General features: G+C 70.7%; 175 protein-coding genes, 1 tRNA gene, 1 rRNA gene, 2 pseudogenes and 1 riboswitch. Of the genes and pseudogenes, 78 read left to right on the top strand and 101 right to left on the bottom strand.

Going from position 1 to position 173,366, the window contains the following annotated elements; translation table 11 throughout:
* Window positions 1–71 (top strand): 5S ribosomal RNA (gene rrf / locus AC07DO_RS21185); the annotation flags it as partial.
* Window positions 72–162: 91 nt separating this feature from the next.
* Here the strand turns inward: rrf and AC07DO_RS21180 are convergent.
* The 4 genes from AC07DO_RS21180 to AC07DO_RS21165 are packed head-to-tail and all read right to left on the bottom strand — an operon-like array spanning window position 163 to window position 3,954.
* Window positions 163–834 (bottom strand): response regulator, encoded by a 672-nt coding sequence (locus AC07DO_RS21180; protein ID WP_479061575.1) that lies wholly within the window; start codon window positions 832–834, stop codon window positions 163–165.
* Complete coding sequence (locus tag AC07DO_RS21175) at window positions 831–2,084, bottom strand: sensor histidine kinase (protein ID WP_479061574.1); 1,254 nt, start codon at window positions 2,082–2,084, stop codon at window positions 831–833. Before AC07DO_RS21175 ends, AC07DO_RS21180 begins: the two co-directional genes overlap by 4 nt.
* A 53-nt stretch (window positions 2,085–2,137) precedes the next feature.
* Entirely contained in the window at window positions 2,138–2,950 is an 813-nt protein-coding gene (locus tag AC07DO_RS21170; protein ID WP_479061573.1) for an ABC transporter permease, read from the bottom strand.
* A complete protein-coding gene (locus tag AC07DO_RS21165; protein ID WP_479061572.1) occupies window positions 2,947–3,954 on the bottom strand; it encodes an ATP-binding cassette domain-containing protein in 1,008 nt (335 codons plus the stop codon). The genes AC07DO_RS21170 and AC07DO_RS21165 overlap by 4 nt, the downstream gene beginning before the upstream one ends.
* A 153-nt stretch (window positions 3,955–4,107) precedes the next feature.
* Here AC07DO_RS21165 and AC07DO_RS21160 point away from each other — a divergent pair, with 153 nt between their 5' ends.
* A complete protein-coding gene (locus AC07DO_RS21160; RefSeq protein ID WP_479061570.1) occupies window positions 4,108–4,659 on the top strand; it encodes a GNAT family N-acetyltransferase in 552 nt (183 codons plus the stop codon).
* 388 nt (window positions 4,660–5,047) lie between these two features.
* Here the strand turns inward: AC07DO_RS21160 and AC07DO_RS21155 are convergent, their stop codons facing one another.
* Window positions 5,048–5,983, bottom strand: a complete 936-nt coding sequence (locus AC07DO_RS21155) for a helix-turn-helix transcriptional regulator (RefSeq protein WP_479061569.1) — start codon at window positions 5,981–5,983, stop codon at window positions 5,048–5,050.
* 100 nt (window positions 5,984–6,083) lie between these two features.
* Here AC07DO_RS21155 and AC07DO_RS21150 point away from each other — a divergent pair, with 100 nt between their 5' ends.
* Entirely contained in the window at window positions 6,084–6,821 is a 738-nt protein-coding gene (locus AC07DO_RS21150; protein WP_479061568.1) for an SDR family NAD(P)-dependent oxidoreductase, read from the top strand.
* Window positions 6,822–6,847: 26 nt separating this feature from the next.
* Here the strand turns inward: AC07DO_RS21150 and AC07DO_RS21145 are convergent, their stop codons facing one another.
* The 13 genes from AC07DO_RS21145 to AC07DO_RS21085 all read right to left on the bottom strand — a co-directional run bounded on the left by AC07DO_RS21145 (window position 6,848) and on the right by AC07DO_RS21085 (window position 21,805).
* Window positions 6,848–8,674: a type IV secretory system conjugative DNA transfer family protein gene (locus tag AC07DO_RS21145; RefSeq protein WP_479061627.1), complete on the bottom strand. Its 1,827-nt coding sequence runs from the start codon at window positions 8,672–8,674 to the stop codon at window positions 6,848–6,850.
* A 106-nt stretch (window positions 8,675–8,780) separates the two neighbouring features.
* A complete protein-coding gene (locus AC07DO_RS21140) occupies window positions 8,781–10,178 on the bottom strand; it encodes an ATP-binding protein (protein WP_479061566.1) in 1,398 nt (465 codons plus the stop codon).
* Window positions 10,179–10,224: 46 nt separating this feature from the next.
* Complete coding sequence (locus AC07DO_RS21135) at window positions 10,225–11,784, bottom strand: SCO6880 family protein (protein ID WP_479061565.1); 1,560 nt, start codon at window positions 11,782–11,784, stop codon at window positions 10,225–10,227.
* The gene (locus tag AC07DO_RS21130) at window positions 11,781–13,148 is read right to left on the bottom strand and encodes an energy-coupling factor transporter transmembrane component T family protein (protein ID WP_479061564.1); all 1,368 of its coding nucleotides are present in this window, start codon (window positions 13,146–13,148) and stop codon (window positions 11,781–11,783) included. Before AC07DO_RS21130 ends, AC07DO_RS21135 begins: the two co-directional genes overlap by 4 nt.
* Window positions 13,138–13,983 (bottom strand): DUF8175 domain-containg protein, encoded by an 846-nt coding sequence (locus AC07DO_RS21125; RefSeq protein ID WP_479061562.1) that lies wholly within the window; start codon window positions 13,981–13,983, stop codon window positions 13,138–13,140. Before AC07DO_RS21125 ends, AC07DO_RS21130 begins: the two co-directional genes overlap by 11 nt.
* Before the next feature lie 264 nt (window positions 13,984–14,247).
* Window positions 14,248–14,556, bottom strand: coding sequence for a hypothetical protein (locus AC07DO_RS21120; RefSeq protein WP_055570172.1), 309 nt, complete (start codon window positions 14,554–14,556; stop codon window positions 14,248–14,250).
* A gap of 215 nt (window positions 14,557–14,771) precedes the next feature.
* Window positions 14,772–16,346, bottom strand: a complete 1,575-nt coding sequence (locus AC07DO_RS21115; RefSeq protein WP_479061560.1) for a hypothetical protein — start codon at window positions 16,344–16,346, stop codon at window positions 14,772–14,774.
* Window positions 16,347–16,753: 407 nt separating this feature from the next.
* Window positions 16,754–17,491 carry a DUF4232 domain-containing protein gene (locus AC07DO_RS21110; RefSeq protein WP_479061559.1) on the bottom strand — a complete coding sequence of 246 codons (738 nt, stop codon included), beginning with the start codon at window positions 17,489–17,491 and terminating at the stop codon, window positions 16,754–16,756.
* Window positions 17,492–17,688: 197 nt separating this feature from the next.
* On the bottom strand, window positions 17,689–18,402 hold the full coding sequence (locus tag AC07DO_RS21105; protein WP_479061557.1) for a hypothetical protein: 714 nt from the start codon (window positions 18,400–18,402) through the stop codon (window positions 17,689–17,691).
* Window positions 18,403–18,526: 124 nt separating this feature from the next.
* Window positions 18,527–19,192: a hypothetical protein gene (locus AC07DO_RS21100; RefSeq protein ID WP_479061556.1), complete on the bottom strand. Its 666-nt coding sequence runs from the start codon at window positions 19,190–19,192 to the stop codon at window positions 18,527–18,529.
* A gap of 47 nt (window positions 19,193–19,239) precedes the next feature.
* Window positions 19,240–20,538: a hypothetical protein gene (locus AC07DO_RS21095; RefSeq protein ID WP_479061554.1), complete on the bottom strand. Its 1,299-nt coding sequence runs from the start codon at window positions 20,536–20,538 to the stop codon at window positions 19,240–19,242.
* Window positions 20,538–21,350, bottom strand: a complete 813-nt coding sequence (locus AC07DO_RS21090; protein ID WP_479061552.1) for an ATP-binding cassette domain-containing protein — start codon at window positions 21,348–21,350, stop codon at window positions 20,538–20,540. Before AC07DO_RS21090 ends, AC07DO_RS21095 begins: the two co-directional genes overlap by 1 nt.
* A 32-nt stretch (window positions 21,351–21,382) precedes the next feature.
* A complete protein-coding gene (locus AC07DO_RS21085) occupies window positions 21,383–21,805 on the bottom strand; it encodes a hypothetical protein (RefSeq protein ID WP_479061550.1) in 423 nt (140 codons plus the stop codon).
* A gap of 324 nt (window positions 21,806–22,129) precedes the next feature.
* Between AC07DO_RS21085 and AC07DO_RS21080 the strand changes: the two genes are divergently transcribed.
* Together AC07DO_RS21080 and AC07DO_RS21075 are read left to right on the top strand one after the other, a co-directional pair.
* Window positions 22,130–23,140, top strand: a complete 1,011-nt coding sequence (locus tag AC07DO_RS21080; RefSeq protein ID WP_479061625.1) for a C40 family peptidase — start codon at window positions 22,130–22,132, stop codon at window positions 23,138–23,140.
* A 247-nt stretch (window positions 23,141–23,387) separates the two neighbouring features.
* Window positions 23,388–24,110 carry a phosphatase PAP2 family protein gene (locus tag AC07DO_RS21075; RefSeq protein ID WP_479061548.1) on the top strand — a complete coding sequence of 241 codons (723 nt, stop codon included), beginning with the start codon at window positions 23,388–23,390 and terminating at the stop codon, window positions 24,108–24,110.
* Window positions 24,111–24,162: 52 nt separating this feature from the next.
* Here the strand turns inward: AC07DO_RS21075 and AC07DO_RS21070 are convergent.
* From AC07DO_RS21070 to AC07DO_RS21055, 4 genes and pseudogenes are all read right to left on the bottom strand, one after another.
* Window positions 24,163–24,684, bottom strand: a pseudogene (locus tag AC07DO_RS21070) (sortase domain-containing protein); the annotation flags it as partial.
* Window positions 24,685–24,713: 29 nt separating this feature from the next.
* Complete coding sequence (locus AC07DO_RS21065) at window positions 24,714–25,706, bottom strand: COG4315 family predicted lipoprotein (protein ID WP_479061546.1); 993 nt, start codon at window positions 25,704–25,706, stop codon at window positions 24,714–24,716.
* 150 nt (window positions 25,707–25,856) lie between these two features.
* Window positions 25,857–27,443 carry an FAD-binding oxidoreductase gene (locus AC07DO_RS21060; protein ID WP_479061545.1) on the bottom strand — a complete coding sequence of 529 codons (1,587 nt, stop codon included), beginning with the start codon at window positions 27,441–27,443 and terminating at the stop codon, window positions 25,857–25,859.
* Window positions 27,444–27,519: 76 nt separating this feature from the next.
* Window positions 27,520–27,675, bottom strand: a complete 156-nt coding sequence (locus AC07DO_RS21055; protein ID WP_479061544.1) for a hypothetical protein — start codon at window positions 27,673–27,675, stop codon at window positions 27,520–27,522.
* 116 nt (window positions 27,676–27,791) lie between these two features.
* Here AC07DO_RS21055 and AC07DO_RS21050 point away from each other — a divergent pair, with 116 nt between their 5' ends.
* Both AC07DO_RS21050 and AC07DO_RS21045 read left to right on the top strand, forming a co-directional pair.
* Window positions 27,792–28,655 (top strand): SCO4651 family lipoprotein, encoded by an 864-nt coding sequence (locus AC07DO_RS21050; RefSeq protein WP_479061543.1) that lies wholly within the window; start codon window positions 27,792–27,794, stop codon window positions 28,653–28,655.
* A gap of 90 nt (window positions 28,656–28,745) precedes the next feature.
* Window positions 28,746–28,949 carry a hypothetical protein gene (locus tag AC07DO_RS21045; protein WP_479061541.1) on the top strand — a complete coding sequence of 68 codons (204 nt, stop codon included), beginning with the start codon at window positions 28,746–28,748 and terminating at the stop codon, window positions 28,947–28,949.
* A 79-nt stretch (window positions 28,950–29,028) separates the two neighbouring features.
* On the opposite strand, the gene AC07DO_RS21040 is transcribed toward AC07DO_RS21045, so the two are convergent.
* Window positions 29,029–29,397, bottom strand: a complete 369-nt coding sequence (locus AC07DO_RS21040) for a metal-sensitive transcriptional regulator (RefSeq protein WP_479061539.1) — start codon at window positions 29,395–29,397, stop codon at window positions 29,029–29,031.
* A gap of 316 nt (window positions 29,398–29,713) precedes the next feature.
* Between AC07DO_RS21040 and AC07DO_RS21035 the strand changes: the two genes are divergently transcribed.
* Together AC07DO_RS21035 and AC07DO_RS21030 are read left to right on the top strand one after the other, a co-directional pair.
* Window positions 29,714–30,334 carry a DUF47 domain-containing protein gene (locus tag AC07DO_RS21035; RefSeq protein WP_055567145.1) on the top strand — a complete coding sequence of 207 codons (621 nt, stop codon included), beginning with the start codon at window positions 29,714–29,716 and terminating at the stop codon, window positions 30,332–30,334.
* Between the two features lie 9 nt (window positions 30,335–30,343).
* Entirely contained in the window at window positions 30,344–31,342 is a 999-nt protein-coding gene (locus AC07DO_RS21030) for an inorganic phosphate transporter (protein ID WP_479061536.1), read from the top strand.
* A gap of 131 nt (window positions 31,343–31,473) precedes the next feature.
* Here the strand turns inward: AC07DO_RS21030 and pstB are convergent, their stop codons facing one another.
* The 11 genes from pstB to mshD all read right to left on the bottom strand — a co-directional run bounded on the left by pstB (window position 31,474) and on the right by mshD (window position 43,532).
* Complete coding sequence (pstB, locus tag AC07DO_RS21025) at window positions 31,474–32,250, bottom strand: phosphate ABC transporter ATP-binding protein PstB (protein WP_366722682.1); 777 nt, start codon at window positions 32,248–32,250, stop codon at window positions 31,474–31,476.
* 78 nt (window positions 32,251–32,328) lie between these two features.
* The gene (gene pstA / locus AC07DO_RS21020) at window positions 32,329–33,402 is read right to left on the bottom strand and encodes a phosphate ABC transporter permease PstA (RefSeq protein WP_479061534.1); all 1,074 of its coding nucleotides are present in this window, start codon (window positions 33,400–33,402) and stop codon (window positions 32,329–32,331) included.
* The gene (pstC, locus tag AC07DO_RS21015) at window positions 33,399–34,421 is read right to left on the bottom strand and encodes a phosphate ABC transporter permease subunit PstC (protein WP_479061532.1); all 1,023 of its coding nucleotides are present in this window, start codon (window positions 34,419–34,421) and stop codon (window positions 33,399–33,401) included. Before pstC ends, pstA begins: the two co-directional genes overlap by 4 nt.
* 114 nt (window positions 34,422–34,535) lie before the next feature.
* On the bottom strand, window positions 34,536–35,660 hold the full coding sequence (gene pstS / locus AC07DO_RS21010; RefSeq protein WP_479061530.1) for a phosphate ABC transporter substrate-binding protein PstS: 1,125 nt from the start codon (window positions 35,658–35,660) through the stop codon (window positions 34,536–34,538).
* Between the two features lie 359 nt (window positions 35,661–36,019).
* Window positions 36,020–36,490 carry an NUDIX hydrolase gene (locus AC07DO_RS21005; RefSeq protein ID WP_479061529.1) on the bottom strand — a complete coding sequence of 157 codons (471 nt, stop codon included), beginning with the start codon at window positions 36,488–36,490 and terminating at the stop codon, window positions 36,020–36,022.
* Window positions 36,487–37,608 (bottom strand): CHAD domain-containing protein, encoded by a 1,122-nt coding sequence (locus AC07DO_RS21000; protein ID WP_479061528.1) that lies wholly within the window; start codon window positions 37,606–37,608, stop codon window positions 36,487–36,489. The genes AC07DO_RS21005 and AC07DO_RS21000 overlap by 4 nt, the downstream gene beginning before the upstream one ends.
* The gene (locus AC07DO_RS20995; protein ID WP_479061526.1) at window positions 37,589–39,961 is read right to left on the bottom strand and encodes an RNA degradosome polyphosphate kinase; all 2,373 of its coding nucleotides are present in this window, start codon (window positions 39,959–39,961) and stop codon (window positions 37,589–37,591) included. The genes AC07DO_RS21000 and AC07DO_RS20995 overlap by 20 nt, the downstream gene beginning before the upstream one ends.
* A gap of 114 nt (window positions 39,962–40,075) precedes the next feature.
* Window positions 40,076–41,095: a hypothetical protein gene (locus tag AC07DO_RS20990; RefSeq protein ID WP_479061524.1), complete on the bottom strand. Its 1,020-nt coding sequence runs from the start codon at window positions 41,093–41,095 to the stop codon at window positions 40,076–40,078.
* Complete coding sequence (locus AC07DO_RS20985) at window positions 41,092–42,006, bottom strand: ABC transporter ATP-binding protein (protein ID WP_479061523.1); 915 nt, start codon at window positions 42,004–42,006, stop codon at window positions 41,092–41,094. The genes AC07DO_RS20990 and AC07DO_RS20985 overlap by 4 nt, the downstream gene beginning before the upstream one ends.
* Entirely contained in the window at window positions 42,003–42,485 is a 483-nt protein-coding gene (locus AC07DO_RS20980) for a GntR family transcriptional regulator (protein WP_479061521.1), read from the bottom strand. The genes AC07DO_RS20985 and AC07DO_RS20980 overlap by 4 nt, the downstream gene beginning before the upstream one ends.
* Window positions 42,486–42,596: 111 nt before the next feature.
* Window positions 42,597–43,532 (bottom strand): mycothiol synthase, encoded by a 936-nt coding sequence (gene mshD / locus AC07DO_RS20975; RefSeq protein ID WP_479061519.1) that lies wholly within the window; start codon window positions 43,530–43,532, stop codon window positions 42,597–42,599.
* A gap of 514 nt (window positions 43,533–44,046) precedes the next feature.
* Here mshD and AC07DO_RS20970 point away from each other — a divergent pair.
* Complete coding sequence (locus AC07DO_RS20970; protein ID WP_479061518.1) at window positions 44,047–45,882, top strand: bifunctional metallophosphatase/5'-nucleotidase; 1,836 nt, start codon at window positions 44,047–44,049, stop codon at window positions 45,880–45,882.
* Window positions 45,883–46,008: 126 nt separating this feature from the next.
* Complete coding sequence (locus AC07DO_RS20965; protein ID WP_479061517.1) at window positions 46,009–47,313, top strand: LmeA family phospholipid-binding protein; 1,305 nt, start codon at window positions 46,009–46,011, stop codon at window positions 47,311–47,313.
* 10 nt (window positions 47,314–47,323) lie between these two features.
* On the opposite strand, the gene AC07DO_RS20960 is transcribed toward AC07DO_RS20965, so the two are convergent.
* The 6 genes from AC07DO_RS20960 to AC07DO_RS20935 form a co-directional block, all read right to left on the bottom strand.
* Complete coding sequence (locus tag AC07DO_RS20960) at window positions 47,324–47,977, bottom strand: flavin reductase family protein (RefSeq protein WP_479061516.1); 654 nt, start codon at window positions 47,975–47,977, stop codon at window positions 47,324–47,326.
* Window positions 47,978–47,988: 11 nt separating this feature from the next.
* A complete protein-coding gene (locus tag AC07DO_RS20955) occupies window positions 47,989–49,488 on the bottom strand; it encodes a sensor histidine kinase (protein ID WP_479061514.1) in 1,500 nt (499 codons plus the stop codon).
* Window positions 49,485–50,222, bottom strand: coding sequence for a response regulator transcription factor (locus AC07DO_RS20950; protein ID WP_479061513.1), 738 nt, complete (start codon window positions 50,220–50,222; stop codon window positions 49,485–49,487). The genes AC07DO_RS20955 and AC07DO_RS20950 overlap by 4 nt, the downstream gene beginning before the upstream one ends.
* An 89-nt stretch (window positions 50,223–50,311) precedes the next feature.
* On the bottom strand, window positions 50,312–51,331 hold the full coding sequence (locus tag AC07DO_RS20945; protein ID WP_479061511.1) for a S1C family serine protease: 1,020 nt from the start codon (window positions 51,329–51,331) through the stop codon (window positions 50,312–50,314).
* 124 nt (window positions 51,332–51,455) lie between these two features.
* Window positions 51,456–52,478, bottom strand: coding sequence for a LacI family DNA-binding transcriptional regulator (locus AC07DO_RS20940; protein WP_150184855.1), 1,023 nt, complete (start codon window positions 52,476–52,478; stop codon window positions 51,456–51,458).
* Window positions 52,479–52,501: 23 nt separating this feature from the next.
* The gene (locus tag AC07DO_RS20935) at window positions 52,502–53,290 is read right to left on the bottom strand and encodes a response regulator transcription factor (RefSeq protein ID WP_479061509.1); all 789 of its coding nucleotides are present in this window, start codon (window positions 53,288–53,290) and stop codon (window positions 52,502–52,504) included.
* A gap of 239 nt (window positions 53,291–53,529) precedes the next feature.
* Here AC07DO_RS20935 and AC07DO_RS20930 point away from each other — a divergent pair, with 239 nt between their 5' ends.
* From AC07DO_RS20930 to AC07DO_RS20900, 7 genes are all read left to right on the top strand, one after another.
* Window positions 53,530–54,375 carry an alpha/beta hydrolase gene (locus AC07DO_RS20930; protein ID WP_479061507.1) on the top strand — a complete coding sequence of 282 codons (846 nt, stop codon included), beginning with the start codon at window positions 53,530–53,532 and terminating at the stop codon, window positions 54,373–54,375.
* 16 nt (window positions 54,376–54,391) lie between these two features.
* The gene (locus tag AC07DO_RS20925) at window positions 54,392–54,646 is read left to right on the top strand and encodes a MoaD/ThiS family protein (RefSeq protein ID WP_150169506.1); all 255 of its coding nucleotides are present in this window, start codon (window positions 54,392–54,394) and stop codon (window positions 54,644–54,646) included.
* A 5-nt stretch (window positions 54,647–54,651) separates the two neighbouring features.
* Entirely contained in the window at window positions 54,652–55,971 is a 1,320-nt protein-coding gene (locus AC07DO_RS20920) for a hypothetical protein (RefSeq protein WP_479061506.1), read from the top strand.
* A 111-nt stretch (window positions 55,972–56,082) separates the two neighbouring features.
* Window positions 56,083–56,835, top strand: a complete 753-nt coding sequence (locus AC07DO_RS20915; RefSeq protein WP_479061504.1) for an LmeA family phospholipid-binding protein — start codon at window positions 56,083–56,085, stop codon at window positions 56,833–56,835.
* A gap of 194 nt (window positions 56,836–57,029) precedes the next feature.
* Window positions 57,030–57,110, top strand: coding sequence for a putative leader peptide (locus AC07DO_RS20910; RefSeq protein WP_350893136.1), 81 nt, complete (start codon window positions 57,030–57,032; stop codon window positions 57,108–57,110).
* A 146-nt stretch (window positions 57,111–57,256) separates the two neighbouring features.
* A complete protein-coding gene (locus AC07DO_RS20905; protein WP_479061502.1) occupies window positions 57,257–58,102 on the top strand; it encodes a sulfurtransferase in 846 nt (281 codons plus the stop codon).
* Window positions 58,103–58,136: 34 nt separating this feature from the next.
* The gene (locus AC07DO_RS20900; RefSeq protein ID WP_062773190.1) at window positions 58,137–58,424 is read left to right on the top strand and encodes a DUF1416 domain-containing protein; all 288 of its coding nucleotides are present in this window, start codon (window positions 58,137–58,139) and stop codon (window positions 58,422–58,424) included.
* 106 nt (window positions 58,425–58,530) lie between these two features.
* Here the strand turns inward: AC07DO_RS20900 and AC07DO_RS20895 are convergent, their stop codons facing one another.
* Entirely contained in the window at window positions 58,531–58,794 is a 264-nt protein-coding gene (locus AC07DO_RS20895) for a DUF3099 domain-containing protein (RefSeq protein ID WP_479061500.1), read from the bottom strand.
* A gap of 249 nt (window positions 58,795–59,043) precedes the next feature.
* Between AC07DO_RS20895 and AC07DO_RS20890 the strand changes: the two genes are divergently transcribed.
* From AC07DO_RS20890 to ygfZ, 3 genes are read left to right on the top strand one after another with little or no spacing between them, the layout of a single operon-like run.
* Complete coding sequence (locus AC07DO_RS20890) at window positions 59,044–59,616, top strand: heme-binding beta-barrel domain-containing protein (RefSeq protein ID WP_479061499.1); 573 nt, start codon at window positions 59,044–59,046, stop codon at window positions 59,614–59,616.
* A gap of 16 nt (window positions 59,617–59,632) precedes the next feature.
* A complete protein-coding gene (locus AC07DO_RS20885; RefSeq protein ID WP_479061497.1) occupies window positions 59,633–60,061 on the top strand; it encodes a Fur family transcriptional regulator in 429 nt (142 codons plus the stop codon).
* Between the two features lie 34 nt (window positions 60,062–60,095).
* Complete coding sequence (ygfZ, locus tag AC07DO_RS20880; protein ID WP_479061495.1) at window positions 60,096–61,061, top strand: CAF17-like 4Fe-4S cluster assembly/insertion protein YgfZ; 966 nt, start codon at window positions 60,096–60,098, stop codon at window positions 61,059–61,061.
* A 15-nt stretch (window positions 61,062–61,076) separates the two neighbouring features.
* Here ygfZ and dtd read toward each other — a convergent pair whose 3' ends face one another.
* Window positions 61,077–61,514 carry a D-aminoacyl-tRNA deacylase gene (gene dtd / locus AC07DO_RS20875; RefSeq protein ID WP_471428716.1) on the bottom strand — a complete coding sequence of 146 codons (438 nt, stop codon included), beginning with the start codon at window positions 61,512–61,514 and terminating at the stop codon, window positions 61,077–61,079.
* Between the two features lie 165 nt (window positions 61,515–61,679).
* Between dtd and AC07DO_RS20870 the strand changes: the two genes are divergently transcribed.
* On the top strand, window positions 61,680–62,297 hold the full coding sequence (locus tag AC07DO_RS20870) for an RsiG family protein (RefSeq protein ID WP_479061492.1): 618 nt from the start codon (window positions 61,680–61,682) through the stop codon (window positions 62,295–62,297).
* A 138-nt stretch (window positions 62,298–62,435) separates the two neighbouring features.
* Here AC07DO_RS20870 and AC07DO_RS20865 read toward each other — a convergent pair whose 3' ends face one another.
* Window positions 62,436–62,621: a hypothetical protein gene (locus AC07DO_RS20865; RefSeq protein ID WP_479061490.1), complete on the bottom strand. Its 186-nt coding sequence runs from the start codon at window positions 62,619–62,621 to the stop codon at window positions 62,436–62,438.
* A gap of 160 nt (window positions 62,622–62,781) precedes the next feature.
* Between AC07DO_RS20865 and AC07DO_RS20860 the strand changes: the two genes are divergently transcribed.
* A complete protein-coding gene (locus AC07DO_RS20860; protein WP_479061488.1) occupies window positions 62,782–63,687 on the top strand; it encodes a FadR/GntR family transcriptional regulator in 906 nt (301 codons plus the stop codon).
* Between the two features lie 82 nt (window positions 63,688–63,769).
* Here the strand turns inward: AC07DO_RS20860 and AC07DO_RS20855 are convergent, their stop codons facing one another.
* Window positions 63,770–63,958 carry a hypothetical protein gene (locus tag AC07DO_RS20855; RefSeq protein WP_150217692.1) on the bottom strand — a complete coding sequence of 63 codons (189 nt, stop codon included), beginning with the start codon at window positions 63,956–63,958 and terminating at the stop codon, window positions 63,770–63,772.
* 125 nt (window positions 63,959–64,083) lie between these two features.
* Between AC07DO_RS20855 and AC07DO_RS20850 the strand changes: the two genes are divergently transcribed.
* The 4 genes from AC07DO_RS20850 (at window position 64,084) to AC07DO_RS20835 (ending at window position 67,926) form a co-directional block, all read left to right on the top strand.
* On the top strand, window positions 64,084–64,989 hold the full coding sequence (locus AC07DO_RS20850) for a winged helix-turn-helix domain-containing protein (RefSeq protein WP_479061624.1): 906 nt from the start codon (window positions 64,084–64,086) through the stop codon (window positions 64,987–64,989).
* The gene (locus AC07DO_RS20845) at window positions 64,990–65,757 is read left to right on the top strand and encodes an HAD family hydrolase (protein ID WP_479061486.1); all 768 of its coding nucleotides are present in this window, start codon (window positions 64,990–64,992) and stop codon (window positions 65,755–65,757) included.
* 91 nt (window positions 65,758–65,848) lie between these two features.
* Window positions 65,849–66,991, top strand: coding sequence for a phosphotransferase family protein (locus AC07DO_RS20840; protein WP_479061484.1), 1,143 nt, complete (start codon window positions 65,849–65,851; stop codon window positions 66,989–66,991).
* Between the two features lie 71 nt (window positions 66,992–67,062).
* Entirely contained in the window at window positions 67,063–67,926 is an 864-nt protein-coding gene (locus tag AC07DO_RS20835) for a hypothetical protein (protein WP_479061483.1), read from the top strand.
* 32 nt (window positions 67,927–67,958) lie between these two features.
* On the opposite strand, the gene AC07DO_RS20830 is transcribed toward AC07DO_RS20835, so the two are convergent.
* Window positions 67,959–68,666 carry a TetR/AcrR family transcriptional regulator gene (locus tag AC07DO_RS20830; RefSeq protein ID WP_479061481.1) on the bottom strand — a complete coding sequence of 236 codons (708 nt, stop codon included), beginning with the start codon at window positions 68,664–68,666 and terminating at the stop codon, window positions 67,959–67,961.
* Window positions 68,667–68,765: 99 nt separating this feature from the next.
* Here AC07DO_RS20830 and AC07DO_RS20825 point away from each other — a divergent pair, with 99 nt between their 5' ends.
* Entirely contained in the window at window positions 68,766–70,901 is a 2,136-nt protein-coding gene (locus AC07DO_RS20825) for a HelD family protein (RefSeq protein ID WP_479061479.1), read from the top strand.
* 12 nt (window positions 70,902–70,913) lie between these two features.
* Here AC07DO_RS20825 and AC07DO_RS20820 read toward each other — a convergent pair whose 3' ends face one another.
* Both AC07DO_RS20820 and AC07DO_RS20815 read right to left on the bottom strand, forming a co-directional pair.
* Window positions 70,914–72,389: a peptidoglycan D,D-transpeptidase FtsI family protein gene (locus AC07DO_RS20820; protein ID WP_479061477.1), complete on the bottom strand. Its 1,476-nt coding sequence runs from the start codon at window positions 72,387–72,389 to the stop codon at window positions 70,914–70,916.
* Window positions 72,390–72,510: 121 nt separating this feature from the next.
* Complete coding sequence (locus tag AC07DO_RS20815) at window positions 72,511–73,425, bottom strand: NAD(P)-dependent oxidoreductase (protein ID WP_479061475.1); 915 nt, start codon at window positions 73,423–73,425, stop codon at window positions 72,511–72,513.
* Window positions 73,426–73,535: 110 nt separating this feature from the next.
* Between AC07DO_RS20815 and AC07DO_RS20810 the strand changes: the two genes are divergently transcribed.
* On the top strand, window positions 73,536–74,567 hold the full coding sequence (locus AC07DO_RS20810) for a helix-turn-helix domain-containing protein (RefSeq protein WP_479061474.1): 1,032 nt from the start codon (window positions 73,536–73,538) through the stop codon (window positions 74,565–74,567).
* Here AC07DO_RS20810 and AC07DO_RS20805 read toward each other — a convergent pair.
* Window positions 74,548–75,588, bottom strand: a complete 1,041-nt coding sequence (locus AC07DO_RS20805) for an extracellular catalytic domain type 2 short-chain-length polyhydroxyalkanoate depolymerase (RefSeq protein ID WP_479061473.1) — start codon at window positions 75,586–75,588, stop codon at window positions 74,548–74,550. The genes AC07DO_RS20810 and AC07DO_RS20805 overlap by 20 nt on opposite strands.
* A gap of 600 nt (window positions 75,589–76,188) precedes the next feature.
* Entirely contained in the window at window positions 76,189–78,609 is a 2,421-nt protein-coding gene (locus AC07DO_RS20800) for an ATP-binding cassette domain-containing protein (protein WP_479061471.1), read from the bottom strand.
* A gap of 264 nt (window positions 78,610–78,873) precedes the next feature.
* Between AC07DO_RS20800 and rox the strand changes: the two genes are divergently transcribed.
* Entirely contained in the window at window positions 78,874–80,310 is a 1,437-nt protein-coding gene (gene rox, locus AC07DO_RS20795; protein ID WP_479061469.1) for a rifampin monooxygenase, read from the top strand.
* Between the two features lie 137 nt (window positions 80,311–80,447).
* Here the strand turns inward: rox and AC07DO_RS20790 are convergent, their stop codons facing one another.
* A complete protein-coding gene (locus AC07DO_RS20790) occupies window positions 80,448–81,206 on the bottom strand; it encodes a VOC family protein (protein WP_479061467.1) in 759 nt (252 codons plus the stop codon).
* A gap of 107 nt (window positions 81,207–81,313) precedes the next feature.
* Between AC07DO_RS20790 and AC07DO_RS20785 the strand changes: the two genes are divergently transcribed.
* The 4 genes from AC07DO_RS20785 to AC07DO_RS20770 all read left to right on the top strand — a co-directional run bounded on the left by AC07DO_RS20785 (window position 81,314) and on the right by AC07DO_RS20770 (window position 83,935).
* Window positions 81,314–82,183 carry a GNAT family N-acetyltransferase gene (locus AC07DO_RS20785; protein ID WP_479061465.1) on the top strand — a complete coding sequence of 290 codons (870 nt, stop codon included), beginning with the start codon at window positions 81,314–81,316 and terminating at the stop codon, window positions 82,181–82,183.
* Window positions 82,184–82,363: 180 nt separating this feature from the next.
* Window positions 82,364–82,813, top strand: a complete 450-nt coding sequence (locus tag AC07DO_RS20780) for a helix-turn-helix domain-containing protein (protein WP_479061463.1) — start codon at window positions 82,364–82,366, stop codon at window positions 82,811–82,813.
* A gap of 67 nt (window positions 82,814–82,880) precedes the next feature.
* Window positions 82,881–83,492, top strand: coding sequence for a hypothetical protein (locus AC07DO_RS20775; RefSeq protein ID WP_479061461.1), 612 nt, complete (start codon window positions 82,881–82,883; stop codon window positions 83,490–83,492).
* 113 nt (window positions 83,493–83,605) lie between these two features.
* Window positions 83,606–83,935 (top strand): DUF2516 family protein, encoded by a 330-nt coding sequence (locus AC07DO_RS20770; RefSeq protein WP_399539071.1) that lies wholly within the window; start codon window positions 83,606–83,608, stop codon window positions 83,933–83,935.
* Between the two features lie 26 nt (window positions 83,936–83,961).
* Here the strand turns inward: AC07DO_RS20770 and AC07DO_RS20765 are convergent, their stop codons facing one another.
* From AC07DO_RS20765 to AC07DO_RS20755, 3 genes are all read right to left on the bottom strand, one after another.
* Window positions 83,962–85,317, bottom strand: coding sequence for a PP2C family protein-serine/threonine phosphatase (locus tag AC07DO_RS20765; protein WP_479061460.1), 1,356 nt, complete (start codon window positions 85,315–85,317; stop codon window positions 83,962–83,964).
* 277 nt (window positions 85,318–85,594) lie between these two features.
* A complete protein-coding gene (locus tag AC07DO_RS20760) occupies window positions 85,595–86,653 on the bottom strand; it encodes a C40 family peptidase (RefSeq protein WP_479061458.1) in 1,059 nt (352 codons plus the stop codon).
* Between the two features lie 290 nt (window positions 86,654–86,943).
* The gene (locus AC07DO_RS20755; protein WP_479061456.1) at window positions 86,944–87,777 is read right to left on the bottom strand and encodes a class I SAM-dependent methyltransferase; all 834 of its coding nucleotides are present in this window, start codon (window positions 87,775–87,777) and stop codon (window positions 86,944–86,946) included.
* A gap of 181 nt (window positions 87,778–87,958) precedes the next feature.
* Here AC07DO_RS20755 and mshA point away from each other — a divergent pair, with 181 nt between their 5' ends.
* Together mshA and AC07DO_RS20745 are read left to right on the top strand one after the other, a co-directional pair.
* Window positions 87,959–89,314 (top strand): D-inositol-3-phosphate glycosyltransferase, encoded by a 1,356-nt coding sequence (gene mshA / locus AC07DO_RS20750; protein WP_479061454.1) that lies wholly within the window; start codon window positions 87,959–87,961, stop codon window positions 89,312–89,314.
* A complete protein-coding gene (locus AC07DO_RS20745) occupies window positions 89,307–89,825 on the top strand; it encodes a type III secretion system chaperone family protein (protein ID WP_479061452.1) in 519 nt (172 codons plus the stop codon). The genes mshA and AC07DO_RS20745 overlap by 8 nt, the downstream gene beginning before the upstream one ends.
* A 487-nt stretch (window positions 89,826–90,312) precedes the next feature.
* Here AC07DO_RS20745 and AC07DO_RS20740 read toward each other — a convergent pair whose 3' ends face one another.
* Window positions 90,313–91,647: an MDR family MFS transporter gene (locus AC07DO_RS20740; RefSeq protein ID WP_479061450.1), complete on the bottom strand. Its 1,335-nt coding sequence runs from the start codon at window positions 91,645–91,647 to the stop codon at window positions 90,313–90,315.
* A 218-nt stretch (window positions 91,648–91,865) separates the two neighbouring features.
* Here AC07DO_RS20740 and AC07DO_RS20735 point away from each other — a divergent pair, with 218 nt between their 5' ends.
* A complete protein-coding gene (locus AC07DO_RS20735) occupies window positions 91,866–92,627 on the top strand; it encodes a phosphoglyceromutase (RefSeq protein ID WP_479061449.1) in 762 nt (253 codons plus the stop codon).
* Window positions 92,628–92,727: 100 nt separating this feature from the next.
* On the opposite strand, the gene AC07DO_RS20730 is transcribed toward AC07DO_RS20735, so the two are convergent.
* A complete protein-coding gene (locus AC07DO_RS20730) occupies window positions 92,728–93,165 on the bottom strand; it encodes an ATP-binding protein (RefSeq protein ID WP_479061447.1) in 438 nt (145 codons plus the stop codon).
* A gap of 194 nt (window positions 93,166–93,359) precedes the next feature.
* Between AC07DO_RS20730 and AC07DO_RS20725 the strand changes: the two genes are divergently transcribed.
* Window positions 93,360–94,118 (top strand): GntR family transcriptional regulator, encoded by a 759-nt coding sequence (locus AC07DO_RS20725; protein ID WP_479061446.1) that lies wholly within the window; start codon window positions 93,360–93,362, stop codon window positions 94,116–94,118.
* A gap of 25 nt (window positions 94,119–94,143) precedes the next feature.
* Here AC07DO_RS20725 and AC07DO_RS20720 read toward each other — a convergent pair whose 3' ends face one another.
* From AC07DO_RS20720 to phoU, 3 genes are all read right to left on the bottom strand, one after another.
* A complete protein-coding gene (locus AC07DO_RS20720) occupies window positions 94,144–94,359 on the bottom strand; it encodes a hypothetical protein (RefSeq protein ID WP_479061444.1) in 216 nt (71 codons plus the stop codon).
* 224 nt (window positions 94,360–94,583) lie between these two features.
* Complete coding sequence (locus AC07DO_RS20715; RefSeq protein ID WP_479061442.1) at window positions 94,584–95,651, bottom strand: HNH endonuclease signature motif containing protein; 1,068 nt, start codon at window positions 95,649–95,651, stop codon at window positions 94,584–94,586.
* Window positions 95,652–96,048: 397 nt separating this feature from the next.
* A complete protein-coding gene (gene phoU / locus AC07DO_RS20710) occupies window positions 96,049–96,732 on the bottom strand; it encodes a phosphate signaling complex protein PhoU (protein WP_471297765.1) in 684 nt (227 codons plus the stop codon).
* 273 nt (window positions 96,733–97,005) lie between these two features.
* Between phoU and phoR the strand changes: the two genes are divergently transcribed.
* Both phoR and phoP read left to right on the top strand, forming a co-directional pair.
* Complete coding sequence (phoR, locus tag AC07DO_RS20705; RefSeq protein WP_479061440.1) at window positions 97,006–98,280, top strand: two-component system sensor histidine kinase PhoR; 1,275 nt, start codon at window positions 97,006–97,008, stop codon at window positions 98,278–98,280.
* Complete coding sequence (gene phoP / locus AC07DO_RS20700; RefSeq protein WP_030682312.1) at window positions 98,277–98,957, top strand: two-component system response regulator PhoP; 681 nt, start codon at window positions 98,277–98,279, stop codon at window positions 98,955–98,957. The genes phoR and phoP overlap by 4 nt, the downstream gene beginning before the upstream one ends.
* A 74-nt stretch (window positions 98,958–99,031) precedes the next feature.
* Here phoP and AC07DO_RS20695 read toward each other — a convergent pair whose 3' ends face one another.
* A complete protein-coding gene (locus AC07DO_RS20695) occupies window positions 99,032–99,778 on the bottom strand; it encodes a copper chaperone PCu(A)C domain-containing protein (RefSeq protein WP_479061439.1) in 747 nt (248 codons plus the stop codon).
* Window positions 99,779–100,428: 650 nt separating this feature from the next.
* Between AC07DO_RS20695 and AC07DO_RS20690 the strand changes: the two genes are divergently transcribed.
* The 8 genes from AC07DO_RS20690 (at window position 100,429) to AC07DO_RS20655 (ending at window position 107,724) form a co-directional block, all read left to right on the top strand.
* The gene (locus tag AC07DO_RS20690) at window positions 100,429–100,911 is read left to right on the top strand and encodes a CarD family transcriptional regulator (protein ID WP_003953493.1); all 483 of its coding nucleotides are present in this window, start codon (window positions 100,429–100,431) and stop codon (window positions 100,909–100,911) included.
* Between the two features lie 337 nt (window positions 100,912–101,248).
* The gene (gene ispD, locus AC07DO_RS20685) at window positions 101,249–101,980 is read left to right on the top strand and encodes a 2-C-methyl-D-erythritol 4-phosphate cytidylyltransferase (RefSeq protein WP_479061437.1); all 732 of its coding nucleotides are present in this window, start codon (window positions 101,249–101,251) and stop codon (window positions 101,978–101,980) included.
* Entirely contained in the window at window positions 101,970–102,485 is a 516-nt protein-coding gene (gene ispF, locus AC07DO_RS20680) for a 2-C-methyl-D-erythritol 2,4-cyclodiphosphate synthase (RefSeq protein ID WP_479061435.1), read from the top strand. Before ispD ends, ispF begins: the two co-directional genes overlap by 11 nt.
* 71 nt (window positions 102,486–102,556) lie before the next feature.
* Complete coding sequence (locus AC07DO_RS20675) at window positions 102,557–102,961, top strand: PPOX class F420-dependent oxidoreductase (protein WP_479061433.1); 405 nt, start codon at window positions 102,557–102,559, stop codon at window positions 102,959–102,961.
* An 85-nt stretch (window positions 102,962–103,046) separates the two neighbouring features.
* Window positions 103,047–103,397: a PPOX class F420-dependent oxidoreductase gene (locus AC07DO_RS20670; protein ID WP_479061623.1), complete on the top strand. Its 351-nt coding sequence runs from the start codon at window positions 103,047–103,049 to the stop codon at window positions 103,395–103,397.
* Between the two features lie 100 nt (window positions 103,398–103,497).
* Window positions 103,498–104,901, top strand: a complete 1,404-nt coding sequence (gene cysS / locus AC07DO_RS20665) for a cysteine--tRNA ligase (protein WP_479061431.1) — start codon at window positions 103,498–103,500, stop codon at window positions 104,899–104,901.
* Between the two features lie 109 nt (window positions 104,902–105,010).
* Window positions 105,011–105,961: a 23S rRNA (guanosine(2251)-2'-O)-methyltransferase RlmB gene (rlmB, locus tag AC07DO_RS20660; protein WP_479061430.1), complete on the top strand. Its 951-nt coding sequence runs from the start codon at window positions 105,011–105,013 to the stop codon at window positions 105,959–105,961.
* Between the two features lie 95 nt (window positions 105,962–106,056).
* A complete protein-coding gene (locus tag AC07DO_RS20655; RefSeq protein ID WP_479061428.1) occupies window positions 106,057–107,724 on the top strand; it encodes a DoxX family membrane protein in 1,668 nt (555 codons plus the stop codon).
* A gap of 105 nt (window positions 107,725–107,829) precedes the next feature.
* Here the strand turns inward: AC07DO_RS20655 and AC07DO_RS20650 are convergent, their stop codons facing one another.
* From AC07DO_RS20650 to AC07DO_RS20640, 3 genes are all read right to left on the bottom strand, one after another.
* Window positions 107,830–108,549 carry a nucleotidyltransferase family protein gene (locus tag AC07DO_RS20650; RefSeq protein ID WP_479061426.1) on the bottom strand — a complete coding sequence of 240 codons (720 nt, stop codon included), beginning with the start codon at window positions 108,547–108,549 and terminating at the stop codon, window positions 107,830–107,832.
* Window positions 108,550–108,585: 36 nt separating this feature from the next.
* Entirely contained in the window at window positions 108,586–109,047 is a 462-nt protein-coding gene (locus AC07DO_RS20645) for a hypothetical protein (RefSeq protein WP_150217726.1), read from the bottom strand.
* 252 nt (window positions 109,048–109,299) lie between these two features.
* On the bottom strand, window positions 109,300–110,436 hold the full coding sequence (locus AC07DO_RS20640) for an ABC transporter ATP-binding protein (RefSeq protein WP_479061425.1): 1,137 nt from the start codon (window positions 110,434–110,436) through the stop codon (window positions 109,300–109,302).
* 216 nt (window positions 110,437–110,652) lie between these two features.
* Here AC07DO_RS20640 and AC07DO_RS20635 point away from each other — a divergent pair.
* Window positions 110,653–110,726: transfer RNA gene (locus AC07DO_RS20635), tRNA-Thr, on the top strand.
* A 47-nt stretch (window positions 110,727–110,773) separates the two neighbouring features.
* On the opposite strand, the gene AC07DO_RS20630 is transcribed toward AC07DO_RS20635, so the two are convergent.
* The 4 genes from AC07DO_RS20630 to AC07DO_RS20615 form a co-directional block, all read right to left on the bottom strand.
* Window positions 110,774–112,171, bottom strand: coding sequence for a tyrosine-type recombinase/integrase (locus AC07DO_RS20630; RefSeq protein ID WP_471419732.1), 1,398 nt, complete (start codon window positions 112,169–112,171; stop codon window positions 110,774–110,776).
* Between the two features lie 87 nt (window positions 112,172–112,258).
* Window positions 112,259–112,462 (bottom strand): helix-turn-helix domain-containing protein, encoded by a 204-nt coding sequence (locus AC07DO_RS20625; protein WP_471281003.1) that lies wholly within the window; start codon window positions 112,460–112,462, stop codon window positions 112,259–112,261.
* A 479-nt stretch (window positions 112,463–112,941) separates the two neighbouring features.
* Window positions 112,942–114,414 carry an ATP-binding protein gene (locus AC07DO_RS20620; RefSeq protein ID WP_479061423.1) on the bottom strand — a complete coding sequence of 491 codons (1,473 nt, stop codon included), beginning with the start codon at window positions 114,412–114,414 and terminating at the stop codon, window positions 112,942–112,944.
* 1 nt (window position 114,415) lies between these two features.
* Window positions 114,416–115,276 (bottom strand): bifunctional DNA primase/polymerase, encoded by an 861-nt coding sequence (locus tag AC07DO_RS20615; RefSeq protein WP_479061421.1) that lies wholly within the window; start codon window positions 115,274–115,276, stop codon window positions 114,416–114,418.
* A gap of 120 nt (window positions 115,277–115,396) precedes the next feature.
* Between AC07DO_RS20615 and AC07DO_RS20610 the strand changes: the two genes are divergently transcribed.
* Window positions 115,397–115,585: a hypothetical protein gene (locus tag AC07DO_RS20610; protein WP_471281009.1), complete on the top strand. Its 189-nt coding sequence runs from the start codon at window positions 115,397–115,399 to the stop codon at window positions 115,583–115,585.
* Window positions 115,586–115,597: 12 nt separating this feature from the next.
* Here AC07DO_RS20610 and AC07DO_RS20605 read toward each other — a convergent pair whose 3' ends face one another.
* The 8 genes from AC07DO_RS20605 to AC07DO_RS20570 all read right to left on the bottom strand — a co-directional run bounded on the left by AC07DO_RS20605 (window position 115,598) and on the right by AC07DO_RS20570 (window position 121,062).
* Window positions 115,598–116,053: a hypothetical protein gene (locus AC07DO_RS20605; protein ID WP_471419741.1), complete on the bottom strand. Its 456-nt coding sequence runs from the start codon at window positions 116,051–116,053 to the stop codon at window positions 115,598–115,600.
* A 202-nt stretch (window positions 116,054–116,255) separates the two neighbouring features.
* Window positions 116,256–118,382: an FtsK/SpoIIIE domain-containing protein gene (locus tag AC07DO_RS20600; RefSeq protein ID WP_471419743.1), complete on the bottom strand. Its 2,127-nt coding sequence runs from the start codon at window positions 118,380–118,382 to the stop codon at window positions 116,256–116,258.
* A 132-nt stretch (window positions 118,383–118,514) separates the two neighbouring features.
* Window positions 118,515–118,682 carry a pRL2-8 gene (locus tag AC07DO_RS20595; protein ID WP_471281015.1) on the bottom strand — a complete coding sequence of 56 codons (168 nt, stop codon included), beginning with the start codon at window positions 118,680–118,682 and terminating at the stop codon, window positions 118,515–118,517.
* A gap of 2 nt (window positions 118,683–118,684) precedes the next feature.
* Entirely contained in the window at window positions 118,685–119,011 is a 327-nt protein-coding gene (locus AC07DO_RS20590; protein WP_471419745.1) for a hypothetical protein, read from the bottom strand.
* Between the two features lie 105 nt (window positions 119,012–119,116).
* Window positions 119,117–119,974 (bottom strand): protein spdB, encoded by an 858-nt coding sequence (locus AC07DO_RS20585; RefSeq protein ID WP_471419747.1) that lies wholly within the window; start codon window positions 119,972–119,974, stop codon window positions 119,117–119,119.
* Complete coding sequence (locus AC07DO_RS20580; RefSeq protein WP_479061418.1) at window positions 119,971–120,426, bottom strand: Pycsar system effector family protein; 456 nt, start codon at window positions 120,424–120,426, stop codon at window positions 119,971–119,973. The genes AC07DO_RS20585 and AC07DO_RS20580 overlap by 4 nt, the downstream gene beginning before the upstream one ends.
* Window positions 120,423–120,680, bottom strand: coding sequence for a DUF6284 family protein (locus tag AC07DO_RS20575; protein ID WP_479061416.1), 258 nt, complete (start codon window positions 120,678–120,680; stop codon window positions 120,423–120,425). Before AC07DO_RS20575 ends, AC07DO_RS20580 begins: the two co-directional genes overlap by 4 nt.
* Window positions 120,681–120,870: 190 nt before the next feature.
* Window positions 120,871–121,062 (bottom strand): hypothetical protein, encoded by a 192-nt coding sequence (locus AC07DO_RS20570; protein ID WP_479061415.1) that lies wholly within the window; start codon window positions 121,060–121,062, stop codon window positions 120,871–120,873.
* Window positions 121,063–121,583: 521 nt separating this feature from the next.
* Between AC07DO_RS20570 and AC07DO_RS20565 the strand changes: the two genes are divergently transcribed.
* A complete protein-coding gene (locus tag AC07DO_RS20565) occupies window positions 121,584–122,396 on the top strand; it encodes a GntR family transcriptional regulator (RefSeq protein WP_479061413.1) in 813 nt (270 codons plus the stop codon).
* On the top strand, window positions 122,393–123,145 hold the full coding sequence (locus tag AC07DO_RS20560) for a glycosyltransferase family A protein (RefSeq protein WP_479061412.1): 753 nt from the start codon (window positions 122,393–122,395) through the stop codon (window positions 123,143–123,145). Before AC07DO_RS20565 ends, AC07DO_RS20560 begins: the two co-directional genes overlap by 4 nt.
* A 613-nt stretch (window positions 123,146–123,758) precedes the next feature.
* Here the strand turns inward: AC07DO_RS20560 and AC07DO_RS20555 are convergent.
* The 3 genes from AC07DO_RS20555 to AC07DO_RS20545 all read right to left on the bottom strand — a co-directional run bounded on the left by AC07DO_RS20555 (window position 123,759) and on the right by AC07DO_RS20545 (window position 125,446).
* Window positions 123,759–124,805, bottom strand: coding sequence for a hypothetical protein (locus AC07DO_RS20555; protein WP_479061410.1), 1,047 nt, complete (start codon window positions 124,803–124,805; stop codon window positions 123,759–123,761).
* A gap of 207 nt (window positions 124,806–125,012) precedes the next feature.
* The gene (locus AC07DO_RS20550; protein WP_479061408.1) at window positions 125,013–125,231 is read right to left on the bottom strand and encodes a hypothetical protein; all 219 of its coding nucleotides are present in this window, start codon (window positions 125,229–125,231) and stop codon (window positions 125,013–125,015) included.
* Window positions 125,228–125,446: a hypothetical protein gene (locus AC07DO_RS20545; RefSeq protein ID WP_479061407.1), complete on the bottom strand. Its 219-nt coding sequence runs from the start codon at window positions 125,444–125,446 to the stop codon at window positions 125,228–125,230. Before AC07DO_RS20545 ends, AC07DO_RS20550 begins: the two co-directional genes overlap by 4 nt.
* A 155-nt stretch (window positions 125,447–125,601) precedes the next feature.
* Here AC07DO_RS20545 and AC07DO_RS20540 point away from each other — a divergent pair, with 155 nt between their 5' ends.
* Window positions 125,602–125,844: a GntR family transcriptional regulator gene (locus AC07DO_RS20540; RefSeq protein ID WP_150169376.1), complete on the top strand. Its 243-nt coding sequence runs from the start codon at window positions 125,602–125,604 to the stop codon at window positions 125,842–125,844.
* Between the two features lie 278 nt (window positions 125,845–126,122).
* Here AC07DO_RS20540 and AC07DO_RS20535 read toward each other — a convergent pair whose 3' ends face one another.
* The gene (locus AC07DO_RS20535) at window positions 126,123–127,544 is read right to left on the bottom strand and encodes an NAD(P)/FAD-dependent oxidoreductase (RefSeq protein WP_479061405.1); all 1,422 of its coding nucleotides are present in this window, start codon (window positions 127,542–127,544) and stop codon (window positions 126,123–126,125) included.
* A gap of 162 nt (window positions 127,545–127,706) precedes the next feature.
* On the opposite strand from AC07DO_RS20535, the gene AC07DO_RS20530 reads away from it, so the two are divergent.
* From AC07DO_RS20530 to AC07DO_RS20520, 3 genes are all read left to right on the top strand, one after another.
* The gene (locus AC07DO_RS20530) at window positions 127,707–128,522 is read left to right on the top strand and encodes a DsbA family protein (protein ID WP_479061404.1); all 816 of its coding nucleotides are present in this window, start codon (window positions 127,707–127,709) and stop codon (window positions 128,520–128,522) included.
* A gap of 69 nt (window positions 128,523–128,591) precedes the next feature.
* A complete protein-coding gene (locus AC07DO_RS20525; protein ID WP_479061403.1) occupies window positions 128,592–129,479 on the top strand; it encodes an aminoglycoside phosphotransferase family protein in 888 nt (295 codons plus the stop codon).
* A gap of 67 nt (window positions 129,480–129,546) precedes the next feature.
* A complete protein-coding gene (locus AC07DO_RS20520; RefSeq protein ID WP_479061402.1) occupies window positions 129,547–130,026 on the top strand; it encodes an N-acetyltransferase family protein in 480 nt (159 codons plus the stop codon).
* A gap of 9 nt (window positions 130,027–130,035) precedes the next feature.
* Here AC07DO_RS20520 and AC07DO_RS20515 read toward each other — a convergent pair whose 3' ends face one another.
* The 3 genes from AC07DO_RS20515 to AC07DO_RS20505 all read right to left on the bottom strand — a co-directional run bounded on the left by AC07DO_RS20515 (window position 130,036) and on the right by AC07DO_RS20505 (window position 133,633).
* Complete coding sequence (locus AC07DO_RS20515; protein WP_479061622.1) at window positions 130,036–131,259, bottom strand: GNAT family N-acetyltransferase; 1,224 nt, start codon at window positions 131,257–131,259, stop codon at window positions 130,036–130,038.
* Between the two features lie 88 nt (window positions 131,260–131,347).
* Window positions 131,348–132,364 (bottom strand): zinc-binding dehydrogenase, encoded by a 1,017-nt coding sequence (locus AC07DO_RS20510; RefSeq protein ID WP_479061401.1) that lies wholly within the window; start codon window positions 132,362–132,364, stop codon window positions 131,348–131,350.
* A gap of 63 nt (window positions 132,365–132,427) precedes the next feature.
* Window positions 132,428–133,633 (bottom strand): NAD(P)-binding protein, encoded by a 1,206-nt coding sequence (locus AC07DO_RS20505; RefSeq protein WP_479061400.1) that lies wholly within the window; start codon window positions 133,631–133,633, stop codon window positions 132,428–132,430.
* A 138-nt stretch (window positions 133,634–133,771) separates the two neighbouring features.
* On the opposite strand from AC07DO_RS20505, the gene AC07DO_RS20500 reads away from it, so the two are divergent.
* Window positions 133,772–134,458, top strand: a complete 687-nt coding sequence (locus AC07DO_RS20500; RefSeq protein ID WP_479061399.1) for a pentapeptide repeat-containing protein — start codon at window positions 133,772–133,774, stop codon at window positions 134,456–134,458.
* A 29-nt stretch (window positions 134,459–134,487) separates the two neighbouring features.
* Here AC07DO_RS20500 and AC07DO_RS20495 read toward each other — a convergent pair whose 3' ends face one another.
* A complete protein-coding gene (locus AC07DO_RS20495; RefSeq protein WP_479061398.1) occupies window positions 134,488–134,988 on the bottom strand; it encodes a hypothetical protein in 501 nt (166 codons plus the stop codon).
* Window positions 134,989–135,144: 156 nt separating this feature from the next.
* Between AC07DO_RS20495 and AC07DO_RS20490 the strand changes: the two genes are divergently transcribed.
* Window positions 135,145–135,768 (top strand): Uma2 family endonuclease, encoded by a 624-nt coding sequence (locus AC07DO_RS20490; protein ID WP_479061397.1) that lies wholly within the window; start codon window positions 135,145–135,147, stop codon window positions 135,766–135,768.
* Window positions 135,769–135,796: 28 nt separating this feature from the next.
* Here AC07DO_RS20490 and AC07DO_RS20485 read toward each other — a convergent pair whose 3' ends face one another.
* Both AC07DO_RS20485 and AC07DO_RS20480 read right to left on the bottom strand, forming a co-directional pair.
* Window positions 135,797–136,450, bottom strand: a complete 654-nt coding sequence (locus tag AC07DO_RS20485) for a response regulator (RefSeq protein ID WP_479061395.1) — start codon at window positions 136,448–136,450, stop codon at window positions 135,797–135,799.
* The gene (locus tag AC07DO_RS20480; RefSeq protein ID WP_479061393.1) at window positions 136,447–137,679 is read right to left on the bottom strand and encodes a sensor histidine kinase; all 1,233 of its coding nucleotides are present in this window, start codon (window positions 137,677–137,679) and stop codon (window positions 136,447–136,449) included. Before AC07DO_RS20480 ends, AC07DO_RS20485 begins: the two co-directional genes overlap by 4 nt.
* Before the next feature lie 266 nt (window positions 137,680–137,945).
* Between AC07DO_RS20480 and AC07DO_RS20475 the strand changes: the two genes are divergently transcribed.
* The 4 genes from AC07DO_RS20475 (at window position 137,946) to AC07DO_RS20460 (ending at window position 141,854) form a co-directional block, all read left to right on the top strand.
* Window positions 137,946–138,503, top strand: coding sequence for a GlcG/HbpS family heme-binding protein (locus tag AC07DO_RS20475; protein ID WP_479061391.1), 558 nt, complete (start codon window positions 137,946–137,948; stop codon window positions 138,501–138,503).
* A gap of 74 nt (window positions 138,504–138,577) precedes the next feature.
* Complete coding sequence (locus AC07DO_RS20470) at window positions 138,578–139,180, top strand: ankyrin repeat domain-containing protein (RefSeq protein WP_479061389.1); 603 nt, start codon at window positions 138,578–138,580, stop codon at window positions 139,178–139,180.
* A complete protein-coding gene (locus tag AC07DO_RS20465) occupies window positions 139,177–140,343 on the top strand; it encodes a YncE family protein (RefSeq protein ID WP_479061388.1) in 1,167 nt (388 codons plus the stop codon). Before AC07DO_RS20470 ends, AC07DO_RS20465 begins: the two co-directional genes overlap by 4 nt.
* Window positions 140,344–140,405: 62 nt before the next feature.
* Window positions 140,406–141,854 (top strand): M1 family metallopeptidase, encoded by a 1,449-nt coding sequence (locus AC07DO_RS20460; protein ID WP_479061386.1) that lies wholly within the window; start codon window positions 140,406–140,408, stop codon window positions 141,852–141,854.
* Window positions 141,855–141,871: 17 nt separating this feature from the next.
* Here AC07DO_RS20460 and AC07DO_RS20455 read toward each other — a convergent pair whose 3' ends face one another.
* The 4 genes from AC07DO_RS20455 to AC07DO_RS20440 are packed head-to-tail and all read right to left on the bottom strand — an operon-like array spanning window position 141,872 to window position 144,355.
* Window positions 141,872–142,381 (bottom strand): GNAT family N-acetyltransferase, encoded by a 510-nt coding sequence (locus AC07DO_RS20455; RefSeq protein ID WP_479061384.1) that lies wholly within the window; start codon window positions 142,379–142,381, stop codon window positions 141,872–141,874.
* Window positions 142,382–142,391: 10 nt separating this feature from the next.
* Window positions 142,392–143,510, bottom strand: a complete 1,119-nt coding sequence (locus tag AC07DO_RS20450) for a hypothetical protein (RefSeq protein ID WP_479061382.1) — start codon at window positions 143,508–143,510, stop codon at window positions 142,392–142,394.
* Window positions 143,488–143,838 (bottom strand): PadR family transcriptional regulator, encoded by a 351-nt coding sequence (locus AC07DO_RS20445; RefSeq protein ID WP_479061380.1) that lies wholly within the window; start codon window positions 143,836–143,838, stop codon window positions 143,488–143,490. The genes AC07DO_RS20450 and AC07DO_RS20445 overlap by 23 nt, the downstream gene beginning before the upstream one ends.
* 49 nt (window positions 143,839–143,887) lie before the next feature.
* Window positions 143,888–144,355, bottom strand: a complete 468-nt coding sequence (locus AC07DO_RS20440; protein ID WP_479061379.1) for an ATP-binding protein — start codon at window positions 144,353–144,355, stop codon at window positions 143,888–143,890.
* Between the two features lie 238 nt (window positions 144,356–144,593).
* Here AC07DO_RS20440 and AC07DO_RS20435 point away from each other — a divergent pair, with 238 nt between their 5' ends.
* The 3 genes from AC07DO_RS20435 to AC07DO_RS20425 all read left to right on the top strand — a co-directional run bounded on the left by AC07DO_RS20435 (window position 144,594) and on the right by AC07DO_RS20425 (window position 146,888).
* On the top strand, window positions 144,594–145,445 hold the full coding sequence (locus tag AC07DO_RS20435; protein ID WP_479061377.1) for a helix-turn-helix domain-containing protein: 852 nt from the start codon (window positions 144,594–144,596) through the stop codon (window positions 145,443–145,445).
* An 11-nt stretch (window positions 145,446–145,456) separates the two neighbouring features.
* The gene (locus AC07DO_RS20430) at window positions 145,457–145,648 is read left to right on the top strand and encodes a DUF397 domain-containing protein (RefSeq protein ID WP_479061375.1); all 192 of its coding nucleotides are present in this window, start codon (window positions 145,457–145,459) and stop codon (window positions 145,646–145,648) included.
* Between the two features lie 82 nt (window positions 145,649–145,730).
* Entirely contained in the window at window positions 145,731–146,888 is a 1,158-nt protein-coding gene (locus AC07DO_RS20425) for a methyltransferase domain-containing protein (RefSeq protein WP_479061374.1), read from the top strand.
* A 113-nt stretch (window positions 146,889–147,001) separates the two neighbouring features.
* Here the strand turns inward: AC07DO_RS20425 and AC07DO_RS20420 are convergent, their stop codons facing one another.
* Window positions 147,002–147,577, bottom strand: a complete 576-nt coding sequence (locus tag AC07DO_RS20420) for a TerD family protein (RefSeq protein ID WP_125513572.1) — start codon at window positions 147,575–147,577, stop codon at window positions 147,002–147,004.
* Window positions 147,578–147,767: 190 nt separating this feature from the next.
* Here AC07DO_RS20420 and arfB point away from each other — a divergent pair, with 190 nt between their 5' ends.
* On the top strand, window positions 147,768–148,196 hold the full coding sequence (gene arfB, locus AC07DO_RS20415) for an alternative ribosome rescue aminoacyl-tRNA hydrolase ArfB (RefSeq protein ID WP_479061373.1): 429 nt from the start codon (window positions 147,768–147,770) through the stop codon (window positions 148,194–148,196).
* A gap of 171 nt (window positions 148,197–148,367) precedes the next feature.
* On the opposite strand, the gene AC07DO_RS20410 is transcribed toward arfB, so the two are convergent.
* On the bottom strand, window positions 148,368–148,886 hold the full coding sequence (locus AC07DO_RS20410) for a flavin reductase family protein (protein ID WP_479061371.1): 519 nt from the start codon (window positions 148,884–148,886) through the stop codon (window positions 148,368–148,370).
* Between the two features lie 456 nt (window positions 148,887–149,342).
* Here AC07DO_RS20410 and cdgB point away from each other — a divergent pair, with 456 nt between their 5' ends.
* Window positions 149,343–150,980 carry a diguanylate cyclase CdgB gene (cdgB, locus tag AC07DO_RS20405; protein ID WP_479061370.1) on the top strand — a complete coding sequence of 546 codons (1,638 nt, stop codon included), beginning with the start codon at window positions 149,343–149,345 and terminating at the stop codon, window positions 150,978–150,980.
* 87 nt (window positions 150,981–151,067) lie between these two features.
* On the top strand, window positions 151,068–152,069 hold the full coding sequence (locus tag AC07DO_RS20400) for a carbohydrate-binding protein (RefSeq protein WP_479061368.1): 1,002 nt from the start codon (window positions 151,068–151,070) through the stop codon (window positions 152,067–152,069).
* Window positions 152,070–152,085: 16 nt separating this feature from the next.
* Here the strand turns inward: AC07DO_RS20400 and AC07DO_RS20395 are convergent, their stop codons facing one another.
* From AC07DO_RS20395 to AC07DO_RS20375, 5 genes and pseudogenes are all read right to left on the bottom strand, one after another.
* The gene (locus tag AC07DO_RS20395) at window positions 152,086–152,934 is read right to left on the bottom strand and encodes a class II fructose-bisphosphate aldolase (protein ID WP_479061366.1); all 849 of its coding nucleotides are present in this window, start codon (window positions 152,932–152,934) and stop codon (window positions 152,086–152,088) included.
* A 34-nt stretch (window positions 152,935–152,968) separates the two neighbouring features.
* A complete protein-coding gene (locus AC07DO_RS20390) occupies window positions 152,969–153,904 on the bottom strand; it encodes a 1-phosphofructokinase family hexose kinase (RefSeq protein WP_479061365.1) in 936 nt (311 codons plus the stop codon).
* 129 nt (window positions 153,905–154,033) lie between these two features.
* Window positions 154,034–155,173: an N-acetylglucosamine-6-phosphate deacetylase gene (gene nagA, locus AC07DO_RS20385; protein WP_479061363.1), complete on the bottom strand. Its 1,140-nt coding sequence runs from the start codon at window positions 155,171–155,173 to the stop codon at window positions 154,034–154,036.
* 128 nt (window positions 155,174–155,301) lie between these two features.
* Window positions 155,302–156,231 (bottom strand): annotated as a pseudogene (locus AC07DO_RS20380) (ROK family protein); the annotation flags it as partial.
* 520 nt (window positions 156,232–156,751) lie between these two features.
* Window positions 156,752–157,660 carry an SIS domain-containing protein gene (locus tag AC07DO_RS20375; RefSeq protein ID WP_479061361.1) on the bottom strand — a complete coding sequence of 303 codons (909 nt, stop codon included), beginning with the start codon at window positions 157,658–157,660 and terminating at the stop codon, window positions 156,752–156,754.
* 236 nt (window positions 157,661–157,896) lie between these two features.
* Here AC07DO_RS20375 and AC07DO_RS20370 point away from each other — a divergent pair, with 236 nt between their 5' ends.
* From AC07DO_RS20370 to otsB, 3 genes are read left to right on the top strand one after another with little or no spacing between them, the layout of a single operon-like run.
* Entirely contained in the window at window positions 157,897–159,162 is a 1,266-nt protein-coding gene (locus AC07DO_RS20370; RefSeq protein WP_479061358.1) for an ABC transporter substrate-binding protein, read from the top strand.
* A gap of 9 nt (window positions 159,163–159,171) precedes the next feature.
* A complete protein-coding gene (locus AC07DO_RS20365) occupies window positions 159,172–159,444 on the top strand; it encodes a DUF3263 domain-containing protein (protein WP_479061357.1) in 273 nt (90 codons plus the stop codon).
* Window positions 159,445–159,463: 19 nt separating this feature from the next.
* On the top strand, window positions 159,464–160,363 hold the full coding sequence (gene otsB / locus AC07DO_RS20360) for a trehalose-phosphatase (protein ID WP_479061356.1): 900 nt from the start codon (window positions 159,464–159,466) through the stop codon (window positions 160,361–160,363).
* A 172-nt stretch (window positions 160,364–160,535) separates the two neighbouring features.
* Here otsB and AC07DO_RS20355 read toward each other — a convergent pair whose 3' ends face one another.
* The 3 genes from AC07DO_RS20355 to AC07DO_RS20345 all read right to left on the bottom strand — a co-directional run bounded on the left by AC07DO_RS20355 (window position 160,536) and on the right by AC07DO_RS20345 (window position 163,436).
* A complete protein-coding gene (locus AC07DO_RS20355) occupies window positions 160,536–161,942 on the bottom strand; it encodes an alpha,alpha-trehalose-phosphate synthase (UDP-forming) (RefSeq protein WP_479061354.1) in 1,407 nt (468 codons plus the stop codon).
* 98 nt (window positions 161,943–162,040) lie between these two features.
* A complete protein-coding gene (locus AC07DO_RS20350) occupies window positions 162,041–162,439 on the bottom strand; it encodes a hypothetical protein (protein WP_479061352.1) in 399 nt (132 codons plus the stop codon).
* A gap of 52 nt (window positions 162,440–162,491) precedes the next feature.
* Complete coding sequence (locus AC07DO_RS20345; protein ID WP_479061351.1) at window positions 162,492–163,436, bottom strand: glucosyl-3-phosphoglycerate synthase; 945 nt, start codon at window positions 163,434–163,436, stop codon at window positions 162,492–162,494.
* 169 nt (window positions 163,437–163,605) lie between these two features.
* A riboswitch (SAM riboswitch) is annotated at window positions 163,606–163,753 on the top strand.
* A gap of 17 nt (window positions 163,754–163,770) precedes the next feature.
* Here AC07DO_RS20345 and thrC point away from each other — a divergent pair.
* From thrC to groL, 4 genes are all read left to right on the top strand, one after another.
* On the top strand, window positions 163,771–165,066 hold the full coding sequence (thrC, locus tag AC07DO_RS20340; RefSeq protein ID WP_479061350.1) for a threonine synthase: 1,296 nt from the start codon (window positions 163,771–163,773) through the stop codon (window positions 165,064–165,066).
* A 117-nt stretch (window positions 165,067–165,183) separates the two neighbouring features.
* Window positions 165,184–165,459 carry a MoaD/ThiS family protein gene (locus tag AC07DO_RS20335; RefSeq protein ID WP_150217764.1) on the top strand — a complete coding sequence of 92 codons (276 nt, stop codon included), beginning with the start codon at window positions 165,184–165,186 and terminating at the stop codon, window positions 165,457–165,459.
* 418 nt (window positions 165,460–165,877) lie between these two features.
* Window positions 165,878–166,081: a cold-shock protein gene (locus AC07DO_RS20330; RefSeq protein ID WP_005315736.1), complete on the top strand. Its 204-nt coding sequence runs from the start codon at window positions 165,878–165,880 to the stop codon at window positions 166,079–166,081.
* A gap of 356 nt (window positions 166,082–166,437) precedes the next feature.
* Complete coding sequence (gene groL, locus AC07DO_RS20325) at window positions 166,438–168,063, top strand: chaperonin GroEL (RefSeq protein ID WP_479061349.1); 1,626 nt, start codon at window positions 166,438–166,440, stop codon at window positions 168,061–168,063.
* A gap of 129 nt (window positions 168,064–168,192) precedes the next feature.
* On the opposite strand, the gene AC07DO_RS20320 is transcribed toward groL, so the two are convergent.
* Window positions 168,193–169,473, bottom strand: coding sequence for an esterase/lipase family protein (locus tag AC07DO_RS20320; protein WP_479061347.1), 1,281 nt, complete (start codon window positions 169,471–169,473; stop codon window positions 168,193–168,195).
* Between the two features lie 938 nt (window positions 169,474–170,411).
* On the opposite strand from AC07DO_RS20320, the gene AC07DO_RS20315 reads away from it, so the two are divergent.
* On the top strand, window positions 170,412–171,317 hold the full coding sequence (locus AC07DO_RS20315; protein WP_479061345.1) for a LysR family transcriptional regulator: 906 nt from the start codon (window positions 170,412–170,414) through the stop codon (window positions 171,315–171,317).
* A gap of 114 nt (window positions 171,318–171,431) precedes the next feature.
* Here the strand turns inward: AC07DO_RS20315 and AC07DO_RS20310 are convergent, their stop codons facing one another.
* A complete protein-coding gene (locus tag AC07DO_RS20310; RefSeq protein ID WP_479061343.1) occupies window positions 171,432–171,698 on the bottom strand; it encodes a DUF397 domain-containing protein in 267 nt (88 codons plus the stop codon).
* The gene (locus tag AC07DO_RS20305) at window positions 171,676–172,521 is read right to left on the bottom strand and encodes a helix-turn-helix domain-containing protein (protein WP_479061340.1); all 846 of its coding nucleotides are present in this window, start codon (window positions 172,519–172,521) and stop codon (window positions 171,676–171,678) included. Before AC07DO_RS20305 ends, AC07DO_RS20310 begins: the two co-directional genes overlap by 23 nt.
* A 128-nt stretch (window positions 172,522–172,649) precedes the next feature.
* On the opposite strand from AC07DO_RS20305, the gene AC07DO_RS20300 reads away from it, so the two are divergent.
* Together AC07DO_RS20300 and AC07DO_RS20295 are read left to right on the top strand one after the other, a co-directional pair.
* Window positions 172,650–172,862, top strand: a complete 213-nt coding sequence (locus AC07DO_RS20300) for a hypothetical protein (RefSeq protein ID WP_479061338.1) — start codon at window positions 172,650–172,652, stop codon at window positions 172,860–172,862.
* Window positions 172,859–173,089, top strand: coding sequence for a hypothetical protein (locus tag AC07DO_RS20295; RefSeq protein WP_479061337.1), 231 nt, complete (start codon window positions 172,859–172,861; stop codon window positions 173,087–173,089). The genes AC07DO_RS20300 and AC07DO_RS20295 overlap by 4 nt, the downstream gene beginning before the upstream one ends.
* Window positions 173,090–173,366: the final 277 nt, after the last annotated feature.

Raw genomic sequence — 173,366 nt, 5'->3', positions numbered from 1 at the left:
CGGAAGCTAAGCCTCACAGCGCCGATGGTACTGCAGGGGGGACCCTGTGGGAGAGTAGGACGCCGCCGAACTTTTTTTGGGAAAACCCCCGCACCTTTGGTGCGGGGGTTTTCTGCGTTCCTGGGTGTTTTTTTGGGGGCCCTTCTCGCGTTCTCTTCAGCATTACGACGGCGTCACCAATTTCGTGTCGTACGCCAGGATTACCGCCTGCACTCTGTCCCTCGTTCCCGTCTTCGCGAGAATGCGGCCGACGTGCGTCTTCACCGTCGACTCCGCGAGATGCAGGCGCGAAGCGATCTCCGCGTTCGTCCAGCCCTGGCCTATGACCGTCAGGATTTCGCGTTCCCGGTGTGTGAGTGACGACAGGCGTGGGTCCCCCGCCGGGTCGGCGGAAGCCGTGCCGGACGCCGGCAAGTGGTCCGCGTACGCGTCGAGGAGCCGACGGGTCAGGCTCGGGGCCACCACCGCGTCACCCGAGGCGACCGCGCGGATTCCGGAGAGGAGCTCCTCGGGGAGCGCGTCCTTGATGAGGAACCCGGACGCTCCGGCGCGGAGGCCCGCGTACGCGTACTCGTCGAGGTCGAACGTGGTGAGGATGAGGACGCGGGTGCGGTCGCCCGACGCGATGATGCGGCGAGTGGCCTCGATGCCGTCGAGTCCCGGCATGCGGATGTCCATCAGGACGACGTCCGGGGCGAGTTCGGCCGTCATACGGACCGCCTCGGTGCCGTTGCCCGCCTCGCCCGCCACCGTCATGTCGTCCTGACTCTCCAGGAGCATGCGGAAACCGAAGCGCTGCATGGGCTGGTCGTCGACGATGAGCACGGTCGTCACGTTGCTGTCTCACTGTCCTTCGGGAGGTGGAGGCGTACCCGCCATCCGCCGGTCGGGCGAGGCAGCGGGCCGGCCTCAAGTGTGCCCCCGTACAGGGCCGTTCGCTCGCGCATTCCCGTCAGGCCACGGCCCTTGCCCGAGGGCCGTGGGCCACCCGCACCCGTGTCCGTGACCTCCACCGTCACCCCCTCCTCCCCGTACGTGACGTCGACCGCCGCCGTCGCGCCCGGGCCGCCGTGCTTGAGGGTGTTCGTGAGGGCTTCCTGCACAACGCGGTAGACCGTGAGCTGGCGGCCCGCGGGGACCGTGTCGGGGCTGCCGTGGACCGTGGTCCGCACGGGGAGGCCCGCCGCCCGCACGCCGTCGATCAGCTGGTCCAGGTCGGTCAGGGCCGGCTGCGGGGCGAGCTCGGCCGGGGCCGGGGCGTCGTCGCGCAGGACGTCCAGGAGGCGGCGGAGTTCGCCGAGGGCCTGGCGGCTGGTGCTGCCGATCGCCTCCAGGGCCTGCGCCGCGCGCTCGGGGGACTTGGCCGCCGCGTACGAGCCGCCGTCCGCGAGGCCCGTGATGACGGACAGGTTGTGGCCGATGATGTCGTGCATCTCGCGGGCTATGCGCGTGCGTTCGGCGGCCGCGGCGAGCTGCGCCTGCTGGTCCCGCTCGACCTCCAGCTGCCGGGCGCGCTCCACGAGGGCCTCGGTGTAGTCCTGGCGGGCACGCACCGCGATGCCGAGCAGGGCGACCATGGTGTACGCCCACAGGTTCGGGATGATCTGCTGGTCCCAGCTGTCCTCGGGGTAGCGGACCGCGCCCACGACGAGCGGGACCGTCATCATCAGGCCCGCCCGGCCGAGCGTCCGCAGAGACGGCCGCATCGCGATGCTGAAGAGAACGAGCATCTGGATCAGGGCGGCCTGCAGCATGGCCCCGCTCCAGTTGCTGACCACGGCCGTCGCCACCATCACCGCGAGGACCGCCATCGGGTGCCGGCGGCGCCACAGCACGGGCAGCGAGAGCCCCACGGTCATCAGGAAGACCAGCCAGCCCGGAACGTCCGTGTTGGGCGCGGTGTTGCGCCAGCCGCCGCTCGCGTCGATGAGAGCGGCACCCACGCAGAACGCGGTCACCAGGAGGTCCCAGACGAGCGGGCGGCGCCTGTCGAAGGCGCGCACCCGCTGGGTCAGTCGCTGGAGGAACTGGGCGAGGGGGTGCGGCACGGGCACGGCTTTCGGCACGGCTTTCGGCACGGTCACGGCCTCATCCTCGTACAGGAATGATCAGTTGGGACCTCACGCGTCACAGGGGCTCATACGTCACGTCGCTTGAGCAGCGTGGTCGCCGCCGCCATGATGGCCGCCGCCCACAGGGCGAGCGTGAGGACGGCCGTGCCGGGCGCGATGGTGTTCTCCACGCGCGCCACCGAGCCGAGGGAGCTCGCGGCCTGTGCCGGGAAGTACCTCATGGCGGTGTCCACGGCGCCGAAGGGCAGCATCGACAGGACCTCGGGCAGGATCAGGACGGTCGCGACGAACGCGCCGATGGCACCGGGCACCGAGCGGAACAGGGCGCCGAGGCCGAGCGCGATGAGGCTGAGCAGGGTGAGGGCGACGGCGCTGGTCGTGAGGGCGCCGAACACGCCGGAGTCGGTGAGAGCGAGCTGTTTGTCGGTGTCCGACAGCCAGATCTGGGCGACGAGGAACGTTACGAGGTTCGTCGCGAGGGACAGGGTGAAGGCGACCGCCGCGAAGACGCCGGCCTTGGACCAGAGGACGGGGACCCGGCGCGGGACCGCGGCGAGGGAGGAACGGATCATGCCCGTCGAGTACTCGCCCGCGGTGACGAGGATGCCGAGGACGGCCAGGCAGATCTGGGAGAGCTGGGTGCCGAAGAGGGTGAAGACGATGGTGTCCACGTCGGCGTCGTCGCCGTCGTAGGTGGCGCCCATGGTGATGCCGACCGCGAGGACCAGCGCGCTCGCGGTGATCAGGGTGATCCACGTCGAACGGAGCGTCCACAGCTTGTGCCATTCGGAGCGGATGATGCCCTTGGTACTCAGGCGGTAGGAGGTGGCTGTGCGGTCAGCGGGGGCAGTGGGGGGCGCGGTGAGGCTGGTGCTCATGCCGCGGCTCCTTCCGAGTGACGGGTGGCGGGGGTGCCGGGGGCCCCTGGGTTACCGGGGGTTCCTGGGCTACCGGGGGCTCCTGGGGTGCTTGTGGAGGCGACGTAGTCGACCGAGTCCCGTGTCAGGTCCATGAACGCCTGCTCCAACGACGCCGTCTGCGGGGTCAGTTCGAAGAGCGGGATGCCGTGGGCCGCGGCGGTGCGGCCGATGTGCTCGGCGTCGGTGCCGCGTACGTCGAGGACGCTCGGGGTGTCGCCGGAGATCCGTACGCCCGGTCCCGCGAGCAGTTCGGTCAGGCGGCCTGCCTCGGGGGACACGACCTTGACCGCGCCGGAGCCCGACTCGCGTACGAAGCGCTCGACGGTGGTGTCGGCGAGGAGCTTGCCGCGGCCGATGATGATCAGGTGTTCGGCGGTGAGCGCCATCTCGCTCATGAGGTGCGACGAGACGAGGACCGTACGGCCTTCCGCGGCGAGGGACTTGAGGAGGTTGCGGATCCACAGGACGCCCTCGGGGTCGAGGCCGTTGACCGGCTCGTCGAGGATCACCGTGGCCGGGTCGCCGAGCAGGGCGGCCGCGATACCGAGGCGCTGCCCCATGCCGAGGGAGAAGCCCTTGACGCGTTTGCGGGCGACCTCGTGGATGCCGGCCAGGTCCAGGACCGTGTCGACGCGGCTCTTCGGGATGGAGTGGGTGTGGGCGAGTGCCATGAGGTGGTGGTACGCGGAGCGGCCCGGGTGGACCGAACGTGCCTCCAGGAGCGCGCCGACCTCGTGGAGGGGTGCGGGGTGGCCCGCGTAGGCGCGGTCGCCGATGGTGGCGCGGCCGCTGGTGGGTGCGTCCAGGCCGATGAGCATCCGCATGGTGGTGGACTTGCCCGCGCCGTTGGGGCCGAGGAAGCCGGTGACGGTGCCGGGGAGTACCTGGAAGCTGAGGTCGTCGACGGCCTTCTTGGCGGACTTGCCGCCGTAATGTTTGGTCAGTCCGTATGCCCTGATCATGTCTTCGATGGTGGCGTTCGCGGGGGCGCGAATCGTCGGACCGAGGGCGGGAAGTGGGGCCGTCGGGTAGTACCCGGGTACGACGGCGACCCTGAGACGCCCCCTGACAGGGGAACCGGGATGCCCCTTGCCGGGGGAACCTAAGATCACGGCATGGAACACGAGTACGTCGTACGAGCCGTCCGCGCCGACGAGTGGCCGCAGGTCAGGGAGTTGCGGCTGGCCGCGCTGCGGGACCCGGCGGCGCCGGTCGCCTTCCTGGAGACGTACGAGGAGGCCGCGGCGAAGCCGGACTCGTTCTGGCAGGAGCGTGCCGCGAGGGCCGCAGACGGTCCCGCGGTGCGGCAGTTCGTGGCGGAGGACGCGGACGGCGTGTGGGTCGGCTCGGTGACCGTGCTGGTCGAGGAGGCGGGGGCGGACGACGTCTACGGCGGAGTGATCGAACAGCGGCAGGCGCACCTCGTGGGGGTCTACGTGCGGCCCGAGCACCGGGGCGGCGGCGCGACGGACGCGCTGTTCGAGGCGGCCGTGGGCTGGGCGTGGGCCCTGGACGGGCTCGAGCGGGTGCGGCTGTACGTCCACGAGGGCAACCCGCGGGCGCAGGCGTTCTACCGGCGCTTCGGGTTCGTACGCAGCGGAGGGGTCGTTCCCGTGCCGGGGGACCCGTCCTCGCGGGAGTTCGAGCTGGTCCTCAAGCGGCCCTGACCGGCCCGAACCCTCACGGCCGCCGCGTCGGCGCCAGCGGTACGAGTGCTCCGCGCGCGCCGGTTCCGGTGGTTCTGCTGTGTGCGGCGACGTCGTACGCGGGCGGTCTCGCCTGTGTGTGCCGCGTCGCAGCGGGCCGTGGACCGACAGCGCCGGCCCCGCGATGACTCTCGCCCTCGACGAGGGCGAGAGTCATCGCGCCGAAGAGGGTGAGGACGACGGCTCCGGTGCCCGCCCGCCGGGATGCCCAGCGCGGCGAACGCCCTGGTGCGGGCGTGCCCGGTGAAGGTGGCCGCGAGGGGTGGGCCCCGACCTCGGAGTCCGCCCCTGGGGCAGCCCCGGCCCCGAAGTCCAACCCCTAGGTGGGCTCCGGCCCCGAAGTTCACCCCTAGGCCGGCTCCGGCTCCGTCCGTGCGATGAGGTAGCCGAGCTGCGCCCGCGACTGCGAGCCCAACTCCGCCGATATCGCCGCCACATGGCCCGCCACCGTGCGCCGCGACACCCCGAGACGGCGCGCGATGGCGTCGTCCGTGAGGCCGGTGACGAGGAGCTTCATGACCGTGCGGCGGACCTCGTCGACGATCAGCGGCTCGCGGGTGCGCGGGGCGGACGGTTCGGCGACGGGCCGCGCCCGCTCCCAGGCGTCCTCGAAGACGGCCACGAGGTGGTCCACGACGGTGGGCTGCCGGATCTCCACGGTGCCGCGGCCGACGAGGTACGCGACGCTGCCGTCGCACACGAGCAGGCGGCCGGTCAGCTGGTGCAGGGTGCGGACGCCGCCGCCCGCCCGCTCGACGTCCTGGAGGTGCCGCCACTGCGCGGCATGGGTGCGGGCCGCGTGCGGGAAGAGGGCGCGGTGGGCGACGCCTGCCGGGATCAGGGCCTCACCCGTCGGCTGAACGGTCAGGAGTTCCGTACGGCAGCCGCGCACGGCCTGCTCCAGGAGCGCGGTCACGGCGTCCGCGCCGTCGACGACGGTCAGCCAGTCCTGCGACTCGCGCCGCGCGGCCCGGTAGATGGCGTGGACCGGCGAGAATCCGGCGCCGATCGACCTCAGCAACTCCTGCTGGGCGTCGAGCGACTCCCGTACGGGTTGCAGGAGTTCGGATTCCGCGACATTCGGTGAGACCGGCACGAGGACGTCCGGGTCGTCCGGCGGCGGCGTCAGCAGGCCGAGGCGTACGAGGCAGTGGGGCGCCGTCGCGCGCGGCAGACAGCCCTTGACGACCGCGGCCCGGTAGCGGCTCAGGCCTTCGGCGCAGGGGGACTCCGCGGTGTCGCCGCAGCGGCAGCCGGTGCCGGGGCCTTCTGCGTCATCGTGCATCGCACGATTATGCACCGGGTTTTCCAAGGTGGCAGTGGCGTGCAGCGGTGAAACTCGAACCCAGCAAGAGCTGTCGCTTGGGATTCGAAGGAGTAGGAACGTGGTTCATGTGAAGGAAACTCTCGCCCGCAGCACCGTCGTCATCACCGGCGCGGGCAGCGGCATCGGGCTCGCCACCGCCGAACTCGTCGCGCGGCGCGGCGCCCGTGTCGTCCTCACCGACCGCAGCGCCGAGGTGGTGCGCCCGCACGCCGAGCGGATCGCCGAACTGACCGGCTCGGAGGCCGAGTACCGGGCGCTGGACGTCACCGACGGTGCCGCCGTCGAGGAGGTCATGGGGTCCGTCGGCACCATCGACCACCTCTTCACCTGCGCGTCCGGCAGTGTCGTCGCGCCGTTCGAGGAACTCACGGAGGCCGCCGTGCGCCGGTTCTTCGAGGTCAAATGGTGGGGGCAGTACCGGTGCCTGCGGGCCGCGCTGCCGCACCTGCGCAGGGGGACGGGGTCGGTCACGCTCGTCTCCGGGTACCTCTACCGCAAGGCCGACCCGGGCTACTTCGCGTTCGCCGCCGTCAACGGAGCGGTCGAGGCCGCGGTGAAATCCCTCGCCATGGAGCTCGCGCCGCTCCGCGTCAACGCGATCGCCCCCGGCCCGACCGACACGCACGCGCACCTGATGAGCCCCGAGGAGCACCGGGTCTACCGGGCGGAGATCGCGGAGCGGCTGCCCGTGGGGCGTCCCGGCACGGCCGACGAGGTCGCCCACGCGGCGGCGTACCTGATGGAGAACGCGTTCACGACCGGTACGACGCTCGACGTCGACGGCGGCAAGCGCTGACGTACGACCTGATCCGGGGCGGGCACCTACGTCACCGGCAGTTCGCTGTCCGGCCAGCGTGACCTGCCCTGTTCCCGCGACCGGAGCAGAGCCAGGGTCGGCAGGCCGCGGTCCGCCCCGGTGGAGAGCAGCTCCGGCAGCTGGGGCAGCGGAGCCACCGCGGCGACGTCGTCCAGGACGAGCGTCATTGGTGGGTCGAGCCGACCGGAGGATGACCGTGCGGCCATGCGCCGACCGTGCTCGACCACGCTGGAGGCGAGCGCCGTCAACAGGGGCATGGCACCCGGGCCTTGGCGGGACTTGGGATCCTCGATCGCCTCACCCACCACAAAAAGCGTGCCCCCTTCATCGACGAAGGAATCCAGGGAGAGCGCATCAGTTCGGTTTGGCGTACAGGATTCGCGGACGTGGACGGTGAAGAGCGCGCCCAACGCGCGTGCGGTCAACTCCTGCGCGATGTCCCGGCGTTCCGGGTGCGCGGTGAGCGTCGCCTCCAGCTCGCCCGCGGCGCCGGACGCGGCCTTGGGATGCGTACGGAGGATGCGTACCGCCTCCTGCACCTGGTTGCCCTGCGACCAGCGGTGCACGTTCTTCATCGGCTTGTCCGCCACCGCGGCGGCGTGCAGGAAGCTGCGCAGCAGGATCTGGGCCGTGTCGGCCACGGCGACGTCCAGCTTCGAGGCCGGTCTCGTCGGGGCGAGGAGCGCGGCGGCACGGGAGTCCGCCGTCGCCTTGTCCGCGCAGCCCGAGGTGGGGGACCAGTGGAGGCGGGCCGGGGTGTCGCACAGGTGGGAGGGGTCGTAGAGCAGGACGGGACCGAGCTTGGCCCGCGCGTCCTTCGTCTCGGCCCACAGAGTGGGGTCGGAGGTCAGGACGAGCGCGGCACCCTCGGCATCCTGGACGGCCTGCACGGCGAGGGGGCGGCGGGTGGCGGGGCCGCCCAGGATCAGGGGGGACCGGGGGGTTGGGACGGTCGCGGCCGCCGGGACCGACGGGGTGGTGGGGGACGCGGTGGTGGCGGGGGCGCCGACGGGGGACGTTACGGGGGCGATGTACTCGACCGGTGCGGGCGCGGGGACGGGCCCGGGGGGCGCGACAGGTGTGCCGGGTGCGCCGGGTGCGGCCGGGGTGGCCCCCGGAACATGGGCGGTTCCCGGTGGCGGGGCTGGGGACGGTGCCTGGGCGGCAGCCCCGCCGGTAGCCGCACCGGCAGCCGAAGCCGCAACGGGCCCACCGGCCCCGGCAGGCCCAGCGAACCCACCAGGCCCACCAGGCCCGGCAGCCTCGGCGAAGCCGACGGGCGCAGCCGGCCCCGTGAAACCAGCAGCACCAGAAGAACCGGCATGACCAGCAGGACCGGCATGACCAGCAGAACCAATAGACCCAGCAGCTTCAGCAGCCTCAGCGGGCCCACCGGCTCCCTCAGACCCCGCAGCCCCACGAGTACCACCGGTACCACCAGAAGCAGCGGAAGCGGCCGAAACGGCCCCCCACCCAGCAGACCCCGCCGTGCCCGCTGGCCCCTCGGACCCGAGCCCCTCCCGCCGAGCCCTCCGAACGGCCCGCCACCGCGCGACCGTTCCCATCACGAAGACGGTCAAAACGAGCAGCACCATCAGCTGGCCGATGAACAGACCCCAGAACAGGCCGTACCCCGACAGCTGGTCCGCCGGCGTCTCCGGCCACGCGCCCGCCACGTCCTTCGGGTTGCCGACCAAGTGGCGTACCGCGGGCGGCGTATGGCCGAACGAGACCTTCTCCGGCCACGCGCCCCGCGCGAACCGCCCCGCGAGGTTCGTGGCCGACCAGACGAGCACCGTGGCCCCGATCAGGAAGCCCAGGAAACCCACCAGGAGGCCGTCCGGAACCCCGCCGGAGCCGGACCGTCCTCGTCCGCCCCCGTGGGGGCCGCCAGGACCCGCCGGACCCCGCCCGTGCGGGGACCGCCCCCGCTCCCACTCATCCCGCATGCTGCTCCATGTACGCCGCCCGCTCCGCCGCCTCCAGCTCCGCCGCCCGCAGCGCGTCGTCGGCCGGGGCGTGGGGGAGGTCGGCCGACGACTCGGTCATGGCGCGGTCGGTGAAGACCAGCGGCCGTTCCGTCTCGGTGATCAGGTGCTTCACCACCTGTACGTTGCCGTTCACGTCCCAGACCGCGATGCCGGGCGTGAGCGTCGGGATGATCTCCACCGCCCACCTCGGCAGCCCGAGGACCCGTCCCGTGGCCCGTGCCTCGTCCGCTTTCTGGGCGTAGATGGTCCGGGTGGACGCCATCTTCAGGATCGCGGCCGCCTCCTTGGCCGCCGCCCCGTCCACGACGTCGCTCAGGTGGTGGACCACCGCCACGAACGACAGACCGAGCCGTCGGCCGAACTTCAGGAGGCGCTGGAAGAGCTGGGCCACGAAGGGCGAGTTGATGATGTGCCACGCCTCTTCCACCAGGAAGATGCGCTTCTTGCGGTCCGGACGGATCCAGGTGTGCTCGAGCCACACGCCCACGATCGCCATGAGGATCGGCATGGCGATGGAGTTGCGGTCGATGTGGGAGAGGTCGAAGACGATGAGGGGGGCGTCGAGATCGATGCCGACCGTCGTCGGCCCGTCGAACATGCCCCGCAGGTCGCCGTCGACGAGGCGGTCGAGCACGAGCGCCACGTCCAGACCCCACGCCCGTACGTCGTCTATGGCCACGTTCATGGCCTCGGCCGACTCGGGCTCGGGGTGGCGCAGCTGCTCGACGATGTCGGTGAGGACCGGCTGCCGCTCGACGATGGTCTCGTTCACGTAGGCGTGCGCGACCTTCAGCGCGAAGCCGGACCGCTCGTCCAGGCCGTGCCCCATCGCGACCTCGATGATGGTCCGCAGGAGCGCGAGCTGGCCCGTCGTCGTGATCGCCGGGTCCAGGGGGTTCAGCCGGATCCCCATGTCCAGGGCGGCCGTCGGGTCGAGCCGGATGGGAGTTATCCCCAGCTCCTGGGCGATGAGGTTCCACTCGCCGACGCCGTCCTCGCCCTGCGCGTCGAGTACGACGACCTGCCGGTCCTTGAAGCGCAGCTGCCGCAGCACGTATGTCTTCTCCAGCGCCGACTTGCCGTTTCCGGACTCGCCGAGCACCAGCCAGTGCGGTGCGGGCAGCTGCTGCCCGTACAGCTGGAAGGGGTCGTAGATGTAACCCTTGCCGGAGTACACCTCACGCCCGATGATCACGCCCGAGTCGCCGAGGCCGGGCGCGGCCGTCGGGAGGTAGACCGCCTGGGCCTGCCCCGTGGACGTGCGCACCGGAAGCCTGGTCGTCTCGACCTTCCCGAACAGGAAGGCGGTGAAGGCGTCCGTGAGGACGGTCAGCGGATCCCGCATCGCAACAGCCTGCCTCTACGTCGATACCGTCTAGCGCTCGCGCGCTCTAGCGTCGGATGCCGGTCGCGAACGGCAGCGTGTTGACGAAGGCCCTGTGGTGCTCGCGGTCGCACCACTCCAGCTTCAGATACGACTTGCCGGCGGAGGCGCGGATGGTGCGCTTGTCGCGCGCGAGCGCCTCCGGGGAACGGGAAGAGACCGTGATGTACCCGACGAGGTTCACGCCCGCCGCTCCGCTCGCCAGGTCCTCGCCGCGCTGGTCGAGGCGGGAGTGCGAAGCGATGTCGCGGGGGTCGACCGTGCGGTTCATCTTGGCCTGGCGGCTCGCCTCCGCCTCGTCGTTCGTCTTCTCGGTGAGCATCCGCTCGATGGCGACCTCGGTGGGTTCGAGGTCCATCGTCACGGCCACCGTCCTGATGACGTCCGGGGTGTGGACGAGCAGCGGGGCGAGGAAGTTGACGCCGACGGGGGTCATCGGCCACTCCTTCACCCAGGCCGTCGCGTGGCACCACGGGGCGCGGGTGGAGGACTCGCGGGTCTTCGCCTGGAGGTAGGTGGGCTCCATCGCGTCGAGCTCGGCGGGCCAGGCGTTGCGCTTCGTCATCGCCTGGATGTGGTCGATGGGGTGGTCCGGGTCGTACATGGAGTGCACCAGCGAGGAGAGCCGACCCTGGCCGAGGGGCTGCCGCACGCGGATGTCGGCCTCCTGGAGGCGCGAGCAGATGTCGGTGAGCTCGCGCGCCATGACGACGGCGAGTCCGGCGTCCTTGTCGAGCTTCCTGCCGCCTGCCGGGCGGGCCGCGCGGGCCATCGCCTGGGCCTCGGCGGCGAGGTCGCGGGAGTAGTGCATGCAGGCCACGAGGTAGGCGCGGTGCTGCTCGCTGCTGGTGGACACCATGGACTGCAGCTGGTCGTACGACTGCTGGAGCCAGGGCAGCGACCGGTCGTCGCCGCGCACGCTGACGTCCTTGGCGTGCGCGTCGGGGTCGGCGGGCAGCGTACGCGCGAGCATCTGCAGCCGGGTGACGAAGCCGTCGCCGTTCGCCACGTGCTTGAGGAGCGTGCCGAAGCGGTCGACGAGGGCCTCCTGGTCCTCGCTGTCGCGCAGGCCGACGCCGGGCCCCTCGATCTCGATGGCGGCGGTGACGGTCCGGCGGTCGGCGTGCAGCAGCACGGCGATCTCGTCCGGTCCGAAGGGCGCGGCCAGCCAGCTGATGCGGCCGATGCCGGGCGGCGGCCCGACCTCGACCTCCCGGCCGTCCAGCCGGACGCCCGCCTCAGGAACGGCGGACCGGTAGGCGGTGCCGCGCTTGAGGGAACGCTTGTAACTCCGGTTGATCTCGAACCACTTGTAGAACGTCCGGCCCTTGTACGGGACGTACACCGCCGCGATGGCGAGCATCGGGAGGCCGCTGAGCAGCACGATGCGCAGGGAGAGGACGGGGACGAGGAGCCCGCACATCATGCCGAGGAAGGCGCCCACGATGATCAGGGCGATCTCCCCGGTCTCGCGGTTCTTGCCGACGATCGCGTTCGGCCGGGCGCGGCCGATCAGATATGTGCGGCGGGGCGCGACCGGCTGGGACAGGTGGGACTGGGTCGTCAACGCCCTTCACCTCCCGTGCGGTTGGTACTGCTGTTGCGTGAACCGCCGCGGTGGCCCGCGTGCGGGGTGTCCGTCGCGCTGCTGCGCTGCGGAGGTGCGGCGGAGGGGACAGATCCGCCGCCGTTGGAGGAGCCGCCGCCGGTGGATCCGCGGCTGCTGTGGGCGGCGACGCCGCCGCTGGCGGGGTTCGCGGGCCGCGCCTGACTGTTCCCGCCCCCGCCCTGGCCACCGCCCCCGCTGTTTCCGTTCCCGCGGGCACTGTGGGTCTTGATGCCCTGGGAGACGAGGGAGGCGGGGGAGCTGATCACGGCGGCGGCCTTGTTCTCTGCGCCGCGCATGATGCGGTTGTTCCGGGAGTTGGCGATCTCGTCCCCGAAGCCGGGGACGAACCGGTAGATCATGGCGCTCGCGAAGATGGCGAGCAGGATGATCGAGAGCCCGGAGACGACCGCGGAGAACGAGTCGGGCCCGTCGTCGGCGGAGAGCGCGCCGGCGAGACCGAGCACGATGACGATGATCGGCTTCACGAGAATGACGGCGATCATGATGCCCGCCCAGCGGCGGACGTGGGTCCACAGGTTCTTGTCGACGAGGCCCGCGTACACGACGGTGCCGAGGAGCGCTCCTACGTAGAGGAGCGCCGCCCTGATCACGAGCTCGAGCCAGAGCACGCCGGCGGCGAGGATCGACACGAGCGAGACGACGATCAGCATGATCGGCCCGCCCCCGATGTCCTCGCCCTTCTTCAGCGCGCCGGAGAACGTCCCGAAGAACGTGTCAGTCTGACCGCCCGTCGCTTTCGCGATGACGTCCGTGACGCCGTCCGTCGCGGAGACGACGGTGTAGAGGATCAGGGGGGTGAAGGCGGAGGCGAGGACGGTGAGCCAGAGGAAGCCGATGGCTTCGGACAGGGCGGTGGTGAGCGGCACGCCGCGCACGGCCCTCTTCGCGACGGCGAGCAGCCACAGCAGGAGCGTCAGCACGGTCGACGCGGCGAAGACGACGGCGTACTGCTGCAGGAACTCGGGGTTCGTGAAGTCGACGTTCGCCGTCTCCTTCACGGCGTCCGAGAGCTTGTCGACGGTCCAGGAGGCGGCGTCGGCGCAGCCTTTGGCGAGGGAGCTGAGGGGGTCCAGGGAGTCGCCGAGGGGGCTTTCGGTGGGGTAGTCGCCTCCGCCTCCGCCGCCGCCTTCTTGGCCTTTTTCGCAGTACTTTTTGGCGGGGCCCGCGATCAAGCTGCACGGGTTGTCGGGATCCTTCGGCTCCGGGGCAGCGAAGGCACGCGTAGCCGCCAGGATTACGGCTGTCTGTGTGGCCGCGACGACAGCGCCGAGTTGTAGTGCGCGGCGTGGGCTACCGGGCATACGTGAACCCTCCGTACTCCTTGACCGCCTTGCCGATCTCGTCGGCTCCGGAGATGGGGTTGTCGCCACTCACTGGGGTGGGACCGGCACTCTGTCGGGATTCGAGCACCTTCCAGTCCCCCTGGTCCCAGGTCAGCTTCATGGACACGGTGAACCAGCTGCCGGTCACAGGGTTGGTGCTCTTCTCGCCGGTCAGCCCGAACAGCCCACTGCACCAGACATCAACGGTGGCGTTGCCGTCGCCAAAGTTTTTGATCTTGGTTCCTGCAGGGAGTGTGCGGTTCACGAAGGTGCTGCCTGCAGGGGCGCTGCCGTCGTCGTTCAGCCCGATTCGCTTGAGAAACGCCTGCGAGTAATCGGCATCAAAGCCGCGCTGCAGCTTGTCGAACGAGCTCGGAGCAGAGATGGCCCGCACAATTTCGTGCCGACGCGAGGAGTTGAACATGCCGTCGGAACCCAGCGCTGAGGCGTAGTTTGCCGCTGCAGACTCGGCTCCCTGCTCGCTCTTCGCGTAGCCGGAGGGGATCCCGGCGTTCTTGCTCCCTACTGGCTTCTCCCCGGTCGCGGCCGTCGGCGACGACGCGGCCTTGTCCCCGTCATCCCCTCCGGAGGAGGAATCGTCGCCCCCCCGATTGGCGAAGGCGATCGCCGCGATGAGGAGGACCACGACGCCCACGACAGTGACCAGGCTGCGCGAGGACGTGCGTCCGCCGCGCGGGGATCTGCGCACGCCGCCGTAGACGTCGTCGCCCCCGCCCTCCCCCTCGGGAAGCCGCGTCCGGGTCTCTCCCGAGCCGCCGAAGAGGCCGTCGTTCCGGTCGTCGTCGGGACTCATGCCGCGCATGCCCCCTCAACCTCTCGCTGGACCGTCTCGTAGGACACGTATGACGGTAGCCCTGCTGGTTCCCGCGCGGGCGCGGTGTGGTGACTCGACATCAGGGAGTTGCAACCTCAGCCGGTGGGCACGACGGACGGGTGGGGGAGAGGGAGGACAGGGAGAGGAGGAGGGGGACAGGTGGGGGGACGTGGGGGACGTAGGGGATGTGGGGGACGTATTGGGGACGTGGGAGAGGGAACGGCGGGGCTGCGCGGGGGACCGCTAGACCGCCATGCCGTAGACGATCGTGAACAGTGTGCCCAGCGATCCGATGATGAAGACCCCGGTCAGGCCCGCGATGATCAGACCCTTGCCCTGCTCCGCACTGAACGTGTCTCGCAGCGCCGTCGCGCCGATGCGCTGCTTCGCCGCGCCCCAGATCGCGATGCCGAGACAGAGGAGGATGGCGATCGCCATCACGACCTCGATCATCACCCGAGCCTCGTTGCCCAGGCTCCCGAAGGGACCCCAGTCGGGGGCGATCCCGCCGATGATGGTGGTGATGTCGCCCTTTTCGGCTGCCATAAGCATGTGTAACTCACCGCCCCTAGTGGGTTGTTCTGTCACCTCTGCCCACTCGGTGCAGAGGACAGCTCATTGTCGCCGACAATCGGGCCCGCGCATGTCGCCTTGGCGCCATTCGTTGGCTGACTTCGTACGTTTCCTCGTACGCGAGGTCCGGTGACTCTGTGTATCACGCGGTACGACGCCGGGCAATGACGGCCCGGCGTGCCCCTGACCAGGTGTTAAGTAAGTTCGAGCCCGGCGGCGTCGCGTGTCACGAAGGAGCAGTCGGTGTAGCGGTACGCGGCGCTGAGCTTCGCGTCGTCGGCTCGATTGCGTACGCCCGCCCGCTTGTAGAGGAAGTGGTACGCGCCGGCGGGCAGCCGGAGCGTGGTTCTCGGGTACTTCGTGACGCCGGCTCGGCAGGCGGTGTCGCCACGGGTCCTGGTGGCGTAAATACGGCATGACGCGCAGTCCTCCAGCTTGACGGTGCCAGTGGTGGGGCCTGTGTAGAGGAGCTCCAGCGGGCCGGGGCCGAGGTTGGCGACGACCAACTCGACCGTGCCGCCTCCTCTCCCCGAGGCGTGGGCCGGAGGCAGGCGGCGGCCCGCGGCGGGGCGTTCCGCCGCGATCTCCGCCGCGACGGCGATGTCCTCGGCGCGGTCGCGCTTCCCGCTGCCCGGGTACTCCCTGACGAACCCCGTCAGGGTCTCGGCGGCCTTGGTGAAGGCGCCGTCCTTGAACTCGTCGATCCCGCAGGCGTAGACGCCGCGCTCCACCGCGCGGGCGGTGGTCGCGCGCAGGGCGCCGGTCTCGCGGGTGTGGGCGCCCAGGGTGTCGCCGGGGAGCGCGGCGGCGGTCCGGCCGAGGGCGCGGAGCTCGTCGACGCCGGTACAGGGGTCGGGGCCCCCGAGCGCGGCCGAACGGGTGTCGACGGCGGCGCGCAGCGCGGGCCCGACCTTCGCGGCCTGGGCCGACTCGGGGAAGGTGCGGAGGAGTTCGCTCAGCGGCTCTTCGGCGTCGGCCCGGCCGAGGGCGGCGGTCCCGCATTCGTACAGGGAGGTCGCGAGACGGTCGTCGGGCCAGGAGGCGAGGGAGCCGAGGTGTTTCCGCGCGGGGGCGGCGAACGTTCCGGGTACGGTGCGCAGGTGCTCGAGGGGGGTGACGGCGTCGCAGTACCGCCCGGCGGCGTACGGGGCGGCGACGGACTTGTAGTACGCGGTGAGACTGCCGGGCAGCCGGTCCGCCGCCCTCGACTCCGGATGGTCCTCGGCGAGACCCCGGTAGACGCCGAGTGCCTTCTCGTACCGGCGCTCGGTCGCCCCGACGAACGGCCGCCCGTCGAGGCCCGCCACGATCCGGTCGGCCTCGCCGAGGCGGTCGAGGAGCATCCGCTCGACGGCTTCGTCGCGCGCGTCCTCGTACGCGAAGGACCCACCGGCGGGCACGGCCAGCAGCACGACACCGAGCCCGACGGCGACGGACGCCCGCAGCGGTGCGGGGTGCCGGTCGTGAGCGGCGAGGTACGCGCCGTGGACGGCGGCGAGGAGCAGCAGTACGGCGTATCCGACGAGTACACCGCCGGGGACGCCGTCGACGTCGGCGGGCAGCGCGACGAGGAGCAGGGCGGCGGTGGCGGTGCAGGAGAGGAGGGCGAGGAGCGTGAGGGGTGCGAAGGGTGCGGAGGATGCGGAGGCGCGTCGGCGGAGGAGGAGGTAGCCGAGGCCGAGGCCGGAGAGGTTGAGGAGGGCGGTGGCGAGGGCGTAAGGCCTGTTGGGGGGTGGGGATGGGGGTGGGGGCGGCGGAACCGGCGGCATGGCCGGGACGGGCGGCAGCGGTGTGACGGGTGGCAGCGGTGCGACAGGCGGCAGCGGTGGGATGGGCGGCGTCGGTGGAACCGGTGGGGCGAACTCTTCAGGACGGCGGTCCTCCGGGGGGTGGCGGTGACCCTCCGGACGGTCCCGGTCCGATGCGTTCATCGGCGGCTCCCCCCGGCCGTGTCGCTGCGCCGTGGGCGGCCGCCGGAGCGTGCAGAGGCCGCGTGACGCCCAATTCACCCACCATCGAGGTTGATTGGGGTCACGTCAATCGCCGGAAGCGGAACGGCGTGAACCCCTGCGGCCAGGTCGTTTCACCTGGCCACAGGGGTCACAGACGTACGTCGGGGCGTACGTCGTGCGTGCCCTCCGGGTGTGCCCGGGCCATGTCTCGGCCCGCGGGGGTCTCAGCCCGCGGGGGAGTCGCTGACCGTGCCGACCGGGCTGATCGACAGCTTCGGGCCGCCGGAGGGGGCATCGGGGTTGTCCACGGGGAGGGAGCCCGCGGGCCAGGCGATGGTGACGGTCTTCGTCTCGTTCGGCGGCGTCACCAGGATCTTGGAGACGCGCACGCCGGAGCCACCGCTGTTGTTGACGGGGAACGTGATGTTGAAGGCGGCGGATTCGCCGTCCTTGAGGACGCCGGGGGTGGGCTTCTCGCCGTTGCGGTTCACGGACAGGGTGTCGCCGGTGGCGGTCTTCAGGTCGACGCCCGCGTAGCCGTTGATGGTGCAGTCGCGGCCACCGCCGTTCTTGAACTGGACGGTGACGACGCCTTCCGTCTTGTCGGTGCTGTTGTCGACGGCGGTGACTTCCAGTTCGTCGCTGCGGCAGATGCCGGCCTTGCCATCCGTGGTGGAACCCGTGCCGGCGCCGGTGGCCTTGCCGCTGTCGTTGCCGCCGCTCTTGCCCTCGCTGCCGCCACCGCTGTCGTTGCCGCCGCCGTTGCCGGAGGTGCCGCCGCCGGTCCCCTGCCCCGACCCGCTGTCCGAGCCGCCGCTGCCGCCCGCCGTGGAGCCGGCGGCGGAGGCGGCGGACCCCGCACCCGTGCCGCCGGTGTCGTCTCCGTTGCAGGCGGTCAGGCCCAGCGTGCTGATCAGTGCGAGACCGGCGAGCAGGGTCTTGGTGGCATGCGTGTGCTTCATGAGGGGTCCCCGTGAGGTGGTGTGGGCTGGGCTGTACGAGGCCGGGTCGTTCGGCCTGCTCCACAGCGAAGCGGGTGCCTGCGGGGCGGGGCAAGGAGTGCCGGACGATCAGGGACGCTGGAACGCTTACATGGGCCCTGACCTGCGTAAACGTCCGATCCCTGGAATGCCGCGGTGGGACGCGACGGGTGCGGAGGTCAGCGTTCGCCCGCGGGAACGCCGTACCAGCGCCAGGCGGTTCGGCGCGGCCGGCCGGGCAGGGTGCCCCGCCCCGTGGCCCACAGGAGGACGTCCCACGGCCCGGCGTCGTCACCGCCCGCCCGGGTGTCCGCCCCGGCGCCCGTCCCGTCCACCACGTCGGGGAAGAGGCGATGGAGGACGCGGTCGCAGAGGTCGGCGGGGGGAGCCCAGAGGTGACCGATGCCGAGCCCGCCCGCGATGTCGTACGTGTGGACCAGCGTCTCCACGATCCCCATCGCGGCGAAGCCCTCGGGGTCGGAGGCGCCCCAGCCGTGGTGGGCGCGGACCGTCGGGGGCGTGGTCGCGACCATGCCGGTGAGCAGGGCACCGCACGACTCCAGGACCTGCAACAGCCCGGCGACACCGGCCTCGCGGTCGGCGAAGGTGACGTTGGAGGGGCCGCCGTGCCGCCGCCGGTACCAGAGGAAGGGCACCTCGGTGTCCTGCGGCGGCTGCTCGGGCCCCAGCTGCGCGGCGTACGCGAAGAGGTCGTCCGCGAGATGCTCGACGGTCTCCCAGCAATCCCACTCCAGGCCTCCGGCCTTGCTGCTCCAGTCGGCGTCGGCGGGGGCTTCACGAAGGACGGCCACGGCGAGACGTACGGCGGCGGTGACGTCTTCGGCGGTGACGGGGGCGAGCTCGGGGGCGGCGGTGTCTTCGGTGTCTGGCATGGCGGGACGGTAGCAGCGGGGGTGTGGGTCGTGACCAGTGGTTTTCGGCGCCGGGGAAGCCCCGCCGGAGGAAGCCTCGCTGGGGGGCGGGAAGCTCCGCTCCCCGCCGGGGGAAGCTACTCCCCTAGTTCTGCTCCGCCCGTTCCGACTGCCGCGGCCCCGCCGTCGCCGAGGCCAGGGCGCCGACCGCCCAGAGCAGTACCGCGGTGATCATCGCGGGAGTGTGGGTCGACGGGTGGAGGGACCAGGCCCAGGGCTCGGGGGTGTTGTCGCTGCCCACCCCGAGGAGCAGCGTGGGCCCGAACATGGCCAGGGGAAGCAGCCAGGCCAGGCCGCTCCCGAAGAGGCGGGCGCTGAGCATGCCGAGGCCCAGGTAGCCGATGACGTTGCGGGCGGCCGAGACGAAGACCTCGGTCGTGGTCCCGGCCAGGAGGGGCAGGGCGGTCAGGCCCAGGGCGAGGACGAGGAGCGTGACCAGGTACAGCGCTCTGTGGCGGGTCATCGGCTGGGCCGATGTCTGTTCCAGGTCGGCCATGGGGGAGAAGAGCGTCGTGGCCAGGATCACCGCGTGGGCGAGCGGGACGATCTCGGCCACCGGGACGCTGAAGTCGACCAGGTAGCGGAATTCCGGTACCGCCACGCGCCGGCCCGCGAACGCCGTCGTCGCCAGGGCCACGAGCAGGGCGACGCCTGCCGCGCGGGGCAGGCCCCGGCAGCGTACGAAGGAGAGGACCGGGGTCAGGCGGGTGTCGGTGGGGCTGGGGTGGGAGCGGGGGTTCGTAGGGGGCATCGAGGCGCTGTCGATTCGCTCGGGGGCGGCTTTGGGAGCTGCGGCAGCTACGGGAGTTCGGGGACCGGCCTGCACGCGCGGATGTCGTCGGCCGCCGCCTCGATCCACCGGTCCTGCTTCGCGCGCGGAGCGTCGGTGATGCGCTCGAGGGCGCGGCCGAACTCCTCCCCGTAGTACTCGCCGGGGGCTCCGATGCGGGCGCGTACGGCCGCTTCGAACAGGAACGTGTCGGGGTAGCCGCCGGCCGACTCGAGGAGGTGCGGTGCGCACTTCGACGACGTGGGCTGGGGGAGGGCCGCCGAGAACATCGCGTCGGTCAGGTCGTCCTTGGTCGCCGCCGGTGACATGAGGGGGAGTTCGGCGGTGGCGCCGGACGGGCGGTCGAGGCCGTCGGCGTAGAAGGCGCGGTTGAGTCCGGAGAGGGAGCCGAGCCCGGAGTCGACGGTCCGTACGGCGGCACGGGCCTGGGGCAGCAGGTGGCGGTCGTCCGGCCACAGGCACGCCTTCGTACGGCCGCTGGTGGTGCAGAGCGGCTGCGCGGGCTGCTCCTTGCGCACGGCCCAGTACGAGTCGGGCACCGGCGTACGGAAGGCCACGAGGGTGCCGCCCGCGACGAGCGCGGCCATCGTGAGCGCGCCGAGCACGACCGGGCGGGGCGCGAGGGCGGCGCTGCGCCAGAGCGCGGGCAGCGCGGTGAGGACGAGGCCGAACGCCAGGCACCAGGCGACGGCGACGAGCATGCGCGTCGTGTTGGGTTCGAACTCCGAGCTCCAGAACTCGTCTATCGCGGGGAACAGCTTGTCGAGCGGGGTGTCGGGGACGAACGCGACGACGACGAAGAGGCTGTACCAGAAGACGCCCGCGAAGGGTGCGACCACGCGTGACGGCAGGGCCGAGCCGATGGCGACCCCGACGGCGATCTCCAGGCCCATCATGCCCGCGCCGAGCAGCAGGGGCGTCCACGCGGGTTCGCTGACGTCGCTGACTCCGGCGGTGCGGGAGAAGGCGACGGCGATCAGTACGGCGTACGCGAGCAGCGCCCAGAGCCAGGCCGCGAGCCAGAGCAGCAGCGACTGGGCCCAGCCGCCGCGGGCGGCGGTGTCGGCCCAGAGCCGGGTGCGGTGGCGGAAGGCGCGGCCCGCGCTCCAGGCGGCCGCGGCGCTCATCACGGAGCCCATCACGATGACGGAGAAGAGCTGGACCTGGAGGCTGGTCTGGGTCCACCAGCCGATCCAGTCGCTCTCGTCGGGGCTTTCCGAGGTGAAGTAGTAGACGCCGACGGCGCCCATGAGCGCGGCGGCCCACTTGGCCTCGCCGCGGCGCATTTCGGTGAGGAGTACGCGCATCAGCCGGCCACCGCTTCCGTGCCGGCGAGGTGCAGGTATCCGGCTTCCACGGCGCTCCCGTCGATGTCCGCCCCGGTGGCCCCCGCGTCACCGGTCTCGCCGGAGGGCAGGGCGCACAGCTCGGCGACCGTGCCGGTGAAGCGGACCGTGCCCTCCAGGAGGACGGCGACGCGGTCGCACACGTGGGCCACGTCCTCGGCGAGGTGGGTGCTCATCACCACCGCGCAGCGGTCGCCCAACTCCTTGATGAGTTTGCGGAATCCGACGCGCTGGGCCGGGTCGAGGCCCACCGTCGGCTCGTCGAGGAGGACGAGGGAGGGTTCGTTGACCATGGCCTGGGCGATGCCGACGCGGCGCAGCATGCCGCCGGAGAGGGCACCCATCCTGGCGCCCGCGTGCTTCTCCATCTGGACCAGGCGCAGCGCCTCGCGGGCGCGTTCGCGGCGCTGGGCGGCGGGCACCTTGCGCAGCCACGCGGCGTACTCGGTGAACTCCAGGACGGTGAAGCGTGGGTAGTACCCGAAGGACTGCGGCAGCACCCCGATCTGCTTGCGCAGCCGCTGTACGCGGGTCCGTCCCGGGGTCTCTCCCAGGAGGGTGACGTCGCCGGACTTCGGTCTGCGGGCCGTGCTCAGCAGCGACAACAGGGTGCTTTTTCCCGCCCCGTTGGGTCCCAGGAGGCCGGTGACGCCGGCGGGGAAGGTGAGGGAGACGTCGTCGAGGGCGGTCGTCGAGCCGTACTGGACGGTGACGCCCGCGACCGCCGCGACCGGCTGGGAGCCGGTCGCGGCGGCGCTGTGGGGAGTGCTCACGTGATTCCTGAGTCCTGAATCCTGAGTTCGAATCAGTTCTGGGCGTTCACGTAACCGTAGGCCCGGCTGCCGGGGATACCGGCCCAGGTGGCCTTGGTGTAGTACTTGCCGCCGGTGCTGGTGCCCTTGTACGCGCCGCAGCCGTAGCCCTGCTTGTAGCTGCGGGACGTGCTGGCGATCTTCGGGTCGGGGCGGAAGCTCTTGTCCTGGTAGATGTACGCGCTGAACGTACGCGTGTCGTTCACCGGCACATCGCCGCAGGCCTTGGCGTGGCCGCTGCTCTTGCCCTTCCAGCGGTCACCGTCCTCCTTGCTCCCCGCGGTGGAGAGGGCGAACGGCAGCCGGCTTCCGCTGATCTCCGCGGCCACCGCACCCACGGCAGGCACGCTGATGGCAACCGCCGTCAGCGCACCCACGATCGCGAGCTTGCGCTTCCCCGTAAAACGCTTGCGCATGAACTCTCCTAAAATCACGACGAATTGGTCGTAACTGCTTGGTCGCCGATCATGCTAGGTGCGGACGCTGACACTCCGTAGGTCATTAGTTCGAGTGTGTACATGATCACTACTGGGGCGAAGTGCGTGGCGGTGCTTGATCACCGGTAATTGGCCTGATATCGGCGCCCGGAGGGGGCCGCACCCAGGGGCGCTCGGCGCTCGCGGCTGCCCCCGACGCGTCGTCCGCGCCCTGTGGATCCGACGCCGTAGGCCCCCAATTTGTGAGGTGGCCCCCGTACACTTGTCGCCGGCGGACTACCGGCGGGTGAGGGGTGGTTGACGGTGCGTAAGGCGTGGCTGGTCGCGTCCGTCGGGATCGGCGGGGCCCTCAGCTTCATCGCGCTGCTCGTCGTCGGGACGTACATGGCCGCGGGGAGCATGACCAACGGGGTCGGCGGTGGGTCCGTGGGGCTCGCCAAGGGAGCCGTGCCCGCCACCTATCAGCCCCTCGTGCAGAAATGGGGCAACCTCTGCAAGGCCATCAACCCCGCGCTGCTCGCCGCCCAGCTCTACCAGGAGAGCGGGTTCAATCCGCGGGCCAAGAGTCCGGCCAAGGCGCAGGGGATAGCGCAGTTCATTCCCGGGACGTGGGCATCTCATGGCGTGGACGGGGACGGGGACGGCGATCGGGACGTGTGGGACCCGGAGGATGCCATTCCGTCCGCCGCGTCGTACGACTGCAAGCTCGCCGGCTACGTGAAGGACGCGCCCGGGAACCCCACGAAGAACATGCTCGCCGCGTACAACGCCGGCGCGTACGCCGTCATCAAGTACGGCGGCGTCCCGCCCTACAGCGAGACGCAGAACTACGTGAAGACCATCACCGACCTCTCGAAGAGCTTCGCCAGGCCCGTCGGCCGCGTGGAGCCCTCCAGGCAGGCGGCGGGAGCCATCTACTACGCCCAGAAGAAGCTGGGCACCCTCTATCTGTGGGGCGGCAACGGCACCCCGGAGCAGGGTGGCCGCTTCGACTGCTCCGGGCTCACCCTCGCCGCGTACCGCTCCGTCGGCGTCACGCTGCCGCGCGTGGCCAACGACCAGTACAACGCGGGACCGCACCCCAAGAGGGAGGAACTCCTCCCCGGTGACCTCGTCTTCTTCTCGGACGACCTGACCAATTCCCGCGCCATCCGGCACGTCGGCATCTACGTGGGCGGGGGATACATGATCAACGCCCCGCGGACCGGCGCCGTCATCCGCTTCGACCGCATCGACACACCCGACTACTTCGGCGCGACCCGGGTCACCGAGGACGGGGCCAAGGCTGTACCGGCCAAGCCGACGCAGGTCTGAGACACCTCGTTACGCATGAGGTTTACGGGGTACGCGAGGTGTGATGTGGCTTGAACCCTCCGTAAGAACACTCCTCTGAGCTGCGGCGATGTATCTCTCTTCGGTAACGTCTGAGTGATCTTTCGGTGGAGGGTGGAACGTAGGACGGGGGACAGGGCGTTCCCTTGACTGGACCGACCACGGGGGTTGATGGACAGGGCGCACAGAACGTGCGCCCAAGGGCTAGGAGACAAGGGGCCGTAGCGCCATGGCTGGACTCGATGAATCCGGGTCGAACCCCGACGTCGGCCTGCTCTACGACATCAATGGCCTGGCCAAGGACACCCCGTCCTGGTTCGACAGCGCCATCGCGTTCGTCGGGGAGTACGGCCTGTTGCTCGCCCTCGTCCTCCTGGTGGTGTGGTGCTGGTGGGGCCAGCGCAAGCGCGGCACCCTCGACGACGCCGCCTCCTCGGTCGCCGCCGTCGTCTGGGCACCGATCGCCGCGGGCATCGCCGTCCTCGTCAACATCCCCATCCGCGGCTTCGTGGAACGGCCACGTCCGTTCCATGTCCACCGCGGTGTCGAGCTCCTCGTCGACGGCAAGAACGACTACTCCTTCGTCAGCGACCACGCCACGCTCGCCATGGCCGTCGGCGCCGGACTCTTCGTCGCCCACCGCAAGTTCGGCCTCGTCGGCCTCGGCCTCGCAGCCGTCGAGGGCTTCTGCCGCGTCTTCATGGGCGTGCACTACCCGACGGACGTCGTCGGCGGCTTCGCGCTCGGCACCGCCGTCGCGCTGCTCCTCTCGCCGCTCGCCATGGCGCTGCTCACGCCGCTCACCAAGATGGTCGGCCGCTCCGGGCGGGTGGGGTGGCTGGTGTGGGACCGGAAAGTCGGTCCTGTCGCGGCGCCGCTGAGCGGGACGGCGACGCCGCGGACGGCGGGGGCGGCGTCGGTGGATCCGGACGAGAGGGATCTCGCGGCATAGCCGTCGGCGTCGGGGCCCAGGTCCTCCCGGGCGTCGCCACGCGCGCCGCGCTCACCACCACGTTCGAGTCCCAGTGGCCGTCCCTGCCGATGCGGCCGCCGCAGGTGAGCAGGCGCAGCTGGGCGCCGACCGCGGGTGCGTAGACCGTGGCGGTGGGGAAGTCCGCCGTGCGGTACGTGGCGACCGCCGTGACATTGAACGTCGTACGCCGCCCTGCCGCCGTCGTCGTCTCGATCCGGTCGCCGGGGCGCAGGCGGTCCAGGCGGGCGAAGACGGCGTCCCGGTAGCCCCGGCTGCCCCGCCCTCCCCGTCCCGTGGGCGCGTCGCGGTGACCCACGAGGATCGCCGGGCCCCGGTCTCCCGGCCGGGGGCCCAACTCGTACCGGCCCACCTTCAGGGCGTCCCGGAACGACGGCACCTCCAGCGCGCCCTGCCGGTCGAGACCGACCGGCAGGACATCCGCGTCCACGCCGATCGCGGGGATCCGGATGCGGCCCTCCGGGACCGGGGCGGGCGCCGGCCCGTCGCCCAGCGGGGACGCGGTGGCGAGGAGGGCGGACGCCGCGAGCAGCAAGGGGGCGGCCGCGCGGCGCAGGGGGCGGTTCAGGGGTGGTCCGGGCCGGAGCCTGTGCCCGGGCCCTGACCGCGGCTCGGGACGGCGTCCGTGCTCGGGGCCGCGTCGGATGCCTTGCGGCGGCGCAGCAGCCAGACGCCCACGCCCGCCGCCGCTCCGGTCACCGCTGCGGAGGCGAACGTCAGGGGGCCCGCCTCGGAGTGCTCGGCCCCGGTCGTGGCGTGCGTCGCGCCGCCTCGGGCCGCTCCGGAGGGGGTGGCCCGGAGGGCGCCGACGTTCGTGTCCGGGGACGTGGTGGCGGACGTGTTCGGGTTCGGGGTCGTGTCCGGGTTCGCGGGCGGCTGCGATGCCGCTTCCGTCGCGGTGCCCGAGGAAGGCTCCGGGGAGGCGTCCGGAGAGGGGTTCGTGGAGGCGTTCGTAGAAGGGGCCGGGCTCGTGGATGCCTTCGGGGACGCGGACTTCTCCGCGGAGGTCGACGACGTCTCGGGGGACGCCGACTTGTCCGTCGCATCGGCATCGGAGTCCGGGTCGGAGTCCGTTCCCGCGCCCGCGCCCAGCTCCTTGCCGTCCGCGCCGAGCAGGCTCCAGCCCTTCACGTCCTGGCCCTCGGGGTCCTGCCCCTTCTCGTCGCCCTTGTAGTAGTAGAGGGGCCGGGTCTCGTAGATGACCTGCGGTTGGTCGGCGTTCTGCGCGTCGTCGCCGGTCTGGGCGGTCTGGCCCGTGACGTCGTCCGCCTTCGTGGGATAGCCGATCGCGGCCGGCCAGTCGGTGGCGCACTTCCCGGTGCAGTCGGGGGTGTCGGCTTTGTCGGCGTCGCGCGTGTAGAGCGGATTGCCGTCCTTGTCGGCGAGCGCCTTGCCCTTCGGGGTGTCGATGAGGGTCAGCTGTCCGGGCTCGGCGGGCTTGTCCAGGGCGACGGCCGGGGCCGCCAGGGCGAGGACGGCCACCGCGGCCGCCGTCGCCGTGACGGCGGCCGTGCGCGGGGTGCCGGAGGGTATGCGCGTGCTGCGGGGTGGGGTCATGCCCCCAGGGCACCCGTGTCCAGCGGGGTGGGCCACCTGGGGGCGTGTCGGGCGGGGCCGAACGGGTTGCGGTACCCGCCGGGCGGGTGACGGGCGGGGACGACGGGCACCGGCCCCCGGCACGTACGGGCACCCGGTTCGGCGCGTCGCTCAGAGCGCCTGCGGGAAGTCGAAGAAGCGCGTGGGGTCGTACTGCTTCTTGAGCTTCTTCAGACGCGGCGCCGCCGGCCCGTAGTACGCCTCGCGCCAGTTCGTCAGCGTCGAGTCGGTGTAGTTCTGGTAGGCGGCACCGGACGCGTAACGCCCCATGGACCCGTGCGCCTTTTTCAGCCATGCCCGGGCGCCCGAACCCGACGTGCCCGCGCGCCACGACGCGATGTACTGCGCCAGCATCCGCGAGCGCCGGTGCACGAACGCCGTCGCCGTCGGGTCGACGCGGTTGATCGCGCCGCCGAGCGCGGTGAGCGCGATGCTGCCGCCGCTCGCGCCCGTCACGTTCTCGATCTGCGACAGCAGCGTGCGGATGCCCGCCGCGGAGAGCGAACGGTCGAAGAAGTCCGAACTCGCCGCGTACGTCTCGCGCTTGAGGGCGCCCCGCGGGGAGCGGCCCGGTGTCGCGCCGGGGAGGTGGCACTGGGCGTCGGCGGAGAAGGACGAGCAGCCCGCGTACACCTCCATCGACTCCTCGTACGTACGCCGCTTCAGGGAGACGCTGCGCGCCGGTGCGCCGATCTTGTCGGCGAGGCGGTCGACGGCGTTCTGCAGTTCGCCGTACGTCCCGAGGGAGAAGCAGGCGACGGACACGGTCGGGGTGCCGCCCGGCGTGTTCGCGAGGTGCGCGGACGACCAGATCTCGTCCGGCTGGACCGGGCCCCACTCCTGCCAGGCCTTGATGACCGCGGCCGCCTTCGACCAGGGCCAGGTCATGTAGGCGGAGACGCCCTGGGGCGCGGCGTGCGTGCGGTAGGTGAGCTCGGTGACGATGCCGAAGTTGCCGTTGCCCGCGCCCCGCAGCGCCCAGAACAGGTCCTTGTTCTCGGACTTGGAGGCGGTGAGCTGCTTGCCGTCCGCCGTGATCAGCGTCGCGGAGGTGAGGCTGTCGCAGGTCAGGCCGTACGCGCGCGAGACCACGCCGTGGCCGCCGCCGAGCGTGAGACCGGATATGCCGACGGTCGGGCACGAGCCCGCGGGGATGGTGACGCCCTTCGCCGCGAGCGAGCGGTAGACGTCGATGAGCTTGGCGCCGCCGCCGATGGTGGCGGTGCTGCCGCTCGCCCGTATCTTGCTCAGTTTCGACACGTCGATGATCAGCCGCCCGTTGCCGGAGGACCAACCCGCGTAGGAATGCCCGCCGTTGCGGATCGCGACCTTGGTGCGGTGGGCGCGGGCGTACGCGAGGGCGGTGCGGATGTCGTCCGGGTGCGCGACGTAGGCCACGGCGGTGGGCTTCAGGTCGTCGTACCGCGTGTTGTACAGCTGCCGGGCCGCCGCCCACGTGGCCTGGCCGGGCTGGACGAGGGTGCCGTCCAGGTCGCGGGCGAGGGCCTTGAGGGTGGCGGGCGAGGAGGAGGCGGCGCTGGAGGTTCTGATGGGGGTGCCGCCGGTGCCGCTGCCGGACGCGGCGGTGCCGGTGCCCGTCCTCGTGCTGGTGCCGTCCGGGGTGCCGCTGGTGCAGCCCGCGACGGTGGCGGCGGCCAGTGTGGCCGCCGTGGTGCCGATGAATGTACGTCGTTCCATGACGCCTCCCGTTGCTTCCCGAGGACGAGACGGTGTGGGAGGCGCGGGGGTTCCTTCGCTCGGCGTCGGGTGGGGTTCAGGGGGACGCTTCGTGTTCCGTCGCGTCCGTGCGCGCCTTGCTGCGGGCCCGCCGGGCGGGCCCGCGCCACCCGCAGGTGCAGTGGGCCGCGGTGAAGCGGCCCTTCTCGACCGTCGTCGTGCGGTGGGCTGAGGAGACTTGCTGATCGGCCACACGGTCACCGTACCGACCGCGGGTGAACGGCCGCCCGCGTGACGGGTCAACGTACCGGTCGTTAGGGGAACGACGGGGGAAGTCGCAGGCGGAGAACGCTTGGGGGTAGACAGGCGATGGTGCACCGGCACAGGCACACGGGTGGTGCGAGCGGTGCGGGCGGCGCCGACGGCGCGGGCGGCGTCGTGGTCGCGGCCGCCGCGACCGTCGCGTTCGGGCTGATGGCCGTCACCTCCGGGTGTTCGCCCTCCGGTGCGGCCGCCGACGGCAGCGGCCCCGGCGACCCGGCCGACGTCGTGCGCAGGGCCGCCGACTCCCTCGTCCGCGCGGGGAGTTCGAAGGCGTCGACCTCCATGGAGATGGCCAGCGGTGGTACGCGCGTGACGATCCGCGGCAAGGGCGTCTACGACTTCGAGCGGCAGCTCGGACGGTTCGAGGTGGTGCTCCCGCAGGACCCCGCGGGCGACGACGAGCACCGGCCCATCACCGAGCTGCTGGCCGCGGGAGCCCTGTACATGAAGAACCGGGGGGCAGGGGTGCCCGCCGACAAGTGGGTGCGGATCGAGACACGTTCGCTGTCCGACGGGAATCTCGTCACCGGAGGCGCCACGGATCCCCTCGCGGCGGCGGAACTGCTGCGCGGGGCGCGGAAGGTGGGGCTCGTGGGGCAGGAGCGGGTCGGTGGGGTGGATGTGCGGCACTACCGCGGCGTCGCCGACCTGCGTGCCGCGGCCCGGGCGGCTTCCGCAGGTCAGCGCGGTGCGCTGGGTGCCGCGGCGGCGAAAGGGTTCAGCAGGGGCAGCGTGCCCTTCGACGTCTACCTCGACGACGGGGGGCGCGTGCGGAAGCTGCGGCAGCGGTTCGCCGTGGCCGACGCGAACGTGGCCTCGACCACGCTGCTCTATGGCTTCGGGGTGCCGGCGAAGGTGCCACTTCCGGCCGAGAAGGACATCTATGCCGGGAAGATTGCGGGTCCGTAGTCGCGTACGGCTGGTGGAAATGGTCCGTCCGTGCCATGCGCGGTGCGTAGACCGCTCCCTACCCTAGGAAGTCGGCATCAGGAAGAGGTGATGGACGTGGCTCCGACGCGTGGCGGTACGGCGGTTCAGGACCATGTCGCCCTCGCCGAGATCGAACTGTGCGGGGAACTCATCATTGCGGCGAGTGCGGCGGCCGAGCGGTTGAGCTTCGACCGGATCGACGAGGTCCTGCAAGTCGCCGACTGGCGTGAGCGGGGGGTACCGGGCGAGGACCGGGGCCGGCCCTCCTCCTGACTCCAGACGCCTGACCCCAGACGCCTGACGCCTGACGCCTGACCCCGACTCCTGACGGGTCGGCGTGGCCCCGGGAGCGTTACGTCCGCATCATGCGGGCGATCGCCTTCGTCGCCTCCTCGACCTTCGCGTCGATCTCCGTGCCGCCCTTGACGGCCGCGTCGGCCACGCAGTGGCGCAGGTGCTCCTCAAGGAGCTGGAGGGCGAAGGACTGGAGCGCCTTCGTGCCGGCCGAGACCTGCGTGAGTATGTCGATGCAGTAGACGTCCTCCTCGACCATGCGCTGGAGGCCGCGGATCTGGCCCTCGATGCGGCGCAGTCGCTTGAGGTGTTCGTCCTTCTGCTTGTGGTACCCGTGCACTTCGTGGGCCTGGTCGGAGGGCGTCTCGGGCGCCCCCGGGGTCGGTACGGCCGGGCCGGCCGCGTCGGCCGCCTCAGTGGTCGTCATGGCGTCCTCCTTCTGGACTTCGGGGTAGAGGGCGGGAAGAGGGGGTAGGTCAGGCGTCGGGGGTGGGGCTCCGGCGGGTCCGGGATTCTGAGACTTCCCGCACTTTTCGTGGCTCCGCGCCTCGTCCTCCGCATCCCCATCCTCCGGAAACAGCACCCGTTCGCATACCCCCCGCGGGTATATGGTAGCCGATTTCCCGGGGGGTGTGCTGATCACTGTGCCTGATGGGCGACACTGGGGGGCGGCCGGTTAGCCGTGGCCGGATGATGCGCCTAGCATCAGCCTGACCGCATCCAAAGCACCCCGAGGACCCCACGTGCGCTTTCGTCTGACCCCCAGGGAGACGAGCTTCTACGACATGTTCGCCGCATCCGCGGACAACATCGTCACGGGCTCGAAGCTCCTCATGGAACTGCTCGGAGCGGACTCTTCCGCACGGGCCGAGATCGCAGAGCGTATGCGGGCCGCGGAACACGCGGGAGACGACGCGACGCATGCGATCTTCCACCAGCTGAACTCCTCGTTCATCACGCCGTTCGACCGCGAGGACATCTACAACCTCGCGTCGTCCCTCGACGACATCATGGACTTCATGGAGGAGGCCGTCGACCTGGTCGTCCTCTACCAGGTCGAGGAGCTCCCCAAGGGCGTCGAGCAGCAGATCGAGGTGCTCGCGCGCGCCGCCGAGCTCACCGCGGAGGCCATGCCCAACCTGCGGACGATGGCCAACCTCACCGAGTACTGGATCGAGGTCAACCGTCTGGAGAACCAGGCCGACCAGATCCACCGCAAACTCCTGGCCCAGCTCTTCAACGGCAAGTACGACGCCATCGAGGTGCTGAAGCTCAAGCAGATCGTGGATGTGCTGGAAGAGGCCGCCGACGCCTTCGAGCACGTGGCGAACACTGTGGAGACCATCGCGGTCAAGGAGTCCTGAGGCCTCGCCATGGACACCTTTGCTTTGATCGTGACGATCGGCGTCGCGCTCGGATTTACGTATACGAACGGCTTTCACGACTCCGCGAACGCCATCGCCACATCGGTCTCCACCCGTGCGCTGACGCCCCGCGCGGCGCTCGCCATGGCCGCGGTGATGAACCTCGCCGGTGCCTTCCTGGGCAGCGGGGTCGCCAAGACCGTGAGTGAGGGGATCATCGAGACCCCGCACGGCGACAAGGGGATGTGGATCCTCTTCGCGGCGCTCATCGGCGCCATCGTGTGGAACCTGGTCACCTGGTACTTCGGCCTGCCCTCGTCCTCGTCGCACGCGCTCTTCGGCGGCATGGTCGGCGCGGCACTCGCGGGCGGCATCGGGGTCATCTGGTCCGGTGTCATCGACAAGATCGTCATCCCGATGTTCCTGTCGCCGGTGATCGGCCTCATCGCCGGTTATCTGGTGATGTGCGCGATCATGTGGATGTTCCGCAAGTCCAACCCGCACAAGGCCAAGCGCGGCTTCCGCATCGCGCAGACGGTGTCCGCGGCCGGTATGGCGCTCGGTCACGGTCTCCAGGACGCGCAGAAGACGATGGGCATCGTGGTGATGGCTCTCGTCATCTCCGACGTGCAGAGCGCGGACGCGCCCATCCCGATCTGGGTCAAGATCGCCTGTGCGCTGATGCTCTCGGCCGGTACGTACGCGGGCGGCTGGCGCATCATGCGGACCCTCGGCCGCAAGATCATCGAGCTGGACCCGCCGCAGGGCTTCGCCGCCGAGACGACCGGCGCGGGCATCATGTTCACCACGGCGTTCATGTTCCACGCGCCGATCTCGACGACGCACGTCATCACCTCCGCGATCATGGGTGTGGGCGCGACGAAGCGGGTGAACGCGGTGCGGTGGGGTGTCGCCAAGAACATCATCCTGGGCTGGTTCATTACTATGCCGGCGGCTGCGATCGTGGCCGCGTTGAGCTTCTGGGTCGTGGATCTCGCGTTCCTGTAGCGGACGTCCGGAGTACGTGGAAGGGCCCGCCCCCGGGAGCCAGGGGCGGGCCCTTCTTGGTGTCCCTGCGGTGGCACCGCCATGCAGCACCGCGGGGAGTCTCTCGCTCGGCTCGGCCGAAGCGGCCGGGCTCAGCCGAAGCGGCCCGAGATGTAGTCCTCGGTGGCCTGGACCGACGGGTTGGAGAAGATCCGCTCCGTGTCGTCGATCTCGATGAGCTTGCCGGGCTGGCCGACGGCGGCCAGGTTGAAGAACGCGGTGCGGTCCGAGACACGGGCCGCCTGCTGCATGTTGTGCGTCACGATGACGATCGTGAAGCGCTCCTTCAGCTCGCCGATCAGGTCCTCGATCGCGAGGGTCGAGATCGGGTCGAGGGCCGAGCAGGGCTCGTCCATGAGGAGGACGTCGGGCTCGACCGCGATCGCCCGCGCGATGCACAGACGCTGCTGCTGGCCGCCGGAGAGGCCGGATCCGGGCTTGTTGAGGCGGTCCTTGACCTCGTTCCAGAGGTTCGCGCCCTTGAGGGACTTCTCGACGATGTCGCCCAGTTCGGACTTCTTGTACGAGCCGTTGAGCTTCAGGCCCGCCGCCACGTTGTCGAAGATCGACATCGTCGGGAACGGGTTCGGGCGCTGGAAGACCATGCCGATCGTGCGGCGCACGGCCACCGGGTCCACGCCGCTGCCGTAGAGGTCCTCGTCGTCCAGGAGCACCTTGCCCTCGACGCGGCCGCCGGGCGTGACCTCGTGCATGCGGTTGAGCGTGCGCAGGAACGTGGACTTGCCGCAGCCGGACGGGCCGATGAAGGCCGTCACGGAGCGGGGCTCCACGGTCATGGAGATGTCGTCGATCGCCTTGTGGGAGCCGTAGAAGGCGGTCAGGCCCGATACGTCGATTCGCTTGGCCATGGGATCACTGCTTTCGAAAAGGGACGAGCTGAGGGTCGCTGAGGTGGCACCTGTCGGCGGAGCCGGCCAATGGATGCCCTAGCGGCCCGTCTTGGGGGCCTTCCAGCGCGCTACGGCGCGGGCCGCCATGTTGAGGATCATGATGAAGCCGATGAGGGCGAGCGCCGCGGCCCAGGCCCGGTCGTACGACGCCTGGGTGCCGGCCGCGTACTGCTGGTAGATGTACAGCGGCAGCGAGCCCTGCGCCCCGTCGAAGGGGTTCGTGTTGATCAGGGGGTTCACCCAGACCAGGAGCAGGACCGGCGCGGTCTCGCCGGCGATGCGGGCCACCGCGAGCATGACGCCCGTGGTGATGCCGCCGATCGCGGTGGGCAGCACGACCTTGAGGATGGTCCGCCACTTCGGCACGCCTAGGGCGAGCGACGCCTCGCGCAGCTCGTTCGGGACGAGCTTGAGCATCTCCTCGGTGGAGCGCACGATCACCGGCATCATCAGGATGGCGAGCGCCATGGCGCCGGCCCAGCCGGAGTAGTCGAACTCGAGGATGAGGATCCAGAAGCTGAGGATGAACAGGCCCGCGACGATCGAGGGGATGCCGGTCATGACGTCCACGAAGAACGTGACGGTCTTGGCGAGCTTCCCGCGCCCGTACTCGACGAGGTAGACCGCGGTGAGCAGGCCGATCGGCACGGCGATCACGGAGGCCAGGAGCACCTGCTCCAGGGTGCCGATGATCGCGTGGTAGATGCCGCCGCCGGTCTCCTCGTCGGCCACGACGCCCATGGAGTGGGTCAGGAAGTAGCCGTCGAAGACCTTGATGCCGCGCTGCACGGTCTCGTAGATCAGCGAGGCCAGCGGGACCACGGCGAGCAGGAACATGACCCACACCATCGAGGTGGCGAGGCGGTCCTTGGCCTGGCGGGTGCCCTCCACGGTCATCGCGAGGACGTACGACCCGACGATGAACAGGAGCGCGGCCATGAGGCCCCACTGGATGCGGCTGTCCAGGCCGGCCGCGGCGCCGATGCCGACCGCGACGGCGGCAGAGCCGGCGGCCATGGCCAGTGGTGTCCAGCGGGGCAGCGTCGCGGCCTTGAGGGTGCTCGGCCGCTTGACGAGCGGGCCGGTCGGGGTGGGTGTCGTGGTGCTCATGCGTTGGCCCCCGAGTACTCCTTGCGGCGCGCGATGATCAGGCGGGCCGCGCCGTTGACCAGCAGCGTGATGATGAAGAGCACCAGGCCGGAGGCGATGAGCGCGTCCTGGCCGTACTCACTGGCCTCGTTGAACTTGCTGGCGATGTTCTGCGCGAAGGTGCCGCCGCCGTAGTCGAGCACGGAGGTATTGATGAGGAAGTTCGGCGAGAGGACGGTGGCGACGGCGATCGTCTCGCCGAGCGCGCGGCCGAGGCCCAGCATCGAGGCGGAGATGATGCCGGAGCGGCCGAAGGGGAGCACCGACATGCGGATGACCTCCCAGCGCGTGGCGCCGAGGGCCAGCGCGGCCTCCTCGATCATCTTCGGGGCCTGGAGGAAGACCTCGCGGCTCACGTTCGTGATGATCGGCAGGATCATGATCGCGAGGAGGATGCCGACGGTCATCAGGGAGCGCGGAGCCTCGCCGTTGTACGCGAAGACGCCGGTCCAGCCGAGGTAGTCGTCCAGCCAGCTGTAGAAGCCGGTGAGGTTGGGGGCGACCACGAGGGCGCCCCACAGGCCGTACACGATCGAGGGCACGGCGGCCAGCAGGTCGATCACGTAGGCGATGGGGGCGGCCAGCTTGCGCGGCGCGTAGTGCGAGATGAAGAGCGCGATGCCGATGGCGACGGGGACCGCGATCGCGAGGGCGATGATCGAGCTCACCACGGTGCCGAAGACCAGGACCGCGATGCCGAAGTACGGCTTGCCGTCCGTGCTGATGCCGGCCGGGTCCCACTCGAAGGTGGTGAGGAAGTTGCCGGTGTTGTCGGCGAGGGCGACGGTCGTGCGGTACGTCAGGAACGCGGCGATGGCCGCCATGATCGCGAGGAGCACGATTCCGGAGCCCCGGGAGAGGCCGAGGAAGATCTTGTCGCCGGGGCGGGTGGCGCCGCGTGCGGCGGCCTTGCTCACCGGGGCCGTCGGCTCGACGTCGTCGACGGGGGGAGGAGCGGTCGTATTGCTTGGTATGTCCATGGGGTTCTCCGGTCTGCGGAGGCGCCGTGCGGGTGACGCAGGCGCTCCGTGGCGGCGGTGCACCGGACGGTGCGGCCGGCCCTGGTACCGCGGGGCCGGCCGCACTCGGTTCAGCTAGCTCAGGCCCGCGACGGTGGAGCGGACCTTGGTGATGATCTCGGCCGGGATCGGCGCGTAGTCGTTGTCCTTGAGGACCTTCTGGCCGTCCTCGCCCGCGATGTAGGTCAGGAAGGACTTGGTGGCGGCGAGGCTGTCCTTCTTGTTGCCCTTCTCGCAGACGATCTCGTACGTCACGAGGGTGATCGGGTAGGCGCCCTCGGCGGTCGGCTTGTAGTTCAGCTCCAGGGCGAGGTCCTTGCCCTTGCCGACGACCTTGGCCTCGGAGATGGCCTTGGAGGCGTTGTCGACGGTGGCCTTCACCGGCTCCTTGGCCTCGGTCTTCAGGTCGACGGTCTTGACGCCCTCACCGGCGTAGGAGAGCTCGAAGTACGAGATGGCGCCCGCGGTCTGCTTGACCTGGCCTGCGACACCGGCAGAACCGTTCGCGGACTGGCCGCCCTTGGGCTCCCACGACTTGCCCGGCTCGTAGGGCCAGGCGCTGGGGGCGGCGCCCTTCAGGTACTTGGTGAAGTTGTCCGTGGTGCCGGACTCGTCGGAGCGGTGGAAGGGCTGGATCTTGGTGCTGGGGAGCTTGGCGTCGGGGTTGAGCTTCTCGATCGCCTTGTCGTCCCAGGACTTGATCTTGTTGTTGAAGATGTCGCCCAGGGTCTTGGCGTCCAGGGTCAGGCTGTCGACGCCGGGGACGTTGTAGCCGATGGCGATAGGGCCGCCCACCATGGGCAGGTCGATGGCCTGGCTGTTCGTGCAGACCTTCTTCGACTTCTCGATCTCGTCGGGCTTCAGCGCGGAGTCGGAACCGGCGAACGCGGTCTGGCCCTGGAGGAACGCGGTGATGCCGGCGCCCGAACCCGTCGGGTTGTAGTTCAGCTGCACGTCCTTGCAGTTGGTCGTGTAGACCTTCCGCCAGGCGTCGATCGCGTTCTTCTGCGCGGACGAGCCGGAGGCCGCCAACTGGCCCTTGGCGTCGTCGCACTTGATGTTGGCGTTGGCGTTGGTCTCCTTGCCGCCGTCGCCCGAGCTGGTGTCGTCGGAGCCGCACGCCGTGAGGGCCAGGGCGCCGGAGACGGCGATGGCGCCGAGGGAGAGGGCGCGGAGCCGGTTCTTGCGCTGAAGCTTCACTTCGGGTCTTCCTTCCGGGAGCCGCCGGCCCTTTGCTGGCGGCGTGCGATGACTTGCGTCGTGTTGTAAGGCTGAAATTAGGCAGGGCAGGTGAAGCGGCCGATGGGCACGAGTGAACGGCGGGTGAACCTCGGCGGTCGGCCTGGTTAGCCCTTCCACTACAAAAAGTAGCGGTATTGCTACACAGGGTCATGGACGCAGGTCGTGACGGACCGGATACGATCAGCGCATGATCTACCCGTTCCTCGCAGGCGTCGCCGTCTGGCTCGCCATCGCCGTCACCGCCGTCCGGGTCGGCCGTGCGTACTGCGGGGAGTGCCGCGAGCGGCGACGTACGACCGCCTGAGGCCTGGGGCGCCCTACGCCCTGCCCCGTGGCGCGGCCAGAGCGGTCAGCAGGTCGGTGACGAGCTCGGCGTCCCGCTCGCGCGTCAGGAGGCGGCGGGCTCCGTCGGGCGGCAGCCACCGCAGGTGCGAGACCTCGGAGTTGGGGGCGAAGGTGCCGGAGAGCGCCTCGGCGGCCCAGTAGCGGACCTCCTTGGGGCGGTCCTGCGCGTCCCGGTAGTGGGCGGTGGGGAGTTCGGCGCCGAGTGCGCACGTCATGCCGGTCTCCTCGAGCACTTCGCGCAGCGCCGCGTCCCGCGCCGTCTCGCCGCGCTTGAGCTTGCCCTTCGGATGGGACCAGTCCGACCACTTGGGGCGGTACACCAGGGCGAGTTCGATGCCGTCCCGCCCGGCGCGGTCCGGGCGCCACAGGACGCAGCCGGCCGCCAGGACCGTGGTCCCCTCGCCGGGCCGCTCCACCGGCCGCTCCTCTTTCCCGTACGTCACCGGGTCCTCGCCTCCTCGCGCAGCCACGCCCGCTGGAACACAAACCGGGCCGCCTCGACCTCGTGGCGCTGGTCGGCGTGGAGCACCCCCAGCGCGTACGCCGTCGCGGGCGCGATCCGCGGGGTCCGCGCCGCGTGGGCCGCCGCTGCCGCCGCGGACGCCGCCTCGCGGTGGACGTTCAGGGCGTGGCTCGCGTCCGCGATGCGGGGGTCGGGGCGGTCGTGGCCGACGAGGACCTCCTGCGCGTACCGGTACAGGCGCAGCAGCGAGCGGACCTTCAGCCAGGGGGCGTCCTGGGCGTCCGGGGCGGTGTCCGTCGCGGCGAGGCCGTGGGAGAGCGCGCCCGCGTTGTAGGGGTGGCCCGCCTCGCCGAGGGGGAGGGCGGCGACGGCCTCGGCGAGCGTCGCCTCCGTCCGCCCCGCGAGGGGCGCGAGCTCCTCCTCCGTCCCGCTCAGCGGGACCTCGCTGGCGAGGACGGCCACGTGGTCCGCCACCGCGTGGAAGCGGGAGGAGCCGAACGCCTGGAGGGCGGTGGAGTGGGCGCGGGTCCTGGCGAGCGTGAGCTGCCGCTCCAGGAGGGCGGCGGCTTTGGCGGCGCCGACCGCGAGACCGCGCGGGGTGCCGCTGTCGGCGGTGCTCGCGGCCGAAGGCTGCGCCCAGCCGTTCTGCCGCGCCGTACGGCCCCCCGCGCCCGAGGCGGCGAGTGCCGCCGACGCGGGTCGCGGGTCTCCGGCCGGGGCCGGCACCGGCGAAGGACCCGACAGCCGGTGCAGGGCGTCGAGGAGGCGGTCCAGGCGGGAGGCGTACGCGTGTTCCTGGCCCAGCGTGCCGGAGAGCCAGGCCAGTTCGGGGCGGAGCGACGCCGCCCACTCCGCGTCCAGGAGCGGACGGAACGTGTGGAGGGTGCCACCGATGCGGCGGGCCGCACGGCGCAGGGAACGGGCGGCCTCCAGGGACTCCTCCGCGCCCTGCGCGTCCGTGCTGGACTCGCGGTGCAGCCGCAGCGAGCGGAGGAATTCCGTCGCCTGGTCCTGCAGATAGGCCGTGAGGGCCTCGCCCGCGGCACCCGCGCCCGCGTGCGTACCCGTAACCGTCGTCTCATGGTGTTGCTGTGCCACGCCGGCGCCTCCGGGCGTCTATGAGCATCTCCTGCACGTTGCGCAGGGGCTGGCCGTCCGGGTCCGCCGAGTGGCGGGTCCAGTTGCCGTCCGCGCCCAGGTGCCAGGAGGCCGTGGTGTCCGACATGCCGGTCTCCAGGAGCCGGCTGAGGGCCGCCCTGTGCGCCGGGTCCTGGACCCTGACCAGCGCCTCGATGCGGCGGTCGAGATTGCGGTGCATCATGTCGGCGCTGCCGATCCACACCTCCGGTTCGCCGCCGTTGCCGAAGGCGAAGACGCGGGAGTGTTCGAGGAAGCGGCCGAGGACGGAACGTACCCGGATGTTCTCCGAGAGCCCCTCCACGCCGGGGCGGACCGCGCAGATGCCGCGCACCCACACGTCGACCTCGACGCCCGCCTGCGACGCCCGGTACAGCGCGTCGACCACCGCCTCGTCGACCATCGAGTTGACCTTGATGCGGACGTAGGCGGGGCGGCCCGCCCTGTGGTTCTGTATCTCCTTGTTGATCCGGGAAATGAGCCCGTCGCGCAGGGACTTGGGGGCGACGAGCAGGCGGCGGTAGGTCTCCCTGCGGGAGTAGCCGGAGAGCCGGTTGAAGAGGTCGGAGAGGTCCGCGCCGACCTCCGCGTTGGAGGTGAGCAGCCCCAGGTCCTCGTAGAGGCGGGCGGTCTTGGGGTGGTAGTTGCCGGTGCCCACGTGCGAGTAGCGGACGAGGGACTCGCCCTCCTGGCGCACGACGAGGGACAGCTTGCAGTGCGTCTTCAGGCCGACCAGGCCGTACACCACATGGCAGCCGGCCTCCTCCAGCTTCCGCGCCCACTTGATGTTGGCCTGCTCGTCGAAGCGGGCCTTGATCTCGACGAGGACGAGGACCTGCTTGCCGGACTCGGCGGCGTCGATGAGCGCGTCGACTATGGGGGAGTCGCCCGACGTCCGGTACAGCGTCTGCTTGATGGCGAGGACGTCCGGGTCGGACGCGGCCTGCTCCAGGAACGCCTGCACGGAGGTGGAGAACGAGTCGTACGGGTGGTGCAGGAGTACGTCGCGTTCGCGAAGGGCGGCGAAGATGTCGGGGGCGGACGCCGACTCGACCTCGGCGAGGTCGCGGTGCGTGCCCGCCACGAACTTCGGGTACTTCAGCTCGGGCCGGTCCAGCTTGGCGATGCTGAAGAGGCCGGTGAGGTCGAGCGGTCCCGGCAGCGGGTAGACCTCCGCCTCGCTGATCTTCAGCTCGCGCACCAGCAGGCTGAGGATGTTCGGGGCGATCGACTCCTCGACCTCCAGGCGGACCGGTGGCCCGAAGCGGCGCCGCATGAGCTCCTTCTCCAGGGCCTGGAGCAGGTTCTCGGCGTCGTCCTCCTCGACCTCCAGGTCCTCGTTCCTGGTGAGCCGGAACATGTGGTGCTCCTGGATCTCCATGCCCGGGAAGAGCTCCTGGAGGTGCGCGGGCGCGGCGATGACGTCCTCGATGGGGACGTACCGCTGCGGGGAGGCCTCCAGGAACCGCGACAGCAGCGGAGGAACCTTCACACGCGCGAAGTGCTGGTGTCCGGAGACCGGGTTGCGGACGACCACGGCGAGGTTGAGCGAGAGCCCCGAGATGTACGGGAAGGGGTGCGCGGGGTCCACGGCCAGCGGGGTCAGGACGGGGAAGATCTGCTGCCGGAAGAGCGTGAAGAGCCGGGACTGCTCCTTCTCGGTCAGCTCGTGCCAGCGCACCAGGTGGATGCCCTCTTCGGCGAGGCCGGGGGCGACGTCGTCCTGGTAGCAGGCGGCGTGCCGGGCCATGAGCTCGCGGGAGCGGTTCCAGATGAGGTCGAGGACCTCGCGGGGTTGCAGGCCCGAGGCCGAACGGGTGGCGACGCCGGTCGCGATGCGGCGCTTGAGGCCGGCCACGCGGACCATGAAGAACTCGTCCAGGTTCGAGGCGAAGATCGCCAGGAAATTCGCCCGTTCGAGGAGGGGCGTGTGCGGGTCCTCGGCGAGTTCGAGGACCCGCTCGTTGAACGCGAGCCAGCTGCGCTCCCGGTCCAGGAACCGCCCCTGGGGCAGCTCGGCGCCGTCGTGGCCGACCGCGGCGTCCTCGTCGTACGCGTCGAGATCGGCGTCGATGTCGGGGTCGAGGTCGGAGACCGTGGCGGCGATGGTGGCGGGCCGGTGCGCCGCGATGGAACCCACGGAAGGCTGGGCGTGCTGCACGTGTCCTTGCGTGTTCTGCTGGCTCATGGACCCATTGTTCCGCGCGGGTACGACGATGGGCGCGTCGGAGAGCGCGGGAGTCAGGCGGAGCTTCCCGTTTGCCTGGGAAGCGCTCCCGTTCTCCGGGGACGGGTCGGGCGCGGCGGGCTGCATTGAGCGAGCGTCGCAAGCCTGTCTGAATGAGTGGTTACGGCGACATGACGTGCGGGACATCGGCCGAAGGCTCCGGGGCGTCTACAGCGTGGCGCCTCCGGCCGATCGTACGGTTCAGGCCACGCGGCGGCGCAGGAGGCGGAACGCGGCGTAGGTGACGGCGGCGGTCAGGACCAGCAGGATGCCGGTCTCCACGAGCTGGAGGGGCCAGAAGTGCGACGAGGGGTGGAAGTCGGAGTACCAGCCGGTGACTTGGTGCTCGGCGTAGCAGGGATCGGGTTCCCGGCTCGAATCCCAGCACAGCGTTTCCGGCAGCCTTTTCCCGTCGGAGGTGAGCATGCCGCGTTCCACCAGCAGGCCGAAGTTGGGCGTGGCCTGCGGAGACGTCTGTGCCCAGGTGGCGGTTTCGGTCGCCCACAGGTGGGGGCGGGCCAGCGGCAGCAGGACGACCGCGATGAAGGTGAAGCCCGTGGCGGCCGCCATGGCGCGCAACACGTGGCGCGTCACAAGCCCGGTGAGGGCGCCGATGGCGAGGCCGAGCAGGGCGTACCCGATGCCGACCGTGCCCAGGGAGCCGTACATGGCCCGCTCGTACCAGGGCCCCCTGACGTACTCGAGCTCGGGACCGGTGGACCACGCCCAGCGCTGGACCGCGGTGAACAGGACCACTCCGCTCACCACGAGCGCGGCGACCACGGCGAGCCGGGCGGCGAGCCAGCGGGCCGGGGTGACCGACTGCGTCCACGCCCATTTGTACGTGCCCGACTCCAGGTCCCTCGCGACGATCGGGCCCGCCACGAACGCCCCGATCAGGCACGGCAGGCCGAGCATGGCCATGCCCGCGTAGTCGAGGTTCCTGCCGAACTGGAGCTCGGCGTCGAGGTAGCCGCGGACCGGGCCGCCGCAGTCCGGCGTGGTCTTGCTGATGACGCAGTCCGTCGCCGCGAAGACGTCGGCGGCGTGGCCCACCCACAGCCGGGCGGCGGCCAGTGCGGCGGCGCCGAGCGCGAACAGGCCGAACAGGATCCACAGGGCCGTGCGGTGCTGGCGCAGCACCGCGCGGTAAGGGCCCGGGAGGGCTAGGGCGGCACGGCGGCCCTGCCGCTCGGCGGGCACGGTCGTCGTCGCGGTCACGCGGACACCCCCAGATCCCGCGCACCGCGCTCCCGGGGCGTGCTGCCGGGGGAGAGGAGCGGTGGCGCCTCCGGTGCGCGCAGGTGGGCCAGCAACAGTTCCTCCAGGGAAGGTTCTTCTACGTCCCAGCCGTCGGCGACCGGGCCCTCGGTGCGGATCAGCGCGGTCAGGCCGCGCCCCGCGGCGCGGGACTCGACGACGGTGTGCGGGTGGAGACGGTCGGCCGGGCCGCGGCCCGTGACCAGGCGGTGCGCGCCGATCAGGTCGTCGATGCCGCCGGCGAGCCGGATGCCGCCGTCGGAGACGAGGAGCAAGTAGTCGCAGGCGTCCGCCAGTTCGCTCACGATGTGCGAGGACATGACCACCGTCGTGCCGTGCTCGGCGGCCTCCGCCATCAGCGTGCCCATCAACTGGTGCCTGGCGAGCGGGTCGAGGTCGGCCATCGGCTCGTCGAGGAGCAGGAGTTCGGCGCGCTTGCCGAGGGCGAGCGCGAGCGCGACGCGGGTGCGCTGGCCGCCGGAGAGCGTACGGATGCGGGCGGTGCGGTCGAGGCCGCCGCCGCTCACGACGCGTTCGGCGGCCTCCATATCCCAGATGCCGGCGTTGAGTTCGGCGCCGAGCCGCAGGGTGTCGGCGATGGTCAGCTGCGGGTGGAGCGGCTTGTCCTGGGCGACGTACGCGATGCGCTCCCGGGCCTTCGCGGGGTCCGTGCCGAGGACGCTGATCGTGCCCTCGGTGGGGCGGTCGAGGCCGGCCGCGAGGGTGAGCAGGGTCGACTTGCCCGCGCCGTTCGGGCCGACGACCGCGCAGACGCGGCCGGCGGGCAGGCGGAACGTGCAGTCCCGCAGGGCGTATCGGCCCCGCCCGAAGCGTTTGGTCAGTGCGGTCGCCTCGATGGCGGTGTCGGTCATGCGGGGTCCCCCTGGGGTGCCTGCGCTCGCTGCTGTCGCTGGTCCTGGTGCTGGTCTCGGTGCTGGTCTCGGGGCTGTTCTTGTGGCTGTTCGTGGGGCTGCGATTCGCCGAACTGCTCTTCCAGTACGGCTGTGAACAGGGCCGCCACGTCGTCCTTCTCCAGTCCCGCCCGCCGGGCCCGCGCGGCCCATTCGGCGAGCTCACCCCGGAGCGGCGAGTCGGCCGGTGCGCCGCCGAGCGTCCTGCGCACGAACGTGCCGAGCCCGCGCCGGGCCTCGACGAGGCCTTCGCGTTCCAGCTCGCGGTAGGCCTTCAGCACGGTGTTCGGGTTGATGGCCGTGGCCTCGACGACCTCGCGGGCCGTCGGCAGCTTGTCGCCGGGCTCCAGGAGGCCGAGGCGGAGGGCCTGCCGGGTCTGCTGGACGATCTGGAGATAGGTGGCGACGCCGCTGCGCCGGTCGATGCGGTACTCGACCACTGCCTTGCACCACCCTTTCACTAATTGAGTAGTGAAAGGGTGGTGCAAAAGAGGGGCGGCGTCAAGCGACGCCGCCCCTCGAGGTGCGGAGGTGCGGTGGGGGAGCGGGTTCTACGACTCCGTGCGGTACATCAGGTCCGTCTCGTGCGTGACGAAGCCCAGGCGCTCGTAGACGCTCACGGCCGCCTTGTTGTCCGCGTCCACGTACAGCATCGCCGTCGGCAGGCCCGCCCGTGCGAGGTGGCGCAGGCCCGTCGTGGTCAGCGCCTTGCCGAGGCCGCCGCCCTGGGCCCCCGGCCGTACGCCCACGACGTACACCTCCCCGAGGCGCTCCTCGGCGTGCACCTTCGTCCAGTGGAAGCCGACCGGCGCGCCGTCGCTCTCGCGTACGGCGAGGAAGAAGCCCGCCGGGTCGAACCACGGCTCCGCCTTGCGGTCGTCCAGGTCCCGCTGCGTGAGGGCGCCCTGCTCCGGGTGGTGGGCGAAGGCCTCCGCGTTCAGGGCGAGCCACGCCGCGTCGTCCTGTCCGGGTACGAAGGTACGTACCGAAACGCCCTCGGGCAGCGTCGGGTCCGGCAGGTCCAGGTCCGCCAGAGGGCGCCGCATCTGGCGCAGTTCGCGGAAGAGCGCGAGGCCGAGCACTTGGGCCAGGTGGCGGGCCGCGGAGTGTCCGCCGTGCGCCCACACGCGCAGGCGGCGGCCCGACTCGGCGAGCAGCGCGGTGCCGAGCGCCCTGCCGTGCCCGTGCCCGCGGCGCGAGGGGTGCACGACGAGCTCGGCGGCGGGGGCCTCGACGGGGTCGGTGTCCTCCAGCTGCGCGTATCCGACGAGCTGGCCGTCGACGGTGAGCAGCAGGTGCCGGACGCCGTCGCGGGCGCCGCCGCGCAGCTGGAGCCGGCCCTGCTCGGACACCGCCTGCTGCCCGTCCGTACGGGCGGCCTCGGCGAGCAGTGCGAGCACGGCTTCCGCCTGCGCGGAGGTGAGTTCGGCGAGGGTGTCGATCTGGCGGAGGGGGGTGGGGGCGTCGGCGGGGCGGTCGTGAGTCATGCTCCCGAGCGTATTCTGGCGGGGCGCCTTGTGGGGTGGGGTGCTCTGTGGTTGCCGCCCGGCGTTCGGCTTCCCCGCCGGGGTGGGTGCATCGCGCTTGCGCGCTCGTCCTCAAACGCCGGACGGGCTGGGATGTCCCCCGGGCTGTGGGTGGGTGCATCGCGCTGCGCGCTCGTCCTCAAACGCCGGACGGGCTGGGATGTCCCCCGGGCTGTGGGTGGGTGCATCGCGCTTGCGCGCTCGTCCTCAAACGCCGGACGGGCTGGGATGTCCCCCGGGCTGTGGGTGGGTGCATCGCGCTGCGCGCTCGTCCTCAAACGCCGGACGGGCTGGGATGTCCCCCCCCGGACGGGATGGGACGTTCCCCGGACGGGCTGGAACAGCCGGTGTACGTCGTCGTGTCGCTCAAGGGCAATCAGGCTGTAACCAGCAACCCTCTGTTGCGCTACGCGCGTTGACTCTAGGCTTCCGACGGTTTCCGTCTTCTCGTACTCCTAACCCCCGGGGGGAACACGTGTCCGCCATACCCAAGCATCGACGGCCCAGGCGTCGTGCCACCCGTGTTCTCGCCGTCGCGGCGGGGCTCGCCACCGTGGGGGCGCTGGCCGCGTCCCTGCCCGCCAGCGCGGGGCAGGATCACCCGGGGGGCGGGAGCGGGGGGAAGCACTCGCGCACCGTCGACGTGCAGCTGCTGTCGTTCAACGACTTCCACGGGAACCTCCAGCCGCCCGCCGGGTCCTCGGGCCAGGTGACGGAGAAGCAGGCCGACGGGAGCGAGAAGAAGATCGACGCGGGCGGCGCCGAGTACCTCGCCACGTCGCTGCGCACCGCCCGCAAGGGCCACCCCTACACCGTCACCGCGGCCGCCGGCGACCTCATCGGCGCCAGTCCGCTGCTGTCGGGACTCTTCCACGACGAGCCCACCGTCGAGGCGATGAACAAGCTCGACCTGGACGTCACCAGCGTCGGCAACCACGAGTTCGACGAGGGGGCCAAGGAGCTGGCCCGCATGCAGAACGGTGGCTGTCACCCCAAGGACGGCTGCTTCGAGAAGGGGAAGAACGGCAAGGGGAAGAAGTTCGAGGGGGCCGACTACCCGTACCTCGCCGCCAACGTCACCGACGAGAAGACCGGCAAGCCCGTCCTGAAGCCCTACTGGGTGTGGAAGCACAAGGGCGTCAAGGTCGGTTTCATCGGGGTGACGCTCGAAGGGACCCCCGACATCGTCTCCGCCGACGGGGTCAAGGGGCTGAAGTTCCACGACGAGATCGAGACCGTCAACAAGTACGCGAAGATCCTCGACAAGCAGGGCGTGAAGTCCATCGTCACGCTCATCCACGAGGGCGGCGTGCCGAAGAGCCAGACGTACAACTACGACTGCGACTCCCCCGGCGCCGGCGACGGGATCTCCGGGCCCGTCACCACCATCGCAAAGGGCATCACGCCCAAGGTCGACGCCCTCGTCACCGGGCACACCCACAACGCGTACGTCTGCACCATCCCCGACCCCGCGGGCAAGCCGCGCATGGTGACCTCGGCCTCCTCCTTCGGGAAGCTCTACACCGACACCACGCTCACGTACGACCGCAGGACCAAGGACATCGTCCGGACGAGCGTGCGGTCCGCGAACCACGTCGTCAGCCGTGAGCAGGCCAAGGCCCCGGACATGACCTCGCTGATCTCGCGCTGGGACAAGCTCGCCGCACCCGTCGCCAACAAGGCCGTGGGGTACATCTCCGGGGACATCCCGGGGCGTGGCGCCGGCGTCCCCGAGTCCCCGCTCGGCGACCTCATCTCCGACGCGCAGCTCGCGCACGCCAAGTTCGTCGACCCGGAAGCCGATCTGGCGCTGATGAACCCGGGCGGCATCCGCTCCGACATCGTGTTCAAGGCGAGCGGCAGCGAGGGTGACGGAGTCGTCACCTACGGCGAGGCGTTCACCGTGCAGCCGTTCAGCAACACCGTCAACCTGGTCGACCTGACCGGCGCGCAGCTCGTCACCGGGCTGAAGCAGCAGGTCAGCGGGTCGAACGAGGCCTCGCCGAAGATCCTGCAGGTGTCGGAGGGGCTGACGTACACGCTGGACATGACCAAGAGCGGTGCCGACCGCGTCGTCGCCGATTCCATCAGGCTGAACGGCAAGGCGATCGACCCGGCGGCCACCTACCGCGTCGCGATGAACTCGTTCCTCGCGGGCGGCGGCGACGGCTTCGCGGAGCTCGGCAAGGGGACGAAGCCGGTCGTCGGCAGCGACGACCTGAAGGCGTTCAGCGACTACCTGACCGCCAACTCCTCGGCGGACAAGCCGATCGCGCCGCCGAAGGCGGACCGCATCACGATCGTGAAGTAGGGAGTGTACGTCCGGTGGACCGCGGGTGGCGTGTGATGAAAACAGCGCGTTAAAGAAGCCGCCGAAACCGGGCGTTACCGGGTGTAAGGCTTGGGGTGGGGTGTGAACGTATGGTGAGATCCTCTGATGCGTTCCCCCCACCGCATAGCCACGCGACCGACGGACGACGCCCCCCTGAACCAGCACGAAGACCACCGGAACGACGGCCCGTACGACGGCCGGAACGACACGGCCAAGCTCCCCGCCGCCTCGTACACCAATCCGTACGACGAGCTCGCCGCGCTCGCGCCGAACCCGCTGGAGGAGTTCCTCCACGAGGAGAAGAGCGGGGGCGACACGGCCGGGTCCGAGGCCGAGAAGCCCTGGACGCCGCCCAACCACCGGCGCGGCAGCCGCCGCCGCAACCGCTTCGCGGGGCTTCCGCTCGCCGCGAAGGCCCTGGTCGCGGTCCTCGTCGCCGCCGCGTTCCTCGCGCTCGGCGACCGCTGGGCGCTGCTCTACGCCGAGCACGAGGCCGCGGAGAAGCTCAAGGACCAGATGAACCTGAGCGCGGCGCCCGAGGTCGACATCGAAGGGTTTCCCTTCCTCACCCAGGTCTTCGACAAGCGCGTCGACAAGGTGAAGGTCACCGTCCCCGACGTCGCGGCCGACCGGGTCTCGCTCGCGAAGGTCTCCGCGACCGCCACGAACGTCACGATCAACGGCGACGGGCCCACGTCGATCAAGGGCGCGAGCATCGGCGAGATGAACGGTGAGGTCCTGCTCTCCTTCGAGGACCTCAACCGCGAACTGGGCGCCTCCCAGGTCACGTTCACCGGCCACGGCGACGACCAGGTCCTCGCGCGCGGCACGCTGCCCGTCGCCGGGCACGATCTGAAGGTCCGCGCCGACGCGCGCATCCAGCGCAACGGCGACCGCGGCATCTCCACCGACATCGGCGGGATGAGCCTGCAACTCGGCGACCTGGCGACGTACCGTCCGGGGGCGCGGGAGTCGGAGGGCCTGCACCTCTCGCAGAAGTCCGCCGACCGCGTCGCCGAGGAAACCTCGAAGGCGAAGGCGCTGCTGTCCGTCCCGGCGATCGTCGAGCGGCTCGGCGTACCGCGGAACGTGGTCCGCGAGGCCCTGAAGAGCGACGCCAAGCTCAACGAGCTCACGGGCTCGCCGCGCTTCGTGAACGACGTCATGGGCCTGAACCTCATCGACGTGGCGATGGGCCACCCCGAGCTCCTGAAGAAGCTCGGCCTCGACCCCGCCCTCCTGAACGGCCTCTCCCAGCTCACCCGCCCCGTCCTCGCCGACCGCCTCACCCTCGCCTTCCAGCTGCCGAAGCTGCCGGGGGCCGGGACGGTGTCGCTGAAGGACGTGACGGTGGAGAAGGAGGGCATCCGGGTCCGGATCGCCGGCTCGGGCATCGGCATCGGCCAGTAGAGCCACAGGGTCACGCCCGGTCCGCGGTCTCCGAGCGGAAGCTCGCGGCGAGCCGTGGGCGGGCCAGCCCGAAGTAGTGCCGGAAGCTGTAGACGAGCGGGTTCCAGACCTCCGGGTCGATGTGCTGCGTGCCGGGGACGACGACGGAGGCGGCGGCGTGCACGTGCACGACGTCGCACTCCACGGTCCGGAACTCCCCCGCGGGCCCGGCCGGCGTCGTCCGGCGCACCGTCGCCTCCAACTGCAACGGGCACTCGGCGACCCGCGGCGGCCCGACCGCGACCGACTCCTGCGGACGCAGGCCCGCGGCGGCGAACTTGTCCGCCTCGTACCGGAACAGCGCACGCTTGGCCGCGGGCACCGGATCCACCCCGGTCAGCGGCGCGAGCCGCTCCACCGCCGACCACATGTCGGCGGAGGGCAGATTGATCACCAACTCCGGCCGCTCCGCGAGATTGGCCCCGGTACGCCCCTCGGCCCCGAGCCCGAGCACCACGGTCCGTCCGAGCGCCCAGAGGGACGAGATCGGCGCGAGGTTCGCCGTGCCGTCGGGGTTCGTGGTGGTGAGGAGGGCGACGGGGGTGCCGAAGTAGAGGACCTTGGGGGTTACGGAGAGGTGATCGTCGGCGGCCGTCTCGGCCCCTTGTCGCGTGGCGTTGTTCATGCCTCGGAACGCTAGGAGGCGGGCGTTTCGGTGCCCGCCGAAGTATCGGCCGCCGACCATGGGGTCTCCGGCGGCGGAGTGGCCGCCCCCGGCAGCCGTACCGTCGCCGCCGTTCCGCCGCCCTCCGCCGCCTCCAGCGTCACCTCGCCGCCCGACTGGCGCACCGTACGGGCCACGATCGACAGGCCCAGGCCCGAGCCGGGGAGCGAGCGGGCCGACGGGGAGCGCCAGAAGCGGTCGAAGACGTGGGGGAGTTCGTCCGCGGGGATGCCGGGGCCGTGGTCCCGTACGGTCAGGCGGCCGCGGTCCAGGGTGACCGCCACCGTGCCGCCCGGCGGGCTGAACTTCACCGCGTTGTCCAGGACGTTGACGATGGCGCGCTCCAGGGCGGGGGGCTCCGCGCGTACGTACCAGGGGGCCAGTTCCGCGGTGATCGTCACCTCGGGGCCGCGCAGCCTCGCACGGGCGATGGCGGCCCTGGTGAGGTCGTGCAGGGCGATCACCTGGATCTTGCCGCCGGCGTCCCCGTCCCCGTCCTCGGTCCCCGTGTCGGGGCGGGAGAGTTCTTGCAGGTCGCCGATGAGCGCGGCCAGTTCCGTCATCTGCGCGGTGACCGACGCGAGCAGTGCCTTGCGGTCGTCGGGCGGGATGGCCCGGCCCGTCTCCTCGCTGCGGGCGAGGAGCTCGATGTTCGTGCGCAGGGAGGTGAGCGGGGTACGGAGTTCGTGGCCCGCGTCCGCGATCAGCTGTTGCTGGAGGTCGCGGGAGGACGCCAGCGAGGCGGTCATGGAGTTGAAGGACTCCGAGAGCCGGGCGATCTCGTCGTCGCCCTCGACGGGGATGCGCAGGCTCAGGTCCTCGGTGCGGGCCACGTGTTCCACGGCCGCGGTCAGCTGGTCCACGGGGCGGAGCCCCGTGCGGGCCACCCACAGCCCCGCGGCGCCCGCGCCCAGGACGCCGATGCCGGCGACGACGAGGAGGATCAGGGCGAGGTTGTCGAGGGTGTCGTCGATCTCGCTGAAGGGGCGCGCCACGGAGACGGCGAGCTGCAGCTGGGGGTAGTCCTCCAGCGGGTACGTGTAGACCCGGTACTTCTCGCCGTTCGCCGCGGTGGTGTCGTGGTACGTCGCCGACCGCTCGCGCGCGGCCACCGCGGTGTCCGAGGCGTCGACCTCGATCGACTGGCGGCCCAGCAGGATGCAGTTCGAGCCGTTCTTGGCGACGACCTGGATGATCTGCTTGTAGAGGTCCGGCTGGTCGCGGCTCGGGATCTCGCGCAGGCAGCGCGCGCCGCCCCCCATCGCGTCGATGTCGATCTGCTGGCTCACCTCGCCCGGCTTCGGGCGGTTGCCGCTCAACGCGTCGTCCAACGAGTCCAGCAGCGCGTTGCGCACCACGAACCAGCACGTCACCGCCGCCGCCGCGACCGCCAACGCCACCGCCGTAGCCACCAGCAACGCCAACCGCGACCGCAGTGGCAGTCCCCGGAACCGTCGCAGGACCCTGTTCACTCGCCGCCCCGCAGCACGTACCCGACGCCCCGCACCGTGTGCACGAGGCGCGGTTCGCCGGCCGCCTCCGTCTTGCGGCGCAGGTACATGACGTACACGTCGAGGGAGTTGGACGACGGCTCGAAGTCGAAGCCCCAGACCGCCTTGAGGATCTGCTCGCGGGTCAGGACCTGGCGCGGGTGCGCGAGGAACATCTCCAGGAGGGTGAACTCCGTGCGGGTCAGCTCCACCGTCCGCGTACCCCGCGTGACCTCGCGCGTCGCGAGGTCCATCCGCAGGTCGGCGAAGGCGAGCGTGTCTCCCTCAGCGTCCTGCCCGGCCCCGGGCGCGTACGAACTGCGGCGCAGCAGCGCGCGGATGCGGGCGAAGAGCTCGTCCAGCTCGAACGGCTTGACGAGGTAGTCGTCGGCGCCCGCGTCGAGTCCCGTGACGCGGTCGCCGACGGTGTCGCGCGCGGTCAGCATCAGGATCGGGGTGGTCGATCCTGCGGAGCGGAGCCTGCGTGCGGCGGTCAGGCCGTCCATGCGGGGCATCTGGATGTCGAGGACGACGAGGTCGGGGCGGTACGCCGCGGCCTTCTCCAGCGCGTCGGCGCCGTCGACCGCGACCTCGGTGCCGTACCCCTCGAAGGCGAGACTGCGCCGGAGCGCCTCCCGCACGGCGGGTTCGTCGTCCACGATCAGGATGCGCAGCTGCTCGCGGTCACCGGTGCGGTCGCCTTCGGCGGGGCTCATGGGATGTGGACTTCCTCGGGTCGGCGGATCGGCGGACATGACAGGGCCGGTATCAGCGTCGCACGCGAGGGCGGCGACAGCGCCCCAGGTCAGGTCTTCGAGCCCGAGCGCAGCTTGCCGAGGTCGTCCTTGACCGCGTCGATGGGTATGGCGAAGCCGAGGCCGACGCTGCCGGAGGACGCCGATTCCGCGCCGCTCTGCGACGAACTGGGCGAGTACATCGCCGAGTTGATGCCGATGATGTTGCCGTTCATGTCGATGAGGGCGCCGCCGGAGTTGCCGGGGTTGAGCGAGGCGTCGGTCTGCAGTGCCTTGTACGTGGTCTTCGCGGAGCCCGTGTCGCCGTTGAACTGCCGCCCGTCGAACTCGAACGGCCAGCCGCCCTGCGGGTCCTGCGGCTGCTCCTGGCCCTCACCCGTGGCGACCGTGACGTCGCGGTCGAGCGCGGAGACGATGCCGCTGGTGACCGTGCCGGTGAGGCCCTCGGGGGAGCCGATGGCGACGACCTCGTCGCCGACCTTGACGTTGTCGGAGTTGCCGAGGGTGGCCGGCTTGAGCCCGGACGCGCCCTTCAGCTGGATGAGGGCGAGATCCTTCTTGCTGTCCGTCCCGACGACCTCGGCGTCGTACGTCTTGCCGTCGTTCGTCCGCACCTTGACCGACGTGGCGCCGGCGACGACGTGGTTGTTCGTCACGATCTCGCCGTCGCTCTTCGTGATGACCCCGGAGCCCGTCGACTTGCCCTGGGCCGTCGTGGCGCCGACCTCGACGATGCTGGGGCTGACCGCCTCCGCGACCCCGGAGACCGTGCCCTTCTTGCTCGTCGGCACGACGTCGGTGCTGGTCGCGGAGGAGCCGCCGTCGTTGTCGGTCAGCGTCTGCACGGCGTACGCGGTGCCGCCGCCCACCGCGGCCGCCGCGATCGCGACGGCGGCGAGGAGAGCCGCCGGACCCTTCGCGCGGCGACGCCGGGCCGGGGCGGGCGCCTGAGGTGCTTCCGGCGCGTAGACGGGCGGGGGCGGGTAGGCGCCCCGCGTACCGCCGGGCGGCACAGGCGCTGACGACTGCTGCTGGGGGTACTCGCCGCTGTGGCGGAAGGTCTCGGTCATGGCTATGAGACTGTCCGGCGTACATGAGAGCTGCCTGAGTACGTCCTGAGAAGCCCGGCAGAAGTGCGTATGCCCGATATAAAGGCCGCCGGTGCCGGGGGAGGCTACTTATAGCCGAGGACGGCTACTTGCAGCCGCAGGACTGCCGCACCACCAGCCGGGACGGGAACAGCTTCAGCCGCTCCCGCCGCGACCCGGCCACCCGCAGCCCGTCGTCGAGCACCAGGTCCACCGCCGCGCGCGCCATCGCGGGCCGGTCCGACGCGACCGTCGTCAGCGGCGGGTCCGTGAGCCCCGCCTCCTTCACGTCGTCGAAGCCGGCCACCGCCAGCTCCCCCGGCACGTCGATGCGCAGCTCGCGCGCCGCCCGCAGGATGCCGATCGCCTGGTCGTCCGTGGAGCAGAAGATCGCGGTGGGTCTGTCCGGGCGGGCGAGGAGCTCCAGGCCCACCTGGTACGCGTCGTAGCGGTTGTACGGGGCTTCGAAGAGCCGCCCCTCCACCGACCGCCCGGCCTCCCGCATCGCGCGCCGCCAGCCCTCGACGTGGTCGGAGACGGGGTCGCCGACGGTCGGGGTCTCGGCCGTGCCGCCGACACAGGCGACGTACTCGTGACCGTGCTCCAGGAGGTGGCGGGTGGCGAGCTGCGCGCCGCCCACGTCGTCCGTGACGACCGCGACGTCGTCGATCGCTTCGGGCCGCTCGTGAAGCAGCACCACGCGCGCGTCCCACGCGTCGATCTCGGCGGCGGCCTGGTCGGTCAGGCCGTGGCTGACGAGGATGAGGCCGGAGACCCGCATGCCGAGGAAGGCGCGGAGGTAGTGCGTCTCGCGCTCCTCCACGTAGTCGGAGTTCCCGACCAGGACCATTTTTCCGCGCTCGGACGCCGCCTGTTCCACGGCGTGCGTCATCTCCGCGAAGAACGGCTGGCGCGCGTCCGGCACGATCATGCCTATGAGGTCCGTGCGCCGCGAGGCCATGGCCTGGGCAACACGGTCGGGCCGGTAGCCCAGCTCCTTGATCGCGGCGAGTACCCGCTCGCGCGTGGCCGGGGCGACCGGCCTGGGTCCGTTGTTGATGACGTAACTGACGACCGCGGTCGAAGTACCCGCAAGTCTTGCCACGTCATCCCGAGTCACCTTGGCCACGCGCGGAGTCTACGCGGATGGAACTACCGCTGGGCAGGGCGTACGGCAGCTTCCTTCGGAGCGGGCGCCGGGCCACCGCCGTTTTCCTGAGCACGGGGTGTGGCGGCCTTCGCCTTCTCGCCGTCGGCGGCGCGCTCCACCTTCTCCGGTGTGACGAAGCGGTAGCCGACGTTGCGGACGGTGCCGATCAGCGACTCGTGCTCGACGCCGAGCTTCGCCCGCAGCCGCCGCACGTGCACGTCGACCGTGCGGGTGCCGCCGAAGTAGTCGTAGCCCCACACCTCCTGGAGCAGCTGGGCGCGCGTGAAGACCCGCCCCGGGTGCTGCGCCAGGTACTTGAGCAGCTCGAACTCCTTGAAGGTCAGGTCGAGGACCCGGCCCTTCAGCTTCGCGCTGTACGTCGCCTCGTCCACCGAGAGATCACCGTTGCGGATCTCCATGGGGGAGTCGTCGGAGGTGATCTGCTGGCGGCCCATCGCGAGCCGGAGCCGGGCCTCGACCTCGGCGGGGCCCGCCGTGTCGAGGAGCACGTCGTCGATGCCCCAGTCCGCGGTGACGGCCGCGAGGCCGCCCTCCGTCACGACGAGGACCAGCGGACAGCCGGGCCCCGTGGAGCGGAGCAGCTGGCAGAGGCTGCGGACCTGCGGGAGGTCGCGGCGCCCGTCGATCAGGATGACGTCGGCACCGGGGGTGTCGACGAGAGCGGGGCCCTCCGCGGGGGCGACGCGCACGTTGTGAAGGAGCAGGCCGAGAGCGGGGAGCACCTCCGTCGACGGCTGGAGGGCATTGGTCAGGAGCAGCAGTGAGCTCACCGCCGACCACCTGCCCGGGTCGTCCGACTTTCGTGCACGTTTCGCTCGCCCATAACGTCTGGTTCCTCCTCGGTCCCTGCGGAGGGGTTCCCCCCTGCTCATTGGAGCTTGGGGGCGTTTACGGCACTGCTTCGTACGAAAACTCCGCGCACTTCCGGGGCCCGCGCCCGGGGCCCGGAAAGCACGAAAGGACCCGGGGGCTGCGCTGCCCGGATCCTCTGCCGAGCAGAATAGCCCACATGAACTCCGGTCGGGCAGGTCACGAGGCGCGATCTTCTGTGCCTCAGCTCACTCGCGGTCAGCGCGGCGTTCAGCAGAGGGCCACGCTCCGTACACAGGACGGAGTGGCCATCGAGGCCGCCCACGACCCCGGGCCCGACCCCTCCGGTGAGCTCGCGATCGTCGTCGCGCACGGCTTCTCGGGGGACCTCGCGCGCCCGCACGTGCGCCGGATCGCGGGAGTCCTCGCCCAGCGTGCGGCCGTGATCACCTTCTCGTTCCGGGGCCACGGCGGCTCCGGTGGGCACTCCACGGTGGGCGACCGCGAGGTGCTCGACCTCGCCGCGGCGGTGGAGTGGGCGCGGTCCCTCGGGTACGCGCGCGTGGTCACCGTCGGTTTCTCGATGGGCGGCTCGGTCGTCCTCCGTCACGCCGCGTTGCACAGGGGGCGCACGGAAGCGCGGACCGACGCGGTGGCCGCGGTGAGTGCCCCCGCGCGGTGGTTCTACCGGGGGACGGCGCCGATGCGGCGGCTGCACTGGGTCGTCACCCGGCCCGCCGGACGCGCCGTCGGCCGTTTCGGACTGCGGACGAGAATCCACCCGCACGAGTGGGACCCCGTCCCCCTTTCGCCCGTCGAGTCCGTCCCGCTCATCGCCCCGACGCCGCTGCTCGTCGTCCACGGCGACCGGGACCCGTACTTTCCGCTCGACCATCCGCGGATGCTCGCCGCGGCCGCCGACGGCGGGGCGGAGCTGTGGCTGGAAGAGGGCATGGGACACGCGGAGCACGCGGCGTCCGACGCGCTCGTCGGACGGATCGCCTCGTGGGCCACGGCATCATGGACGTCGGCAACCGCCGACTGAAAGGAAGGGGAGTCGCATGGTGAACGGCACCATTCGTTACTGGGCCGCTGCCAAGGCGGCCGCGGGCGTCGCCGAGGAGCCGTACGACGCGGCGACGCTCGCCGACGCGCTGGACGCCGCACGCGAGCGGCATCCCGGTGAACTCGTCCGGGTCCTGCAGCGCTGCTCCTTCCTGGTCGACGGGGCCCCCGTCGGGACCCGGAGGCATGAGACCGTACGGCTGGCCGAGGGCGGCACGGTCGAGGTGCTCCCGCCGTTCGCAGGAGGATGAGCGCCATGTCCGATCAGCCCTACGAGGGGTACGAGGGGTACGACGGGTACGAGCCGTATCCGCAGCAGTACCCCGGACAGCAGCCGTATCCGGAGCAGCAGCCACAACAGCAGCAGCCGCATCAGCAGTACCCGGACCAGCAGCAGCCGTACCCGGACCACCAGCAGCAGCGGTACCCGGACCAGCAGCAGTACTACGCCCAGCAGCAATACGGTCACGATCAGTACGGCCAGGACCAGTACGGCCGGCCGTACGCGCAGCCGCAGCCGCAGCCGCAGCCGCAGCCGCAGCCGCAGCAGCACCAGCACCAGCAGCAGTACTACGCCGAGCCCCAGCAGCAGTACGGCCAGGAGCACCACACCCAGCAGTGGGAGGGGCAGACCTGGGAGACGCAGGTGGGGCACCAGGCGCCCGCCGCGGTCGACGTGACGGAGACGGCGTACCTGCCGCCGCAGAGCGCGGCTCCGGCGGCCGCGCCCTCGCCCGCGCCGGAACCGGAGCCGGCCCGGGAGCCCGCCGCCACCGACCCGTCCTCGTACGGCCCCGCCACCACCACCGGCAACCCCCGCATCACCGACGCCCAGCGCGCCCGCGCCGAGGGCCGCTCGCCGATCATCGAGCCGGGGATGCAGCCCGCCGCGCTGACCGCCGTGCTCGGCCTGCTGCTCGCCGCGGGCGCCGCCGTCGGGCCGTACGCGCTGCTCGTACCGCTCGTGCTGCTGCAGGCCGTGACCGCCGCGGGATGGTTCCGGCTCAACGGCATGTGGCCCGCGCGACAGGGCATCGCGCTCGCGTTCCTCGGCGGTGTCGTCGCGGACGTCGCGCTGCTCGCCGTCGGCAAGGAGGACGCGCCCGCCGCCGTCCTCGGTACCCTCGGCGTGTGGGTGCTGCTCGTCCTCGTGCTGCAGCTGCGCAGCCACGCGGGGGCCGACGAGCGGATGTACGGGCTGATGGCCACGGTCGCCTCGTCGGCGCTCGCGATCGTCGCGGCCGGGCACCTCGCGGCCGCGGCCGACGCCGTGACCGTGGGCGGCATCGCCGTCGCCGTCGCGATCCTCGCCCGCGCGCTCCCGCTGCCCACCGCCGCCTCCGTGGTCGTCGCGCTGCTCGCGGCCGCGGGCGCCGGGATCGCGGTCGGCGGGACGACGGACTACGGCAGCGAGGGCGCGCTGCTCGCGCTCGGCGCCGGGGTCTGCGCGCTGATCGGGCACCGCGTCGCCGCCTACGACTATCCGTCGCGCTTCGTGCACATGACGGCGGGCGTCGCACTGCCGCTCGCGGCCGCCGCCCCGGCCGTCTACGTCCTCGGACGCGCCATCGGCTGATCGTCACAGCTGGTCGACAGGTCCCCCGCCGGTCTCTCCGGCCGGGGACCTGTCCTTTAGGCTCGCGGAAACGACAGTTGACTCGGGGGACCAGGTGGGGGAACACCGGACATGAGCAAGCGAGCCATACGCACACTTCTGATCGTCGTCGTGATCCTCGGGGGTCTCTTCGTGGCGGCCGACCGGCTCGCCGTGAACTTCGCCGAGGGCGAGGCGGCGGACAAGATGCGCACCAGCGAGGGGCTGAGCGAGACGCCCGACGTCTCCATCAAGGGCTTCCCCTTCCTCACTCAGGTGATGGGCGGTGAGCTCGACGACGTGGAGGTCGGCATCAAGGACTACGACGCCAAGTCCGGCTCCGACTCCATCCGCATCGCCGACCTCACGGCCCACATGAAGGGCGTCGAGTTCTCGAGCGACTACAGCTCCGCGACCGCCGCGACCGCCACGGGCACCGCCCACGTCTCGTACGACGAGCTCCTGAAGGCCAGCAAGTCCGAGCCCGTCGAGCTGCCGCTCGGCGCGACCGGCCGGGTCGTCGGCCTCTCCGACGGCGGCGACGGCAAGATCAAGGTCGAGGTCGAGGTCAGCAAGGGCGGCGCGAAGCTCCCCAAGCCCGTCCACGTGCTCAGCTCGGTCCGCGTCGAGGGCGACAACATCCGGGTCCACGCCGACCGGATCCCCAAGAGCCTGAACGTCCTGGGCGTCTCCATCCCGCTCCCCGAGGGCACGGCCCGCAACGTCACCGACTTCGACCAGAAGATCGAGGACCTGCCCGCCGGCATCAAGCTGGAGAAGGTCGAGGCGGCACCGGACGGCGTCGACATGTCGGTGTCCGGCTCCCACGTGCGCCTGGCGGGCTGACCCGCCCCTCCCAAGGGCTCGTCCGCAGTACGAGACGGAGGCGTCCGGGGGGCGGATGCGACAGGGGTGCGGGGCAGTCCGCGGCGCCGCCGGGGCGGCCGCGGGCTTCAACGATTCCCACATCATGGACGATCGTGTCTCAGCATGCGGAGCGCCGGTGACACGGCCACCCCTCCGTCCCTACGATCGGACCCATGCACCGACAGGCGGACCTCACGAAGCGGCGGGCAGTGGACCTGTGCCGCGTCGCCGCCATGCTCTGTCGCACCTTCTAGCGGGACGCCCCATCCCCGCGTTTCCCCCGGCCTGTTGACGCCATCCGTCAGGGCCTCCCCCGTGCGTACGTACGCCGTGCCTCCCCGCACCTCCCGTACCGCGCACGCCCCTTTGCACCGCCGTAACTGCCCCGGAGGAGAGAAGCATGAGCCGCAGCGACGTCCTGGTAGACGCCGACTGGGTCGAGGCCCACATCGAGGACCCGAAGGTCGTCATCGTCGAGGTCGACGAGGACACCTCCGCGTACGACAAGAACCACATCAAGAACGCGATCCGCATCGACTGGACCAAGGACCTCCAGGACCCGGTCCGGCGTGACTTCATCGACCAGGAGGGCTTCGAGAAGCTCCTCTCGGCCAAGGGCATCGCCAACGACTCCACCGTCGTCCTCTACGGCGGCAACAACAACTGGTTCGCGTCGTACGCCTTCTGGTACTTCAAGCTCTACGGCCACCAGGACGTGAAGCTCCTCGACGGCGGCCGCAAGAAGTGGGAGCTCGACTCCCGCGACCTGGTCGACGGCTCCGAGGTCCCGAACCGCCCGGCCACCTCGTACAAGGCCAAGCCCCAGGACACGTCGATCCGCGCCTTCCGCGACGACGTCGTCAACGCCATCGGCTCCCAGAACCTGGTCGACGTGCGCTCGCCCGACGAGTTCAGCGGCAAGCTGCTCGCCCCGGCCCACCTCCCGCAGGAGCAGTCGCAGCGCCCCGGCCACGTGCCGAGCGCCCGCAACATCCCGTGGTCGAAGAACGCCAACGACGACGGCACCTTCAAGTCCGACGACGAGCTCAAGGCCCTCTACGAGGACGAGCAGGTCGACCTGGCGAAGGACACCATCGCCTACTGCCGCATCGGTGAGCGTTCGGCCCTGACCTGGTTCGTCCTGCACGAGCTGCTCGGCCAGACCAACGTCAAGAACTACGACGGCTCCTGGACCGAGTACGGCTCGCTCGTCGGCGTGCCGATCGAGCTCGGCGCCAACAAGTAACCCTCCCGACCTTCTCTTCCCCTCAGGAGTACCCATGTGTGGAGCAAAGGCCGGCGGCCCCGACGCTTCGACGATCAAGCCCGGTGAGACGACGATCCAGGGCCAGGTGACCCGCGACGGCGAGCCCGTCACCGGTTACGTGCGCCTGCTCGACTCGACCGGCGAGTTCACCGCCGAGGTCCCCACCTCGGCCACCGGACAGTTCCGCTTCTACGCCGCCGAGGGCACGTGGACCGTCCGGGCGCTGATCCCCGGCGGCACCGCGGACCGTACGGTCGTCGCCCGGACGGGCGGTCTGGCGGAGGTCGCGATCGCGGTCTGATCGCGGTCTGCATCACACAGCGCGGTCCGCACACCGCGCCGAGAACGGCTGAAGGGCCGCACCCCAGGGGGGTTGGACGCCACTGGAACGGGGTGCGGCCCTTCGGCTACCCCTGACGTCTGCGTTTGCCGTCCAGCTCGTCCCACCACTCGTCGGACTTCCGGTCCCCACTGGGGTCGTCCCACCAGCGGTCGTCCGGCCCCCGGCGGTTCGCCGTCATCGCGGCCAGCGGCGGGATCACCATCGCCACGACGCACATCCCGACGGCCACGGGAATCGACCAGAGCCGCACGACACCCCAGGCCAGGACGAACAGACCGACACAGGTCCCCATCATGGCGAAGTACAGCCGGCGCCTTCGCGCGTACATACACCCAGCGTACGTCCGGAGGGACCTCACAGAGAGGGACGGGCGCCGCCCGACTACAGTGGGACCGGCTCTGATACCTGCCCCAACCGCTCACCGAGGAGCACCCCGTGCTTGAGGCCTTCTTCTCCGCCCTGCTGGTTCTGGTCTGCGTCGGCGTTCTCGCCTTCGCCGGGCTGACCGTGAAGAAGCTGTACCAGGGCCAGCGCTGACCCCCGCCACCGCCACCTCCACAGATCGCCTGAGCATCCCATGATCGAGATTCCGTCCGACCTGAACCCCGACCTCGTCCCCCTCGCCTGGCTCCTCGGCAACTGGGCGGGCGCGGGCGTCACCGACTTCCCCGGCGCCGAGAAGGCGAATTTCGGCCAGGAGGTCTCCTTCACCCATGACGGCCGGGACTTCATCGAGTACCGCTCGTACAGCTGGATCCTTGACTCCGAGGGCAACAAGGTGAAGCCCCTGGAGACCGAGTCCGGCTTCTGGCGCATCGACAAGGACCGCAAGGTCGAGGTCGTCATGGTCCGCGACGAGGGCGTCGTCGAGGTCTGGTACGGCGAGCTGGCCGACAAGAAGCCGCAGATCGACCTGGCCACCGACGCCGTCGCCCGCACCGCGGCCTCCGGCCCGTACACCGGCGGCAAGCGCCTCTACGGCTACGTGAAGGGCGACCTGATGTGGGTCGGCGAGAAGCAGACCCCCGAGGTCCCGCTGCGGCCCTACATGTCGGCCCAGCTGAAGAAGGTCGTCACCCCCGAAGAGGTCGCCGACATGGCCCGCAACCTCGGCGATCTGCCCGACGACGGCATCGCTTTCTTCAAGTAAGCCTAGACTTCTGGGTGTGGCGAGTACCGACTCCGACTGGAAGAGCGACCTGCGTCAGCGCGGCTACCGGCTGACGCCGCAGCGACAGCTTGTCCTCGAAGCCGTCGACACCCTGGAACACGCGACCCCCGACGACATCCTCTGCGAAGTGCGCAAGACGGCGTCGGGGGTCAACATCTCCACGGTCTACCGCACCCTGGAGCTCCTGGAGGAGCTGGGTCTGGTCAGCCACGCCCACCTCGGGCACGGCGCGCCGACCTACCACCTCGCGGACCGGCACCACCACATCCACCTGGTCTGCCGGGACTGCACGGACGTCATCGAGGCCGACACCGAGATCGCCGCGGAGTTCACCGACAAACTGCGGAAGACGTTCGGGTTCGACACCGACCTGAAGCACTTCGCGATCTTCGGGCAGTGCGGGAAGTGCAGGGACTCGGAATAAGCACGGGCGCGGGCTGGTCGTAGTCTTTGTGAACATGAAGAGCCCCCTGTTGTCCCTGCCCGGCGCCGTCCCCGCCGAGGGCGTGGACGAAGGCGTCGCCGCCCACTACGGCGAACTGTTCCGAGAGCAGCGCGCCCTCGCCGACGGCACCGGTTTCGTCGACCTCTCGCACCGCGGCGTGGTCACCGTCACCGGCTCCGACCGGCTGAGCTGGCTGCACCTGCTGCTCACCCAGCACGTCAGCGACCTGCCGGCGGGCCGGGCCACCGAAGCGCTGATCCTCTCCGCCAACGGCCACATCGAGCACCACCTCTCCCTCGTCGACGACGGCGAGACCGTCTGGGCGCACGTCGAGCCCGGCACGCAGGACGCACTCATCGCGTACCTGGAGAGCATGAAGTTCTTCTACCGCGTCGAGGTCGCCGACCGCACCGACGACATCGCCGTCGTGCACCTGCCCGCCGGTTCCATCGCGCCGGTCCCGGACGGCGTCGTCGTACGCGAGACCGCGCACGGCCGCGACCTGTTCCTGCCCCGCACGGACCTGGAGACGTACGCCGAGGGGAACGGCCCCGCGGCCGGCCTCCTCGCGTACGAGGCGCTGCGCGTGGAGACCCACCGGCCGCGCCTCGGCTTCGAGACCGACCACCGCACCATCCCGCACGAGCTGGGCTGGATCGACTCCGCGGTGCACCTGCAGAAGGGCTGCTACCGCGGCCAGGAGACGGTCGCCCGCGTCCAGAACCTGGGGAAGCCGCCGCGCCGCCTGGTCTTCCTGCACCTGGACGGCAGCGAGGTGCACCTGCCGACGGCCGGGACGCCGCTGCACCTCGCGAGCGAGGGCGCCGAGGGCCGCAAGCTCGGCTTCATCACCACGGCCGTACGGCACCACGAGCTCGGGCCGATCGCGCTGGGCCTCGTCAAGCGCAACGTGCCGCTTGACGCGGGGCTCGTGGCGGGGGACACCGCCGCGGCCCAGGAAGTCGTCGTGGAGCCGTAGCGGGCGCCCGCGCGCTCACATCTCGATCAGCACCGTGAACGGGCCGTCGTTCGTCAGGCCCACCCGCATCTGCGCCCCGAAGCGGCCCGTCGCGACCGTCGCCCCCAGGGCACGGAGCTGCGACACCACCTCGTCGACCAGGGGCTCGGCCACAGGTCCCGGGGCCGCCGCGTTCCACGTGGGGCGGCGGCCCTTCCGCGCGTCTCCGTAGAGCGTGAACTGGCTGATGACCAGGAGCGGCGCGTCGATGTCGCTGCACGACTTCTCGTCGGCCAGCATGCGCACCGACCACAGCTTGCGGGCCAGCTGGGCGGCCTTCTCCTTGGTGTCGTCGTGGGTGACGCCCACCAGGACGCACAGGCCCTCGCCGCTGATCTCGCCCACTGTCTCGGGGCCGTCCTCGCCGGTCACCACGACGCTCGCGCCGTCGACCCTCTGCACCACTGCTCGCATACGGCCCATCATGCCGTGCCGCACGAGGCGTCCGGGACGGGCACACGATCCCCCCATCCGGGGCCGATTCCGGGCACTCGGCCACATAGCGGCCACTTGGGGTGGCACCATGCTCACACGCGGTGGACCGCGGCGGCCGGTCGAGGGGACGGGTAGAGCCAGATGATGAGCACATCGAGTACGGGGCAGACACCGGGGCGCATCTCGCTGCGGCGCACGCAGAGCGCGCGGCCGCCGGCGCAGCGCACGGGAGGTCGGCTGCTGCCCGAGGTGCCCCAGCACGACCTGGCCGCGCTGCGCCTGCCGGAGCTCCGTGAACTGCGCAGGACGGCGCAGCAGGACGAGGCCGACCTCAGCTATGTGCGGAGGCTGTTGCAAGGGCGCATCGACATCCTGCGCGCCGAGATCGCGCGCCGCGGGGCGCCCGGCTCGGCGGACTCCCCGGCGCCCGCGCCGGAGACGACGGTCGTGGGCCGGCTCGCGGAGATCCTCAGGGACGCCCCGGCCCGCCACCGCTCCTCGGCCCGGCATGTCACGCTCGGCACCCCCCTCGGCGAGGAGTCCCGCCTCCTGGCCACGGAGATGCTCGCCGACGTCGAACTCTCCGACCTGGAGGCACGCACCGACGACGAGCTGGACGCGGCCATGGGCCGCCTCGTCCGCTACGAACAGCAGGTGTCCCGGCGCAGACAGGTGCTGCAGCACACGGCGGACGACTGCTCGGCGGAGATCGCGCGGCGGTACCGGGTGGGCGAGGCGCAGGTCGACGACCTGCTGCTGTGAGCGGGGCGGCCCGCGACATGTTCTGAGCCCCGGTCCGTCCGTAGCAGTGGACCGGGGCTCAGCCCCCTTACGACCGACCGGACTCCCGGCTCCCCTCCGGATGGGAGCCCCGTCAGCCGGGCCTGGTGGCCGGGCGGATCAGCCCGACTGGGCGAGGAGCAGGACGAGCAGTCCCGCTCCGACGCCGCTGAGCTTGACGTTCTTGGCCTTGATCCCGATGGTCAGCAGGACGAAGGCGACGATGCCGAGCGGCCCGTACTTCCACTGGACGAGCTGTTCGAACGCGATGGCGAGAGCGGCGACGACGAGGGCGATGAGCGGCATGACGTTCCCCTCTTTCGGGCTGGTGGCCAACCCCGGGAGGGTCTGACCAGGTCGCCGAAGTTGGCTACCAACTTCAACTGACTTATCTCCGCTGGGAGTCGACTCATAACCACCTTTCCTGCAACTCCCCTAAGATGGCGCGAAGTTGTACTGTTTGGTTGTGAGCACCGAACCCGCCGCCGTCAAGGGGCGCAAGCGAGCGCAGCGGAGTCACCGAGAGGTTGCCGACGTGCTGCGCGACCGCATCAGGACCGGGTCGCTGCGGCCCGGCCAGCGCATGCCGACGCAGGCCGAACTGGCCGACGAGTTCGGCGTGGAGCGCGGAGCGGTGCGGGAAGCGCTGCGCATCCTGCACCGTGAGCATCTGCTGTCCAATGTGTCCAAGGGGAGCCCCGCCACGGTCGCGGACACCGCGGAGCGTGCTTCGGCCGGTCCCGGCGAGGTGCGGCCGCAGCCCACGACGGTCGGCCTCGGCCCGCGCATCGCGTCCGCCTTCGACGCGCCGCACGTGGAGATAGACGCGCTCTGCCTCACGTCCATCTCGCTCACCATGGCCATCGGCGAACCGCTGCGCCGGATCCACGCAGGACAGCGGAAACCGGCCAAGGTCGACGTCCGGGTGCTGCTGCCGAGCCGCGACATCGACCTCGCCTTCCCCGCGCCGGTCGACGGAGGGGACCACCAGGGCGACCAGGTGCACCGGCGCTGGCTCGACCAGCGCAACGCGCAGGGGCAGGTGCTGCGCCACAACCTCCTCGCGCTGCGGTCGTCGCACGGCATCGACGTATCGGTGCAGTTCCGCGCGCTGCCGTTCACGCCGCCCGTGAAGCTGTACCTGATCAACGGCGTCGAGGCGCTCTTCGCCTACTACACGCTCACCAAGCGGGACGAGGAGATCGGCAAGGAGTCCCTGGAGATGTACGACGCGCAGGGCACGCAGTCGATGCTCTTTCCGTTCAAGGAGGGGGGCGGGTTGCGGGACACGACGTTCGTGGAACAGTCCCATCTGTGGTTCAACGCCCTCTGGAACACGATCAGTCGAGATCTGGAGCTGGCGGCGGGCTGAGCGCCCCTGGGCCCGCGCGGGGTCCTCGCGGGGTCCTCGCGGGATTCTTACGGGGCCCCGCCCGGCCGCCGGATCAGCCGGATCAGCCGGCCGGACCCGTCACCATCAGGGCGAGGACGACGGCTCCGATGGAACTGCAGGTGGCGTTCTTCGCCTTGACGCCCACGGTCAGCAGAAGGAGGCCGACGATGCCCATCGGGCCGTACTTCCACTGCACGAGCTGTTCCAGGGCGACGGCGACCACGGCTGCGAGGAGGGCTATGGCGGGCATGGTGGTTCCTCCTTCTGCCATCTTGAGCTAGTTGGCAACCAACTCTGTTGAGGTTGTCCCCACTTGGCGACTATCCATAAACAACTTCGCGACAACTCCCCAAAGATGGCGGTCAGTTGTATCGTCTGGTCGTGACCCAGGAGAACGTGGCAGTGAACGGCAGCAGAAGACTCACCCCACAGGACATCGCCGACACCCTCCGCGACCGCATCCGGGCGGGCGAACTCAAAGCGGGCGAACGCCTGCCGACCCAGGCGGAACTCGCCGAGGAGTTCGGCGTCGAACGAGGCGCCGTACGCCAGGCGATGAAGAAGCTCCAGGCCGAGGGCCTGCTGTCCAACGTGAGCAAGGGCAGCCCACCCCGGGTGGCACAGTCGGCACCGCCCCCCGTGGGCAAGGAGCCCCAGCCGTCCATGGTCGCCCTGGCCCCACGCCTGGCAGCGGCTTTCGCCGAGCCGCACGTGCGGATCGACGTGGTCTCGTACACCGCGGAAACCCTGATGATCGCGCTCGGCGAGCCGGTACGGCTGATCCACGAGGGCCGCCTGCGCCCCCAGTCGATCACCGCGCGGATCCTGCTGCCGAGCAGCGACATCGAGCTGGCGTTCCCCGTGCCGATGGAGGGCGGCGAGGCGGGCCGGGAGCGGCTCCACCAGCGCTGGCACGCGCAGCGCAACGCGCAGGGCCAGGTGCTCCGCCACAACCTGCGCGCCCTGCGCGCCTCCCACGGAATCGACGTCGACGTCACGTTCCGCGCGTTGCCGTTCACGACGCCGGTCAAGCTGTATCTGCTGAACGGGCGGGAGGCGTTGTTGGCGTATTACACGCTGGCGCCCACGTCCGTGGAGTTCGACGTGCCCGACGGCGCGACCGAGGTGATGGACATCTGGGACGCCGGGGGCATCAAGGCCCCGGTCTTCTCCTTCGAGAAGGCCGATGACACCTCCCGCGACACGGTCTTCGTCGACGAGTCGCAGAACTGGTTCGACGCCCTCTGGGAAACGATCACTTCTGACCTGACACTCTCTTAAATGACATCTGATTCGACGCAGTCCGACGCGACGCCGACCGAATCGGCGGCGGATGAGACCGAACGGTTGCGGGACGTGGTCGCTCCCGTCCGTTTCGTGCTCTTCGACTTCGACGGACCCATCTGCCGCCTCTTCGCCGGGCGGCCGGCGGCGGACGTGGCGCGGGACCTGGTCCAGTGGCTGAAGGAGCGCGGGCTGCGCGGGCTGCTCACCGCCGAGGAGAAGGAGGAGCCCGACCCCTACGTCGTGCTGCGTGCCGTCGACCGCAGGCACCCCCGCAGCGACCTCGTCGCCGAGCTGGAGCAGTGGCTCACGCGGCAGGAGCTGACCGCCGTGACGACGGCCATGCCGACCGCGTACGTCGACCCGCTGATCCGCACCTGGACGGCGGTCGGCGCCCGGCTCGCGGTGACGACCAACAACGCGCCGTGCGCGGTGGGCAGGTACCTGGAGCGCCGCGGCACCCTGGACTGCTTTGCCCCCCACATATACGGCCGCACCCAGGACCTCAGCCTGCTCAAGCCCGACCCGGACTGCGTCGAACGGGCGCTGCGCGCCATGGGGGCGGAGCCGCGGGCGACCCTGATGATCGGTGACGCGCCGTCCGACTACGTGGCGGCGCGGCGCGCGGGTGTGCGCTTCCTCGGGTACGCGCGCAACGAACGCAAGGCGCAGCTGCTGCGTAACGCCGGCGCGGAACACCTGGTCGACTCTCTCGAACGCCTCTCCAGGGTTGTATACGCCATCGGGGACACGAAGGCGCCGTAAAGGAGCAGGTGGAGCACGCGAGCGCCACGCCGGCGTCCACTATGTGGCATGTGGCAGGAACGGTTCCGTGATCCGGATACCCTCTGCGCTCATGCCGTCCCCTCCGCCTCGCACCCTCCACGAGGCGCCGAAGACCGGGCTCCGCGAGTCGTGGATCCGACGCCTCGCCGAACTGCACCGGGAGCACCCGAAACGCCAGGTCGTGGCCGGTCACCACAACATCAACCACGTCGTGCCGCTCGGCTGGTCCCTCGCCCTGCTGCTGTGCACGATGCCGTTCCGGGCGCGGGTCAAGTGCCGGATGCCGCGCGAGACGGTGGAGGTGGTGCCCCGCATCTGGCCGAGCGAGCCCGAGCTGCTCGCGGTGGTCAGCCGCCATCTGAAGGAAGTCCCGCGCTGTCTGAGGGACTTCGGCGACTGGTCGCTGCACTCCTACCGGGCCGGCCGGGCGCTCTCCGACGTGGTGCCGCAAGGTCCCATCGGGGAATTGCTGATGCGCTCCCTCGCCGAGTTCTTCGCCCGCGCCGCTGCGGTGCCCGGGGACGAGCTCCCGCCACGCCCGCCCGGCTGGCCCGAGTCCGGCCGGTCCGAGGAATTCCTCCGGTGGCTCATCGACTTCACCGAACAGCGGGTGCACGCCCCGAACCGCCACCGCTTCGACGCTCTCTTCTCGGCGGTCGGGGTACTCCCCGACGCGCTGGCCGCGTTCCGCGACGACCCCGCCCGCCCACGACTCACCCCGAGACCCTTCTGCCTCCTCCACACCGACGTGCACCGCGCGAACGTCGTCGTCGACCGCAGGCAACTGGCAGTGATCGACTGGGAGCTGGCCATGTACGGCGACCCCCTGCACGACCTCGCCATCCACATGGTCCGCATGGACTACGAGAAGGACGAGCAGACCCGGGTCAAGGAACTGTGGGCCGAGGCGATGGAACGAGCGGACCGCGCCGACATGACGGACGGCATGACCACCGACCTCCCCGTCTACCTGGACTTCGAGTACGCCCAGTCGGTCTTCCCCGACATCATGCGAGCCGCCCTCGACCTGACCACCCTGCCCGGCCCCCCGGACCCCGCCGACTACGCGGGCGCGGCGGCCCGGGTGTGCCGAGCGGTACGCCGGGCGGCGGAACCCCTGAAGCTGGACTCGGCGCCGGACGAGGGGGACGCCGAGCGGGCACTTCGGGAGTGGTACGAGGGGCCGTTCGGACGGGAGACGTGCTCTTCCTGACGGGGCCGGGCACGGGCACCATGGCCTTCACTGTCGGGTACGGCGTCAACTCCCGTGTGCGAGGGGGCCTGGTGGCTGCGAGAGGTCGTCGTTCGGGGCGCGAGCGCTGGGCGAACGCGGAGAGCGCCCTGACCAAGGCGCTGCTGCTCGGGGTGTTCGTCCTCGGTCTGGTCGCCCAGTTCGTGCGGCCCGTGGGGGACGCGCTGGAGGGCAAGGCCTTCGTGGGCGGTTCGATCGTCAGCCTGGTCGGCTACGTGCTCTACAACGAGGTGCGCGAGCTGAACCGCAGGACCCGCCCCGAGGCCGGTTCCGAGATACGCACGGCGGACCTGGGCGAGCACATCGAGCGTGTGGTGGGGAACAGAAGGGCGCGGCGGGTCCGGATAGACGCCGTCGGATACACGGGGGAGACGGTCAAGGCGCCGGTCATGCGGAGCCTGGAAGCCCTGGAGGCGGGGGCCCGGCGCAGCGTGCGGGTGCGCATCCTCGTACCGGACTTCACCGTGCCGATGGCGATACCGGGGACGCTGGACGCGCACGGCAGAGCCGTGGACGACCCCGCGTACCGGGCGTATCAGCTCGACCGGGTGCGGTGGAACGTGCGTGAGTTCGGGGGTGTGGCCCGAAGTCTGAGAGGGTCCCGCCGGGCCGACATGGACGTCCAGTTCCGCATGTTGCGCATCACGCCTCTTCTGAAGTTCTGCCTGCTCAACGGCGATGAACTGTTCGACGGCATCTACGACAAGGTGGTGCAGGAGTCCGCTCCCGTACCGCCGGAGCGGCAGATCCTCGACCTCAAGGGCTACCAGGCCGTCCTGACCCACTGGCGCGCCGAGTCGGGGGCCGCGGGGCGCGAGAAGGTCGCCCAGCGGCAGGACCTCTTCGACACCCTGTGGCGGCTGTCCTCGCCGTTGCCCGACGCGGGCAGCGCCTGAGGAACCCGTGCGCCCGCCGCCGCCCGGTCACGTCACGCGTACCGCGCGAGGCCCGTGCGTAGTTGGGCGAACGCCGCGTTCGCCGCCGTCACCGCCGCCGGGCCGACCTCGTCCACGGGCTCGCCTGCCGCGACGCGGTGCCAGTTGTCCTCCGCCAGGACGCGGTGCACGGCGATGATCTGGGCCGCGGCCAGGCGGGCGTCCAGGGGGGTGCCGCCGTGGGCGTCGCGGAGGGCCGCGGCCAGGGCCTGTTCTGAGCGGTTCTGGTAGCCGTGGAGGCGGGCGACCAGGGACGGGGTGCCGTAGAGCAGGCGGTGGAAGGCCAGGACTCCTTCGGCGTCGTTGAGGCCCGTCACCGGGTCGTGGCGGTCCAGGCCGGCCAGGAAGTGGTGGTGGAGGGCGTCGAGCGCGGTGACTCCGGCGGGGCGCGCGGCGACCGTGCGGGCCGCTTCGTCCTCGTGGTCGGCGAAGCGGTGGAGGACCAGGTCCTCCTTCGAGGCGAAGTAGCGGAACAGGGTCGGCTTGGAGATCTCCGCCGCCGCCGCCACCTCCGCCACCGACACCTTCTCGAACCCCTTCTCCAGGAAGAGAGCGATCGCCGTCTCGGAGATCGCCTCGAAGCGGCGCTGCTTCTTGCGGGCGCGGAGGCCGGGCGGGACCTCGGAGCTGCTCGCGCTCGCGGGGCTCTCGCTCGTGGTCGCGGGGTTCTCGCTCGTGGGGCTCTCGGTGGTTGGGGGCATGGGCCGAGTGTAGCGGTGGGTGAGACGCGGTCATCATTGTGGCCGGGTTAATAATGAGGCCGGGTTACGAATTTAACTTGGTTGCATTATTCTCGTCGCATGACGACGACATCGCCGGCCGCGGCCACCGACGCCCTCGCCCAGGAACGCCGCCACCACGACGCCTGTCGCGCCGCCCTGGCCCGCATGGTCGAAGGCGCCGAGGAGCGGGTCGTCGGCGGGGCGGACGTGTCCGCGTCCGGTGCCGACGCCGAAGTGCTCGGGTACGAGTTCCGCAGCCACGCCAGAGCGATGCGCGAGCTGCCGCAGGCCCCGCTGTTCTTCGGGCGGCTCGACTTCGCCGAGGGGGAGGACGCGGGGGCCGGCGAGCACCGTGGGCAGCGGTACTACGTCGGGCGGCTGCGCGTCAGCGAGCACCCCTCCGCCCCGCCTCTCGTCGTCGACTGGCGCGCCCCCGTCTCCCGCGCCTTCTACCAGGCAGGCACCCAGGACCCGCAGGGCGTCGCCGTCCGGCGGCGGTTCGGCTGGGCGCCCGGCAGCAAGGGGGACTCCGCCGACCTCACCGGGATGGAGGACGAGCCCCTGGGGGAGGGGATCGGGGAGGGTGGTGAGGAAGGGAATGCCGGGGGCTGTGCCGGGAGTTCGGCCAGTCGCATGCCCGCTTCGGCCAGTCGCATGCCCGCTTCGGGCAGTCGCATTCTCGCCGGGGAGATCGAGCGGCCCCGCGTCGGACCCATGCGCGACATCGCCGCCACCATCCAGCCCGAACAGGACGACCTGGTACGCGGCGAACTCGCCGCCTCCGTCTGCGTGCAGGGAGCGCCCGGCACCGGCAAGACCGCCGTGGGCCTGCACCGCGCCGCGTACCTCCTCTACACCTACCCCCAGCGCGTCCAGCGCTCCGGACTGCTCATCCTCGGCCCCAACCGCACCTTCCTCCGCTACATCGCCGAGGTGCTCCCCTCCCTCGGCGAGACCGGCGTACGGCAGTCGACGGTGAGCGACGAGATCGGCGGGCGGTATCCGGTCCGCGCCCACGACGACGAGGCCGCCGCCGTCGTCAAGCACGCTGCCCGGATGGCCGAGGTGCTGCGCAGGGCGCTGTACGCGCGGGTCGTCCCGCCGCCCGCGGACGCGGAGGTCGCCGTGCCCGACGGGGCGTACCGGTGGCGGGTCCCGTCCGGCGAGCTGGAGCGGATCGTGGCGGACGTACGGGGTGAGGAGCCGCCGTACGCGGTCGGGCGCGAGCGGGTGCGCAGCCGCGTCGTGCGGGTCGTCCAGGAACAGGCCGAGCGCCGGGCGGGGCCGCAGAACAACACATGGGTGCAGCGGGTGGGGCGGGCCAGGTCCGTCGGCGCCTTCCTCGACGCCGTCTGGCCCCGCGTACGGGCGGACGAGGTGCTCGCGGAGGTGCTGGGGGACGCGGACGCGCTCGCCGCGGCGGCCGACGGGATCCTCACGGACGCGGAACAGCGGGCGATCCTGTGGGACAGGCCTCCTCGGTCCTTCAAGTCCGCGAAGTGGAGCGCCGCCGACCTGGTGCTGCTCGACGAGATCGAGGGGCTGCTCGAACGGCCCGCCGGGTACGTGCACATCGTCGTCGACGAGGCGCAGGACCTCTCACCCATGGAGTGCCGGGTCATCGCGCGCCGCTCGGACTTCGGCTCGCTGACGGTCCTCGGCGACCTCGCGCAGGCCACCACACCCTGGGCGGCGCGCAGTTGGACGGAGGTGCTGACGCACCTGGGCAGGCCGGACGCCACGGTGGCGCCGCTGACCACCGGGTTCCGGGTGCCGCGTGCCGTCGTCGGGCTCGCCAACGAACTGCTCGGACGGCTCGACGTGGACGTACCGCCCGCCCGGTCGCTGCGCGGGGACGGCGAACTGCGGGTGCGGGAGGTCGCGGACGTGGCCGCCGGGGTGGTGGGGGCGGTGCGGGACGCGCTCCGGCGCGAGGGGTCGATCGGGGTCATCACCGCCGACCACGCCGTCGAACGGATGCGTACGGCGCTGGACGCGGCCGGTATCGGCAGCGCGGGCCCCGACGAGCTGGGCGCACGCGTCACCGTGCTCCCGGCGTCCGTCGCCAAGGGCCTGGAGTACGACCACGTCGTCGCCGCCGAACCGGCGGACATCGCGGAGGCCGAGGCGCGCGGCCTCCACCGGCTGTACGTGGTGCTGACCCGCGCCGTGTCACGCCTCGACGTACTGCACAGCAGGCCCCTGCCGTGGTGAACCCCGGGGATCTCAGCGTTCCAGGACCGCCTCCATGACCGCCTTCGCGATCGGCGCGCCCAGCTTGCCGCCCGCGATCTCCGAGCGCGGGATGTCCATGTTGGAGGGGTCGACGAACACGGCGACGGCGACGGGCGACTCGCCCTCGCTGTTCTTCGCGTACGAGACGAACCACGCGAACGGCCGCTCGTCGTTGACGTCCGCGCCGTGCTGGGCCGTGCCGGTCTTGCCGCCCACCGTGACGCCGTCGATCCGCGCCTTGTTCGCGGTGCCGTTCTCGACGGTGTTCTCCATCATTTCCTGGACGGTCTTCGCCGTCTTCTCGGAGACGGCCTGGTTCAGCTCGTGCGGCTCGCCCTTCTCGATCGTGGAGAGGTCGGGGCCGCGCAACTCCTCGACCAGGTACGGCTTCATGACCTTGCCGTCGTTGGCGAGGCCCGCCGTGACCATCGCCATCTGGAGCGGCGTGCTGGTCAGGCTGCCCTGCCCCATGCCGGTCAGCGCGGTCTGCGGCTTGTCGAGCTTCTCCGGATAGCTGCTGGCGACGGCACGTACCGGAATGAACTGCTGTTCGTTGAAGCCGAACTTCTCCGCCGTCTCGCGCATCTTGTCCTTGCCGACCTTCAGCGCGATGTCGAGGAAGACGTTGTTGCAGGACCACTGCATGCCGGTCTTCATCGACACCTTGTCGCAGTTGGCGTCGGGCACGTCGTTGCCGATGCGGGTGGAGCTGAGGGGGAGTTTGTACGGGGTCTCCGCGCCGGTCGGCTTGTTGATGTCCGTCACCGTGCCGTGCTCCAGGGCGGCGGCCGCGGTGAGGATCTTGAAGGTGGATCCCGGCGGGTAGATCTCGCGCAGCGCGCGGTTGCTGAGCGGCTTGTCCTTGCGGTCGCCGAGCGCCTTGAACTTCTTGCCCTCGGCGAGCGAGATGCCCGAGAAGGCCGAGGGGTCGTACGACGGGGTGCTGGCCATCGCGAGCACCTTGCCGCTGCGCGGGTCGAGGGCGACCACCGCGCCCTTGGCGTTCAGGTTCACCAGACCCTGGTAGGCGGCCTTCTGCGCCTTGGGGTCGATGGTTGTGATGACGTCGCCGCCCTGCTGCTTCTTGCCGGTCAGCATGTCGAGGGTGCGCTTGATGAAGAGCCGGTCGTCGTTGCCGCTGAGGACGCCGTTGTGGACGCCCTCCAGGAACGTCGCACCCTGGGCCTGCGAGAAGTAGCCCGTCACCGGCGCGTACATCGGGCCCTCCTTGAAGACCCGCTTGAACTTGAAGTCGGACCCGGGGGTCTCCTTCGAGCCGGTGATGGACTTGCCGCCGACGATGATGTCGCCCCGGGGGTGGGAGAACGCCTCGATCTGCACGCGGCGGTTCTTCTTGTCGTTCGCGAGGTCGTCGTTCTGCAAGAACTGCACCCAGTTCGCCCGCAGGAGCAGGGCGAGGGTGAGGATTCCGCAGAAGACGGCTATGTGCCGCAGCGGACGGTTCATGGGTGGCTCCCCCCGGTGCCGACGAATCGTTCCCGCCCATCCTCGCCGCTGCGACGGAGGAACGGGGGAAAATCCGGTGATCCACCGCAGGGCGGTGGGTCACCGCCGCCACCCCGGTGACCTACCGCCGGTCGCCGCGCAGCACCTCGATCACGCTCGCGTAGCTGTCACCGCCGTGGCCCGCCGCGGCCGCGCGCTCCATCGTCGACCTCAGGAGCTCGGGCAGCGCGTTGTCGATGCCGCGCGCCTCCGCGGCGTGGATCAGGTGGCCGATCGCCGTGATCTGTACGTCGACGGTCGCGTCGTCGCCCGGATAGCGTCCGGCGTCCACCTGGGGCGCGTACGTCGTGAGGAACCCGGAGACCGCGCCGTTCAGCCAGCGCAGCGCGACCCGCGTGAAGTCCGCGGCCGACGTCCCCTGCGAGGTGACCAGCGCGGTGCCGTGCAGCCACCCCGTGAACGCGGCCCACATCAGGCCGAGCAGCGCGGAGTCGTAGAGCGAGGCGAGGCCCGGCTCCGTGCCGAGGTGGAGCGGGTCGCCGAGCGTGGCGAGGGTGGCGCGGTGCGCCTCGAAGACCGCCTCCGAGCCGCTGTAGAGGAACATCATCTCGGGGCTCCCGACGCCCGGCGGGGTCGTCATGATGCCGCCGTCGAGGTAGTCGGCGCCGTGCGATGCCGCCCACCGCGCCATCTCCGCGGCCTGCTCCGGCGCACCCGAGGTGAGGTTGACCAGGGACTTCCCGGCGAGTCCGCCGGTCGCGGCGAGGGGGTCGAGCACGGAGTGCAGCGCGTCGTAGTCGAGTACGCAGGCGAGGACGAGGTCGCTCGCGGCGAGGGCGTCCTCCGGGGTGGCGGCCACCTGCGCGCCCCGGTCGGCCAGGGGCTTCGCCTTCTCCGGGGAGCGGTTCCAGACGGTGGTGGGGTGACCGGCGTCCAGGAGGGCGGCGGCGAGGGCGGAACCCATGAGGCCGAGGCCGATGACGGTGACGGTGACGGGAGTGGTGTTCGTGCTGGTGGTGGCGTTCTCTGTGGTCATGAGGGCCACGCTCGCAGGGCGCGGCCGGGCATGACAGTGACAGTGGTGACGGTGATCACCAAATTCCTGCCAGCCGTCGCGGGGCGCCGGGACCGCCGTACGCTCCCCGCATGAGCGCAGGTTCCGTCGCGGTCGTCGTGGCCGACGAGATCGGGATCCCGTCCTGGGATCTGTACGAACTGAGCATCCCTTTCACGGTGTTCGGCAAACCGCAGCCCGACCTGTCGGACCACTGGTACGACATGCGGCTGTGCGCGACGAGGCAGCCGGGGCAGGAGCAGGGACAGGGGCCGGGACCGGGACCGGGACTGGGGGCGGGCGGCGAGTTCGGGGTCTCGCTCCGCACCCCCTACGGCCTCGAAGGGCTGGCCGGCGCCGACACCGTCGTCGTCACCTCGGTGCCGGACGCGTGCGTCGAGGAGGGCGCGCCGCTGCCGGACGGTCTCGCCGACGCGCTGCGCGCCGCGCACGCCGGGGGCGCCCGCATGGTCTCCCTCTGCACCGGCGCCTTCGCGCTCGCCGAGGCGGGCCTCCTCGACGGCCGCAGGGCGACCGCCCACTGGATGCACACGGCGCAGCTCGCCGCCCGCTACCCGGACGTCACCGTCGACGACTCCGTCCTCTACGTGGACGACGGCGACGTCCTGACCAGCGCGGGACTGACCGCGGGACTCGACCTCTGTCTGCACCTGGTCCGCCGCGACCTCGGCGCGCACGTCGCCAACCAGCTGGCGCGCCGGATGGTCGTGCCCGCCCACCGGCCGGGCGGGCAGGCCCAGTTCATCGACCTGTCCGTGCCCGAGACGGACGACGCGGGCCTCGGCCCCGTACTGGAATGGGCCCGCACGCACCTGGACCGGCCGCTGACCGTCGATGACCTGGCGCGCCGCGCGGCCATGAGCCCCCGCACGTTCTACCGGCGCCTCCACGCGGCCACCGGTACGACGCCGTTGCAGTGGTTGCTCAACCAGCGGCTCGCGCGGGCACAGAGTCTGCTGGAGACGACGGACCTGCCGGTGGAGCGGGTGGGCGAGCTGAGCGGCCTGGGCACGGCGAACAACCTCCGGCACCACTTCCTGAAACAGGTCGGGGTGTCACCCGCCGACTACCGCCGTTCGTTCTTCACCCGCCCAGCCGCCTGACCATGCTCATGATCGCGGTGATCTGCTTGCCGCTCTTGTCGGCGTAGTGCGTGTCACCGCCGTACCCCCACCAGTTCCAGCAGCCGCGCGGGTTGTCGAGGGACGTGGCGGCCTGCGGATACAGGACGATCATGCGGTTCGTGTCGGCGTACTCGTTCACGTGGGCCTGCGCCATGAACGTGTCGCCGATCTGCCCGTACGTCTGCTGGCATCCGTGCAACGCCACCATCAGACGGCACGAGCCGCCCGCACAGGCCTTCGGGACGTACGCGAAGCCGTCCTTGCCCATGCTGACGGCGGCCGCGTTGCCGCCCGGCACATGGCGGTTCTGGTCGAAGCGGACGAGGGTGCCGTCCAGCGGTGCGGTGGTGGCGGGGCTCACCGGCGTGCCGAAGAGGTGGGTGAGCATGGACCGTTCGGGGTCGGTGCCGCAGGTGTTGACGTACGGGGACGCGGTGGAGGCGCAGGCCACCTTGCCGAGCGGGGAGACCCAGGCGTGCCCGGCGGCCGACGACGTGTCGTAGGAGACGTCGGCGCCGAAGTCCCGGTGATACGTGGCCAGGTCGTTGTTGACCGGGCGGTCGACGGTCCTGTCGTTGCCGCCGTGGTGGAGCCAGACCGGGTCGCCGGCCAGGTTCGCCACGGGGTCGACGCGGCCGGCCGCCGCGCGCTCCCTGGTCAGCTGCTCCAGCTGCGCCGGGGTCTTGCGCGGCATATACGTGTCCATGCAGGCGTAGAGCGCGGTGTTGACGCTGCCCTGCGCACAGTCGTACGCCCCCGCGCTGAAGATGGCGGCGCCCTTGAAGACGGCGGAGTGGGCGACGTGCAGCTGATCGGCGAGATATCCGCCGGACGAGACGCCGGAGACGTAGGTCGACTCGATGGTGTGCGGGGTGAGTTCGCCGGGGGTGGGGGCGGGCACGGCCGCGGTGGCGGTGGGCGCGCCGCCGAGGACGGCGGTGAGGGCGAGGGCGAACGCGGCGGTGGTGACCAGGGCGCGGGGGCACTTTCCGTGGGCCATGCGGACCTCCGGGATCCGGGGCGTGCGGGGCATGCGTGCGGCGCATGCGGGGCGTGTGGAGGCCGTCATTCTGCGCGCCGTGGGGAGGCGGCGACGAGATGGGCGGGGGCCACAGGGGGCGGGCGCGGGGTGTGGCTCCGCGCCATCGGGCCGGGCCGGACCGCGCAGGGCACCGGCACGGGGCCGTCGGCGACGCACGACCGGAGCGGCCCGCTGTCCGCTGCCCGCTGCCCGCCGACGGTGGCCGGCGGCGCGGGCGGCCGCTCCGACGGAGCCCCGCGGTGCGGGGGGCCGCTCCGGCGGAGCCCTGCTGTGCGGGGGGCCGCGCCTCCGGCCGTGGTCCTCAGCGGCGGTCGAGCGGCTCCGTGACCCTGGTCAGCCCGTCGGCGGACCACGGCCGGGGCGGCCGCTCCGACGGGGCCCCGCGGTGCGGGCCGTCGCATCGCAGGCCGTGGTCCCCAGCGGCGGTCGAGCAGCTCCGTGACCGCGGTCAGCCCCTCGGCGCCGTGGCCCTCGCGGATGACACGCCGGGGAGTGGCTGCCCGCGACGAGTGGCTGGCTGCTGCCGGTCGCTGTCCGTCCGCTGCCAGTCGCTGTCCCCTACGAGCGGCCGACCGCCCCGCCCACGTACTCCGCGAGGTGCTCGCCCGTGAGGGTGGCGCGGGTGGCGACCAGGTCCGCGGGTGTGCCCTCGAAGACGATCTTGCCGCCGTCGTGGCCCGCCCCCGGGCCCAGGTCGATGATCCAGTCCGCGTGCGCCATGACCGCTTGGTGGTGCTCGATGACGATGACGGACTTGCCCGCGTCGACGAGCCGGTCGAGGAGGCCGAGGAGCTGCTCGACGTCGGCGAGGTGGAGGCCGGTGGTCGGCTCGTCCAGTACGTAGACCCCGCCCTTGTCGGCCATGTGCGTGGCCAGCTTGAGGCGCTGACGCTCGCCGCCGGAGAGCGTGGTGAGGGGCTGGCCGAGGCTGAGGTAGCCGAGGCCGACGTCCGACAGGCGTTCCAGGACGCGGTGGGCCGCGGGCGTCTTGGCCTCGCCGCCACCGAAGAACTCCAGGGCCTCGGCCACGGACATCGCGAGGACCTCGCTGATGTCGCGCCCGCCGAGCCGGTACTCCAGGACCGACGCCTGGTACCGCCGCCCCTCGCAGTCCTCGCAGGGCGTGGCGACGCTCGCCATCACGCCCAGGTCGGTGTAGATGACCCCGGCGCCGTTGCAGGTCGGGCAGGCGCCCTCGGAGTTGGCGCTGAACAGTGCGGGCTTCACGCCGTTGGCCTTGGCGAAGGCCTTGCGGATCGGGTCGAGCAGGCCCGTGTACGTCGCGGGGTTGCTGCGCCGCGAGCCGCGGATCGGGGTCTGGTCGACGGCGACCACGCCCGCGTCCGTGGGGATCGACTTGTGCACCAGCGAGCTCTTGCCGGACCCGGCGACGCCGGTGACGACGGTGAGCACCCCGAGCGGGACGTCGACGTCGACCCCGCGCAGGTTGTGCGCGTCCGCGCCGCGGATCTCCAGCGCCCCGGTGGGCTCGCGCACGGACTTCTTCAGCGTGGACCGGTCGTCGAAGTGACGTCCGGTGACGGTGCCCGACGCCCGCAGCCCCTCCACCGTGCCCTCGAAGCAGACGGTGCCGCCCGCCGTGCCCGCGCCGGGCCCGAGGTCGACGACGTGGTCGGCGATGACGATGGTCTCCGGCTTGTGCTCGACCACGAGCACGGTGTTGCCCTTGTCGCGCAGGCGCAGCAGCAGGTCGTTCATCCGCCGGATGTCATGGGGGTGCAGACCGATCGTGGGCTCGTCGAAGACGTACGTGACGTCGGTGAGCGAGGAGCCGAGGTGGCGGATCATCTTGACGCGCTGCGCCTCGCCGCCCGACAGGGTCGCCGCGGGCCGGTCGAGCGCGAGGTAGCCGAGCCCGATCTCCACGAACGAGTCGAGGGTCTGCTGCAAGGCGGTGAGCAACGGCGCCACCGACCCGTACGTCCCGCTCGTGCCCAGGCCGCGGATCCACTCGGCCAGGTCCCTGATCTCCATCGCGCAGAGGTCGGCGATGCTCTTCCGCTTGATCTTCGAGGAGCGGGCCCCCTCACTGAGCCGCGTGCCCTCGCACTCGGGGCAGGTGGTGAACGTGACCGCACGCTCCACGAACGCCCGGATGTGCGGCTGCATCGACTCCTTGTCCTTGGACAGGAACGACTTCTGGATCTTCGGAATCAGCCCTTCATAGGTGAGGTTCACGCCGTTGACCTTCACCTTGACCGGGTCCCCGTAGAGGAAGTCGCGCAGCTCCTTCTTCGTGTACGCGCGGATCGGCTTGTCCGGGTCGACGAAGCCGGACTGGGCGTACACCTGCACGGTCCACTGGCTGTCCGACTTCCAGCCGGGAATGGTGAACGCGCCCTCGGCCAGCGACTTGGAGTCGTCGTACAGCTGCGTCAGGTCGATGTCGGAGACGCTGCCCCGCCCCTCGCAGCGCGTGCACATGCCGCCGGTGCGATGGTACGTCGCCTTCTGCGCCTCGGTCTTGTTGCCGCGCTCGACGGTGATCGCCCCGCTCGCCCTGACCGACGCGGTGTTGAAGGAGTACGCACTGGGCGGACCGATGTGCGGCTTGCCGAGCCGGCTGAAGAGGATGCGCAGCATCGCGTTGGCGTCGGTGGCGGTGCCGACCGTGGAGCGCGGGTCGCCGCCCATCCGCTGCTGGCCGACGGTGATCGCGGTGGTGAGCCCGTCGAGCACGTCGACCTCGGGGCGCGCCTGCGTCGGCATGAAGCCCTGCACGAAGGCGCTGTACGTCTCGTTGATGAGCCGCTGCGACTCCGCGGCGATCGTGTCGAACACCAGCGAGCTCTTGCCGGAACCGGAGACGCCCGTGAACACCGTCAGACGGCGCTTCGGGATCTCGATGCTCACGTCCTTGAGGTTGTTCTCACGGGCGCCGTGCACACGGATCAGGTCGTGGCTGTCGGCGGTATGCGGGGCGGTCGGCTGCGAATCGGGCTTGCTGGCCTTGCTCATCGTTGTCTCCGCGGGGCAGCGAGTCCCGTACACGGCGTCGTACGGGAGGGAGTTGGCGTAAAACCGGTGCTCTTGGTCACGCTAGCCGGGGGGTCTGACAACCGCGTCCCGACGCACGCCCCGCGGGAGAGGGGGAAACACAGAAGGCAAGGAGGGAAACCCACTCCTTGCCACTCTCAACTTATAGCGCACGGGGGGCCTTGCGGCAAGGCCCCGGTCGTCCCGCACAATCTCCCTTCCGAGCTCGTCGAACAGGGGATTCTCATGGCTGACGTAATCATCGCCGGCGGCGGTCCGACCGGTCTCATGCTGGCCGCGGAGCTGCGCCTGCAGGGCGTGGACGTCCTCATCCTCGAGAAGGAGACGGAGCCGACCAAGCAGTCCCGCGCGCAGGGCCTGCACGTGCGCAGCATCGAGGTGATGGACCAGCGCGGTCTGCTGGAGCGCTTCGAGGAGCACGGCAAGCAGATCACGGCCGGCGGTTTCTTCGCGGGCCTGGCGAAGGCGTGGCCCGAGCGCATGGACACCGCGCATTCCTACGTACTCGCCATTCCGCAGCAGATCACCGAACGCCTGCTGGCCGAGCACGCCGCGGAACTCGGCGTCGAGGTCCGGCGCGGCTGCGAGGTCGTCGGCCTGGAGCAGGACGACGACGGAGTGACCGTCGAGCTGGCCGACGGCACGCGGCTGCGCTCGCACCACCTCGTCGGCTGCGACGGCGGCCGCAGCGCGGTGCGGAAGCTGCTCGGCGTCGACTTCCCGGGCGAGCCGAGCAAGGTCGAGACACTGCTGGGCGAGATGGAGATGACGGCGTCGCCGGAGGAACTGGCGGAGGTCGTCGCCGAGGTCCGCAAGACCCATCTGCGGTTCGGCGCGATGCCGCTCGGCGACGGGGTGTACCGCGTCATCGTGCCCGCCGACGGTGTGGCGGAGGACCGGACGGCCCCGCCGACCCTGGAGGACTTCCAGAAGCAGCTGCGGGCGTTCGGGGGCACCGACTTCGGCGTGCACTCGCCGCGCTGGCTGTCCCGTTTCGGCGACGCCACACGGCTCGCGGAGCGCTACCGGGTGGGCCGGGTGCTGCTGGCGGGGGACGCGGCGCACATCCACCCGCCGACCGGCGGGCAGGGGCTCAACCTCGGTGTCCAGGACGCGTTCAACCTGGGCTGGAAGCTGGCCGCCCAGGTGAACGGATGGGCGCCGGACGGCCTCCTCGACACGTACGAGGCGGAGCGGCACCCGGTCGCCGCCGAGGTACTGGACAACACGCGCGCGCAGATGCAGCTGATGTCGGTCGAGCCGGGGGCGCAGGCGGTGCGCAGGCTGATGGCGGAACTGATCGACTACGAGGAGGTGAACCGGCACCTGATCGAGAAGATCACGGGGATCGGCGTCCGCTACGACTTCGGCACCGCGGCGGGCGGCCACGAGCTGCTGGGCCGCCGCCTGCGGGACGTGGGCCTCAAGCGGGGCCGCCTCTTCGAGCTGATGCACGGCGGCCGCGGCCTGCTGCTCGACCAGACGGGCCGGCTCTCGGCCGAGGGCTGGGAGGACCGGGTCGACCACGTGGTCGACGTCAGCGAGGAACTGGACGTACCGGCGGTGCTGCTGCGCCCGGACGGGCATGTGGCGTGGGCGGGCGACGAGCAGGGAGAGCTGGCCGGGGAACTGCGCAGGTGGTTCGGCGACGCGACGGAGTGACGGGCCGGAGCGCGCGCCCCGGATCCTGGGCCATGGGTACCGCTCCCGGGCCCTGGGTACTGCCCCCCCGCCCCCGGGCCCTGGGTACTGCCCCCCGCCCCCGGGTCCCGGGCGTCCCGGGGCGCGATTGGGCTCGCTCAGGACGTGGCGCGCGGCCTGAGGACGCAGAACTCGTGCCCCTCCGGGTCCTCCAGGCACTTCCACGGGACGTCGCCCTGCCCGAGGTCGAGGTCGACGGCGCCGAGGTCCCGCAGCCGGGCGACCTCGGCGGCCTGGTCCTCGGCGGCGTACGGCATGAGGTCGACGTGGACGCGGTCCGGCACGGTCTTCCCGCCACCGCCGGGCTCCCGCAGGAACTCGAGGTACGGCCCGACCCCCTCCGCGGACCGCAGCACCGCCCGCTCGTCCGTCACCTCGTGCACGGTCCAGTCCGTCGCGCCGCCCCAGAACCGCGCCATGGCCCGCGGATCCACGCAGTCGACCACGATGGCGGCGACGGGTCCGGTGTCCCGGTAGATCTCCCGGGGCTCAAGCACGCAGAACTCGTTGCCCTCGGGGTCGGCGAGCACCGTCCACGGCACGTCGCCCTGCCCGATGTCGACGGGCTCCGCGCCGACGGCCCGCAGCCGTGCGACCAGCTCCGCCTGGTGGGCCGCGGAGGTGGTGGCGAGATCGAGGTGCGTACGGTTCTTCGTCGCCGTCTTGGCCTCCGGGACGATGACGACGTCGACGCAGACGGCGGCCGCGTCCGGCCAGACGAATCCGCCGCCGGGCTCGACGTTGGTCACGCCCGGCGCCTCACTGGAGATCCCCCAGCCGAGCGCCTCCGCCCAGAACCCGCCGACCGCGGCGTCGTCCAGGGCCTTGATGTTCACGTTCACGGGTCGCAGAGCCATGGCGGCGACGATATGCAGCCCACAACCGAAGATCCAGATCTCGGGCTCGCCGAGAACCGAAACAAATGGGGTGCGGCCGCCCGACACGGTGAGGTGTGATCGCCGACATGGCGATCGTGCTGAACAATCCGGGAGTCGACGGGCTGGTCGAGGCAGTGGGCGTGCTGCGCGAGTGGCAGTACGAGGGGGCGCCGACGCAGTTGCATCCGGGGGACCTGGGCTGGTTCTGGCGCTCGGGCGCGGAGGCGACCGCGGCGGCGGTCAGGACGTGGAGCAGGTCCGGGCGGATCCTCGCGATCGGCCTGCTGGACGGACCGGACCTGCTGCGGCTGACGACCGCGCCGGACGTCCGCCAGGACGAGGAACTGGCACGGCGGTTGGCCGCCGACGTGACCGATCCGGCGCGCGGTGTACTGCCCGCGGGCCGCGTGAACATCGAGGCGCCTCCGGGCTGCCTGCTCCCCGACCTCCTGGGCGCCGAGGAGGGCTGGCCCCTCGACGAACCGTGGACGCCCCTGCGCCGCGACCTCACCGCCCCGGTCCCGGCTCCGGACCTGCGCGTCGAGGAGATCGGCCCGGAGCGGGCCCACGTCTTCGCGGCCGTACTCCGGGGGGCGTTCGACGGTGCGAGGTTCACGGAGGACCGTTGGCACACGCTGGCATCCGGCGCGCCGTACGCCGACGCGCGCTGCCTGGTCGCGTACGACGACGGGGGTGACGCGGTGGGGGCGGTGTCGGTGTGGTCGGCGGGCCCGGGCAGACCGGGCATCCTGGAACCGATGGGCGTACACCGCGACCACCGCCGCCGCGGCCACGGCGAACAGATCACCCTCGCCGCAGCGGCCACGCTCCGGGACCTGGGCGCGTCGAGCGCACTCGTCGCCACCCCGACCTCGAACACGGCCGCCGTGGCGACCTACGAGTCGGCAGGCTTCGAACGCCGCGCGGAAACACGGGACCGCTACAGGGACGCGTAAGTCCGGCCGAAGCCGGCGGCCAACTGCCCGACCCGCAGCGGGATTTCCGCATCGACGGCAACGACCTCCGTGTGCGTGCGTGACCCGCGTCAGGGCGGCAGCGCGTCGGCCGGAGTGGCGTGGCGCACTTTTGCAAGCGGTTGCTTGCAAAAGTTAGCGCGGGTGCTGCACCATCGGCGTATGGCATCGCTCAACGTTGGCAACCTCGGCGAGTATCTGCGCGAACAGCGGCGCAGTGCGCAGCTTTCGCTGCGGCAGCTCGCCGATGCCGCGGGCGTGTCCAATCCGTATCTGAGCCAGATCGAGCGCGGCCTGCGCAAGCCGAGCGCCGAGGTTCTGCAGCAGGTCGCCAAGGCCCTGCGGATCTCCGCCGAGACGCTGTACGTGCGGGCCGGGATCCTCGACGAGAAGGAGCGGGACGAGCTGGAGACGCGCGCCGTCATCCTCGCCGACCCGTCCATCAACGAGCGCCAGAAACAAGTGCTGTTGCAGATCTACGAGTCGTTCCGCAAGGAGAACGACTTCGAGACGCCGTCGCACGCGGGTGCGGATGCGCATGCCGATGCGGATGCAGATGCGGTCGACAACGGCAGTGATGCCGGTCCCAAGCAGTCACCACCCTCAAGCTGAACGCTTCATACGGTTCATACGCCTCATACGCCTCATACGCCGACGCGAATCCGGGAGGACCCTCGTCATGGCCATCACCGATGACCTGCGCAAGACCCTGAGCAACCCCACCCCCGCGTACTTCGTCGCCGGGTCCGCGGACCTCGCCTTCCAGCAGGCGAAGAAGGTTCCGGGGCTCGTCGAGCAGCTGATCGCCGAGGCCCCGTCCCGCTTCGACGCGGTGCGCAACACCGACCCGAAGACCGTCCAGGACAAGGCGAGTGCCCGCGCCAAGGAGGCGCAGGGGACCCTCCAGGCCAAGGTCACCGAGGTGCTCGGCACGATCGACACCGACCTGAAGAAGCTCGGCGAGACCGCTCAGGACCTCGCGCTGCGCGGAGTCGGCGTCGCCGCCGAGCTCGCGGTCAAGGCGCGCGAGAAGTACGACGAGGTCGCCGAGCACGGCGAGCAGGCCGTGAAGTCGTGGCGCGGCGAGGCCGCCGAGGAGATCCTCGACCTGGCCGAGACGGTCGAGCCCGACGACGAGCCGAAGCCCGCGTCGGCGCAGTCCGCCGAGCCCGTGGGGCCCGCCGCCGTCGCGCCGAAGAGCGCGGCCGCCGCCCCGGCGAAGAAGCCCGTCGCCAAGAAGGCTCCGGCCAAGAAGCCGGTCGCCAAGAAGACCACGCCGCCCGCCAAGTAGGACCGGGGCACGCGCCGGGGCGGGCACTCACCGAGTGTCCGCCCCGTTGACCGGGTAGCGGGTACCGTGGCCGCGTAATCGATGAGCCGAGACTGGTGGTGGACGTTGTGCTGATGCAAGGGTTCGCGAACTTCATGTGGCTGCTGTCGCTGGCCCTGATCGTCTTCAGCGGATTCGCGCTCATCGACGCCGCCATCCGGCGCGAGGACGCCTATCGCGCCGCGGACAAGAAGACCAAGCCGTTCTGGCTGATCATCCTCGGTCTCGCCTTCGTGGTGAACCTGCTCTTCCCGATCCTGTCGTTCCTGCCGATCATCGGGCTCGTCGCCACCATCGTGTACATGGTCGACGTGCGCCCCGCGATCCGGCAGATCACGGGCGGCGGCCGCCGCGGCGGCTCCAGCAGCGACGGGCCCTACGGGCCGTACAACGGCGGTCGGTAGCGGGAGGACGCCCAGCGGGCCCCGGCTCAGCGCGCGCCGGGCGTCCGGTCCAGGAGCAGGACCGCCACGTCGTCCGTCAGGTCCCCGCCGTTGAGGTCGCGGACCTCGTTCACCGCCGCCTCGAGCAGTTCGTCGCCCTGCAGCCCCGCCGCGATCTGGCGGCGGATCATGTCGACCATGCCTTCCTGCCCCAGGCGCTGGTTGCCCCGGCCGATGCGGCCCTCGATCAGGCCGTCCGTGTAGAGCATCAGGCTCCACTTGCCGCCCAGCTCCACCTGGCGGCGCGGCCAGCGGGCGCGCGGCAGGAGACCCAGGGCGGGGCCCCCGTCCTCGTACGGCAGCAGCTCGGCGAGCCGTCCCTCGCGTGCGATCAGCGGCGCCGGGTGCCCGGCGAGGCAGAGACCGGCCCTGCGGCCGTCCGGGGCGATGTCGACCGTGCAGAGGGTCGCGAAGATCTCGTCGTCCGCGCGCTCGTGCTCCAGGACCTTCTGGAGCGTGGAGAGAAGCTCGTCGCCGCACAGGCCGGCGAAGGTCAGCGCGCGCCAGGCGATGCGCAGCTCCACGCCGAGCGCCGCCTCGTCGGGGCCGTGGCCGCAGACGTCGCCGATCATGACGTGCACGGCGCCGTCCGGCGTGCGCACGGTGTCGTAGAAGTCGCCGCCGAGCAGCGCGCGGGAGCGGCCGGGACGGTAGCGGGCGGCGAAGCGCAGCGGTGAGCCCTCGAGGAGCGGCGTCGGCAGCAGGCCGCGCTCCAGGCGGGCGTTCTCCTGCGCGCGCAGCCGCGACTCGGTCAGCTGGCGCTGGGCGGCGTCGGCGCGCTTGCGCTCGACCGCGTACCGGATGGCGCGGCTCAGCAGCCGGCCGTCCAGCTCGTCCCGGAACAGGTAGTCCTGGGCGCCGACGCGCACGGCCTCGGCGCCGCGCTCGGAGTCGTCGTTCGCGGTGAGCGCGAGGACCGCGTGCCGGGGCGCGAGCCGCAGCACGTGCCTGAGGGCGACGAGCTCGTCCTCGTCGCCCTCGGCGGTGCCGGGGGCGGGCAGGGCGAGGTCGAGCAGGATGCAGTGCACGTCGTCCGTGAGCAGCCGCTCGGCCTCGGTGAGGTTGCGGGCGGTACGGATACGGATGGGCTTGCCCGCGGAGTCGAGGAGCTCGGGCACGCTGAGCGACCCGGCCGGGTCGTCCTCGATCACCAGCAGGGTGAGCCCGGAGCCGTTGCCGCCGGTGGCGGTAGCGGTGTCCGCGCCGGTGTCCGTGGCGCTGCTGAAGCCGTTGACGCGGGGGCCTTCCGGGGTTGGCGCCGTCGTGTCGTGCGGGGGCGCCGCATGAGCCTGACCGCCTTCCGCGGCCGGTATCGCTCTCTGCCGCGGTATGGGTACGGGCATCGTCTGGATTCCTTCCCTCCCCCCGAGGGCATGGTGCCGCGCAGGTCGACGCGGCACCGACGGGGACCATAGCGGTAGCCGTGCCTCCATTGGAATGCCGCACGGCAAACAGCCACCGTCATATGCCGCATCCAGGAACGCAATTGGGCACGGCACGGTCCCGCCGGGAATGACGAACATCACGCCGTGCGGGTTGAGAGGGGCGCCGCGGCGTGCGCTGGGTCACACAGGGGGGCAGCGGACAGAAGCACGGGGAGAGGGGAGCGTCGGCCGGTGGTTACTTGTCGGGGCGTACGACCCCGAGTATCCGCATCGAGCCCGCACCCGCGATCGTCACGTTCCGGCCCGGCCGCGGCGCGTGCACGATCGCCCCGTCGCCCAGATACATCCCGACGTGGCTCGCGTCCGCGTGGTAGATGATCAGGTCACCGGGGCGCATGTTCTTGATGTCGACGCGCGGCAACTGCTTCCACTGCTCCTGCGAGGTCCGCGGAATGCCGCGCCCCGCGGCGGCCCAGGCCTGGGAGGTCAGCCCCGAGCAGTCGTACGACTTCGGGCCCTCGGCGCCCCACACGTACGGCTTGCCGATCTGGGCGGTGGCGAACTCCACGGCCTTCGCGCCCCGGTCCGACGCCTTGCCGCCGACGTCCTTCAGGACGCCCGAACTCACCCACGCCGACTGCTTCTTGCGGGCGGCCTCCTCCTCCAGCTTGCGCAGCCGCTCCTGCTCCTTCTTCTCCAGCGTCGACTCGAGCTTCTCTGCGGCCGCGATCTTCTTCTTTATCTTCTTCTTCGCGGCGGCCTTCGACTTGCGGTTGGCTTCCAGCTTCGTCCAGCGTGCGGTGGCGTCCTTGGCGTAGATCCGCAGGTCGTCCTGCGTTCTCTCCAGCTCCGTCAGCATGCCCTTGGTCGCCTTCTCGCCCTGCCGCATGCGCCCCGCGCCGTCCAGGAACTGGCCGGGGTCGTCGCTGAGCATCAGCCTGGCCTCGGAGGGCATCCCGCCGGCGCGGTACTGCGCGCGGGCCGCGGCGCCCGCGCGGGCCGTCAGCTTCCTGAGCTTCGCCTGGCCCTCGGCGATGTCCTTGGCCAGCTCCACGATCTGCTCGGACTGCTTCTCGGCCTTCTCCTCGGCCGCGTTGTACGCATCCGTGGCCACGCCCGCGTCGTGGTAGAGGTCGTCGATCTCCTTGCGGACCTGCTCCAGGGACGTGTCCGTGCGGGGGGTCGGTCTCGGCTTCGGGCTCGGGCTCGCAAAGGCCGTCCCCGGTGCGGCCAGCACTGTCGCCGCGCAGACCAGCGCCACGGCCGTCACCGTCGGGTATCGCTTCCCAGTCACGCCCCGCCACCCCCAAAGCTGATTTACCGTCAGTAACTTCCGTTCGACATCGGGATAGTGCCATGTCAGCGCTCGATACGACAGAGTCCGACAGCAACTCCGACCCCCACTGCCCCATGTGACGTACCGCACGCGGCGATCGTTCCCTCCCGCCGCGTTCGCCCGAGCATCTCCGGGTGCCGTCCGGGAGGCCCCGGAGCGACCTCGGGGTTGACCCCGACACCGGGCTCCGTGAGGGGCGGGGTTTCACCCCGACACCGGGCCTCGTGAGGGGAAGGGAGAAGCCGAGTTCACCCCGACCGCGGCGCCAATGCCTCCCACCGCACCGTCACTTCGCCCTGCCGCCACCGTGACGCGCCGTCAAGAACGGGCCAGTCGGCGGTCAGATCCCGCACCGCCCTCATCCACCGCTGCCGCGCCCCGTACGAGGCGTAGGGCGCCGCGGCCGCCCAGGCGCGGTCGAAGTCGCGCAGGAACGCGTGGACCGGCTCGCCCGGCACGTTCCGGTGGATCAGCGCCTTCGGCAGCCGCTCGGCGAGATCGGAGGGCTGCTCCAGGGAGCCGAGCCGCGTCGCGAAGGTCACCGTGCGCGGGCCCTCGGGTCCGAGCGCGACCCACACGTGCCGGCGTCCGATCTCGTCGCAGGTGCCCTCGACCAGCAGCCCGCCGGGGGAGAGGCGGGCGCACAGCCGCTCCCAGACGGCGGCGACCTGGTCCTCGTCGTACTGCCGCAGGACGTTCGCCGCCCTGATCAGGTCCGGTCCCGCGCCGTAGGCCTTCGAGCCCCCGCCGCCGCCCGGCTCCGACAGCGGCACCTCGAATCCACCGTGCCGGAAAGTGAGCCCCTCGCGCGCGTAGGGCGCGGCGGCCGCCACCCGCGCCGGGTCGATCTCGATGCCGACGACACGCGCGCGTGGAGCGACGGTACGCAGCCTCAGGAGCAGCTCGACGGCGGTCCAGGGGGAGGCGCCGTAGCCGAGGTCGACGGCGACGGGGTCCGCGGAGCGGCGCAGCGCGGCGCCGTGGACGGCCGCGATCCAGCGGTCCATGCGGCGCAGCCGGTTCGGGTTCGTGGTCCCGCGCGTCACCGTTCCCACGGGGCGGGAAGAGTTGCGTGGGGCCATGAGGAAAGGGTATGCGGGGATGGCGGTTGAGGGACGCTGCGTAATGCTTTGGTAAAAACGGACAGGTTGGAAATGGAGCAGCGGGCTCCGGTGTTCTCCCTCTGGAGGAACGTACGTCCTCCCAAAAGCTGTGCCCAAAGCTGTGCCCGTAGCCATGCACGTACGCAAGGAGGACCGCCCCGTGAGCCAGTACGTGTCCAGGCTCGGGCGTCGCTCCCAGGCGGCACCCCCGAGACTCCGTATTCCCGGCTCCCAGCGGCGGCCGCGCCGCGTGGCGATGCTGAGCGTGCACACCTCGCCCCTGCACCAGCCCGGCACGGGCGACGCGGGCGGCATGAACGTCTACATCGTGGAGCTCGCCAAGCGCCTCGCCGCGATCAACATCGAGGTCGAGATCTTCACGCGCGCCACCACCGGAGGGCTCCAGCCCACCGTGGAACTCGCGCCCGGCGTCCTCGTGCGCCACGTCGACGCGGGCCCCTACGAAGGACTCGCCAAGGAAGAGCTGCCGGCCCAGCTCTGCGCCTTCACGCACGGCGTCATGCAGGCCTGGGCGGGCCACCGGCCCGGCTACTACGACCTGGTCCACTCCCACTACTGGCTCTCCGGCCACGTCGGCTGGCTCGCCGCCGAACGCTGGGGCGTCCCCCTCGTCCACGCCATGCACACCATGGCGAAGGTCAAGAACGCGGCGCTCGCCGCCGGCGACACCCCCGAGCCCGCCGCCCGCGTCATCGGCGAGACGCAGATCGTCCGGGCCGCCGACCGCCTCATCGCCAACACCTCCGAAGAGGCCGACGAGCTCGTACGTCACTACGAAGCCGATCCCGCCAAGGTCGCCGTCGTCCACCCCGGCGTCAACCTCGAACGGTTCCGCCCCGCCGACGGACGCGCCGCCGCCCGGCACCGCCTCGGCCTGCCGCAGAACGCCCTCGTACCGCTCTTCGCGGGCCGCATCCAGCCCCTGAAGGCCCCCGACCTGCTCCTGCGCGCCGTCGCCGTCCTGCTGGACGAGCGTCCGGCGCTGCGCTCGAACATCGTCGTCCCCATAGTCGGCGGTCCGAGCGGCAGCGGCCTCGCGAAGCCCGAAGGGCTGCAGAAGCTGGCCGCGAAGCTCGGGATCGCGGACGTCGTCCGCTTCCAGCCGCCCGTCGGGCAGGAGCAGCTGGCGGACTGGTTCAGGGCGGCCTCGGTCCTGGTGATGCCCTCCTACAGCGAGTCCTTCGGCCTCGTCGCCATCGAGGCGCAGGCGGCCGGTACGCCGGTCCTCGCCGCCGCGGTGGGCGGGCTGCCCGTCGCCGTGCGCGACGAGGTCACCGGATTCCTCGTCCCCGGCCACGAACCGGCCCTCTACGCGCGCGTGCTCCGCGACTTCGCCGATCATCCCCAGCTCGTGGACCGCATGGGCGCGGCCGCCACCGCGCACGCGCAGTCATTCGGCTGGGACACGGCGGCGTCCGCCACCGCGGACGTCTACACCGCGGCGATGCACGACTTCCGCAGCTCGCGCCGTCACGTACGCTCGCACCATGGTTGAGCGGGCTGAGCAGACGGGGACGACGGCTACGGACACCGCGTCGGTCGTCGAGGGGACGCTGGACGACGCCGAGCTCGAATGGGAGTCGCCCGAGCCCGGTTCGTACGTCGTGAAGCTGCCCGGCACCCGGAAGCTCTCCACGACGCTCTCGCTGCGGGTCGGCAACCACTCCCTCTCCCTGAACGCCTTCGTGATCCGCCACCCCGACGAGAACCACGAGGCGGTGCACCGCTGGCTCCTGGAGCGGAACCTCCGCCTCTACGGCGTCAGTTACGCGATCGACTCGCTGGGCGACATCTACCTCGCGGGCAAGCTGCCGCTCTCCGCGGTCACCCCCGCCGAACTGGACCGCCTCCTCGGCTCGGTCCTCTCCGCCTCGGACGACTCCTTCAACACGCTCCTGGAGCTGGGCTTCGCGTCGGCGATCCGCAAGGAGTACGAGTGGCGGGTCTCCCGGGGCGAATCCACGCGCAACCTCGATGCGTTCACCCACCTGACCCAGCCGAGCTGACGCCCCCCACACGCGTCTCTCCGCGTGCGGGCCCACGAGTCCGGCGAGCGCGCGGGCCGGTGACGACCTCGGGGGCGCGCGGCGTCCGGTCCGGGCCGGTGACCCACCGGGTCATCGGGCCGGTGAGCCGCGAGGTCATCAGGCCGGTGAGCCGCCGGGCCATCAGGCCGGTGAACAGCGCCAGTTGGGTCGCGCCCAGCGTGCGCGCGGTGGCGTCGTCGACCCCGTCCTCGGACGTTCCGCGCAACAGGCCGGGGCGAGCCCCGGCCGCCCTCGCCCCGGCCGCCCGACGGATAGCAGCGCAGCCACACCCCCCTGGAGCACATGACCGGCGACGGCGCCGGTCCGCGCGGCGGTCGGCCTCAATACGGTCCGCGAGTTCGACCGGACCGACGCCCCCGACTTCACCGGCGACCTCCACGCCGGACTGGCGCTGTACGGCACTACGGCACTCGGCGCTACGGGCAATACGGCAATCAATACGGCACTACGGGCGAGGTGCGGCCACGGAATCCGTACGAGGCGCAACGGACTCCGCCGCGACGCTGACCTCGACGGCGCCGGGCGCGTCGGCGACCCCGCCCAGGGCACCCGCCCCCGGAGCGACCCCACCGGGGGCCACCTCCCCCGACTCCTCCTCGGGCAGCCCCCGCATCAACCCCCAGTACCCCAGCGCGGCCGCTGTCCCGAGCACCGCGCACGTACCCCACAGCCACTCCGCGCCGAACCGGTCGATCATGAAGCCGGACATCAGCGGGGCGACCAGCGCGGCCACGGACCAGGACATCGTGTACATGCCCTGGTAACGCCCACGTCCGTGGACGGGGGAGAGGCGGACCACGAGACCCGTCTGGGTCGGCGCGTTGACGATCTCGGCGAGCGTCCACACGCACACCGTCAGCGCGAAGACGCCGACCGACCCGGCGAACGCGGTGAGCCCGAAGCCGTACCCGGCGACGACCGAGGAGATCACCAGCAGCCGGCGCGGGTCACGGTGCTCGATGAAGCGGGTGACGGGGATCTGCATGACCACGATGAGCACGCCGTTCACGGCGATCGCGAGCCCGTAGTCGGCCGGCGTGAACCCCGCCTCGCCCATCGCCACGGGCAGCCCGACGGACCCCTGCATGAAGATCAGCGCGACGAGGAAGCTCAGCCCGACGACCCCCATGAAGCGCCCGTCCCGCAGCACGGTCCCGAGCCCCACCGCCGGCTCGGCGGCCTTCTCCACCGCCGTGCGCACGGGCCGCGACTCCGGCAGCTTCGCGAAGACGACGATCGCGCAGACCATCGTCATGGCGGCCTCGATGAGGAACCCGGCCCGGTAGCTGTAGGAGGCGATGAAACCGGCGCCCGCGGAGGATATGGCGAAGCCGAGGTTGATGGCCCAATAGTTGAGAGAGAAGGCACGCACCCGATCCTCGGGACGCACGATGTCCGCCATCATCGCCTGCACGGCGGGCCGGGACGCGTTGCTCGCCATGCCGACCACGAAGGCGACGCCCGCGATGGCGACGGGGTGCTCCATGAACCCGAGGACCGCCACCGACACGGCCGTGGAGGCCTGCGCGACGAGCAGCGTGGGCCGCCGCCCGAGCCGGTCGGTCATCACGCCCGCACCGAGCGAGGACACGACACCGCCGAGCCCGTGCAGCGCGGCGACGAGTCCGGCGTACGAGGCGGAGTAACCACGCTCAAGGGTCAGGTACAGCGCCATGAAGGTGGCGACGAAGGCACCGAGCCGGTTGACCAGGGTGCTGGTCCACAGCCACCAGAAGGCGCGGGGCAGTCCGGAGACGCTCTCGGTGACGGCACGTCTCATTCGTCCTGTGACGGCGTACGGCATGGAAGTTCCCCCGGATGTGCTGCGGCTGAGGTGTAAGTGGCGAGGACGGCAAGCACAAATTACGAGCCCAGCGCCGGGAACCGCCACTCAATTGACAACCCTCGTCAACTGTCACGCCCCACGTCCGCCCTCCGCCGTCTCCCCCCCTTATCCGCGCGCGCGGGGCGCCCTGAGGTTCGATTACGCTCAGAGGCATGGCCGACGCACCGTACAAGCTGATCCTCCTCCGCCACGGCGAGAGCGAATGGAACGCGAAGAACCTGTTCACCGGCTGGGTGGACGTCAATCTCAACGAGAAGGGCGAGAAGGAGGCGGTCCGCGGCGGTGAGCTGCTCAAGGACGCCGGCCTGCTCCCCGACGTGGTCCACACGTCGCTCCAGAAGCGCGCCATCCGCACCGCGCAGCTGGCCCTGGAGTCCGCCGACCGCCACTGGATCCCGGTCCACCGCTCCTGGCGCCTGAACGAGCGCCACTACGGCGCCCTCCAGGGCAAGGACAAGGCCCAGACGCTCGCCGAGTTCGGCGAGGAGCAGTTCATGCTGTGGCGCCGCTCGTACGACACCCCGCCGCCGGCGCTCGACCGCGACGCGGAGTACTCCCAGTTCTCGGACCCGCGCTACGCGACGCTCCCCCCGGAGCTGCGCCCCCGGACGGAGTGCCTGAAGGACGTCGTCGTCCGCATGCTCCCGTACTGGTTCGACGGCATCGTCCCCGACCTCCTGATCGGCAGGACGGTCCTGGTCGCGGCCCACGGCAACTCGCTCCGCGCCCTGGTCAAGCACCTGGACGGCATCTCGGACGCCGACATCGCGGGCCTGAACATCCCCACGGGCATCCCGCTCTCGTACGAGCTGGACGCCGAATTCAAGCCCCTGAACCCGGGCGGCACCTACCTCGACCCGGAGGCCGCGAAGGCGGCGATCGAGGCGGTCAAGAACCAGGGCAAGAAGAAGTAACTCGCAACAAGTAGCCCCCGGCCTGCGCTTTGCCCGTAGGCCGGGGGCTTACGTTTTGGTCGGCCGCCCTAGGGGGCTTCGCCGCCGGACCAGCGCGTGCTCAGGACGGCCAAGCGTCGGCCATCCGGAAAAGGACCACGGTTCCGCCGAAGCGGCTGGTCGTGGCGTGCCAAGAGTCGGCGACGGAGTCGACCAGGAACAGCCCGCGCCCGTGAGCGTCGTCGGCATCGGGGTGCCTGAGCCGCACGTCCTCCGGGAGCCCCGGGTTGTGCACGTCGACCCGGAGGGAGTCACCCTCGCGGAACCACTCCACCCGAACGACCCAGGGCTCGTCCGACCTGCCGTGGACCACGGCGTTGGTCACAAGCTCCGAGATCATCAGGACACAGTCGTCGACGGAGCAGGCGGGGTCGTACGGGGTGATGAACTTCCGGAACCAGCGCCGGGCCCGAGGCACGGACTCCGCGACGGGGGGCAAGGTCATCGCGCCGAGGCGCGGCGGCTCTTCGACGGGGTCGCGGTCGATCGTGTGGGTCATCGGTGTCCTGCACCTCTCACTCCGGAGGCCCCGGTCTCGACCTCTCTATACATCTCACTCTGGCTAACATCACTAGAGACGTCAATCGAACAGGCGGGAAGAGGGGGCCCAACCGGACCGGTGGTTACTCGCAGCGAACGAGCGCCCAACCCGTGGCCTAAGGTGTCTAGAGATGATCGGGAGGAGATCTGCGGATGGCCCACACCGAAGACGGCCCTCAGCCCAAGTACCAGCGAATCGCCGACACTTTGCGTGAGGCGATCCAGGCGGGCCAGTACGGTCCCGGTGATCGGCTGCCGGGGGAGAACGACCTCATGGCCACGCACGGCGTTGCCCGCATGACGGCACGCCAGGCCCTGGGCGTCCTTCGGGACGAAGGCCTCGCTGAAGCCCGCAAGGGCGCCGGCGTGTTCGTCCGCACCTTTCGCCCGCTGCGGCGTCGAGGCATCCAGCGGCTGGCCGAGCAGCAGTGGGGCAACGGCCGTTCCATCTGGTCGGCGGACATCGAGAACCGCTCTCTCGAAGTGGACCAGGTCACCGTGTCCGAGGAGACCGCTCCCGAACACATCGGTGCGGTCTTGGACTTGGCCGAAGAGGAAGCGGTGTGTGCGAGGCGTCGGCGCTTCGTCCTGGACGGCAAGCCTGTCCTGCTCGCGACGAGCTACCTGCCCCTGCCCCTGGTCGCCGGATCCGCGATCACCCAAGAGGACACAGGGGAGGGCGGAACGTACGCCAGGCTCGCCGAACTCGGCCACAAGCCGGTGCACTTCCGCGAAGAAATCCGCTCACGCATGCCGTCGAAGGATGAGGGGGCGCGCTTGAGCATGTCCGGGGGCGCCCCCGTCATCCTCATCTGCCGCACGGCCTTCACGACCGAAGGCCGCCCCGTCGAGGTCAACGAAATGACGCTGGACGCCGCCTCTTACGTCTTGGAATACGACTTCGACGCCTGACCGCCTTTACGGCGGGCCTGGGATCTTACGGCGACCCCGAGTCCGTGATGCCCTGTGCCAGGTCGCCGACCGTCTCGGCGATCCACTGGCCGAAACCGGTCGGGGCGATCAGGACGCCGAAGACCAGCACGATGGCCACCGTCAGCTGTTCGTCGTTGCGGCTACGAGCCTGGGTGCGTCGTCGTAGACGTACGACGATGATGACAGCCAGAAGCACCGCTACGTTGATCGTCAGCACCATCGGCCAGGCCCCCTGCACGTGAGTAACGTCCCGGCCTTCCTGTGTAACCCGGAACTCCGGCCCGTGGCCGCCCGATTACCTGTAGTTGGCAGCAATGCGCTCGTTCGGGGCTGAATCGATGCGTGGCTCAAGCGATTCGCAGGTCGGACTGGGGTGAAGCTCGACCGGCGCGTTGGCCGGTGGTCAGGGGACCGGCCAAGTTCCCGTCCAGGGGTGGTCGGGGGTCAGGGGACCGGCCAAGTTCCCGTCCAGGGGTGGTCGGGCGGCGTCGGGCCCGTCTCGCCCTTGCGCTTCGCCAGGCGTCGCCTCGCGATGTGGTACGCCCACGCGTGCGTGGCGACCTTCTTCTCCACGCCGAAGTGCCTGCCCGTCGCCGCGTCCAGGACCTGGTGGTACTCCTGGAGGAGGTCCCAGGACATGTTCTCGAAGTCGGCGTCGGCCCAGCAGTAGAGGTGCTGGAGCTCGAACCGTACGGCGGCCAGGAACTCCATCTCGCCGCGGTCCTTCGGCTCCGTTCTGCCGCCGTGCGCCCGCACCCACTCCCGGACCTCGGGCGCCGCCCCGTCCCACTTGCTGCCCGAGTCCCTGATCTCCGCGTAGTCCACCCACGCCCAGAACGCCTCCGCGTCGGCGATGTCGGGCGCCTGGCGGTGGTGGTCCTGACAGAGCAGGGCGAAGTTGCGGACGTCCATCGAGCCGCCGAGCGACGACGGCACGGCGTGCGCGCGGTCCACGGGGGTGCCCCAGCAGATCAGGCACGCCGGGTCCATCCCCAGGTAGTCCGCTATCGCCGTGAGCCTGGGCGGCGTTCTGCGGTCGTTCTCCGTCGTCCCCCGGGGGCGCAGCGGAAGCAGGTCCACGTCGTACCAGAAGCCCTCCGCGTCCTCGGGATACGTCACGTGCAACTCGTCCGGCACGTCGTTCCGCTGCCCGTGCGTGTTCGCGAGCCTGTGGAACGGCGTCGTCAGCTCGGTCAGGTACGGGAGCAGGTACTCCATGGCGAAGTTCTGGATGATCTCGATGGCGTCGCGGTCGTAGCCGCCGGCGTCGTTGCGGTGCCCCTGCACCCTCAGGAAGAGGTGACGGGGCTTGCCGGGCATCTGGCGTTCCGCGCTCCGCAGGACCTCGAAGACGCGTCGGGCGCAGCGCTCGAAATTCTCGTACACCGCCATGTCGTGGTACAGCAGGACCGCCTTCTCGCCGGCCGCGCGAGCCGGGACCGGGCGGCCGCCGCGTCTGCCACGGCCGTTCGCCTTCTCGCTCTTCCTGCTGCGTTGTTTCTTCTTGGGCATGGGTGGATCTTCGCGTGTGCCGGTCGTGTCGAACGCGGGTTCCGACGAAGTGCCCGCGCGCGCGTGCGCCGTTGATGCGCCCCGTCCCCGTGGGCATGAAATGGGCAACAGGCAGTACGTCGTACGCCTACGAGGAGGAGACCATGGCCGAGTCCCCCACGCGCGAACACGTTCCCGAAGTCCCGCTGGCGTCCTGCGGATGCGGCCCGGGCTGCAGCTGCGGCTGCCAGTCGGGCGGTTCCTGCCAGTGCGGCGGCGGCTGCGGCTGACCCGCTGACGCCGCGGCCGGACAGCGCTGTGCCCCGCGCGACAACCTGACGTCGGGCGGGGCACACACGCGTGCGGAACGAAAAGGAGAGGCGGGGGCCCTACGCCCGCACCGGCGACGCCTACGCGCCTACGCGCCCTCCACCGGCGCCTGCCCCGTCGGCTGTATCTCGTCCGCGTGCTCACCCGTCACCAGGTACACGACCCGCTTCGCCACCGACACCGCGTGGTCCGCGAAGCGCTCGTAGTAGCGGCCGAGGAGCGTCACGTCGACGGCCGTCTCGATGCCGTGCTTCCAGCGGTCGTCCATCAGGTGCTGGAACAGCGTGCGGTGCAGCTGGTCCATCTCGTCGTCGTCCTGCTCCAGCTGGAGCGCCAGGTCGACGTCTTTGGTGATGATGACCTCCGCCGCCTTCGCCATCAGGCGCTGCGCGAGCTGGCCCATCTCCAGGATCGTGGCGTGCAGGTCCCGCGGCACCGCCGAGTCGGGGAAGCGGAGCCTCGCCAGCTTCGCGACGTGCTGGGCCAGGTCGCCCGAGCGCTCCAGATCGGCGCTCATGCGCAGCGAGGTGACCACGATGCGCAGATCGGTGGCGACCGGCTGCTGGCGCGCCAGCAGGGCTATCGCACGCGCCTCCAGGTCGTGCTGCAGATCGTCGACCTTCTGGTCGGCGGCGATCACGCTCTCCGCCATCTTCAGGTCCGCGTCGAGCATGGCCGTCGTGGCGCGCCCGATCGCGGACCCGACGAGGCGGGCCATCTCGACCAGGCTGTCGCCGATCGAGTCAAGTTCCTCGTGGTACGCGTCCCGCATGTGGCTGTCCCTCTCTCGTACGTCTCAGGGGGCTGGCCCCTACGCTCCCACGGTGCGGCCCGGACGCGTCCGTTTCCGGCACCCCACATGAATCACCACCGTCATCAAGGTGAACTGTGGGCGACGCATGACCGCATCCTTGATCACCCGGGCCCTGGACGGCCGGGAAGAAGTGAACCGGCACCGTCCCCACGGTGAACTCTGGGCGACGAGTGTTCGAGCGGGCACCCGTACGGCTGTGACCGGCTCTTACTCGGCGCATAACCTTGAGGCATGGACGTGAACGCGGCGGTCGCCGCAGCGGCAGCGATCGCCGGGGTGTGCACCGGTGTCATCGCCATGCTGGCGTTCCGATGGAGCGAGCGCGACCAGAAACGCCCCACCCGGACCTCCCTGCACACCGATCCCGTACTGCCACCCGGCGTGGACACGGTGCTCTCCGTGCTCCGCTCCTCCGCCGTCGTCCTCGACGAGGCCGACAGCGTGGTCAAGGCGAGCTCGGCGGCGTACGCACTCGGACTCGTACGCGGCGGGAAGCTCGCCGTCGAGCCGATGCTGCAGATGGCCCGCGACACCCGCCGAGACGGCGAGATACGCCAGGTCGAGCTGGACCTGCCGCGGCGCGGCACCGGCCGCGGAGAGGCACTCGCGGTCTCCGCGCGCGTCGCCCCGCTCGGCTCCCGGCTCGTCCTCCTCCTCGTGGAGGACCTCACCGAGGCCCGCCGCATCGAGGCCGTACGACGCGACTTCGTCGCGAACGTGAGCCACGAGCTCAAGACCCCGGTGGGCGCGCTCTCCCTGCTCTCCGAAGCCGTCATGGACGCCTCGGACGACCCGGAGGCCGTCGAGCGCTTCGCGGGCCGCATGCAGATCGAGGCGACCCGCCTGACCAGCCTCGTGCAGGAACTCATCGACCTCTCCCGGGTACAGAACGACGACCCCCTGGAGGACGCCGAACCCGTCCGCGTCGACGAACTGGTGGCGGAGGCGATCGACCGCAGCCGCCACCAGGCCTCCCACAAGCAGATCACCATGGCCTCGGGCGGCACCGCCGAACTCCAGATATGGGGCAACCGCGGCCAGCTCGCGGCGGCCCTCGGCAACCTCGTCGAGAACGCCGTCAACTACTCGCCCGCCCGCACCCGCGTGGGCATCGCCGCCCGCAGGGTCGCGGCACCCGGCGGCGACATGATCGAGGTCGCCGTCACCGACCAGGGCATCGGCATCTCCGACAAGGACAAGGAACGCATCTTCGAGCGCTTCTACCGCGTCGACCCGGCCCGCTCCCGGGCCACCGGCGGCACCGGCCTCGGTCTCGCCATCGTCAAGCACGTGGCCGCCTCGCACGGCGGGGAGGTCACCGTGTGGAGCTCCGAGGGTCAGGGCTCCACCTTCACCCTGCGGCTGCCCGAGGCGGCCGCACACCGCGACCGCGGATCACGTCACGGCGGCGGACCCGACGACGGGGCCACCGCGTCCTCCGACAGCGCCGAAACCGCCGCGACCACCACGTACGAACCCATTCCTGCCCCGGAGGTCCTTCCGTGACCCGAGTGCTCGTCGTCGAGGACGAGGAATCCTTCAGCGACGCCCTGTCCTACATGCTCCGCAAGGAGGGCTTCGAAGTCGCCATCGCGGCGACAGGCCCGGACGGACTCGACGAATTCGAGCGCAACGGCGCCGACCTCGTCCTGCTCGACCTGATGCTGCCGGGCCTGCCCGGCACCGAGGTCTGCCGACAGCTGCGCAGCCGCTCCAACGTCCCGGTGATCATGGTGACCGCCAAGGACAGCGAGATCGACAAGGTCGTCGGCCTGGAGATAGGAGCCGACGACTACGTGACCAAGCCCTTCTCCTCCCGCGAGCTGGTCGCCCGCATCCGCGCGGTGCTGCGCCGCCGCGGCGAGCCGGAGGAGGTCACCCCGCAGGCGCTGGAGGCGGGCCCGGTCCGGATGGACGTCGACCGCCACGTGGTCACGGTCTCCGGCTCCAAGGTCGACCTGCCCCTGAAGGAGTTCGACCTCCTGGAGATGCTGCTGCGCAACGCGGGCCGCGTACTGACCCGCATGCAGCTCATCGACCGCGTCTGGGGCGCGGACTACGTGGGGGACACCAAGACCCTCGACGTCCACGTGAAGCGCCTGCGCGCCAAGATCGAGCCGGACCCGGGGGCGCCGCGCTACCTGGTGACGGTCCGCGGCCTGGGCTACAAGTTCGAGCCGTAAACAGCACCGCGCACGTAGTACGTGGAAGGGCGGGACCCCACCGGGGTCCCGCCCTTCTCACTGCTGTACGCCGATCAGTGCTGCGTGCCCGTGCCGGCCTCGGCGCCGTGCTCACCGGCGTTCGCCGGGTCGGAGGCGCCACCCGACGGGTCCGCGTCCGCGTTGCCGGACGGCTTGCCCGACGGCTTGCCGGAGGGGTCGGTGGCGGCCCCGGAGGCGTCCGTGGAGGGCTCCTGCGGCTTGCCGGACTTCGCCGGCTTGGACGGCTTGCCGTCCGGCGACTGCGGGAGCCGGCTCGGACCCCACTTGGAGAAGTAGCTGTCCGCCGGCACGACGAACGCCTTCATCTTCACGTCGCCGGTCGAGCTGAAGGAGAAGGTGATGGGCTGCGCGTTGCCGTCCTTGACCGCCTCGCGGCTGCCGGACAGGACCGCCGAGGCGTTGTCCTTGCCACCGATGACGATGGAGCCGCCGGCCGGGATGGTCAGCGGACCGTTCGGCTTGGAGTCCTTGTCGTCCTTGCCGCGCGTGAGCTTGGCCTTCTTGTCGGTGCCGTCGACCGTGATGGAGTTCAGGGTCTGGGCCTTGTCACCGGCGTTGAAGATCGTGGCGGCGACCACGGCGGGGCCGGTCGACTCCAGGTCCGGCTGCGTGATGACCATGGCGTTCTGGATCTTGATGTCGCCGACGGAGGTCGCGGCGTTGTCCGGCTTGACCTCCATCGTCTGTGCGTTGTTGCCTGCGGCGCACGCGGTCAGCGAGGCGAGCGAGAACGCGAGGGCGGTGGCGGCGAGGGCGCCGCGTCGAAGGCTGCGGCTCACGGCGGCGGCAACTCCTTGAACGTGGGCGGTACAGGACGGGGCGGGCGGCCGTAAAGCCGTCCTAAGGGTGTGTCAGCGCGCTTAGGTTACCGAGCCGTTCCCACACGGCCGCACCCGACCCGCCCCTTAGGGCACGCGCACCTGGGGACGGGTGCCGCACGAGGCGTCCCGCGCACCGGGCGCGCCCCCGCGCACCCGGCGCCCCAATGCCCCCTCGGCCGTCTTTCGCATAAGCGCGGTCAAGAGCCCGGGCGTCACGCCTCGCGGATTTCCCGCAAGGAATACAGGGGGGTGCGAAGGGGGGTCCGGAGAATTGATCATCGGGCCGCTTGATCAATTCAGGAATCGCGTCGGACGTCACGCAGCACATCTCTCCGGCCACCGAACGGAGTATCGAAAGTTCACCGCTTGGAACCTCGCAAACCGGGACGTTCGGCCTCTTCGGGCCCCCTCGGGGGGCGTGCGACGGGGGCGTTTCCGGCTCCCCGAAGAGCCGCTCCGACCTGCGAATACCCCGTTCCGGAGGCCCTTCGCAGCACGTTCCTGTTGCTGTTGTCAAGCCCCGAGATATGCCCTGACCTGCGAAAACGCCATTCAGAAGAGGCGGTTCTCGTGTTAGGATGGATAGCCACGGAAGGGGTACCTGTCACATGACGTTCAAGGTTGGCGACACCGTGGTCTATCCCCATCACGGGGCCGCGCTGATCGAGGCCATCGAAACTCGCCAGATCAAAGGCGTGGACAAGACCTACTTGGTGCTGAAGGTCGCCCAGGGCGACCTGACGGTGCGTGTGCCAGCGGACAATGCGGAGTTCGTCGGCGTGCGTGATGTGGTCGGGCAGGACGGCCTCGACCGGGTCTTCGAAGTACTGCGCGCGCCGTACGCAGAAGAGCCCACGAACTGGTCGCGCCGCTACAAGGCAAATCTCGAGAAGCTCGCCTCCGGCGATGTCATCAAGGTCGCGGAAGTCGTCCGTGACCTGTGGCGTCGGGAGCGCGAGCGTGGACTGTCGGCCGGTGAGAAGCGCATGCTCGCCAAGGCCCGCCAGATCCTGGTGAGCGAACTCGCCCTCGCGGAGAACACGAACGAGGACAAGGCCGAGGCCCTGCTGGACGAGGTCCTCGCGTCCTGACGCGGACGGCCCGAGGTGCAGGACATGCCTCGGAGCTCCCGCGTCGACCAGGCGCAGCAATGCCGCGGTGCCCGCTGACCCTTCATGGAGTCGCCGGGCGCTGCGGCATGTTCGTACCCAGTCCTCGTACCCAGTGTCTTCGTCGCCAGGCAGAGCCAGGCTGATTTGTACCCGGGCCGATGTGGTGGGGCGACCCCGAAGGGCCGTTACTGGCGTGCCGGGCTCTTGCGGCTGACTCGACCGAATGTCACGGAAGGGTCCGGTCAAGGCGTCCGTCCCGCCCGGCACGGTGTGGCCATACCCACGTCGGCCGAGCACACAAACCTGAACGGAACCGATGTCTAGCGAATCCCGTACCGCGGTGGTCATTCCCGCGGCTGGGCGGGGCGTGCGCCTCGGCCCGGGCGCCCCCAAAGCGCTTCGCGCGCTGAACGGCACCCCGATGCTGATCCATGCCGTGCGGGCCATGGCGGAGTCCCGCGCGGTCTCCCTCGTCGTCGTCGTGGCGCCCCCGGACGGCGCCGCCGCGGTCAAGACCCTCCTTGACGACCACGCGCTGCCCGACCGGACCGACTTCGTCGTCGTGCCCGGCGGGGAGAGCCGCCAGGAGTCCGTCCGGGCCGGTCTGGACGCGCTGCCGCCCGGCTTCGACATCGTGCTCGTGCACGACGCGGCCCGACCGCTGGTGCCGGTCGACACGGTCGACGGCGTCATCGAGGCCGTACGCGACGGGGCTCCCGCCGTGGTCCCCGCGCTCCCGCTCGCCGACACGGTCAAGCAGGTCGAGCCGGCGGCGGAACAGGGCGCGCCCGAACCCGTCGTCGCCACGCCCGAGCGTGCCCGGCTGCGCGCCGTGCAGACCCCGCAGGGCTTCGACCGCGCGACGCTCGTACGGGCCCACGAGAGCGCCACCGGACAGGTGACGGACGACGCCGGCATGGTCGAGCAGCTGGGGCTGCCGGTCGTGTGCGTGCCGGGCCACGAGGAGGCGTTCAAGGTGACGCGCCCCCTGGACCTCGTGCTCGCGGAGGCGGTCCTGGCCCGAAGGAGGGCGAACGATGGCTTCTGAGACTGATGAGGCACGGGTGCGGGCCCTCCTCCCGCAGGTGGGCATCGGCACCGACATCCACGCCTTCGAAGAGGGCCGCGAGCTGTGGTGCGCGGGCCTGAAGTGGGACGACCAGGGCCCCGGTCTCGCCGGGCACTCCGACGCCGACGTCGTCGCGCACGCCGCGTGCAACGCGCTGTTCTCCGCGGCGGGCCTCGGTGACCTCGGCGCCCACTTCGGCACCGGCCGCCCCGAGTGGTCCGGCGCCTCCGGCCTGACCCTGCTCACCGAGGCCGCCCGCATCGTCAGGGACGCCGGCTTCACCATCGGCAACGTCGCCGTCCAGGTCATCGGCGACCGCCCGAAGATCGGCAAGCGCAGGGACGAGGCACAGAAGGTGCTCTCCGAAGCGGCGGGCGCGCCGGTCTCCGTCTCCGGAGCCACCACCGACGGCCTGGGTTTCCCGGGCCGCGGCGACGGCCTGGCGGCGATCGCCACCGCGTTGGTCGTACGCACGTCGTTGTAAGGCGGGCAATGGGGTATTCGTATGCCTCGTACAGGCAAAATCCCGTACGAACCCCCACGAAGGAGTGCGCCATGTCCGCCCAACTCTCCGACGACCTCAAAGCGCTGCTCGACACCCCCGTCTTCATCAACGTCGCGACGATTCAGCCTGATGGGAGTCCTCAGGTGTCCCCGGTCTGGGTGAAGCGTGAGGGGGATGTGGTGTTGTTCTCGACGACGCTCGGTCGTCGCAAGGAGAAGAATCTGCGGCGGGATCCGCGGGTGACGGTGCTGGTGCAGCCCTTCGACGCGCCGTACACGTACGCGGAGATCCGTGGGACGGCGGAGATGACGACGGAGGGCGGTCAGGAGCTGATCGACGAGCTGTCGATGAAGTACACGGGCAAGAAGTACGCGGACTTCAACCCCAGCTCGAAGGACGACACCCAGCGGGTCGTGGTGAGGGTGAGCGCGCGGAAGGTCGTCGGCAGCATCTGAGGGGTGCCGCTCTGCCCGTCGGGCGGGTCGGGGAGCCCGCCCGCCCGGCCCCTGCCCGCGGGCGGAGCCCGCTGATGGATGCAGCATCAACGTCGCGACGATTCAGCCTGATGGGAGTCCTCAGGTGTCCCCGGTCTGGGTGAAGCGTGAGGGGGATGTGGTGTTGTTCTCGACGACGCTCGGTCGTCGCAAGGAGAAGAATCTGCGGCGGGATCCGCGGGTGACGGTGCTGGTGCAGCCCTTCGACGCGCCGTACACGTACGCGGAGATCCGTGGGACGGCGGAGATGACGACGGAGGGCGGTCAGGAGCTGATCGACGAGCTGTCGATGAAGTACACGGGCAAGAAGTACGCGGACTTCAACCCCAGCTCGAAGGACGACACCCAGCGGGTCGTGGTGCGGGTGAGCGCGCGGAAGGTCGTCGGCAGCATCTGAGGGAGCCGGCAGCGTCCGAGGGCGGGCCTCACGTCACAGTTCCGTGCACGGTCGGGCCGGGGGGCGTGGGGCACTGTCCCGCGCCCACTACCCTGGAGTGGTGACGATTCGCCTGTACGACACCAGCGCCCGGCAGATCCGTGACTTCAGCCCCCTCAATGACGGCTGCGTCTCGATCTACCTCTGTGGTGCCACGGTGCAGGCCGCCCCGCACATCGGGCACATCCGGTCCGGCCTGAACTTCGACATCATGCGCCGCTGGTTCGCCTACCGCGGTTTCGACGTGACGTTCATCAGGAACGTGACCGACATCGACGACAAGATCATCCGGAAGTCCGCCGAGCAGGGCCGGCCCTGGTGGTCCATCGGGTACGAGAACGAGCGCGCGTTCAACAGCGGATACGACGCGCTCGGTTGCCTGCCGCCCACCTACGAACCGCGCGCCACCGGCCACATCACCGAGATGGTCGAGATGATGCGCGGGCTCATCGAGCGCGGACACGCCTACGAGGCCGACGGCAACGTCTACTTCGACGTGCGGTCCTTCCCCGGCTACCTGGAGCTCTCCAACCAGGACCTGGACGAGCTGCGCCAGCCCGCGGGCGAGGGCGAGACCGGGAAGCGCGACCCGCGTGACTTCGCCATGTGGAAGGCCGCCAAGGAGGGGGAGCCCAGCTGGGAGACCCCGTGGGGCCGCGGCAGGCCCGGCTGGCACCTGGAGTGCTCGGCGATGGCCCACAAATACCTGGGCCGCGAGTTCGACATCCACGGCGGCGGGATCGATCTGATCTTCCCGCACCACGAGAACGAGATCGCGCAGGCCAAGGCCTTCGGCGACACCTTCGCGCGCTACTGGGTGCACAACGGCTGGGTCACCATGAGCGGCGAGAAGATGTCGAAGTCCCTCGGCAACTCGGTGCTCGTGAGTGAAATGGTCAAGCAGTGGCGCCCCATCGTGCTGCGCTACTACCTCGGCACCCCGCACTACCGCTCGATGATCGAGTACAGCGAGGAAGCCCTCCGCGAGGCCGAGTCCGCGTTCGCCCGCATCGAAGGCTTCGTGCAGCGCGTCGTGGAGAAGGCCGGCGGCGTCGTCGAACCCGCCGCCCAGGTCCCGCCCGCGTTCGCCGACGCCATGGACGACGACATGGGCGTCCCGCAGGCCCTCGCCATCGTCCACACCACCGTCCGCCAGGGAAACTCCGCACTGGCCGCCGACGACAAGGAAGCCGCCATGGCACGCCTCGCCGAGGTGCGGGCCATGCTCGGCGTCCTCGGCCTCGACCCGCTCGACCCGCACTGGGCCGGCGGCGAGGCCGACCGCGGCGAAGACCTGCACGGAGTCGTGGACACCCTCGTCCGCCTCGTCCTGGACCAGCGCGAAGCCGCCCGCGGCCGCAAGGACTGGGGCACCGCCGACGCGATCCGCGACCAGCTCAACCAGTCGGGCCTCGTCATCGAGGACAGCCCGACAGGCCCCCGCTGGACGCTCGGTCCGCGCTGAACGGACACCACTGATGTGCCGCCCGGCCTTCCGGGCGGCACACTTCATAGACGTACACCCGTGCGCGTACGCACGTACGCGCCCACGCATCACAACAGACAGGTAGGTCATGGCCGCTAACAACCGCCGCATGTCCGGCAAGAAGGGCGCGCAGGTCGGCAGCGGCGGCAATCGGCGCCGCGGCCTGGAGGGCAAGGGCCCGACGCCGCCCGCCGAGGCCCGCAAGGGGCACGTGAAGAACCGCATCGCCAACGCCAAGGCCAAGAAGGCCGCGGGCGGACGCCGCCCCGCCACGCTCAAGGGGCGCGGCGGCAAGGGCACCTCCGAGATGGTCGTCGGCCGCAACCCGGTCTTCGAGGCACTGCGCGACGGCGTGCCCGCCTCCACGCTCTACGTCCAGCAGTTCATCGACAACGACGAGCGGGTCCGCGAGGCGCTGCAGCTCGCGGCCGAGCGCGGCGGCATCCACCTCATGGAGGCCCCCCGCCCCGAGCTCGACCGCATGACGAACGGCCTCAACCACCAGGGCCTCGTCCTCCAGGTCCCGCCGTACGAGTACGCGCACCCCGAGGACCTCGTCGCCGCCGCCTTCGACGAGGGCCAGGACCCGCTGATCGTCGCCCTCGACGGCGTGACGGACCCGCGCAACCTCGGCGCGGTCGTCCGCTCCGTCTGCGCGTTCGGCGGCCACGGCGTGCTCGTGCCCGAGCGGCGCGCCGCCGGAATGACGGCCGGCGCGTGGAAGACGTCCGCGGGCACCGCCGCGCGGACGCCGGTCGCCCGTGCCACGAACCTCACGCGCGCCCTGGAGCAGTACAAGAAGGCGGGCGTCGCCGTGGTCGGCCTCGCCGCCGACGGCGAGCACGAGGTCGGCGACCTGCAAGCGCTCGCAGGCCCGGTCGTCATCGTCGTCGGCAGCGAGGGCAAGGGCCTCTCGCGTCTCGTCGGCGAGACCTGCGACTACCGCGTGCGGATTCCGATGCCCGGTGGCGCGGAGTCCCTGAACGCCGGTGTCGCGGCGGGCGTCGTCCTGTACGAGGCGGCGCGGCGCCGCGCCTGATCCTCCGCCATGTCCGGGCCGCGGTGATCTCTTGACGCGGTCCGGACATTTCTCCATGGTCAAGGCAGTGTCCTAAACACACATCACTCGGTTAGATGAGTGTGGACACCAGAACACCCCGCACTCCCACTGGGGGAAGCTCGTCAGGTTTTGACGATGCTCCCGCGCTGAGCATGGTGAAGGTGCCGAGCGACCCGGCGCAGGTCATCGTCAATCACGCGAGTTTCCGCGTGCAGCTTCCCGCCGCTGGGCGCACTCAATCCCCGCGCATCTCACGGCACTTGGGCACGCCCGACGATACGGCGCGCATGCCCGCCGCCGGCGCGGCCGCCAAGCGCCGCGCACCCGTCGTCTGGAGCGGGAAGTCCGCGCCGGACGACACGGGCGCCATCAGACTGCTGCAGGCCGTGCGCGGCGGCGGCGTACGCCGTTCGGCCGAGGAGACCGGCCCCTACAACAGCGCGGAGGACGCGGGCGCCACCCAGGTCATCCCCCGCGTCGACGACGGCCCCGAGACCGTCGAGACGCCCGCCGTGATCGGCCCGCGCACCCCCGAACCCGGGACCCGCATGCTGCCGCAGATGCGGCTGCCCGGCAGCGACTACGACGAGCGGCTCGAGCAGGAGTACGCCGACCGCGGCTACGAAGACGCCGACGACGACGCGTACGACGACGACGGCGACACGGAGCGCACGCGCAGGCACGGCTCGGACCCGGTCCGGCACGCCTACTACCCGGGCCGCCGCATGAACCTCGGCGTGGTCCTGCTCCCGATGCGCGTCTTCCTCGGGTTCATCTCCATCTACGCCGGCATGGGAAAGCTCTGCGACCCCGTCTACTTCGACGGCGGCCAGCGCGGCTCCATGGTCAAGTGGCTGAACTCCCTGCACCCCTGGGCGCTCGCCGAGCCACTGCGCGACTTCGCCCTCCAGCACCCCGTGGGCGCCGGCCTGTGCATCGCCTTCCTCCAGGTCGTCGTCGGCGTCCTGACGGTCCTCGGCCTCTGGCAGCGGGTCGCCGCCTCGGTCGGCGTGCTGCTCTCGGCGGCGCTCATCGTCACCGTGAGCTGGAAGACCGTTCCCGCCTACGACGCGCCCGACATCATCTACCTCGCCGCGTGGTCCCCGCTGATCATCGCGGGCGCGCCCGTCTACTCCGTCGACGGACGCCTCGCCGGTGAGGCCTGGCGCACGCTCGGACCGCGCTCCGACATCTGGGACCTGCGGCGGCGCGTGCTGCGGCGGGGCGGTCTGATCGGCGGGGTCGTCATCGGTCTGACGCTGCTCATCGGCTCGATGCTGGGCGGCGCCGTGCGGGACGCGGACCGCGTCACCGTGCCCGGCCCCGGCGAGGCCCCGCGCAACGAACTGCCGGGCTCCGCGCTTCCCCAGGACCCCGCGAAGAAGCGGCAGAAGCAGCGGTCCCAGAGCCCGTCCGCGTCGTCGAGCACGCCGACGCAGGGCCGCGGCTCCGCGAGCCCCACGCAGGGCGCCACGGCGCCGGGCACGGCCCGCGAGACCGGCACGGTCGGTTCGGGCGGACAGCCCAGCCAGACGCAGGGCAGCAGCACGGCGGGCCAGGCTCCGCCGCAGCAGTCGGCACCGCAGCAACAGCAGCAGCCGGCCGCGGGAACGACCGCGGGTCCCTCGTCCAGCGGTGGCACGGGCGGCGGCACGGGCGGTGCCGGGGCGTCCGGCGGTTCCGGCGGCGGTACGGGCGGCGAGCGGCCCGGCGGCCTGCTGGGCGGTGTCCTCGGCCGCTGAGGACGCTGTACGTACGTACGCCGATGTATGCCGATGTACGCCGATGGGCCCCGCACAGCGTGTGTGCGGGGCCCATCGGCGTACCGGAGTTCGTTGAGGGACCGGTCAACGGCCCTGTGCGGCAAGCTCCTTGGCGGCCTCGGTGAGGTCCTTCGCGGTGTCGATCGCGCGCCAGTAGGCGCCTTGCGGCAGCGGGAAGCCCGCGAGGCGCTTCGCGCGGGCCAGCCGCGGGAACGTGGTGCGCTCGTGGTCGCCGAGGTCCGGCAGGAGCGAGGTGAACTCGGCCGCGAAGACGTACACGCCCGCGTTGATCAGGTACGGGGACGGCGGGGCCTCGACGAAGTCCGTGATGTGGCCGAACGCGTCGGTCTCGACGGCGCCCCACGGAATGCGGGGGCGGGCCAGTGCGAGGGTCGCGGTGGCGTCGCGCTCGGCGTGGAAGGCCGCCATGTCGCGCAGCGAGAAGCGGGTCCAGATGTCGCCGTTCGTCGCGTACCAGGGCTGGTCCGCGTGCGGCAGGTGCCGGGCGGCGTACTTGAGACCGCCGCCGCGGCCCAGGGGTTCCTTCTCGACGACCGTGCTGACGTTCAGCGGCAGGTCGGCGGAGTCCAGCCACTCCTGGAGCACCTCGGCGAGGTGGCCGCAGGAGACGACGGCGTCCGTCACGCCCTCCTCGGCGAGCCAGGCAAGTTGATGGCCGATGATCGGGGTCCCCGTGCCGGGGATCTCGACCATCGGCTTGGGCCGGTCGTCGGTGTACGGGCGGAGCCGGGAACCCTGGCCACCGGCCAGGACGACAGCCTGCGTGGGCTTCAGCGTGGTCATGCCGGAAACCCTACGCGGCGCTGCTCCGCGGCCCGCTCAGCCCTTCTGATGGGCAGCGGCCACGCCCGTGGCGAAGGACGTGTCGCAGACGGGCCTGGCGTACGACTGGGCGCGTGTCGGGCCGTAGACCCGCACGGCGGCACGGCCGAGCGCGCGGGCCAGCGCGACACAGTGCCGGGCGAGCGACGGGTGGCGGTTCACCTCCTGCTGGAGGTGCGTGAGCGCCACGCCCGGGTTCTTCTCCTGGAGTTCCAGGAGGAGCCGGTCGCGCAGGACGTCCTGCGGGGCGCGGGACTTGGCGGGCTTGGAGAGGTTGTCGGCGGATGCGGTGAGCATCGAGTCCGAGGCGTTCCCCGACCAGTTGACGCTGGTGACCGCGAGGGTCCCGGAAAGCACCAGCATCACGGGCAGGACGAGAGCGAGCGTGCGGCCGATGCGACGGGCGGGGCCCCGGTGGGCTCGGCGCGGCTTCTGGGTGTAGTTGGCGGAGTGCGTCACGCGAGGAGCGTAGCGCTAGGTGATGATTTGGCGACATTTAGTCACCCGGTCGAGCGACAGAGAAGAGGTTTCCCGTGGAGCGCTGTTGACGCCACCCCGGCGAAATGACCGATGTGCCGGGGTATTTGTCGACAACGTCGAGTGCGGGGGTGCGGACGCGCCGGGGCGGACGGGCGTACGCGAAGGGCCCCGCACCGTGGGTGCGGGGCCCTTCGCGGACATGGCGGGGGGCGTCGCCGCCCCCGGCAAACATCAGTCGCTGAGACGCTCACCCGTCGAGGTGGAGAACACGTGGGTCTCACCCGGACGGGGCACGACGTGCAGCTGCGCGCCCTTGTCCGGGACCTGGCGGCCGTTGACGCGGACGACGAGGTCCTTCTGCTCGCCGCCGACCTCGGCGGTGCCGTAGACGTAGCCGTCGGCGCCGAGCTCCTCGACGACGTTCACGGAGACGGCGAGACCGGCCGGGGCGTCCTCGGTCTCCTTGGAGAGGGACTTCGCGGCGGCGCCGTTCTGCTCGACGATGTCGAAGTGCTCGGGCCGGACGCCGACCGTGACGGTACGGTCCCCGCGGTCGGCGGCGGCGCTGAGGGCCTCCCGGTTCACGGGCACGACCGAGTTGCCGAACTTCACGCCGCCGTCGGTGATCGGGACCTCGACGAGGTTCATGGCGGGGGAGCCGATGAAGCCGGCGACGAAGAGGTTGGCCGGGCGGTCGTACATGTTGCGCGGCGAGTCGACCTGCTGCAGCAGCCCGTCCTTCAGGACGGCCACGCGGTCGCCCATGGTCATGGCCTCGACCTGGTCGTGCGTGACGTACACGGTGGTGATGCCGAGCCGGCGCTGAAGGCTGGCGATCTGCGTACGCGTCGACACACGCAGCTTGGCGTCGAGGTTCGACAGCGGCTCGTCCATGAGGAAGACCTGCGGCTCACGCACGATGGCGCGGCCCATGGCGACACGCTGACGCTGACCGCCGGAGAGGGCCTTCGGCTTGCGGCCGAGGTACTCGGTGAGGTCCAGGATCTTCGCCGCGTCCTCGACCTTCCGGCGGATCTCGGCCTTGTTGACGCCGGCGATCTTCAGGGCGAAGCCCATGTTGTCGGCGACGGTCATGTGCGGGTACAGCGCGTAGTTCTGGAACACCATGGCGATGTCCCGGTCCTTCGGCGGCAGGTGCGTGACGTCGCGGTCACCGATGCGGATGGCGCCGGCGTTCACGTCCTCGAGCCCTGCGAGCATGCGGAGCGAGGTGGACTTGCCGCAGCCGGACGGACCGACGAGGACGAGGAACTCGCCGTCCTCGATCTCGATGTCGAGACCGTCCACGGCGGGCTTGTCGCCACCCGGGTAGATGCGGGTCGCCTTGTCGAACGTAACAGTGGCCATGGTGAGGGCCCCCTTCACCGGCAGGAACGTGCCGGACGATCCGAGTAGAGGGAGTGGTGTAGTCCACCTGAGTGAACTGGTGGTGACCGTACCCCGGGGGGTTGTGGTCTGTCAGTAGTCGGGGGGCTGCGAGCTTCGAGGAAATTTTCGACGGGGGTGGGGGCGGTGTTGGTTACACTGCACGGGCACGTGCGGCTGCCGTCGGGCGTGACGTGTGCCTCCTTAGCTCAGATGGCCAGAGCAACGCACTTGTAATGCGTAGGTCGTCGGTTCGAATCCGACAGGGGGCTCTTCTGGAACCCCAGGTCGGATGCGCTCCGACCTGGGGTTTCGTCGTTCAGCGGATGCGGCGTCGGCGACGGGAGCGGGCCGCGCGGCGGTCCTCAGTCTCAGTTCCAGTCTCAGTTGCGGGTCCGGGGGCCGGTTGCGGGGCGGGTAGGAAGGCGTCTCCCATGCGGCGCATGGCGTCCTTGGAGAGGTGCGAGCGGCCCTTGACGTAGCGGCGGGTCTGGCTGATCTGGGTGTGGCGGAGGATCTCCATGATCGTGGGCATGTCGACGCCCAGCTCGTTCAGGATCGTGCCTGCGGTGTGGCGGCTTCCGTCGTAGAGGCGACGGTCGTCGATGCCCGCCTCCGCGAGGAGCTCCTTGAACTCCGCCCAGTCCTCGCGGGGGTCGATAGGGCGTCCGTCGGCGCGAGCGAACACGGCCTGGTGCTCCTGCCAGAGTTCGCCGGCCGCCTCGCGGAGCTCGTCTTGCTGGGCCTTGTGCGCGACCAGGTAGGGGATGAAGGCAGGCGGGATCGGGACGGGGTTCGTGCTCTTCTTGGTCTTGGGGCGGGTGAAGACCAGGCCTCCGCCCTTGCGCTCGGGGCAGATGCTGGCGTGCTTCACGCAGGTGGTGGTGCAGGGCTTGGGGCAGCCGCGTTTGTAGTTCTTGTGCTGGGCGCAGTGCGGCGGGCAGGGCTCGAAGCGGTGGCGGCGGGCTCCGCAGGCGTGGGGGTCGCTGCATCCGTGCCGCCATGTGAGCCGCTGGAGCTGCCAGCGGGGGTGGAACAGCTCGGCTTCCAGGTCGACGTACGGCCAGCGCAGTCCCAGGGTCTCGCCCTGTCGGAACCCCATGCCGACCCCGACGATCCAGCGCATGAACGTGGGGCGTTTCGCTGCCGCTTCGAGGAACGCCTTTGCCTCTTCCTGGCTGAACGGGTTCGTCTCGGTCTCGTCGATGCTGGGCGGATCCACGAGGGTGGCGACGTTCTCGCCGATCATCCGGCGGCGGTGGGCGATCTTCAGGGCCCGCGACAGGATGCGGTGCACCTTGACCACGTGGGAGGGGGCGCGTCCGGCGTCGAGCATGGCCCGGTACATCTGTTCCAGGTGCTCGGGGGCGAGCTTGTCGATGCGGTGCTTTCCGACGCCGGGGATGATGTCGTTGCGGGTCTTGGACCAGTAGTCGTCCAGCGACCGGGGCTTGAGTTTCAGGCTCGCGATGTCGGTCAGGTAGGTCTCCATCCACTGGCCGACGGTGGGCTTGCGGCCCGCTTTGGTCGCGCGCCCCTCGTCGCGGAGCTTCTCCAGATCGCGGACCTTGCGGCGGACTGCGGCTTCGGTGCGGGCCATGCGGTGCCGGCGGTCGGGGCTCCCGTCGGGCAGTACGCCCATGGTGACGCGGCCGTGCCACCATCCGTCGTCGCCGAGGTAGACGGACGATTCGTTGTTTGCCCTGCGCGGGCTCATGCGTGCCTCCATGCGGGAGGCGCCCCGAGCGGTGTGCTCGGGGCGCCTCAAGGGATGTGCGGGTCTCAGGGATGTGCGGGTCGCGGATCAGTTGGGCAGAACGGCGAGGCTTTCCACGAAGGCTTCGAGGTCGGCACGCCGAATGCGGCGAGTACGGCCCAACTTGATGTACTTCAGGGCGCCTTCGGCCATGAGCTCGTAGACGGTGGAGCGTCCGAGCGAGAGTGCTTTGGCAGCTTCCTCGGGCTTGTAGAGGAGTCGGTCGACGGGGGCAGCGATGGCGGTGCTCATCCGGGGGTGCCTCCTGGGCAGTTCGTCCGTGCCTTCGGGGGAGGGGAACGAGATCTGTGGCCTGCGTGTGTCCGAGGCTCGGAGTTCTGCGTCACCGCGTCACCTGCGTCGCGCGTAGCTTCTGGCCTGCGGATTTCGCGTGACGCAGGACGTTCGGGGTGCGTCACGTGTGACGCAGGCTGTCCGGCGCGCGTGACGCAGGTGACGCGACGTGACGCAGAGATCGACCGTCCGCGTCACGTTCGTATGCGCAGCTCAGCGGGGGTTTCCGGGGTGCTCGTGACGCAGGTGACGCAGCGTTTCCCACTTAGGAAAAAAGGGGGGCGTGTCTGTGGTGGTGTGCGCGGCTCAGGACGTGAAGAAGGTGCCGCTTCGCGGCGCGTCCAATGCAGGGCGGCGGTGCCGCCGAACAGCAAGAGGAGCACGCCCAGGCGGGGTGCTCCTCTTGCTTGTGTGCCGGTGGGGCAGTGCGCCGCCGGTTAGAACGCTTGCTGCTCGGACGCTGCCGTGCCCGGTGAGCGGGTCATTTCGAGGTAGCGGCCCTCACGGGTGCGACCCGAGTCGATGAGGACACCCCGGGCGGCCAGGGTTGGTTGGAGGCGCTTGAGGCGGTCGGAGAGGACCTTGCCCGTGGTCGGCCACCCCTTGGGCAGGGGGCGGAAGTCCTCGCCGCTGTAGAGGCCGCTGAGGCTGTGCAGCCACTCCGTGGAGGTCATCCGCAGGGCTGTACCGGGCTCGATGCCCTCGGCATGCTTGAGGACGGTCTGTGCGAGGAGATCGCCCTCGATCACGTCGTCGTTCAGGTCGTCCAAAGCCGCTCGGTAAGCGGGCAGCACGCCCAGACCTGTCGCTGCGTCGAGCTGCGCGCACAGGTGCGCGAAGTCCGCCATCCGCAGGTCGGTGGGCGTCTCGGCTTCGGCCGCGCGGACCTTGACGGTGAGGTCGAGGAGCGAGCCCAGGACGACGGGCAGCACCTCGGCATACTCCGCCCACAGCTCCGCCTCGGTGCGCCGGACCCGGGGTCGTACCAGGCGCAGGGGTAGGAGTCGTTCAGCGAGGTCGGGGCGGATGACGCCGACGTCGATGCCCGTCATGAGCAGCGGGCGGCGGTAGCCGACGCGGAACACGTCTCCGTCGGTGAACAGAGCGCGCTTGACGTTCTCGGCCCCGGTGACGATGCAGCACATGGCATCCGACAGGTCCGGCGTCATGTAGGAGAGGTTGTCCAGGGCGGTGACCCAACCGGCCGCCACGGCCGCGAGCAGGTTCTCCTCATCCTTCGGGGCGCGACGCAGATCGCCGCTCATGCCCTCCACGATCCGTAGGAGCATGCGGCCCGCTGTGGATTTGCCCGCGCCCTGCGGCCCGGTCAGGAACGGGGCCGGGACGGGCACCGACGGGCCTAGGCAGCCGATCAACCACGCGATGGCTAGGCACTCGGTTTCCGCGGTGGCGAAGTTACACAACCGCATCAACAGGTCGATGCCCTTGCCGTTGGTGTCCTTGGCCGGCAGGGGCAGTTCCCCGGTGAGCTGGGTGCGCCGCCAGCACACTTCCCGTGGGTCGGGAACGGCGATGTCCCACCCGGCGGGGTGGATACGCACGGACTGCCCGTCACTGCGGCCCAGGTCCAACCAAGTCGCCCCGTCGTATCCGGGGGCGACGCGGATGTGCACGGCCTGTACGTCCTCGCTCAGTGCGAGGGCTTCGATCAGGTCCAACGCCTCTTTGAGGGCGGTGCCGTTGAACACGCCGAGTCCGTCCTTGAACAACCCGACCATGAGTTCTTGGCGGTGACTGCCGGTGGTCCCCTGGGAACGGATCGGGCGGGCAACGGGGTGGCCGTTCTTCTGTGCGTAGACGGTGCCGTCGGCGGTGCGGAAGTACCGGAAGTGGCTTTGCGCGTAGTCGGTGATGATCTCGCGCGCGGGGTTCTTCTCGTCCTCGGACATATCACAGCCCCAACGTGGTGCGGGCGTTGGACCACGCGTCGGTGCAGTGCCGGCGCGTCTCGCCCTTGGTCTGCGCGGCAGCGAACAGGCGCGTGATGTGGGCGGCGGTGAGGCAGCCGCACCGGCCGTGTTTGGCGAGCACAGCCAGGAAGGTGCGGTAGACGGTGGCGTGTACGCCGGTGGTGGCTTGGGTGATGCGCTGCTCGGCCATGGCAAGGCCACGGGCCAGGTAGGTCGGAGTGCGATGCGGGCACGGGCCGCCCCCGACCGGTGCGGCCGCGGTGACGGTCTGGGCCGTGGTCCGAGCCGGGGGCGTCGTCTTCGCGGCGAGGGCGCGGACGGCATCCGGCAGGGCGGTGACGGTGCCGGTACCGGGACCGAGCCAACGGGCGTAGGCCATGGACGACTTGATGTCGACGCCGGGGCGGACCGCGTTGGCGGACTGCATCGCACCCAGGTAGATCCAGTGCTCGCCGCGTGTGGTGGGCACGGTCTGTGTGGCGGGCAGGTTGTTGCGGGCCCAGGTGATGGCATCGGCGTCGTCCAGGTCCACGACGGTCAGTCCCGCCCCGCCCGGGTGGTACGCGACCGCGCTCGCGCTCAGCCACGCCTCGCGCCAGATACGGGAGCTGATGATGTTCGGGTCGGTGGTCGCGGCGGCCCATCCGTGGCAGGGGGCGGGGCAGGTGCAGGGGCCGGGGGTTTTCATGTTCGGCCGGCCGCCGCACGCGGTATCTGCGCATCGACGGCAGTTGCCGAAGGGTGTCTTCCCGGCTCGCAATGGCAGGACCGGCGCCCCGGAGATTGCGAGGGAAAGAGCGGTCTGCAGGGGCTCTCCCCGAACATCGGTGGGTTGCGTCATGCTGGAGACCTCCATCAGGTCTGTAGAGGACGGGTGGACAAGGGCGGCCCCGGTTCTTTGGCGAGATGCAGGGGCCGCCCTTGCCTCGTAAGGCGGGCGAGTGGGAGTAGGCGCAGGACCATGACGGGTTGGTACAAGGCCGGGGTGGTGGTTGCCGCCTACGGGGTGGGGGTCGTGGTCTTCATGGGGGTGAAGCACTGGATTGACGAACTGCCGTGGCCACAGGCGGCCCTGGAGGCATCGGTGTGGGCGCTGGTGCCGACGGTCGTGGGTCTCGTGGCCGGTTGGGTCCAGCGGGAGCGATCGTGATCGCTGGCGGGCTCAGCCGTGGAAGTGATTGCGCTTGATCACGGCCTTGCGGGCGTTGACCGTGATGCCGCCACGCGAACCGCCGCCGAAGATCTGGATGGCGATCCATCCGCCGAAGACGACGGCGGCGAGGATGATGAGCTGTTGCACCAGGGCGGCCAGGGCAGCGATGAACGTGGTGAGCAGGAGCAGCCCGCCGCAGATGGCGCCGAAGCCGATACCGCCGAGCGCGATGTTCACCGCCGTCCGTGAGATTGCCGATTTGGCGGCCACCGGTTCGGGCTTGGCGGCGTCGATGGCGTAGCCGGTGACGATGCGGCCGTCGGGCAGGACGATGGACTGCACGGCCGCCACCGTGGACGGCTGGACCGGTGCGAGCGGAACGCTGGGAATGACGGTGACGGGGGCGGGCTGATGGACGGTCACGGCCCCTTCCGTGGGCGCGCGGTTGGTGCGGTCGGGATACATGCGGAATCCCTTCGGGTGAGATCGCAGGGAGGCAGAGACACCCCCTTGCGGGGGCTCTCAGGAGGGGTTTTCGGGGGTTGGCCTGCGGCGTCTCCCTGCCTCCCTGAGCGATCATTCGTGCAGGTCAGGTGCAGGGAGGCGGGTCAGGGAGGCGGTCAGGGAGTTCTCCCTGCCTCCCTGACCCGAAGCGGCTCGGCTCCCTCTAATCGACGTGCGAAATGGAAGCGTCCGGGCCCTCGTCGTCGGGGCGGTTGGCGAGGGCGCGGGCGACCCGGTCACGGGAGACGACCATCACGCCATCGGACTTGTACGGCTCCGCCCCCGCGTTGTCGAGAACGCGCTTGAGGTTGATAAACGACCACTCGCCGTACGCGCCCACATCGAGCGTGGCGAGCCGCGCAAGCACGTCCTTGGTCCGCACGCGGGGCGCGTCCCCGAGCACGGAGAGGATGTCCGTGAGCGGGTCGCGCTGCTCGCTCCTATCGATGGCGTGCAGGGTGGTGACCCCGTCGCGCAGGGCCTTGGCGCGCTCGGTGATGGCCTTGGCGTTGTCGTCGTCGATGTAGTGCGTGCGCACCGTGATGGACGACTGTCCGGCCGGGATGGTGATGCCGTCCGAGGCGACGACCAGGGTTCCCCGGTCCAGGCCCGGACGGAGCAGGTTCGGGGCCGCGCCGCCGTCCACGGCCTTGTCTCCCAGCGCCATGCGGGCCTGGGACTCCGTGCCCAGGGCGAGCGAGGCGCGGGTGTGGGCGCCCTCGCGGACCAGCTTGGGCAGGTTCTCGTTGGTCGGGTCCTGGGTGCCCTGCCACATCAGGACGTTCACCGCACGGCCCTGGTTGTGGATTTTGCGTACGGCCATGAAGTAGCGGGAGTTGGCCTTCGAGCCGCCGTAGGGGCGCTTCTGGTCGTCCTTGGCCGGGCACATGAACGCCACCTGCGCCTCGTCGACGAGCACGATCAGCGGCGGGAAGGTAGTGCCGGGCGGGGCCTGGATACGGCGGTTCATCTCCTCGACCGCGCTCTCGACCATCTCGGTGACCTCGATGACGTGCTCGTCGGTCGGCCCCTGGATGAGCGTGTGGGCGAGGCCGTCGAACATGGCCCAGTCGCCGACGCCCTTGAGATCGCCCATGAGGAACTGCACCGACTTGTCCAGGGCCAGCCACAGGGCCAGGGAGCGCAGGGCGACGGTCTTGCCCTGGTTGGACAGGCCGGTGATGAGCAGGTGGCGCTGGTAGAGGCTGAGTGCGGCAGCGTCCCCGCGCAGGTCCTGACCCCAGGGGGCACGGCCCTTGGCGTAGTCGGCGGTCATGGTCTCGTCGGTGACCAGCGGGGACGGGCCGATCGGCTCGTCCAGCGCACCGGAGTCGGCCACCCACAGCCGCACGGTGCGGGCGGCTTCGGGGATCGTGATGAACACCTCGTGCTCGTGCCGGGTGAGGTTCTCGGCGAGCTTGCGGCGCCGCTGCTGAACCTCGACCGTGGACACCCCGGACGGGAGCGTCACGTCGACCTCGACGCCGCATCCGGCGATCCGGATCGGCCCCAGCATCGCCGCGCCTGCGTCGCCCATCTCCTTGATGGCGTTGCGCAGCGCGGGCACGCCCAGGTCGCGCAGGGCCTTGACGACGATGGACGGGGTGATGGGCTCGCCCTCGCCCGACTGGACGTTCGCCGGCAGCGCCCAGTTCGGCGCGGCCTGCGAATGGCGGCCCACGCTCCACAGGGCGAGCAGCGCCAGCAGTGGCCCGATCCGAAGGGCGGGGCCCCACACGATGGACACGATGGTGATGAGCAGGCGGACGAACTCGATGACCGCCATCAACGGTGTGAGCACATCGGTGACGTCCTCGTTCGCGATGGCCAGCACCACTCCGAGCCCGACGAGCGCGCCGATGCCCGCCCCGGTGCCGACCGCCAGGCCTTTAGCGACGTCGACGGGGGACTTGAGGAGGTCCATGCGGCGGCGGTGACGGGCCTCGCGGAAGCGCTGCAGCCGCTCTTCCCACTCGGCGGCCACCTCGTAGTTGCCCTGGGCTTCGGCGGCGCGAAGGAGGCGTTCGTAGCGGGCGCCGGTGCGGCCGTCCCAGGCGCGGCGGGTCACGATGCGGGTGCCGCCGACCACGTACATGCTGTGCCGCACGGCCAACCGGCCTGCCTCACGGGTGCGTTCGTGGGTGACCGCGTGCCGCACAGCACGCCCGGAGCGCACCCACAGCGGCACCGCCGGCGTGGGGGCAGGCTCTGGGACCACGGTCAGGGTCGGGCCGGGTTCGGAGGCGGGCGGGGGCGGGGTTTTGTGCAGGGGAACGACGTTGCCGTCCATAGGGGAGGGCTCCTGACTGCCCCATGCGGGGCGGGAAGGCGGGGTGGCCGGGCCCATGGCAGGGCGACCACCCCGAGCAGCCGGAAGGTGCGGGCACGCGTCACGCGGCGCGTGAGGTGCGGGCGGGGGCGGTCACCACCAGAAGGACGGCTTCTTGGGCACGAGGACCGGGCAGCCGTTGCGCATGTGGTTCAGGCAGGGCTCGCACTCCCCGCCCTTGAGGGCCCTGTGAATGCTGCTGTCGTGGGCGTGCGCCCAGCACTGCGGGCACTCACCACCGGGCGTCGGCTTGGGGGCCATGGTCACCACCACCCCGAGGACTTCGCGGCCTTCTTGGCGGCCTTGTCGGCGGCGGCCCGCCTCACGGCCTCGTCCCGCTCGACCTGAAGTGCGTTGATCTCCGCCTGAAGACGGGTCTGGGCCGTCTCCCACGTCGCCGTGGCCTTCTCCTGGCTACGGTCTCCGCTGCGATGCCGCGCGATCTCGTACGAGCCGCTGGCCGCGGCGGCCAGGATGGCGCGGCGTTCACGCCCATTCAGCGCCGACATCTCGCGCCGTCGAGCCTCTTCCAACTTGCGCTTGGTGAAGCGGATTTCGCGATCAATGCGGTTGGTGTCAGGGGTACCCACAGGGGGCCTCCTCGTGAGGAAACGTGCCTGGTCAGGGAGTGGTGCGGGAGGTGTGGGCGCACAGCACGCACATGCCGAGCGAGGTCGGCAGGCAGTAGCTGCAGATCACGCGACGCGCTTCCAGGCGGCCCGCAGCCGGACCTCAGAAGCGGAGTGCCCGGAGGCGCGGAAGCGGGTGGCCATGTCGCGGTAGGACAGGGCGGGGTCCTCGCTCGTGCGGATCGCGTCGACCAGCTGGTCGAGTGCGGTGTCCGTAAGCGCGGGCGCGGCCGCATCGAGGGCGGGGACCTGTTCGCTCGGCCCCCACACGGGCAATTCCCAGCGGGCCGTGACGCCGGGCGTGACGGGTGCCGTCACGCTGGTCAGCGCCTTGCCGGTGCCTTCGCCCTTGCGGGCCGCTTCCAGCGTCGACCAGGCTCCGGACAGGGTGTGGGCGGTCTTGGCCTGGACGCGGGCGACGCGTGCCCCGGCGGCCGTCACGGCCGTCAGCCGCGTCTCCTCCGTGGCCGCTTCGGCACGCAGCCGGGCACGGGCCACGGCCGCCTCGTCACGCGCCTCTTGCTGAATGCCTTGGATGGCGTCCAGCGCGTGAGCGGTGAGCGCGGTCCGCTCCCACAGGCCGTGCACCAGCCACAGGGCTTTCGCAGCGATCGGCAGCCATGCGACCGCCAGCCATGCGCCGGCAGAGTCCTCGACGGTCACCGCATGGGAGACCAGGACCCCGGAGGCCAGAAGGCCGAAGGACCAGCCGATAGCGGTCACTACGCGGTTGTGGTCGCCCTGCGCGGCGAGGCGGCGCTCATAGGCCAGGGTGGCCAGCCAGCCCCCGTCGATCCCCAGACCGACGACCAGAGCGACCAGCCACGGCACGGCGCTGCCCAGCCACATCATGACCACGGCGAGGGTGAGCACCATGGACACGGCCGTCATCGCGACCGCGGGCAGTACCGTCTTGGCCCTCACAGCGCACCTCCCGCCTGGAGGAGTGCGGCGAGCACGAGCAGGGCGGCGCCCGCCCGAGTCAGGTCGACCGCCTGCTTGAGGGCGGTGAACTTACGGACCGCGATGCGGGCCAGGCCTGCGATGTCCCGCGCCCGCTGGTCTTCCGCGAGTTCGGCGGTGATCTCCTCGGCGCTCAGCGTCGCCCACAACGGGAAGCCAACCGGACGGGAGCCGCCCAGGTTCGGGCGGACCGACGACAGCAACAGGCCCGCAGCGGCGAGCAGCAACGCCGTGCCCAGACCGCCGACCGCGCAGGCCGACACCGACGGGTGCGTGTCCTTGGCGACCGTCCACGTACCGGCGAGCAGCGCGCCGACGAAGGCCAACAGAAGACTGGCCTTGGTGTCGGTCCGCGCGATCTCAGCCTTCACCTCAGCGTGCGCGGCGGTCAGGTTCGCCTCGATGGCACTCATGCGCCCACCCCCGAAGCGACCGTGTTGGTCAGCGTGCGGCGTGCGGCGAGCACCTTGCGGCGGGCCCGTCGGATACGGCGGGCGTCGACCTCGTTCGGGGTGCGGTCCAGGGTGATGATCTGCGCGTCGAGCAGGTCAACGTCCGCGAGGATCGCCGGCATCTCCTGCTCAATCGCGTCCAGCTCCCCGCTCGTCGGCTCCATAAAGTCGGCGAACGCGGTAACAGCGTCCTGAACTGCGACGATGTGATCCATGGGTCGTGTTCTCCCTAGCAGGTGGCAACGGCCCAAACAGCGGCCCCGGTGTTCGAGCACCGGGGCCGCGCGCCGTTGTTATGGGAACCGCGCAGGCAGTGCGCGGTGAGGCCGCTGACGACGGCCCGAGTGCCCCGGGCCGGATTCGATCCGGTGCCCGGGGCGGCTGGACGGTGCTGCGATTGTCGGGTCAGGCGGGGGTGATGTCGCGGGCGCTGACGATGTCGTCCCGGGTGATGGGGCCGCTGTCCATGGCGATACGGACGTCCCCGCCGCTGAGGTGTTCCAGGACGGTGACCCGTCGGCCGGTGGCCTTGAGGCGGTACTGGTCGGTCTGTGCGGTGGGAGTGGTCGCGGCCTTGTGCTTGTTCTTGCCGAACATGGCGTGTCCTCTCACGGATGCAACGGCATGAGCAGCGGGCCCGGTGTTCGAGCACCGGGGCCGCGCGCCGTTGAAGTCGGTGGTTCCGGCTCCCCTCGGCGCTGCTCGTAGCGCGACGAGCAGCGGAGGCAACCGGCCGCCTCAGGGAGGCGGCGGTGAAGTGGTGTGCTCTGTCTCCTTTGGCAGCGCAAAGCACCGCCGATGTAGGCGTATGGAGACGTGATCTCTCGATCTACAAGCCCTCCGGTCAATGACAAGGCGCCGGGTCGCCTCCCCCCGTCCGATGCGGGGCTCCTGGCCGTGCGGTCGTGCAGGTCAAGCGGTGCGCGGCATGGGCTCCACATGGGGCGAGCTATCCCGTCCGCGCTGCCCATGCGGCAGCACCCTGGAACGTTGTCCCGGGACTGCCGTTGGGCATGGCAAGAGACTGGCACTAAGTCCCGGGACTGTCAACAGTCCCGGGATAGCCGTCAATCCCGGGACTGTGGTTCACTGGCTTGGTCGATGAGGAGGGGTTCTGTATGGCACCCAAAACGCCGCAATGGCGTGGACTCGCGGACCAGATCGCGCGGGACATCGCGGCCGGCGCATCCGGATACCGGCCTGGAGATCAGCTCCCGCAAATTCGGGACCTGGTCGCGCAAGGCAAGGGATCGAAGACCACCGTCCTCGCGGCCTATAAGGCGCTGGAGGCCGAGGGTCTGGTCAGCATGGTCCGCGGGCACGGAACGAAGGTCCGCCAGCGCCCGCCGCACCAGATTCGCCGCCACCAGGAGCGATACGTCTGGGAAAAGAAGCTGGCGCTGCGGCCCGATGAGGTGCGCCGCACCAATGGTGTGGTCGACAAGGACACGGGCCTGGCGCACGACCAGATCGAGACGCACGCGACGTTCAGGGCCATCCCCGCCGACGCGGATCTCGCCGAACGGTTCGGTGTGGAGGCGGGCACCCTGATGCTGCACCGGCAGTACTGGCACAGTGCCGGGGACGATCCGACCGCGCTATCGCTGATCGACTCCTACCTCGTCCACGAGGTCGCGGCACGAAACCCTGACCTGCTGGACAGTGCTAAGGAGCCGTGGCCCGGCGGGACGCACCATCAACTGAGCACCATCGGGCTTGAGATCGACCGCATCGACGACGGCGTCAGGACTCGGCTCGCCACCCAGGCCGAGGCCCGCAAGCTGGGCATCCCGACCGGCAGCGCGGTACTCCTCCTCGACAAGACCAGCATCTCGACCGAGGGCGACGTCGTCGAGTACTCGCACGTGGTGCTCCCCGGCGAGCGGACCGAGCTGCGGTACTCCGTGCCGCTGGAGAGGTGGACCCCATGACTCGGATCATGTCGGTGGTGACGCCGGTTCACGATGCGGCACTGCCCTTCCTGCCCGAGGCCTACGCCTCGCTCCGTTCGCAGGAACTGCCCACTGGCTGGGCCTGGGAGTGGCTGATCCAGGTCGACGGGGGCAAGGCGGTCGATGTGCCTGCCGACATCCGCGAAGACGCGCGCGTCGCGGTCGGTGACAACAGGCGCGGCGGGCCTGGAGTCGCCCGGACCATGGCGTGGGGCCGCAGCCGGGGCGAGCTGGTGAAGGTCTTGGACGCTGACGACGTCCTGCCCGTCGGCGCCCTCGCCCGAGACATTGAGGTCCTGGAGGCGCACCCGTCCGTCGGCTGGACGGTGTGCAAGGTGCTCGACCTCATGCCGGACGGCTCACTGGTGCACTACACACTCGGCGACCCGGACCCCGGCCAGCTCACCCGGGGCGAGCTGTACGCCTACTGGTCGACCACGCACCGGCCCGCGGTGCATCCCGCGTCGCTCTGCATCCGGGAGAGCCTGCTCGCCGAGGCCGGGGGATGGATGGCCCTACCTGCGTCGGAAGACACCGCCCTCTTGCTGGCTCTCGACGTGATGGCCGACGGATGGTTCATCGGCGAGGCGGGACTCCACTACCGCAAGCACCCGGGTCAGACGACCGCCCACCCTGATCACCGTGACAGTGCTGAGTGGGAGGCCAGGATCGGAGCGATCGGCAGGCGCACGGAGGCACTTGGCCGCAAGTTCCTCCCCCATACATAGAAAATGCCCTTACACGAGAGCCCCGAGCGCATAGCGCCCGGGGCTCTCGCAGGTCAAAAAGTGGAGATGCTCCAGGTTCACAGACTGCCCGATTCGTAGGAAGATTGAGAAGCCGTGATCACACCCAAAAGATTCACCGACCTAGCGGTTTACTTGGCACTAGGCTCCAACGCGTTAATGCTGCCTCGAGGATTGCTGGTACTGCCAGCCGCGCTTTTCAGCTTTATCTCGGAGCTTGCTCGCGCGCTTCTTTCGCTGGTTCGGGCTCGCCACATGCTTGAAGTCGATGAATGAATGCCCAGGGGGGCGTGTATGGCTGTCAACTACCTGTGAATCATCAACTACCCGCAGATCCACTTCCTGTACTTCGGCAACGTCCACGCCGAGAACGCCAACCGATTCGAGCCCTAAGGTCTCCGTGAAGTGTGCATACGACTCTGCAGGGCTCACGCGAGATGCCCTTGTTACAGACACCTCGCCCGAATCTTTGGGGGTAGGGCTGAATGCCTGACTAGTCACTCGCCCTTCTTGGATCCATGCCGGATTGACTTGCCTCCAGAGTCGCTCAGCTTGGTCCGATATTTCGGTTTCTCCGAGTCTGAGGTTAGCCTCTTCATCCGGCATACTCTGAAATCCCCCCTAGCACGAACTCTGTAATTTCGGCCAACTGGCGCCAGTGGTAAGTGCTCTCGTTTTCGCCGTCGTCCTCCTTGGAAAAGGCGAATGCCTCCACCTTCTCATTCGGCTCAACGTTTACGGTGATCTCTCCGGAACTGAAGGGCCACTCGAGCTGGACCCCTCCCTGCTCTGTTGGGTAGATGTAGGGGCGTTGGACCCCAGCGTCTAGAAATTCCAAGAGGAGTGCTTCCACCTGCCGTAGAACCCTGCGGGTTACAGGCTCCCCCAGCCCGTCAAGCCACCCCGGCTGAAGCCCTTGAATCTCGGCGAGACGATCCATCCATTTGCTCGGGAGAACCGGTTCAATCGACAGAACGTTCTGGATCTCAATAATCTCTTCTGCGGCTGACTGAATTGCAACGGCATTTACTGCCACTGTGGGTGCAAGAGTTGAGCGATCGAGATACTGCCGGAGGTCTGCGACGAGATCATCAGAGGAGAAACGCCCAAGGACGGTCTTCCCTCCCTTGGAGAGGCGAAGATCGAAAGTCCCCTTCTCGGCGCTTACCCCAGTGATCTGTCCGGTGACGAGGGTTTCGATTTCAAAACGATCCAGGCTTGCTTGCTCTTGAATGAGTCGCCTTACGGATTGTGAGTAAACAGCCGCGAGTGGCGTATCCTCGTCGAACTCAATGGACTCATCCTCCTGGAGACTCCGCCCGAAGGTTGCGAACTCACCTAGCGCGCTCCTGGGGAAGGTGCGTGGAATGCCATGGCCGGAAGAGACGGACCGCAACGCTTCCTGGATCACTCTGCGGGCTTCTTCGAAGATCCCCGCATCATTATCGTCAAAGAGGGGTGAAGTGTCCCCTCGCGTTCGTTCCAGTACGGGGATTACGCTGCCTGTTTTGATGGCGGATAGCCGGAGGGAGAACGAGGAGGAGAAGCCGCTCGGCACCCGCTGGCGAGCAGCATGTTGTCTCTTGTAGAGGCCCCTTGCGACATCTATAACTAGGCGTTCGTACCGCGCGAACTCGGCCAAAACCTCCACGGGTAGGCCTGGTTGTTCGTAACGGCCACCTCGCAGGTGCCAAGATCCAAAAGCGCGATTCTCTGTCCCCATGCCCCCACCCTACCGAGATCGCACCATTTTGCCCTCGATAGCGGACAGTCTGCCTTTCGATTCTGCACTTTGGCTCGTTGTTGCACAATCGAACGGACTGGGCGACTTCAGCTACACGTGTGTTGGCTACTCTGGACCGGATCCGGCCGGGCGTTTCGGGCAGTACGGCCCGCACTCGTACACCTCGATGGACAAGTCGTGCGCACCCTCGCGTCCTTCGGCGCGGCCGGCGGACCTTGCGCCCTGCCAGATCGGGGCGTCGCACCAGCAGCAGTGCCAGCCGAGGTACTGCCAGCCGTTGAGGGTTTTGGCGCGCGGGGGCTTCGGGCGCGCCATCTCGTTCATGGCCTGTCGGCGAACGGGACTAGGTCGTGCTCCTCGCGGCAGGGGAGGCACGCGAAGTCCACGCCCCCTGGGCCCGAGCCCTGTTCCACCACGTTGATGACGCGGATGCCGGCGCTATAGCCGCGGTGCCACGAGCAGTAGCCGTAGCTTCCCGGCTCCATCGCGGCCGGGCTCGGGCTGTTCGGAGAGTTCGGGTCCTGCGTAGCCTCGTTCATGTCGACTCCACGTCAGTCGTCCACGCCCCTGGGTCGTTCGCGCGGCCGCAGAGGTGCTGTGCGTGCACGCAGCGTAGTACTAGCTAGCTAGGGTAGCTAGGCCATACAGGCTTACTCGTCTCGCTGACCAAGCCTGCCCTGCCTAGCTTCGGATCATGGATTGGAAGCCGGACATCCCGCGGTGGAAGCAGGTCTACGCGGTCTTCGAGCAGCGGATCGCCGATGGCGAGTACCCGCCGGGCAGTCAGCTGCCGGGTGTCCTCGCGATCCAGGGTGAGTTCGGCATCGCGCAGATGACCGCACGACGAGTACTCACTGAGCTTCGGGAGGCCGGGCTCGCACAGATGCAACCCGGCATCGGAACCTTCGTCACCGAGCTGCCCAAGCCCAAGCCGTAGTTGGACCCCAGCCCCAGCGTGGTGTGGTGGATGGGTCAGTCTCAGTTCTAGTCTCGGTTGCCGCCGAATCCGGCATCGTTTGCACTCGTCCGTGAGTGTCCGCCATAGCCGTTGACCTGCGACGTTGGCTCTCCCGGGGACGCCCCCGGACCGTGATGGATCAAGCCCGGACAGCTTGTAATGCGTAGGTCGTCGGTTCGAATCCGACAGGGGGCTCTCTTGGAACCCCAGCTCAGACTGCTCTGAGCTGGGGTTTTGTGTGGTGCCGATGTGCGTGGTCAGTGGCGGCCCGTGAGTTTGTCTGCCCATTGGGCCAGGTGGGACGAGGTCGGGGTGTGGGTGGTTCGTTCGCGGTGGTCGGCCGCGTTGTAGGTCGCGTACATCGCGTGGACGCCGAGCCAGCGGAACGGTTCCGGTTCCCAGCGGCGGACCTTGTGGTTGACCCAGGGGAGGGTGGTGAGGTCGGTGGGGCCCGCCTGGCCCGAGTCCTGTTGGACCAGGTCGCGCAGGGTGCGGGCGGCGAGGTTGGTGGTGGCGACGCCGGAGCCGACGTAGCCGCCCGCCCAGCCGAGGCCCGTGGCGCGGTCCAGGGTGACCGTGGCGCACCAGTCGCGCGGGACGCCGAGGACGCCGGACCAGGCGTGGGCGATGCCGACGCCGGTGAGTTGGGGGAAGAGGTGGGTGAGGATCGCGCGGAGCGCTTCGACCGTGGCGGGCTGGGTGCGGCCGTCGTTGTCGGTCTTCGAGCCGTAGCGGTACGGGACGCCGCGGCCGCCGAGCGCGATGCGGCCGTCGGCGGTGCGCTGGGCGTACATGTATGCGTGCGCCATGTCGCCCAGTGTTTCGCGGCCTTTCCAGCCTATTGAGTCCCATTGGGCGGTGGTCAAGGGTTCTGTGGCGATCATCGATGAGTTTATGGGGAGCCAGGTGCGGCGTTGGCCCTTCAGGGATGCCGTGAAGCCCTCCGTGCAGCGCAGGATGTAGGGGGCGCGGACGGTTCCGTAGGGGGTGATCGCGTGTTTCGGGTTGATCTCCGTGACGGGGGTCGACTCGTGGATGGTGACGCCGAGGGCCTCCACGGTCGTGGCCAGGCCCTGGACGAGTTTGGCCGGGTGCAGGCGGGCGCCGTGCGGGGTCCAGGTCGAGCCGACGGCGCCGGCCACGCGTATTCGTTCGGCGGTCTCGCGGGCGCCGTGCAGGGTGCGGTCCTTCTCGCCGTTCGAGAGTTCCGTCTCGTGGAACGCCTTGAGGCGGGCCAACTGGGCGGGTGTGTGGGCGATTTCGAGTACCCCGCCGTGGTGGATGTCCGCGTCGATCGACTCCTCGGCGGCTATGCGGATCACCTCGTCGACCGTGTCGTTCATGGCCCGCTGGAGGCGGACTGCCGCTTCGTGGCCGTGCAGTTTCGCGTAGCGGTCGCGGCCCGCGATGCCGTTGTAGAGCCAGCCGCCGTTGCGGCCGCTCGCGCCGTAGCCGCAGAACTTCTGCTCCAGGACGGTGACGCGGAGGAAGGGGGCGGCCTTCTTCAGGTAGTACGCCGTCCACAGCCCGGTGTAGCCGCCGCCGACGATGCAGACGTCCGCCGTGGCGTCGGACGTCAGGGGCTCGCGGGCGGTGGGCAGGCCGTGGTCCGCGTACCAGAACGATATGCCGCCGTTGACCGTGCCGGGCCCGGGGTGCGTGTTGTTCGCGCTGCTCATGGGCGGACGTTACTGCGCAGGTGGGGGCCGTGTGCAGGGGGCGGGGCCGCCGTTTCGGCCGGTGGGCCGTAAGTCCCTGGGGGCGGGTCGTTCGGCCGTCGGTGCGCGGGATAGATTCCGATACTTTGAGCGGTACGTGTCGAATGTGATGGAGGGCTTTTCATGGCCGTACACAAGGCCGGGCGCAGGGCCGGGCGCGTCGCCACCGCGGTGGCCGCGGCGGCGCTGATCGGGGTGGCCGCGTCCGCCTGTGGCCCCGGCGACGACGACGCCAAGGGCGGCGAGCGCGTCAGCGAGAAGCCCGCGGCGTCGGCCGGGGAGAAGTCCCCGGACTCCGGCGATCCGGCCCCCGGCGATCCGGCCTCCGGCGCCCCCGAGGCGAAGGCCCCCGCGGCCGCCAGTGCGCAACTCGCCGACGTGTCCGCCTCCGTGAAGGGCGGCGTGATCACCGTCGGCGATCCGAAGGCCAAGCATACGGTCAAGATCTACGAGGACCCGCGCTGCCCGTTCTGCAAGAAGTTCGAGGACGGAGGGGCGCAGGCGCTGGTGAAGCCGGTGGCCGACGGCAAGGTCAAGGTCGAGTACACGATCGCCTCGTTCCTCGACAAGAACCTCGGCGGCAGCGGCTCGGTGAACGCGGCGAACGCGCTGCGGGCCTCCGTGGAGGCGGGCAAGTTCCCGCAGTACCACGCCGCCGTCTTCGCCAACCAGGCCGAGGAGGAGTCGGACGACGCCTACACGCCCGCGTTTCTGCTGAAGATCGCCGACAAGGTCGAGGGGCTGCGCGGCGGCGCGTTCGACAAGGCGGTCACCAACGGGACGTACAAGAAGTGGGTCGGTGAGGCGATGGAGTCCTTCAGCGCCGACGGCATCACGGGCACGCCCACCGTCTTCATCGACGGGAAGAAGGCGGATGGCGACGCGCTGTACGAGCAGGGCGCGTTTGCCAAGGAGCTGAAGGCGAAGGGGATTTCCTGATCCCGACGACCTCGAGACCGTTGGGAAATCCCCGTGCGGTCCCGCGGGTGCGTCGGTATCGTCCCGGACGTGATCGACATTCGCATTCCGGACGAGCTGGTCGAGTCGCAGCACCTGTACGCGGGGGAGCCGGGGCGCGCCTTCATCGCCGCACTCCCCGCGCGTGTACGGGAGTTCGTGGAGCGCTGGGACCTGACCGTCGACGGTGATCCGATGCACGGCATGGCGGCGCTCGTGCTGCCCGTGGTGCGCGCGGACGGCACGCCCGCCGCGGTCAAGTTCCAGCTCCTGGACGAGGAGACCGAGGGCGAGCCGGTCGCGCTGCGCGTGTGGGACGGCGACGGGGCGGTGCGGCTCCTCGACCACGATGCCGCCACCGGCACGATGCTGCTCGAACGGCTCGACTCCGGGCGGATGCTGTCGACGATGGCCGACACCCGCAAGGCCGTCCTCGTCCTCGCCGAACTCCTCGCCCGGCTCACCGCGACGCCCGCCCCCGAAGGCATGCGCGGGCTCGGCGACATCGCCGCCGAGATGGTCGACGCCCTGCCGCAGGCGCTGAAGGCGATCGCCGACCCGGCCGAGCGGGCCCTCGTCGAGCGGTGCGGGGGCGCGGTGCGCGAGGTCATGGGGGAGCCCGGCGACCGGATGCTGCACTGGGACCTGCACTTCGAGAACGTCCTCGCGAGCGACCGTGAGCCGTGGCTCGCCATCGACCCGAAGCCGCTCGCGGGCGATCCCGGCTTCGACCTCTGGCCCGCCATCGACAACAAGTTCGACGCGGACGACGTGCTGTGGCGGTTCGACGCGATGACTGAGGTGCTTGCCCTCGACCGCGAGCGGGCGCGTGCCTGGACGCTCGGGCGGGTCCTGCAGAACGCGCTGTGGGAGGCCGAGGACGGGCGGCCGATGGTGGCCGACGACATGGAGATCGCGCGGCGGCTGCTGGGCCGATGACGGCACGGCAGGTGTCGCAGGGTGAGACGGCGTTGACTCGGGGCGGGGTGCGTGGCTTGCTGCCTCCATGATTCGTACCGCCACGCCCGCAGACGTGCCCGTCATCCACACCCTGGTCCGTGACCTCGCCACGTACGAGAAGGTGCCCGACGAGGCGAAGGCCACCGAGGAGCAGCTGCGTGAGGCGCTCTTCGGGGAGCGTCCCGCCGCCTTCGCCCACATCGCCGAGGACGACGCGTCCGGCGACGTCGTCGGGTTCGCGCTGTGGTTCCTCAACTTCTCGACGTGGCGCGGCGTGCACGGGATCTACCTGGAGGACCTGTACGTACGTCCCGAGGCGCGCGGCGGCGGGCACGGCAAGGCGCTCCTCACCGAGCTCGCACGGATCTGCGTGGAGCGCGGTTACGGGCGCCTCGAGTGGTCCGTCCTCGACTGGAACGAGCCGTCGATCAACTTCTACCGGTCGCTGGGGGCGCTGCCCCAGGACGAGTGGACCGTGTACCGGCTGACCGACGGCGCGCTGGACGCGCTCGGCAGCCGGTCATAGGGGCACGTGTCAGAACTCGTCCACCGTGTGCGGCAGCAGCGCCGTGCGCAGGGCCGCGTCCAGGGCCGCCGCCGTGCCGGGCGTGTGCTCCGTGGCCAGGCCCGCGCGGATCAGGGCGTCGGTCTTCGTGCCGCCCAGGTAGCAGGCGGCGAGGTCGCGCACGTCGAGGGTGAGGTCCGCGGGGTCGTCCGTCCTCTCGTACGTACACCCCTCGGGGGACGCCGTCAGGCGGTGGCGGCCCTCGTTGGCCGGGAGGCGGTCGTCGTGGACGTCGAGGACGACGTCCACCGGGGCCGCCCAGGAGCGGGCCTCCAGCGCCCCGCGCACGTCGACGAGACGGACCCACAGCGCCGGGAACTCGCCGGTCACGCGCACCTGGTCGCGGTCGGCGGAGAAGAGGTGCAGCGGGTCGTCCACCGGGCGCCCCCACGCGCGGATGAGACCGGTCAGGTCGATCGACGCGAGGTAGCGCCAGAGGGCGGCCGCGACGGCCGGCGTGTCCGCCTCCAGCTCGTCCAGGCGTACGAGTCCGGGGGCGTCGTCGCGGGTCCTGGTGCGGTAGATCGCGTATCCGGCGACCGAGTCGGCGGGGGTGCCGAGGACGACCACCCGGGGCGGTGACAGCTCGTCGTCCTCCTCGTCCTCGTCCACCAGCCACTCCTCGCGCCACCACGCCTCGCTGCGGGCGATGCGTCCTGCGCGGTCGGCGCGGGTGCGGTCGTAGTACGCGCCGAGCACGCCGGGCGCCTCGGACGGGTCGATCAGGCGCAGCGGCCGCTCGTCCGGCGCGATGCGCAGGGCGAGCGGGCGCCGGGAGTCGACCTCCACGGTGTGGCCGTGCGTGGCGGGGCCGAAGCCGAACCTTCCGTAGATCGCGTCCTCCGACGCCCACAGGGCCGCGATCGGGGCGCCGTCCGCCGAGGCCCGCGCGAACAGCTCCGCGAGCATGCCGGAGAGCACGCCGCGCCGCCGGTGCGTCGGGGCCACGGAGACGAACGTCAGGCAGGGACAGGGCAGTTCGCCGCCCGGCACGGACACGGTGAAGGGGAACGCCGCGACGAGGCCGACGAGTTCGTCGCCCTCGTACGCACCGAAGCGGGTGCAGCCGCGCAGCAGGTCGTGGTGGTGCTTGCGCTTCTCGTCCTCCGGGTTCTCGTGGAAGACGAGGTAGGAGAGCGAGAGCGCGCGGTCGATCCCTGCCTCGGGGATCTCGCGGAACTGGACGGATTGCATACCCATATAACGGACGGTAGTTCCCGTATGCCGTGCGGGCATCCGGATTTTTCCGGCGCCCCCCAAGCGGCGTGCCGGGGTCAGGGGATCAGGGGATCAGGACGACCTTGCCCATGGTGGCGCGGGACTCCAGCGCGCGGTGTGCGGCGGCCGCCTCCGCGAGGGGGAAGCGCTGCACGGCCGGGGTGAAGTGGCCCAGCGACGCGGCGGTCAGGGCGGCCAGCTCAAGGGTGCGGACGGGGTTGTCGCCGCCCGCCTTCTGCATCATCGCCGGGCCGAGCACGTTGAGCTGCGTGATGCCGCGCGCGGCGAGCTCTTCCTCGGTGAACGTGAGCGGCTCACCGTCGTGCGGCCCTTTTCCGGACCAGCCGAAGACGATGTGCGTGCCGCCGGGGCCCAGCAGGTCCACCGCGTGCCGGCCCGCGTCGCCGCCCACGCCGTCGAAGACGACCGTGGCCGCGCGGCCGTCGAGCCGTTCCGCGAGGTACGTGCGGACCTCGTCGGGCCACTTCGGGTCGGTGTAGTCCACGGTGAGGTCGGCGCCGTTCGTGCGGACGCGGGCCGTCTTCTCCGGGCCGCCCGCCAGGCCGATCACGGTGGCGCCGCGGTGCTTGGCGTACTTCGTGAGGAGCGTGCCGATGCCGCCCGCGGCGGCGGGGATCACGGCCACGGAGTCGGGCGTCAGCGTGGCGAATTGCAGGATGCCCATCGTCGTACGCCCCGTGCCGATCAGGGCGACCGCCTCCGCCGAGTCGAGGCCGTCCGGCACCTCGTGGAGGCGGGACGCCTCGGTGACGACGCCCTCGGCGTAGCCCCCGGGGGCGAAGCCGATGTGGGCGACGACGTGCTTGCCCAGCCAGTGGGCGGGGACGTCGTCGCCGAGTGCGTCGACGACGCCGGCGATCTCGCGGCCGGGGACGGTGGGCAGGGCGGGGAGTTCGGGGAGCGGGCCCTGGATGCCCTCGCGGATCGCGGTGTCCAGGAGGTGCACGCCGGCCGCCGCCACGGTGATGCGGACCTGGCCCTTCGCGGGTTCGGGGTCCGGTATGTCGTCGAGGACGAGGTTCTCGGCGGGGCCGAAGGCGTGGAGGCGGATGGCGCGCATGGGGGACTCCTCAAGGGGTGTGTCCGTGGTGTGTCCGTGGTGTGTCCGTGTGGCCCTCAGCCTTCAACCTGAAGTGGACTTGAGGTCAAGCGCCGACTTCGTGAGGGCCAGCGACACCGCCTCCACCGCGCTGTTGAACGACACCTCGGACAGCAGCCCCGGTGCCGCGACCTGATCGCCCACTACGTAGACACCGTCCCCGCGGTCGATCGCCGGGCGGTCCCTCCAGGTTGTGCCGGGGCGGTCCACCGCGCCCGTGCGGCCGTTGGCGATCGAGGCGCGGCGCCACGTCAGGCGTTCCCGCCAGCTCGGGAAGCCGAGGTCGAGGAGGTGCTCCGCGCGGGCCACGCCGTCGGCCTTGGTCTCGTCGGGGGAGAGCGGGATCTGCGCCTGTACGAGCTGTTCCCCGGCGGGGGCGAGCGTGCGGTCCTGGGCGGTGAAACGCTCCACCCAGCCCGTCCTGTCCAGGTCGGAGACGACGAAGAGGTCACCCCTTCGGGAACGGAACGCCACGTCGAGGAGTGTGGTGCGGCCGCTCTCCCAGCACAGGGAGGCGTCGTCGAGGAGTCGGCGGGCCGAGTCGAGGGACGTCGCGACGATGACCGGTCCGTCCTGGGGGAGGGCGTCCAGGGAGTCGACGCGGTCCAGGGTCTCCGTGCGTACGCCCATGTTCCACGCCAGTGCGGCCATGCGGTCGACGACGGAGCTCCAGCCGCCGCGCGGGTAGTGCGCCTCCGGGGGCAGCTTGGTGGTGCGGCGCAGCCGCTCGTGCACGAAGCGGGCGGAGAGCGAGCCGGGGTCGTGGTGGAAGGTGGCGACGGCGACATAGTGCGCGGCGGCGCGCGCGCCCTCCTCGCCGACCTCCTCCGTGGCCCACGACATGAAGTCACGGTCGACCGGTGCCTGTTCGGTCCTGCGGCGCAGGAGTTTGAGCATGGCGAGAGGCGGGGTGCGGCGCAGTCTGCCTCCGTGGAGCAGGCGCAGGCGGGCCCCTTCGAGGGGCGGGAGCGGGGCGAGCGGGCCGATGAGGTCGCGCTGCTTGAGCCAGGTCCACAGGGGGCCGCCGTTGTAGAGGGCGTGGGGGCCCTCGTTCGTCTTGTACGTGCCTTCGGAGGTGCGGGCGCGGCCGCCGAGGGTGTGGTGGGCCTCGCGGAGCGTGACGCGGGCGCCCGCCTCGGCGGCGCTGATGGCCGCGGTGAGGCCGGCGAGGCCGCCGCCGATGACGGTGAGCTTGAGGTTTGGCCTGGTGGGGGGCGTGGACGTGGGCATGGAGGTGGGCTCCCTCGGGCCGGGTGCTTGGACTTCACCTCTTCGACGTATGGGGGCGGTCGGGATGTGACATCGGGTTGGCGGACGGTTCGTGGCGGGGTTGAGGGCGTTGTCAGTGGTGGGGTGCACGATGGGGGAATGGCTCAGAGGGCGAAACCGGTGCGGGTGGTCGAGGCGGTTCGACGGGCCGAGGTGCGGTTGCCACCGCTGCGGCCGTTCGACGGAGGGGAGCTGCGGCCCGACGGGGACTACGACGGGGTGGAGTTCAGGGAACTCGACCTCGGCGGGCAGGACGGCGGCGGCGCCCTGTTCATGGACTGCGCGGTGACGAGGTGTGCGGTCGACGAGACGCGGCTGGTCAGGGCGCGGTTCGTGGACTCCGTGCTGACGGAGCCGCGAGGGGTGGGGACGGATCTCGCCGAGGCGTCGCTGCGGGACGTCGAGGTCGTCGACGCGCGGCTCGGGGGCGTGCAGTTGCACGGGGGTGTGCTGGAGCGGGTCGTCGTGCGCGGCGGAAAGATCGACTACGTGAACCTGCGGAAGGCACGGCTGCGGGACGTCGTGTTCGAGGGGTGCGTGCTGGTGGAGCCGGACTTCGGGCAGGCGTCGCTGGAGCGGGTGGAGTTCCGGGACTGCGTGGTGCGGGGGGCCGATTTCACGGGGGTTCGGATGAAGGACGTGGACCTGCGGGACGCGGCGGAGCTGGACATCGCGCGGGGCGTCGAGCGTCTCGCGGGGGCGGTGATCAGCCCGTCCCAGCTGATGGAACTGGCCCCGGTGTTCGCGGCGCAGGTGGGGGTTCGGGTGGCGGGACCGGGGGAGTAGCGGCGGCTCTGTCGTGGGCTGCTCGCGGGCTACTGAGTGCGGGGGAAACGCGAAAGAAGGGACCAGATCGCGGGGTTGTCCGCGAGGGAGTCGTGGAGGTCCGTCAGGTCGGCGACCAGGTCGTGCAGGAAGTCGCGCGCCTCGCGGCGGAGCTCGGTGTGGGAGAAGGTCAGCGGTGCCTCGTCCGGGTCCATCCAGTCCGCCTCGATGTCCACCCAGCCGAAACGGCGGGCGAACAGCATGCGGTCCGTCGACTCCGTGAAGTCGAGCTCCGCGTACTGGGGGCGGGAGGCGCGGCTGCCCATCGGGTCCTTGTCGAGCGTCTCGACGATGTCGCACAGCGCCCACGCGAAGTCCAGCACGGGAACCCATCCCCAGGCTGTGGACAGCTCCCGGTCCGCCTTGGTGTCCGCGAGATACACGTCCCCGCAGAACAGGTCGTGACGCAGCGTGTGGACGTCCGCGCGGCCGTAGTCCAGCTGGGCGGGGTCGGGGAAGCGGCGGGAGAGGGCGTAGCCGATGTCGAGCACGGGTCGATGGTGTCACGACCGGGGCGCGTGGACTGTCGTCAGGCCGCTGACCTGCAGAAACGTTAGCGATCACGCGTTCGTGTGAACGGATAGGTGGTTGCCCGGATCCGTGCGGCCTGTGCTGACAGTGTCGCCTTGAGCAAAGGAGGTTCTGTCATGGCAGCGATGCCTCTTCCGGAGTGCGGGCCCAGTGACGGCTTCGACCTCGGGTCACTGATGAGCCTGGTCATGGACCGGGTACCTGACATGCCGGTGGAAGAAGCCTTCGTCTGGTTCGACGCGTTCTCCCCCGAAGGGTGGCGCGTGGAGTTGATCGAAGGGGAGATCCACGTGACGTCTCCGGGCAGTGGAGAGCATGAGGAATACGTGTCCGAAATCAACGGGCAGGTGCGTGACCACCGCAAGGATTTGGGGCGCTACACGAGTATCGGTCTCTACGTGCCGGGCGCCTCGTCGACCGGCCAGGTGATGCCGGATCTGGTGCTGGCCCCGAAGGGCAGCTTCGCCAACGAGGACAAGTACCACGACCCCGCCGCCGTCCTCCTCGTGGCGGAAGTGACCTCCAGGTCCACCGGCGACAACGACCGGCACAAGAAGATCCTCGGCTATGCCCGCGCGGGCATCCCCGTCTACCTGCTCATCGACCGCGAGGCGGGCAACGCCGTGCTGTACACGGAGCCCGCGGGCGAGGAGTACGAGCACCAGGAGATCTTCAAGCTCTCCAAGGTCGTCCCTCTTCCGGAGCCGCTCGGCTTCGAGCTCGACACCAGCGAGTTCTGAACCGTCTCAGGGCTGCCGCGCAACGGCCTCACGGCAGCAGGCGTTGTTCCTTCGCCACCGCGACCGCGCCCGCCCTCGTGTCCACGCCGAGCTTGTCGTAGATGCGGCCCAGGTGGGTTTTGACCGTGGCCTCGCTGATGAAGAGGGCCCGGGCGATCTCGCGGTTGCCGAGGCCCTGGGAGAGCTGGCCGAGGATGTCGCGTTCGCGGTCGGTGAGTGTGGGCCGGGGGGCGCGCATACGGGCCATGACGCGGGAGGCGACCGGGGGCGAGAGCGCGGTGCGGCCCTGGGACGCGGCCTGGATCGCGGAGAAGAGTTCCTCGGGGCGCTCGGCCTTGAGCAGGTAGCCCGTCGCGCCCGCCTCGATGGCGCGGGTGATGTCCGCGTCCGTGTCGTAGGTGGTGAGGACCAGGACGTGGGGGGTGGGGGACGGCGCCGACGTGATGCGGCGGGTGGCCTCTACGCCGTCGATGCCCTCGCCCAGCTGCAGGTCCATCAGGACGACGTCCGGCGTCAGCTTCGCGGTCAGCGCCACCGCCTCCTCGCCCGTGCCCGCCTCGCCGACCACCTCGATGTCCGGCGCGCTGCCGAGCAGGGCGAGCAGGCCCGCGCGTACGACGACGTGGTCGTCGCAGACCAGCAGGCGGACGGGGGCGGGGACGGGGGCTGTGCCGGTCGTCATCGTTCCTCCAGAGGGGTCGGCGGGGTCAGCGGGATCGATACGGACAGGACCGCGCCCTCGCCGGGCGCCGACTCAATGGTCAGTGTGCCGCCGAGCTGGTGGGCCCGCGCACGGATCGCGGGCAGGCCGTGTCCGCGTATACCCGTACCCGCGCCCGTACCGGCACCCGCGGCGGTCGGCGGCGTGAAGCCGCGGCCGTCGTCCGCGACGTCCAGGACCACCTGGTCGTCGAGGAACGTCAGGGTCAGCGCCGCCGTGGACGCGTCCGCGTGCTCGCGTACGTTCGCCAGGGCGCCCTGCGCGATGCGCAGCAGCGCCGAGCTGACCCGGTCGGGCAGCGGCGGCGCGGTGCCCTCCGCGTGGAAGCGGACCGTGAGCCCCGCGTCCGACTCGCGCTCCGCGAGCGCCCGCAGCGCCTGGGCCACGCCGCCGCCGTCCGCGAGGTCCGCCGGCGCCAGGTCCTGCACGAAGCGGCGGGCCTCCGCGAGACCGTGCTCGGTGATCGACTCCGCGGTGCGGACGTGCGTGCGCGCCTTCGCCGGGTCCGTGTCCCAGACGCGGTCGGCGGCCTGCAGCAGCATCTGCTGGCTGGACAGGCCCTGCGCGAGGGTGTCGTGGATCTCCATCGACAGCCGCTGGCGCTCGGCGAGCGTGCCCTCGCGGCGCTCGGTCGCGGCCAGTTCGCGGCGCGTACGGATCAGGTCGTCGATCAGTTCGCGCTGTCGGGCGGCCTGCCGCTGCATGTACAGGAACACGGCCGCCGCGACGGCCGCCCACGCGGGCGGCGCGAACAGCAGTATGGGGTCGAAGGCGCCCGCGAGCTTCAGCTGCGCGACGACCACGAACGCGGTCAGGACGGCCACCAGGAAAAGGGCGGCGCGCGGCGGCAGCGTACGGAGCCCGGTGTAGAAGAGCGGCACCGCGCACCACGCGAAGCTCGGCGCGAGTATGACGATCACGACCCAGACGGCCACGACCAGGCTCAGCCAGATCAGGCGGCGCGGCGCGGTGGGGCGGGCGCCGACGGTGGGGCCGAGCACGTAGAGGAGCGCGAGGGAGACCGAGAGCGCGATGATCCACGGGGTGCGGGGCTCGCCGGGGTGCCGCATCAGGAAGCGCGCCAGCGACGACCCGAGAAGCAGGAAGAACGCGGTGTGCATGACGGCCGCGAGCCAGCGGGCGTCGGGGTCGGGGGCGCGGGGGTCGGGGCCCGGCGTGTGCTGTCCCATGGCGGGGCCTCCTTCTCGTACGGGCATCTCGTACGGCCTTCTCGTACGGTCATCCCGTACAGCCATCCTGAACTGGGCAAACACCCTCATTGTGGCCCGCTGGGACCCCGCAGGGGTCAACCGATCGGTTGACCCTGGTGTCGGCCGAGTCGCGCGCGGCAGCGAGCCGGTACGTGGAGGGGTGGGGCCCGGGTGCGGCCACAGCATTGAGGGCAGAGGCAAGAACCCCTCGAACGCCCCACGAGCCGACCACCCAGGAGCCCCCGATGCAGAAGCCCTCCCGCCGCACCCGCGTCCTCACCGTCGCCGCCACCGCCGCCGTCCTCGGCGCCGGTACCTTCGGCGCCGTCTCCGCCACCGCCGGCACCCCCGACGCCGCCTCCAAGGCCGCTGTCACCGCCGACGCCGGCAACAAGAACCTGACGCAGTCCACGCACCTCACGGTCGCCGCCGCCTCCAAGGCCGCGCAGGCCACCCTCGACGCCGCGAAGAAGGAGAACCAGCGCGTCTCCGTCGCCGTCGTCGACCGCAACGGCAACACCATCGTCCAGCTGCGCGGCGACGGCGCGGGCCCGCAGTCCCCCGAGTCCGCCGTGAAGAAGGCGTACACCGCCGTGTCCTGGAACGCGCCCACCTCCGAGCTGACCAAGCGCCTGGAGCAGGCCCCGAACCTGAAGGACATCCCCGGCACCCTGTTCCTCGCGGGCGGCGCGCCGGTCACCGCCAAGGGCGCGCCCGTCGCGGGCATCGGTGTCGCGGGCGCGCCGAGCGGCGACCTGGACGAGAAGTTCGCGAAGGCGGGCGTGGCCGCTCTCAACCGCTGAGCTCCATGCAGTACAGGCTGTTCCCGGCCCCCGCGCCCGTCCGCGCGGGGGCCCGCACGACGAGGAGATCCGCCATGAACACCACCGCTGCCGACCGGCGGCTGCTCGACGCCGCACGGGCCGGGAACGCCGCCGAAGTCACCGCCGCCCTCGCCGAGGGCGCCCGCGTCGAGGCACGCGACACCGAGCTGCGCAGCCCGCTGCTGCTCGCCGCGCTCGGCGACCACGTCGAGGCGGCCCGCGTGCTCGTCGCGGCCGGCGGGGACGTCGACGCGCAGGACCACCGCTCCGACAGCCCCTGGCTGGTCACCGGCGTGACGGGCAGCGTCGCCATGCTGCACGTGCTGCTGCCCGCCGGGCCCGACCTGAAGCTGCGCAACCGCTTCGGCGGGATCTCCGTGATCCCCGCGTCGGAGCGCGGGCATGTCGCGTACGTACGGGAAGTGCTGCGCGTCACCGACATCGACGTCGACCACGTCAACGACCTGGGCTGGACCGCTCTCCTGGAGGCCGTGATCCTCGGCGACGGCGGCCGCGCGCACCAGGAGATCGTCGAGCTGCTCCTCGCCGCGGGCGCGACGCCGGACCTCGCGGACCGGGACGGCGTCACGCCGCTCGCGCACGCGGAACGGCGCGGCTTCGACCGCGTCGCGCAGCTGCTGCGGAGCGCGGGGTGAAGCGGCGCGCGGCGGCAGCCCGGCGGGTCGTCCGCACCGCCACGTCTGCCGTGCTGGCGGGGGCGGTCCTGGCGGGCTGCGGCACGGGCGATGACATCCCCGCGTCATCGACCGCCCCCGAACCCGCACGCCCCACCGCCACCCTCCCCACCACCACCAAGACCCCCGAGGGCACCCTTCTGGTCGCCGACTTCGGCTCCGACACCGTCACCTTCGTCGACCCGGGCAAGGGCCCCATCGACTCCGTGAGGGTCGGTCAGGCCCCCTACGGGCTGGCCGTCGGCGAGGACGGCCGTGCCTGGGTGGCGACCGCCGAGGGCGTGGCCGTCGTCGACACCGCCGTACGCAAGCGCGTCGACCGCATCCCGTACGAGACGGAGACAGGGCCCGTCACGACCGGCGAGTACCGCGGCGGCGGCATGGGCATCGCCCTCGCACCCGACGGCAGGCACGTCTACGTGGGTGTCAACGTGCCCGACGGCAATGGGGTCCTGGAGGTCATCGACGCGGACGAGCGCGAGGTCACCGACACCGTGCCCGTCGGGCGGCGGCCCTTCGACATCGACGTGTCGAAGGACGGCCGCGAGGTCTACGCGACCGACCACGATTCGTTCGACGTGACCGTCGTACGCGCGGACTCGCCGAAGTCGAAGAAGTCGAGGCCGAAGTTGAAACCGCGCCGCATCGAAGTCGCCCCCTACGGCACGGAAGGCGGCCTCGGCTCCTGGCTGAAGCCGCACTACACGGCCGTGCGGCCCGCTGACGGGAAGCTCCTGCTGCCCTTTGAGGGCGAGAAGCTCGTCGTACTCGATCCGCGCACCGGCGAGTACGACGTCGAGAAGATGACCGCCAACACGCACCAGCACGGCGTGACGGTGACGGACGACGGCACGTTGTACGCGGTCGGCACCGGGCCCATCGACCCGGACGCCGACGAAGGGCCGTCGCTGACGGTGCGGACGAAGGACGGCAAGGAGCGGGTGATCCCGCTGGACGGGCCGCACGAGGACGTCGCCGTGTCCAGGGACGGCCGTACCGCGTACGTCACGGGCGGCTTCACCCGCGACGGCTACTGGAACGGCATCTCCGTCGTCGACACGGAGGACGGGACGGTGCGCCGACTCCCGGCGGGGGAGCGGCCGTTGGGTATCGCGGTGCTCTGACGGGGCCCGCCACAGAGTTCATACCGCCCCGCTCCGAACATTTGCCGCATAAGATCACCGGCGTGCACCCGCGATCCACGGCCGCCCGAGCCGCCACCGCCCGAGCCGCCACCCTCACCTGTGCCCTCGCCCTGCTCGCGACCGTCGGCGCCTGTAGTGGCTCGGGCGTCGACGGCACGCCGGGCCGCGACGGCGTGCGGGATCCGTACTTCCCCAAGCTGGGCAACGGCGGCTACGACGTCGCGCACTACGGCCTGACCCTCGGCTACGACCCCGACTCCCGGCACCTCACCGGGACCGCGGAGATCACCGCCCGCGCCACCAAGAACCTCAGCTCCTTCAACCTCGACCTCAAGGGCCTCGACGTCTCCGGCATCACCGTCGAGGGCAAGGCCGCCCGCTTCCAGCGCGCCGGCCACGAGCTGCGGGTCCGCCCGGCCGACGAGCTCGACCGGGGCGAGACGTTCCGCGCGGTCGTCCGCTACTCCGGCACCCCGGAGACGATCACCGACGACGACGGCGCCGAAGAGGGCTGGCTGAAGACGGACGACGGCGCCCTCGCGCTCGGCGAACCGGCCGGTTCGATGGCGTGGTTCCCCGGCAACCACCACCCGAGCGACAAGGCCTCGTACGACATACAGGTCACCGTCCCCAAGGGCCTGAAGGCCGTCTCCAACGGCGAGTTGACGCGCGAGTCGACGAAGAACGGCCGCACCACGTTCGCCTGGCACAGCGCCGAACCCATGGCGAGCTATCTGGCGACCGTCGCCGTCGGCGAGTACGAGATGGAGACGTCGACGACGAAGGACGGACTGCCGGTCGTCACGGCCGTCGACCCCTCGCAGGCGAAGGCGAGCAAGAAGGTCCTCGCGAAGATCCCGGACGTCATCGAGTGGTCCGAGTACAACTTCGGCCCCTACCCCTTCTCCTCCACCGGCGCGATCGTCGACCGCGAGGACGACGCGGGCTACGCGCTGGAGACCCAGAACCGCCCCGTCTTCCCCGGCGCCCCCGACACCGACCTCCTCGTCCACGAGCTGGCCCACCAGTGGTTCGGCAACTCCGTCACGCCCAAGTCGTGGCAGGACATGTGGCTCAACGAGGGCTTCGCGACGTACGCGACGTGGCTGTACGACGAGGACCACGACGGGGACAGCGCCCAGAAGACCTTCGACGCGCTCTACAAGGGCGACTACTACGAGGAAAAGGCGGACAACGAAGCGATCTGGGCGTTCCCGCCCGCGCGGCCCACGGACGCCTCGAGCATCTCCGACCCGCCCGTCTACGACCGGGCCGCCATGGTCATCCACAAGATCCGCCGGGCCGTCGGCGACGACGCGTTCTACGACATCGTGCAGGGCTGGACGAAGACGTACCGGCACAAGAACGCGGACACCAAGGACTTCACGGAGTACGTCGAACGGCACGCGGGCGGCGACGAGGCGCGCGACAAGGTCAGCCGGATCTGGGGGGACTGGCTGTACGGGGACGGGAAACCGGACCGCCCCTGAGCGCCTGTGTCACGCGTTCACAGGGGCTTGCGCAGGACCGCGCACGGGCGGTGCAGGGCGCGGTCCTCGCGGTGCCCGATGACGAGGTAGCCGAGCGCGGTCCAGAAGCGGAGCGCCTTCGGGTTGTTCTCCAGGACCGCGAGGCGCACGGCGTCGCGTCCCGCCGCCCGGAACCGCTCCTCCACGCGTGACACCAACTCCCGGCCCACGCCCGTGCGGTGCAGGTCCGCGTCGACCATGAGCAGCCCGATCCACGGGTCGGGGTCGGTGGGGTCCGGGTGGCGGGCGAGCGTGAGGACGACGCCGACGAGACGGCCCCGCGAACGTGCGAGCAGCACCTCGGCGTCCGGGTGCGCGAGTTCGTCCGCGAGGGCCTTGGCGACCTGCTCGACGCGGATGTCGTCGGGGTCGGGGAAGTCGCCGCTGAGCGCGAAGAACGCACGGTTCGACGCGTAGAGCCCGGTCACCTCGGTGAGGAGGTGGCCGGGCAGCGCGCCGTCGACGGCGACGAGCGGTTCGAGGATCATGCGGGGCAGGTTATGGCTTGCGGGCCGCGCGGTCCGCGAGGGCCGCGCGCTGTTTGCGCAGGGTGCGCCATTCGCTGACCGCACCCCACGCCGCGCAGCCGAACGCCCCCACGTAACAGGCGACCCAGCCGGAGGAGCGGTCGTGCGGGTCGAGCAGGTTGTCGACGGTGAGGACGCCGAAGAACACGGCCGAGGCCAGGGCACCGTAGAACTTCTGGCGCGTGATGCGTTGCTGCCTGCGCGGGCCTTCGGAGAGGCGCAGGGCGTAGATCTCGACGTCACCGAAGGCGTCCTCGGCGCGTCCGTCTCCGGTCTGTCCGTCTCCGGTCTGCCCCTCTCCCGTCCGTCCGTCTGCCGCGGCGAGGTGCTGGCGCACTTCCTTCACGTGGGCGCGGGCCTCCGCCGCCTTCATGCCGTGCCGCCCGCGCAGCAGCCCGTCCAGGCGCGCCAGCCACCGCTCGTCGTCCAGGCCGCCTGCCGGGCGGGACGGCGTGAACCAGCGGTTGATCCTGTTCTCGGGAAGCAGGAACGCGGCGACGGCGAGTGGGACGCCGGCCAGCATGAGGACCGGCGCGGGCACGCGGAACAGCCGCTCGTCGGAGAGCGTGTTGGCGAGGGCGATGGTGGCCACGAGGGTGAGGGCCGCCCCCGCCAGGAACCACCACATGCCCCGGAAAAGCCCGGCGGCGCGGGCGGTGAAGGCGACGCAACCCGCCGAGACGGCCACCCCGATTCCCGTGAACCCGGCGACCGAGGACCAGTTCACCCCGACCCACAGGCCGTCCTGGATCCAGACGAGACCGAAGACGGCGAACACGAGGAACCCCATGGAGCCGAGCGCGGCGCCGATCCGCTCCGCGGGCCGCATGCCGCGGGTGTCGATCCCGGCCCGGTACCGCTCGTCGACGCGCTCGGCGGCGACGCCGCGCGCGTACGCGACGGGGTCCCCGAGCACCTCGCGGGCGGGCTGCCCGGCCTCCTCGACGAGTTGGCGGGCCTCGGCGAGTATCTCCTCGGCGAACCCGGTGGGCACCTCCTCGTCGAACGCGAGCCGCACCAGGACGGCGTCGGCCCACTTCTCGTCCTCCTCGCGCGCCCAGCTGATCTCAGGTGCGGTTGACTTGCTCATGTGCTTCCCCCTCGGCCGGCAGGAGCGAGGCGACGGTGCGGGAGAAGTTCCCCCAGGCGGCCTGGTCACGCCGCAGTCGCGCTTGCCCCTCCTCGGTGATCCGGTAGTACTTCCGCCCGGGTCCGCCGTCGCCCGCCCCCCACTCGACCTCGACGGCGCCTTCCTCTTCGAGGCGCGTGAGGGCGGGGTAGAGGGTCGCGGGCTTCACGCCGTCGAGCCCCGCGTCGCCGAGTCGGCTGAGCAGGGCGTACCCGTAGCTCTTCTCCTCGCCGTCGAGGATTCCGAGCAGGCAGAGGGGGAGCGCGGCGCGGGTCCAGGCGGTGGGCATGGGTCCCTCTCTTCGGCGTGCGTGTCGTCGTGCTCATTGGTTACGCGGACTATTCTAGTATCCAGAATAGTGGGGCTTCTGTACAACCCGTCCCCTCACGGTCCCGCCGAAGCTCGAACCAGACGTTCTTGCCCACGCCGTGCGGGCGAGCCGGGGGCCCTACGCCCCAGTCGTCGGCAAGGGCCTGCACGAGCAGCAACCCGCGCCCGTGTTCGCTGTCCCGGGAGACGTCGAGCGCGGCGAGCGGTTCGGCAGCGGCGTGATCGTCGTACACGGCGACGCGCACGCCGTCGCACAGGACCACGGTCTCCAGGTCGATGGTCGGTGAGCCGGTGTGTGTCACGGCGTTGGTCACGATCTCGGAGACGAGGGTGCGGGCGGTGTCGGTGAGGTCGGGCCGGTGGCCGTTGGCGGTGAGGAGCATCGCGACGGTGTCGCGGCAGATCTTGGGGGAGAGGGAAGTGTTGGGGGTGGTGAGGCGGTAGGTCTGTGACGTTCTGTTCGGCTGGTCGTCCATCGGGTCAACTCCCGGTGCGGGATGGGTTGGTGCGCGGCGGGCCACCGTGGCTCGGTCGCCCGGGGGCGGGCGACTGCTCTGCGGGTTCACTGGCGCGCCGTGTGCTGTCGGTGCGACGTTAGGGCACATCTATGTGACGGCACATGGATGTGCCGGAACTTCCACTCGTGTGAGTGGACCAGTCGCACGGGCACGCGGGGGCGCGGCAGACTTGGGCCGCTCGATCAGGAGGGGATGGATGCCACCCAGGAGTAACCCCACAGCGCGTCAGGCGCGGCTGGGCGCGGAGTTGCGCAAGCTCCGTGAGTCCGCGGGCATGGCCGCGCGTGAGGCGGGAGCGCTGATAGGCGGTAACCAGGCGCAGATCAGCCATATCGAGGCGGGGCGTTGGGGGGTCAGCGGGGAGCGCGTACGCAGACTGGCAAGTCTGTACTCGGCGACCGACAGCGACCTGGTCGAGGCGCTCTGCTCCATGGCGGAGGAGCGGGTCAGGGGTTGGTGGGCCGAGTACCGGGGCGTACTTGGCCCCGGGTTCCTGAACATCGCGGAGCTGGAGCACCACGCCTCTTACTTGCGCAGCGTTCAGCTGATGAGCATGCCGGGCATCCTCCAGACCGAGGAGTACGTGCGGGCGCTGCACGACAGCCATACCCCTGGGCTTCCGCCTGCTGAGGTGGATGTACGTGTGGAGTTTCGGTTGAAGAGGCGGGGCATCTTCGAGCGGGCTGAGCCGACGCCGTTCGTGGCCCTCATTCACGAAGCCGCGTTGCGTATGCGGTACGGCGGACGCAAGGTCGCCCAGGGGCAGTTGCAGTACTTGCTCGACGCCTCGGAGCGGCCCGCGGTGACCGTACGAGTCATCCCGTTCACGTGCGAGGAGTTCATCGAGGCGGGGCACTCCGTGCTGTACGCGGGCGGAGTCGTCCCACAGCTCGACACCGTGCACTTGGACACCCCCGTGGGCGGTATCTCCGTCACTACCGGCGCTGAAATCCAAAGGTTCGGAAGCCTGCTCGACACCGCTGAACGTGCCGCACTGAGCGTGCAGGAGTCCCGGCAACTCATCCAACAGATCGCGAGAGAGCTATGAGGTCCCCTTCTATGTCGACGCAATGGCAGAAGTCGTCCTTCTCGGGCATCGACGCCGAGGACTGCGTCGAACTCGCCCGAGACGAGGAACATCTCCTCCTCCGCGAGAGCGACGACCCGGACACGGTGATAGCCACCACGCCCGCGCGCCTGAACGCCTTGGTCCGCTGGCAGAAATCCCGCCGCGCCGAAGGCGGTTGCTGAGCCACGTCAGGAGACAGCGCTCAGTTCGGCCCTGACCAGAGCCTGTGCAAGCCATGGCCGACGCACTGCAAGGAGTGGCCGCATGACCGGAGCGCCCGCGTGGACCGACGCCGCTCGTGCCCTCGCCGACAAGGTGACCGTGGACGCACCCGGGTGGCATGAAGCCGTCAGCAACACCCCCCGCCACAAGCTCGTCCCGCGCTGGTGGCAGCGAATTCCGGACAGCGCCGCGCAGGAATGGGCGTTGGTGAGCCCGCCCGAGAGCTCCGCCGAGCTGCTGCGCGCCGCCTACACGGACGAGACGCTCGTGACCCGCGTCGGTCCCACACATGCCGACCACGCGGCCCCTGGCGAGCAGGGGAAGGGCGACCCCACCTCGTCCAGCACCCTGCCGGGACTCATCGTTTCGATGGCCCATCGGCTCGATGTGCAGCCGGGGCAACGTGTGCTGGACGTGGGTACCGGTTCCGGGTACTCCGCCGGCCTGTTCGCGCGTCGCTTCGGGGACCAGTACGTGACGAGCGTGGACGTGGACCCATACCTGGTCGAGGCTGCCCGTACGCGTCTCGCCGGGTTCGGGCGAACCCCTCGGCTGGAGGCTGTCGACGCGACGGGGGAGCTCCCCGACACCGAGTACGACCGCATCATGGCGACCGTGTCCGTGCGGCCCGTCCCCGCCTCGTGGCTCCGCGCGCTCCGCCCCGGGGGACGAGTCGTCACGACCGTTGCCCACACCGCCCTGCTGATCACAGCGGACATGGGCACGGACGGCATCGCGCGGGGGACTGTCCAGCCCGATCCGGCGACGTTCATGGAGACCCGGCGGGAAGCGGACTACCCAGGGAAGCTGGACGACGTCTTCGTGGCCGCACGTGTACGCGAGGGCGAGGACGTGCGGGCCCCCGAGGGAGCCATCCCCGACCTGTGGCAGGAATGGCCGCTCCGGTGGCTGTTCGAGCTGGACACACCCGGGGTCGAGACCCGCGCGGCAACGTACCCGGACGACGGTCGGCGCGTGGTGTGGCTGCTCGCTGCGGACGGCTCATGGGCCCGAGCCGAGGACGGTACGTCGCCCGTGGTGCACCAGGGCGGCCCTCGTCGGCTCTGGGACGCCCTGGAACGTGTGCGCAGGAGGTGGGAGGAGAACGGCAGGTTCCCTCTGCACTCGATGCGCGCGGAACTCTCCCCCGAGGGCAGCCACCTGCTGACGCCTGACGACTCATGGCGCTTTCCCATCTGACGCCGACCGCCTGACACCGCTCCGGTCGGATGGGTGCCGAGGGTGCGGATGCCGAAGGGCCCCGGCAGCACAGAACCGTGCTGCCGGAGCCCTTCTCACCGTCGGGCGTCGACTCAGACGTTGACGCCGAAGTCCTGGGCGATGCCGACCAGGCCCGAGGCGTAGCCCTGGCCGACCGCGCGGAACTTCCACTCGGCGCCGTTGCGGTACAGCTCACCGAAGACCATGGCGGTCTCGGTGGCGGCGTCCTCGGAGAGGTCGTAGCGCGCGATCTCCGTGCCGCCGGCCTGGTTGATGATGCGGATGAAGGCGTTCCGCACCTGGCCGAAGTTCTGCGAGCGGTTCTCGGCGTCGTAGATCGAGACCGGGAAGACGATCTTCTCGATGTCGGCCGGGAGGCCCTCGAGGTTCACGTTGATCTGCTCGTCGTCGCCCTCGCCCTGGCCCGTGACGTTGTCACCGGTGTGGACGATCGTCTGGTCCGGCGTCGCCTTGTTGTTGAAGAAGACGAAGTGCTGGTCCGAGAAGACCTTGCCCTGGGTGTTCACCGCGATGGCGGAGGCGTCCAGGTCGAAGTCGGTGCCAGTGGTGGTGCGGACGTCCCAGCCGAGGCCCACGGTGACGGCGGTCAGGCCCGGAGCCTCCTTGGTGAGCGAGACGTTGCCACCCTTGGACAGGCTTACTGCCATTGTTGGGAGTCCCTTCCCTCGTTGCATACGTACGGGCTTCGTACTGGGGACGAAGCTACCGTCACCCCTAACAACGCGGACCAGGGTCCCCAGGGTTCCGCATCGCTTTACTTTCTTTACCCGCGGAACCGGAACGCCGCGGGCGGAAAAGGGTGTGACGTGAGCCCGACAGACGCGGGACCATGGAGGCATGTCCGGTCCCCATGTCATCCGCGGCTCCGTCTCCCTGCCCGAGGCCGAGCTCATGTGGCGTTTCTCGCGGTCGTCAGGGCCGGGCGGGCAGCACGTGAACACGAGTGACTCCCAGGTCGAGCTGCGGTTCGACCTCGCGAACACGGACGCGCTGCCCGAGGTGTGGAAGCAGCGCGCTCTCGAACGGCTCGGCCCGCGGCTCGTCGACGGCGTCATCTCCGTACGCGCGAGTGAGCACCGTTCGCAGTGGCGCAACAGGGAGATGGCGGCGACGCGGCTCGCCTCCCTGCTCGCCGAGGCGACCGCGCCGCCGCCCAAGCCGCGGCGCGCGACGAAGATTCCTCGCGGCATCAACGAGCGGCGCCTTCGCAACAAGAAACAGCGGAGCGAGACCAAGCGGGGGCGCTCTGGGCGGGGCTGGGGCTGACCCGACGCGTGGCGTCGCGGGGTGCCCCGCAAGGGGCGCGGGGAACTGCGCGGCCAGCCACGCAAAAAGCCGCAGACGCGTCTGCTGGGGTCCCGCCAGATGCGCCTGCGGCTTGTCTTGGGTTGCTCGCGCAGTTCCCCGCGCCCCTACGGGGCGCGCCCCGCGACGGCGCTAGCCCAGGTGGCGGTAGCGGCCGCGGAAGTAGGTGAGGGGGCCGCCCTCGCCGCTCGGGACCGACGCGGTCAGGACGCGGCCGATCACCAGCGTGTGGTCGCCCGCCGCCACCGTCTGCTCCGTGCGGCACTCCAGCGTCGCCAGCGCGCCGCCCACCATCGGGGCGCCGGACGCCGAACCGCGTACGTAGGGGATGTCCTCGAAGAGCAGGCGGTCGCTGATGCGGCCCTTCATCGCGAAGCGGCCCGCGATGTGGCGCTGGCTCTCGGCGAGCACCGACACCGCCCACATCGGCTGCTCGGCGAGCAGGTCGTCCATCCGGGAGCCCTCGCGCAGGCTGACCATGACCAGGGGCGGGTCGAGGGAGACCGAGAGGAAGGCCGTGGCCGTCATGCCCACGTCCTCGCCCAACGGGGCGGTCGGGTCGTCCGGGTCCAGGCCGGGCTCGCGCGCCGTCACCAGGACCACGCCCGCCGCCAGGCGGGACATCGCCGCGCGGAACTCGTCGTTGCTCACCCCATCAGCATGCCCATCCGGTGACGGGGAACGTGGGGCGGACGGGGCCGGGAGAGTCTTCAGTACGTGAGCCACATCGTCGAAGCTAGCCCGTGCGTGGCACCCAAAACATCGGGCTCCGGTCCCAGAGGAGTCCTAGGACCGATGGCGGACGCTCATGGCACTCAGTGCCGCGGCCTACGGTGGACTAGTCCAAGGGACTGGACCAACGGCGGCTGCTCACCTGTGACTTGAGTCACAGGACCCATATTTTGTTGACCCTGTGTACCGAGTGAGCTGCTCGCTGTGATTCAGTGACGGTGGCAATCAGACAATGGACGTCAGTGAAAGACACTGAGGGCACAAAGGCACAAGGTCAACGTCACGGAAGACCACCGCCAACAGAGGTCCACACCGAAGAACACTGCGGGCGCCGCGCATCCTGGAGTTGCTGTCGAGGTCTCGGGGAGAACGAGCATGGAGACCGAGTCGGAGCCGTACGTCCGTCTTGCGACCCTGCGGCAGCTGCACCAGGTGGTAGCGGAGCTGAACACGGCCCGGAGCCTGGCGGACACGCTGCAGACCGTCGCCGACGGCGTCGTCAACGGCCTTGGCTACGAGCTGGCCTGCGTCAATCTCGTGCGCCCGGACGGCGACCTCGTCGTCGCCGCCTTCGCGGGCAACCCCTCCGCCGAGGCCCTCATCACCGGACGCGTCGGCTCCCGTGACGCCTGGGAGCGCCGCCTCGCCATGGGCGAGGCCTGGGGAGCCCTGCGCTTCATCTCGTACACCGAGGGCTGGGTCCTCGACGACGACGACGTCCCGCAGTGGTACACCGAAGGCCCCGAACCCCGCTTCGAGGACGAGTGGCACCCCTCCGACCGCCTCTTCGCGCCCATGTACGCGACCGGCGCCGCCGGCGGCGAACTGCTCGGCGTGATCTCCGTGGACCGGCCCCGCAACGGCCGCAGGCCCGGCGCCTGGGGCCGCGAGGCGCTCCAGATGTACGCGTTCCAGGCCGCCATCGCGATCAGCAACGCCCGCCTCCGCGCCAACATGCAGCGCGCCCTGGTCCGCCTCGAACGGGAACAGCAGGCACTGCGGGCCAGCGAGGAGTCCTTCCGGCAGGCCTTCGAGTACGCACCCTCCGGCATGGCCATCGCCGAGATGGGCGGCGACCAGCACGGGCGCATCCTGCGCACCAACGACGCGCTCTGTCGCCTCCTCGGACGCCCCGCCTCCGCCATGCGGCGCTACTCGTTCTCCGACCTCGTCCACCCCGAGGACATCGGGACGCTGCTGCGCACCAGCGCCGAGGGCGGCCGCGCCGAACTGCGGCTCGCACGGCGCGACGGGACGTACGTATGGGTGTCGCTGCGCAACTCCGTCGTCGCCGACGCCGCCGACGGGCCCCGCTTCCTCCTCACCCACGTCGAGGACATCGAGGACCGCAAGCGCCGCGAGCTGCAGCTCGCCCACCGCGCCAGCCACGACTCCCTCACCGGACTGCCCAACTCCGCCGAACTCCGCGCCCGCCTCAGCGCCCGTCTCTGTCGCAGGCCCCACGCGGGCCAGCCCAGCGCGGTGGACTCCCTCGACGCGGCCTACGAACACGGCTTTGACTTCGGGCACGCGTCCCACCAGCAGGAAGAGGGCTTCGACCACCACGTCCACACCGTCGCCCCCGAGGGCGGCGACGGCGACGTGGACGACGGCACGAAGGGCCTCGCGGTCCTCTTCTGCGACCTCGACGGCTTCAAGTCCATCAACGACCGCTTCGGCCACCACACCGGCGACGCCGTCCTCATCGAGGTCGCCCGCCGCCTCACCAGCGGGGTGCGGGACGGGGACACCGTGGCGCGGCTCGGCGGCGACGAGTTCGTCGTCCTCGCCGACGGACTCGGCCGCGCCGACGCCCAGGACCTCGCCGTCCGGCTGCGGAACGCGATCATCCCGCCGATCCGCGTCGACGGCAGAGCGGTCCGCGTAGGGGCAAGTTTCGGCATTGGATGGGCCCACTGCGGGATGTCCGCCGACGAAGTGTTGCACTCCGCTGACCAGCGGATGTACGTGGAGAAACGGTCCCGTGCCAAACAGCACAGGCGGGCCGGCTGACCCCCTGGATGAGGCCAACGCCACCCCTTGGCCGCCATGGGACCGGGTAGGCTCCCCGCGTCAGCGATGTGAGGGAGTGACCAGGGAATGACGCCCGGCAATAACGGCGAGAACACGCCGAGCGCGCCGCAGGGCGACGACGATCCGTTCGGCTACCTGTACGAGGACGGGCAGGCCGCCGGAGCGACCCCGCCCAGCGGCGGGGGCGGCTACGGGTACCCGGGTCCCCGGTCCTCGTACAACCAGGTCCGCGCGGTCGGCGACCGGCGCCCGGCGTACGGCCAGCAGACCTACGGCGGCCAGCAGGCGTACGGCCAGCAGGTCCCGCACCAGCAGGCCCAGCAGCCCCAGCAGGGCTACGGCCAGCCCAACGCCCACTACACCGCCCCCGAGGCGCAGCCCGGCGGTGCGCCCGTCGCGTCGCCGCAGTACGCGCCCGCGGGCGGCGGCCGTGGCCGCGGGCCGAACACCAAGGGCCTGCTGATCGCGGCGGTCGCCGTCGTCGCGGTCGTCGCGCTCGGCATCGGCGCCGCGCTGATCACCGGCAACGACGACGACAAGGGCAAGGACACGGGGGCCGGCTCCACGCCGTCGCAGGCCGAGAGCGTCAAGCCCAGCGAGAAGCCGTCCAAGAAGCCCGAGAAGAAGGTGGAGCTCCCCGAGACGGACGCCAAGGCCCTGAAGCTGGAGGGCGGCACGACCACGGCGTCCGACGTCACGGGCGCCAAGGCGGGCGGCGGGGTGTACGTGGCCGGGTTCGACAAGGTCGGCGCGCAGATAACGTGGACCGTCAACGGCATTCCGAAGGCCGGGGCGTACAGCCTCCGGGTGAACTACGGAGTGCCGGGCAAGGACTCCAACGCCACCATCCTCGTCAACGGCAAGAAGCAGACCCGTCCCCTGAACATGGAGAACTTCGCCCACGCGGAGGAAGGGAACTGGGAGAAGGGCTGGACCAACACCTGGGCGGTGGTCCAGCTCACCAAGGGCACCAACACCGTCACGCTCACCTGCGCACAGAGCGACCTGTGCGGGACGACCGGAGCGAACATCGACCAGATGTGGCTTGTCGAGGGCAGCCACGGTTAGCCGCGCGGGCTGCTGATCACTTCAGCAGCCCCAGGAACCCCGCCACCGTCCCGGCCATCGCCTCGCGAGCCGGGGCGAGGTATTTACGGGGGTCGACGCCCGTCTCGTGGGCGGTGAGGTAGGCGCGGACCTCGCCCGTGAACGCCGTGTTGAGGGCCGTGCCCACGTTGATCTTCACCATGCCGGACGCGATCGCCTGCCGGATCTCGTCGTCCGGTACGCCGCTTGAGCCGTGCAGGACGAGGGGGACGGGCACGGCCGTCGCGAGGGCGGCGATCAACTCGTGGTCCAGGGACGCCGTGCGCTCCGTCATCGCGTGTGAGGAACCCACCGCCACCGCGAGGGCGTCCACGCCCGTCTCCGCGACGTACGCGGCCGCCTCCGCCGGATCAGTCCGCACACCCGGTGCGTGCGCGTCCAGCGGCGCCTCACCCTCCTTCCCGCCCACCTCGCCGAGCTCCGCCTCGATCCAGATGCCGCGCTCGTGGCCCCAACGGACGGCGTCCGCCGTCGCCTTCACGTTCTCGCCGTACGACAGCTTCGACGCGTCGAACATCACCGAGCTGAACCCCTCGGGGTGCGCGGCGCGCAGCAGCTCGACGTCCGTGACGTGGTCGAGGTGGAGCGAGAGCGGCGCCGACGAGGCGCGGGCCACCGCCGCCGTGGCCGCCGCGATCGCGGAGAGGCGGCCGCCGTGGAACCTCACCGCGTTCTCGGATATCTGCAGGATCGCGGGGGTCCCCGCACGCTCCGCGCCCAGCGCGACCGCCTCGGCGTGCTCCAGGGTGATGACGTTGAACGCGGCGACGCCGTGACCCGCGGCGCGGGCCCCCGAGACGAGTTCGCCGGTGCTGACCAGTGGCACGGTTCTCCCCAATTGCTCTAGGCGGTGCGGAGGTTCAGGCCGCGGTGACCTGCCCGGTCACCGCGACACGAGGCAGCAGATCCTTGTACGTGGAGGGGTCGAACTCACCCGCCACCGGCGCCACCACCGTCGCCGCCGACAGGGCCACGGCGCGGGCCAGGCGCTCCGGCCACGGAAGGTGTTCGGCCAGGCCGGAGAGGAGGCCCGCGACCGCCGAGTCGCCGGCGCCCGTCGGGTTGCCGCGGACCCGCTTCGGGGGGCGGGCGCGCCAGGTGCCGTCCGCGGTGACCGCGAGGAGGCCGTCGGCGCCGAGTGAGGCGACCACGGCGTGGGCGCCCCTGCGGCGGGTGTCGCGGGTGGCCCGGTCGGGCTCGTGGGAGCCGGTGAGCTCGGCGAGTTCGTCCGCGTTGGGCTTGACGATGTCGGGGCGTGCGGCGACGCCGCGGCGCAGCGGTTCCCCGCTCGTGTCGAGCAGGACGGGGACGCGGGCGGCGCGTGCGGACCGTATGAGGAGGGCGTACGCGCCGACGGGGACGCCGGGGGGCAGGCTGCCGCAGAGGGCGACCGCGGTCAGGCCGTCGCGGTGCACCAACGCGTCGTAGGAGTCGAGGAAAGCGGCCCACTCGGCGGGGGTGACGGCCGGTCCCGGCTCGTTGAGCTGGGTGGTGTCGCCGGTCGCCGCGTCGACGACGGCGAGGGTGCGGCGGGTGGCGCCCGCGACCGGGGCGAGAGCGTCCGTGAGGCGCGGCTCCGCGGCGAGGCGGTCGCGCAGGGTGCGGCCGGTGTCGCCGCCCGCGAAGCCGGTCACGGTGACGTCGTGGCCGAGGGCGGTCAGCACGCGGGCGACGTTCAGGCCCTTGCCGCCGGGGCGTTCGGTCACCTCGGTGACGCGGTGCGAGGCGTGCGGGGTGAGGGCGGGGACGCGGTAGGTGATGTCGAGCGCGGCGTTCAGCGTGACGGTGAGGATCACCCGTACCACCCCCGAAGTGCCTGTTCGTTCGACGTTCCAGGGTTCTGATCATGCCAAACAGGAGGCGGTTGGCCCAGGGGTGAGGGCCAACCGCCTTGTGCTCAGGTGGGGTTCGGGTGGGGTTGTCGGTTAAAGGGGTGCAACCACCCATTCACCCTTGCGCATTACACCCTTGACGTCGAAGGCCGCGTCCAGGACCACCAGGTCCGCGTCCTTGCCGGGCTCCAGGGAGCCCACCTTGTCGTACTGGCCAAGGAGCTTCGCCGGGTTGGCGGAGATGGCGCGGACGGTGTCCTCGACGGACAGCCCGTCGACGGTCACCGAGCGCTTGAACGCGCGGTCCTGGGTCAGGGTCGAGCCCGCGATCGAGCCGCCCTCGACGAGCCGCGCGACGCTGTCCTTCACCTCGACCTCCAGCGGGCCGAGCATGTAGCGGCCGTCGCCGAAGCCCGCCGCGTCCATCGCGTCGGTGATCAGCGCGACGCGGTCCGTGCCCGCGTGGTGGAAGGCCAGCTCGAAGGCGGCCGGGTGGAGGTGGGTGCCGTCGTTGATGAGCTCGACGGTGATCCGCTCGTCCTCCAGGAGCGCGGCGATCGGGCCCGGGGCGCGGTGGCCGAGGCCCGGCATGGCGTTGAACAGGTGCGTGGCGACGGTGGCGCCCGCGTCGATCGCCTCGACGGTCTGCTCGTACGTCGCGTCCGTGTGGCCGATCGCCGCGATGACGCCGTGCTCGGCGAGGAGACGTACGGAGTCGATGCCGCCCGGGAGTTCGGTGGCGAGCGTGACCATCCTGGCGTGGCCGCGGGCCGCGTCGACGAGCTTGCGGACGTCGGCGGGGTCGGGGTGGCGGAGCAGGCCCTCGCTGTGGGCGCCCTTGCGGCACGGGGAGATGAAGGGGCCCTCGAAGTGGATGCCCGCGAGGTCGCCCTGCTCGGCGAGTTCGGAGAGCAGTCCGGCGCGCTGGGCCAGGAAGTCCATCTCGCCGGTGACGGTGGAGGCGACGACGGTGGTGGTGCCGTGCAGGCGGTGCGTGTGGATGCCCTTGAGGACGTCTTCGACGGTGCCGGAGGTGAAGGAGGCGCCGCCGCCGCCGTGGTTGTGGATGTCGACGAAGCCGGGGACCACCCAGTGGTCGGTCAGGTCGGTCGTCTCGGCATCGGCGGGAGCGCTCCCGCCGATGCGGCTGCCCTCGACGATCACTCGGCCGTTCGTGACGGTTCCGGTGGGCAGGACCACCTGTGCACCGGCGAGAACCTTGCTAGTGGCCATCAGGTGGGTACCTCCGTGGGGTGGGTGGTGTTGTTCGAGGGGTTTTGTTCTTGTTCTTGCTCTTGCTCTTGCTCTTGCTCTTGCTCTTGCTCTTGCTCTTGCTGTTGTTCTTGCTGTTGCTCTTGCTCTGAAGGCTTTCCGTTTACGAGATCCCAGGCCAGCAGGCCCGCCCCCAGGCACCCCGCGGTGTCGCCGAGGGCCGCGGGGACGATCTCCGGCAGCGTCTGGAACTCGACGACGCGCGCCGCGACGGCGGCCCGCAGCGGCGTGAACAAGGTTTCCCCCGCCTCGGCCAGGCCGCCACCGATGATCAGGGTGTGCGGGTCCAGCAGAGTGAGGGCGGTGAGCAGGCCGTCGGCCAGGGCGTCGATGGCGTTCCGCCAGACCTCCTGGGCCCTCGGGTCACCGGACTCCACGGCCTTCGCGCAGTCCGCGGCGTCCGCCTCCGGGTCGCCGCTCGCCTCGGCCCACGCCTTGCTGACCGCGGACGCGGAGGCGAGGCGCTCCAGGCAGCCGCGCTGGCCGCAGCCGCAGGGCGGGCCGCCGGGGCGTACGACGATGTGGCCGATCTCGCCGGCCGAGCCGTGGGCGCCGGGTTCGATGGCGCCGCCGATGCCGATGGCGCCCGCGATGCCGGTGCCGAGGGGGACGAACAGGAAGCGGTCGGCGCCCTTGCCGGCGCCGATGCGGCCCTCGGCGAGGCCGCCCGTGCGGACGTCGTGGCCGAGGGCCACGGGGATGCCTTCCAGGCGGGTGCTGAGGAGGTCCCTCAGGGGGACGTCGCTCCAGCCGAGGTTGGCCGCGTACACGGCCATGCCGCGGTCGGCGTCGACGATGCCGGGGACGGCCACTCCTGCCGCTGTCGCGGGCTCGCCGTAGTGGGCGATGCCGTGGGCGCGGAGGTCCGCGGCGAAGTCGAGGATGGACTCCACGACCGCGTCGGCGCCTCGGGCGCGGCCGGTGGGGCGGCGGGCCTCGTGCAGCAGGGTGCCGTCCGCCCCTATCAGGGCGGCCTTCATTCCGGTGCCGCCCACATCGAGGGCGATGACGTGTCTCACGGGAACAGTCTCGCGCGTCACCCCGTGAGAGGTCTAGTCCACTTCGGGGTCCCGTGTCGGGGCGGGCGTTTTTGGGGCCTGCGCCACTGTCGGGTGCCGGAACCACTCCGCCGCTCCGCGGCGGCTCTCCCACCCACCCGCCCCTTGCCCTGTACCTGTCGTTCCCGGTAAAGCTCCGCCGCTCCGCGACGGCCTGCCCCACCGTCGGGCGCCGGAACCACCCCGCCGCTCCGCGGCGGTCTTCCCACCCGCCCACCCGTTGCCCCGCACCTGTCGCCCCCGGTAAAGCTCCGTCGCTCCGCGACGGCCTGCCCCGCTGTGGGGCACCGGCCCCCGCGCCGCTCCGGCGGCGGCTCCTACGGGGTGGTTCGGTGCGGGGTGAACGGGTGGGTGGGTGGGAGGCATCCGCCGCGGAGCGGCGGTTCAGGGGGCGCACCCACCCGGGTTCGCTTCCGTGGGCGGGAGATGTTCGCCGCGGAGCGGCGGTTCAGGGGGGGCGGGGCCGGGCGGTGGTGATGGATCAATGGGTGGGGGGTGCTGTCAGGATCACGCTGCGCGTGAGGTTGCGGGGGTGGTCCGGGTCGTAGCCGCGGGATTCTGCCAGGGCCACGGCGAGCCGCTGCGCGCGGATGAGGTCGGCCAGGGGGTCGACCTCCTGGCGGGCGACCAGTTCGCCGCCGACGCGGGCCACGTCCTCCGCCAGGCCTTCCGGCAGCATGCCGAACATCCAGGCCACCCGGCCGGGGCCGGTGATGGAGATGGGGCCGTGGCGGTACTCCATCGCCGGGTAGGACTCCGTCCAGGCACCCGCGGCCTCTCTCATTTTCAGTGCGGCCTCCAGCGCGAGACCGTATGTCCAGCCGCGGCCGAGGAACGTCCACTGCTCCGCGCCGACCACCGGCGCCGGCAGCGGTTCCGTCACCGCGAGTTCCGCGTCCACCGCCGCGTCCTGGACCGTCTTGAGGCCGGGGATGTGGCCGAGGCCGGCCCGCAGGAAGGCGAAGGCCGTCGTGGCGAAGCGGGTCTGGACGACCGATTCCTCGTCCGCCCAGTCCAGGACCGCCACCGAGTCCGCGGCGTCCATGACGGGCGTCTTCGGATCGGCGGTGAGCGCGAGCGTGGGGACGGTGCCCTTGAGGCGGGTCAGGAGGTCGAGGACCTCCGTCGTCGTGCCGGAGCGGGTGATCGCCACGACACGGTCGTAGGTGCGGCCCGCCGGGAACTCCGAGGAGGCGAACGCGTCGGTCTCGCCGAGGCCCGCCGCCTCGCGCAGCGTCGCGTAGGCGATGGCCATGAACCAGGACGTTCCGCAGCCGGTGACGGCGACCCGCTCACCGGGCCTCGGCAGGTCGTCGAAGGCGGCGGCCGCTTCCACCGCCCGGCGCCAGCAGGCGGGCTGGGTGGCTATTTCTTCTGCGGTACGCGACATGCGCCAAGGCTCCTCGTCAGTGCGTGCTGTGCATGAACGATGTGCTGTGCAAGAACGTTTCGAGCGACGCCATGTGCATAGCAGCCGCCGGGCGCGGCCTGCAATGCTCGGGGCCGGTGAGACGCCGTTGCACAAGTGAGACTCGGGTGGTGTAGACCTTGTGTCCGGACTCGGGAGAAAATCGCAGTTCGGCAAGGTGCGGAACGTAGAAGCAAAGCAATGAGGGTGGGACAGCTGTGCAGCGGCGCGTGACAGGACTGACCGCGGCGGTGGCCGCACTGGGCATGGCGGGCGTGCTCGCCGGCTGCGGCGGTCCGGGCGACTCCGGCGACGTCACCCTCAAGCTGGTGGCGGCCGATTACGGCGACTCCGCGGCGAACAGCTCCAAGAAGTACTGGGACAAGGTCGTCAAGGGCTTCGAGGCCGAGAACCCCGGCATCAAGGTCGACGTCACCGTCCACTCCTGGAACGACGTGGACCGCGAGGTCAAGGAGATGGTCAAGAAGGGCGACGCCCCCGACCTGGCGCAGATCGGCGCGTACGCCGACTATGCCGCGCAGGGCAAGCTCTACGAGGCCGACGAGCTCCTCTCCATCGCCACGCAGGCCGACTTCCTGGCGCCCCTCTCGCGCGCCGGCGAGGTCAACCGCATCCAGTACGGCATGCCGTTCGCCTCCTCCACCCGCCTGCTCTTCTACAACACCAAGCTCTTCAAGGACGCGAACCTCACGCCGCCGCAGAGCTGGAGCGAGCTGCAGGCCGACGCGAAGGCGCTGAAGGCGCGCGGCGTGAAGATCCCGTACGCGCTGCCGCTCGGCCCCGAGGAGGCGCCCGCCGAGACGCTGATGTGGATGCTCAGCGGCGGCGGCGGTTACACCGACAACGTCGGCTCGTACGCCATCGACTCCCCGCAGAACGCCAAGACGTTCGCCTGGCTGCGGGACGAGCTCGTCGGCAAGGGCCTGACCGGTCCGACGGCGCCCGCGGAGATGAACCGCGCGGAGGCGTTCGCGGCGTTCTCGCGCGGCGAGGTCGGCATGCTCAACGGCCATCCGACGCTGATGAAGATGGCCGCCAAGAAGGGCGTGAAGTTCGGCATGGTGCCGGCGCCCGGCATCAACGGCAAGGCGCAGGCCACGATGGGTGTCGCCGACTGGATGATGGCGTTCAAGCAGAACGGTCACCGCAAGGAGGCCGGCAAGTTCCTGGACTACGCCTACAGCAAGAAGAACGTCCTCGACTTCTCGAACGAGTACGACATCCTGCCGGTGACGACCTCCGCGTCCGAGGCGATGGCCAAGGACCGCGGTCACACGGAGCTCGGCAAGTTCCTCGACGAGCTTCCGACCTCCGAGCTGTATCCGGTGGGCAAGACGTCGTGGGCGCAGGTCTCCGCCGACATCAAGAAGGACATCGGCAGGACCGTCGGCGAGGGCGGCAACCCGAAGTCGGTGCTGGGCCGGATCCAGAGCCGGGCGATGACCGAGGAGAACGCCGAGTAGCGTGCTGGCATGAGCGTTCACGACCCGGATGAGCAGGACGGCGGCACGGACGTTCCGGACGCCCTCTCCGCGCGGGACCGTGCCGTGCTCGCCCTCGAACGGCGGCCGTGGCCCGGTCCCGGAGCCAAGGAACGTGCCATCCGCGAGGAGCTCGGGATGGTCCCGGTGCGCTACTACCAAATCCTGAACGCCCTTCTCGACGACACCCGTGCGCTCGCCCACGATCCGATTACGGTCAATCGGCTGCGCCGGGTGCGGGACTCCCGGCGCGACGAGCGCTGACGCGGCTAAGGTCGGGCCCATGGGTGACCCTACGTACTCGCAGTCGGACCTGCCCGATCCGTCCGGACAGCCCGGTCCGTCCGGTCCGTCCGGACCGCCCGAGCCCGTGACGCCCGCCGGGCGCGACGGCCTCGCCGCGCTGCTCGCCCGGCCCGACCGGGCGGTCGTCGCGCTGGACTTCGACGGCACGCTCGCCCCGATCGTCGCCGACCCGGAGCAGGCGCGCGCCCACCCCGACGCGGCGCGCGTGCTCGCCGCGCTCGCCCCGCGCCTGCTGTCGGCGGCCGTGGTCACGGGCCGCCCGGCGGGCGTCGCCGTGCGCTACGGCGGGTTCGCGGGCGTGCCGGGCCTGGAGCACCTCGTCGTCCTCGGTCACTACGGCGCCGAGCGCTGGGACGCCGTCACCGGCACGGTGCGCGCCGCCGAGCCGCACCCCGGGGTCGCGGCCGTGCGCGCCGAACTCCCCGGGTTCCTGGACGCGATCGGTGCCTGGCGCGGCACGTGGATAGAGGAGAAGGGGCGGGCCGTCGCGGTGCACACGCGCCGCGCGGAGGACCCGCAGGCCGCCTTCGAGGCGCTGCGGGAGCCGCTCGGTGAGCTGGCGAACCGGCACGGCCTCATCGTCGAGCCGGGCCGGCTCGTCCTGGAGCTGCGCCCGCCCGGCATGGACAAGGGCGTGGCCCTCGCCGAGTACCTGCGGGAGGTCGGCGCCGAGTCCGTCCTGTACGCGGGCGACGACCTCGGCGACCTGCCGGCCTTCGGCGCCGTGGAGAAGCTCCGGTCGGACGGTGTGGCGGGGGTGCTCGTGTGCAGCGGCAGCTCGGAGGTCGCGGAGCTCGCCGACCGGGCGGACCTGGTGGTGGACGGGCCCGCGGGTGTGGTGCGGCTGCTGTCGTGGATCGGTTCCCGGCTGCACTGACGGTGCGCGACTGCGGGCCGTCGTGGGCTGGTCGCGCAGTCCCCGCGCCCCTGGGTCGTCCGACCCGGAGGAGCCGGACGGTGTGGACCACCCAGGGGCGCGGGGAACTGCGCGACCAGCCCCCACCGGGTCGCAGACAGAAGAACGGCGGCCTCGACCGCCGGGCCCGGGATCAGCCGGTGAGTGCCCGCAGCTGGTCGAGGAACCACTGTGCGGGCGGCAGCGCGGTCGCCGCCGCCGCGAGGCGCTTGGTGCGTTCGGCGCGCTCGTCCCACGGCATGAGCAGGGCGGCGTGCAGCGCGTCGGCCGTCGCCGTCACGTCGTACGGGTTCACGGTGAGGGCGTCCTCGCCGAGTTCCTCGTGGGCGCCCGCCTCCCGCGAGAGGACCAGCGCGCAGCCGTCGTCGGAGACGACGGGGACCTCCTTGGCGACGAGGTTCATGCCGTCGCGGATGGGGTTGACCAGGGCCACGTCCGCCATGCGGTAGGCGGCGAGGGAGCGGGCGAAGTCGTCCTTGACGTGCAGGACCACCGGGGTCCAGCCGTCCGTCCCGTACGTGGAGTTGATCTCCGCGGCGAGCCGGGAGACCTCCTCCGTGTAGTCGCGGTAGACCGCCAGGTCCTGCCGGGACGGGTAGGCGAAGGCGACGTGTACGACGCGCTCGCGCCACTCGGGGCGGCTGTCGAGGAGTTCCCGGTAGGCCAGCAGGCCGCGCACGATGTTCTTGGACAGCTCGGTGCGGTCCACCCGCACGATCAGCTTGCGGGCCTCGCCGTCCTGCTCGCCCGCCTGCTCCCGCAGCGTCCGCATCCGCTCCTCGACGTCGTCCCGCCGCGACCGCTCCCGCAGGAAGTCCGCGTCGGCGCCGAGCCCGTGCACCCCGATGCGGGTGCCCGACGTGCCGCCCACGACCCGCACGCAGCAGTCGGTGAACGCGTCGGCCCACCGGCCGGTGAGGAAGCCGAGCCGGTCCGCGCCGAGCATGCCGCGCAGCAGCTGCTCGGCGACGTCGTCCGGCAGCATCCGGAAGTAGTCGGCGGGCGCCCACGGGGTGTGCGAGAAGTGGCCGATGCGCACGTCCTCGCGGAGCTCGCGGAGCATGCCGGGGACCAGCGCGAGGTGGTAGTCCTGCACCATGACGGCCGCCCCGGGCGCCGCCTCGCGGGCCAGCGCCTCGGCGAACGCCCGGTTGTACGTCTCGTACGCCGCCCACTGTGCGCGGAACTCCGGGCCGAAGGCCGGTTCCAGGGGCGTCTGGTACAGCATGTGGTGGACGAACCACAGCACCGAGTTGGCGATGCCGTTGTACGCGTCCGCGTGGATGCGCGCGTCGATGTCCAGCATGCGCACGCCGGGTTCCCCGACGCCGCGCCGCACCGCCTCGCGGTCGCCCTCGCCGAGCGCCGCGCACACCCACAGGGCGTCCGCCTCGTCGCCGATCGCGCTGAGTCCTGAGACCAGTCCGCCGCCGCCGCGCTTCGCGGTGAGCTCACCGTCCTCTCCGACGGTGTACGAGACGGGGCCGCGGTTGGACGCGACGAGGACCTGCGCTGCTGACGGTGCGGACTCGGAGACCATGTGGCAAAACGTAGCCCGTCCCGTAAACCCTCAAACGTACGGAGACCGGACTCCCTGAGAAGGGAATCCGGCCGCCGTGTGCCGCTGGGCCGGGTGGGTCAGTCGCGGCGCCTGCGGGCCGCGACGATCACCAGTACGCCGAGCCCGCAGAGCGCCGCCGCGGCCCCGCCGAGGAGCAGGGTCCGGGAGCTGCCCGTCTCGGCGAGCACGTCGCCGGCGCGCCGGGCCCTGGCGCGGTCGCTGTCCGGCACCTCGGAGGTCTTGGCGTCAACGCTCAGGTCGTTGCGGTACTTGGGGCCGACCGCGCCGTCGTCCTCGCTGAGGAAGCGGGTGTCGGTCCGGCGCTCGACGACCTTCGCGGCCACGACCTTCGCGGCGACGACCTCCGCGGCGACGGGCGCCGCGGTCGCGGTGAGGAACCCGGCGGCGACCGTGGCGGCGGCGAGCGTCAGCACGCCCGCCCGCCGCACGACTCTCAGGGCATCTTCTGCCCACATGCATCTGACCCACATAAAGGGAAATGTAGGCAAAGCGCATGATATTCGGCTGTTACGCCACGCGACGGTGCGCATACTCGGAGATATCGGCCATCGGCGGCCGCTCCTCCGTGTCCACCGGGTGGGTCCTCGGCTCGAACCCGTGCTCCCCGCGGACGAACTGCGTGAGCTCGGGACGTACGAGATGACCGCGCGCCAGCCGCACCTGCGCCGTCCGGTAGATCGCCGCCGCCATCCGCCCGAGCGCCTGCCCGTCCTGGTGCCGGTGCCTGCGCACCCCCACGTCGACCTGCGCCAGCGCGTCCAGACCCACGGTGTGCAGCGCGTCGACGAGCAGGCCGAGCTCCACGCCGTACCCGACGGGGAACGGCAGCCGTTCCAGGAGCGACCTGCGCGCCGCGTACTCGCCGCCCAGCGGCTGCACGAACCCGGCGAGCCGCGGCCAGTGCATGTTCAGGAGCGGCCGCGCCATCAGCTCCGTCACCCGGCCGCCCTGCCCGTCCGCCCCCGCGAGCGGACGGTCGTACATCGCCTTCACGAACGCCACGTCCGGGTCGGTGAGCAGCGGGCCGACTATCCCGGCGACGAAGTCCGCCGAGAACTCCTTCAGGTCCGCGTCGACGAACGCCACGATGTCGCCGCTCGTCGCGAGCAGCGAGCGCCACAGCACCTCGCCCTTGCCCGCGACGGCCGGCAGGCGCGGCAGGATCACGTCGCGGTGGACGACCTTGGCGCCCGCGGCGGCGGCGACCTCCGCCGTACGGTCCTTCGAGCCGGAGTCGACCACCAGGAGCTCGTCGACCAGCGGAACCTTCTCCATCAGCTCGCGGCGGATCTCGGCGACGATCTCACCGACCGTCCCCTCCTCGTCGAGCGCGGGCAGTACGACGCTCACCGACGCGCCGCCCGTCCTTTTGGCGGCGGCCAGCAGGTCCCGCGGGCGGTCGGCGACGGACCAGGAACGCCTGCTCAGCCAGTGCTCGACCTCTTCCAGCACGGTCGTGGTCCTCCCATATGTGATCCATCTCGCGGTTCGGACGACTATCTCAAGGGTCCGGGGCTTCGGTTACAGTCTTGAACAACGCCGGTGGCCATCGCATGTCGGGGTCACCACCGCGTTCTCGGACAAGATCTGAGATTCACAACTGAAACCCATAATCGAATACCGCTCATCCAGAGGGGCAGAGGGATACGGCCCGTTGAAGCCCCGGCAACCACCCAGTCGGTCTCGCGCAGACAAGCGCAGCGAGGCTCCCGGCTGGCGAAGGTGCCAATTCCGTCTCGCGGCGAGATGCGTCGCGAGGAAGATGAGGAGAAAGGGCCTCGCCTCCATGGCTGTGCAGACTGTCGCCACCGAAAGCACCACCTCTTCCGTAGACCTCGGGCCCGCCTCCGGCCTCTCCTGCCGTGAGTGCGGCACCAAGTTCCCGCTCGGCCCGATCTTCGCCTGCGCCGAGTGTTTCGGGCCCCTCGAAGTCGCGTACGACCTGCCGCTCGGCGACCCGGAGGCCCTGCGCAAGCAGATCGAGGCCGGCCCCGCCAACATCTGGCGCTACGCCCCGCTCCTGCCCGTCCCCGCCGACGTGGCCGACAAGCCGAACCTGAACCCCGGCTGGACCAAGCTCGTCAAGGCCGACAACCTCGCCAGGGAACTCGGCGTGCAACAGGGCAAGTTGTTCGTCAAGGACGACTCCGGCAACCCCACGCACTCCTTCAAGGACCGCGTCGTCGCGCAGGCGCTCGAAGCGGCGCGCGCCTTCGGCTTCACCACGCTGTCCTGCTCCTCCACGGGCAACCTCGCCGGCGCGGTGGGCGCCGCCGCGGCCCGCGCCGGCTTCCGGTCCTGCGTGTTCATCCCGCACGACCTGGAGCAGGGCAAGGTCGTCATGGCCGCGGTCTACGGCGGCGAGCTCGTCGGCATCGAGGGCAACTACGACGACGTGAACCGCTTCTGCTCCGAGCTCATCGGCGACCCGCTGGGCGAGGGCTGGGGCTTCGTCAACGTCAACCTGCGGCCGTACTACGGCGAGGGCTCCAAGACCCTGGCGTACGAGATCTGCGAGCAGCTCGGCTGGGAGCTCCCCGACCAGCTGGTCATCCCGATCGCCTCCGGCTCGCAGCTCACGAAGATCGACAAGGGGCTCAAGGAGCTCATCGCCCTCGGCCTCGTCGAGGACAAGCCCTACAAGATCTTCGGCGCGCAGGCGGAAGGGTGCTCGCCGGTGTCGGCGGCGTTCAAGGCGGGCCACGACGTGGTCCGTCCGCAGAAGCCGAACACGATCGCCAAGTCCCTCGCGATCGGCAACCCGGCCGACGGGCCGTACGTGCTGGACATCGCGCGGCGTACGGGCGGTGCGGTGGAGGACGTCGACGACGAGCAGGTCGTCGACGCGATCAAGCTTCTCGCCCGCACGGAAGGGATCTTCGCGGAGACCGCGGGCGGGGTGACGGTGGGCGTCACGAAGAAGCTCGTCGAGGCGGGCCTCATCGACCCGTCCCTCACCACGGTCGTGCTCAACACGGGGGACGGCCTCAAGACGCTCGACGCTGTCGCCGAGACGTCGCAGGCCACCGCCACGATCAAGCCGAGCCTTGAGGCGTTCCGCTCCGCGGGGCTCGCCGGTTAGTCGCCGTAGGGCCCTGTGTCCGCCGCCGGCTGCGGGCCCGTGGTCCGTCCTCGCGCAGTTCCCCGCGCCCCTTCCAGGGGCGCCTCTCTCCGCCCCCGTACTTCTGAGGTGAATCCGATGAGCGTCAACGTCCGTATCCCCACCATTCTCCGCACCTACACCGGCGGCAAGGCCGAGGTCGCCGCTGAGGGGGCGAACCTCGGGGAGGTCATCGCCGACCTGGAGAAGAACCACACCGGCATCGCCGCCCGCGTCCTGGACGACCAGGGCAAGCTGCGCCGCTTCGTCAACGTGTACGTGAACGACGACGACGTCCGTTTTGAGCAGGGTCTGGAGACGGCCACGCCGGACGGCGCGGGCGTCTCGATCATTCCCGCCGTCGCCGGCGGCTGATCTTTTCGCAAGCACCCTGCGTTATCTGAATTGCCCCCTCCGCGAGAGAAACGGAGGGGGCAATTCTGCATGGTTGAGCGCGGTACAGTTGGGAAGCACGCTCCGCCACTCTTGCCGAGCGCATATACGAAGTCGGCCTCTTGCCGACAAGAAGCAGCCAAAGAGCACCGCCCATTTGAACCTTTTGCGGCTTTTGCCTGGCCCGACTTGCCCTGAATTCGGACGGAATCTCCGTATATTACCGATCGGGCGTGCCCAGAATTCTCGTCCGATTGACCTGTTGCAGACGGCAGTTGGACAGATACATTCAGCGGCGGTCGACGCGTTCCGGCGCACACCCCTACCAGTGGGGGGTGAGGTCTGACCCGGGTCCGCGAAGTGCGGTCCTGTGCAAGGGCCAGTAATAGGGGAGTTAGGCATGGCTCAGGGCACCGTCAAGTGGTTCAACGCGGAGAAGGGGTACGGCTTCATCGCGGTCGACGGTGGTGCGGATGTTTTCGTCCACTACAGCGCGATCCAGATGGACGGTTACCGCACCCTTGAAGAAGGTCAGCGAGTCGAGTTCGAGATCTCGCAGGGCCAGAAGGGTCCGCAGGCGGACATGGTCAAGCTCGCCGTCTAGCTCGGCGCGATCGACCACCGAAGCAAGCATCGCGAGGGGCTCGTATCCCAACTGGGATACGAGCCCCTCGTGTGTGCCCGGCCCGACCGGGGTAGGTCCGGGACCGGCCCCCGGGATCCTCCCGGGATCTCCCTGGGTTCCTCCCCGGGATCCATGAGAGGCGCTTGCACTCGCAGGGGTCGAGTGCTAATCATTGGGCTTAGCACTCTCCCAGTGAGAGTGACAGAACTTGGGTCGGGTCGGTGAGGCCCGCAGGCCGGGTGGGGCAAGGAACCACAAGGGCTGCAGGCCGTCCGTCGCGGGCACCAGCACGATCCGTTTTTGCGTTTCCACCCCGTCCGGGAGGACCACTTCACATGGCCAAGATCATCGCGTTCGACGAGGAGGCACGGCGCGGCCTCGAGCGCGGCATGAACCAGCTCGCCGACGCCGTCAAGGTGACCCTGGGCCCCAAGGGTCGCAACGTCGTCCTCGAGAAGAAGTGGGGCGCCCCCACGATCACCAACGATGGTGTGTCCATCGCCAAGGAGATCGAGCTCGAGGACCCGTACGAGAAGATCGGCGCCGAGCTGGTCAAGGAGGTCGCGAAGAAGACGGACGACGTCGCCGGTGACGGCACGACGACCGCGACCGTCCTGGCCCAGGCCCTGGTGCGCGAGGGTCTGCGCAACGTGGCCGCCGGTGCCAACCCGATGGCCCTGAAGCGCGGCATCGAGAAGGCCGTCGAGGCCGTCTCCGGCGCCCTGCTCGAGCAGGCCAAGGACGTCGAGACCAAGGAGCAGATCGCTTCCACGGCCTCCATCTCCGCCGCCGACACCCAGATCGGCGAGCTCATCGCCGAGGCGATGGACAAGGTCGGCAAGGAAGGCGTCATCACCGTCGAGGAGTCCCAGACCTTCGGTCTGGAGCTGGAGCTCACCGAGGGTATGCGCTTCGACAAGGGCTACATCTCGGCGTACTTCGCCACCGACATGGAGCGTATGGAGGCGTCGCTCGACGACCCGTACATCCTGATCGTCAACTCGAAGATCTCGAACGTGAAGGACCTCCTTCCGCTCCTCGAGAAGGTCATGCAGTCCGGCAAGCCGCTGCTGATCATCGCCGAGGACGTCGAGGGCGAGGCCCTGTCGACCCTGGTCGTCAACAAGATCCGTGGCACCTTCAAGTCCGTCGCCGTCAAGGCCCCGGGCTTCGGTGACCGCCGCAAGGCCATGCTCGGCGACATCGCCATCCTCACCGGTGGCACCGTCATCTCCGAGGAGGTCGGCCTCAAGCTGGAGAACGCCGGTCTCGACCTGCTCGGCCGCGCCCGCAAGGTCGTCATCACCAAGGACGAGACGACGATCGTCGACGGTGCCGGTGACAGCGACCAGGTCCAGGGCCGCGTCAACCAGATCCGCGCCGAGATCGAGAACAGCGACTCGGACTACGACCGCGAGAAGCTCCAGGAGCGCCTGGCGAAGCTCGCGGGCGGCGTGGCCGTCATCAAGGCCGGTGCCGCGACCGAGGTCGAGCTCAAGGAGCGCAAGCACCGCATCGAGGACGCCGTCCGCAACGCGAAGGCCGCCGTCGAAGAGGGCATCGTCGCCGGTGGTGGCGTCGCTCTCCTCCAGGCCGCCTCGGTCTTCGAGAAGCTCGACCTGCAGGGTGACGAGGCGACCGGCGCCAACGCCGTGAAGCTCGCCCTGGAGGCCCCGCTCAAGCAGATCGCCGTCAACGGTGGCCTCGAGGGTGGCGTCGTCGTGGAGAAGGTCCGCAACCTCACCGTCGGCCACGGCCTCAACGCCGCGACCGGCGAGTACGTGGACATGATCGCCGAGGGCATCCTCGACCCGGCGAAGGTCACGCGTTCCGCCCTGCAGAACGCCGCGTCCATCGCCGCGCTGTTCCTCACCACCGAGGCCGTCATCGCCGACAAGCCCGAGAAGGCCGGCGCTGCCGCCGCCCCGGGTGGCATGCCGGGCGGTGACATGGACTTCTGATCGACCTCTGGTTGATCACTGTCCTGACGTACCGAGGGCGGCACCCCTTCTCAGGAAGGGGTGCCGCCCTCGGGCGTTTTCCGCGCCGCGGCAGGTGGTTCCCCGCGCTGCGGCAGGCGGGTGGTTCGGTTACGGCAGGCGGTCCAGGATCCAGGTGCAGAGTTCCTCGGTGACCAGGGTGTGGGGCTCGTTCCGGGAGGCGCAGAGGAATTCGTCCAGTTCGCTCTCCTTCTCCGCCGCGGCCGTCACCGGCTCGTACAGCTTCTCGTGCGTGTCGATGTCGCGCAGGGCGATCGCGCTGACCGTCGGCACGAAGCAGTGTTCGCGGATGTCCGCATCGGAGCGGAGGCCGATCAGGGCCGGAATCTTGTTCAGCTCGTCGGCGAGGATGCCGAAGCCTTCCAGGGTGCCGCCCGGCGCCCCGTCGATCTCCGGCAGCCCCGACGTGTTGACGTGCGGCCGACGCAGCGTCACCACCCGCAGCTGCGCGACGAGTTCGTCCTCACCCGCGGACTGCGTGTACAGCCGCGTGCCGGTGATCGCCAGCCCCTTCCCGTGGAACGCCTGCTCACCGGGCCGGATCCCGTTGCTCTCGCCGATGCGCACCCCGTTCGCCACGCCGATCTTCTTGGGCCGCGACGGCCACCTGCCCACCCGGTCCAGCTCGGCGAGGAACGTGCCGCGCTCCTTGTCGGTCTCCGGGGTGTCACCCCACTCGCTGATGTGCTGCCACAGCAGCTGCCGCGCGGCCGGGCTGTTCATCTGGTTCGAGAACGCGGCGTTGAGGCTGCGGATGTAGTGCGCGAACGCCTGCAGCGCTATCGGGATCCACGCGCCGCGGTGCGGGCTGTCGTACGAGAAGTACAGCGCGGTCTGGTGGTCGTTCGCCTGCCCGCCCTCGTGCTCCATCTTCGCCAGCGCGTACCGCGTGACGAGACCGCCCATGCTGAACCCGCCGACGGTCAGGGGGTGGTCGCCCGTGCGGCGCGCGATCGCCTCCAGGATGGCGGCCCTCGCGACCTCCGCGTTCTCCAGGATCGACGCGCTGCGCTCGTCGTACCCGACCAGGACGACGTCGCGCCCGCGGTTGCGCAGCTCGCTCACGAACGCGTACGGGCCGCGCTCCATGATCTCCCACGAGAAGTTGAGGTCGCTCGGCCCCGAGCTGAACCCGTCGCCGATGATCACCGGGCGGGTCAGGCCCTTCTCCTTGTCGGCGAGGTACACCCAGGCGGTGCCGCCGGGCAGCGCCCACTCGTCGTCGGGCGCCGGTGCCTCGGCGGGGGCCTCCCGCGCCTCCCTCGGGCCGGGGGCCAGGGTGATGCGGGCGGCGGCCCCGATCGCCTCGGCGATCTCGCGCTCGTCCAGTTGCTCCAGGTCGGGCTGAGTGGGCTCGTTGGAGTCGGTCATGGAGGTCCCCTCCGGTCGTGTCCGGTCGTGCCGCTTCGATGACGTGGGGTGCCATCATCGGCACGCGCCGTGATCAGGGGTGACGCCTCAGCGCCCTTTCGGACAGCTCGCGTTCGGCCGTTCCCGTACGGGGCTCGGGAAGGGCCGGGGCGGTTGGGCGGGGGTGACCGGGCGGTACGGGGCGGGGGCGCGCCGGGAAGGGTGGCGCGTCGGCCACGCGCGGGCGGGGCGAGGGGCGTCGGCCGCCCGCCCGGCGGGGAAAGTATGTCGCGAAGACGACGCGGGGGCGGTGCGCGCCGTGTCGGTCGGCGTAGTCGGCCACGGTCTCGGGTGCCCGCCGTGCGAGATCCTCGAATTCCCCCTCCATCGTGCCCTGGCGGTGTGCCGTCGGACCGTCGGAGCGGTCATGTGCGCGTCCTTTCCCGGGGGCGGGCTGCGGCTGTGCGTACCGCCGCGGCGTGGGCGCGGACCGCCGTCGGTGGCAGGGACGGTCCGTGGCCGGGGTGCGGTTCGCCGCGAGTGGACCGGGCTGGGCAGCCCGGCTGTGAGCGCACGGAGCACGTCCGGCTCTGTGGCGCCTCGCGCGAACCACGTCGTGACCAGCGGTGCCGCGGGTGATCCAGCGGACACTGCCGCTGCCGCTCACGTCCGGGAGGGGGGTGGGTTGAGGCCCGCCTCCCGGTCCACTGAAAGAGGTCTCGGGGTCCCAGACTTGAGCGCCGGGCGGGGACTTCGAGGGTTGCCGGGTCCGTCGTTGGCGGAAGTGCGGGCCGCCGCAGTATTTGACGCATGCGATTGGTGCGAGGTCGCGGGTGTGTATGACGGGAGCAGGAATAGGGCCTTAGGAATTTCCGATGCCCCGATAGGGATTCCCTTTCGCCCCTTTGTCGAGCGTGTGGAATTCGGCTGTTTATGATGAGCGTCGGAGGTAGCTCGTCATGCGCGTGGAACAGTTGGAATACCTGGCGGCAGTCACACGGCTGGGGTCCTTGCGCCGCGCCGCCGAGGTACTGCACCTGTCACAGCCGGCGCTGAGCCAGACCCTCCGCAACCTGGAGCGCGAACTCGGGGTGGAGCTCCTGGAACGCAAGCGCTCCGGAGCGAAGATCAGCGACCAAGGGCGCGAACTGCTGCCGCACATCGCCGGGGTGCTGGACGCGGTCGACCGGCTGCGCCAGGCCGCCGACGAGCAGTATCAGATGGGCCGCAGGCTGCGGCTTGGCACGGTCAACGCGGCCACGGTCACGTTACTGACGCCGGCCATTCGTGAATTCCGCGCCTCTCACCCCTCCATCGAGGTGGAGGTGGTCGCGGAACGGCATGACGGCATCCAACGGCACCTTGCCGAGGGCGGGTTCGATCTCGGGTTGGTCAGTTACCTCCGAGGCGACGATCTTCCGCCCGGCCTGCACACCACCGAACTGCTGCGCGGGCATCCGGTCGTCTGCGTACGTCCCGACAGCCCCTTGGCCGCACGCAAGGCTGTCTCCATCACCGACTTGCTGGGCGAGCAGTTGATTGTGATGCGTTCCGGTTATGTCATGCATCGCTACATCCACCGGCTTCTGAGTGGCCGTACGTCGTCCTTCTCCTATTCGGCCGACGGTGCCGAGATGTGCAAGCTGATGGTGGCCGAGGGCCTCGGCACGACCGTCCTGCCCGACTACAGCGTGCTCGGCGACCCCTTGGAGCGCAGCGGCGCGATCGCGTGTCGTCCGTTGGCCGACGACTCCACCGAGCTCCGCGTCATGATCCAGCGACGCCACGCACATCCGGTTCCCACGGCGGCCCGGGAATTGCACGCCATTCTCGTGCGCCGGGCCGCGGAACGGCGCAGACGCTGACCTCGCGGGCCCGCGTACGGGGGCGTGTTGGGCGTGGTGGGGGGCGTTCGGCACCCGCCTTCGCAACTTTTCCGAAGTAGGTGCCGGGCGCCCTGGGCCCACCGAGGCCTCCGGTCAGCTGTTCTTGAGTTCCGCCACGAACGCGGACCAGCTCGCGGTGCGGAAGGTGAGGTGGGGGCCATGGGGGTTCTTGGAGTCGCGGACGGGGACGAGGCCCCCGTGGTGCCCGTCGGCGACCTCGAGGCAGTCGCCGCCGTCTCCGGCGCTGTGGGTGGACTTGCGCCAGCGGGCGACCTCCAAGCAGTTGCCGCCGCTGCCGTCGCTGTAAGTGGACTTGTGCCAAGTAGCTGTGCTCAGGTCATGCTCGGGGATGGTCCTCATGGGCGTAATCCTCTGCCACTGATTCCAGCAAGGCCAGGGATTTCGCCGGTGACAGTGCGATGGCCCCGAGGAAATCGTAAGCCAGTTCGTGGTGGGCCACGATGCCTGGGTGGTCTTCCAGCCGTCCCGTTCCGGGGCCTTCGAAGTACACAAGTGGGGGCGCGTCCTCGAAGGCCATCAGCTTGACGGCGCCGCCCATCGATGAGTGCGCGCCAGCGCCAAATGGCAGTGCCTGCAGAATGATTCTGTTTCCCCGGGCGAGCCCGGCAACATGCTGCAGGGCAGCGGACATCACGGCGCAGCCTCCTACCTCGCGGCGCAGGACGGCTTCGTCGAGCACCACCCACAACAGGGGTGTTGTTGGATCGGCCAGTAGGCGGGCGCGTTCCAGTCGGGCAGCTACGAGGTCATCGATCACCGCCTCCGTTGCTGTCGGCTGGTAGGCGCGGAACACCGCCCGCGCGTACTCCGGTGTTTGTAGTAGCCCCGGCAGCAGCTGTGGCGCGTACTCTCTGATCACCGTTGCCACCGCTTCCGCCTCCGCCGCCTCCGCAAAGTGGTCCGGGTACTTGGACTTGGCGATGGCCTGGCAATTGCGGGCGAAAAACCCCTCCGTGCCGAGCTTCTCGTCGAAGTACACCGCGTACTCCATGTGCATCCGCCGCGTCCCCGCCTCCAGCTGCCCGATGAACGAACCGCTCACGAAGAGCGGCGCCCCCAGCGCCTCCTGGCTGAGGCCCGCCCGTTCGCGGGCATGGCGGAGTTCGCAGCCCAGCAGGGCCCGGGGGTTGGAGGAGGGGTCGAGGTCTTTGGGACGGGTCACGGGCGGCACCTCCGCAGGGGCGGCGCCCGGACACGGAGGGGTGTTGGGTCGCCAAGGCTTTTAAGGCTACGCAGATGCGGACACGCTGGGTGATGAAACGGCAACACTCGGTGTGAGAGGCAGTGGTCATGGCGCTGACGGCGGAGGAACGGTTGAGGGCGGCGGAGGAAGCGGTACGGCAGCTGCGAGGAGGCCTCGCGGAAGTGGGAGTCACCCTGCCGTCGCTGCGCGTGGACCCGCTGACCGCGGCGGGCGACGGCACGCTCCCCCTCGTGGAGTTGGGGCGCTGCAACCTCGACACGGCACTGCGGCTGGCCGCCGCGCTGGAGGCGTCGCGGTGAGCGAGGACCCGAGCGTGCCGGAGACGGGCACGTACGCGATCGACTACCGGGACGGCAGCGTCGGGGAGGTCATGGGCTGTGAGGGAGGGCTCGTGCAGCTGAGACCGGTGGGCGGCGGGAGGGAGTGGGACTGCCCGCCGGCGTCGATCGGTGACGCGCCGCCGGGGGAGGTCCTGAGGGAGCGCGTGCGCGAGCTGAACCGGCGGGTCCAGGCGCGGCCCCGGTGAGCGGTTCGCCGCCAGAGGCGCTCGCGGCGCGGGGTGAGCACGGCAGGGTTTCCCCGGCTGAGGCCGGGGCCGACCTGGACGGCCGGCGTACTGCACACGGCGTCGCCCGCGGTGGTGACGCCGCTGCCCTTGCCGTCGCCTTCGAAAAGGTCCGCCAGGGTTCCGCCATGCCGACGGTGGGACCGTCACGGTGGCGGGGGGGGGGGGGGGGGGGGGGGGGGGGGGGGGGGGAGGGGGGCGGGGGGGGGGGGGAGGGGAGAATAGAAGGAGGGAACAG

The organism is Streptomyces sp. NPDC045678 (assembly GCF_056432085.1).
This window is presented reverse-complemented; position numbering and strand designations above follow the sequence as displayed.

What these genes read in the sequence shown, in the direction of transcription:
- AC07DO_RS20630 (WP_471419732.1), bottom strand. Translation starts at nt 112,171, where the DNA reads ATGAGCCCGCGCAGGGCAAACAACGAATCGTCCGTCTACCTCGGCGAC.
- AC07DO_RS21065 (WP_479061546.1), bottom strand. Translation starts at nt 25,706, where the DNA reads ATGACCCCACCCCGCAGCACGCGCATACCCTCCGGCACCCCGCGCACG.
- AC07DO_RS20745 (WP_479061452.1), top strand. Translation starts at nt 89,307, where the DNA reads ATGGTTGAGCGGGCTGAGCAGACGGGGACGACGGCTACGGACACCGCG.
- rox (WP_479061469.1), top strand. Translation starts at nt 78,874, where the DNA reads ATGGCTGACGTAATCATCGCCGGCGGCGGTCCGACCGGTCTCATGCTG.
- AC07DO_RS20945 (WP_479061511.1), bottom strand. Translation starts at nt 51,331, where the DNA reads ATGACCGAGACCTTCCGCCACAGCGGCGAGTACCCCCAGCAGCAGTCG.
- AC07DO_RS20770 (WP_399539071.1), top strand. Translation starts at nt 83,606, where the DNA reads ATGCAAGGGTTCGCGAACTTCATGTGGCTGCTGTCGCTGGCCCTGATC.
- AC07DO_RS21110 (WP_479061559.1), bottom strand. Translation starts at nt 17,491, where the DNA reads ATGAAGCACACGCATGCCACCAAGACCCTGCTCGCCGGTCTCGCACTG.
- AC07DO_RS20500 (WP_479061399.1), top strand. Translation starts at nt 133,772, where the DNA reads ATGGCTCAGAGGGCGAAACCGGTGCGGGTGGTCGAGGCGGTTCGACGG.
- AC07DO_RS20330 (WP_005315736.1), top strand. Translation starts at nt 165,878, where the DNA reads ATGGCTCAGGGCACCGTCAAGTGGTTCAACGCGGAGAAGGGGTACGGC.
- AC07DO_RS20545 (WP_479061407.1), bottom strand. Translation starts at nt 125,446, where the DNA reads ATGAACGAGGCTACGCAGGACCCGAACTCTCCGAACAGCCCGAGCCCG.
- AC07DO_RS20765 (WP_479061460.1), bottom strand. Translation starts at nt 85,317, where the DNA reads ATGCCCGTACCCATACCGCGGCAGAGAGCGATACCGGCCGCGGAAGGC.
- AC07DO_RS20480 (WP_479061393.1), bottom strand. Translation starts at nt 137,679, where the DNA reads ATGGGACAGCACACGCCGGGCCCCGACCCCCGCGCCCCCGACCCCGAC.
- AC07DO_RS20725 (WP_479061446.1), top strand. Translation starts at nt 93,360, where the DNA reads ATGGCCCACACCGAAGACGGCCCTCAGCCCAAGTACCAGCGAATCGCC.
- AC07DO_RS20520 (WP_479061402.1), top strand. Translation starts at nt 129,547, where the DNA reads ATGATTCGTACCGCCACGCCCGCAGACGTGCCCGTCATCCACACCCTG.
- AC07DO_RS20655 (WP_479061428.1), top strand. Translation starts at nt 106,057, where the DNA reads ATGAGTGTGGACACCAGAACACCCCGCACTCCCACTGGGGGAAGCTCG.
- AC07DO_RS21060 (WP_479061545.1), bottom strand. Translation starts at nt 27,443, where the DNA reads ATGGAACGACGTACATTCATCGGCACCACGGCGGCCACACTGGCCGCC.
- AC07DO_RS21130 (WP_479061564.1), bottom strand. Translation starts at nt 13,148, where the DNA reads ATGCCCGGTAGCCCACGCCGCGCACTACAACTCGGCGCTGTCGTCGCG.
- AC07DO_RS20730 (WP_479061447.1), bottom strand. Translation starts at nt 93,165, where the DNA reads ATGACCCACACGATCGACCGCGACCCCGTCGAAGAGCCGCCGCGCCTC.
- AC07DO_RS20540 (WP_150169376.1), top strand. Translation starts at nt 125,602, where the DNA reads ATGGATTGGAAGCCGGACATCCCGCGGTGGAAGCAGGTCTACGCGGTC.
- AC07DO_RS20800 (WP_479061471.1), bottom strand. Translation starts at nt 78,609, where the DNA reads ATGAGCAAGGCCAGCAAGCCCGATTCGCAGCCGACCGCCCCGCATACC.
- AC07DO_RS20625 (WP_471281003.1), bottom strand. Translation starts at nt 112,462, where the DNA reads ATGAGCACCGCCATCGCTGCCCCCGTCGACCGACTCCTCTACAAGCCC.
- AC07DO_RS20950 (WP_479061513.1), bottom strand. Translation starts at nt 50,222, where the DNA reads ATGAGCCCCGCCGAAGGCGACCGCACCGGTGACCGCGAGCAGCTGCGC.
- AC07DO_RS20895 (WP_479061500.1), bottom strand. Translation starts at nt 58,794, where the DNA reads ATGTACGCGCGAAGGCGCCGGCTGTACTTCGCCATGATGGGGACCTGT.
- AC07DO_RS20620 (WP_479061423.1), bottom strand. Translation starts at nt 114,414, where the DNA reads ATGTCCGAGGACGAGAAGAACCCCGCGCGCGAGATCATCACCGACTAC.
- AC07DO_RS20805 (WP_479061473.1), bottom strand. Translation starts at nt 75,588, where the DNA reads ATGGCCCACGGAAAGTGCCCCCGCGCCCTGGTCACCACCGCCGCGTTC.
- AC07DO_RS20825 (WP_479061479.1), top strand. Translation starts at nt 68,766, where the DNA reads ATGACGACGACATCGCCGGCCGCGGCCACCGACGCCCTCGCCCAGGAA.
- AC07DO_RS20490 (WP_479061397.1), top strand. Translation starts at nt 135,145, where the DNA reads ATGGCAGCGATGCCTCTTCCGGAGTGCGGGCCCAGTGACGGCTTCGAC.
- AC07DO_RS20985 (WP_479061523.1), bottom strand. Translation starts at nt 42,006, where the DNA reads ATGACCGACACCGCCATCGAGGCGACCGCACTGACCAAACGCTTCGGG.
- AC07DO_RS20445 (WP_479061380.1), bottom strand. Translation starts at nt 143,838, where the DNA reads ATGCCCACCGCCTGGACCCGCGCCGCGCTCCCCCTCTGCCTGCTCGGA.
- AC07DO_RS21125 (WP_479061562.1), bottom strand. Translation starts at nt 13,983, where the DNA reads ATGAGTCCCGACGACGACCGGAACGACGGCCTCTTCGGCGGCTCGGGA.
- AC07DO_RS21120 (WP_055570172.1), bottom strand. Translation starts at nt 14,556, where the DNA reads ATGCTTATGGCAGCCGAAAAGGGCGACATCACCACCATCATCGGCGGG.
- mshD (WP_479061519.1), bottom strand. Translation starts at nt 43,532, where the DNA reads ATGACTCACGACCGCCCCGCCGACGCCCCCACCCCCCTCCGCCAGATC.
- AC07DO_RS21100 (WP_479061556.1), bottom strand. Translation starts at nt 19,192, where the DNA reads ATGCCCCCTACGAACCCCCGCTCCCACCCCAGCCCCACCGACACCCGC.
- groL (WP_479061349.1), top strand. Translation starts at nt 166,438, where the DNA reads ATGGCCAAGATCATCGCGTTCGACGAGGAGGCACGGCGCGGCCTCGAG.
- AC07DO_RS20640 (WP_479061425.1), bottom strand. Translation starts at nt 110,436, where the DNA reads ATGGCCACTGTTACGTTCGACAAGGCGACCCGCATCTACCCGGGTGGC.
- AC07DO_RS21075 (WP_479061548.1), top strand. Translation starts at nt 23,388, where the DNA reads ATGGCTGGACTCGATGAATCCGGGTCGAACCCCGACGTCGGCCTGCTC.
- AC07DO_RS20690 (WP_003953493.1), top strand. Translation starts at nt 100,429, where the DNA reads ATGACGTTCAAGGTTGGCGACACCGTGGTCTATCCCCATCACGGGGCC.
- AC07DO_RS20575 (WP_479061416.1), bottom strand. Translation starts at nt 120,680, where the DNA reads ATGGATCACATCGTCGCAGTTCAGGACGCTGTTACCGCGTTCGCCGAC.
- AC07DO_RS21140 (WP_479061566.1), bottom strand. Translation starts at nt 10,178, where the DNA reads ATGCGGGATCCGCTGACCGTCCTCACGGACGCCTTCACCGCCTTCCTG.
- AC07DO_RS20775 (WP_479061461.1), top strand. Translation starts at nt 82,881, where the DNA reads ATGGCCATCACCGATGACCTGCGCAAGACCCTGAGCAACCCCACCCCC.
- AC07DO_RS20580 (WP_479061418.1), bottom strand. Translation starts at nt 120,426, where the DNA reads ATGAGTGCCATCGAGGCGAACCTGACCGCCGCGCACGCTGAGGTGAAG.
- AC07DO_RS20910 (WP_350893136.1), top strand. Translation starts at nt 57,030, where the DNA reads ATGCACCGACAGGCGGACCTCACGAAGCGGCGGGCAGTGGACCTGTGC.
- AC07DO_RS20865 (WP_479061490.1), bottom strand. Translation starts at nt 62,621, where the DNA reads ATGCCGCTCATCGCCCTCGTCGTCGCCGCTCTCGCCATCGCGTTCGAA.
- cdgB (WP_479061370.1), top strand. Translation starts at nt 149,343, where the DNA reads ATGGAGACCGAGTCGGAGCCGTACGTCCGTCTTGCGACCCTGCGGCAG.
- AC07DO_RS20420 (WP_125513572.1), bottom strand. Translation starts at nt 147,577, where the DNA reads ATGGCAGTAAGCCTGTCCAAGGGTGGCAACGTCTCGCTCACCAAGGAG.
- AC07DO_RS20815 (WP_479061475.1), bottom strand. Translation starts at nt 73,425, where the DNA reads ATGACCACAGAGAACGCCACCACCAGCACGAACACCACTCCCGTCACC.
- AC07DO_RS20530 (WP_479061404.1), top strand. Translation starts at nt 127,707, where the DNA reads ATGGCCGTACACAAGGCCGGGCGCAGGGCCGGGCGCGTCGCCACCGCG.
- AC07DO_RS20675 (WP_479061433.1), top strand. Translation starts at nt 102,557, where the DNA reads ATGTCCGCCCAACTCTCCGACGACCTCAAAGCGCTGCTCGACACCCCC.
- AC07DO_RS20600 (WP_471419743.1), bottom strand. Translation starts at nt 118,382, where the DNA reads ATGGACGGCAACGTCGTTCCCCTGCACAAAACCCCGCCCCCGCCCGCC.
- AC07DO_RS20890 (WP_479061499.1), top strand. Translation starts at nt 59,044, where the DNA reads ATGATCGAGATTCCGTCCGACCTGAACCCCGACCTCGTCCCCCTCGCC.
- AC07DO_RS20900 (WP_062773190.1), top strand. Translation starts at nt 58,137, where the DNA reads ATGTGTGGAGCAAAGGCCGGCGGCCCCGACGCTTCGACGATCAAGCCC.
- rlmB (WP_479061430.1), top strand. Translation starts at nt 105,011, where the DNA reads ATGGCCGCTAACAACCGCCGCATGTCCGGCAAGAAGGGCGCGCAGGTC.
- AC07DO_RS20570 (WP_479061415.1), bottom strand. Translation starts at nt 121,062, where the DNA reads ATGTTCGGCAAGAACAAGCACAAGGCCGCGACCACTCCCACCGCACAG.
- AC07DO_RS21030 (WP_479061536.1), top strand. Translation starts at nt 30,344, where the DNA reads ATGGACACCTTTGCTTTGATCGTGACGATCGGCGTCGCGCTCGGATTT.
- phoR (WP_479061440.1), top strand. Translation starts at nt 97,006, where the DNA reads ATGGACGTGAACGCGGCGGTCGCCGCAGCGGCAGCGATCGCCGGGGTG.
- AC07DO_RS20925 (WP_150169506.1), top strand. Translation starts at nt 54,392, where the DNA reads ATGGTGAACGGCACCATTCGTTACTGGGCCGCTGCCAAGGCGGCCGCG.
- pstA (WP_479061534.1), bottom strand. Translation starts at nt 33,402, where the DNA reads ATGAGCACCACGACACCCACCCCGACCGGCCCGCTCGTCAAGCGGCCG.
- AC07DO_RS20455 (WP_479061384.1), bottom strand. Translation starts at nt 142,381, where the DNA reads ATGATCCTCGAACCGCTCGTCGCCGTCGACGGCGCGCTGCCCGGCCAC.
- AC07DO_RS21095 (WP_479061554.1), bottom strand. Translation starts at nt 20,538, where the DNA reads ATGCGCGTACTCCTCACCGAAATGCGCCGCGGCGAGGCCAAGTGGGCC.
- AC07DO_RS20650 (WP_479061426.1), bottom strand. Translation starts at nt 108,549, where the DNA reads ATGACCACGCTGAAGCCCACGCAGGCTGTCGTCCTGGCCGGTGGCCAG.
- AC07DO_RS20930 (WP_479061507.1), top strand. Translation starts at nt 53,530, where the DNA reads ATGAACTCCGGTCGGGCAGGTCACGAGGCGCGATCTTCTGTGCCTCAG.
- AC07DO_RS20475 (WP_479061391.1), top strand. Translation starts at nt 137,946, where the DNA reads ATGCAGAAGCCCTCCCGCCGCACCCGCGTCCTCACCGTCGCCGCCACC.
- AC07DO_RS20435 (WP_479061377.1), top strand. Translation starts at nt 144,594, where the DNA reads ATGCCACCCAGGAGTAACCCCACAGCGCGTCAGGCGCGGCTGGGCGCG.
- AC07DO_RS20740 (WP_479061450.1), bottom strand. Translation starts at nt 91,647, where the DNA reads ATGAGACGTGCCGTCACCGAGAGCGTCTCCGGACTGCCCCGCGCCTTC.
- AC07DO_RS21045 (WP_479061541.1), top strand. Translation starts at nt 28,746, where the DNA reads ATGGACGTGGCTCCGACGCGTGGCGGTACGGCGGTTCAGGACCATGTC.
- nagA (WP_479061363.1), bottom strand. Translation starts at nt 155,173, where the DNA reads ATGGCCACTAGCAAGGTTCTCGCCGGTGCACAGGTGGTCCTGCCCACC.
- AC07DO_RS21040 (WP_479061539.1), bottom strand. Translation starts at nt 29,397, where the DNA reads ATGACGACCACTGAGGCGGCCGACGCGGCCGGCCCGGCCGTACCGACC.
- AC07DO_RS20350 (WP_479061352.1), bottom strand. Translation starts at nt 162,439, where the DNA reads ATGTGGGCAGAAGATGCCCTGAGAGTCGTGCGGCGGGCGGGCGTGCTG.
- AC07DO_RS20840 (WP_479061484.1), top strand. Translation starts at nt 65,849, where the DNA reads ATGCCGTCCCCTCCGCCTCGCACCCTCCACGAGGCGCCGAAGACCGGG.
- AC07DO_RS21160 (WP_479061570.1), top strand. Translation starts at nt 4,108, where the DNA reads ATGGAACACGAGTACGTCGTACGAGCCGTCCGCGCCGACGAGTGGCCG.
- thrC (WP_479061350.1), top strand. Translation starts at nt 163,771, where the DNA reads ATGGCTGTGCAGACTGTCGCCACCGAAAGCACCACCTCTTCCGTAGAC.
- AC07DO_RS20430 (WP_479061375.1), top strand. Translation starts at nt 145,457, where the DNA reads ATGTCGACGCAATGGCAGAAGTCGTCCTTCTCGGGCATCGACGCCGAG.
- AC07DO_RS20315 (WP_479061345.1), top strand. Translation starts at nt 170,412, where the DNA reads ATGCGCGTGGAACAGTTGGAATACCTGGCGGCAGTCACACGGCTGGGG.
- dtd (WP_471428716.1), bottom strand. Translation starts at nt 61,514, where the DNA reads ATGCGAGCAGTGGTGCAGAGGGTCGACGGCGCGAGCGTCGTGGTGACC.
- AC07DO_RS20300 (WP_479061338.1), top strand. Translation starts at nt 172,650, where the DNA reads ATGGCGCTGACGGCGGAGGAACGGTTGAGGGCGGCGGAGGAAGCGGTA.
- ygfZ (WP_479061495.1), top strand. Translation starts at nt 60,096, where the DNA reads ATGAAGAGCCCCCTGTTGTCCCTGCCCGGCGCCGTCCCCGCCGAGGGC.
- AC07DO_RS20780 (WP_479061463.1), top strand. Translation starts at nt 82,364, where the DNA reads ATGGCATCGCTCAACGTTGGCAACCTCGGCGAGTATCTGCGCGAACAG.
- AC07DO_RS20915 (WP_479061504.1), top strand. Translation starts at nt 56,083, where the DNA reads ATGAGCAAGCGAGCCATACGCACACTTCTGATCGTCGTCGTGATCCTC.
- AC07DO_RS20365 (WP_479061357.1), top strand. Translation starts at nt 159,172, where the DNA reads ATGAGCGTTCACGACCCGGATGAGCAGGACGGCGGCACGGACGTTCCG.
- AC07DO_RS20605 (WP_471419741.1), bottom strand. Translation starts at nt 116,053, where the DNA reads ATGTATCCCGACCGCACCAACCGCGCGCCCACGGAAGGGGCCGTGACC.
- AC07DO_RS21165 (WP_479061572.1), bottom strand. Translation starts at nt 3,954, where the DNA reads ATGATCAGGGCATACGGACTGACCAAACATTACGGCGGCAAGTCCGCC.
- AC07DO_RS20515 (WP_479061622.1), bottom strand. Translation starts at nt 131,259, where the DNA reads ATGCAATCCGTCCAGTTCCGCGAGATCCCCGAGGCAGGGATCGACCGC.
- AC07DO_RS21085 (WP_479061550.1), bottom strand. Translation starts at nt 21,805, where the DNA reads ATGCGCAAGCGTTTTACGGGGAAGCGCAAGCTCGCGATCGTGGGTGCG.
- AC07DO_RS20870 (WP_479061492.1), top strand. Translation starts at nt 61,680, where the DNA reads ATGAGCACATCGAGTACGGGGCAGACACCGGGGCGCATCTCGCTGCGG.
- AC07DO_RS21050 (WP_479061543.1), top strand. Translation starts at nt 27,792, where the DNA reads ATGGTGCACCGGCACAGGCACACGGGTGGTGCGAGCGGTGCGGGCGGC.
- AC07DO_RS20715 (WP_479061442.1), bottom strand. Translation starts at nt 95,651, where the DNA reads ATGCCCAAGAAGAAACAACGCAGCAGGAAGAGCGAGAAGGCGAACGGC.
- AC07DO_RS20400 (WP_479061368.1), top strand. Translation starts at nt 151,068, where the DNA reads ATGACGCCCGGCAATAACGGCGAGAACACGCCGAGCGCGCCGCAGGGC.
- AC07DO_RS21105 (WP_479061557.1), bottom strand. Translation starts at nt 18,402, where the DNA reads ATGCCAGACACCGAAGACACCGCCGCCCCCGAGCTCGCCCCCGTCACC.
- AC07DO_RS20755 (WP_479061456.1), bottom strand. Translation starts at nt 87,777, where the DNA reads ATGGCCCCACGCAACTCTTCCCGCCCCGTGGGAACGGTGACGCGCGGG.
- AC07DO_RS20595 (WP_471281015.1), bottom strand. Translation starts at nt 118,682, where the DNA reads ATGGCCCCCAAGCCGACGCCCGGTGGTGAGTGCCCGCAGTGCTGGGCG.
- AC07DO_RS20450 (WP_479061382.1), bottom strand. Translation starts at nt 143,510, where the DNA reads ATGAGCAAGTCAACCGCACCTGAGATCAGCTGGGCGCGCGAGGAGGAC.
- AC07DO_RS20440 (WP_479061379.1), bottom strand. Translation starts at nt 144,355, where the DNA reads ATGGACGACCAGCCGAACAGAACGTCACAGACCTACCGCCTCACCACC.
- AC07DO_RS20920 (WP_479061506.1), top strand. Translation starts at nt 54,652, where the DNA reads ATGTCCGATCAGCCCTACGAGGGGTACGAGGGGTACGACGGGTACGAG.
- AC07DO_RS20470 (WP_479061389.1), top strand. Translation starts at nt 138,578, where the DNA reads ATGAACACCACCGCTGCCGACCGGCGGCTGCTCGACGCCGCACGGGCC.
- AC07DO_RS20375 (WP_479061361.1), bottom strand. Translation starts at nt 157,660, where the DNA reads ATGTCGCGTACCGCAGAAGAAATAGCCACCCAGCCCGCCTGCTGGCGC.
- ispD (WP_479061437.1), top strand. Translation starts at nt 101,249, where the DNA reads ATGTCTAGCGAATCCCGTACCGCGGTGGTCATTCCCGCGGCTGGGCGG.
- ispF (WP_479061435.1), top strand. Translation starts at nt 101,970, where the DNA reads ATGGCTTCTGAGACTGATGAGGCACGGGTGCGGGCCCTCCTCCCGCAG.
- AC07DO_RS20505 (WP_479061400.1), bottom strand. Translation starts at nt 133,633, where the DNA reads ATGCCCACGTCCACGCCCCCCACCAGGCCAAACCTCAAGCTCACCGTC.
- AC07DO_RS20845 (WP_479061486.1), top strand. Translation starts at nt 64,990, where the DNA reads ATGACATCTGATTCGACGCAGTCCGACGCGACGCCGACCGAATCGGCG.
- pstB (WP_366722682.1), bottom strand. Translation starts at nt 32,250, where the DNA reads ATGGCCAAGCGAATCGACGTATCGGGCCTGACCGCCTTCTACGGCTCC.
- AC07DO_RS20310 (WP_479061343.1), bottom strand. Translation starts at nt 171,698, where the DNA reads ATGAGGACCATCCCCGAGCATGACCTGAGCACAGCTACTTGGCACAAG.
- AC07DO_RS20810 (WP_479061474.1), top strand. Translation starts at nt 73,536, where the DNA reads ATGAGCGCAGGTTCCGTCGCGGTCGTCGTGGCCGACGAGATCGGGATC.
- AC07DO_RS20855 (WP_150217692.1), bottom strand. Translation starts at nt 63,958, where the DNA reads ATGCCCGCCATAGCCCTCCTCGCAGCCGTGGTCGCCGTCGCCCTGGAA.
- AC07DO_RS21155 (WP_479061569.1), bottom strand. Translation starts at nt 5,983, where the DNA reads ATGCACGATGACGCAGAAGGCCCCGGCACCGGCTGCCGCTGCGGCGAC.
- phoU (WP_471297765.1), bottom strand. Translation starts at nt 96,732, where the DNA reads ATGCGGGACGCGTACCACGAGGAACTTGACTCGATCGGCGACAGCCTG.
- AC07DO_RS20565 (WP_479061413.1), top strand. Translation starts at nt 121,584, where the DNA reads ATGGCACCCAAAACGCCGCAATGGCGTGGACTCGCGGACCAGATCGCG.
- AC07DO_RS20960 (WP_479061516.1), bottom strand. Translation starts at nt 47,977, where the DNA reads ATGAACAACGCCACGCGACAAGGGGCCGAGACGGCCGCCGACGATCAC.
- AC07DO_RS20485 (WP_479061395.1), bottom strand. Translation starts at nt 136,450, where the DNA reads ATGACGACCGGCACAGCCCCCGTCCCCGCCCCCGTCCGCCTGCTGGTC.
- AC07DO_RS20550 (WP_479061408.1), bottom strand. Translation starts at nt 125,231, where the DNA reads ATGAACGAGATGGCGCGCCCGAAGCCCCCGCGCGCCAAAACCCTCAAC.
- AC07DO_RS20830 (WP_479061481.1), bottom strand. Translation starts at nt 68,666, where the DNA reads ATGCCCCCAACCACCGAGAGCCCCACGAGCGAGAACCCCGCGACCACG.
- AC07DO_RS20615 (WP_479061421.1), bottom strand. Translation starts at nt 115,276, where the DNA reads ATGACGCAACCCACCGATGTTCGGGGAGAGCCCCTGCAGACCGCTCTT.
- AC07DO_RS20535 (WP_479061405.1), bottom strand. Translation starts at nt 127,544, where the DNA reads ATGAGCAGCGCGAACAACACGCACCCCGGGCCCGGCACGGTCAACGGC.
- AC07DO_RS20335 (WP_150217764.1), top strand. Translation starts at nt 165,184, where the DNA reads ATGAGCGTCAACGTCCGTATCCCCACCATTCTCCGCACCTACACCGGC.
- AC07DO_RS20320 (WP_479061347.1), bottom strand. Translation starts at nt 169,473, where the DNA reads ATGACCGACTCCAACGAGCCCACTCAGCCCGACCTGGAGCAACTGGAC.
- AC07DO_RS20610 (WP_471281009.1), top strand. Translation starts at nt 115,397, where the DNA reads ATGACGGGTTGGTACAAGGCCGGGGTGGTGGTTGCCGCCTACGGGGTG.
- arfB (WP_479061373.1), top strand. Translation starts at nt 147,768, where the DNA reads ATGTCCGGTCCCCATGTCATCCGCGGCTCCGTCTCCCTGCCCGAGGCC.
- AC07DO_RS20995 (WP_479061526.1), bottom strand. Translation starts at nt 39,961, where the DNA reads ATGCAGCCCGCCGCGCCCGACCCGTCCCCGGAGAACGGGAGCGCTTCC.
- AC07DO_RS20820 (WP_479061477.1), bottom strand. Translation starts at nt 72,389, where the DNA reads ATGAACCGTCCGCTGCGGCACATAGCCGTCTTCTGCGGAATCCTCACC.
- AC07DO_RS20790 (WP_479061467.1), bottom strand. Translation starts at nt 81,206, where the DNA reads ATGGCTCTGCGACCCGTGAACGTGAACATCAAGGCCCTGGACGACGCC.
- AC07DO_RS20720 (WP_479061444.1), bottom strand. Translation starts at nt 94,359, where the DNA reads ATGGTGCTGACGATCAACGTAGCGGTGCTTCTGGCTGTCATCATCGTC.
- pstC (WP_479061532.1), bottom strand. Translation starts at nt 34,421, where the DNA reads ATGGACATACCAAGCAATACGACCGCTCCTCCCCCCGTCGACGACGTC.
- AC07DO_RS20965 (WP_479061517.1), top strand. Translation starts at nt 46,009, where the DNA reads ATGCGTTCCCCCCACCGCATAGCCACGCGACCGACGGACGACGCCCCC.
- AC07DO_RS20425 (WP_479061374.1), top strand. Translation starts at nt 145,731, where the DNA reads ATGACCGGAGCGCCCGCGTGGACCGACGCCGCTCGTGCCCTCGCCGAC.
- AC07DO_RS20905 (WP_479061502.1), top strand. Translation starts at nt 57,257, where the DNA reads ATGAGCCGCAGCGACGTCCTGGTAGACGCCGACTGGGTCGAGGCCCAC.
- AC07DO_RS20510 (WP_479061401.1), bottom strand. Translation starts at nt 132,364, where the DNA reads ATGCGCGCCATCCGCCTCCACGCCTTCGGCCCCGCCGAGAACCTCGTC.
- AC07DO_RS21115 (WP_479061560.1), bottom strand. Translation starts at nt 16,346, where the DNA reads ATGCCGCCGGTTCCGCCGCCCCCACCCCCATCCCCACCCCCCAACAGG.
- AC07DO_RS20785 (WP_479061465.1), top strand. Translation starts at nt 81,314, where the DNA reads ATGGCGATCGTGCTGAACAATCCGGGAGTCGACGGGCTGGTCGAGGCA.
- AC07DO_RS20560 (WP_479061412.1), top strand. Translation starts at nt 122,393, where the DNA reads ATGACTCGGATCATGTCGGTGGTGACGCCGGTTCACGATGCGGCACTG.
- AC07DO_RS20355 (WP_479061354.1), bottom strand. Translation starts at nt 161,942, where the DNA reads ATGGTCTCCGAGTCCGCACCGTCAGCAGCGCAGGTCCTCGTCGCGTCC.
- AC07DO_RS20735 (WP_479061449.1), top strand. Translation starts at nt 91,866, where the DNA reads ATGGCCGACGCACCGTACAAGCTGATCCTCCTCCGCCACGGCGAGAGC.
- otsB (WP_479061356.1), top strand. Translation starts at nt 159,464, where the DNA reads ATGGGTGACCCTACGTACTCGCAGTCGGACCTGCCCGATCCGTCCGGA.
- AC07DO_RS21170 (WP_479061573.1), bottom strand. Translation starts at nt 2,950, where the DNA reads ATGAGCACCAGCCTCACCGCGCCCCCCACTGCCCCCGCTGACCGCACA.